Origin of the sequence: Phaeobacter sp. LSS9 (assembly GCF_003443595.1) — a bacterium.
GTDB classification, from domain to species: domain Bacteria; phylum Pseudomonadota; class Alphaproteobacteria; order Rhodobacterales; family Rhodobacteraceae; genus Phaeobacter; species Phaeobacter piscinae.
On sequence record NZ_CP031956.1, the window covers coordinates 2,384,141 to 2,612,930 of the forward strand.

Here is a 228,790-nt window from a genome sequence, read left to right on the forward strand (position 1 = left end):
GATCAGTATATCGGCGGTGTCGAACATGCGATTCTGCACTTGCTCTATTCGCGCTTCTTCGCCCGCGCGATGCAGATCTGCGGCCACCTGCCGGAGAAGGCCATAGAGCCGTTTGATGCGCTGTTCACCCAAGGTATGGTGACCCACGCGATCTATGAGAACGCAGAGCGTCGCACCGAAAACGACCGCCCCATCTATCACTACCCCGAGGAAATCGAAGAGCGGGACGGGGCAACCGTAGTCAAAGAGACCGGTGAAGCGGTCAAGGTCATCCCCTCGGCCAAGATGTCGAAGTCGAAAAACAACGTCGTCGATCCGCTCCACATCATCTCCTCCTACGGCGCGGATACGGCACGCTGGTTCGTGCTCTCCGATTCGCCGCCGGAACGAGATGTGGAATGGACGGCTTCCGGGGCTGAGGCTGCGCATAAGCACCTGAACCGCGTCTGGAACCTCTGTGATCGCATTGGTGATATGGACGCCGGCGCCAGCGGCAACGGTGACGAGGATCTGCTGCGCGAAATGCACAAGGCGATCCGCGATGTCACCCTCAGCATCGAAACCTTTGGTTTCAATGCCGCAATTGCCAAGCTCTACAGCTTTACCAACACGCTGGCGAAATCGAAGGCCGGCACCGCTGCTCAGAAACAGGCAATCATGACACTGGCGCAGCTGATGTCGCCAATGACACCGCATCTTGCGGAGGATATCTGGAGCCATCAAGGCGGCGAAGGCCTCTGCGCGACGGCCCCCTGGCCGGTGGCAGACGATTCGATGCTGGTTGAAGACAGCGTGACCCTGCCGATCCAAATCAACGGCAAACGCCGGGGCGAAATCACCGTGGCCAAAGATCTGGCCAAGGATGAGGTTGAAAAACTCGCCCTCGCACACGAAGCTGTGCAAAAGGCGCTGAATGGCAGCGCCCCGAAAAAGGTGATCGTTGTGCCGGGTCGGATTGTGAATGTCGTGGCTTAACCTGAAATATCCGGCCGCATTGGCCGCTGCCTTTCTGGTGGCGGCTTGCGGCTTCACCCCCGTCTATGCACCGGGGGGCACCGGGTCCGCGCTTTATGGCGTGGTGACGGTTCAGGCCCCGGAAACGATCGGGGCAACCGATGATACCGATGCCTATTTTCTGGTTCAGAACCTTGAAACCCGGCTGGGTCGCGGGGGTGGTGCTGACTATGCCCTGGATCTGAAGCTGCGCACCCAAAGCGAAGGGCAGGCCATTACCGCCGACAATGAAATCACGCGCTATTCGATCGTAGGGCAGGCCGCCTATGTGCTGACCCGGCAATCCGATGGTGCCATTGTCGCCAGTGGCGATGTGGAGAATTTCACCGGTTATTCCGCCACAGGCACCACGGTTGAAACGCTCGCCGGGGAACGTGATGCCCATCGACGCCTGATGGTTATCCTTGCAGATCAAATCACCACTGAACTGCTGAGCACTGCGGACCTTGCCACTTCCAGCAGCGAACAGCCTGCGGTTGCCGCCAAATGAAACTAAGCCCGCGCGAGGCGGACGGCTATTTTGCCAAACCGGATCCGAGCAAGACAGGCCTTTTGATCTACGGCCCCGACGCTATGCGCGTCTCGCTGAAACGTCAGCAAATGCTGGCGGCGCTGCTTGGCCCCACCGCCGAAGAAGAGATGCGCCTGACCCGGATGCCCGCAGCGGATCTGCGCAAGGACCCGGCGTTGCTGATGGATGCGATGAAGGCGGTTGGCTTTTTCCCCGGTATCCGTGCAGTGTTTGTCGAAGACGCCAATGATACCGCCGCCCCTGCCGTGATCGCCGCGCTTGAGGCCTGGCAGCAAGGTGATGCGCAGATCATTGTGACAGCCGGGCAATTGAAAGCCACCTCGAAGCTGCGCAAGGCGTTTGAGGGGCACCGCAATGCCTATGCAACCGGCATCTATGACGATCCTCCGTCACGCGGTGAAATCGAGCGTATTCTGGGCGACGCCCGTATTCGTGATGTGCCAGGGGACAGCATGTCTGCGCTGGTTGATATCGCCAATGAGATCGGTCCCGGTGATTTTTCCCGCATGGTGGAGAAACTGGCGCTGTACAAATACGATGACAGCACCCCGCTGACGCTTGACGATATTCAGGCCATCGCCCCGCAATCGACCGAAGCGGCAGTCGACGACATGCTCAATATCGTGGCCGAGGGGCGCGGCGCAGAAATCGGCCCGCTGATGGGGCGGTTGCAGGCGCAGGGCACCAATGCGGTGACCCTCTGTATCGGGGCAACCCGCCATTTTCGCACGCTTTACACCATTGCCTCTGATCCCGGCGGTCCGGCGCAGGGTATCGGGCGGCTACGCCCGCCGGCCTACGGCAAACGCCGTGACAGGCTGCTGCGGCAGGCTCAAAGCTGGGGGGCGTTCAAGCTTGAAACCGCGCTCACCTTGCTGACGGACACCGATCTTCAGCTGCGCTCGGCAGGGCAAACCGCTCCGGCGCTTGCTCTGATGGAACGGGCGTTGATCCAACTGGCCCGCCTCAGTCGGGTGGGCTGAGACAATCATCACTTCAGACTAAGAACGCGGCGTTCCTATCACGGCTGCTTGAGCATGGCTTGACCCCACAGCGGGAACCCGGTTCCGTTCCGGGCACAAACCGCAGGGAGATTTCACAATGTACACCGTTATCGGCAAGCAACTGACGCGCAGCTATCGTGTTCTTTGGGCGCTTGAGGAGCTGGGCCAATCCTATGAGCTGAACCCTGCCCTGCCGCAGAGCGAAGACGTCGTCGCCCTCAACGCCTCGGGTAAGGTCCCAGTGTTCAAGGATGGTGAGGAGGTGATCACCGATTCGACCGCCATCATCACCTATCTTGCAGATAAACATGGCAAGCTGACCGCCCCCACGGGCACCATCGCCCGTGCAAAACAGGACGCGATGACGAATCGTCTACTGGATGAGCTGGACGCGGTGTTGTGGACTGGCGCACGGCACAGTTTCATCCTGCCCGAAGATAAGCGCGTGCCCGAGGTGAAAGACAGCCTGAAGTGGGAGTTTTCCCGCAATCTGGCGCAGTTGGAAACCTGCATGACAGGCCCGTTTCTGATGGGGGAAGAGTTCACCATTCCCGATATCATCTGCACCCATTGCCTGAACTGGGCCTATAGCGCCAAGTTCCCGATCGAGAGCGAGGCCATGCTGGCCTATAGTAAGCGGATGCGCGCGCGTCCCGCGTTTCAGGCAGTAGCGGCCTCGATCACATAGTCACCCGCCAGATATCGGACTGCTGACCGCCCCGCCCAGCGCCCTGTCGCAAGGCATGCGGTCAGCAAATATCCACCGGTCGGCGCTTCCCAGTCCAGCATTTCTCCGGCGCAGAATACGCCGGGGCGTCTGTGCAGCATTAGTCCGCCATCAACCGCCTCTGCCAGGACACCTCCGGCGGTGGAAATCGCTTCATCCAGCGGCCGCAGCCCCTGATGCCGGATCGGCACTGCCTTCAACAACTGGGCCAGCGCCGCAGGTTCAGCCGGAAGCGGTCGGGCAAATTCCTGTAGGCTCGCCAGGCGCGGAGGTGTCAATTTTGTCACCTTTCGCAGATGGGTCGAGAGGCTGGACTTCCCCCGTGGGCGCGCCAGACGCGCGGCAACCTGCTCCTGCGACAGATCCGGCAACAGATCCATGTATAGCTCCGCCCCCTCACGCACTGCAGCACAGATCATATAAACACCGCCCCCTTCCAGGCCCTGCCTGGAAATGACCGCCTCGCCCCGCGACCGGGTTGATCCTGCGTGCAGGGCAATCCCCTTCAGCGGTGCCCCGAAATGAGGTGCCATGTGATCGGACCAGTGGACGAGCAATCCTGCATTGGCAGGTTGAAACGCCGCCAGTGGCACATTCTCCCCTGCCAGAGTTGCAGCCCATAGCCCGTCAGAGCCGAGCCGCGCCCAGCTGGCACCGCCCATTGCCAACACTGTGGCTCCCGTTTTGATCACACGGGGACCATCCGGGGTTTCAAACTGCAAGGCGTCGCCATTCCAGCCCTGCCAGCGCCAGCGGGTGCGCCGTTCAACACCGTAGCCATCCAGACGGGCCAGCCATGCCCGCAACAGCGGCGAAGCCTTCATTTCGCGGGGGAAAACCCGTGCTGTGGTGCCCGTGAACAGGGTGCTGCCCAGTCCTGTCGCCCAAGCCATCACCTCTGCCGCGTCGCAGTCTGCAATCATCGGCGCCAGCCAGTCCGCAGCCTCGCCGTAGTGGCTAAGCAAGATCTCGCGCGCCTCATCCTTCGTCAGGTTCAGACCGGATTTCCCAGCCATCAGAAACTTTCGTGCAACGGACGGCTTCGCATCAACAACCAGCACGCGGCGACCGGCCGCCCCCAGTTCTTCAGCGGCCCGCAGACCAGCAGGTCCGGCGCCCACGACCACTGCGTCCCAGCTGTCCCGTTGATGTGTCAAATTGACAGTTCCTTACGTACTTATCCTTGCCGATCGCAACCGCCAGCGCATGTCTTACGGTTGAAACAGCCATACTGAGAGACTGCGCCAATGTCACCGTCTGCCGATGTCGATCCGATATGCCCTCTGTGCCAACGGCCTCTCCCTACGGACGTCGCTCAAAGCCTGCATCACCTGATCCCCAAACTGAAGGGCGGCAAGGGCGGACCGACGGTGCTACTGCACCATATCTGCCACAAAGAAATCCATGCAGCTCTCAGCGAGGCGGAACTGGCGCGGTCTTTCAATACCATTGAAGCCCTGCGCCAGCATCCGAGATTGGCGAAATTCATCGCTTGGGTACAAAAACGCCCGCCCTCCTTCCAGTCGCGCGTACCCGGTGGACGGCGCAATCGCTGAAGCGCCGGGCGCTATACGCGGGTGCAATCCGCCAGAATTGCCTGCGCCATCTCCACCTCCGCCGCGAGGCTATCCGCCATCAGGTCCTGCGCCGTCGTCATCAGATCGCCAGCCGCGACAATACGATCAATCAATCCGAAGATATGCGCCTCCTCAGCGGTGATTTTCTGTCCAGCCGCCAGAATCATCTTCGTACGCGCAGGACCGATCAGCGCTGCCATCCGCCGCGCATCAGAGGGTTGCGGACGATAGCCAAGCTTCATCACCGGGTAAAACACCTTGGCCGTTGGTACGGCGATACGCAAATCGCACGCCAGCGCCATGCCGTTCGCTCCACCCGCCAAAGTACCATTGAGCGCCGCCACCGTCAGACAGGGCAGACCCGCGATAGCACCCGATAGCTGCTCCCACAGGGGGGACGTCGCCAGCCCGGCTCGCGCCGCATCCAGATCCGCCCCAGCGCTGAAGACACGGCCAGCCCCGGTGATGATCAATCCGCGAGCCTCTTGTGCGCGCTCTGCAATATCACAGAGCTGTTCCAGCATCGCCGTAGTCAGCGCATTTGCCTTGTCAGACCGGTTCAGTGTCACCGTCCACAACCCGTTTTCGGCGATATCAAGGTCGATCATATCAGGCCGACCTGCCTGCGGATGCCCTCATCCCGTAGCGAGATTTCGGTGCCGACCAGATCGTCTGCCGCCTCAGTACACATCCACAGAAGGGCGCGCGCCGGCCACTCTGCCGGGATATGATCAGACCATTCCAGCTGGCTGACCGGATTGACGCCGCTGGCCTTGATCACACGCTGCATTTCCGTCGCAACGGTGCCCGGCGACAGCCCCATGGCGCGGATGCCATTGGCCCCTTCTTCATGGTGCAGGCTACGGGTCAGCATCGCCGCGGCGGCCTTGGAAGAGCAATAGGCGCTCCAGCCTTCGACGGGATTATGCGCAGCCCCTGAACTGACGGTCAGTACAGTGCCGCTGCCGGCAGCCTTCATCCCGGGCAAAACTGCCCGCATTCCGTTGAATACCCCGCACACATTGATATCGATCAGCTGTGCCCAGTCCGCAGGATCAGCCGCCTCAAGCCGGGCAATGGGGTCAACCACACCCGCGTTATTGATCAGCACATCGATCCGCCCGAACTGCGCCTCGGTTTTGGCAACGGCCGCCGCGACAGCCGGATAGTCCGCCACATCACAGGCAAAGGTCAGCACGTTTCCGCCGATCTCCTTGGCAAGCGCGGTCAAGCTCTCCTCGCTCCTTGCCAGCAAGGCCAGATTGGCCCCGGCAGCAGCAAACACGCGGGCCGCATCGGCCCCGATCCCCCGGCTTGCACCGGTTATCACAACTGTCTTGCCCTTGATCTCCATAGTATTAATCTCCAAGTCCCTGTTTTGAAATGTGGTAGACTGGTTAGGGGGAACGGTCCAGAGCGATACCCCCTTGACCCGGTACCTCCTCCGGCCAACCATGGCGCAAAATAGACCACGAAAGGTATACTTATGTCCGTTTTCCTCGCCCGCAGCAGCGGTGTTGCGATTGTTATGGCGTTTTCTGCCCAGGCGGCCCTGGCAGATGTAACGGCAAAAGACGTCTGGTCAGACTGGAAGTCCTACATGACCGCCACCGGTTACACCGTGAACGGCACCGAGACCATGTCCGGCGATACCCTCACCATCTCGGATATCTCTATGGCCATACCTGTCATGGAGGAAGATACCAGCGGCACATTTACCCTGCCTGACATCAAATTTGTCGAGAATGGCGATGGCACTGTCAACATCATGCTGCCTCCTGAAATGCCGATCATGTTCAAAATTGATGGTCCCGAAGGCCTCGTAAGCGGCACCGTTCTGTATTCCCACGATGGCAGCCCGATGCTTGTCTCCGGCGACGCGGATGAAATGACCTATGATTACGCCAGCGGCCTGATGAAAATCGCGCTGAAGGATCTGACGGTACCAGACACCGACGTTCCGAAAGACGCGATCAAAGTCAGCATGACACTGACGGATGTGGTCACCAAGACCATCATGTCAAATGCAGATAGCCGCACCTACAACCAGACAATGACCAGTGAAACACTGAATTTTGACGCCTCGATCCACGTCCCTAAAGACGGAGGCACCGGTGCCTTCAAGGGGGCGATGCAGGGGGTGAACTTCACCGGCATCACAACTATTCCTAACGGGTTGGAAAGCACCGACATGGCGGCACTGCTGCGCGGCGGTTTCAGCGCGGAAGGCACATTTGACTTTGCCAGTGGCAACAGCGCAATCAATGGTCAGGATGGCGCGGATACATTTGCGTTGGAAAGCACTTCTGAAGGCGGAAAAATCGCCTTTGACATGGGCCTTGATGGGCTGACCTATGACGTGAAACAGAACCGGACGGAAACCAACATCACCAGTTCTGACCTGCCGTTCCCGCTTGCGCTGTCGATGGCTGAGGCCGGTTTCAAGCTGACCATGCCTGTTGCCAAATCCGACGAGGAACAGGACTTTGCCCTCGGCCTCGTTCTGCGCGACTTTGATGTGCCGGAAATGCTCTGGGGTATGGTGGATCCAACTGGCGCCCTGCCCCACGATCCGGCCACAATCGCACTGGATCTGGCAGGCAAGGCAAAGCTGGCCTTCGACTTCTTTGACCCCGAAGCCATGGCAGAGGTGGAGAACGGCGAACAGGCACCGGGTGAGCTGCACGCGCTGACCGTGAATTCGCTTGAAATCTCCGCCGCCGGGGCAAAGCTGACCGGTACCGGTGATTTTGCCTTCAACAATGACGATCTGAGCACCTTCGACGGCATGCCGGCGCCCTCCGGTGAGGCAAATCTGACCCTCGCGGGCGCCAACACCCTGCTGGACAAGCTGATCGGCATGGGTCTGGTGTCGGACAGCGACGCCATGGGCGCGCGCATGATGATGGGCATGCTGGCAGTTCCGGGCGATGGCGAGGATACGCTGACCTCCAAGATCGAAGTTACCGAAGACGGTCAGATCAAGGCAAACGGCCAGCGCATCAAGTAATCGCGACACAAGGCTGATCCCAGATTGGGGCCGCAATTTGCGGCCCCTTTTTTCGTCTGCGCTCTTGCAGCATCTGGCCGCGCTGGCTAGCTCTAAGTGACGTCCAACCCATGTAGGTGCCTATGACCCAGACCCCCGAAAGCCTAAGCCACGCACTCCTTGATGCCGCCCGCAAGGCCGGAGCTGATGCTGCCGATGCAATGGTGGCCGAAGGCAGCTCCCTTTCCATTGAGGTGCGTCAAGGCACGCTAGAGCATGCTGAGCGGTCAGAAGGTGTTGATCTGGGATTGCGGGTCTTTGTCGGGCAACGTCAGGCCTGCGTTTCAGCCTCGGACATGCGGGCCGAAACCCTGACCGCCATGGCTGAGCGCGCCGTCGCCATGGCCCGCGAAGCACCCGAAGATCCCTATGCGGGCCTCGCCGAACCGGGGCAACTCGCCCGGGACTGGGATCTGGCGGCACTGGAGTTGTTTGATGCAAGCGCCGAACCGGCACCCGCTGCCCTGCAGGAGGATGCGCTTGCTGCTGAGGCTGCGGGCCTGGCTGTTAGCGGCGTCACACAGGTACAATCTGCGGCAGCGGGCTACGGTACCCATAAGGTGCATATGGCCGCGACCAACGGATTCTCCGGCGGCTATCAGCGCAGCAGCCGGTCGACCTCCTGCACGGCGATTGCGGGCAGCGGTACAGGAATGGAACGCGACTACGATGGCGACTCCCGTACGTTTCAGGCCGACCTGCGCAGCGCCAAAGATATCGGAACACAGGCCGGAGAGCGGGCAATCGAGCGGCTCGGCGCACGTAAGCCGGAAACCGGAAGCTATCCGGTGCTGTTTGACGAACGGGTTTCTTCCTCGCTGATCGGCCATCTGCTGGCGGCAGTGAACGGTGCCAGCATCGCCCGTGGCTCCTCCTGGCTGAAAGATGCGCTAGGGGCGCAGATCCTGCCTGCCCACCTCAGCGTGACGGAAGATCCCTTTCGTCCGCGCATCGCGGGGTCCCGTCCGTTTGATGGCGAAGGCCTGGCAACGCAACGCCGCGCCATTATCGACAATGGGATCCTGACCGGCTGGACGCTGGACCTTGCCTCGGCGCGCAAACTGAACATGCAAAGCACTGGCAACGCAGCGCGTGGTGTCGGGTCCGTGCCCTCCCCATCCCAGTGGAACATCGCCCTGACGCAGGGCAATGACAGCCGCGCCGATCTGATTTCCGGCATGGGCACCGGCCTGCTGGTGACCTCCATGATCGGATCGACCATCAACCCCAATACCGGCGACTACTCCCGTGGGGCCGCAGGCTTTTGGGTGGAAAACGGCGAGATAGCCTATCCAGTCAACGAATGCACCATCGCTGGCAATCTGCGCGATATGCTGCGCGGCATCGTGCCCGCCAATGACGCCCGCAGCCACCTGTCTCGCGTGGTGCCTTCACTGCTGGTCGAGGGGATGATCCTTGCCGGAAACTGACCTCTCCCTGCTAATTCGCGCGGCCGAGCAGGCAGGCGACATCGCCTGCCGCTACAGCGGTCCAGAGGCGCAGAAATGGGAGAAACCCGGCGGTGCTGGACCGGTGACCGAGGCTGACCTTGCCGTCAACGAGATGCTATCCGACGTGCTGCAAAAGGCGCGACCCGACTATGGCTGGCTGTCCGAGGAAAGCGAAGACACCGCAACGCGCCTTGATCGTGACAGGCTGTTCATTATTGACCCGATCGACGGCACCCGCAGCTTTGCCCAAGGGTCGCGCACCTGGGCCCATTCGCTGGCAATCGCCGAAGAGGGCGACGTCACCGCAGCGGTCATCTACCTGCCCCAGCGTGATCTGATGTATTGTGCGGCGCGTGGAGAGGGCGCGACCTGCAATGGTGCAGAAATCCGGGTGTCTGCGCAAGCTGACCTCAACATGGCGAACGTGCTGGCTGCACGGCCTGTGCAGGACCCCAAACACTGGCAGAATGGTCAGGTGCCAGGCTTCAATCGCAGCCACCGACCCTCGCTGGCCTACCGTATGGCACGGGTTGCAGATGCAGGTTACGACGCGATGCTCACCCTCCGCCCCAGCTGGGAATGGGATATCGCCGCCGGCGATCTGATCCTGCGTGAGGCAGGCGGATATTGCAGTGATCGCTTCGGCGGGGATTTGCGATATAATAACCCGCACCCGACACTGAACGGTGTCGTCGCCGCGCCGCCGCGCCTGCATGACCAGCTGATCGCCGCGCTCGACCCGCAGAGCCCCGGCCTTCATCCGCTTTGACATGTGCCCCGCAGCAGGACCCCTCTAGCCATGTCGAGACTTTCAGCCGCATCCGAACGCAGTCTCCGCTGGCCCGCCCGACCGGTGGGTGAGGTGCTATGGGTCCATGCCTCTTCAGCAGAGCGGTATCTGGCGCTTGGCGATCTGAGCAACCGGATGAAATCCCTGCGCCCCGATCTTTCGGTGCTGGTGACATGGAGCCGCAGCATCACCAACCGCCCGCCGGTTGACGGCTACGATCTGGCTGCGGGGCCACCGCCAGATGACAGCCCGGCAGAGGTGCGGATGTTTCTGGATCACTGGCGGCCCGACCTGATGATCTGGTCGGGCGGGGATCTCCGCCGCGGTCTTATGCGCCAGATGAGCGAACGCAACCTGGACAGTCTGCTGGTCGATATTGATGCCAGCGAACTGCCCGACCGCACCAGCCGCTGGTTGCCGGATCAACGGCGCAGGCTGTTTGAACGCTTCACCGAAATCATGACCCCTTCGGATGAGGCACGGGCACAGCTGCTGCGCCTTGGCCTCGCAGCAGACCGGATCCAACGCACGGATCCCTTGCGATTGTCGACCACGCCCCCCGGCTGCAACAGTGATGAACTCACCCATATGCAAGCCACATTGGGCAGCCGCCCCGTCTGGTTTTCATCACAGACCGAGCTTGAGGATTTACCCACAATCCTGGATGCGCACCGCAGTGTGTTGCGCCTGTTGCACCGCCTGTTGCTGGTCGTCACCATGCGCGATGAGCAAGATTTGGCTGCAGCGCGCGATGCTATCATCAATAGCGGCCTGCAGTTGGCCGATTGGGACAGCGGCGAAGAGCCTGATGAATACACGCAGGTGCTGCTCAGCTCTGCCGAGGACAGTGGCCTGTGGTACCGGTTATCCCCGCTCTGCCTGCTCGCAGGCAGCCTGCCATCGCGCGCGAATGGGCAGAACCCATTGGACGCGGCGGCACTTGGTTCCGCTGTCCTGCACGGGTCGGGTTTGGGAACCTATGGCCCCCTCTACAAGCGCCTGACGGAGGTCGGCGCCGCGCAGAAGGTCGATAACGCCGAGGATCTGGCGCAGGGCGTGCTGAGCCTGTCAGCACCAGATCGCGCTGCCGAGATGGCACTGGCTGGCTGGCAGGTCGTCACCGAAGGCGCCAGCATGACAGACCACCTGATGGATCGCGTCCAGGAGCTTCTGGACAAGCGAGAGGACAGATATGAAAGCCCCTGATTTCTGGCACAAACCAGCCGGACAATTCGATATTCGCAAAACCCTGCTGTCCCCACTGGGCCATATCTATGCCCGTGCTACCGCAAAACGGCTGACTGACGGCACCCCGCGAACTGTGGGCGTGCCGGTGATCTGCGTCGGGAATATAAATGCTGGCGGCACCGGCAAAACACCGACAGTTATCTGGTTTCTGGAACGCTTGCGTGACATGGGGCACGAACCGCATGTGGTGACGCGCGGCTATGGTGGCACGCTTGAGGGGCCGGTGCAGGTGGATCCCGGAAGCCATCGCGCCAGCCAGGTTGGCGACGAACCGCTGTTGCTGGCCGCCTTTGGTGAGGTCTGGAAAGCAGAGGATCGCGCCGCCGGAGCAAAGGCTGCGGCGGCTGCAGGGGCGACGGTCATCGTCTTGGACGATGGTTTTCAGAACCCGGCGGTGCACAAGGATCTCTCAGTTGTTGTGGTCGATGCTGATCGTGGGTTCGGCAATGGGCATTGCCTGCCCGCCGGCCCCCTGCGCGAACCGGTCACAACGGGGCTGGCCCGTGCTGATCTGGTTTTGTCACTGGGGCAACCCGAGGCGCAGGCCCGGTTCCAGGCAGCATGGCGGAACGCACTGACGGCTTGCCCACATTACACCGGTGTGCTTGAGCCGCTCAAAACCGGCATGCCTTGGGGCGGAACGCCTGTTTTGGCCTTTGCCGGCATTGGTCATCCACAGAAATTTTTCGACACGCTGCGCGAGCTTGGCGCCGATCTGCGCCGTAGCGAAGCCCTGGACGACCACCAGCCGCTTTCCACTGCGCTGATGACCCGACTGGAAACAGAGGCCAAGCTGATTGGCGCGCAAATGGTTACCACCGAGAAGGACGCCGTCCGCCTGCCAGAGAGTTTCCGCAATAAGGTGATCACCCTGCCGGTACGTCTGCAGATCAGCAATGATGAGGCGCTCTTGGCGCGACTTCGCGAGATTGCGCCACCGCCGCCGTAGCCACATCTGCAGACAGCACAACGAAAAAACCCGCCACGGAGACCGGGCGGGTTTCTAATTCTCACTTGCTCAGCGCGACGGCGGTTAGCCGTCCAGTTCGGCGTCGATCAGTGTCTTGAACGCGTCATACGACTGATTTTCGATCTTTTTTCCGTTCAGAATGAAAGAGGGCGTGGATTCGATCCCATGCTCAGTCGCATTTTCCTGATACCAGCTCACAAGGGTCTGTGCCTTGGTACCGTCCTGCAAACAGGCTTCAAGCTGCTCTTCCTCCAACCCGGCAAGCCGCCCGATCTTGCGCAGCGCATCGACAATCTCGGTCGCGCCACCGGCACGGGCCCAGTCGGATTGCCCCTTATAGATCAAATCGCTGATCCCAAAGAATTTTTCTGGCCCACCGCAGCGCGCAATCATCGAAGCCCACAGACCATAACGATCGAAATAGACCTCGCGGTAGATGAATTTCACCTTCCCGGTATCGATATAGTCCTGCTTCAGCTGCTTATAGGCGCCCTGATGAAAATTCGCACAATGCGGGCAGGTGTAAGACGCGTATTCGATCAGCGTCACTGGCGCATCTTCAGCCCCCTGGACCATTTCCACGATGGTGGAGGTGTCCACCTCGGCCTCTTGAGCGTAGGCCGCTCCGATCAGCGGATTGCTGGGCAAAGACGTGCCGCCCTGCAATGCGGCATAGCCATAGACGCCCGCCGCAACTGCGACGGAGGCAAAGATGCCGGACATCAAACGGGTCATTCGTACCCCTTTCTGAGAGTTTTCTGTTTTGTCAGCACATTGCGCCCAAGCCGTTCCAGGGCTGCGCGCAAATCATCGCTTTCGACCCCAGTCGCTGCCTCAGCTGCTGCCGCAACATCCTGCGGATCAGGCGCCTGCGGTTTGCGAACCTTCGGGGCGTATTTGAAGGAGACCTGCCCCTCGGCAAAACCGGTGGGCGCGGTCTGGGTGATGCGGACCTTGGAAATGGCGTTGTAGCCATAGACCGCATTGACCTTGCTGCGCAGAGGTTCCTTTTGCATCTCCAGCATCGGGGCATGGGCACCGGTGGTCAGCAACGTCAATGTCGCACCAAAACCGCCACGCCCATAGTGGACGTTGACGGGCCGTGCGATGGCGGAAATGTCAGGCCCTGCAATTTCTTCCCAATGGGTCAGCAGACGCGACACAGCAAAACCCCGGCTTTCACCGGCCTTGCGAATCTGATCATTCAGAAGCTGCGATGTCCGTTTGAACCCGCGAGATTTTGTCCGTTGCACTGCCATGCCCGTGGTTTTGCTAGACTGCTCGCCCTATTGTAAAGGGCTGCCATGCGAGAACCAGCGAAACCGGGCCACAAAGGATAAAGAATGCGTGACCTCGACAGCCAGAGCCAACCACAAAGCAGCACATTGCTGGAATGGTACGACCAGCACGCCCGCACCCTGCCCTGGCGGATCAGCCCGGCGGACCGTGCAGCTGGGGTCTGGCCGGATCCCTATCGGATCTGGCTAAGCGAGGTGATGCTGCAACAAACAACCGTGGCTGCGGTGAAGGATTATTTTCACCGTTTCACCAGCCGCTGGCCCACAGTCGCAGATCTGGCAGCCGCGCCGGATGCGGATGTGATGGGCGAATGGGCCGGGCTTGGATATTACGCGCGGGCGCGCAATCTCTTGAAATGTGCCCGAGTGGTTGCGCAGGACTATGGCGGCACCTTTCCCGACACCTACGACGGGCTGATCGCCCTGCCGGGCATTGGTCCTTATACAGCGGCGGCGATCTCCGCCATCGCCTTTGACCGGCAGGAAACCGTCTTGGACGGTAATGTCGAACGGGTGATGGCGCGGCTCTATGATGTCCATGTTCCCCTGCCAACCGCCAAACCGCAGCTCAAGGAGAAAGCAGCCGCCCTGACCCCGGCAGAGCGACCCGGCGATCATGCGCAGGCCGTGATGGATCTTGGCGCCACGATCTGCACGCCGCGCAACCCGGCCTGCGGCATCTGCCCCTGGCGCGCCCCCTGCGCGGCCCGCGCGGCGGGAACTGCAACGGAGCTGCCCAAGAAAACCCCAAAGAAGCCCAAGCCAACCCGGCTCGGCATTGTCTATCTGGCCCGCAGCGCTGCGGGAGGCTGGCTGCTGGAACAGCGCCCGGACAAGGGGCTTCTGGGCGGCATGCTGGGTTGGCCCGGCAGCGACTGGACCGACAGCCCTGACAGCCCGGCCCCCGCACCGCCGTTTGAGGCCGATTGGCAACTTCTAAACGCTGAGGTGCGTCACACCTTCACGCATTTTCACCTTATCCTGCGCGTCATGCTGGCAGAGCTGCCTGCGGATTTCGCAGCTGAGGACCATCAGCGCGTGATCGCGCGACATGACTTCAAACCGACGGATCTGCCAACGGTCATGCGCAAGGCCTTTGATTTATGGAAGGGACGCTGATCCCTTCTCTTTTTTCCGGACCACAGGCATAGTCGGCACAAACATCTTCGACATCACTGGATTTGCGCCATGATGACCACCCCCGAAACACTGCGCAGCTGGCAGGCAGCTCTACCGTTCTGGCTGTCTTTTCTGCTGGTTCCCCTTGTGGTGCTGGCCGCCGTCTATGGCGGTTGGGCCATTTTGTTGCCCCCCTTGGCCACTTGGTATCTCTTTGCCGCGCTTGACGGGGTGTTTGGTCTCAACCTGGAGAACGCCGACCCGCTCACACCCGAGGACGACCTTCGCTGGTACTCCGCCCTGACCATGGCCTGGGTCCCTGTGCAGGCCATGTTGCTCATAACCATGCTCATCTATGTGCCTCAGGCCGAACATCTGTCAGGTCTTGAGAAGTTTGGCGTGTTCTTCGGCGTTGGCGTCCTGAGCGGCACTGTCGGGATCAACTACAGCCATGAATTGATGCACCAAAAGAGCAAGCTGGAACGCTGGCTGGCGGATATCCTGCTGGCCATGGTGCTCTACTCGCATTTCAGATCCGAACATCTGCTCGTCCATCACCGCCATGTCGGCACACCCCGCGACCCGGTGACAGCTCGCTACAACGAAGGGTTCCACCGGTTCTATCCGCGAGTGCTGCGGCAGTGCTGGCAATCCGCCTTTCGCGCCGAGAGCGCCCAGCTGGCGCGCCGCGATTTGCCCTGGACCGATCGACGCAATCCCTTCTTTCGCTACTGGACGCTACAAGGGCTTATGCTGTTGGTCGCGGTTTTGCTGGGTGGGTTCACAGGGCTGTTGCTGTTTCTGGTGCAAGCAGGTGTTGCGATCTGGCAGCTGGAGCTGGTGAACTACGTCGAACACTACGGGCTGACCCGCAAATATCTGGGCAATGGCAAATTCGAACACGTGATGCCACGGCACTCCTGGAACGCCGCACATAAGGCCTCGAACTGGTTGTTGATCAACTTGCAACGCCATTCTGACCATCACTACAAACCGGATCGGCGCTTTCCCCTGCTCCAGAACCACACCATGGCCGACGCACCACAGCTGCCCTATGGCTATCCGGTGATGACCGTCGCCGCGATGTTTCCACCGCTCTGGCGCCGGATAATGAACCCGCGGGTGCGGCGATGGCGGCAGATGTATTACCCTGAGATCACCGAATGGAGCGCCTACAACAAGGCTTTACCGGCGGATCAGCGACCAGAACCCACCTCGGGTGCCACCGCCTGCTAGCGCGGCAGCGCCCAGAGTGTCATTGATCGTGTTAATCCACGCAGCTCAGACGCAGGGTACCGGGCAAAGCCAGCTTTCTCCAGGTTGGCTGGACCACCCTCGGCCTGCACCTGCTGACGCAGCGCCTCACTGATCACAAGCTGGGCCTCCAGTTCACGTGTACGCTCCTCCAGCCGGGCAGCAATATTCACAGCATTGCCGATCACCGCATACTCCAACCGGTTCGCACCGATGTTACCAATAACGGTTTCACCGAAATGTACTCCGATACCGACGCGGATCTCAGACTCACCATACCGACGGCGCTCTGCATTCCAATCAGCCAGTGACTTCAGCATAGCCCGTGCACAGGTCAACGCATTGGTTGCATCCTTTGGTCCCGCCAAAGGCGTGCCAAAGGTCGCCATCAGACCATCGCCAAGGTATTTGTCCAGCGTTCCTTCGTGACGGAAAACCTCCCGTTCCATCCGGCTGTGAAAATCCCGCAACAGATCAATCACCTGATAGGCATCGCGATCCGCCGCGAGCCGGGTAAACCCGATGATATCAATGAACAGTATTGCCACATCCTGCCGCCGGGTCTGCTTCAGCGGCTCGTCGTTCGTTGAGAGCTGCTGCACGACATTGGGTGAAAAATACCGCGAAAGATTGGCGCGCTCGCGCTCCAGCACCGCATTATTCTGGATCAGCTGATAAAACCGTCTTGAAGACACCGCCAATGTGACAGCGACCAGAAAGAACACGATCGCCTCCTGCAATCGCTGGTGCAAAGCAAAGTCATTTGGATCCACGAACGAAGCCAGCGTCTGGTTGCCTTCAACCGCTGCCAGAAGCGCCGCACTCATCCCCGGCTGAGACGGGGCAAACCACCAGGCGGTAAAGGCCGCTGACAGCCAGATCAGCACCGTCCAGCTGCCGATGGCAATCACCGTGCGCCAGGAATACGCAAGAGTTCCGGCCGCCAGAATGATGAAAAAGTAGATGAAATTGCCGTAGCGATACTGGATCGCCAGTGGCAGATCCTCACTGCTGAACGGGTTCGGAATGACCATGCCAACGGTCATGATCGCCAGATCGGCAAAGATCAGCAGCATCTCCAGCCGCGATTGGCCCACCCGACCCACTCGGCGGATCAGCCAGCCGTTTAAGCACAGCAACGCCAGGATGAAATGGTAATACAGAACATCCCATTCGGGATTGACGTAAACCAGAAACACCGCTGTGACTGCCATCGCAATCCAGCGCGCTCGCACCGCCAGCTCCAGCCCATTGCGCTTGTGCTCGGTTAGCGCGTCCAGCGCATAGGGGCTCTCTTGCGTGAAAATCGCTTCATCGCTGTCCAATGCCGGAGCGGGAGCGGAGGCAGTTATGGCCATGACGTCTGTCCATCTATTGGCGCCAGTCTTACGCCAAAATAGCGGCAGCTGCCGCCAGATGCACCCCATGAAGCACCGTTATAAACGAAAAGACCCCGCCGGGTTGGCGGGGCAAGGTTGGCGCCGTCGACAACGCGACAGCGCCTGCGGTTTCACACAGGTTGTGAAAAGGGTGGGATCAGTTCTGAAGTTCTGCCCGAATCTGTTGGCGCAAAACATCGATGGGCACGGTCTTTCCATCCCGCTTGAAACACCAATAGGTCCAGCCGTTGCAGGACGGTGCATTCTCCAGATGTGCCCCGACCTGATGGATCGATCCCTTGATATTGTCGCCAATCAATGTGCCATCCGCGCGCACCTTCGCCTTGTGGCGCTGGTTCATCGAATAAAGCTCATCACCCGGACGCAGCATACCGCGCTCAACCAGCTGCCCGAAGGGCACACGCGGCTCGGCGCGTTTGCTGGCGGACACCTGCAGCGCCTCGCGGTCGAATTTGCGCACCGCTTTGATGCGTTTCTCCGCGACCTCACGATAGGCGGCTTCGCGCTCGATCCCGATAAACTCACGGCCCAGCATCTTGGCCACGGCACCCGTGGTGCCCGTGCCGAAGAAGGGATCCAGCACCACATCACCGGGATTGGTCGACCCAACGAGGATACGGTGCAGCAGCGCCTCGGGCTTTTGCGTCGGATGCGCCTTGTTGCCGGCGTCATCTTTTAGGCGCTCATGGCCTGTGCAGATCGGCATCACCCAGTCGGACCGCATCTGCAAACCTTCGTTCAGCGCCTTCAGCGCCTCATAGTTGAAGGTGTATTTTGCGCCTTCAGACTTCGACGCCCAGATCATCGTCTCATGCGCGTTGGTGTACCGCTTGCCACGGAAATTCGGCATCGGGTTCGACTTGCGCCAGATCACATCGTTGAGGATCCAGAACCCTTCGTCCTGCACGGCTGTGCCGACCCGGAAGATATTGTGGTAGGATCCAATCACCCAGATGGAGCCGTTGGGCTTCAGGATGCGGCGGGCCTGTTTCAGCCAGTCGCGGGTGAATTTGTCGTAGACGCCAAAGCTGGAAAACTGGTCCCAGTGATCGTCAACCGCGTCCACCTTGCTGTTGTCGGGGCGGTGCAATTGCCCCTTCAGCTGAAGGTTATAGGGCGGATCTGCAAAAATCAGATCAACCGAGTTTGACGGTAGACCGGACATCACTTCGATGCAGTCACCGTCAAGGATCGCGTTTAGCGGGAGCGCCTCGGCGCCCCGTGTAAGTGTTTTGTTCATTTGCTCTGCCTCGATAACCACGGCGCATTTTTGCGCTCATTTTGGTTGTCCACAGGATGAGTCATCGTGGATTCGAGGTCAATTTGTTTTTTAGAACAACGCGATGTGGTTCACTCTTGATACAAGATATTGTGGACAGGCTTAAAGGAACGCCGATGATGTGGGGTCACCCCTAGGCTAACCAGCGCCTCGCGATGCTGTTTGGAAGGGTAGCCTGCGTTTTTCTCCCAGCCATAGCCGGGGAACTGTTGCGCCAAATCCACCATGATCCGGTCACGCGCCTGTTTCGCCACGATGGAGGCGGCCGCGATGGAGACTGATTTGGCGTCCCCCTTGATGACAAACTCTGACGCTTGCAGCAGACCTTTGGGGATCAGGTTGCCGTCGATCAGCAGATAGTCCGGCGCCGGATCCAGTGCCGCAACCGCGCGTTCCATCGCCAGATGCGACGCACGTAAAATGTTCAAAGAATCAATCTCTTCGACAGAGGCATGGGCAATCGACACCTCAGCCTGTGCAAAGATAGACGCCTCCACCGCCTCGCGCCGTTTGGCGCTCAGCTTTTTGGAGTCGTTCAGCCCCTCGGGGATATTCTCAGGGTCCAGGATCACCGCCGCTGCCGTCACCGGCCCTGCCAGCGGGCCACGCCCTACCTCATCCACGCCTGCAATGCGCATCTGGCCACGCGCACGCGCTGCCGCTTCCAAACTATAATCGGGATACTCCATCCTTTGGTCTGACCGGGTTTTGCGCTGAGTTTCAAGCCCAGCCATCAGATGAGCACAAAAAGAGGGGGCCGAAGCCCCCTAAGTCTGCTCGAACCTGTGGTCGCGCGTCAGCGACGAGTGATGCGATAGCCCCGGTTCTTCAGGCAATCGGGGCGGTAACCAACGCGATTGCGTTTGCCGTTCCAGAAGGTCACCTGGCAGGCACGGGGCAGCTTGTGTTCAAAACCGTACTGTTTGCGCAGGCAGCCCCGGCCCATCAGGGTGCGGCTCTGGCTGTAGCGCGGGAAATACCGCACGCATTGCGCTGGCAGGTCATAGCGCGCCACTCGCGGCGGCAGCGGTTTGGGACGATGGGGGCGATGCGGTCGGGTTACCTGCTGATGGTCATCGTCCCGGTTGTTTTTAACAATTGCACCGATAATGCCAAGAACCGCCAGACCCGCCAGGACCTTGGCGACATCTTCATCCGCCCGTGCAGGCGCTGCGGAAAAACCGGTCACCGCAACCGCGGCGGCAACGATCAGCGTGATGAACTTGCGATGCGGTTTGATATCAGCGCTAGAGCGGGTGCTGCGAAACATGGGATGTCCTTCCTTGAAGTCTGAAAACATGAGGTCAGATGACCGATGCAGTCAGCCTGGGGTCAGCCCCCTCGGACAGGCAATAACGCGGCCCTGTTATCGAATATCACTGCGCGCAATCACCTGTGGTTATTGAATATCCCGCAACAAATGCGCAGGGTGAGGGCATGAAACAGTTGCTTATCTCCACGACCCTGATTGCCGGTCTTGCTGCCGGTATACTCAGCGATGCACCTGCGGCGACAGCCGCCGAATGCTACGCCGACTACAAGGCCAAACAGGACGCGCCCCTACGGCTGCACTATGGTGTGATCCAGATCGGTGGGGCCTGTAGCAAACCAGCGGCCAAGGCGGAGATCTCCGGAAGGTTATCAGCGGCAGGCTGGACCTTGCTCAATGTTCTGTCCATTTTTGGTCCCGACGGGCTGGAACAAAGGAAAGCAGATGCCGGACCCTATTTTCTCCGTTTCTGAGGTGCGCGCGGCAGGCAGCCGCGTCATCGCATTGGGGATTGCTGCCATTGTTGCCCTCCTGGTCATTGCCGGCACCGTGCTCCTGCTGACGCTGCCGGATGCCAATGCCTTCAACGCCCGGGTGGAGCGTGTCTTTGTCGAGAATGACCTCACCACTCAGGCCGAAATCAAACTGCTGGAAATCCTCGCCCAATCCGGCACCGCCTTTGCCGATACGCTGACCAGCTATCGCATGGTTATTTTTGTCCTGCTGGTCTTTGCCACCATGATGATGGTCGCCGCGCTGGTGGTGCTGGCCATGCTGGTCATGCTGAACCGGCGCATGGTGCAGATTGAACGCGCGGGCATTCAGGTGACCGAACTGCTGATCAGCCGCGAGGAAAATACCGTCTATCTGAATACAATGGGCTTCAAACTGACAGCCGCCGCGATGGAGACCCTCGCGGTTCTGGCAGAGGCACGTTTGGATGACGATGTGCTTTCCGGTGCGGAGATTGAGGCGATGATCTCTGGCCGCCCGTCCATCGATTGCGAAGAGGCCGCGGGCGCCACCCGGATCAAACGCCTGCGCGATACATTGGGCAATCAGATGGTGAGTGAGCTTCTGGTCAAGAATATCGCCAAACGGGGCTATGTTCTGTCGATCAGCAAGGATGTGATCCGCATGGTCTGACCGACTGCAGTGGGCACCCATGCAGTCGGTGACCAATTGGCAGCCGGTGTGGAAACAGCCCCAAGGTCAAGCCGATCAATTCCCCGTGCCGCTCTGGCATTCCTAGCATCAATCACCACATAATAGAGGGCAGGTCGCATGGCCCCCATGCTGGCCAATCAGCAGGGAACGACGCTTATGAATATGCGCGCAAATACCGCTCCGCAGCCCTATGGCATCCTGATTGAAGAGCTGCGCGGGCCGGTTACCGCGCGCCTCGGTGGGAAAATCATCGCGCAAAGCACCCGCGCCAAGGTGATGTATGAAACCCGCCAGCCTGCCGCGATCTATTTCCCCCGCGATGATATCCACTCCTGCCTGTCTGCGGCCAACGGTCACCAGACCTTCTGCCCGTTCAAGGGCACAGCCGGGTATCAAGATCTTCAACTTGAAAAGGATTGCATCGGAAATGCCGCTTGGTCCTACGACGATGCCCTGCCCGAGGCATCTGGCATTGCGGGTCATGTCAGTTTCATGCCGGACGCCAACGTCGAGATTGACCTTGGCAAAAATCAACTGGATGTTCCTGAATATGGGAGCATCTCCGGCCCCCTGATCGACTGGCTGCTGCGTGAGGCGGCCTATCTGCCGACACCGGAGGAGTTTACCCAGCGCCTTTCCGAAAAACTGGTGGAGCAAGGCGTTCATCTATCTCGCCTTTCGGTGATGGCCTGGTCTTTGCATCCAATGATCGCGGGCAAGAACTTCATCTGGAGCCGCGCATCAGGCAAGGTGACCACCTATGCGCCAAGCTATGAAATCCACGACCACCCGGCCTTCCAGAACAGCCCCCTGCGCCACGTCTCGAATGGGTTAGGCGGTATTCGTCAACGTCTGGATCTGGAACAGCCCAGCGACGCGTTTCCCATCCTGACCGATCTGCGGGAGGAGGGCGCGACGGACTATGTGGCCATGCCGCTGCCGTTTTCGGATGGGCGCATCAATGTGCTGACTGTTGCCAGCCACCACCCCAAAGGTTTCACGACTGAGAACTTGGGGCTGATATTTGAATGCTCCGCAGTGATCGCGCGCTACTACGAAGTGTTCATGCAACGCGAAAACGCCCAATCCTTGCTGGAGACCTATGTCGGCAAACGCACCGGCGCGCGGGTTCTGGGCGGGGAAATCCGGCGCGGCGATGGCGACGATATTGATGCGGCTATCATGTTCTGCGATCTGCGCGGTTCGACCCGTCTGGAAGAAGAGCTGGGCCGCACCGAATATATCGAGCTACTGAACAGTTTCTTTGAGACTGCATCGACCACCGTGCACGATCATGGGGGCGAGGTGCTGAAATTCATCGGAGACGCTGTTCTGGCCGTGTTCCCGGCGGGTGACAGCCCGGCCGAGGCCCGCGCTCAGGCGCTGCAGTCAGCGCGCGCCATCGTCGCCGCGCTGGACGCCATGGGCGACGATCCCGGCCAGAGGCGCAGCGAATGCTCCATCGGTCTGGCCTATGGCGGCGTCACCTATGGCAACGTCGGATCGCGTGAGCGGCTGGACTTCACCGTCATCGGACAGGCCGCAAATATCGCGGCACGGCTCGGCGACTATGGCAAATCCTGTGGCCATACCATTGTGGTCAGCCGAGACTTGCTCGAGACACCGGAACAAGCCACGCCGCTGGGGTCTGTGTCACTGCACAACGTCTCACGCCCCGTAGAGGCTTTCGCCGTGTCCATGGCCATCGACCCAGGCCAGCGTGCTAGCAGCTGACCAGCGCCCGTTGCGCCGGATCGCCCATGGCAACAACCACCGGGTCCTGCGCCTGTCGCGTCTTGAACGCCGCCTTCCCGTCCAGCCCCTGCCAGTTGATCTGTGCCAAAGACTGCGCCACCGCTCCGCCCAATGTGGTACCCGGACCGGCGATGATGAACAGATCCGGCGCAAACTCCTGCGCCGCCACCTGCACGGCGCGGGTGAAGTCATAGGGTTCGACCACCTGCGTGTTCAGCGTATAACGCCAAAGGCTTTCCACAGTATCCGCGCCCGGCCACCAAATCTGCCCGCGCCCGTCAACCAGCGGCTTCTTGGCGGGACCAAATAGCGATTGTGACAGCCGCGCCCGACCGGCGGCAGCTACTCGCGCCTGCAGCTCTGTGTGGAATGCCGCATGATTGGCCAGTCGCATGGGAAAACGATCTTGGAGTGGGGGCACGGCCCGTTCGAACGCATCTAGCCCCTTGGCATTCCCGGCCAGAACCAACATACCACCCAGATCGATTGACAGCGACAGCTGGTGACCAGGTCGCATGGCGATGTCACTGACCAACTGCAACAGCTCCGCCTTGCGGCGACGATCCAGCTGCCAATCTTCACACTGACAGGGATAGACCAGCTGCCCACCAATCAGGTGCTGCTGCATCAGCTGACCCATGGTGTTCACCACCTCAAACCCCGCCTGTGGGCTGAGTGCCCCCGCCGCCGCCAGCGCGATATACCAGCCCATGGAATTGCCGGTGACCGCGACGATATCGATGTCCTCTGCAAGGGACTGCGCATCTGCGATGGCACTAGCATAAATCAGCGGCGAAGCCACGTCACCACGCGTGTATTTTGACACTGAATAGCGATCGGCAGCGTCCAGAGCCGAGACGCTCTCCTGTCCTGTTGCGTCTCGCATAGCATCAAATGCGCTAATTAGAGCCTGCTTCTTACTGTGGTAGCGGGACAGGTAGCCCAGCTCCGCCTTGTTATAGGTGCCTCGTCCAGGGCAGATCAAAACGGCGGTCCGGGTCATGTTGCGGCTCCCGTCAAGCGAAGGGCAGCAGCCACAATACTCTCCTTCGAGGGCAAGGTCGCCGCATAGGCCGGTCCCGTTGGGATGAAACAATCCTCTGCCACAACACGGGCCATCGGGCTGCCCTCCGCCTCATAAAACAGTGCCATCAGCGCCTCGGACTGACTGCCAGTGGTGCGGCATTCATCCACGATCAGGATATTATCGCAGTCGGCGGCTGCAGCCAGCAGCGCCTCCTTTGGCAGGGGCGCAAGCCAGCGCAGATCAACGACACGGGCGGCAATCCCCTTGGCTGCGAGATCCGCCTGTGCCTGCGTCGCCAGATAGCGACCGTTGCCGTAGGTGACGATTGCGAGATCGGTTCCACCCCCATGCACACCGACCTCTCCCAGTGCGATCCGCTGATCCGGCCTTGGGTAGTGACGCATCCAGCCGCCATCCTTGGGCGCGTGCAGATCCCGCATCGGATAAAGCGCGATAGGCTCGACGAAGACCACGACCCGTTGCTCCTCCCGCGCAAGCCGTACAGCCTCGCGCAGCATCATCGCTGCTTCTGCCCCATCTGAGGGGCAGGCAATCACAATGCCCGGAATATCGCGCAGCACAGCCAGCGAGTTGTCATTGTGGAAATGGCCGCCGAACCCTTTTTGATACCCAAGCCCTGCAATACGCAGCACCATTGGGTTGCTGAACTGGCCATTGGAGAAAAACGGCAATGTCGCCGCCTCGCCGCGGATCTGATCTTCCGCATTATGCAGATACGCCAAGAACTGGATCTCTGGGATCGGCACGAATCCGTTGTGCCCCATGCCGATGGCCAGCCCAAGGATCGACTGCTCATCCAGCAGCGTATCGATCACCCGATCCTGACCAAACCGTTGCTGCAGTTTCTGGGTAACACCATAGACTCCCCCTTTGCGGCCTACGTCCTCACCCATCACGACCAGTTCGCCGTGCGCCAGCATCAGATCTGTGAGCGCCCAGTTGATCAAACGGCTCATTGGCTGTGGATCTGCCTGCGCGCGCAGGTCGCCCCCCAACGTCTCTGCCCTGGCCTCAGCACTTGGTCCGTTGGTCGGTTGGCACATCCGGGCGGGCGGAACCAGGCTCGCGGTCACCTCATCCGCTGTTTTCAGATGGGGACGGGTGACAGCCTCCGTTCGGATCCGCTCCACCCGTTCACAGGTCTCGGTATAAATCTCCAACGCGGCCTCGCAGGACAACGCGCCTGTTTCTGACAAGAGACGTACCGAATGCAGCAGCGGATCATTGGCCTCATCCGCTTCAACCTCCGCCTTGCTCAGATAGGTTGTCGGCACATCGGCCCCCGCGTGACCATAGAGCCGGACCGTGCGCAGGTGCAGGAACGCAGGCTTGCGCCGCAGTCGCACATAGTCTGCTGCCGCCTGTGCGGTTGCGTAGGCATCATGCATATTCAGCCCATCAGCCTGAAAATAGCGCATCCCCGGACGGTGAGACATCGACGCCTCGATCCAGCCCTTCGGTGTCTTGACCGAAATGCCGATCCCGTTGTCCTCACAGACGAACAGCAGCGGCAGGGGTGTCGACTGCACGGAGGTCCAGCACGCCGTATTGATGGCCCCCTGCGCCGTTGAATGATTGGCAGAGGCGTCGCCAAAGGAACACATCACCAGCCCATCTTCGGCCAGAACCCGATGTTCCGGATCATGACGCCGCGCCGCGCCGATGGAGTAGGCCGCGCCGACCGCCTTTGGCAGGTGGCTGGCGATGGTGGAGGTCTGCGGCGGAATCATCAGCGCCTTGGAACCCAGCACCTTATGCCGCCCGCCAGATGTGGGATCCTCAGCGGAGCAGGCGAAGGACAGCAACATGTCCCAGGCAATACTCTGCCCCAGTACTTGGCCTGCGCGGGCAATCTGAAACGCCGCATCGCGATAGTGCAGAAAGGCCATGTCATCGGGCCGCAGCGCCCGCGCCACCGCAGCCATCCCCTCATGCCCTGACGATCCGATGGTATAGAACCCCTGCCCGGCCTTCTGCATCGCCCGGCTGGTCCGATCCAGCGCCCGGCTCAGTACCTGCGCGCGATAGATCGCCACCGCTTCACTGGGCGTCAGAGCTCCCTCTGGTGCGGCGCCCGGTGGCAGGGCCCCTGTCCGCACGCGCTCAAGGAAATTTTGATGTACGATCTCGGCGCGATCCATGGCCTTACCCCTGACAGTTCAATGGCTTTATCACCCAAATTCGCCAGTCTTACCAATGAGATTACCGCCACCACCTATGAGCATCACTCATAGGTTTCCGGCCTCATCACTCAGAAACGACAAAGGCCGCGCCGAGGCGCGACCTTTGCTCTCAGATCAGAAACTGAACCGTGATCAGTCTGCTTTGGCACGCAAGCTGTCGCGGTACAGCGCTTTCGCCAGCGAGATCATCATGAAAACCATGACAATGGTGAACGGCAACGCGCCGATAATCATCGCATTCTGCAGGGCCCCAAAGGGGTTGGACGCCGTGCCGCTGTTGCCCGCGATGATCAGTGCGCCGATCACGGAGGTCAGGATCAGCCCCCAGATAATACGGTGCTTGATGCCGGTTTCCTGCTCGCCGCCGGACATAATGGTGTTCATCACCAAAATCCCCGAGTCCGCCGACGTCACCAGGAAGGTCATAATCAGCACAACGCACATCACGGTGATGGCCGACAGGAAGCCACCGGAAATCATCTGCTCCAGCGTTGCAAAGAGCTTCGCCGTGTTGGTGGCTCCGATGATTGACCCTGCGGCGGAGCCGTTCAGTTCCAGATCAATCGCAGTGCCGCCCAGAATGGTCATCCACAGGAAGCAAACGATCGCAGGCGCGATTACACAGCCCAGGATGAACTCACGCACGGTGCGGCCCTTGGAAATGCGCGCCAGAAACAGGCCCACAAAGGGTGAGAACGCAATCCACCAGGCCCAGTAGAATGTCGTCCAACCGGCCTGCCAACCGAACTGGCGACCGGGTTCACCGGCAGCATAGACAGCGTCTGCATCCAGTGCTGCGGCAGAGGCTGGCAACCCTTCGGTGAAGCCGCCCAACGATCCCCACGGCGATGTTGCCGAACCGTAGACCGTGCTCAGATCTTCCGCAGGCAAAGCCTGCGCCGCATCGGGCAGCGCCGCAGCAAAGGCCTCTGCTGATTGCGGGCCATAGGCGCCAAACGACATCTGGGTAAAGTGAAGGATATAGTCCACCAACCCGCTGCCAAATTTGGTCATCGCAAAGAAGAACGAGCCGAAGAACACAAAGGTCAGCAGCAGAATGACCGACAGCACGAGGTTCAGGTTAGAGAGGTATTTGATCCCGCGACCAACGCCTGACACGGCTGACAGGATCGATAGTCCCATGATCACAAAGAGAGCCGACAGAAGGCCCACGGTGCTGGGCTTCGGGGCTTCGGTATCGCCATTCATCAGCCATTCCATACCCGAGACCGCATAAACACCATCGACAAACTGGCTGACGCCAAAACCAATGGTGACCGAAACGCCCAAGATCGTGGCAACCACACCCAGCACATCAACAAGATGACCAACAAACCCGTTTGCGGCCTTGCCCAGCAACGGCGTCAGCGCCGAGCGAATGGTCAACGGCATATCGCGCGTGTAGGCGTAATAGGCTAGCGACAGACCGGTCAGCACGTAGATCGCCCAGGCATGGAACCCGTAATGCAGGAAGGTGTAGCGATAGGCAGATTGCACGGCTTCTTCGCTGTTGGCTGCCACGGCACCGGACAGAACAACCGGGTTCGACCCCCAAAGGCCCAGCGGCTCAGCCGTTGCAAAAACCATCAAACCAACGCCCAGACCAGCGCCGAACATCATTGAGAACCAAGAGAAATTGGAAAACTCAGGCGCGGCATCCGCCGGACCCAGTTTTTTGCTCCCCGTGGCAGGCAGGATTGCCAGCACAAACAGGAAAAAGGCAAAGGCCCCTACCGAAATGATATAGAAGGCATTGAACCCGTTCAGCAACTCACTGTTGACCCAAGACAGAATGCCGCTGGCCTTGCTGGGCCAGACCAAGGCCCAAAGGACCAGCGTTGTCATGATGATTTTACTGATCAATGCGATAGGAAGGCTGTGGCCTTCGTAGAACCCGGATGGAGCCGTTTCGATCTCCAGCTCGGTAAATGGTGGCTTGATTGACATGATCGTTCCCTGATGAGTGTGGCGCGTCGTTTTTTGTCGATCCCCGTCTCACCCTGACGCTCAGGTGGCGGGTTCGTATCCACCTGCGCTACGGAACCGCGCAGGTTTCTAATTGATGATGACGGACTGCAGGCAACGTAGGAAAATGCACGCGCCCCCTCGGCTGCGATGCATCCCTGCGGCATTGCCTGAGGTGCAGTTTTGGTCGTTCTCCCTTTCCCCTGCCGTCTCCGGCGCGGCATCACCATACATTTGGCCAAGACTAGCCAAATACAGCGCGTCAGGCACTTCGAATAAAATGTAGCGAATTTCAGATTATCTAAATCCACCACGACGCGCGATGAATGATCAGCCAGTCACAGGCGTGATGAATGCTATTTTCGACCGCGACAGCAGCCGAAAGCGACAGATTTGACGTTTCAAGCAGCAAAGCCCGCTAACATATGCGTTGCAGCCGACCGTCTCTCCTGCATCACTGTAGGCCAGGCGGCTCGACCGCGACGCTAACGCGCCGCGAAAATCAGACAGATACACCCGTCAGTAGATCAGCCCGGCTAACGTCGTTGCGGTCGCCAGCCAATGTGACACGACCCTGACGAAGAACCACAAACCGATCTGCCAGCTCGTAGGCAAAATCAAAATACTGCTCTACCAGCACAATCGCCATCTCACCTTCGGTCCTCAGATGTCGGATCACCTCACCGATTTGCTGGATGATATTCGGCTGGATGCCCTCTGTCGGCTCATCAAGCAATAGCAGTTTTGGTCGCGTGATCAGCGCTCTGGCGATGGCGAGCTGCTGTTGCTGACCGCCCGACAGATCCCCACCGCGTCGATGGCGCATATCGCGAAGCACAGGGAACAGCTCATAGATCTTATCCGGAACGTGGCGTTCGGTCTTTGGCAAGCATCCAAAGCCAGTTTCGAGATTTTCCAGAACTGTCAGAAGCGGGAAAATCTCCCGCCCTTGCGGCACATAGGCAATCCCATTCTTGGCCAACTGATGTGCCGAAGCAGTTCCCAAAGATCGGCCATCCAACTCAAGGATACCGCCGGACCGGGCATGGCGACCGGCAATCGCCTTCATCAGACTGGTTTTGCCAACGCCATTTGTGCCCATAACACAGGCCACCTCTCCGCGTAGCACCTCCATCGAGATCCCATGCAGAACCTGAGAATGACCATAGTGCAAAGTTACATCGTCAAGTTTCAACATCGCTCAGCGCCCCAGGTAAACATCAATGACAGCTTGGTCGGCTGTCACATGGTCCAACGATCCTTCAGCCAGAACCGCGCCTTCGTGCAGCACCGTGACCCGGCAATTCAGTCTTCGGACGAAATCCATATCGTGCTCCACGACCACCACCGCGCGCGTTTTAGCCGCCGCAACCAAAATTGCTGTGGTCTGTTCCCGTTCTTCCAGCGTCATGCCCGCGGCGGGCTCATCCACCAACAGCAAACGCGGCTCTTGGGCCAGCAACATGCCGATCTCCAGCCACTGTTTCTGGCCGTGGCTCAACTCACCGGCCCGACGCTGCAGTGCATTGCTCAAACCGACCTCACCTGCGAGCTCTTCGATCCGGGCAAGGTGCGGCCGGGATGCGCGGTACCGCAATACGGCAAGTGGGCGGCGATCCGCTTTGAGTGCAAGCAGTAGATTTTCCTGAACTGTCTGTTCTTCAAAGACCGTTGGTTTCTGAAATTTCCGCCCAATGCCTTCACGGGCAATACGCGCCTCGGAACGGGCGAAGACTGACCGTCGGCTCCCATCCCAGATTATACTGCCGCTGTCCGGCGCTGTTTTCCCTGTGACGATATCCATGAACGTCGTCTTGCCCGCGCCGTTTGGACCAATGATCGCACGAAGCTCGGCCCGCCCGATCCGGAAGGACAAGTTATTGATTGCACGAAAACCATCAAAGCTGACGGAGACACCCGACACTTCCAGAAGAGGATTCATGATTTTGCCTTCTCTATGTGGGGTGGCACCTCGGCGGTGCGGCGCCGCTGAACCAGATCGACCAAACCGCCAATCCCCTTCGGTGCGAACAAGGTCACCAGAACAAACCCCAGCCCCAGAACAACCTGCCACCAATCGACCCAGCGAATGGTGAAAACTCCGAGGTCAACGTCCGGGGCCTGCCCGCCTGTGAACCAACTGGACAGCAGCGATACAAAGACCGCACCAATCACCGCACCGTAGAGCCGACCCCGCCCGCCGATCGCAACCCAGACCGCCAGATAGATGGAGGCGATCGGCGCCATTTCGGCTGGATTGATAATCCCCGCCTGCGGATAATAGAGCGCACCAGCGATAGCCGCGACGCATGCCGTCCCGGTGAACATCACCAATTTGTACCCCTCAACAGAATATCCAAGGAACCGTACGCGGGTTTCATTGTCGCGAATGGCACGCAAAACTGAGCCAAATTTCCCACCGACCACCCAGGCCGCGATCACATAGCCAAATCCCAGTGCGACAGCCGACGCCCAGAAGAACCAGATCGAGATCACCGACTGCGGCACATCGGCCAAGCCTGGCAAATTCTGCAACCCGCTCAACCCGTTGTTGCCGCGCAGTCCGCTGTCATTCTGAAACAGATATAGCGCCAGTGCCAAGGTCATCGCTTGAGTAAGGATCGACAGGTAGACCCCGGTCACCCGGCTGCGAAAGGCGAGCCAACCGAAAGTCAGCGCCAGCACACCGGGGACAGCCACAACTAGGAAAAGTTGCAGAGGCAAACTGTCAGCAAAGGTCCAGATCAGCGGAAAACTGTCGCCGCCAACGACACCAAAAATCTGATGCGCAACGGCATCCCGCACTTCGGCATCAGTTGGCGGAAGTACTTGGTCGGACAATGACGCCAGCACTGTGTCCCGGGTCCGCTCATACATCAGCCACATGCCGATCATATATCCGCCCAACCCGAAGAAGGCGAAATGACCCAAACTCAGAATCCCTACATAGCCCCAGATCAAATCCATCGCGATGGCGACCAGACAGAGGCAAAGTGTTTTCCCCAATGTCTTGATCAGCGAGGTTGAGACAATCCCGACCCCCAATCCTTCGGACAGCAGGGTGACGCCCAGCGTAAACAGCGCAAGGATCGTGACGAAGATCAAGACAGACGGGTTGCGGGCAATAAAGCTACGTTGCATGGATCAATCCCCCGCCGCGCGACCCCGCAGGGCAACAATCCCACGCGGCCTGAATTGAATGAAGATAATGATCAGCACGATCATGTAGGTCTGTGCAGCAAGCGTATTGGAGGGGTTGAGCCATTCGATCCCCTTCTGCGAGAAGCCGATCATCACTGCGCCCGCCAAGGTCCCCCAGATGCTGCCGACCCCGCCGACGACCACCGTCATGAAGCTCTGCACGATGTAGTCGTTGCCCAGCTCCGATGTGACCTTAGCAAACAATCCGATCGCCACGCCCGCAATCCCTGCGATGCCAGACCCCAGACCAAAGGTCAGCATATTCACGCGGTCCGGATTGATCCCCATCGAAGCCGCCATACTGCGGTTCTGTGTCACTGCCCGTGTTTCCAGCCCCAGACGTGTGCGGCGGATGATGAACAGAAGCAGCGCGAGAAAGCCCAGCGCCAGAACGAAGATCGCAATGCGGATATAGCTGATCGACACCACATCGTTGAGCGTCCATGCGCCGCCCAACCAGCCCGGTGCGGTCAGCGGGCGCGCTTGTGTGCCAAAGATGTTCTTGGCCAGTTGCTGCAGCGCAATCGAAATGCCGAAAGTAGCGAGCAGCGTCTCCAGAGGACGGTTGTAGAGCCACCGGATCACCAACCGCTCCATCGCAATCCCCGCGCCAAAGGTGACAGCAAACGCAGCAGGGATCGCCACCAGTATGGAAAGCGTGTGATTCGGAATCACCAGTTGGATCACGTAGCCAGTGTAGGCGCCCATCATGATGAATTCACCATGCGCCATATTGATAACGCCCATCACGCCAAAGGTGATCGCCAAGCCGATGGCTGCGAGGAAATAAATGGAAGCCAGCGATATTGCATCCAATGCCAGATCCGCCGCCTTATGGAAGGCAACCTTGCGGTTGCTCCGCGCCAGCGCCGCCTCCGCTGCATCGGTCACGGCGGAAGAGGCCTCATTGTAGGTATCGACGAACCGGTAACGGGCAACAGTGTCAGCCATTTCCGGCAATGTGGGACCAAGACGCACCAGCCCTGCGGCGGCCAGCTTGTCATATGCACCCCGCCGCGTGGACATATCCGAGAGCTGCGCCAGGGGAATACCTGCCACACGCCCGTCAACAATATGTGCCTCCAGCGCCTGTCTGATCTCGTCGCTTTGCAACTGCGGTTCGGCGAACCCTCTGTCAACCAACACCGCATAGGCGTCGGCTTCGGTAAAATCCTGACCAATACGACGTTCGGCGGCGATATTCCCGGTCGCTGGCTCTCCCACGGGATAGATCTGCAACGAGGTGTCCAGCAGTGGGTTCAGGGCTGCGCGCACATCAACACCCAGATCGCCCGACATGTCTTCGATGGCCGCGACGCGCGCCTGGGGATCAATGTCAAAACGCATGGTCAGCAGGCGCTCCTGGCGCTGCTTCAACACGCGCAGGTCGTCGTCAGTTTCGCTGCGGATCGACGCCCGCAGAGGCTCCAGCGCTTTCGCCGATGGATCCCGCCCAATTGAGGTGACCGCAGCCCTGCGGATCGCAGCCACCGGATCGTTCAGTTGGAACCGCACCAGAGCGGTGCCAATCAGGGCGCGCACGCCGGAATTTGGCTTGATCGGTTTGAGGTCGGCCTTATCAACAACCCCAATCACAGCCCCACTGCCCAGATCGGTCAGTTCATAGCGACTATCTCCTATCGTATCGCCACGAAAGAAAAGCCCATCCGACTTGCGCATGACCAGTTTCTTTCCCTGCCACAGCTGCAAAAGCGTCTGCACGTCGTCCAGACCGCTCTGCGCAATCGCATCAATGGCGGGTTGAATCGTCCGTCGCGAACTGGCGGTGATAAGGTCAGACTGTGACTGCAAAAGCTGCTGAAGGGGCGCACGCGACGTCGTTGATATCCCGGCTTGAGGCGGATCTGATGGCGGCAACGTCTGCGCCATGGCAGCCAGACAGCCCCACAGGACCAGCAGACCAGCGGCAAATAACCGTGTCATGATAGGGGTCATTTCCATTCGAAAGGTAGAGAAGATGGAAGGGGGCGATCCCCCTTCCCTGAGATCCTGCGAAATCAGTAGTTGGATAGTGTCTGAACGCAGCTCTTGGTCTCGGTATTATACATTCCGCAGCCAAGATCCTTCCAGTCCGAAGTCAAAACCGCAGATTCAGGAAGATAATCCGTCCAAGCATCACCGGGCATCTCTTCTGTCTGGCTGATGATATCGAATTGGCCATTGTCCAGAATTTCACCAATCAGAACCGGCTTGGCGAGGTGGTGATTGGGCAGCATGACAGCTGTACCGCCTGTCAGGTTCGGAAACTCCTGTCCATACATCGCGGAACGCACGGCATCGACATCGGTGCTGCCTGCTTCTGTGGCAGCATTCACCCACATGTTGAAACCGATGTAGTGGGCTTCCATAGGGTCATTCGTGACGCGTGCGTCACCCATGCGTGCCTTCCATTTCTCAACAAAGGCGCTGTTGGCCTCTCCATCAGCGGACTGGAAGTAGTTCCAGGCGGCCAGATGACCGACAAGGTTGGAGGTATCCAGGCCCGACAGCTCTTCCTCTCCCACGGAGAAGGCCACCACAGGGATGTCGTCCGCGCTGATACCCGCCGCTGCCAGTTCTTTGTAAAAGCCGATGTTCGCATCGCCATTGATGGTGGAGATCACACCAACTTTCTTACCGTCCGCGCCCAAGGCCACCACATCCGCGACGATCTTTGACCAATCGGAATGACCGAACGGCGTGTAGTTCACAAAGATATCACTCTCCCCAACCCCCTTCTGGTCAAGGTAACTGGCGAGAATGTTGTTGGTCGTCCTCGGATAGACGTAATCTGTGCCGAGCAACGCAAACTTCTCAACACCAAGCTCTTCGAGGAAATAATCCGTTGCCGGAATCGCTTGCTGGTTCGGAGCCGCCCCGGTGTAGAACACATTACGCGAGCTTTCCTCCCCCTCGTATTGCACCGGGTAAAACAGCAGACCGTTCAGCTCTTCGATCACTGGCAAAACTGACTTCCGGCTTACCGAGGTCCAGTTGCCAAAAATCACATCCACCTCATGCACGCTTAGCAGTTCGCGCGCTTTTTCCGCAAACAGCGGCCAGTTCGACGCAGGATCAACAACAACCGGCTCCAGCTCACATCCGAGAAGGCCACCCTTGGCGTTCTGCTCGTCGACCAGCATCAGCATGGTGTCCTTCAGCGTGGTTTCAGAAATTGCCATCGTACCGGATAACGAGTGCAGGACGCCCACCTTGATCGGGCAATCTGCAGCAAAGGCTCCGGTGCCGAACGCCATCATCGCCAATGCCACAACTGTGGCCGTTGGTGCCGGAACGGATTTTCGGGTGATCATATAGTCTCTCCTCGCCGGAACAACGGTGGATCCCTTGCGCCGGGGCGCCGGATTTCCTACCTGTACCGGGCAGCTTCGTGTTGCATCCGTGTGGCGGCTGGCGAGATCGCAAATTCCTCCGGTCGTCACACATCCACAGTCTCTCCGGGTCATGCCCTTGTGGATGGACCCAGCATTCTGCATCGCAGAAACTTTCGCAAACGCGTCGAGAAAATCACGTAGCGCCAACCAAGTGCGCGCCTGTTTTTTCATCATCAATCCAGTAATTGGCCTCTATTTTGCGCAGGGCTTGGCGCAGAATGCCGAATAGCTCGCTTTGCGCTGGCGGTGGGTCTGCGCTGTGATGAAATCAGCAGCATGACGCCCAGACCTTCATCTCAACGCCAGCAATCGTCTTGGTCCGATCGTGCCTGTGGACTGCCTGTGACCCGGTACCAGCAAGCCGATAAGGTACCTGCGACAGCAGTACAGACAGCCCCCCCGCGCGCTGTTGGAGATGTCTCAGTCTCCGCCAAGCGGCGTGGCAGTGCATCAGTCCTGGCCGACCTTAGGCAGGTCGGCTCATTGAAGCTCTTGTTTCCACGCACCGATGACGCCGCTCTGCAGGGGGTGGTCGTCAATACTGCCGGCGGTGTGACAGGGGGTGACCGACTCAATCTGCACGCAACCGCTCGCGTTGGGACATCGCTGACCCTCACCACCCAAGCAGCCGAGCGCGCCTATCGTGCGCAGTCCGGTGAAACCGGCCTGATCCGCAACACAGTCAGCGTCGCTCCCCAGGCCAACCTCGCCTGGCTTCCTCAGGAGACGATCCTGTTTCAAGGCTGCAGCCTGGACCGAAGCCTCACCGTTGATCTGGACGCAGAGTCCCGCCTTTTGTTGTGTGAAACGCTGGTTTTTGGGCGGGCGGCCATGGGCGAGAAACTGACCAAAGCCCGCCTGAATGATCGCATCGACATTCGGCGCGCCGGGCATCCCCTGTTTCTGGATACAATCCATCTGCATGGCGATGTCGCCGCACATTTGGCGAATCCGACGATAGCTGGTGGCGCCGGAGCTATGGCGACCCTGGCCTACGTCGCACCCGATGCCGAAGGCAGGCTTGCTCCTTTACGTGCGCAACTGGGTCCTACCGCCGGTGCCAGCATAATCGGCGATGACCTTTTAATTCTGCGTGCCCTCGCTCCCGACAGTTTCGCGTTGCGCCAGCTGCTGCTGCCAATCCTCAGCGATCTGCATGGCGCCCCTCTTCCCCGACCTTGGATGATCTGACATGAATCTGACCCCACGCGAAAAAGACAAACTTCTGATTTCCATGGCGGCAGAGGTGGCCCGGCGCCGACTCTCGCGCGGTGTGAAGCTGAACCATCCCGAAGCCATCGCACTGATAACAGACGCGGTGGTCGAGGGGGCACGCGACGGTCGATCCGTCGCCGACATGATGGAAGCGGGCGCGCAGGTCATCACTCGCGACGACTGCATGACGGGCGTTGCCGAGATGATCCACGACATTCAGGTGGAAGCGACCTTCCGCGATGGCACCAAGCTTGTCACCGTCCACAACCCCATTCGCTGATCCACATTCAGGAGATCCAGACCCATGACACCGCGCCCTGCATTCTTCACTCTCTTGCTACTGATCGGCAGCCCGGCCCTCGCCCATGGTGGAGCACATATTCACCCCCACGGCGCCGAGACATGGCTTCTGGCGGCCTTGGTCGCAACGGTGGTCATTGGCTGTGCAAGCCTTCTGTGGCGACGCAAATGATCCCCGGCGCACTCTTCCCCGCTTCGGGCCATCTGGAGCTGAACCCGGATCACCCCGTTACCCGTCTGATGGTGGCAAACACCGGCGATCGACCGGTGCAAATCGGATCGCACTACCATTTTGCCGAGGCAAACCCGGCACTCGACTTTGACCGGGATGCCGCACGCGGCCAGCGTCTTGATATTGCAGCGGGCACCGCCGTGCGGTTCGAACCGGGCCAGCGCCGCGAAGTGCAGCTGATCCCGATATCCGGCGCACGGCGCATCTTTGGCTTCAATGCTGCCATCATGGGGGATCTTTGATGCCATCCCAAATCACCCGTGCCGATTATGCAGCGATGTTTGGCCCTACTGTAGGCGACCGCCTGCGCCTGGCGGACACCGATCTGATCATCGAGGTAGAGCGCGATCTGATCGCCGAAGCCAGCGGATGCGGCAAGGCTCTCCGCTATGGCGAAGAGGTGAAATTCGGCGGGGGCAAGGTGATCCGCGACGGCATGGGCCAATCGCAGGCCAGCCGCGCCGAGGGGGCAGTCGACACGGTCATCACCAACGCGCTGATTGTCGATCATAGCGGGATCTACAAGGCAGATGTGGGCCTGAGAGACGGGCGCATCGCCGCCATCGGCAAGGCAGGCAACCCAGACACACAACCCGGCGTTACGATCATCATCGGGCCGGGAACCGAAATCATCGCGGGGGAAGGACGGATCCTGACCGCAGGCGGTTTTGACAGCCACATCCATTTCATCTGCCCACAGCAAATCGAAGAGGCGCTGCATTCAGGCCTGACAACCATGTTGGGGGGCGGCACGGGGCCCGCCCATGGAACCCTCGCCACCACCTGCACACCGGGGCCTTGGCACATCGGACGCATGCTGCAGGCGGCAGATGCCTTTCCCATGAACATGGCCTTTGCAGGCAAGGGCAACGCCTCGCAGCCCCGCGCACTGGAAGAGCAGATCACCGCAGGTGCCTGCGCGATGAAGCTGCATGAGGATTGGGGCACCACCCCGGCGGCCATTGATTGCTGTCTTTCAGTGGCAGACGCGCTGGACGTGCAGGTGATGATCCACACCGACACGCTGAATGAATCTGGTTTTGTTGAACACACGGTCGCAGCGCTGAAGGGCCGCACCATCCATGCCTTCCACACCGAGGGCGCGGGTGGCGGTCATGCGCCGGACATCATCAAAATCTGCGGAGAGGCGCATGTTCTGCCCTCCTCCACCAACCCCACACGTCCGTTTACCGTCAACACCATCGAAGAGCATCTGGATATGCTGATGGTCTGTCATCACCTCGACAAATCGATCCCCGAAGACGTCGCCTTCGCCGAAAGCCGCATCCGCCGCGAAACCATCGCGGCAGAGGACATCCTGCATGACATGGGCGCCTTTTCGATTATCGCCTCGGACAGTCAGGCCATGGGCCGTGTAGGTGAGGTTCTGATCCGCACCTGGCAAACTGCCGACAAGATGAAAAAGCAACGGGGGCGCCTGCCGGAAGAGACCGGAGAAAACGACAACTTCCGCGTCCGCCGCTATATTGCAAAATACACGATCAATCCGGCCATCGCCCACGGTATCGCCCATGAAATCGGCAGTATTGAGGTCGGAAAGCGGGCTGATCTGGTGCTGTGGAGCCCGGCGTTCTTTGGCGTAAAGCCTGAAATGGTGCTGCTCGGCGGCTCTATCGCGATGGCACAGATGGGTGATCCCAATGCCTCCATCCCCACACCACAGCCTGTCTATTCCAGGCAGATGTTCGCAGCCTACGGCCGCTCAGTGGAAAACTCCGCCGTCACCTTTGTGTCAGAGGCAGCTGAAGCAGGCGGAATTGGCCAACACCTTGGCCTCGCCAAACAGACCTGCGCGGTCAGGAACACGCGCACCATTGGTAAATCTGACCTGAAACTCAACACCGCCCTGCCAGAGATCAAAGTCGATCCGGAAACCTATGAGGTCCGTGCAGATGGCGAACTTCTGACCTGTGCCCCGGCCGATGATCTGCCGATGGCCCAGCGCTATTTTTTATTCTGACGGAGTTCTCGGATGTCCCTCCCCCTAAGCCAGCACAAAATCCACGCGCATGATACCGATGACCAGATCACCCTTAGCTATGAGGACCGGTTCCTGCGCCGCAAAGTGTTGACCAGCGATAGCGGCCTGCGGTTTCTGGCCGATTTTCCATCCACCCAAAATCTGGATGCAGGCGACGCCTTCGTGCTGGAAGACGGGCGCAAAATCGGCGTCCGTCCGGCAAAGGAGGAGCTGCTGGAAGTGACAGGCGACCACATCCTCCGTTTGGCCTGGCACATCGGCAACCGCCATATGCCCTGCCAGATCGAGGCCAGTCGCCTGCTGATCCAGCGCGACCATGTGATCCGGGACATGCTGAACAAGCTTGGCGCGACACTGCGCGATGTAGTGGAACCCTTCACCCCAGAGGGCGGGGCCTATGGCCATGGCCGTACCCATAGCCATTCCCACTCCCATTCTCATGGTGACGGGCACGAGCACTCCCATGCCCACTAGTGCACAATTGCTGACCTTGGCACAGTGGTTCTCTCCCGGCTATCCGGTGGGGGCATTCAGCTATTCGCATGGGTTAGAATGGGCAATAACCTCCGCTGCGGTCAGTACAGCAGCAGAATTGCAGGACTGGATTGAAACAGTTCTGCGGGACGGCGGTGGCTGGTCTGATGCTCTGTTCCTTGCTGCGGCCTATCATGCCTCGCATACTGGTGCCGTGGCGCAGATCGACGCACAATGTCGCGCCTATGCACCATCGCTGGAGCGTCTTCGCGAAACCGGCCTGCAAGGAGCGGCCTTTTGCCAGATCACCCGCACCGTGTGGCCGGAAACGGACCAGAACGGCATACCCACCAAGCTCACTTATCCCGTCGCTGTTGGCTTTGCGGCAAACTGCTGTGCCCTGCCCTTGCAGGCGACCATCGCGCTGTACCTGCAGGCCTTTGCCGCGAACCTTGTGGCGGCGGGCCAACGTCTCGCCCCCATCGGACAGAGCAGAGCACAGGCGATTATCCACGCCCTTGCGCCGCTTTGTCAGGACATTGCCGAGCAGACCAACGCAGGCGATCTCGCACAGCTGTCCTCTACCAGCTTCCTTGCCGATATCGCAGCAATGAAACACGAAACCCAGCATTCAAGGATCTTTCGCACATGACCACTCTCAACGGGCCCCTGCGTATTGGCATCGGTGGACCAGTCGGTGCGGGTAAAACCACCCTTACCGCAGCGCTCAGCGAAGTGTTTCGCGACAGCCACTCCATCGCGGTGATCACCAATGACATCTACACACAGGAAGACGCCGAGGCGCTGATGCGCCAACAGATCCTGCCACAAGACCGGATTCTGGGGGTGGAAACCGGCGGCTGTCCCCATACCGCCATTCGCGAAGACGCGTCCATCAATCTTGGTGCTGTGGCCGAGCTGCGCGACCGCCATCCTGATCTTGAACTCATCCTGATCGAAAGCGGTGGCGATAACCTATCGGCCACATTCAGCCCAGAACTCGCCGATCTGACAATCTATGTGATTGATGTTGCCGCAGGTGAAGAAATCCCACGCAAGGGCGGTCCTGCAATCACCCGCTCGGACATTCTGATCATCAACAAAACCGATCTGGCGCCCCATGTCGGTGCGGATCTCTCAGTGATGGAGCGCGATGCGAAACGTATGCGCCACGAACGTCCCTTTGTCTTTGCCAACCTCAAGGCCCGCGACGGTGTCGACGCCATCCATGCACTGATCTGTGACTTGGGTGGCCTGAACTGACGTAGCACACAGGCCCGTCGCAAACGGCCAGCAGTCGATCAGGGTTCAACCTGAGCGTGTTCATTCGCGCGCCGTCAGCATATCCGGTCAGAGCACAGCACCCGCATCTTTGAGGTGCCCGCCACACCCCATCGTCAGCGGTGATTCGTCGATTTTGTGAACATGTGTTGTAATATGAAATATGCGTCACTACGGCTGAGCGCTGCGACAACTGCCCTTGCAGGTCAACAGGTTGATACGTCCGGCCACCATCCTTGATCGCACTTAGTCTCAACTGAACGGCCTCTGATAACCCCTTGAACCTTAGCGCGTTATTCGTACTTTTTGCGATCTGGCCTTATTCAACGTCGCATTCTGGACATACGATGACGGCGGCGCTTTTTTCAGCGTTTGCGTACACGGCACAACCGTGACGAAACCGGATCACACTCTGCCCCCGTCAGAAAGGTCGCATTCTATGCTGAACGAAGAACAAGCCGCCATCCTGGAAACCTCAGTCATTGCATATGACACGATCTTTGCGGATCTGGGACCGGAGGCGCGGGACTCGTTTCGCGATACGGTTCAAACATATCTTGAATCCGGGGTCGCCATTCCAGAAGTCAAATCGATCAGCAAGGCGACCAATTATTCGAACTGGAACTACAATCTGGTCAAAAGCCTGAAAGGGAAAATCGCCGGCAAGGATCTGACCGGTGAGGATGAAGACAATAACGTGGAAGCCCAATGGGCGGAGTTTGTCGCAAAAGACCTGAAGATCGTTGGTAAGATCGTCGCGGCTGTCGAACAGCAGTACGCCGCGGGTGAACTGGCAAACACCAATGAACAGTTCATCAACTCAATCAAGGGCACTGTCACCGACGACATTTCGAAGTTGAAGGTCGAGCTTGATGTCCTGCGGGCGCAACACGACCGGCTGAGTGATCCAAACCACCCGGATTTCGATGCGGCGGCGGCTGATAAGATCAGCAAGGAAATCTACCGCACCAACGCAGTGGTGGATGCTGCTGAAAGCCTTCAGACAAAACTCGCGACCTTCTCAAAAGGCGGCGACATTGGCGAACACACCGCAAACCACGCAGAGTATCTGCAAGCCCGCATCGACGCGCTGGAGATCTCTCGCCAGGAAAAGCTTGAAGAATACAAGACCTATGCTGCCGAGACCTACACCGGCAGTGATATCCTTGCCGCCAACAAGAAGGCTGAACTGGAAGCGGTTTCGGCAGAGTCACTTGATCTCATCAATCTGAAAGAAAAAACTGAGGGGTTCGAGGAATACAGCAGCACCGTGCGCACGGCGTCGCTGAAGGCGGGCGTCAATGTGCTGAGCACCGGACAGGCAATTTCGGCCTTTGCGGTGAAACCCGACAACACACCCGAGGGCCATGCCGCAAATGCCGGTTTCCTGGGTGAGGCTGCGCTGGGGGCCGGCGGTGATATTCTTGAGGCCGCAGGGCACCTCAAATTCGCCAAGGGGGCAAAGGGCTTTGCCGCGCTGTCACTGGTTGGCGGCGCCGCTGGGAGCTTTGTGCCAACGGCCAAGCTGCTGGCGGATCCCGACTTGCCGGATGAGACCCGCAAGATTGTACAGGCCGAAGTCGGTCTTCAGGGCACGGCACTGGCCTTTGCAACGGTTGAAAACGTGCTCGGCATTGCGGAACTGGCGGTAAAGGCGGGCAGCAAGGCCGCCAATGTGCTTGGCAAGGCAGTGCCGGTGATTGGTGCCATCGGGTCCGTCGTCGGGGCCATCAACCCGGCAAAATGGGCCGAGTTCGACCAGAAACAGGACCGGATCGACGCGATCCAGAAATCCGACACCTACAGTTCAGGTCTTCTCAGCGATCTGTTGCAGGAATCCAAGGACGCAGAAGCCGCGTTTTACGGGGTGACCACTGGGCTTGATGTTGTCACAGGGGTGACGTCCGGTGTGCTGGCCGCAACCGGTGTGGGTGCGCCTATCGCCGCTGCTGTGGGGCTGATTGGCGGCGCAATTTCCGCAATTGTCGGGGCGTTTGAACAGGTTGCGCTGGAAGGGATCGCCGACAAATACGCCGAGAAAATCCGGACCGATGAAAACGGCAACCCCCAGACCGTCGAGGAGTTCTTTGACGGCAGTTTCGATCAAAAACAGGAAAAGACCAAAGCCCACTACACCGATTTCTTCAGTGACCTGGTCGCTGATGAAGATGTTGATCAGGTGATTGCGCTGGGAGGGCAAGGGCTGGATGTCACCGATGTCGAGCTGGCGGCAATCAGCAAGACCAGCGGCGAGCTGAACAAGACCGCCAAGAACTATGTTGAGACCTTCACCAGCAATGGATGGCAGACCGGCAACCGGTCCCTTAGTCCAACTGAAGGTAGCGACATCAATGTCATTCAGTTGCCCAACGCCAATGGTGCCAAATCCTACCTGACCTTCACGACGCCACTGTTCTCCGCCGGAACTGAGGAAACTAGCCGCGAAGAAACCGGCAAGAATGAATATCAGACAACGCTCAAGATCACTGATCTGTCGGGCTGGAATATCCGCGATTACGGCGACAACCAAACCACCTTTAATATGAGCAAAGTCGTGTCCAGTGCAGAGGACCGCATGGGCAACAAGATGGAGATCGGGATCGACATCGATGCGGGCGGCGGCGATGACACCCTGTTCTCTTACGAAAGCCAGGTCACCTTTGATGGTGGCAGCGGGCAAGACACCGCCTCTTATGCACGGCTGTCAGAAGACGAGCTGTCGCGCGGGCTGTCGATCTCTAGTTCCGACGGCACCACCTATGTGTATAAGAACCTCAAAGCCGGTTCAAAATACTACCAGGAGTCCATCGACTCCCAGACAACCAATCACGGCAAGCGCACCGAAGTTGTGCAGTTCCGCAAGGTTGGGCTGGATGAGCGCAGCGAGGCGCATTCCGTCAGAGACACCCTTAGCAACGTTGAGATTCTGCATGGCTCGTCTCTGGGCGATTACATGTATCTCGACACATCGACCCAGCTTGAACAGGTGTTCGGCTTTGGCGGTGATGACCAGATCGACGTCGGCGCGGCCATTCAGGTTGTTGGCGGCGGTGAGGGTGACGATCTGATCAACCTCGACCACGCGCTACTGGAGAGCTACTGGAGCGGTCAGAAGGAGGACCTCTATCTTGATGGTGGCGCTGGCGACGGAGACACCCTGGGCCTGAGTTCCGAGAGCTTCAAACGTTTGGTAGACGAGTTGGAAACTGACCAGATCCGCGAACAAACCGCATCCGAGATGGCCGAAGCCCTGATCCCTCTGGTGACCGACAACCGGGATGAAGAGGTTGCGAAAACCGCGGCTTCGCTCACCAATATCCTGCGCAGCACTGACGATACTGCGCTGAAACAACTCAACGTATGGAATACCGAAGCCGCGCATATCACGCTGGAACAGGAAGGCGTCGAAGGTGATACGATTGTTCATTCGCTGTCGGACTACCGCGAGGCGATCAACAACGGCATTACCAATGTGAATGCCGACGGGACCACAACTGAGCTGGATATCAGCGTCGATGTTGCGGGGAACCACTCCGTTGCAATCCTCGGGACGGAACACAACGATACGATCAAGGGGTCATGGAAAGATGATTACCTTTATGGCGGTGCCGGGGATGATCAATTCAGCTACAGCAATATCCACGGCGGCAATGATATCCTGGTCGGAGGCCAAGGCCGGGATGTCTACAACATCACCTATTTCCCGGCCAGCTATGGAGGCGGCAGCCAGGGTCACCACCTGATCACCGGACCAGAAGCAGAAGACATCAAAGGTGACGTCCTCAACATCCATATGCGCGAAGACGGGGATATCTGGTTCAACTCATATGGCGACGATCTGGTCATCTCACTTGGTGCGCACTCCTCTTTCACCGTTCAGGACTATTTCATTGATCGTCAGGGCCTGAGCACCAGCACCCAGGTCTCAAGCAGCAGTTGGGCCGGGTGGACCACCCAAGACGGGCTGTCGCAGGCGGACCTTGATACCATCCTGCAGGACGGCAACAGCGCCAGCACCTTCCGGGTCAATGTGGTCACCTCCAATGGTGCGGAGGTCAATTTCCGCCACGGCGCGCTTGGGGCTTTCGACAGCACCTCAGCCGCGGCACCCAACAACGCCTTCAGCACCCTGCGCGCAAATTATCACGCGTTCCGGAATTCGGATGACATTTGGGCAACGCACCGCGACAATGGCGACAGCCCATACAGCAGCACATTCGCCGATGCGCTGGGACAGGCACGGGATGCCCAGACCGGCGGTGCAGTTCTGACCGCCGGGGGGCTTGCGACATTAGAAGACATGCTTGCCAACCGTGATGGCAACTACAATGTCCTGCTCGGAGACGCGAGCCAGAACAAAATAGTCGGTGATATGGACGCCAACCTCATAAGAGGCGGTGCGGGCGCCGATACGATTTCAGGTGGTGCCGGAAATGACCTGATTGACGGGGGAGCGGGTGCAGATAAACTGGATGGCGGAGCAGGATTTGATGTTCTCAGCTACGAAGGCGCCACCAACGGCATCATTATGTATTTTGACAATCCGGCTAAGGGTTGGTCTTCGGTGGTCGCTGACATCGTGAACGGCACTCCAGCCCAATCCAGCGAGAGCATTGACAACTTCGAAGGCGCCATTGGGACCAGCTTTGCCGATGTCCTGGTCGGGAATGACGGTGCGAACTTTTTCAAAGGGGGCGCTGGCGATGACGTCATTGCCGGCTACGGCGGAGACGACACCATTCATGGCGGTGAGGGGACAGACACGCTGAACGGCGGTGATGGCTTTGATGTCCTCAGCTACAAGGGTCATTCAACCGCAGTGCGGATCAAACTGGCAGAGCAGACCTCGGAGTTCATTCCCTCGCCGACCAACTATGTTGCCGGCGATCAGATTTCAGAGTTCGAAGGCGTCATTGGCACTGATTTCGATGATGACCTGAACGGCACCACAGGGCGCAACCTGCTCGAAGGTGGCGCGGGCAACGATCGGCTTGCCGGGGGGGACGGGTTTGACACCTTCGTCTTCCGCGCAGGCCATGGCAATGACCGGATCACCGATTTCACCGTCGGTGAGGACAAGCTGATGTTTGATTTCGGCGGTTCGGTTGATGACTTTGACATCTCAGTCATAGAAAGCGCAAATGGAGAAGAAACCCACACCCGTATCCAGACCGCAGACGGCCTGATCGATCTGTTCGGCGTGGAAATTGACGAGCTGGGGGCGAATTCCTTTGTCTTTGTCTGACGCCACGCCCGCAAGACCGTCACAGCAGGAAAGCAGGACCATGGACCAACAGCAGAACTTTCAAACCTATGGCAAGATTGCCTGGCTGTGGTCCAATTCCGTCCTGCACCGGGATTGGACGGTCAGCCAGCAGGCAGGATTTATCCTGCCTGCCATCGCCAATCAACAGTATTACATTATTGAAAAGGACGGCTTTCCGGTTGCCTATTGCAGCTGGGCGCTCCTTGATGAGAACACAGAGGCCGCCTACATCCTCAATCCCAACCACCTCAACCCTGACCGCTGGACCAGTGGTGACCGGCTCTGGTTCATTGACTGGATTTCTCCGTTCTCCCCGAAATACTCTTGGCCCCTGCGCAGCGCGCTGGTGAAACGCTACCCCGACAAGGTCGCGCGCGCGTTGCGGGTCAAGAAAGACAATGAAACCGCCCGCATTGCCTCCTTCACCGGGCACGGGCTTGAGAAAGCGCAAAGTCGCGCAATCAAACGGCAATACTACGAGGACATGGTCGAAGGATTGGCCAATAACCCCGAGCTGGGCAAGGATTTCTTCCTCTCCGGCCTGAATGCTGGCGATGAATGACACGGCGCCGGTCCGTCCTTAACGGCCCGGCACATGGCATTCCAACCTAGTCCTCCCGGTTTCAGCCGCGAAACCGGGAATTCACATGCAAGCAAAGACGGGCATCGGAATAAAGAGCCGCAGTCAACGTATAAGAACAGGCGCCACGAGATCGGCGATGCGACCTGACCCGCGCAGGGACGGGTGAACGCGATCCCTGGAAAAGAGGGAGAGATCGTCGGATCGGAACACCGAATCCAAGTCCAAAACGATCACCCCCGGATCTGCGGCCGCCATGCGATCCAGGCGCCTCTCCAATATTCGGTATGGCGCAACGCAGATTGTCCCGGCGTATCGCGGAGCGGTGTAGTAGTCCAACCAGACCACGCGGGATCCACGGCGGCGCAGTTCCGCGACCAGCTCAGGGATTGCCCCCCTTGTTCCGCTCTCAGAGATCAGCCGATCAAGCACGCTGTCGCAGACCCTGCAGCCACACCCGCTTCCACTCAGGTCATTGGCTCCGCCGTTCAACACCACCCAATCCGCGGCAACACCGTTCAGCTGAGAGGGAATATTCAACGCTCCACCACCCCCGACAAGCCGTGCAAACGACAGCGACACATCTCCCACCGGCTCCCCCAGCCGCCTCGCGAGCCCGTCTGCAACCGAGCCACCGCCGCCGCGATTCCAGGCCATGATAGAATCTCCGGCCACAACGATACGCGCTTCATCTGGCACGCTCCGACCACACGCACAAAGAAGCAGAAGGCCCAAAATCATCAAATGTTTCATACAGATGACGTAATACGGATAGGCTCAGGATCAAACCGGCATGCCCCGGCTCGACGTCAGTTCTGCTTTCACCGACGCGTGGTCAGGTGAACAATCTGCCGACTCACGACAGCTATTTGCCTTTGATTCTGACCGTGTAGGACGGCCTAATACCCTTGGGTGGGGGTGGGAACGGCGCGGCGCGGTGAACCTGCGCCAATGCAATGTTGTCCAGTTTTGAAGAGCCTGAACTTTTCGCAATGCGAGCGGAGGCCAAAGCGCCGCTGCCAGTGATCGTGAACCGGACCAGCACTGCCCCGCGGATATTCACCCGCTGACGTTTGGCACGCATTACACGCCGCAACACCTTGCCGCGGTAATTGTCTGCGGCCGCATTGCCCTGTTGCTTGGCCGTGCCCGGGGATGTTTTGGCTTGCCCGGAGTGTTTTGGAGCAGTTCCCGACGCCGTTCCCGCCAGGGTATTCTGCTCCGCATTATTCCCATGCCTCTGCACTCTTTTGGGATTGGGCCGGGGCTTGGGTTCCGGTTTGGCGTCCGGCAGCGGCTCAAGCACCTCCGGTTTTGGTGCTGCTGTTGCCGTCTCAGCTGGACGTGGTTCCGCCGGTTTCTGCGCCGGGCTCGGCTCGACCTCAAGAGCCGGTAGGATCGGAACGGCGCTAGTCAGCGGGGGCTGCACGGCGGATTGCACGGCGGATTGCACGGCTTCTACCACAACCTTCTCGACCTGCGGTGACAACGTGGTTGCGGCGGGGGCTGTGGCGATGTCTGCATCCGGCAACTCCTTGGCATCAATCGGCGTATCAACCCCCTGTACCAAATCGGCAAAGGAAAAACCCTGGGCGGCGAGGCCAGTATTACCACCGCTGATTTCTGCCTTGTCAGGCACACTGAGCTGCGCCATGCCTGCATGGCCCGCTGCGGCCAGAAACAGCGCGAACACGCCGATGAGCCGGGAGTGTGGCACCGTCATGGCAACGCTCTTTCCGAAACCAGCAGCACATGTTGCGCCCCGGCAGCGCGCAATGCGTTGCCCAGTTTCACCAGATCCCGGGCCGGTAGATCGCGATCCGGGACGATCCGCACTTCGGCGCGCTCCTCTTCGGTCAGCATCGCGGCATATGTGGCGGCATCCGCCAGCACTTTGCCGCGCAGGGTGAGCCTGCCATCAGCATGCACCACCAAGGCATCCGGTGGCTCCCGCCCCTCCAGATCCTTGGCCTCAATCAGGGTGACATCTTTGTCGAGCGGCACTGCCAAGGTGCCCGCGATCATGAAGAAGATCAGCATCAGAAAAACGATGTTAATCAACGCAATCGTCGGTTCCTTCTGCGTCGCGGTATGTGGCCGGATACGCATCAGCCCAGCACCACAGCTTGGAGATCCGCCACCTGACGCAACTGCGTGAGAAGATCGACCAGGCGTTGTGAGGACGCCCCCTCGCTTGGGCTGATCAAAACCAGATGGCCGTCGCCAGCCTGCGGCTGCAGGCGGATCAGATCGGCGATGCGACTGAGGTCAGCTGGCTGTGCGTTCAAGGTCAGACTGTCTTCCCCCAGCTTGACAAACAGCATCTGCCGCTCACCCCTGTCAGGTCCGCGCCCTGCCGCCATCAGTTCAATCTCGCCGAACTTTGAAAACGTAGACGTCAGCATGAAGAACAGAAGCAGCAGAAAAATCACATCAATGAGCGAGGTCATCGAGAGCCTGCCGCGACGTGCGCTGTGCAGCTTAAGTGCCATGCGCCACCTGAAGAGGCTCTCTTGGCCGGGTCTGGGCTGTCGGGGCAAAGATGGTGCGCAGCGCACGATTGGCAAAGACCCTCTCCCGCTGCATACGGGCGGTGAGCCAGCTGAGCACAAGCGAGGTGGGCATTGCGACAGCCAGCCCTGCCGCCGTGGTCAGCAAGGCCACCCAGATACCACCCGCAAGCAGTGAAGGGTCAACCGACGCGCCTGCCGACTGCAGTTTCTGAAACGCCTCAATCATACCGATCACCGTGCCGAAAAGCCCCAGCAGCGGCGCCAGCTGTGCCACCATGTCCAATGTCCCCAATCCGCGTTCCAACTGGGAGAAACGTTCTTCTGCTTCGGCGTCAGCACGCTCGGCCAGCATTGTGTCGTGTGTACCTGAGAGGGCCAGCCGCATCACCGGGACCAGATAGGACTGACTATGGCTCAGCTTGTCGAGGGCGGCCTCTCCTTCGCCGCGATCCCAGGCTGCGACCGCAGAGGCCAACGCCTTATGCTGGCCAACACGGGCAGAACGGTATTGCCAGATCTTGTAGAGCACCAGTGCAGTGGTCAGGACCGAAACTGCCAGCAACAGCAAGACCACCGGTCCGCCCAACTCCAGCACCTTGGCAAGGGCATCCTGAACAAATGTCATCCTGCCAGCTCCATCACCCTGCTGCTCAGCACAAGCCCGCGGCTGCAGGCACCGTCCGGCAGCCCATCGCCGGTGCAGGTATCGGCACCGTTGATCAGGACCCGACTGATGCCGTCACAGGTGTGAGGAAACTGGAACTGCCGCACGCGCAGGCGCCCGGCGGGCAGATCCTGAAAATCGAGAAGCGTGAGCCGCGCCACTTGTCCCTGATCATCGAACAAGACGGTCTCATAGACCGCCTTGCGGATGTCCGCCTTATGGCCATTCTGCACAACAAAAGACAGTTTACAGGCCTCGCCGACCGGTTCGGCGTCACTCAGCTCGATGGTGACCCCTGCTTTGTCCGGCTCTTGCGCTGCGGCGCCACTTGCTGCTGCCAGCACAGCGGCCAGCAGCAGGGGTTTTCCGGTTTTCAATCCAAGTGTCATGGAACACCTCTCGATTTGCCTTTGGGATCAGAAGGTTTTGGAAACCGTCAGCTTGAAATTGCGCCCGGCCGCAGCACGGGTTGAGAGTTGGGTCTGATACTGTTTGTCAAAAACGTTCTCGACGCCGAACCGGATTTCGGTCCCTTCAAGCATGCCGTTTTGCGGCCGGAAGGTCGCGCGCAGGTTATTCACTCCGTAACCGGGCAAGGGACCGCTCCCATTGATGGCATTTGTACTTTCTGCAGCCACCACTTCCCAGCTCAGATCCAGCGTGTCGTTGAAACGCTTGCCAACTGTCAGCGCGGCGGAACCAACCGGGGCCAGAGTATACTCTGACACAGTGCCATCCGGGCGCCGTTGTTCACCATCTGCAACGGTTCCGTTCAGGTCGAAATAGAGACCGTTCGCCATGCCGTAAGACGCTTCGACTTCGAAGCCGTCGACATCCACCTGTGTCAGCACATCGCCGGCAACCCGAACATCGCTCAGGTTGGTGTCATAGTAATTGACCTTAAAGGCCAACTGATCGCCGGAGGTAAAGACATCCTGGTTCTGATAGGAAAAACCAGCCTCATAGGTGGTTCCGATTTCCGGCACCCAGACCGACGGATCCTTGTCCAACCGATCAATGATCGGGAGAACCTCAGTGTATGCGGCGCTCGCAAAGACAGCAAAGCCGCTGTCGAACTCATAGCGCGCCGATAGCCCGCCCATCAGAGCATCATTCTTGATCTCGCCGTTGTAGGGATCGGTGGCCCCGGGAGACACAGTGTCCGTCCCCTTCAGGTCCTGCGTTTCATACCGCAAGGCTGGGGTCAGCGTGAAACGGTCGCCAAACTGAATGTCGTCCACTGCAAACAGCGCGATCCTGCGGTCGGTGCCGCCAGGGGCCGAATTCGCATCAAGGCGTTCACGGTTGGTAATCTCCAGACCAAGCCGCAGATCATGCGAGGCGACACCCGTGTCAAAATAGCTGGTGTTCTTCAACTGCAGCTTGGTGGTTTTATAGTTGTGATCCGCGTTCAACAGATCTGACACAGAGGCATCACAGCCCGGGAACCCAGCGCAGCTGCCAACGACATATGTGCTGTCAATGTCCTGTTCCGCATAGGTCAGGGTCGCCTCAAAATGGATGAGGTCGTTGTCAACCGCATCGAATTCGTAGCGCAATCCGGCGGTCCGGCTGTCTGTGATCCGATCCACATCGCCAAAGTAGAACCCGCCACCTGAAGACGCGCCCAGAATGTCATAGGGCACGCTGTTGTCGTCCGAATGGGTGACATTATACCAGGCACTCAGGGCATGTTCGCGGGAATCCCCGAATGTGTAGCGACCCTTCGCCAGATAGGAATAGTTACGGAAGCCACTATTTGCGGTTTCAACACCATCGCCATCCTCATAGGAATCGTTGTTGCGGACTGTGTAGTTCAGAAGAAGTTCCAGATCCTCTGTTGGCTGCACAGCCAGAATGGAGGATGAGGCCCATCCGGTGCCGTTGGACTGTGCCTCCAGGGTCTGCCGGAAGCGTGTACCGATTTCGCCGCCGGTGAAGTCAGAGGCATCCTTGGTTTCCAGCTGTACGACACCGCCAACAACGCCCGATCCATACTCATAGCTGCCGACCGTACCGCGGATGACCGAGATTTCCCTGTAGAGTGCGGGATCTGTGAATAGCTGGTTACCAATCCGATAGATCTCTTCGCCGCCAGTGGTCGCCCCATCAATGGTGATCAACACGCGCGGGTTGGCCCCGTAGGTCCCGTCAGCGCCAAAGCCACGGATCGAAATACCGGAAGACTGCGGGGTGGTGCCATTCACCAGTGTCACACCTGGTACGGATTCAACCAATTGGGCAATTGTTGCCGCTTGCCGGTCGTCGATTTCCTCTTGGTTGATAACAGTGAGCGGCACCCCGGTGTCGGTCTGCACCTCGCGCTTGCCTGCGCCCAACTCAATCGTCCCCAGAAAATCGCCGTCTTCCGCAATATCCTGTGCCGCCACGCTGTTTGCACTGGCTAGCAGGCCCAACACAGATACGGTGCTCAGCAACCGCCATCCCTTTTGGTATTTCCCCATCTCGCGTCCCTTCGCATTAGTCTAGTTCGGTGAACCAAATGCTTGCGGCGGGGCTGGCCTGGTCGTTTGTCTGATAGATCTGGTGGAATCATAAATTCCGCTTGTGTCTGTTATTAAAGCTGATAAAAACAGTCAACAAATTTAATGCACCGTAAAATGCGGTGGCCAGCTCTCGCGCGGCACGTTCCGCCACTGCCAGCCTCTTCTAGGACGTCTTAGTAGAAAGGGCTGTGATGACCGCCTCAACCATGACACCAGCTGCGATCCGTGCAGCGCGCGCAGAGCATGCAAACCTGAGAGATCGCGATTTTGCCGACAAATTCGGCATTGCCGAAGGCCAGCTGGTGGCGGCCTATGTCGGTGAGGGCGTCTCGCGCATCCAGGCCAGCCCGGATGAAATCATGCCGCGACTTGCGCCGCTGGGTGAGGTTATGGCCCTGACCCGCAACCCATCCTGTGTGATCGAGAAGGTTGGCATCTACGAAAACTATCACTCAGGCCAGCACGCATCGATGATCCTCAATGATGCAATTGATCTGCGCTTCTTCCCCCGGCATTTCGTCTCGGCTTTTGCGGTGGAACGCGAAACGGACAAGGGCACCAAGCGGTCAATTCAGATCTTTGATGCAGCCGGCGACGCGGTTCATAAGGTGCATCTGCGCGAGACCTCGGATCTGGATGCCTGGCAGCGGTTGGTTGAAGAATTGACCTTGGAGCAACAGTCTCAGGAACTCACCGTAGAGCCACGCAAACCGACAGAACCTGCCAAGGCAAACCCGGAGAAGGCAGACATCCTGCGCGCTGAATGGGCCAAGATGACGGATACCCATCAGTTCATGCGGCTGACATCGAAGCTGAAGATGAACCGGCTGGGCGCCTACCGCATTGCAGGGGAACCGCTGGCTCGCAAGCTTGACCCGGCTGAGGTCAATAAGATGTTGTTTGCGGTACAGGATCAGGAACTCGAAGTTATGTTCTTCGTCGGGAATATGGGATGTATCGAAATCCATGGCGGCCCAATCCGCAATCTGCGTGAAATGGGGCCATGGCAGAATATCCTGGACCCGGGCTTTGATCTGCATTTGCGCATGGACCACATCGCGGAGGTTTGGGCAGTGACCAAGCCCACCCAGCGCGGGGACGCGGTGTCTGTCGAAGCCTTCGATGCCGAAGGTGGCATTATCTTTCAGGTCTTTGGCCGCCGGACCGAAGCCAAAGATCACCGCCCGGAATGGAATGCCATTGTTGAAAACCTGACCTCCTTCGCTGTGAAAGAACCGGCGTGATGTCTGCATTCGGCCGTCTATTCCTGGGGCTTAATCTGTTGATGGCAGGGCTGCTAATCGGCAGCATTGCCCTGGCGGAGATGCCCAAACGCATCGTTTCTGTCGGTGGCTCGGTGACCGAGATCATCTACGCTCTTGGTCAGCAGGATCGGCTGATCGGCCGCGACCGGACCTCCACCTACCCTGCAGCAGCGCTGGCGTTGCCGGATATCGGATACGCGCGGGCATTGTCCCCTGAAGGCGTGCTGTCGGTTGCCCCCGACATGATTATCGCGATCGAAGGCGCCGGCCCGCCTGAAACGCTGGACGTCCTCAAAAGCGCGCAGGTTGACTACGTTTCGGTGCCGGAGATCTTTTCCGCAGACGGGATCACAGCCAAAATTCGCACCGTTGGTGCGGCATTGGGCAAAGAGGCCGAAGCCGAAGCCTTGGCGCAGACCGTGACGCGAGACCTCAGATCGGCAGAAGCAGACGCCGCATCGGTTGCCGGGGAGCATCCCAAAAAGGTGCTGTTCATTCTCTCGACACGGGGCGGCAGGATCATGGCGGGCGGTGCAAACTCGGCGGCTGACAGCATCATTCGAATGGCTGGCGCCGTTAACGCGGTGACGGACTTCGACGGGTATAAGCCGATGACGGACGAAGCGGTGTCGAAGGCTGCGCCGGATGTGATCCTGATGATGGACCGTGGCGGCGACCATGGTGCCGCAATCGAGGACTTGCTTGCGCTGCCGTCCATCGCACCGACCCCCGCAGCCCAGACCGGCAAGGTGGTCCGCATGAACGGCCTGCATCTGCTTGGCTTTGGGCCGCGCACCGCATCTGCAGTCACTGAACTCAACCAGGCACTCTACAGCGAGGCAGACTGACATGGCGCTCGCTGCGGATACCCCTAACAGCGGTGTCACATCGCTGGGCGCTATCGACCGCCGGGTGCAAGCGCGGAGGTTGACCGTCGTTCTGGCTTTGCTGCTGGCCGTGATGTCTGTTTTGTCCTTGGCTTGGGGCGCGTCAGGCACGTCGCTATGGGGGGCATTGCGGGATCTGGCGACGGGACGCGACCTGTCGCGACTGGATCAGATTGTTCTGTTCGATATCCGCTTACCACGTCTGTTCTTGGGTATTCTGGTTGGGTCCGCCCTGGCCGTTTCCGGCGCTGTGATGCAGGGGCTGTTTCGCAACCCGCTTGCGGATCCCGGGATTGTCGGTGTCAGTGCCGGCGCGGGGCTGGCAGCGATCTGTGCAATTGTCTTGGGTGCCTTTCTGCCCGCCATGCTGCGCGATACGGTTGGCAACTACCTTGTCCCCATCGCCGCATTTCTCGGCGGCTGGGGGTCTACGCTCATTCTGTACCGTGTCTCCACACGCAGGGGGCAGACCTCGGTCGCCACGATGCTGCTGGCAGGCATCGCGCTCGGCGCACTGTCAGGGGCTCTGTCGGGAATTCTGGTCTACATCGCAGATGACAACCAACTGCGCGACCTCACTTTCTGGGGCATGGGATCACTGGCCGGTGCAACCTGGTCAAAGGTGCTGGCGGCATTCCCCATCATTGGCGTCGCTCTGCTGGCTCTGCCAGCCCTATCGCGCGGCCTGAACGGGCTGGCGCTGGGAGAAGCGGCGGCAGGGCATATCGGCATTCCGGTGCAACGGGTCAAAAATATCGCAATCCTCATAGTCGCGAGCGCCACCGGAGCCTCTGTTGCGGTCTCCGGCGGCATCGGATTTATCGGCATCGTCGTCCCGCACCTGCTGCGTTTGGCCAGCGGACCGGACCACCACAGCCTGTTGCCGAATGCCGCCCTTTTGGGTGCATCGCTATTGCTGGCGGCAGATATGATCTCGCGGGTGATCATTGCCCCAGCCGAGCTTCCGATTGGTATTATCACAGCCGTTCTGGGCGCCCCGGTGTTCCTGTGGATCCTGCTGCGCCGCTTCGGCAGCACGGGCCTTTGAGCGGAGAACCCGATGGAAGCTTTTGACATTACGGTTAAACTTGGCCACCGCACGATTTTGCATGGCATCGACTTTGCCGCACGACCAGGTGAGGTGACGGCAATCGCAGGCCCAAACGGCTCTGGCAAAACCACACTTCTGAGGGCAATGACCGGCGAGGTGCCCTTTACAGGCCAGGTCTTGATGAACGGCCAAGACACCGCTGCGATGAAACCTTGGGAGTTGGCCGCGATTCGGGCCGTTCAACCGCAATCCGCCGCAATCGCCTTTCCCTTCACAGTGGTGGAAATCGTACGGCTCGGGCTCTCCGCAGGTCTGGCCGCGGCGGACATCGAGCTACCGCTCAGGGCGCTGGAACAGGTCGATCTGGGCGGGTTTGCAAACCGGTTTTATCAAGATCTCTCCGGTGGCGAACAGCAGCGTGTACAGCTGGCCCGGGTGATGACCCAAGTCTGGGAACCGGTGGTAGAGGGCATCCCGCGTTGGCTTATTCTGGATGAACCCGTGGCCAGCCTTGATATCGGTCATCAGTTCACCGTGATGGATCTGGCGCGTGACTATGCAGCGCGCGGCGGCGGTGTTGTCGCAGTGATGCACGATCTGAACCTGACCGCCATGTATGCCGACCAGATCACCCTGATCCATGCCGGACACGTCGCCGCCAAGGGCACACCGCAGGAGGTTCTAACCAGCCAAACCTTGGAACACGCCTACGGTTGCCCCGTCCCGGTCAACAGCTTGCCCCGCTCCGGTGTTCCCTTCCTTCTGCCACAGGCGCGCCAGATCTGACATAGCCCCTCCCAAAGGAGGGAAGAGATCATCTAGCACACACCGACGAATGAGAAAAATAGCACAGCCAGCAGAATGGCGACCCCGGCAGGATTCGAACCTGCAACCTGCCCCTTAGGAGGGATGCGTTCATAGCGCTATTCCTTTTGTGATTTCTTACTGTTGGGTGTTTGTACAGGGTCATCCTGTACGTGGTTTGTACGAAAACGGGCTCTGATGTCGGCCTCATCTGTCTCTGCGTGGGCATAGATGCGCATGGGCAAGTTGGGGTCAGACCATCGGCCAGCCTTGGCTGCAGTGACTGGGTCTACACCCTGGCGTACAACCAGCTCAGTGAAGAAGCCGTGCCGTCCAGCTGGATGCGCTGAAAGGTACGGAATGCCAGCGCGTTTGCAGATCGTCTTCCAGCGCGTGTTGTAACCTGTCGAGCTGCCATAGCCGAAGATGCGCGCTTTCATCAGCTTGCCGGTCTTGCGGTTTTTGGGGCGTTTGGGCGGCAACGCGAGAAGCTCGTCCATCATTTGAGGCGACACAGTAATCCAGCTTTCCGGGTGCCCCTTTTGAGCTTTCACTCGGACTTTGTTTTCATGCGACCGAAGGTCGTCAGGCTCCAACGATACGGCCTGATCAATCCGCGCAGCCGTTTCAAACATGAAACGGACCAGTGCTGCATTGTACGGATCAGCAGCACGGCAAAAGGCTTCGATCCATTCCTTGTCAGCTGGCGTGCGCTCGACGCGGCTGAGCTTCCCGCGCCGCTTGTCCTGCGCGATCCGCTCGAACTTGTCATACGGCTTCACGCGGATCAGCGGCGTCCCCTCCAGTTCGTGCGCATTGTTGATGACCGCACTCGCGGGCGTCACGATTTCACGCCACCAGGTATCGGTCGACGCCTTGGGTTTCAGCTTTGGACCAAGGCTCTTCAATAGCGCGCCAGAAATCGCACCTAACGACAGGTCGCCGATTGCTTCGACAATGGGGATCAACTGCTTTGCTGCCTTAGGCGACGCGTCGTAGAGCATGATCGCATCCGAGAACGTCTTGCTCGGTTCATCGCCCACGACATAGCGACGGATCTGACGTTCGGTCTCATTGTTTATCCAGTCCCGTGCGCCCTCTTCTGTAGATGCCTTAGTGCTTCGCCGGTATGGGCCGGCGATTGGCCTGCCGTTGTACTCAATCCACCCCTTGGCCCAGTAGACACGGCCCCTCTTGTAAATTTGGAGCGGCATGACTGGCCTCCTTCAAAAATCGTATCAATCTGCGCGGGCGTGATGAGCATGGTCCGCCCAAGGCGATAAAAAGCGCCGGTCTCATTTGCTCGCTCGCGCAAAGTGCGCTCTGAAATATCGATCCCCATCCCAGCCATTACTTCGACCCACTGCGCGGGCGTTTTTCCAAGCCCCAGGATCTGAGAGCTGTCTGAATAGTTGCTCTCTGCCATTTCAGTCGTCCTTGTCCGCTTAAGTTGAATCGGCGACACGCATGGAATCGCTTGTTCTGCACCTTCTGACGTGGTCAGATGGGTGAAAACGTAAATATGCGTCATTTTGTGCGATGTTTATACAAAATTGCGCACTCGTCAATTGGGAAACTTGCATGGTGCGAGATGATGCTGAATTGTTTGCAGAGATTGGAGCTCGCCTTGCGATCTGTCGCAATGAGATAGGTGTCTCTCAGGCTGCTATGGCGGAAGCAATTGGCGTGTCGCATCGCGCCTACCACAGCTACGAAAAAGGCAAACGCGGCGTCCCAGTTGAGGCCCTCGTCAAGATGCAAAGCCGCTATGATATTGACGTCGCCTGGCTACTGCTCGGCACCAAATCCATTCGGGCTGGGCATGATTTCGAGGCCCTCAAACACATCGAAAGCTCGCTAGATAAGCACCTCACCGACGAGGGCATAAAAGTTAAAAGCGAGAAGCGCGGGGCCATCGTCGCGCGTTGGTATCAATCGCATGTCGAAGGCCGTGAAGTGACGGATGATGACGTGCACACATGGATCGAGCTGGTTAGGGAGTAATCTGGTGAACAAGGCAAGCAAACGCTGGAACATGTTGCGACATTCAGTCTTGGAGCGCACCCGCCGCGAGGTGATCGAACCTTTTGGGCCGCTTTACCTGATCTTTCTGGGAACCAGTGTGTTCTACTTGATTGGCTTGGGTCGACTATCATTGGCGCAACAGGCCGCTGAATACTCGGCTTTGGCCACCATCCTGATTTTTGCTATCGCTGCGGCTGGCTTGGCACTTCCATTTTTGACAGGTGCGGTGCTGACCCTACGCGCAGCCGATCGAAAACTGGAACGCCTTCAACGCGGGTGATCCGATGGCATTCGGTATCTTCATCCATCGCAGCGACTCGATCTACGACGACATTCCCTCGGAGCGGTATCAGTTTCCCAAGCAATACCTCTCTCGCGCCCAACAGTGCGAAGGGGATTGGATCGTCTACCTGGAGCCAAGCAAAGTCAAAGAGACCAAAGGGTACTTCGCTGTCGCCAAGGTCCAGGAGATCATTCCGGATCCTAGGAAGCAGGACATGTTCTTGGCGGTGATAGAGCCAGGAACGTATCTTGATTTCGGCGACCCAGTTTCATTCCGAGACGAGAATTCAATCATCGAAAGAGGATTGCTGAACGATCAAGGTAAGATATCCGGACGCGCGCAAGCCGCAGTAAGAACCTTATCCGCTGAAGACTTTACCCGAATAGTCGAGCGTGGCCTTGGACGGGATGAGGACATCCTGCCTCGCGTGGGCGACACGATGCAATTGCCAGGTTTTCAGGACTCGCAAGCACCTTTCCAACACATGCCTGCACGGGAACGCGTCAACCAACTGACCAACCGGGCGGTTCGCGACCGTAATTTCAGGCAAAATGTCCTGCGTGCCTACGGTGAACGATGCGCCATCACTGGCTTACGTCTGATCAATGGCGGTGGCCGCGCTGAAGTGGAAGCCGCCCACATCATACCAGTGGAGCATGACGGCCCGGACATCGTCAGCAACGGGCTCGCCCTGTCCGGAACTGCGCATTGGATGTTTGATCGCGGTCTCGTTGGGTTGGCAGACGACCTGACTATTCTGGTTTCCCGTCAGAGCAACGACATCGAAGCCGTGACGTCGATGATCAACTCGTCCGGCAAGATCTTGGTGCCGGACCGCCTCGCCAACCGGCCAAGGAGTGAGTTTGTAACCTGGCACAGAGAGAATTGTTTTAAGCAGTAATGGCCCATCTATTTTTAGACGACAGCAAGCACCATAGATCCGGATTTTCACTTGCCGCATTCGCCATTTGCGATGTGGATCCCACAGAAAAAATGGGCGCCCTATTCCGCAAGCACGGCTTCGATCCGAGCAAGTTCGAATTCAAGTCTTCGGCACCAATGAAAGATGACAATGATCTTCAAGCGCTGCGGAACAGTTTGAAAAGTTTCATCACGCGAAACTGCAAAATGGCCTTGTGCGTTGTGGATAGTGCAGATGACGTCAGAAAGTTAGGCCCTGCTTCTCTGGCGCTTTTGCGGAACGCACTGAAGCATCCCCGGCTCGTGGGTAGGCAGCATGAGGTCTTCTTTGATGAAGGTCTCTTCAAACAGAAAAGTGCGGCAGAGGCTTTAGTTGCAGGCGACGCGGAGCTCGTAGGTTGCAACTTCCACTTTGAACAAGATTCCAAGGAAATAATGGGTATCCAACTGGCCGACATCATGGCCCATACGTGCAGCATCATGCTGTTGGAAGCACTTGGTGATATTACCAAAAAGGTGATCGTCAACGCCCCTGGGGACAGTGTTTACGATGGTCTCGAGGTCGAGCTCGGCTTCGAGATGTGGGCCGGAATCCGCTACGCATTTCTTAGTCAAAACAAGCCGAACCCAAAAGATGATTTCGAGCTCGCGAATGTCGAAGTTTACCCTTGGGGCCTATTCATTGATGAGAGCGTCAACGAGCGAGTTGCTCCTGTAGCGATGGACCGTTTTGGAGAGAATTACCTAGGTTGTATTCACTAAAGGACCATTCCTGGCGTTCACCAATATAAGTCGGTGCTGCGGTGCAGCCCGTTAGTCTCAACATTCGCTGTAAGCGCAAAATTCCAGCTTGGCTGACGCCCTGCGAAGGAGACAGGTTGGCTGAGATAACTCGCAGATAATTCAACCTTTACGATTGGCGAAAATCCCAGGACCCCTTACCGTTGAGACATTGTGGATACTCACAGGCAATTATGAGTAGAGTAAAAGATGTTACAGCAAAAAGAGCGAATTAATGCGATTTGTAAACCGTGACTCTGTCGCAGCACCAGAAGCGTTCTCTCGTCTATCGGCGAAGGAGGGTCGTCGCTCATTGTTGGAGATGTTTTCGCAAGATACGCAGATGCTGACCCAGTCTCGTGGCCCCGCTTTTTTGAATGAAGAATCTCCCAGTAAAAGTGAAGAGGTGCGCAACGCACTGTCGGAGCTTTTTTCGGGTAGATGTGCCTTTTGCGAATGCTCCGTGAGTGATCCATTGGTGTACCGATTTCGGCCCGATGGTAATGCGGAGCCTGTTGAGAACTACAGCGTCTCCCACTTGTACTACGTTTGGCTCGCGGAGGCGTGGCAAAATCTCTATCCCATTTGCTGGGACTGCATGCCAAGCGCTTCTTCATATTTCCCTGTAAAAGGCCGACGCGTCATGCTTCCAGACACGAAGCTTCTCGAACGCTTCGCCGAGCGTGATGATGGACGGTGGCCAGACTTTCCGCTGGAGGAAGCTCCCGAGTTTTTGGACCCCTGCCGGAACGAGCACTTCTGGCGGAGCCTATTCTTCCGGTCCACCGGAGAGGTTGTTGGCATAAGTCGGCGTGGTCGCGAAACAATCCAGCACTTTAATCTCGATCGGGGCAAATTGTGGGAGAGTCGGCGGCTTGCGATTGAAGAAGCGATAAGGCGGACAGAAAGCGAAGTCTTGCGCCATCCAATAGAGCAGCCGCGCGTCGATCTTGGTCACGGGGGCGCCTGCGAGCTTTTTCTGCGCGAAGTCCTATTCCAAGCCCTTGGGCGCGTTGGCCCGCGAGATAGGAGCCGACAGATCGCGCGGCTTGCGCGGATGGACGACGGGGTGGCTCGATTCCGTGCCGCTATCAATGAAATAGACGCGCGTATCATTGAGGATTCGCCAGATACGGCAAGCGTCAGGTCATCGGAGCGGCGCGCAGCGCTGACATCGGTCTCGGTTCGGAACTTCAAATCGCTCGAGGAAATAGATTTTGATCTAGCTCCGCCGGAGCCCGAACAGCCGGCACCGGCCCTTTTGATCCTGGGCGAAAACGCCACTGGAAAGAGCACCATCCTAGAGGCAATCGCGCTGACAGTAATGCCTGAGGCTGCACGGGCGAAATTGCGCCTGGAGCCCGAAAAGCTGATCCTTGACCCACGCTTTCTCGGCGCGCCCGAACAGTTGGCACCTATGGAAGCGGAACTCCGGGCTAGATTTGCCGACGGCACCGACATCTCAGTTACGCTATCTCGTGACCCGCTCAGACAGTTCTCCCAATCGGATGAAGTTATACTTCCGGTTTTCGCCTATGGTGCTTACCGTCAGTATCTCAAAGGCGACCGCAAATTCGTCGTCCACAAGCATGTTAGATCGTTGTTTCACCCTGACGAACTGCTACCGAATCCAGAACGCTGGCTATTGAAGCTCGACGAACCCGAATTCAACATGGTGGTGCGTGCCTTACGCGAGGTCTTTAACATCGAAGGCGCATTTGACGTGCTCGAACGCAACAGTGACGGGATTTACGTGGTCGTTAGGCCCGAAAATACTGACGATGGCCCGCTTCTTCGCACTCCCATCGAGCTTGTTTCATCCGGCTTTCGCGCAATTTTGGCCATGCTCTGCGACATCATGAATGGCTTGATGGACAACCGCGTCAACCGTGACTTCAGCTCGCTCGAGAATGCCACAGCGCTTGTGCTGATCGACGAAGTCGAAGCGCATCTACACCCGCGCTGGAAAATGTCGATTATGACGGGGTTGCGAAAAGCACTGCCGGGCGTAACCTTCATCGCAACGTCACACGACCCGCTGTGCCTGCGCGGCATGAAGAAGGGCGAAGTGATGGTACTCGAGCGGATCTCGGGCGATCAAGCAAGTACAAATCTGCCAGTTTTCACCCACAGTCTCGTCGATCTTCCGGACAACGAGAACTGGACAGTGGAGCAGCTTCTGACAGCGGACTTCTTCCAGATGCGCTCGACCGAAAGCCTTGAGGCGGAGCGGCGAGCAGCACGTATGGAGGACCGCTTGGCGCGGGGAGCAAACCCGGAGGAAGAGCCCGAGCTTCAAGCTTACCTAGCGGAGTTCTCGACCGATCTACCAATCGGCCACACTGAAGCGCATAGGATCGTGCAGCGGGCCATAGCGGATTTCTTGCGCGAGCGTCGCAAGGTGAGAGACGCGAAACTTCGTGGCCTGAAGGAACAAACCCGACAATCTATTCTTGACGCGCTCAGGAGCATTGGATGAGACGGGTCGAGCGCAGAGAGGCGGCCCCAGAGGATCTCGAAGAAAAAGGGGCGGAGGAACTTAAGCGGGCGATCCAGCACTTCGAAAATGACCCTCCCAACCCGGACAGCTTCGCGTTCAAGCGCTACAAACTGAAGTCAGTAAAGGACGCGCTCGAACGTATTTTCCATGCCAAGTGCGCCTATTGCGAAACTTTCTACGCCAGTTCGCAGCCACTCGATGTCGAGCATTTCCGTCCGAAGGGTGCGGTTGCAGGAGAAAATGGGCACCGTGGCTACTGGTGGCTGGCGGCGGACTGGGACAACCTTCTACCGAGTTGCATCGACTGTAATCGCAAGCGCAACCAAATTACACCAAAGGGTGAGACGTCCCAAGTGCGGTTGCTCGATGACACTGCCGGATACTCTGCCGCGGTCACCGTCGGGTCGGGCAAGAAGGACAGCTTTCCCATCGCGCCCACCGGCACCCGCGCCAAGAGCCGTGACGACCGTATAGCCGTGGAGAAGCCGTTATTGCTCAATCCCTGCGAGGACGATCCTGAGCAGCACTTGACGTACTTTTTCAACAGAGAACACCCTGTTTCCTTCGTTCTGGCCAAAAAGCTCGCAGGGGACCCGGACTATTCGGGCGAAGATGGGTTGAGCCTGAAGGGCGCTACGTCCGTACATATTTACGGGTTGAACCGGCTTAGGCTGGTACAAGCACGGACGCGGCTCCTGCGTCGGCTGGAGTTTATGGCCGACCTCGCGATAGACCTCAAAAAACTGGCAGAAACCCTGAAACAAAATGCGGACCCGGAGATCGTTCGTGCCGGGCAACAGGTAGATGCCTTCGGCAATCGAACGCTGGCGGAACTCGCCCTTATGTGCGCTGAGGACCAACCGTACTCTGCGATGGCCCAGGCTTGGATGCGCGAATTTCAAACTCGCCTCCAAACCCCGTAGAAACACCATTGCCCTGCATTGGAATTGACCGCGCAATAACGCGTCCTCAAGTAAAACGGAGGTCCGTCGCATGCTTGAACCTAATAGTTGGCATCGTTTTGTCTCGACAGAATGTGGCCTAACGTCTGTCCATTTCATCAAGCTGATACTGGATGTCCTGTGCGAGCAAATCAGAAAGCCGAACCATGCTGTTTAGGCGCTCTAGGCGTTCTTCAAGCTTTTTTCTCTTCTCTTCCACATCTCTCTTCGGGTCGCTTTTCTGTTCGTCCAGTTGGTAGATTATTTTTGCAATTGGCAGATCGCGCGCGCCAGCATCTGACGCTAGTTCAATCCATTCCTTAAGTTTGCCTGAAGTCTCAGCAGCGACGCGCTCGAAGCACATCTGGATTAGGAGCCGGGCACTGTAGTCAATCCCCCTCGATAGCTTCAGCCATTCCTTTGCTGATTGGGGCAGATCTGAGTTATCAGCCACTTCCTGAGCTCGCGTCTGGTAGAAGTACAAGCGTTCGTCGGGATCCAGGGCCCTTATCGTTTCAAAAACAGGTTCCAGGTCGCGAAATGGTCTGGACGCAGTTGGAACAGAGAGTATGTGCTCCCAAAGCTCAAGGATTCCGGCCCTACATTCCTGTTGTGCCGTTCTCCTGTCTTCTTCAGGTCCATCTTCAGCTTTGGCAATAAGCTGGGCCAAATGATGGGCCATCCAGCGCCCTAGCGTATCGCAACTCTGATCGAGCTGTAGATCTTGGACGATCCTTTTCCCCAGTTCGATTGTTTTCTTAGATTGTTCGGAGTGTTCCATCGAAATCCATCGTTAAAATAAGTGTGTATGGTGGCGTGTAGGTTCCAAATGATCTTTCGCGATTTCGATAGGAGTCCCTCCTGAACTCCCGCTCAACTTGAACCTCAAAAACAAGCTCTCGGTCTAGCTGCTTTAGACACGTCAAGAGTGCGTCTCGTTGAATTTCGAGACGAGAACCCGTCTCTGCGGTCCGGAATTCCCGTTCTTCTTCCTTTCGACCCCATGTCAGCGACCTGAACTGAACACCATCTGGAACCGAACGATTTTGCCAGATTCGACATTCGCTGTCGGAAGTCAGCTCGAACTCATCGCAGAGCCAGCTCGCCGGACGAATGCTTGGAAAATGGACGACCCCAGCCCAAGGGTCATACTCGTCAATTCCTTCACTTTTTGAATCCGTTGCGACCCAACCTTGGAGCTGGAACGCCCCCGCATTGATCTCCAGTTCATCACCCGCTGGCGGAATGCGATAGTCCATTGGATTGGTGGCGGTCTGCAGAGCATGCACCAACGACCTTGACCTCTCCGGTGAAACAAGAGCGGAAGATATACGGACGAACTGCTCTCTGTCCCCGGCGACTTCCCTCCAGCTGCCCCAAACCGGAATGAAATCTTGGTGCTCGATTTGCGTTAGTAAAACGTCCTTTGTTACCGAAGTGGGCCATTCACCCGTTTCCTCGGTGTTTTTCCAATCAGGCCAGGAGGGAGGCTTTGGATCGCGACGATCAGACAACCAGTTGCCGTCAGAACGGGTGATCCAATGTCGTTGGATCCAGTCTTCAAGGCTATCATAATAATCCGGGTTCTCCAGGACTGGAACTTCATCGATCAGAGCACCCGCGACCTCCATCATAGCGTGATAAGCGTGATAGAAGCTTAGGCTCTCAACTCGCGGATAACTTCCGTGAGAGTGATGGGTTTTCATACCTTCATAATGGCCCCGTTTTCCTCGAGGGTCTTCCACCCAGGCGCCGGTGGCGGCTGATTTCCATTTGTTTCGGATGACACTTAAAACCCGTCGTTCGATTTCTTTTTGCGGAATCCCAAAAACACGTGCCAAGGGACTGAACCAATATTGGGGTAAATCATGGCCGAAGTAATATCGATCATCTTCGTTTAATGGCTGGCTTTGGTTCGTTAGTTCAGTACTCATGTCTTGCCTAGAGACTGGAGCAAAATCGGACGTATTGATTTCTTGCAACCTGGCAACCTCTTTCTCATCAAGCGTCGCAGTACCGTTCTTGTTCAACAGTAACGCGCATTGAGCGGCGAACCCGCGTATGATTGTGTGGGTCACTGTTGGCGAACAGGAATCCAGGATGAACTTTGTCAATTCTTGGGGGACACTATAACCCGCATTGAGTGTTCGCCGAAGTGCAAGCAATAACCATTGTTCAGCAGCATGTTTGTAGAACGGTAACGAAAAGTCGTAGAAAACGTTGGGTTGTTCGGCCCTCGCCAGCCGACCGAGAGCTCCCAAGACCTTCGTTTCACTGAAACTGGCCAATAGGCAAACGACGTGTGCCGCTTGCCATCTGGTTGATACTTCAGGAGCTGCCAAACTGGACCATAAGTACCCAGCCAAGCCAGTTGTCGCATCAGAAGGTGGGAGGAACTCAGGCTTCCATGGCCCGTCTCCATCACTTTCATTCATTTCTTTCTCAAAGAGAGCCAACCCGTAGCTCAAGGCATCTTGTGCTTCTTTCGGTGAGATCTGACTTGCTATCAGGCCAACAAGAGTTAACAAGCGCTGCGAGCCGAAAAGATCCGGATGCTTCGCACTTTCGTCCACTACAAAACCAAAAACCTCTGATGTCGATATTTCCGTCACTTCGGCAATGAATTCAAAGGGCAAAGGTTGGTAGTATCTGCTCTTTGCTATCTCATAAAAATGGGTGCGGCATACCTCTTCTATGATTTCTCTTAGCGCTCGTCTTACGCTTTGAAGCTTTTTCCAATCCTTAGGAACCGCCTCCAATATACCTTGCACGTCATAGAGGCTGATGTCTTTCATCAAGAACAGCGACTTCAGTGCGTCGGCCTCTTTTCCGATACTGGTGCGCTCGAAAAACCGAGCAGAAAAGCTCGATAAATAGTACGGAGGTACAGAACCCCTAAACCGCTGATAACACCCTCGGACGGTAACCGGATCATCTAACTGCAATCCGGAGAAGATATGGTTCCAATCCTTTTCTTCGCTTCTCTCGCCTGTTCCCGCGAAACCACTGTTGTTGTCGGATTTTGCTTCCCGGCACTTTGCCATGGACAAGTGTGCGCTCAACCGTTCGACCGGCCAGCCATTTGACTGGCCAATTTTAACAAAACTGCTGAGGTGTGAAGATGAAGCGCCTGAGACTAATGTATATTTTGCGGTCTCATCAAAGATCCTCCGTCGGAGATACTCACTTTCGCAGGTGGCCAAAGCCGACTCAAGTAACTCGGGTGTCCGTGAGTGAATATCAAATCCGATCGTAGATAGTTGCCCCACGTGGCTGATTTCGCCCATATCAACCAGCTTCGACAAAGCGATCGGTAGAATTCGCTCCTGCCACCCAAAACCTCGGTCTCTCCAGCGGCTTAGTATTGCGAGCGACGATGCAGGACAGAGCATCGTGATTGCCTCCACGGTACCTTTCCAGTCAAAGTACTTGTCGCGGGCGACGTACTCATAGACGACCTCGGCTCCGCGAGAGACACGATATGCTAGCTCGGATTGGGGTGAATCTATCGTCGCTGATTGCTCAGACAGCTCTATGATTGCTTTCCAATAGTCTAGGTGCTCTTGTCCTATCCTACCTGCAACCTCGACTGCTTGGTCAAAATAGCAATTGGCTTCACCGGGACTTAGAACAAAGATAGAGCGTGATATTTCGCAGAAACCCTCAACTTTTTGCTCAGCCTCCATACGCTCGTTCTGGAGGATGTCGGCGGCTTCCACCGCAAAGTTTATCGCATAGCCTTTGAGTGGGTTCGAACTCGAACAGACACGTGCGAGGAGACACAGGTCGGGCGTGAACAACTGACGCTTTAAGCCGTTTTTCCACTCGATGAACCGAGACATGCAGGGAGCTGGATCATCGATCCGAGAAAGGACCTGCACCCAGAGTTTCGATACTTCGCCGGCAATGTGGCGTCGATCGCGATCTCGGTATTCTAGGTTCTTGTTATAGTCTTCGATACAGAGAGTTATCTGGTCGTTGAGTTGGTCTGTGTTTGCTTCACCAAGCTGGACGCTGGCCCAAAGCATATGCCACCGAAACACTGGTCCAACTTCGTCAAGAAACTCTCGCGCCTCTCTACTATGTACCTGCCGGTCCTTAGCCAGCTCTTCTCGAATTTCTGATTTCGCCAAGTCTTCCAACTTGATGTTGTCGCCAGCTAGTTTGGCTCTTAGGCACTGAGCAGAAATTATGGTCGACTTCGGCTCGGATGAAAAATTGCTGAAGTAGGTTTTGGACGGATCAGGAATATACTTCGTGAGCATGGCTGCAATAGCTGCGCGGGGGGCGACGCCGTGATGGGCAGCAGCAAGTGCTACATCTCGTACGATCGATAGGAGCGGCTGCCTGTAGTCATGCTGGTTCTCAAACTTTTTCAAACGTTTCGGCGAAGCAACCAAACCGTTGAAGGCACGTAGCACGGCGTCCTTCGGCGGGAACCGCAGTACCTTCGACTGCGCTCGGGTTATTGCCAGCAGAATACAAAGGTTATCTTTTGCCACGTTACTGATCTCGTCGAGGAGTTCGTAGTAGCCGAGATCGACTAGCTTCTCAGCAACAATAAACCCCGCACGATAAGCCACGCTTTTGGGTGTCCAACTCTCAAGCTCCGCTACGAAGGCGGCGGCTCCAGCGACCTTCAATGAAGCGAGTGCGAGTGCGGCGATGTCACTATCCGACATCTCCTCCTTTTCACGTGTCTTTGGGTCGAGACCAGCCCATGCTTTCAGCCATCTCTTCGCAACGCGGAGAGTGTTTCTTGCTTCTGAGATTGTGCTTTCATTGTTTGCGAGTAGGGCTGCCTCGTAGGCGCGCTGACCTCCATGCCAAGAAGTGGAGAATCCGTTGTTTGCGGCTGTTTCGCGCACTTGATCGTCCGACAGAAAATGCGCCACTAGATCAACATTGTCTTGAAACAATTGCTGCTGACGATCGTCCCCTGCCGTTTCAATGCCAGCTTTCAATGCCAACTTCGCTGCATCAGCCAAACGCTTGTCACGCAGAGCCGCCTTGAGAGCAAACTGAAGCCTGCTGAGTGACGCCTGCCGCATTTCTGCTGGAGTGCCTTGAGGAAGCACGGCCTCTGATAAGACCATCTCCACTAAGTCGTTGTATCTACCGGCTTCAAGCAGGAGTTGCGGTAAAGCTGATGCTACGTAGCTGCTGCTCGTCGCAAGTGGCATGACCTTGTCGACAAAATCTGACATTTCCCGGCGGCTCGGTTTGTAGGTTTCTCGAAACCAAGTCTCGGAAGGTTCATCTATGAACTGAACAGCATCGGACCGGATCTGTAGAGGGCGACCGATGTCCACGACGAAGCTCTTAATTGCATCTTCTGGCAGGCCCGAAGCGAGCGATAGAACTTTGATTGGAACAAACGGCCTGAGCGCTGCCAACGCCTCGCAAAACAACTGAATCTGAGCCGATTCTGCGTTGGGCGATTGATCTCTCAATGTTTCAATTGATCGAGCGAACAACTGGCGGATAGTATCTTCGACCGTAGTTGCTGTGGGACCCAATGCCTCCAAGGCTTCACTGAGAGACGAAGTTGTTTCAAGTGCTGTTGCTTGAACCCTTGGATTTTGGGAAGTCAGCCGGTGAAACTCTAGCAAATCATGCCCGGACGCTTTCGGGTAGGTCTTGTGGAGAAACTGTTTTGTCTCCGCCTGTGAGAAAGACGCTAGTTCCAGGGTTTTACAGTCCAGAGGCGGAGCGAGATATTCAGCGACACGGTGCGATCGGCTCAAGCATACCAAAACAACGCCCTTGGGTAGGCTCTGCCTCAATAGATCACGAGGAAAACTCGTTCGTTCATCACACTCTTGTGCTGCCATCTGAGCATTGTCGGCAGCGTCGATTATAATGACGATTTTGGCGTGTGCATTTTCGACGGCCAGTACTTCCATTGCCTGAGTCAGGCGGCGATTGAAGGCTCTCAAGTAATCCGCCGCATTTGCGAGGTTTGATGGGATAAGTGGGTGACACAAACCTCTTGCGGCCAATTCGTTGGCTATCTGACAGCATGCAACTTCGTGTCGATGCCTGGGGCTGATTGTGCTTCGGTATCCGCCGTTTCCAAAGCAATCGTACAGCACGACTTCACATTCGTCTTGCAGCCGGTTCGACACCCTACGGGCCATCGCAGTTTTTCCGACGCCGCCACCAGCGTGAATTATGATTGGATCATGGGGCTCACTCAAGATAGCATCGACGAACTCATCTTCTTGCTCTCGAGCAAGTAGTTCAGCTGCCTCTTCGACAAGACATGGCGCAGGGAAGAGTTGCTCTTCGTCGGTCTTCAGAGCACGAAGGACATCTTCCTTTCTAATGGACGGATTTCTTGAGCTTTCGGGCAGTGCCTTTTTGGTTACCAAAAGCAGCAGTTGGTCCGCTGCGTCTTGGTCTGGACCAGGAAGATAGCCTGTCAATTCCTGGTGCAAGACGTTACGCTGTTCCCAGTACCCATCGGTCGTATCGAAAATATTGAAATGCCGAAGGAAGTCGTATGCGGCTTCATCGTCCGCCGAAAGGTACCGTTTAATTTGCTGCCACTTTTTGGTGTCAGTCGGCAGAAATTTTCTTGATTTGATCCTGTCCAGCAAACTGTGAACCCAGTCCGCAACAGGCCGGTTGGTCAGAAACACAAACTCTACTGACTGCTTTTCCGGATCCGCAATGCCTGACAGGAACGCATGGTACCTCTTGTAGAAGCCCACCATTGTTTTCTTCAGATCGCCTAGTACCCAAGGTTTCCCTGTATTCAAGGTCGAGTGCTTGAGTTGGAGATACGTCACTTTGTTACACTTGCAGAGCTCTTCACTTCCAAAATACTCAGCGACATCAATTACTTCCTCGCCGTTCTCACCACTTGGTTCACTGGTTTCAGACTCTGAAACGCCTTCGATCGCGATTGCAACCAAATCCGACGAAGACATCAGAAGGCGCAGACTACGTCGTGCAGCCCAAAGGTAGTGGAATTGATCTCCTGCTCTACTCGGACGGACGGGATCAAGTTGCATAGTAAATTTCTCTAAATGCTGGAAACTATGGTGGTAACGGGACTATATATTGCGAGTGGCAAACGGCAACGTCGTTTCATTCGCGCGAATTTCTCGCCTCAACATTTGAACGCCTGCTATTGTTAAGCCGCGAACACGATATCGCTTGAGCTGCAAATATCTCCTTTTCGTCCGCAACGACGCTAGTTAGCCATTATCCGCCACAACTACCTGCCCGACCTCCATCTCTTTTGCATTCAGATCCAGCTCACGGATGATGTACTGGCCTGCGCGGCCGGTTATATGGCGGCGGTAGGTTTGGCCAGTTTCGTCGATAAACAGGCAGCGAATGCCGCTGTAATCGCCCCAGACGCCTGCGATGGCCATCAGGAGAATGCCATCTGGCAGTCGATCGACTTTTTCATAGTCGCGATAGTCGATGCCGTATTCTAAAGCTTGGCGGAAACCGAGCGTGAATTGGGTGTGTTCAAATTGCATGTAGTGACTTTCTGCGTCCTGAAAATTCGTCAAAGCGTGTGTCCCGCGCTGCGGTGGCTATCACGTGCCTCTAGCTCTCTTTCAGCCGCTTCTCGGCGTCTTTCGCTAATTTCCAGCTGGTCTCTAATCCCGTCTGAAGCTTCTCGTAATTCCGTTCCTCGCGCAGCAAGTCGGCCAATGTGGTGACGGACATGAGATGTGATTTCATCAATAGCGCCACGCAATGCGCCAAGCCATTCACCTTGCTTTCGATCCTGCTGGTCGAGCGCTTCTCCAAGGCGTGCAATTCCTTGGCTGAACTCTCGCAGGCCTTCACCAACCGCTCGACGGATGCGAGCAATTCGCGTTCCAATGCTGTCAGGGTCTGTGTCATCTAGGGTTCCTTGATCTCGATACAGATGACCGGCGTCCCGGCCATGGTGCAGGTCTTCAATTCGGTCCGGTCGGGGTCCAGCGTCACCCATGTCTGCCCAACCTGTTCGATCCGTGTCAGGCCAAGCCTCGTCATCTCCGAGCGCGTGATCAAACCCGTCCAAAACCAACTCGCGATCAGCACTGTCGCGATCCAGGATGAGACCATCACCACGATCACCCAGGGTGAGATCTTCAACCAGCGCTTGATCGTCTCGCTCCGCCTCTCCAACTCGCTCCTGCTGTCGCTCAGAAAGAACTTGATATCGGTCTCGATTGTATGCAGCGCGCTGGTCGCAATGCTGCTGAAATCGCTCCTGAAGCTCTCCAGTTGAGATGCCATCAAGGCGGCGTGGTCGCTGCGTACTGTCTCCAGGTCCGCGTTCAATTTCTCGGCGAGACGGTTCGGCTTGCCAGTCGTCATGGAAAATCTCTCCTTTCAAACGCCAGCGCTCGCCGGTGTCGGGGTCTTTGGCGGTGATGTAGTTCTTGCTGGTGCGGGGGATCTCGAAGCCCGCATCGGCCAAAGCATCGATAATGCTGGCACGGTCAGTAATGGTGCCGACGCTGATCTGATCGAGGATCCAATCGTGCAGCGCCTCACGACCTTGCGCGCGCGTCGGCGCTTCAATCGTCGCCCTGACTTCACGGGCTCGTTCTGGGTCCAAAGGGTCTGCCCAACCGTGCGTCTTGTTCATCAAATCGCGCAGGCTGGAAAAAGCGCTCTCATGCCCAGGTGGTGCGATGTTCAGCGCTTTGCCGGTGCTGAGTTCAAGGCGTGGCGTGCAGAAGTGCAGCTCGACGTTGCCCTCATGCGAGTGGCGCACCCAGAGACAATCGTATTGATCCCTGTCCAGCCCAGCAAAGGCCAGAGCCTCAAATAGCTCAATGGCCTCTTGCTGGGCGTCGGGACTGGGATCATCGCTATCGGCAAAGCTGATCACGCCTGCGGTGTAGCTCCACTTGTTGGGGCTCGCGTCGATCAGGTCACGGGTCTGGTCTGGATTACCGTGCAGTACCTCGGGCAGCGGGTCGCGGATCTTGGTTTGCGGCTGGCCGGTGTCGTCGCGGATGAGGTTGCGGTTCTCGTCATAGGCAAGAACTTCACGCGCTGTCAGGTAGTCGACGGGGGCCGCACCGCCACCTGTGCCGGTAGAGAAGAAGGATATGATCATGCGTCACCGCGCGTGTGTGCCGCTACGATCTGCGCCATCTGCCGTTCGATGACCACCAGTTGAGCCGTGACCTTGAGCGCATCGATCTGGCTCGCGCGGCCGCATTTGACCGCGCCGTTGATCCAACGGGAGAGTTGATTGAGGTTGCCGCCAACGCGGGCAATCGCAAAGGTCAGCTTCGGATCAACGCGAGGGACGGGCTTGCGTCGGCGCGCCTCGACCAACCCCAAGGCCCCGCGCATCAGCGTGGCATTGGGCAGGCCAGCGGCGCGCGCCTTGGCCACAAGTGTTGCCTTTTCCGACGGGGTGCATCGAAAGATCACGCTCTCAGAAAGGCCCTCTTTAACGCCACTTGCGCGCGTCTGGTTGGGGTTTGAAGGGGAGGCTTGCCGCCCCTCACAAGTCCCGCCGATGTAATCGGTGGGTAACCTTGCTCTCTGCTCTTCGTGGAGATCGGTCGCACTCATGCTCTGAGCCCCGCCGCCTCGATTTCAGCAGGGCTGACTAGGTTTGCGGCCAGCAAAGCGGTCACTTGGTCGGATGTGATGTGGCGGCACAGTGGATGGCGGTCCGTGACCCAATCGGCCAAGCCTTTCAGCAGTTCGGCCTCTTTGGCTTTGCCCGCTTCTCGTGCCTCCTCAACGTCGTGAAGGTATTTCAGCCAACGACCGGAGGTGAACCAGTTGTCGGAGAAGCACACCTTCGAGCGGGTGAAACCTTCGCTCTCGGTCGCATAGGCCCGCACGGCTTCCTCGAGGTCTTTGGTGTCCACTCCGTCCGCCAGCGCTTGGCGGATTTGCGAGAGACAAATCGCTTTCCCGCGAATGCGATCCTCGGGATAGGCTGACAAAATCTTTTCAGAAACTTCATCCTCGACCGCCGCCTTCGCGTGCGAAGGATTTGGTTTTTGATATGGTTTATATCTGTTCTTATAGGATTTGCCCTCTTGGGCAGATGGCTTGACCTCAGGGGCAAATGCATCATTTTCCCTTTCGGTCGGATCGATTTGCCCATTTGGGCAAATGGAGTTGCCCAGGGCATACCAACAGGTCCGATCATAGCGATCATCGCTGAAATTGCCCTTGATGACCAGCTCCGTACTGACCAGCTTTTCGAGCGCTGTTCGGATCTGCTTCTCGCTCAGATAAGGGAACAACTCGCCAAAGGCCGAGATCGAATTGTAGGTCCAATAGCGACCATCTCGAAGGTTGCGGCGATTGGCTTGGTTCTTCTCGATCCAAAAGATGATGTTTTGGAAAATCACCGCTGCATTGAGACCGACACGTCCGGCGATTTCAGGATCAAAGCTATGGCGGCTCATGATTGACCCCCGAAAAACGCACAAACGTGCGAATTTTGTACAGGTTTTGTACGAGATTTCGGTCGTTTTCGGAGAATTCGGCGGAAAACAAAACGGGCGCTTCTACATGCTTCTGCACAACGCCTTGCAAATATGCCATATTTTTCAGGCGGTTTTGGCGACCCCGGCAGGATTCGAACCTGCAACCTGCCCCTTAGGAGGGGGCTGCTCTATCCAGTTGAGCCACGGGGCCTGATCCGGGCCAGCCTGTTTACGCGATAGCAAACCCGTCATGGCAAGACAATCCTAAGGAATTGGATTTCGCGGCGGCTGTCCCATTGTGCAGCCTGCGCTGTCTGCGCTAACCTGACGGGAACAACAATGTGAGGCCATCGACGTGACAACGGACAATAAGCGCCCGCTCACTCTTCGTGACGTATCCGAAGCCACCGGGGTGTCAGAAATGACCGTCAGTCGCGTATTGCGCAACCGGGGCGATGTGTCGGAAAAGACCCGCCACAAGGTGCTGAGCGCGGCCAAGGAACTGGGCTATGTCCCCAACAAGATTGCCGGCGCGCTGGCCTCCAATCGGGTCAATCTGGTGGCGGTCATTATCCCATCGCTCTCCAACATGGTCTTTCCCGAGGTGCTGACCGGCATCAACTCAGTGCTGGAAAATACCGATCTGCAGCCGGTTGTGGGTGTCACGGACTATCAGCCGGAGAAAGAGGAGAAAGTCCTCTACGAGATGCTCTCCTGGCGGCCCTCTGGCGTCATTATCGCAGGCCTTGAACATACTGAAGCCGCGCGTGCCATGCTCAATGCGTCGGGCATTCCGGTGGTTGAGGTGATGGACACCGATGGCAAGCCGGTGGATGCGATGGTTGGTATTTCACATCGGCGCGCAGGCCGAGAGATGGCGAAGGCGATCCTGAAAGCGGGCTACCGCAATATCGGCTTCATGGGCACCAAAATGCCGCTGGACCACCGCGCGCGCAAACGGTTCGAGGGCTTTACCGAAGCCCTCGCCAAGGAAGGCGTGGAGATCATGGATCGCGCTTTCTACTCCGGTGGCTCTGCGCTCGCCAAGGGCCGCGAGATGACGCAGGAGATGCTGGACCGCTCTCCGGAGCTGGATTTCCTCTACTATTCCAACGACATGATCGGCGCAGGTGGCATGCTCTACCTGATGGATCAGAAAATCGACATTCCCGGTCAGATCGGACTTGCCGGTTTCAACGGGGTCGAACTGTTGCAGGGGCTGCCACGGCAGTTGGCCACGATGGATGCCTGTCGTCTGGAAATCGGGCGCAAGGCGGCTGAGATCATTGCCGCCCAACTCGACAATCCGGATGCCGAGATCGAAAAGCACGTGACCCTGACGCCCACGATCACCTTTGGTGACACGCTCAAGCGGCGCTGATGGCGATTGCGCGGCTGGACAACCGGGCCGCGCGGCGCCTGTTCATGGATCGGCATGCCCTGCTGGAGCAACCCAGCGGGTCGGCCAAGGGTGATGCACTGCTGGAGCTGATCACCCGGCTTGGTTTTGTGCAGCTGGACAGCATCAACACCGTCGCCCGCGCCCATGACATGATCCTGTTCTCACGCAGGCCCAGCTATCGGCCTACGGCGCTGAAACGGCTTTATGAGCAGGATCACAACCTGTTCGAACATTGGACCCATGACGCCGCTGTCCTTCCAATGGAATTCTACCCGCACTGGCACCTGCGGTTTCAGCGCGATGCCGAGGTGCTGCGCAAAAGATACCGCAACTGGCGCCGCGACGGGTACGAGGCGAAGTTCCAGCATGTTCTCGACCATATCCGCGACTATGGTGCGGTCAGTTCCTCGGACGTAGGCAAGGACGAGAAAAAGGGCACCGGCGGCTGGTGGGACTGGCACCCGTCAAAAACCGCGCTGGAATACCTCTGGCGCTCCGGCGCGCTGGCGGTGGTCGGGCGCAGCGGCTTTCAGAAACGCTATGATCTGAGCAAACGGGTCATCGACAGCCGATATCTCCCCGCGCAAGGTTCCCCCGCGCCGGAAGAAACGCTGGACTGGCTGTGCAACGCGGCGCTGGATCGTCTCGGCTTTGCCACCTCAGGAGAGCTGGCCGCCTTCTGGGCCACGGCCTCCCCAGCGGAATGCGCCACGTGGTGCAAACAGGCGCTGGCGGATGGGCAGATTGAACCGGTCGATGTCACGCTAACGGACGGGCGTAGCCGCCGTGTCTTTGCCCGCCCCGGTGCTGTCGAACAGGCCGCCGCGCTGCCACCACCCCCCGGCCGCATGCGTGTCCTCAGCCCGTTTGATCCGGCCCTGCGGGATCGCAAGCGCGCGGAAGGGCTGTTTGGGTTTCACTACCGGATTGAGGTTTTCACCCCCGCCGCCAAACGCCGCTACGGCTATTATGTCTTCCCGCTGATGGAGGGAGACCGTCTGGTGGGCCGCATCGATATGAAGGCGCACCGTCAGGCGGGTGACCTCGCAGGCGATCTACATGTCACCGCGCTTTGGCCAGAGCGGGGCGTGAAATGGTCTCCGGCACGGCAGAACCGACTGGAGGCCGAGCTGGAACGGACCCGCCGTTTCAGCGACATGGAGCGGGTGTCATTTGCGGATGGCTGGCAGCGCGAACCGCTCTGACATCGGCTCTAATACGGGGAGTTCCCCGCCCTAGGCGAGGTCGGGCCGCAGCAGCGGTTCAATCACTGCGCGGTAATCTTCAGGCGCAGGTTTGGCGCTGAAATCCTCTGGCGCGATAAAGACACAGACAAATTTACCCTCAAAACAAAGGGTGCCATCCTGCCGTGCCTCAACCCGAAAGGTCACGGATTTCTGACCCAGAGCCACAGGCCAGACCGAACAGGCCAGCCGATGGCGCGGTGTGACGGGAGAGCGGAAATCAATGCTCATATGCACAAAGGGCGTGCCGGTGCCACGGTCCAGCTCCATCTGATACCAGCCGTCGCCATCCAGCTGATGTTCCCACCAGGCATCAATCGCCTGCAACGCAAACCCCGGCAAATGCCCGGTATAGGCAATGCGCGCCGGGTCACAGTCTCCCCAGCCCACACGGATCTCATGGATAAAATCGGGCGTCTGGCTGTCGGTCATTCTGGGCCTCGGATCTGGGAAAACAGGATTGGAAATGGCAACGGCCACCCATCAGACCCCAGGGTCAAACGGATGGCCGCGAGAGTGAACCGCGCCGTCAGCGCATCAACATCAACGGCAGCAACGTGATGATCGGAAAGGCCACCAGGATCACAACCCGGATCAGGTCGGAGGCGACAAAGAACATCACCGCCTTATAGGTATCGACCATACGGGTGGTGCGATCCATCGCGTTGATCACAAACAGGTTCATCCCCACCGGCGGCGTGATCAGGCCAACCTCGACCACGATCAGAACCAGAATACCAAACCAGATTGCGACGTATTCGGTCTCAATCCGGTTCGCCATGCCCTTGGTCACGCGAATGCCCAGTTCTTTCATCTGCTCGCGGGTCAGCTCAGCACCGGTGGCAATCGCCTCCTGGATTGAGGCGAGCATTTCCGCCCCCATCCCCTGTGGCACACCTGCCTTCAACACCTCCATCGCGGCCTCGGCCTGCATGGCGGGCAGGTTCACCAGACCGAAATCCATCGCCGAAATGACAGGGTAAAAGATCGGGATGGTCAGCAGGATCATCGACAGGCTGTCCATCAGGCAGCCAAACACCAGATAGAACGCCAAGATCAGCATCAGCACCATCCAGGGGCTCAACCCTTGTGAGACCACGAAATCAGCCAGCTCCTGCGGCACCTTGGTGAGGGCGAGGAACCCGTTGTAGAACCCGGCCCCCAGCACGATGAAAAAGATCATCGCGGTCGAGCGTGCCGTCACCATGAAACTATCGGTCAGGGTCTCGCGATTAAGCCCGCCGTTCAGCCAGGCGATCAGCCCGGTCCCCAACGCGCCAACGGCGGCGCCTTCGGTCGGGGTGAACCAACCAAGGTAGATACCACCAACCACCAGTCCAAAGACCAGAAGAACCGGCCAGACGTGAAACAGCGCCGCAAACCGCTCGCCCCATGGCACGGGCGGGCGGGTGCCGGCACTGCCGGGAAAGACACGGACGTAGATCGAGATCGCAATCACATAGCCGATGGCCGCCAGAATTCCGGGGATGAAGGCCGCCAAGAACAGTTTGGCAATGTTCTGTTCGGTCAGGATCGCGTAGATCACCAGCACCACAGAGGGCGGGATCAGAATACCAAGGGTCCCGCCAGCCGCCAGCGTCGCGGTGGAAAACCCACCGGCATAGCCATAGTTGCGCAGCTCCGGCAGCGCCACCCGCCCCATGGTCGCCGCAGTTGCCAGCGACGAACCGCAGATCGCGCCAAAGCCCGCACAGGCGCCGATGGCTGCCATGGCAACGCCGCCCTTCTTATGGCCAAGGAACCCCTCCGCCGCCTTGAACAGCGCGGTGGACATCCCCCCCAGCGTCGCAAAATGGCCCATCAGCAGGAACATCGGCACGATGGTCAGTGAATAGGAGGAGAAGGTCGAATAGGTCTCGCTTTTCATCCGGCCAAAGGCAACTTGGGTGCCGTCGGTCACGATGATCAACCCGACCAGACCAACCAGAAACATCGACAGGCCAATCGGAACCCGCAGGAAAATCAGCATCATCAGGACGGGAAAAGAGGCAATCCCGATTTCAAGCGCAGTCACTGTTCGCCCTCCACGCCGTCCCAGACAAGGATGCGGCCAGTCATAAATTCAATCGTACGTACGGCGGCCATATAAATGCCCACCACGGCGGCCACGCTGGCCGCGACGAGGCTGGCGGCATAGGCCCACCAGACCGGAAACTCGAGCAGGAAGGACGTCTCGCCATTCTGGAACTTGCTCAGCGCACCAGCCCCAAGCCGGACCGCGATCAGCACCAGCACTGCGGCAAAGACGATCTCCGTCACCATTCGCAGGAACCGCTTGGCTCCCCTCGGAAAACTGTTGGTCACAATATCCACTGACGCATGGCCTGCCGTGATCTGACACAGCGGCAGAAAGGCAAAGATCGCAAAGGCAACACCGGCCTCGACCACCTCGAAATCCCCGTTGATCGGCCCGACACCGATCGCGATCAGCCACTCGGCCAGATCCGGCGCGATGCTCTGCATCAGGGCGCCGTGCAGCCCCCCGTTCAAGAGACGCCCGGCAATCGACAGACATGTCAGCAGGATCAGCAGCGACAGCACAACGCCGCCCGCCATGGCCATGGATCTGGCCAGTCCCATCATCAGCTTGTGCATGGAAAGCCTACCCTTTCAGGTGGGGGTGGACCTGCGGATAAACGCAGCCGCAGGTCCACCGGTCTTGGCTCAGTTGTCGTACTGAGCAGTGTATTTGTCGATCAGATAGGTGGCCTGCTCCAGCAGCGCGTCACCATCGACCCCTTTGGCCTTCATATCATCCAGCCACTGTTGGTAGATCGGCTGGGACGCCTCACGCCAGATCGCGGTCTGCTCTTCGTCCAGAGTGATGACATTGTTGCCTTCGTCCAGCGCAAATTCCCGCGCGGGAGTGTCGGCATCCGCCATGGTCCCACCGGCAAAGACGGAGAATTCCAGACCGGAATTCTCATCAACAGCCTTTTTCAGATCGTCAGGCAGGCTCTCGTACTTCTCTTTGTTCATCGCCAGAACAAAGGTCAGCGTGTAAAGCGCGCGGCCAGTGAATTCGGTGTGGTTCTCAACCAGCTCCGGCACTTTCAGCGCGGTGGTGACTTCCCACGGAATAGTGGTGCCGTCGATCACGCCCTTGGACAGCGCTTCGGGGATGGCCGGAACCGGCATACCGACCGGGGTTGCGCCCAGCTCGGTCAGCAGTCCATTCACAGACCGGCCACCGCCACGGATCTTCATGCCGCGCAGGTCGTCGGGGGATTCCACCGGATCAGTGGTATGGATGATGCCCGGACCATGGACCCATGTGCCCAGGATTTTCACGTCCTTGAACTCAGTGTCCTTCATATGTTCGTCGAACATTTCCCAATAGGCGTGCGACGCCGCACGCGCATTGGTCATCATGAACGGCAGTTCAAACACCTCGGTCGACGGGTAGCGGCCGGGCGTATAGCCCACCACGGTCCAGACGATATCTGCAACACCATCAATGGCCTGATCCATCAGCTCTGGCGGTTTGCCGCCCAGCTGCATCGACGGATAGCGGTCAATCTTGATGCGGCCATCGGAAGAGGCCTCAACCTTGTCGGCCCAGACATCCAGAATCAACTTGGGCACATTCGCCTGCGCCGGCAGAAACTGGTGCAGCTTCAACGTCACCTCCTGTGCCATGGCGGACGTCCCGCCCATTGCCATGAGTGCAACGGCCCCCGCCGCGCCAAGTAGCTTTCTCCGAGTGGTCATGTGTTTCCTCCCTCTGACCTTTGTTCGTTCCATTTATCGCCATCGGACCCAGCCGATGCAACAAACGCCCTTGCCCTGCGACACTGTGCAAACGAGGTTACTTGACCCCAGATCGTCACGATAGCGCCCCCTTGGCTCACCAGCTATTAGGTGCATTTGTAACCATCAACAGATGATCATGCATTTCTGCCACATGATTTCGCGATCCTGCGCAGTCCGCGCGGTGTGTTGAAAGAAAAATACGTTACAGGATGATCGAAACAAGCGGTAATTCGGTTACTAAACTCGCGCCATAGGTGTGTATTGATGTTAAACTCACCATGACGCCTGTATATCGCGCGCCGATCCCTCAGCGCAGCGTCAACCGCACCGGCATCAACCCGTCAATTCCGCCTTCGATATGATCGCCTGCGACAACCGGTCCGACGCCAGCCGGGGTGCCTGTCATGACCAGATCGCCGGGCCGCAGATGATAATACCGTGACAGGTGGCACAGTATGTCCTCAACCGACCAGATCAGCTCCGCAAGCGAGGCGTCTTGGCGAATCTCATCGTTGACCCGCAACCAGATCCGCTGTTCCCCCGGCGCGCCCCACTCCTCCGCCGCGCGCAGCGGCGCAAAGACACTGCCGTTCTCCAGATCCTTTCCCAGGCTCCACGGGCGTTGCTTCTGCCGCTCTCCCAGTTGCAGATCCCGCCGTGTCATATCCAGCGCGCAGCCGTAGCCCCAGATCGCCGCCCGCGCCTGCGCCGCCGTCGCATCCTGCAACGGCGCAGCAATCGCCACCACCAGCTCCATCTCGTGGTGAAAATTCTCTGTCCCCTGCGGATAGGGCACCTCGGCACCGCTCAGCACCGCGTTGGCTGCTGATTTGGTGAAATAGAACGGCTTTTCACGATCCACCTCAACGCCCATTTCAGCCGCATGGGCTGCATAGTTGCGCCCGACACAAAAGATTCGGCCTACCGGAAACCCGGTCTCCTGACCCTCAACCGGAATCACCGGATTCGCAGGCAGTTCAAACATAGGCGACACCATCACAGGCTCCTTACCTCTGGGACAAAGCCGGCAACCGCCCGCAGGCCGCACCGCTTTGCGTTAGCGCTCGCCGCACCCTAGCAACCCAAGGAAGCCCCCGCGACCACAGAGCCACAAGAACAGAGGACTTTTACAAGAAAAGACTGAAAAACACCCGGCAGCGACAGCTGCGGTGGTTGGTAGATCATCTGGCAATTTTCAGTGGAAAGAGAGGAAGTGGTGAGCCGTGCAGGACTGCGTGGAGAGAGAGAATTCAAAGGGTTAAGCTGGCGAACCTCAAATTTCCACCCACTGAAATCATTAGCCATTCTGGAGCTTTGACGAACCTCGCATGGTTCCCAAGAAAGCAAAAAGCCGCTGACTGGGCTGCCACCCTCGTCAACGGCCAATTCAAAAAGTTTGCAGGTAATCAATACCATCTCGCGGCCCTGACTGCAATCGCGGGAGGTCTCGATGGCTAAACTAAATCGGTTCGAATGGCTAAAGGCTGTCACACAGCGTAGCGACCTCAATTCCTCCACAAAGGCAGTAGCGACGGCTCTGGCCGTTCAGTTCGCGAATGACAAAACAGGCGAGCTGAACCCCTCCCAGGAAACCTTAGTCGAATATCTCGGCAACTTGTCCCTAGCGACGATCAAGCGGTGTATCCGTCAGCTTGTGGAACTTGGCTGGTTGTTTCGCACCGAAGGGCGTGGTGCGGGCAACCTCACCAAATATGATCTTCGCGCGCCCTGCAAAATCATCCCGTTTCGCCGCAGAAAAAAGGGATCATCTGTGAGCCTTTACAGCGAGGGAAAGGGGTCATTGGTGACTCAAACAAGGCTCACTGGTGAGCCTTCCTATATAGATGAAGAACAATCTAAAGGACAAAAGGCTGCGGTCGACCCGGGTTTGCCCGATGCAAGGCAATCCGATCCACCACAACAGAGCAGCCAGCCGCTGACCTTTGTTCCTAGGGGCATCTGTTTCGTCCGAGATTGGGATGCACGGTTAGAACAAGAGGGCCTGCCAACGCTTGAGCGCAGCCTGCCCTTGTCGCCGCACAAACATCACCTTGGATTTTGGCTACCCGCCCGCACCCCTGCACCAATGGGCAGCGCCGAATGGCAATCACAGCTCCGGTTTGTTCGGGCTGCGATAGCCGAGGCGCAGACTGTTGGCGAGCGGCGCTTGGCAGGCTGAGCGCAGAGATTCCGGGGCTGTCTGCCCCGGACCCCGAGGATATTTCCCGAAGGTGAGACACATGCTGGAAGAGAAAACAGCGCTGGATGAAACCTATCGTCGGCGCGTCACCAAAACGAAAGGCGGAGGCGGATTCGGCAAGTCACTGCCTACTGGCGACGGCAACGTCAGTGGTTTTGTCATCCTGAGAACGACCAAGATCAAGAACTCGGAAACATGGGCGCGAGCCTCCAACACACGTTCAGAGAGCGCGAAACACCAAACGCGGACGATGCACGGCGAGCACAGAACCAAGTGGTTATCGGGCCTGATAACAGCCAGGAGATAGTGGACGCTTGGAAAGCGAACGCGCCGGAAAAAGTGCGAAAAAACGCGGTTGTCGGTATCGAATACCTGATCACAGGCAGTCCTGATGCGATGGCGCGTATGAGCCGGTCAGAGCAAGATGAGTATTTTGCCAAGAGCATCAATTGGCTGAAAACCCGACACGGGGCTGAGAACATTTTGTCAGCAGTTATCCATCGGGACGAGACCACACCGCACTTGACCGCCATGGTCATGCCCAAAGATGCAAGAGGCAAGCTTAATGCCCGCCACTTTCTTGGCGGTTCGCAAAAACTGAGCAAAATGCAAAGCGACTTTGCCGAACGCGTCGGCAAATCACATGGCCTGATCCGGGGCGTTCAGGGCAGCAAGGCGACACATCAAAGGGTCAAATCCTACTACGCGGCTCTGAATCGCGCTGAGACCGAGACTATTCAGGTCCCAGCTCGACAAAAGGGCGGCATGATGGGGCGCGGGGGCGAATCCGACGAAGAGTACCTTCAGCGTATATCTTCCACCGTTAACGCCGTTGTTCGCGGCGCAGCCGACCGCACACATGCTCTGATCGAGGAGCTAAGAACGCAGGCGAACCAGGACGAAGCACTGCTTCGCACCCTAAAATCCGAACGCGATGTGGCGCGCGAAGACGCCGAGCACATCAAGCAAATGGGCACAACGATCTATGCGGTTGAACGCCTTCTCAATGCGTTCGAGCGTGAGAAGAAGCCTATTGAACAAGAGGCTCTGGCGACGGTTGCACAGGCGATCACAAGCTTGAAGGTCAAGCCAGCCGAGGAAGTCCAAAGGGATATTTCTCAGCGCCTCATAAGCCTTGGCTACCGCGAATTTTCGGACCGCAAAGCGGATCAGACCAATCAACACCGAGACGCGCTGGGGCAGGCATCACCTCAGCGCAACGACCCAGGGCGGTTACGATAAAACAACTTTCAATTTCTTGGAGATTAAAATGCTAAGAAAACAAACTCCCTCCGTGCACAATTCCTCTGTCCCTGCTGTGCCCGACGACCTCATTCTCTGGGCTGACATAGATGGCCAGAAAAAGGTTGTCGCTCAGCGCTACCGCTCACCCAAAGGCAAACTCCGCATCGACTGGTTTGTGTCTCAGCATCAACGCCGAAACCTTCTCAGCGTTTTTTTGCAAGATGCGAACCCGCCGAAATGACCAAGGCGATGAGCAGTACCAATTTGACGCGATTGCGCCTGACGGCACGGGCCTGGTCGCGTCTATGTGGCGGCTATGGCTTTTGGGGCCAATGGCGGGGTGTAATGAGATGCGTCTGGATCATCAGCATTTCATGGACCGCTCTTGTCGCCGTCCCCTGCTTGTTTCAGCTCAGTCGCCAGCGTGGCTGCTGGTCCGTTGGATGCACCCTTACCGCTAATGATTTGCAGGTCCTGGTGGCGCTCTCGATCCCGCTAGCCGCCGGTCTCCTGATCACCGAACTGCTGATCAAGCCTTGGGCGCGCTCAATGGCGATTTCCGACGAGCTGCGCTCCCTCGCTGTCAACGGAATGCCGGAGGCGGCATTCGCATTGGCTGAGCTTTACTCAGATCAAGGCGCAGAGGGCCATGCAAGACTCTGGATGGCCAACGCCGCTGACCTTGGCCACCGAACTGCAATCAAACAATTGAAAAGGTACAAACTATGAAGCTGAATCTATTACTCGCTGCCGCAATCATCGCTCTGGCGCAACCTGCATTCACACAGGGTGTCCCTGTGATCGATGCCACCCAGATTGCGAATGCGAAACAACAATTCGCACAAGAAATTGCCCAGATGGTGAAAGAGCTGGAAGAGGCCAAACGGCTGTATGATTCAGTCAACGGCATGGCCGATATCGCCAACGCGCTCAACGATCCGATGGTGCGGGAACTTCTGGGGCCGGAGGCTACCGAGATTGCCAACTTGCTTGAGGTAGACATCAACAGTTTGGGCGACCTGTCCGGCACTGCGGGCCGATACCTGGATCATACGCGCGTCACCTCGGCCGATATTTCCGCAGAAGAGTTCTACCGGCAAGAGCTGGACCGTATCGGCGCGCAATCGGCCCGTGATGCGGCTCTGGGCGACCGCATCGTTCAGTCCGCAGATGACCGCTTGGCTGGGCTGGAACGGTTACGGCAGGCGATTGGTGGGGCCTCGACACAGAAAGAGATTGACGCGCTGTCAGCCCGCCTCCAGGTCGAGACAGCGATGCTCCAGAACGACACCAACCGCATTCAGAGTTTAGCCATGCTGCAACAGGCGCAGACCAGGGTTGAGGATCAGCGGCAAACGGAAACTCTGCTGATCAACAGCCAGCAGAACATTGCAGCAGCCCAAGAATATTTCGGAGACTGAGCATGTGGCAAAACCTCTATAGCGACTTCATCGACGCCATCACCAACACGGCAAACACCATCGCGGGCACCATGTCGGCGGAGCTGACAGCGCCTCTGACGGCTGCAATGACGCTCTACCTCATCCTTTATGGCATCGGGATTATGAAAGGTGCGATCCAGGAACCCGTCCTGGACTTCGCCGTTCGTGGGATCAAACTGGCGATCATCTGGAGCCTGGTCTCGTCCGCAGGCGACTATTCCACATGGGTTGGCAACGTCATCAACAGGGACCTGCCCAACTTTGTTGATGCGTTGACTGGCGGTTCCGGCACCGGGCAACTGCCGTCTGACCCTGTGTTTTCCAAAAGCGTCGGCATAGCCGAGCGCGTATTTCAGCATCATGTCTCACAAGGTCTAGCGGGCAAGATCATCGTACCAATCTACTATGGGATCGTGATGTTCCTGGGCGGGGTCATCCTGTCCGGTACAGCCTTTGTGTTCACGCTGGTCGCGACGGTCGGGCTCGCCATCATGGCCGCAATTGGACCAATCTTCATCTGCTTCGCTCTGTTTGACGTGACACGCGGCTGGTTCTTCTCTTGGCTGGGGCAGATATTGAACTTTCTCATCTTCAAATTGCTGATTTACGTCCTGTCACTGACCATCATTCTGATGCTGGAACGAGCGGTGCTTCAAACTGACGTTCTTCCGGCGACCCTGGCTATGTTCTATTTCGCAGGTGTCACCGTCACCGGCATCATTTTCTTCTTCCTGTTGCCTTCAATTGCCGCCGCACTGTCAGCTGGTGCACAGGCGTCTACAGGTGCGCTACAAAGGGGTACGGAGAGATATCTTGGTCGTCGCCCGGCTGGTGGCGGAAGCGGGAACAACCCAGCAGGGAGCGCTAGTAGACAATGACTAAGGAAAACAACCCTAGTTTCACCCGAGCTGATATTCACGGGCCTGAAGCCAAAGCCACAGCCAAAGCCAAAGTTAAAGCGTTGAAAGAAGTCCTTCGTCGCCACGGCGAGACACCAGAAGGCCAAGCTAAGACTCGCGAACTGCTGAAATCGCTCGGCATAGATGTTGAGAATGCTCAGGCGGGCACAGAACGCCGGATGCAGGTTAGTACAGAGCCTGTCTCCGATGAGGAACTTTGGAAAAATACGCCAGAGCAATGGCGGCACTTACTGCCCCCCGAAATTGTAGAACGGTTCAAAGAATAGAGGAATAAACATCCAGTCGCCGCGGGGCGTTGTGGAACAAGTGAAACTCCAATTGGACGAGGAATTTTTCGATGTCGGAGCGTGGCCGTCACGCTCCGCGCAATTCCAGGCGCGACCTGTATGAACGCTTCTCTGAACTAACCGCAAGAGGCTATTCAGAACTCTCCCAGGCTTGACCTGCAACCAGCCGCAACTTTGGCTTCGTCTTGATTTTGACCGCTTCAAGCCCATGCATTTCTGCAAACTCTTGTGGATTTGTACGTGTCGCCTCTGCGAGCTCTTCGAGCGAGTATCCGAGTTCAGAAATATGGAGATTAACCAGCTGCGTGGCCAGCCTTCCCTTTTCTGGTTCAACATCGAACTCGTGGGGCTCACTTGTCCTGTAACCATAGTAGCTCATCTTTTTGTACAACGATGTTGCCGCTTCATTTGATACAGCTCCAAGCGTTTTGGCACGGTAAATTAAAGCTGACATTGCTACACGCCATTTTAGCTTTAGCTGCCCAAGACGGGGTATGGTCAAACCGCGCTTTAGGTCAGTCAATACTCCAGTTGCAGGCATCAGCAGTTCCGCCGCAAACTCGTTGGCCTCTTTTTCCATAGCGTCGTATGGGAATGGATGAAGAATCACATGCCCATACTCGTGAGCTAAACTGAACCGCTTTCGATCAGCAGGCCGAGATGAGTTAAGGACCACGACAGGCTTCATGCCCGGTGGACGCAAAGTTACTCCATCGATATCAGCGCCGCCGAAATCTCCTTCGACGACGAAGATACCAGTGGCTTCTACGTAGCGAACCAAATTCACTAGCGGTCCGTCCCCCAGTTGCCAAGATTCACGTACCTTTTGAGCGGCCTCGCTCGCGGAATTTACCGCATTCGCGTGTTCACTTACGCTTGATTTACTATCCACCACCTCGAACTGAAGGAGCGGATATTGCGGCTCAAGATCAATGGCTTCCAGCATCTTTCTGAAATGCAATACCAGGTGATTTGCCAATGAAATCACTGCGTCCTGATCTTTCGCAGAGACGGCAGATTTCTTTCGAAATGCCGCCCCATGTATGCTTAGTGGGGTTCTATAGAGGGGCTCCTGCTCATAGAAGAAGCTAACCGGGAATCCCAATGAACGCGCTACCGACTGGATTTCCTCCTGCGACAGCGCGTCCCGTGTTCCGTTTTCAATTCTGGATAGTGCTGCTTGTGGCACTCCAGTTTCGGCAGCTAAGTCTTTTTGAGTTTTTCTACGTCTCTTACGAGCTAGAAGCAGCATCCCCCCGTTTATTTGTCTCGATGCCATCTTCTTTCTTTTCTCCCTCGGGTTTTTTAACCTTCATAATTGTGCCCAATGGCCCTTCGTCGGGACCTCGATCCTCAGTTGCAGCGACGGTTTTCTCGACTGGGCGATGGATTTCCAGCATTCTCTGATCAATACCGTCAGCGAACTTGAAGCACGCTCGCGCAACCGACACTCCGGTCCCGCTAAGGTGACAGGCAACAAAAAACAATAGCCGATCTGGAGCTTCTACATCGTAGTCGATAAGCAGTGGCTGTTGTTCAATATCGCAGACACTGACGTCAGATTTGGCAAATTGATGCTTTTTCTTTGTTGTGCCGCCACGTGGTCCTGACAGATGCAGCTCCAAACTCACCTTAAATGTCTGCCCCGAGATTTGAATTTCACCCGTCAGCTTGTTGCATTGTCCGCTTCGACAGTACGTTACTTCCAGACCATGGCCGTCCAAATCAGCGGCTAGGGCAGCACTAGGAAGCGCGCAATTCAAAGCGGAGCCTACTGCCCTTGGGCAGCCAATATCCACATGAGGCGTTTTGGCGAAAGACACGAGCGATTTTTCCAGCTCTTCAATGAGATCCCAGACTGGTGCCTCAAGCTGTTCACGGGTTGCCTGCAATGCAGCGTCACGGTTCAGTTCTGATTCGCCTTCTATCTTGTGTCTCGAATACTGTATGGCACAATTTGTGCGTCATATCAAGAAATATTCAAAAAATATTCAATCAGTGAATATTTTTAAATAGGCACTCCCAGGAACTTCGCATGCCCGTATTTATGGCATCGGGAGTTAGAATGACCGCCCTATTGGCGGGGATGATCGGAAAAACCTGACAACATGCGATTAGTAGCGCCTAAGAGGTGTATCTCTCTGAATTGTTAAAGAAAATAGGGGGTCAAAACTGCACCCCTCCTGACATGTGCGTCCGCACCCAACACATACTCGTTCGTCCGACTTCACGGGTACTACGTGATATCGGTACTTATTTATCGGACACTTTGAACCGGAGGTAGCGGTCATACGCGACTGGTCTTAGCGGTCATGTATGTCTAGTGGCTTGTCATTGAAACTAAATAATTTCAGTGCGATACACATACTCAAAGAGAGGTTATCGCCATGTCTGACGAGCAACAAGATGGAAGTGACAAGGTGGTCGTGCAGCTTCGACCAAAAAAGCAGAAAGCGGGTACGTCGTCCGAAAGGAAATGGGGTAAGAAAGTAATTGATCTGGGCTTTTGCATAGTCCCATCGCTGCTACTTCGCGCCCAACAACGCCTAGGGCTAAACCCCACTCAATTAGCCGTTTTGATGCAATTGTGTGATTTCTGGTGGGACGATGCCAGAAAACCGCATCCTGGAGTTAAAAGGCTTGCCGAGCGTCTAAGCTTAAGTGAGCGCCAAGTGCGACGTTACATAGCTGAGCTCGAGCAAGCTGGATATGTTCAACGTATTGAGCGACGTGCATCACACGGAGGGAAACAGACGAACATCTATGACCTATCAGGTCTGGTGAAGCGTCTGAAAGAGCTAGAACCCGAGTTTCGCAAGGTAGAAGACGAAGCAAAAGAAGAACGTAAAGCTGTCTCTAAGCGGGGTTACAAGCGGCGTGAGGCTAAAGCGACAGGTAGCAATAGCGAGGAGTAGGCCCCAGAAAAGCTGAGCCCCGGGCGCATACCGAGGGCAGAGGCGGGTCCGGGGCGAACAAAGATGATATGGACGATATGAACTTAGATGTCAAGGGGTACGCGTATAGTGCGAACTCCCTAATCGAGCTTGAGGCAACGCTTTCATCGGAGCGTTTTGCAACGTATTTAGACGCCGTGCGAGGCGACAAAGAGTTGGCAGCGCGCCTGTACACGTGGAACACAGCCGTAAGTGCAGCATTTTATGGGCCTCTGCAAGCACTCGAAGTTGCTGTACGCAATGCGATGCACTCTCATTTAACCGCAGCGTATGGTGCAGATTGGTACGACAGCATCGCGACAGGCCTCGACAGTCGTTCCCGCGCTAAAGTTGCACAAACGAAGAGTGACCTTCAACGTAACCGCTATACTGTTGATCCGCCGCACGTTATCGCTGGGCTCTCATTCGGCTTCTGGGTTTCTTTGCTTGGTCGCGGCGGTCGACTGAACCCACAGAATCGGCAACGGGCAAACTATGAAATGACCCTATGGCGCCCTGCACTTCGCCATGCGTTTCCTCATGCTGTTTCGCTGAACCGAACAGCGGCGCACACACCACTTGACTACCTGCGCACATTTAGAAATCGGATTGCGCACCATGAGCCGGTTTTCCAGCGACACTTGGAACAAGACTATCAAAATATTCTTGATGTCATGTCCTGGGTGTGCCCTCACAAAAGGGCATGGATGGAGGCTCATTGCCGTGTCACCGAAATTCTCGCGACACCCAAAGATGACCCGAGTATTCGTTTCTAACGAAAATGGAAGGCTAAATCTCTCAGATACACCGCCATATCTACGTATTCGCTGGGCGATCAAGCACTACGCACTACAGTGCCCATTTCTCCTCAAGAATGCCTCTCACCTTCAGAAAATATCCTCGGGGTGCGGGGCAGACAGCCCCGACTCAAGGATCAAGTCGCGCGAAGCGCGTCAGTCAACATTTTAAATGTGTACTCACTACACAATTTCCGAGGAAATTGATGGTTTCGCCAACATGGTGGCTTCGAACCGGGGCGGATTGGGGTTGCCTCTGAGCGGACAAAACCTGCCATTCGGCCTCGCGGTCCGAACGGCAGGTTTGTTTTCCAAGCAAGTTTTCTTAGCTCATAGCGTTATGCGTAGTCAGGCGCATCCAAGGTTTCGCCGTTCATATTGCCTTCGATGGCAGCGACGTACGCCTTTGCAGTGTCTGCCGCGGACAAGCCCGTGCTTGAATCCATGCCCATCATCTCCATTGTTTCTTTGACGAAGACGGGGCTGACGGTGTTTACACGTAGGTCGCGGTCAATTTCGAGTGCGGCTGCCTTGGCAAAGGATTCCAGCGCGCCGTTGGCGATGCTGATCACTACCGAGCCCGGCATCGGTTCTCGTGACAGTATGCCAGCGGTGAGCGTGAACGATCCACCATCGCTGATATGTCTCTGTCCAACGCGGACAAGGTTGATTTGGCCCATTAGCTTGTTGCTAAGCGCAAGGTCGTAAGCCGCGTCGTCCAGTTCGTTGAAGGGCGCAAAACCGGCAAGCCCGGCGGTGCTGATCACGGCGTCAACGGTGCCGACATCCTTGAACATCGCCTCAATGGAGGCTTTGGAACCGAGATCGACTTTCAGGTCGCCGTCGCTGTATCCGGCGCTGATGATTTCATGGTTGGCCGAGAGGGCATTTGCGACTGCGCCGCCAATGAGGCCGGTTGCGCCTACGATAATGATTTTCATGGATTTTCTCCGATTTTAAGAAGCTTCGCGTTGCCGCGTCGTAATCGCAACGCGAAGCTGTGGGTGGGGTTAAGGTTTGACGCTGTAGTCCAATTCGAGAGGGGCTGGACCTTCAGCCGGACCGACGAGCTGTTCGATTTGCAGACGAAAACGCTCGACCTGATCGCGCTTCAGCATGAACCGGTGGAAGTCTGCGGGCGAGGTATTGTAGTGCAGGTGAGATTTGTAGCCATCGGGCGATTCAACATCCATGCGCACCGGGAATTGCAGCCACTTGCCTTGGAATCCCTCAGAGAGCATCCAGTTCAGGTAGAGCTTGGCCGCCGCTTTGTGTTTTGCGTCGGTCGGTATCGCTGCGGTCTGGAACCAAGTCAGGAAGTAATCTTCTTCGGGCAATACAAGCCGTGTATCGCTGCCTTCAAATGGCACAAATGCCCAGGAGGTCGTGAAGCTTGCGCCATACCATCCGTTGTCAATCGCAACGTAGGGCATTGACGTGCCACGGACCCAGATCGGCTCTGTCGCGACGAGTTTTTCCAGATACTCCCAACCGTATTTCTCTTTCAGATTCCAGAACTGATACAGTACGGCGTCATCGGTGTGCGGGTAGGTCAGGATGACTTTGCCCTTCAACGCCGGGTCCAGATAGTCCAGCGCATCGCGCGGAGCATCAGCTTCATTGATGAGGTCGGAATTGAACACATTGGTGAAAGCCACGCCGAACAGGCCGATCCAACGCCCGTGAGGGTCTTTATAATCCGGATAGACCTGCTCCCAGTTCTTGGGCTTGTATCGCTCCAGCAACCCGCGCTCGGCATAGTAGTCGTAGTCGTGAAGGGTTTGAAACTGAATGATATCCGGCACGTTCGCCTTGCTGGCGTCTTCCCGCGCATTGTCATAGCGGGACGCATGGTAGAAGCTTAGATCAACGCTGTGCGTGACATTGATTTCTGGAAAGCGCTCTTTGAACATATCCAGGTAGTAATCGGCCTGATCGTCCTTATCGCCACCTGCGCGAATGACCAACTCGCCGCCTTCGGCAACGGCTTCGGCATAAAGTTCTTCGAGCGACTTGGTTTCAATTTCTGTTGCCATCGCAGAACTTGCGAAAAGCAATCCTACAACAGCGCTCATGAGCACGTGTTTCATTGGAGTCTCCTTTCGATGGGTTGGGGGGCTACGCCGCGATTTCTTTGCCGGTGGCGTATTCGTAGGACCGGCCAAGGATGGACTTGATGATGGCCAATTCGACCTCGTCACGTGGCGAATAGACCATGACCAACCCGACAGGACGGCGACCCAAATCGACCAGAGTGTGATGTTCACCCCAGCCTTTTTTGACCACTTCCAGTGCATCATCTCGGGGCAGCTGCACATGCATGCTGCCATTGTCGGGTTTGGGGTGGATGTGAGCGATCTCGCGACCGATCATGAAAGCATCATGATTGCAGGCGGCACCGTCATGCATGACCATCGCGCGAGCGCCGGGAACCGACACAAGGCTGTGCGCCTCAACAACACCGGGCAAGGAAAACGCCCAGTCGCGCATTTGATCAACGATGTCGTCGGGGCCGTGCTGAGTAACTTGGGCGTGCGGAAGACCATGTGTGGTTTCCGGCTTGGGGCCAACACGCTCAGGCAGGTTCAGGGAAGTATGCATTTCGTGTCTCCATTGTTCGCTTGAACAACAGATAACTTGTTAAAACGCGCAAAATAATTCACAGTTTCAGCAAGGAGAGTTTGCATGAATGCACAGAGACTGGATTGGAGCGACGTCCCGTTTGTCCTTGCCGTGTGCGAGGCTGGAAGCCTGTCTGGGGCTGCGCGCCACTTGGGGGTCAACCATTCGACCGTTTTTCGCAGAATTGAAGGAGTTGAAGCCAGGTTAGGCGTCACATTGTTTGAACGGTTGAGTCACGGCTACGTCATGACAGCGGCAGGGGAACACTTTTTCCGAAACGGTATTCAGCTCCGCGATGGCATGAACAGTATTGAACGGGAGTTGGGTGGTCAGGACCTGCGGTTGGCAGGCGCGTTGACGGTGACAACAACAGATTCACTGCTCCACTGCCTGACCCCGGTATTTTCGGAGTTTCAACAGAAGTATCCCGACATTGAATTGCGGTTCTTGTCCGGCACGCGCCCTCTCGATCTGATGCAGCGTGACGCAGACATCGCATTGCGCCCGACAAATGCGCCGCCGGAACACTGGATCGGTCGCAATCTGACCAATCTCGCCTATGCTGCTTATGCGAGCAGAGATTACCTCGATGCTATGCGGGATCAGCCTACAAACGAGCAACGATGGATCAGACTGAATGACAGTCTCAACCAATCGCCGATGAGCCAGATCACCTTGCAGCACAAAGCCGAGGGAGCGCCGGTGACTGTATCCAGTTCTCTGATGGGTGTGTTCGACCTGGTTCGCGGGGGCCTCGGTTTTGGGGCACTGCCATGCTATTTGGGCGAAGCATACTCTGATCTTGTTCGGGTGCACGATCCCGACGAAAAGTTCAATTCAAATCTCTGGATGTTGGCACATCCTGATATCCGCAGAAGCGCCCGAGTTCATGCCTTCTTCGAGTTTGCAACAGCACGAATTCGTGAGGCTTTAGCTTACACTGGCGAATTGTGAAGCCGACATTCATTGCAATGCAGAATATGAAAGAGTTGGGCTCGAAGACGACATTTTACTCATAGCGGAGAAGAAGGCGGCTTTAGCGTAGGATTCCGCCCCTATCCTCAAATGACCCCTAAAATAGAGGTGGATCGATATCAACGTGCTTTTTGATCAAGCGGTGAAACAATTCGGACAAAAAGACACTGAATAAACCCACCCCAGCGAGAATTGCTAGGCACACTGTGAAAAGGTCCCACCTCCACGCTTCTGTGCCAAAAATAGCAACAGACACGCAGCCCGCTACCATCAAAAACGATGTACCGCTTATACGTAGAATCCTAACCCATCTGAAGACTGCCTTTACAAAGCCGTCCAACGCTTCAAATTCGTATTTCATTTCATAATCCTAATAACTGCCGCCGCCTCTTCACTAGCGGGAGTACCCTTTTGCACAGACTGCTCAGCTACATAGCCAGTCAATTTGGCAATCTTCTCATTGGAAAGCGGTGGCTCCATCTCGGAACACTCATTGAGCACCGCCAGTGCGGACTCTTCAACAATACTGGGCAAATCAAGCTCTGCAGGGTGTCCGTCGCCAAGAAGAAGCCATCGGATATCTACTTCGAACAACTGACAAAACTTGACTGCTGTAGCCACAGGCAGCTCGCGTCGGCCAAGCTCATAGAATTTGTAAGTCCGGTCCGCAATATCGAGCTTTGCCGCCATGACAGACTGCGTGAAACCATGCTTTTTGCGAATTTCGAGCAATCTAAGCCCGATACCACTCAACCCCATTGACAGATCGCTCCATTTGAACTCACAAGTTATCAAATGATAACTTATGTTCGATTCTGCATCATCTTGTGTGATCCTAGCTCGAATGATCACAAAAGGTAAGTAGTGAGGAAGCGTATGACCATACATCTCGAAAGTCCCAAAGAACTGGCCGAGCGCGTGGGCATTTCAGTTTCAAACATCCGCTATCTCATTAAGGAAGATATGTTGGATCACATCTATACGGCTCCAGGCAGAAGAAACCCCAAAATACCTTCGGGAGCTTGGGAGCGGTATGTAGAGAAGTTCACCATCAAAGCAGAAACCAGGCTTTCTAAAGTATCCAAGTAGAGGAAACGCTATGGCTATGCCCCGCGCTTCGTTAACTCAAACTGAACTTACACGTTACCTCAAGGCATACCGAGATGCTGGCATTCCCGTAGTTCGGTCTGAGATAAGTCGCGACGGAAAAGTCGTGATCTATAGCACCGAGGACCCTCCCCAGGGAGACAACAACCCATGGGATTGAAATTAAAGCGCCAGAAACAGTTTCCCGGCGCGACGGCTTATTTCGACCGGCACGGCAAGCGGCGTTGGCGATTTCGGAAGGGTGCTTTTTCAGCCGAATTGGGGAGCGAATACGGCTCCGAAGAGTTTATCCAGCGATACGAAGACGCTGTGAATGGTCACAAAACGCGAGGGCAGATCGGCGCGGACCGTGTGCAACCATACAGCATCAGCAAACTCGTCGCGCTCTGGTATCGCTCACCTGAATTTCTGGATCTTGAAGCAAGCACACAGAAAGTCTACCGCGGGATCGTCGAAAAATTCCGTGAGGAACACGGCGACAAGCCAGTGCGACTGATGCAACGGCGGCACGTTCAGTCATTGCTAGCTGATAAAGCAGAAACACCGGCGGCAGCAAACAACCTGCGTAAGCGACTGATCCAGTTACTGGATTTCTCTGTTTCGTTGGACTGGCGCAGTGATAACCCTGCACGGGCTACGAAGCCCTTCCGCGTGGGCGGTGACGGCTTTCATACCTGGGACGAGGACGAGCTGGCACAGTTCTTCGCGGCTCACAAACCAGGATCGCTGGCACATACGGCAGTTACGTTGATGCTCTACACCGGCGCAGCGCGGGTTGATGCGGTGAAGCTGGGGCCAAAAAACATCCGCGATGGAAAGATCGGGTATCGGCGACAGAAGACACAACGTTCTGGCGGCGTGCTAGTTTCCGTGCCGATCCACCCGGACTTGGCCGAAGTGCTGGAAGGATTGCCTGAGGACCGCCCTTTTCTTGCCACTCAGAAAGGGAAGGTGCGCTCCGCCGGTGGGTTAGGAAATCTCATGCAGCGTTGGACAGAAGACGCGAAACTACCCCAGTGCTCCGCCCATGGCCTGCGCAAGGCTTGTGCGCATCGTTTAGCCGAGGCTGGAGCCACTGCACATGAAATCGGCGCAGTAACGGGGCACAAAACGCTAGCTCTCGTGCAACGCTACACCGAGGCCGCAGGTCGCGAGGGGATGGCCGATTCCGCGATTGAGAAACTGATCGCCCGCCCCAATGGCGAGCGTAATTTGGCGAACCCTCCGAAGAGGTTCGTCAAATCTGACACCAAACCCAAGCAAGGAAAGGAAAGGAAAGGAAAGGAAAGGAAAGGAAAGGAAAGGAAAATTTATGAAAAGTGGTGAGCCGTGCAGGATTCGAACCTGCGACCCACTGATTAAAAGTCAGTTGCTCTACCAACTGAGCTAACGGCCCACTTCTTCATCGGAACGATGTGTCGTTCCTTGGTCGCTCTTTAAGGGCATAATCCAGAAGGATCAAGCACTTAATTTGCTTCGGAGCGGCGCGACCGTGTCAGTCTTGCTGTCCCGATAGGCGGCGTATTTAGGGGTAAGGGCTGAGACGGTCAACCCCTTTTTTCAAGTTTCTTGCTGCAAGGGTGGATTCATCTTCGGCGGAGGTCTATATGCCCGAAATGACCATAGGATCAGACACCCGCTTGCCCTTTATGAAAATGCATGGCCTCGGCAACGATTTCGTTGTGGTGGACGCGCGCGATCAAACCTGGGACATCACCCCGGCCATGGCTGAGGGAATCGCCCATCGCCAGATGGGGATCGGATTTGATCAGCTGACGGTCATCACAAAGGGCGACGAGGACGCGCATCTGACGTTCTACAACGCTGATGGATCAACCTCTGCCGCCTGTGGCAATGCCACCCGCTGTATTGCACGCCATCTGCTGGATGAAAGCGGCAAGACCCACCTGCGCCTGACCACCGATCGTGGTCTCCTCCTGGCGGAAGATGCCGGAAACGGGCTCACCTCCGTCAACATGGGTCAGCCGCAGCTCAACTGGCAGGATATCCCGCTGGCCGAGGATGTCGATACGCTCGAACTCCCCATCGAAGGGGCGCCGACCGCCACCGGCATGGGCAACCCGCATTGCACCTTTTTTGTAGAAAACGCAGAGGTGATCCCGCTCGCCGAATTTGGCGCCCGCTACGAACACCACCCGCTGTATCCCGAACGCACCAATGTGCAGATCGCCCATGTGGTCGCCCCGGACCATCTGCGGATGCGGGTCTGGGAACGTGGTGTTGGCATTACGCTGGCCTCCGGCTCCTCCTCCTGCGCAACAGCCGTGGCCGCTGTGCGTCGCGGGCTGACGGGACGCAAGGTGCAGATTGATCTGGACGGCGGCACGCTCTGGATCGACTGGCGCGAAGACGGCGTCTGGATGACCGGCCCCACCATGCATGTGGCCGACGGCCATTTTACCCGCCAATTCCTCGAAAGCCTCTCCAAGTGACCAACGCCCCCAAGTTCACAACACTCGGCTGTCGGCTGAACGCCTATGAGACCGAGGCCATGAAGGAGCTCAGCCAGCAGGCCGGGCTGCAGAATGCCGTCGTGGTGAACACCTGCGCTGTCACGGCAGAGGCGGTGCGCAAGGCCCGGCAGGAGATTCGCAAGCTGCGCCGCGAAAACCCCGACGCGCCGATCATCGTCACCGGCTGCGCCGCCCAGACCGAGCCCGAGACCTTTGCCGCCATGGATGAGGTCACACAGGTCATCGGCAATACCGAAAAAATGCAGGCAGGCACCTGGCAGCAAATCGCCAAGGGACCGGATTTCATCGGCACCACCGAAAAGGTGCAGGTCGACGACATCATGTCCGTGACGGAAACCGCAGGCCACCTGATTGATGGCTTCGGCACCCGCTCGCGCGCCTATGTGCAGGTCCAGAATGGCTGCGATCACCGCTGCACCTTCTGCATCATCCCCTATGGCCGCGGCAACTCGCGCTCGGTTCCGGCGGGCGTGGTGGTAGATCAGATCAAACGGCTGGTGGACCGGGGCTATAATGAGGTGGTGCTGACCGGCGTCGACCTCACCTCCTGGGGCGCGGATCTGCCCGCCACGCCCAAGCTGGGCGATCTGGTGATGCGTATCCTGAAGCTGGTTCCGGATCTGCCCCGCCTGCGGATCTCCTCAATCGATTCGATCGAGGTCGATGACAACCTGATGCAGGCGATCGCAACAGAACCCCGTCTGATGCCGCATCTGCATCTGTCCCTACAGCACGGCGATGACCTCATTCTGAAACGCATGGCCCGGCGTCACCTGCGCGACGATGCGATCCGCTTCTGCGAGGAGGCTCGCAAACTGCGCCCGGAGATGACCTTCGGTGCCGATATCATCGCAGGCTTTCCGACCGAAACCGATGCCCATTTTGAGAACTCGCTCAAGCTGGTCACCGACTGTGATCTCACCTGGCTGCATGTTTTCCCCTACTCAAAGCGCGAGGGCACACCCGCCGCCCGGATCCCCAGTCAGGTCAATGGCACTCTGATCAAGGACCGCGCCGCCCGCCTGCGCGCCGCTGGGGACACCCAGGTTCAGACGCATCTGGCCGCTGCAAGGGGCAAAGCTCATCAGATTCTGATGGAAAATCCCCACATGGGCCGAACCGAACAATTCACTGAAGTCACCTTTGCCACGCCCCAGGTCGAAGGGCAGATCGTGACCGCGACACCAACCGGGATCACAGGCACGCAGCTCACGGTCTGACCGCGCGCTGACCGCGCCTATACGTTGGGAGACAGATGCATCAATGGCTCTCATTCTCTTTCTTCATGGCGCCTCCAGCAGCGGTAAATCCACACTTGCATCCGCATTGCGGGATCAGGCCTCGCGGCCCTTTCTGCATCTCTCCATTGATCACCTGCGCGACAGTGGCGCCTGGCAGCCTGCGGATTATCCCGATTGGAGCACAGCGCGTCCGGCGTTCTTTGCCGGCTTCCACCGCATGCTGGCCGGCTTTGCCGAGGCCGGGAACGACCTGATTGTCGAACATATCCTCGACACACCCGGCTGGCACGCGGAGCTACAGGCCCTGCTGAGCCGCCATGATATTGTCTTTGTCGGGCTGCGCCCGCCGCTCGCAACACTCACTCAGCGCGAGAAGATCCGCGGCAACAGACCAGCAGGCAGCGCCGCACGAGATGCGGCGCATGTCCATGATGGCCTTCTATATGATCTGGAGTTTGACGGCAGCACCCCGGTCGCAGATATGGCCCAAACGCTCCTCAAGCATCTTCAGACCCCAGGGCCCCGCTCCTGCTTCTTCGCCGGGTAGCAGGCTCAGCGCGCCCTGCCCCTGCCCTCTGCCCCGTCACCTTTCCCAAAATACTCCGGGGTGAATGCCCGCAGGGCAGAGGGGCAGCGCCCCGTCCTAAGGATCAAAAAGAAACCCCCGCAGGGCAGGACCGTGCGGGGGTTTCATGTTCGTAACTGACAGAAGAACCGGCTTAGCTGGTTTTCTTGCCTTTGTGCGGCGCCCAGAGACGCTTGTTGGTCAGATACAGCAGCACCGACAGCAGCGTCAGGAACAGCACGCCGACAAAACCCGCCTGCTTGCGTGCCATCATCTTCGGCTCTGCGGTCCACATCAGGAAGGCCGCAACGTCTTTAGACAGGCTTTCCACATCGGTCGGCGCGCCATCGATGAACTCGACCTGCTCATCCGAAATCGGCGGCGCCATGGAGATCCAGCCACCCGGAAAGGCGGTGTTCTCATAGAAGGTGGTGCCAGCTTCTTCCTTGGTTTCACCCGTGTAGCCCGCCAGCAGAGAGGCGATATATTCAGCACCGCCCATGCCTTTGAACATCTGGTTCAGACCCAGGCCATAAGGCCCGTGGAAGCCTGCGCGCGCCTTCGCCATCAGCGACAGGTCAGGAGCACCAGCGTTGTTGTTCTCCGGGAAGTGGTCCGTCGGCTTCGCAGGGCGGTCCTCATCCAGTTCCGGGTCATAAACGCTGAAGTTATCAGCCGCATAGGCACGGACCTGATCCGCAGGCAGGTTAGGTCCGCCTTCGTCTGCCAGCGTGCGCAGCGGCACCTGTTTCAGACCGTGGCAGGCCGCGCAGACCTCAGTGTAGATCTGCAAGCCGCGCTGCAGCTGGTTGGTGTCATAGGTGCCGAACGGGCCTTCAAAAGAGAAGTCGTAGTCTTCGACATGGCCTGCCCCGCCTGCCGCAAAAGATGCGGCAGGAACGAGCGCCAGAGCGAAGGCGGCACCGGTTGCAAGTTTTTTCAACATGGTTGCTGTCCTTCTCAATTACTCAGCCGGCGTGGCGTCAGCGCCGGATTTTTTGCCGTAATGGGCATCAAAATCGGCTTCGATGGTCTCGGGAATGGCCATCGGCTTCTCGATCACGCCCAGCAGGGGCAGAATGACCAGGAAGTAGCCGAACCAATAGGCCGAAGCGACCAGCGAGAACGACGCATAGGGTTCTTCCGCCGGCATCGCACCCAGCCACATCAGGGCGAAGAAGTCGATGATCAGCAACAGGAACCACCATTTGAACTGCGGACGGAAACGACCGGAGCGCACGCGGCTGGTGTCCAGCCAGGGGGCTAGCGCCATCACGGCAATCGCACCAAACATCGCCAGAACACCAAAGAACTTGGCATCCACGATACCACCGGTGACGAAGGACGCGATCTGCACAACCCAGACTTCAGAGGTGAAGGCCCGCAGGATCGCGTAGAACGGCAGGAAGTACCATTCCGGAACGATATGCGCAGGGGTCTGCAGCGGGTTGGCTTCGATGTAGTTGTCCGGGTGCCCCAGGTAGTTCGGCATGAAGCCAACGATGGCCCAGAAGATCACCAGCACAACCGCCAGACCAAGGAAATCCTTGATCACGAAATACGGCCAGAACGGCAGCGTGTCTTTCGCAGCGTCTTCCTTGGAGGTGCGGCGCACTTCAACACCGGTCGGGTTGTTGTTGCCCGTGGTGTGGAACGCCCAGATATGGACGATCACGAGACCGGCAATCACAAACGGCAGCAGATAGTGCAGCGAGAAGAAGCGGTTCAGCGTCGCGTTATCCACGGCCGGACCACCCAGAAGCAGTGTCTGGATCGGCTCGCCGATGAACGGGATCGCGCCAAACAGGCCGGTGATCACGGTCGCGCCCCAGAAGGACATCTGACCCCAGGGCAGAACATAGCCCATAAATGCAGTGCCCATCATCATCAGATAGATCAGCATGCCGATGATCCACGTGATCTCGCGCGGCGCCTTGTAGGAACCGTAGTACAGACCCCGGAAGATGTGGATATAAACCGCAATAAAGAATAGCGACGCGCCATTGGCGTGCAGGTAGCGGATCATAAAGCCGCCGTTCACGTTGCGCATGATATGCTCAACGGAGGAGAACGCCAGATCCACATGCGGGGTGTAGTGCATCACCAGAATGATACCGGTGACGATTTGCAGGGCCAGACAGAAGGCCAGAACGATGCCCCAAATCCACAACCAGTTCAGGTTCTTGGGCGTAGGGATCATGATGGTGTCGTAGATCAGGCCGACGATGGGCAGACGGCTGTGAAGCCACTTCTCGCCACCGGTTTTCGGCTCGTAATGATCGTGCGGAATGCCGGACATATGTGCCTCCCTTATCCCAGTTGGATGGTGGTTTCGTCGATGAACTCCGCGGCCGGAACCGGCAGGTTCTCGGGTGCGGGGCCTTTGCGGATACGACCGGCAGTGTCGTAGTGCGAACCATGGCAGGGGCAGAACCAGCCGTTGAATTCGCCTGCACCGTCACCCAGCGGCACACAGCCAAGGTGGGTACACACACCCATCATCACCAGCCATTCGCCAGCGTCATCCAGGGTGCGGTTTTCGTCGGATGCGTCCAGACCGGGTTTGTTCGCATTGCGGTCCTGCTGATCGGGCAGTTCCGCCAGATCGACAGCACGGGCTTCTTCGATTTCTTCTTCGGTACGACGGCGAATGAACACCGGCTTGCCAAGGAACATAACCGAGAGCTGAGTCCCGACTTCCACGCCGCTCACATCCACGATGATCGAGGACAGAGCCTGAACGTCAGCCGAGGGGTTCATCTGGTTGACCAGGGGCCAAATTGCGGCACCCGCAGTCACTGCCCCGGCGCCGGCAGTGGCGTAGTAGAGGAAATCTCTCCGGGTTCCTTCGTTGTCTTCTGCGTGGGACACGAGGTTTTCTCCAATTCCAGCGCCCGTTTAGGGCAAACATGCGCATTCACTGCGCAAAGAACGCAGTGACTCATCGCGGGTATCTAGCGGGGAGAAGGGCTTTCGTCCAGCGGTCATAGGCGCGCAGATGGACGCATCCGCAAGTAATTATGCGCAACTGTTGCAAACAGCCTCACATATTTGCGCAGGCGCCCCCGATTTCAAGGGGCCGCCTGCGCCAGATTTCAGCTTTCCGGCGGGCGTGTCGCCTGCATTGACGGGCGCGAATCGAATGTGGCAAACCACTCTGCCAGCGCCTCATTGCCGTTGCGCCACCCCATATCCGGATGGCGGAAATCCACATAGGACAGCGCACAGGCCACCGCGATCTGGCCAATCCGCAAGCGCCCCTGCAGATGCGACATCCAGCGGGTGTTCAGCGCCGCACAACCGCCCAGCACCTTGCCACACTGCCCTTCGATCCACTCTGGCCACTGTTTGTCCGCCGGGCGCAGGCGCTTTTCATAGGCCAGCAATACCGCCGCTTCCATGATGCCATCGGCCGTGGCCTCCAGCACCCGCGTGTCCCAGCCGCCGGCATAAAGCGCATTGCCCGCACGCTCGGCCAGATAGGCGCAGATCACCCGGCTGTCATACAGCGTTGCCCCATCGGCCCTCTCCAACGCCGGGATCTTCGCCAGCGGATTGGCCGCCTTCAGGTCGCCCGCCGGGGAAATCGGTGTCGTGGCCACCGGGCGCAGCTCCACATCTGCCAGCTGATCTGTCTCGTGCAGCAGCACCATGACCTTGCGCACATAGGGGGAGGTCGGCGCGTGATAGAGTTTCATATCGACTATCCTTTTCGTTGGACCCAATGACCGGTCGGCGATGACTCTTCGGCAGGGCAGTCAGTATGCGCCCTGCACCAGATCGAACATCACGCACTCTAGCCACAACCTCGGCGGGGAAAACCCCCTTTGCCGCGTGCCTAGGGCGCTCTTTCTCTTGCCTTTGACCTGTCTTGCAGCCATGGTCGCGCTGTTCTCAGGGCGGGGCGGAATTCCCCACCGGCGGTAAGCGGGCCAGTCCCGCAAGCCCGCGAGCGGCTTCCAGGTTTTTGGAAGTGTCAGCAGATCTGGTGCAACTCCAGAGCCGACGGTCATAGTCCGGATGGAAGAGAACGTGTGACAGGGCCACGGGGGACGTGTGCCCTCATCACTCGTGATCGCCTTGGGTGACGTGTCAAACCTATAGGAGATACCACAATGACACACACCCGATTTGCCTTCATCAAGGCGCACTGGCATTCCGATATCGTTGATCGCGCGCTGGAGGGCTTTCAGGAGCTGATCCCCGCCGAGCAGATCGACGTATTTGACGTGCCCGGTGCCTTTGAAATGCCGCTTCTGGCCAAAGAACTGGCCAAGACCGGTAAATACGACGCCATCGCCTGCGCGGCCTTTGTGGTGGATGGCGGCATCTATCGCCATGATTTTGTCGCCCAGGCTGTCGTGGACGGTCTGATGCAGGCCGGGATGGAGACCAACGTGCCGGTCCTGTCCGTCTCGTTGACGCCGCACCACTATCAGGAAACCGATCATCACAACGCGATCTACCGCGCCCATTTTGTCGACAAGGGGCGCGAGGCGGCCAATGCAGCGCTCATGATCGTCAAAACCCGCCAAGAGGCACTAGGCGCCTAAATCCTCAGGGTGCGTGGGCCTATCCCAGATAGGCCTTCAGCGCAGGCGGCGGATTGTCCAGCAATTCCGCCGTCGCCACCGGCGGATGTGCCACGCCATCCGCCACCAACACCACCTGATCGGCAATCCGGCGCGCATCTGCCGGATCATGGCTGACCATCAGCACGGTCGCCCCGGTCTCTGCCGCCAGGTCCGCCACCAGATCCAGCATCTCCGCCTTCAGCGCTGGCCCCAGCGCCGCAAATGGCTCATCCAGCAGCAGAAGATCACGCCCCTGCACCAGCACGCGGCCCAGTGCCACACGACTTTGCTGGCCACCAGACAGCGCGGCGGGCTTGCGCTCTTCCATACCCTGAAGGCCAACCCGTGTGATCGCCGCGCGCACCTTTTCCTGTTCGTCAACACTCAGACGCAGGTTCGGGCGGATCCCCAACCCCACGTTCTGTGCCACGCTCAGATGCGGAAACAGATTGCCGTCCTGAAACAGCATCGCAATCGGCCGCTGCCCCGGCAATACATCGGTCAGCGCACGGTCCTGCCAGGACAGCGTTCCGGCCGTGATGGGAACAAACCCCGCGATGGCCTCGATCAGCGTGGTCTTGCCCGCCCCGGAGGGACCGATCACCGCCACCCGATGGCCTGCCTCGATCGTAAGATCCGCACGCACGATAAAACCGCCGTTATCCAATAGGCAGTTCTCAAGTTTCAGCATGTCGACGCCCTCCCCGGTCGAGAATGTAAAACGCCCCCATGGACAGGCACAAAAGCAACAGCGCCCCACCCGAGGCCGCTTCCATCCGGTAGGCCCCCATCAGGCGATAGATCTGCAAAGGCAATGTCGCGGTTTCGCTATCGGCAAACAGCGCAATCACGCCCAGATCCCCCATCGACAACGCTGCCGCCAGCCCAGCGGCAAAACCGATCTGCGGGCGCAGACGGGGCAGCAGCACCCGGCGCAGAAACACCCAGCCCCGCATATCAAGCGAGAGCGACAGACGGCCATAGCGCGCCAGCACCTCCCGCACCCGCGGGATCAGAATGCGCAGCGCAAAGGGCAGCGACATCAGCGCATTCACCACCGCTGTGACCGGCAGCGCCAGCGCAAAGGGATCCGCCACCGGATAGATCAGAATAAATAGGCCGGTGCCAATCACCAGCGGCGATACTGCCAGCCCCAACAGGCCCGACAGCTCCACCAACCCACCCCGGCCCAGCGCCACGGCCACCGCCATCGGCAGGGAAATCGCCAGCAGCACAACCGTGCTCACCCCTGCAATCAGCACCGAATTGCCCGCCGCCAGCCAGACCGACGCCCCCATCGACAGCAGGCCCGGCAGACCCGCAATCACAATCGCGCTCAGCGGCAACAGCAAAAACAACGCCGCCGCAATCAGACAGGCACCATCCAGCCCCCGCGCCAGCGCGCCCTGCCCATCCCAACGCCGTACCGGACGGTCCAATCCGGCACCAAACCCCTCGCCCGTCGCCACCCGCAGGGCCACCAGCGCCGCCGCGCCGGTCAACAACAGCTGCACGCCCGACAACAGCGCCGCCCGCGCCAGATCGAAATCAAATCGAAACGCCTGATAGATCGCCAGTTCAATGGTGGTGGCCCGCGGCCCGCCCCCCAGCGTCAGCGCCACGGCAAAGCTCGACAGGCAGATCGCAAAAACCACCGCCAGCGCGCCGGGCACCACCTGCCGCAGCATTGGCGCCTCCAGCAACTGCCACATCGCCCGGCGATCCGCATTGATCTGCGCCGCCAGACGAAACCGTTCTGCCGGGATTTCCTGCCAGCCCTGCAGGATCAACCGCGTCGCCAGTGGCAGATTGAAAAACACATGCGCCAGCACAACCCCGTGCAACCCGTAAATCTGCACCGGTTCAAACCCGAGCAGGCCCAGCAGATCGCTCAGCCAGCCCGAACGGCCAAACACCGCAAGAATGCCAAGGATTGCCACAATCACCGGCAAGATAAACGGCGCCCCCATGAGGGCAATCAGCACACGTCGCCCGACAAACCGCCGTCGCGCCAGCGCGCGCGCCACCGGAACGGCGAGCACCACACTGCACAGGGCGGACAGAACAGCCTGCATCAGGGTAAACCGGATTGCAGCCCAATCGGCAGGGCCGATGCCCCGCCCCACCTCGGCACGCCAGACCACTGCGGCCAGCGCTCCAAGAATCAGCGCCGCCACACAGGCAGCGACGCCCAGACCCCAGCGGGATCTTAACGGCTGAGCGCGGTCAGCCATTCATCCAACGCCACATCGCGCAGCGCCGCCGCCTCGTCTTCGCTCAGCAGCAGTGATTTTTCTGGCGACACCAGGGTCTCAAACCCTTTGGGCAAACCCTCTGCCGGGGTCACTGCCGGATACATCCAGTTGGTGGTAGGGATCACCGACTGGAACGCGTCACTGACCATGAAGGCGAGGAACTGATCCGCCAGCTCCGGCTGATCGCTGTTCGCCAGCTTGCCGGCAACTTCGACCTGCATGTAGTGACCTTCGTCAAACACCGCTGCCGCCTTGCCGGCGTCTTCCTCGGCGATCAGGTGATAGGCGGGCGAGGTGGTGTAGGACAGCACCATATCCGCCTCACCCTCCAGAAACAGACCATAGGCCTCCGACCAGCCCTTGGTCACGGTCAGCACATTATCCGCCAGCCCTTCCCAGACCTCAGGCGCCTTGTCGCCATAGGCAGCCTTCACCCACATCAACAATCCCAGCCCCGGCGTAGACGAACGCGGATCCTGAATGACGATTTTCAGATCGCTCGCAGCCAGTTCGCCAAAGTTCTGCGGCGCGACAGCATCGGCCTTATGCACAAATGCGAAATACCCCCAGTCATAAGGGGCGAAAGTGGCGTCTTCCCAGACGAAGGGCAGCGCATAATCGGCACTGACCGAATGATCCGCAAACAGGCCCGTCTCCTTGGCCGCCGCAGTCAGATTGGTATCCAGCCCCAGCACCACATCAGCATCAGACCGCGCGCCTTCCAGCTTCACCCGCGCCAGCAGCGCCGCGCCGTCGCCTGCGCCGACCAGCTTCAGATCGCAACCGCAGGTCGCCTCAAAGGCTTTCTCGACGGCCGGACCCGGTCCCCAGTCAGAGACAAAGCTGTCGTAGGTGTAGACAATCAATTCAGGCGTATCGGCATAGGCTGCCGTTGCGCCCAGCAGCCCCGCTGCAAGTACAAGATGTTTCATGGCATCCTCCATCGTGACGAGGGGCAAGGGAGGAGCCAGTCCATACCTTCCCTCCGCCGGTTCTAGCCGGTTCAGGTTCTACGGGTGTGATCTCAGCGCCGAAGGCGCACCCCGAGGTGGCGCGGACCCTAAGCGGCAGACCCGCGAAAGACAAGCGATTGCGGTGTTACATATGCTCAAAGAACGGCAGAATGGCTGACCAATTGTTTCGCACGCGAAACATTGGGGGAGTCTGCCTGTCCTTTCTGCCGGGTTAAGTCACCCCATCTTTTGGCAGGAAACATCCCGGGGGAGACCCCCAAGGGGCGGCGGGGGCAGCGCCCCCAACGATCCGCGCAACACAGGAAACCCCTTGAGAGAGCCGCCCTCCCCCGCTAAGCAATCCCGCAAAGGAGACCGCGCCCATGTCGATCAACAGCTTTGGCCATTTGTTCCGCGTCACCACCTGGGGCGAAAGCCACGGACCCGCCTTGGGTGCGACGGTTGATGGCTGCCCGCCGAATGTGGCGATTGACCCTGAAATGTTGCAGCGGTGGCTGGACAAGCGCCGCCCCGGTCAGAACAAGAATATGACCCAGCGCAACGAACCGGACGCGGTCAAAATCCTGTCCGGTGTGTTCGAGGGGAAATCGACCGGCACACCGATCCAGCTGATGATCGAAAACACTGATCAGCGCTCCAAGGATTATGGCGAGATCGCCCAGACCTTCCGCCCCGGCCATGCGGACATCACGTATTTCCAGAAATACGGCAACCGCGACTACCGCGGGGGTGGCCGGTCCTCAGCCCGCGAAACCGCAGCCCGTGTTGCGGCAGGCGGTGTGGCTCGGGAAGCGATCAAGGCGCTGGTCCCCGGACTGGAGATCAAAGGCTACATGACCCGCATGGGGGAGATGGAAATCGACCGCAGCCGGTTTGACTGGGACGCCATCGACCAGAATGATTTCTGGATCCCCGATGCTGCGGCGGTGCAGGACTGGGAAGATTACCTGCAAGCACTGCGCAAGGATCACGAGTCCGTCGGCGCGGTGATTGAGGTTGTGGCCCGCGGCGTGCCCGCAGGCATAGGCGCGCCGATCTATGGCAAACTGGACACCGATCTGGCCGCAGCGATGATGTCGATCAACGCCGTCAAAGCCGTCGAAATCGGTGAAGGCATGAATGCGGCGGTCCTCAAAGGCTCCGAAAACGCTGATGAGATCTTCCTCGGCGAGAATGGCCAGCCGGTTTATTCGTCGAACCATGCAGGCGGCATTCTGGGTGGCATTTCCACCGGGCAGGATGTCGTAGTGCGCTTTGCGGTCAAACCCACCTCCTCAATCCTGACGCCGCGCCAGTCGATCCGCAAGGATGGCAGCGCCGCCGAGGTCATCACCAAAGGCCGCCATGACCCCTGCGTCGGTATTCGCGCGGTGCCGGTGGCAGAGGCGATGATGGCCTGCGTGATCCTGGACCACCTGTTGCTGCATCGCGGTCAGGTGGGGGAGAACCAAGGCCACATCGGCGGTTGATCCGATCGCCGTCTCGCCCTGATGTCAGACGCGAGACGGCGGCACCTTCTCCAGTCAGGTAAACAGCTGGGCGAATGTTTCGCGCAGCGCTTTTTTCTGCACTTTGCCCATGGTGTTGCGCGGCAATTCCTCCATCAGCGCGATGTGTTTGGGCCGTTTGAACTTCGCGAGATGTTCTGACAACGCCGCTTGGATGGTTGCCGCATCGGTGCCCTCCCCAGCCGGGACCACGACAGCCACAACCGCCTCGCCGAAATCGGGATGCGGCACGCCGATCACCGCACTTTCAAGCACCCCCGGCAGATCGTCGATCAACGCCTCGACCTCCTTCGGGTAGACATTGAAGCCGCCGGAGATCACCAGATCCTTTTCCCGGCCCACGATGGTGACGTAGCCGTTGCTGTCGATCTTGGCGAGATCACCGGTAATGAACCAGCCATCCGGGCGTAGCTCCTCGGCGGTTTTCTCCGGCATCTGCCAGTAGCCTTGGAAGACATTCGGGCCGCGCACTTCCAGCACGCCAATTTCGCCCAGCGGGATTTCTGCATTGTCCAGTGTCACACGCGCCTCCACCCCCGGCAATGCGGGGCCAACGGTGCCTGCGATCCGTTCGCCCTCATAAGGGTTGGACGTGCTCATATTGGTTTCCGTCATCCCGTAACGTTCCAGAATACGGTGACCGGTGCGGGCCTGCCATTGCTCGTGGGTCTCCACCAGAAGCGGCGCGGACCCAGAAATGAACAGCCGCATATTGGCCGCCAGATCCGGGGTCAGCCGTGCATCCGCCAAGAGCCGCGTATAGAAGGTCGGCACCCCCATCAGCGCGGTAGATGTTGGCATCGCTGCCAAAATCGCCTCCGCATCGAAACCGGGCAGCAGCACCACCTGCGCGCCTGCCAGAAGCGCCACGTTGGTCGCCACAAACAGCCCATGCGTGTGAAAGATCGGCAGGGCGTGGATCAGCACATCCTCAGCGGTGAACTGCCAGTAATCGCGCAGGGTCAGTGAGTTGGAATAGAGGTTTTCATGGCTGAGCATCGCCCCCTTGGAGCGCCCGGTGGTGCCAGAGGTATAAAGGATCGCCGCCAGATCAGAGGGCGCGCGCGCCACGGGATCGAACCCGCTCTGGCCTGCCGCCAGATCCGCAAGACTGCCCTGCCCCACCCCATCCAGCGTCAGAAGATGCGCCCTTCCTGCCACCCCTTGCACCCCGTTAAGCCGTGCAGGATCACAGACAAACACAGATGGCGTGGCATCCCCGATGAAATAGGCAACCTCGGCATCGGTATAGGCGGGGTTGAGCGGCAGAAACACCGCCCCCGCCATCACTGTTCCCAGATAGAGCTGGAGTGCCGCAAGGGATTTATTCACCTGCACAGCCACACGATCGCCCGGTGTGACTCCACGTGAAACAAGTGCGGCTGCCATACGCTCCGCCCCCGCAAAGAGATCGCCATAGCTGACCGGATCCGCGCCGGGACGGGTGGCAAACAGGGCGTCCTCGCGCCCTAGGGACGCCGCACGCAGGTGGCAGATCAGCGGATTGGCGTCATACATTCGGAGGGCTCCTTGCGGCGAGTGACAGATGATTGCGGTGCTGCGTGACCTTGGACAAAGCCGGGCGGGAAAATCAACCCGTTGCACTTTTCGACGCGGCGGCGCAGGGTCTGGCCATGGTCAAATCCTTAACATCGCATCAACCCGGCCGCGCCATCGCGCTGAAACTGGCCGCGATTGCCCTGTTCACCGGGCTGTCGGCGATTATCAAGGCGACCTCCGACGTGGTGCCCGCTGGTGAAGCGGTGTTTTTCCGCTCCTTCTTTGCCATTCCGGTTATTCTCGTCTGGCTGTCCATGCGGGGCGAGCTGGGGCGCGGACTGCGAACGACCCATCCGGGCAAGCATTTCCTGCGCGGCATTCTGGGCACAACTGCGATGGGCATGACCTTCATGGGGCTGGGAATGCTGCCGCTGCCAGAAGTCACGGCGATTGGCTATGCCACCCCGATTTTCACACTCATTCTGGCGGCCCTGTTGCTGGGCGAGCGGATCAGGCTGATCCGAATCAGCGCCGTGACCATCGGGTTGATTGGCGTTCTTGTGATGCTCTGGCCGCGATTGGGCAGTGGCGATCTGGGGGATACCGCGACTATCGGCGCCATCCTGATCCTGATCGCCACGATGGCGCGCGGACTGGTGCAGATCCACATCCGCCGCATGGTGATGACGGAGCATACCGCCGCCATCGTGTTCTATTTTTCGCTCACCGCCTCGATCCTGTCGCTGTGCACGCTGCCGTTCGGCTGGGTCTGGCCTGATCCAACCACGCTGGCACTCTTGATCGGCGCGGGTCTGGTCGGGGGCGTGGCGCAGATCCTTGTCACATCCTCCTACCGTTTTGCGCCCGCCTCCATGCTGGCGCCCTATGACTATTCCTCGATGCTGTTTGCCATCCTCTTGGGCTACATCTGGTTCAACGAGCTGCCGACGCTGGTGATGCTGATTGGCGCCGGACTGGTGATTGCCGGCAATGTGCTGGTGATCTGGCGTGAAAGCCGGCTGGGGCTGGAACGTGGCAAGGCGCGGTCTGTCACAGATCCCAAGGGGTAAGCCACAGCCCGCGCCGCGCTCTACTTGGCCGCCATTCGTGCCCGCAGCGCATTGACCCGGTCGCGCAGGTCCAGAATATCCTGAAGATCGCCGCCCATCTCCTCAACCGCGCAGGCGGTGATCTCGCCTGCCTGCACCGCAAGATCCCGGCCCTTTGCGCTAAGCTGGACCAATCGGCTGCGGTCATCCTCTGGGTTGGGGACCCGGGACAGGAAACCCGCCACCTCCATCCGTTTCAGCAAGGGCGTCAGCGTATTGGTTTCCAGATCCAGCCGCTGGCCCAATGCGCCGACGGTCTGCCCGTCAGCGTGATAAAGCGAGATCAGCACCAGATATTGCGGATAGGTCAGCCCTAAAGGCGCCAGCAAAGGACGGTAAAGCCGGGTCAACGCATGATTTGCCGAATAGATGGCAAAACACAAAAGATCCGGCGTATCCGGGATGTCAGGAGGCGGCGCATTGGTCATAGGTATAATTTAAATCGCGCACGATCCATCTGCAAGGACTTGACCTTGGCGCAAGGAGACCCATTTATATCGCACACGACATAAATAACTCCGACAGTGACCCAGGAAAGGATCCCGCCATGAGCGTCTCCCCCGTCTATACCGCATCAGCCACTGCAACCGGTGGCCGCGATGGCAAGGCCAGCATTCACGACAGCGACCTCAGCTTTGATCTGGATCCGCCCAAGGAGATGGGTGGCGGCGGCAACGGCAGCAACCCCGAGCAGCTGTTCGCAGCCGGCTATGCGGCCTGCTATATTGGCGCTATGAAATTTGCGACCACGCAGGATGACAGCCTGGCCAAAGTCCCGAATGATGTGTCGGTCCACGCCGAGGTCGGCATCGGTCCGCGTGACGAGGGCGGTTTTGGCCTGACGGTCGCGCTGAAGGTGGCGCTGCCCGGCCTCTCCCCCGAAGAAGCACAGGCCGTGACCGAGGCAGGCCACAAGATCTGTCCTTATTCCAACGCTGTGCGCGGCAATGTGACCGTCACAACTGAACTGGTCTGAGACCCGGTTTCATGCACGTCCGATCCCTGCACGCAGGGGCTGGGCGCATACGGAAAAAGCGCGGAGTCACCTCCGCGCTTTTGCAGTTTAACCGGATCGGAAACGGCTGGATGATCAGCTGCGCACCAGCTCCTCATAGGCCTTGGCGATGTCTTGGGTCAGTTCCCCCACCTCAAAGCTGTGCGGGCCGATCTGGCCAACGGGGGTGACCTCTGCCGCGGTGCCGGTCAGCCAGCATTGCTCAAACCCGTCGAGTTCTTCCGGCATGATGTGACGCTCATGCACGGTGATGCCGCGATCTTTCAGCATGCCGATCACGGTCTGACGGGTGATGCCGTTCAGGAAACAGTCAGGTGTCGGCGTGTGAACCTCGCCGTCCTTCACGAAGAAGATGTTGGCGCCGGTCGCCTCCGCCACATAGCCGCGATAGTCCATGAACAGCGCATCCGAGCAGCCCTTGGCCTCAGCCTTGTGCTTGGAGATGGTGCAGATCATGTAGAGGCCCGCCGCCTTGGCGTGAACCGGGATGGTTTCCGGGCTTGGGCGTTTCCACTCCGCGATATCCAGCTTGGCGCCCTGCATCTTGGCGTCGCCGTAATAGGCACCCCAGCCCCAGACCGCGATGGCCATGCGCACCGGGTTTTTCGCCGATGCGACACCCATATCCTCGCCCGAGCCACGCCACACAACCGCGCGCACATAGGCATCCTGCAGACCAGAGGCCTTGAGGGTTTCATCCTTCGCCGCTTCGATCTGATCGACGGTGTAGGGCATCGGCATGTCCAGCGCCTCGGCCGAGGCGATCAACCGCTCGGAATGTTCGCGGCTTTTGAAGATTTTGCCGTTATAAGCCCGCTCGCCCTCAAAGACGGAGGAGGCGTAATGCATGGCATGGCTGAGGATGTGGACCTTGGCATCGCGCCAGTTGACCATCTCACCATCCATCCAGATCAAACCGTCCCGATCATCATACCCAGCCATGGCGCACCTCCTAATATCTCGCCGAATTTTCATAAGTTGCGCACCATATGACCGGTTCGGACATAATATTGCGCTAAACCTGCGATTCGATACATCTTCGGACTTGGAATGTCAACAACGCTGACTTAAAATGACCCCAGCACAACAGGGAGAGACCCATGGCAGAAGGGCGACCGGGGCAGGGATTTGGCGGCGAAAGCCTGCTGTTTCTGACGGATGAGCAGTTGCGGCAGGGCATCGAGGCGATGTTCTTTGCCTATCGCGGATTTACCGCAGACCCGGATCGGATCCTGGCGGAGATGGCCTATGGCCGGGCGCACCATCGGGCCATCCACTTCATCAATCGCGCACCGGGCACGACGGTGAACAACCTGCTGTCCATTCTCGGGGTGACCAAACAGTCGCTCAATCGCGTGCTCCGGGCGCTGATCGGCGACGGTCTGGTCGAGAGCCGGGTTGGGGTCACCGACAAACGGGAACGGCATTTGTTCCTGACCGATAAGGGGCGCGCATTGGAGGCCACCCTGTCGGATGCCCAGCGCGCCCGGATGCGCACCGCGTATAAGGATGCCGGACCGGAAGCGGTTCAGGGCTTCAAACGGGTGCTGGAGGCGATGATGGATGCCGATATGCGCCGCGCCTACGCCAAGCTGCGGGAGAGTGGCACATGACCCAGTTCGATTCCCATCTGCTGATTGTCGATGATGATGAGCGCATCCGTGGCCTGCTGAAGAAATTCTTGATGCGGGCCGGGTTTCTGGTCACCGCCGCGCGCGATGCGGCCCATGCCCGGCGGGTGCTGTCGGGGCTGGATTTCGATCTGATTGTGCTGGATGTGATGATGCCGGGCGAGGATGGGATCTCTCTCACCCGGTCGCTGCGCGAAACCATCGCCACACCGATCCTGCTTTTGACGGCGAAGGGAGAGACCGAAGACCGCATCGAAGGGCTGGAAGCGGGCGCGGATGATTATCTGGCCAAACCGTTTGAACCCAAGGAGCTGCTGTTGCGGATCAACGCGATCCTGCGGCGGATGCCGGAGCCGGCCGCCAGCGAGGCCGCCCCCAAGGTGCTGCATCTGGGGCCAATCCGCTATGATATTGAACGCGGCGAGATGTGGCAGGGCGAGGAGCTGATCCGCCTGACCGGCACCGAAAACCAGCTGATGAAGATCTTTTCCGCCTGTCCGGGCGAACCGGTGAGCCGCACCAAACTGGTCGAGGATCTGGGCCGCGATCGAGGGCAGGCGCAGGAACGGGCGGTGGACGTTCAGATCACCCGCCTGCGGCGCAAGATCGAACCCAATCCGAAACAGCCGCAATACCTGCAGACGGTGCGCGGTGCGGGCTATATGTTGGCACCGGACTAAGCCTCAGGGCCGGGAACCGCTGCGCGGTATTTTGAGCCTTCGACGGGGATATTTGTGGCCAGAAGAAGCGGCCGGAAGAAACGGGGACGCCTCATGACGACTGCCTTGATCACCCATGCTGATTGCCTGACCCATGTCACACCTGACGGCCACCCCGAACGAGTGGCCCGACTGGAACATGTGCTGCATGCGCTTGAGGGGCTGAGGCTGCCCCGTGTCACCGCGCCGATGGCGGCAGAGGATGATATCCTGCGCATTCACCCGGCCAGCTATCTCGCGGATCTGCGCAAGGCGCTGCCGAAGGAGGGGTTTGGCCGGATTGATGGGGATACCTTCCTGTCGCCAGGCTCGCTGGATGCGGCGTTTCGCGCAGCAGGGGCAGCAGTGCGGGCGGTGGATCTGGTTGTCAGCGGCGCGGTCCAGAATGCCTTTGCCGCCGTGCGCCCGCCCGGCCATCACACGGAAACCGACACTGCGATGGGGTTTTGCCTGTTCGGCAATGCCGCGCTGGCGGCCAAACATGCCCTGGATCACCACGGTCTGGCCCGTGTGGCCGTGGTGGATTTCGATGTGCATCACGGCAATGGTACGCAGGATCTGTTGTGGGATGAGGCACGCGCGCTGTTCATTTCCAGCCAGCAGATGCCGCTTTGGCCCGGATCCGGTCGACCGGAGGAAGATGGCGCCCACAGCCAGATCCTGAACCTGCCATTGCCGCCCGGATCAGGCGGCGTTCAGATGAAAGCAGCCTATGTCGATCAGGCCTTCCCACGGTTGCGGGCCTTCAAACCGGAGCTGATCATAATTTCGGCCGGATTCGACGCCCATCAGGACGACCCGCTGGCAGAACTGATGTGGAGCACCGAGGATTTCCGCTGGTTGACCCGCGAGCTCTGCGCGTTGGCGGCAGAGCTGTGCGGTGGTCGTATCGTCTCGACTTTGGAGGGGGGATATGATCTGAACGCGCTGGCCGCAGCGGCCAAAGCCCATGTGGAAGAATTGATAGAGGCAGGCACATGACCGACACATCCAACGAGACTCCTGTTGAAGAGCTGAGCTTTGAACAGGCGATGCGCGCGCTTGAAACCGTGGTGGACCAGCTGGAACGTGGCGATGTGGCGCTGGATGCCTCCATCGCGCTCTATGACCGCGGCGCCAAGTTGAAGAAACGCTGCGAGGATGAGCTGAAGCGGGCCGAGGAAAAGGTGGCGGCGATCACGCTGGATGCCAAGGGTACGCCGACCGGCACCCAGCCTCTGGATGCTGGCTGACCCATGGCTGCCGCCGCAGATGCCACCGCGCAACACCACAGTTCTGCGCGCCCTTTTGCGCAGGCGTTGAAGGACGCGCAGACCCGGATCACAGCGCATATGGATGCGCGGCTCGGCGGCGGCGATGCGCTGCACGCTGCGATGCGCTATGCCGTCACCGGCGGCAAGATGCTGCGCGGGTTTCTGGTGCTGGAGAGCGCCCGCCTGCATGGCATCACTGAGGAGGCCGCGCTAGAGGCGGCACTGGCAATCGAATGTATTCACGCCTACTCGCTGGTGCATGATGATCTGCCCTGCATGGATGATGACGATCTGCGCCGCGGTCAGCCCACCGTTCACAAAAAATGGGATGAGGCGATGGCGGTGCTGGCGGGCGACAGCCTGCAGACATTTGCGTTTGAGCTGCTCGCCAACCCCAGGATCGGCCCGCAGGCGCTGCCGCTGATCCGTGGTCTGGCGCAAGCCTCTGGCAAGGACGGGATGGTCTCTGGGCAGATGCTGGATATCGCGGCAGAAACCGCCACCACGCCGCTGGATCTGGAACAGATCACACAGCTGCAAAACCGTAAGACCGGCTGTCTCATCTCTTGGTCCGCTACCGCAGGTGCCGTGATGGCCGGGGCGGATGAGACCCCGCTGCGACGCTATGCCGATGCGCTTGGCCTTGCTTTTCAAATCGCAGATGACATCTTGGACGTGGAAGGCGACGCGGCCAAGGTTGGCAAAGCCGTCCGTAAAGATGCTGATGCGGGCAAGGCCACCTTTGTGTCGCTGTTAGGACTGGACGCCGCAAAAACACGCGCCAGCGCCCTGATGGAACAGGCCTGCGAGGCGCTGACCCCCTATGGCGATGCCGCAGAAACCTTGAAGGACGCCGCGCGCTTCGTTATCTCGCGCGATAGCTGAGCCGCACAATGCGTGCACCGCCAAAGCAACACGCCCAAGGAGCTGCCATGTCAGACCGGCCCCAGACCCCCCTTCTGGATCAGATCACCCGCCCGGCAGATCTGAAATCCTTGAGCGATGCGCAGCTGACGCAGGTTGCCCAGGAGTTGCGCCAGGAAACGATTTCCGCCGTTTCGGTCACCGGTGGCCATCTGGGCGCCGGGTTGGGGGTCGTGGAGCTGACCACCGCGCTGCATGCGGTGTTTGACACGCCACGCGATAAAATCATCTGGGATGTCTCGCACCAGTGTTATCCGCACAAGATCCTGACGGGACGGCGCGACCGCATTCGCACATTGCGGATGAAGGACGGGCTGAGCGGGTTTACCAAACGCTCGGAATCGCCTTTTGACCCCTTTGGGGCGGCGCATAGCTCCACTTCGATCAGCGCGGCGCTTGGCTTTGCCGTGGCGCGCGACCTGGGCGGTGTGGTGCCCGAGGGGCTGGGCGATGCGATTGCAGTGATCGGTGATGGGTCGATGTCGGCCGGCATGGCGTTTGAGGCGATGAACAATGCAGGCCATCTGGGCAAGCGGCTGATTGTCATTCTGAACGACAATGAGATGTCGATTGCCCCGCCGGTTGGGGCGCTGTCCTCCTATCTGTCGCGGCTTTATGCCGAGGAACCGTTTCAGGAGCTGAAAGCGGTGGCCAAGGGCGCTGCATCCTTGCTGCCGGAACCCTTCCGCGAGGGGGCCAAACGCGCCAAGGATATGCTGAAGGGCATGGCGGTAGGTGGCACCTTGTTTGAAAGCCTGGGCTTTTCCTACCTCGGGCCGATTGATGGCCATGATATGGACCAGCTGCTGCCAGTGCTGCGCACCGTGAAGGCCCGCGCCACCGGTCCGATTCTGATCCATGTGCTGACGAAGAAGGGCAAGGGGTATGCCCCCGCTGAGGCCGCTCGCGACAAGGGTCATGCCACCGCCAAATTCGACATGGTGACAGGTGAGCAGAAGAAAGCGCCCTCCAACGCGCCCTCTTACACTGCTGTCTTTGGCAAGGAATTGGTGCGGCTGGCAGCCGAGGATGACAAAATTTGCGCCGTCACCGCCGCGATGCCCGATGGCACCGGTCTGAGCCTGATGGCTGAACGCTACCCCTCGCGCACATTCGACGTCGGTATCGCAGAACAGCATGGCGTGACCTTCGCCGCGGCGCTTGCGGCGGGCGGGATGAAACCCTTCTGTGCGATGTATTCCACCTTCCTGCAGCGCGGGTATGACCAAGTGGTCCATGACGTGGCGATCCAGCGCCTGCCGGTACGCTTTGCCATCGACCGCGCCGGTCTTGTCGGGGCGGATGGGGCGACCCATGCGGGCAGTTTCGACATTGCCTATATGGCCAACCTGCCCGGCATGGTGGTGATGGCCGCCGCCGATGAGGCCGAGCTGGCGCATATGACGGCCACGGCCGCGGCCTATGACGACGGCCCCATCGCCTTCCGCTATCCGCGTGGTGAGGGCGAAGGCGTCGATATGCCGGAAGCGCCCGAGGTGCTGGAGATCGGCAAAGGTCGCATGATCCAAGAGGGGAAACGCGTGGCGATCCTGTCCTTTGGCACCCGTCTGGGTGAAGTCAGGAAAGCCGCCGAGGCGCTGAGCGCAAAGGGCATCACCCCGACGATTGCCGATGCCCGCTTTGCCAAGCCGCTGGACCGCGACATGATCCTGAAGCTCGCCGCAGACCATGAGGCGCTGATCACCATTGAGGAAGGCGCAGTGGGCGGCTTTGGTTCCCACGTCGCGCAGCTGCTGGCCGAAGAGGGCGTTTTTGACAGCGGGCTGAAGTTCCGCTCCATGGTGCTGCCCGATACCTTCATCGATCAGGCCAGCCCGGCGGATATGTACAATGTCGCCGCCATGAACGCGCCGCAGATCGAAGCCAAGGTTCTGGATGTTCTGGGCGTGGCGTCGATTGGAGAGAAGCGGGCTTAAACCCCCGTCGTCTCCGGCGGGGGGATGAAGGTTTCCAGATCTTCGGCGGCGCGGACGGCGCGGAGACCTTCGCGGTAGGTTGGATAGAGCAGCTCCACCCCCAGATCTTCCTTGATGCGCTGATTGGCGACGCGTTTGTTTTCGCCGTAGAAACTGCGCGCCATGGGGGTCATGCCGGCCTCATCGAAAGGGACCTCGGCAGGGACTGGCAGGCCCAGAAGCTCGGCGGCAAAGCCCAGCACATCCTGCGGCGGGGCCGGGTCATTGTCACAAAGGTTGTAAACTGCGCCGGGATTGGGCTGCGCGATTGAGGCGGCGAGAACCTGCGCGATGTCCTCCACATGGATGCGCGAGAACACCTGCCCCGGTTTCACGATGCGCCGCGCCTTCCCGGCCATCAGCTTGGCAAAGGGACCGCGACCGGGACCGTAGATCCCGGCGAGGCGAAAGATATGCAGCGGCAGATCGGGAATGGCCTGCCAACCCGTCTCAGCGGCGGCGCGCCAGCGACCACGCTGACTGGAGGGGGTGACGGCTGTGTCCTCATCCACCCAGGCGCCATCATGATCACCATAGACCGCGGTGGTGGAGAGGTAGCCGACCCACTCCAAAGTGTCGCCATGGGCGGCGGCTGCCAGCGCATCCGCCAATTCCGCCAGCACCGGATCCCCCGCATCGGTCGGGCCTACCGACGACAGGATATGCGTCACCCCGTCAAGCGACAGAGACGCACCGGGCCAGGTGATCAGGTCGACACCGGGCACCGGCACCGCATCCTCGACCGACCGGGTGGTGCCAATCACGCGCCAGCCGGCCTGAAGCAGCCGGGGAGCCAATGCGCGGGCGGTATAGCCAAATCCAAGACAGAGCAGCGTTTTTGTCATGGCTCATAGATGCGCGCGGCTCTTCTTGGGTGCAAGGGTTGATTCAGAGGTCAAAACCGCATTTCCTGTACCCATGGCGGAAAAACCGATCACCCTGACCACAGCCTATGGGCTGGAGACGCCGGACCATTCTCGGCAGCTCTATGCCGACTGGGCCGAAAGTTACGACCAGAGCTTTGCACAAGAGACGGGTTATATCCTGCCGGATCAGGTGGCCGGGCTGTTTGCCGCAGCGGAGGGATATGGCCCGGTTCTGGACGTCGGGGCGGGCACGGGACTATGTGGCGTGGCGCTGAACCGGCGCGGGATCGCGCCGATTGATGCGACGGATATCAGTCCTGAAATGCTGGCCCAGGCGCTGCGCAAGGATGTCTACCGCGATGTGATCGAGGCGGATCTGACGGTGGGCGTGCCGGTGCCGCGTGCCGCTTATGCCGGGGTGGTGTCCTCTGGCACCTTCACCCATGGCCATGTTGGCCCTCAGGTTCTGCCGGGCTTGCTGCGCCTTTCGCGACCCGGCGCGGTGTTTGCGCTGGCTGTGAATGCGCGGTTCTCGGCCCGGTCCGGCTTTGCCTCAGCATTGGAGCGGTTGCAGGACGGGGGTTGGATCCGCAACCTGACTCTGCCTGAGGTCGCCATCTACGGTGCCAAGGCGACCGGCGCCCATAGCGCGGACACGGCACTGATTGCTTTGTTTTCCAAGGTCTAGCGCCAGCGCGTACGATACCCGTGATCCAAGTTTCGGTCTGATATGTTGCGGGACCCGCTGCGCCATAGGGCGCAGCGCCACGCCCAACGGCACAGGGGGACCATCAGGTCACCCGAAGCGGGCGGGCGTGCCAGCCATTCAAAACTCCCCGCCATTCATCGCCGCATAGGACCTCGAAAACCGGATCACGCCCCTTCTTAGCGGCCCTTCCAGGCCGGATCTCGTTTCTCGGCGAAGGCCCGCGCGCCTTCCATCTGGTCCTCACTGTCATAGAGCACATCAACACTGCGCAGCTGGCGTTTGGTGATCCGGTTCATGGCGTCCTGAAATTTGCTATCCTCAGCGTCGCGGACGATCTCCTTGATTGCGGCGTAAACCAGCGGCGGGCCTGACGCGAGCAGGCGGGCCAATTCCCAGGCGCGGTCCAACAGCTGGTCCGCCGCCACAATTTCATTCACCAAGCCCCAGCGATGGGCCTCTTCTGCATCAAACCAGCGCCCCGTCAGCAACAGCTCCATGGCGATGTGATAGGGAATGCGTTTGGGCAATTTGATCGAAGCGGCATCCGCCACCGTGCCGGAGCGAATTTCCGGCAGCGCAAAGGTGGCGTGATCTGCGGCAAGGATCATATCCGCCGACAGCGCCAGTTCCAGCCCGCCACCGCAGGCGATACCGTTCACGGCGGCGATCACCGGCTTGTTCATATCGCGCAGCTCCTGCAGCCCACCGAAGCCGCCAACACCGTAATCGCCGTCAACCGCATCTCCGTCGGCCGCCGCTTTCAGATCCCAACCGGGGCAGAAAAATTTCTCACCGCCGCCGGTCAGAATCGCCACACGCAGTTCAGGATCATCGCGAAACTCCCGAAACACCTCGCCCATGGCAACGCTGGTTTTCAGATCAATAGCGTTGGCCTTTGGCCGATCCAGTGTGATTTCCAGAATGGCACCGTCGCGGCGCGTCCGGATGGGGGTATCAGTCATGGGTCAATTCCTTTTCTCGCAGCAGCGCGTCCACCGCTATGGCGTCACTGGGCGTACAAATCAGCGGGTTGATTTCAATTTCTTCAACTGTGTCCGAATGGGCAAGCACATAGCGTTCCACCGCCCGCACCGCCCGCAGAACAGCCGGACGATCTGCTGCCGGGGCACCGCGATACCCGTCAAGCAACCGGGTGATCCGCAGTTGATCCAGCGCCGCCTCCAGCATGGTGTCGCTGACCGGCAGCAGCAGCGACACGCTGTCCTCCAGCAGCTCGGTCCACACACCACCGGCACCCAGCGTCAGCACAAACCCATGTGCCGGATCGCGCGTCACCCCGATCAGCAGTTCCGCAACCGTCCCGGTGATCATCTCCTCCAGCAGCAGTTGATCTCCCGGCATCTCCCGCGCGGCGTCGACGACAGCCTTTTGTGATCCAAGGGCAAGGCGCACCGCGCCAGCTTCGCTTTTGTGGGCAAGGCCTTCGGCCTTCAATACGAGGGGGAAGCCAACTTCTGATGTTACCTCAGCCAGCGTCTCGTCCAGCGTTACCCGGGACAAACGACAGCTCCGTGGAATTCGCAGACCGGTTGCGGCAAGGCGCTGTTTGGCGATGCCTTCCGGCACAAGCGCCATGTCAGAGATCACCCCATCAGGGTCCGGCGGGGGCAGGAGCGCAGGCACATCCGACGGGCTTGCGATCTGGCTGGCGGCTACCGTGGCGCTCATTGCCTCCCGCAGACCACAAAGCGGCACCACCCCCGCTGCGAGCAGGCGGTGCGCGATTTCCTCAGGCATGAGTTCGGGCAGTGTCGCAACCATAGCCAAAGGAGCGCCAGTGTGCATCCGCGTGGCCACGGCGGCCTCAATTGCACACGCCCAATCTGCAGCACTACACCGATCCTCACGTGGGAAATCCACAATCAGCATCAACAGATCCAGATCAGGATGCACCATAGCACTGAACGCCTGTGTCATCGCAGGCACATCCCGCCAGATGTAGGTGTGGTAGTCCAGCGGATTGGCCAGTGCCACCATAGGCCCAAGTGCGGCCCGCAGCGCCTGATGCTGCCCGTCAGACAGCGGCGGAAAGGTGACGCCCTGCGCCTGTCCCAGATCCGCGGCGAGACTGGCCTCCCCACCGGAACAACTGATCGTGGCAACCTGTGATCCCCGTCGAGGACCAAGCACATGCAGAATTTTCAGCGTTTCCAAGAACACTGGCAAATCATCGACCCGCGCGATGCCACAGCGCCGCAGGAAGGCTGCTGCTCCTGCCTCCTGCCCCGCCAGCGATGCGGTATGCGACAGGGTCGCGGCCTGTGCCTGATCCGAGCGCCCCACCTTCAGCGCCACAATCGGCTTGCCACAGGCCGCGGCCTCCTGCGCCAGCGCCTCAAACGCGCGCAGATCACGGATACCTTCAATATGCAGGCCAATGGCGGTGACACGAGGATCATCCAGCAGGCCACGCGCGATCTCCGCCATATCGCTTTGCGCCTGATTTCCGACGGTGATCATATAGGCTATCGGCAGCCCACGCGCCTGCATAGTCAGATTGATGGCGATATTGGAACTCTGGGTGAGAATGGCGACACCCTGCGCGACCTGTGTGCCACCATGCTGATCCGGCCAGAGCAGGGCGCCGTCCAGATAGTTGATGAACCCATAGCAATTGGGGCCAAGGATCGGCATCTCTCCCGCCGCTTGCAAAAGATGGTTCTGCAGGTCGGCCCCATCACCGGCCTCCCTCTGGGCCTCGCGAAAACCGGAGGCAAAACAGACCGCCCCCCCAGCCCCCCGGCGAGAGAGCGCCGCGACCGCTTCGACGGTGGCATGTCTGTTGACGCCGATAAAGCTGGCATCGGGCGCGGCGGGCAAATCATCCACCGATGCAAACACCGTCAAGCCGCAGACCTCCGCAGCCTTCGGATGCACCGGCCAGATCTGACCGGAAAACCCGATATTCTGCAATTGTTCGATCACCTGACGACACCAGGCACCGCCACCGATCACCGCGATGGAAGAGGGCCGAAACAAAGTGCTGAAGTCACGTATCATTGCCACGGCTCCCGCCTGAACAGAGACCTGATGCCTTCGGCGAGGATATTTGGAGCCAGAAGATGGGTAGGGTTTCATTAACCAGAATCGACGAGCCTCGACCGGCGGTACAGGCGGGGACGCCGATGACCGCGCCAGGAGATGGCCCCCGGTTGCGGCAACGCCCTTCCGGGGGCTTGACCCTTTCTGCATCTTCTGGCTCCAAATATCCTCGCCGAAGGCGAAATCTGACCCGCCTGCCCGACGCGTCCGGGTAGAGCCTGAGACCGTTCGCCACCATGCTCTCAACCACCCTGCGCGCGCAGCAACTCGCGGCTGATGATATGGCGCTGGATTTCGCTGGTCCCTTCCCAGATTCGCTCCACTCGCGCGTCGCGCCAGATGCGTTCCAGTGGCAACTCATCCATCAGGCCCATACCGCCGTGAATCTGGATCGCCTCATCCGCCACCATGGCGAGCATCTCGGTCGCCTTGAGTTTGGCCATCGACATATCGGCTTCGGTCACGCTGCCCTGATCAAATTTCCAAGCGGCCTCCCAGGTCAGGAGGTTCGCCGCTTTCAGTTCCGTTGCCATATCGGCCAACTTAAAGGAAACCCCCTGAAATTTCCCAATCTGCTGGCCAAACTGGCGGCGTTCAGCGGCGTAGGAGATCGCATGATCCAGCGCGCGTTCCGCCCGTCCGAGACAGGTCGCAGCCACCTGCAGCCGGGTGGCACCCAACCAGGTGTTGGCCACATCAAAGCCTTTGTCGACCTCACCCAGAACGGAAGATTTGGGCAGGCGGCAGTCGTCGAATTCCAGCACCGCATTGGTGTAGCCCCGGTGGCTCACATTACGGTAGCCATCGCGAATGGTGAAACCTGGCGTCCCCTTATCGACGAAGAAAGCGGTGATTTTCTTCTTTGGTCCGCGCGGGGTGTCCTCCTCGCCGGTGGCCATGAACACAATGGCGAAATCGGCGATATCCGCGTGGCTGATGAAATGCTTGGTGCCGTTCAGAATGAAGTCATCGCCATCGCGATGGGCGGTGGCGGTCATGCCGCGCAGATCGGAACCAGCCCCTGGTTCTGTCATCGCCAGACAGTCCCATTTTTCGCCTCGGATGCAGGGGTAGAGATATTTCTCTTTCTGCTCCTCGGTGCCCGCCAGAAGGATGTTCGACGGGCGCGCAACGCAGGTCCAATGCAGGGCATAATTGGCGCGGCCTAGCTCCTTTTCATAGAGCAGCCATGTCAGCGTATCGAGGCCCGCACCGCCGACCTCCTCAGGCATATTGGCGGCATATAATCCGGCCTCAATCGCCTTGGCCTGGATCTCGCGCACCAACTCCATTGGCAAATGGCCACTGCGCTCCACCTCCAGTTCATGCGGATAAAGCTCCTTGGTGACAAAGGCGCGCGTGGTGTCCACGATCATCGACTGTTCTTCGGACAGGCCAAACTGCATTTCCGCTCCCCCTTTTGGTGGATTTCTGCGTTGCTCTTGACCTGAGCCTAGGGCTGGGAGAGGCTGCTATCGTGCAGAAACGGACATTTTCATGCCAAGTTGGAAGAAACCTCACGCCGCACCGCAGCAGATCGACCTGCTGCTGTTTGACCAGTTCTCCGGCCACTGCCTCGCCAATACAGTTGAGCCCCTGCGTGCGGCGAACAGCTTTGCCGGGCGGCAGGTGTATTCCTGGCGGTTTGTTACGGTGGATGGCGGCACCGCGATGTCTTCTGCCAGCATGGAGGTCACCGCGCAGATGCCGCTGCGCAAGGCCGAGGGCGATATGCTGATTGCGATGCCCAGCTATGGCTATCTGCGCCACGCAACTGAGACCACCGCGCGGGGGTTGCGGGCGGCAGAGCAACGCTATGACGTTCTGGCAGGGTTTGACACGGGCGCCTGGCTGCTGGCGGCGGCCGGGCTGCTGAATGGCTATCGCGCCACCATTCACAGCTCGGAACTGGAGGCTTTTGCCGACATGTTTCCGGCGGTTCAGGCGGAGACACATCGGTTTCTCTGGGATCGTGACCGGCTGACCTGCTCCGGCGCCATGGCGGCCTTTGACGGGGTCCTCGACATGATTGCACAGCAGCACGGGCAAGCGTTGCGACTGGATGTGGCAGCCCTGTTTTTGAGCGAAAGCCAAACCGGGAGCGGCCGATCAGCCCCTGTGCGCGGCACCTCCGTGGCCCGGGCCATCCGGGCGATGGAGGCCAATCTGGAAACGCCGCTACCGCTGGAAGAGGTGGCACGTCAGGCAGGGCGCAGCCTGCGGGATCTGGCGCGCCGCACGCGGGGCGAGTTGGGCGCGACACCGCAGGCGCTTTATCGGCATTTGCGGCTAAAAAAAGCGAAACGCCTTGTCTTAGAGACAGATTTCAGTGTCGCAGAGATTGCGTTACGTTGCGGATATGAGGATCCCAGCGCGTTGACCCGCGCCTTTCGCAACGCCTTTGCGACCACGCCGCGCGCCCTGCGCGCCGCCCGAAGATAGCACTGGCGGCTCCCGGCAGCAGTCTTCTTGTTTTGCAAAAAGCAGCTATTGTTTGCGCTCGCAGTTAAGAGGCCTTGCGCTTGCCCGGGTTATCAGAACAATTGGGCCATGACAGATATCGCATTCCCAAGCTGGCCCGACGTTGCCCCCCAATTGATCGAAGTCGCGGCAGGTCGCCGCCCTGCGGATACGGTGATCCGCAAGGGGGTCTGGGTCAATGTTCACACCCGCGAACAACTGCCCGATCATGACATCGCCATTGTTGCAGGGCGCATCGCCTATGTCGGTCCCGACGCGAGCTATTGCACCGGTCCCGACACCGAGGTGATTGAAGCCGATGGGCGCTATATGATCCCCGGCCTCTGCGATGCGCACATGCATATTGAATCCGGGATGCTGACCCCCGCAGAATTCGCCCGTGCAGTGATCCCGCACGGCACGACATCAATGTTCACCGACCCGCATGAGATCGCCAATGTGTTGGGGTTGGAAGGTGTGCGCCTGATGCATGACGAGGCGCTGTTACAGCCGGTCAATATCTTCACCCAGATGCCCTCCTGCGCGCCCTCCGCGCCGGGGTTGGAGACCACCGGCTATGAAATTTCACCCGAGGATGTTGCCGAGGCGATGAGCTGGCCGGGGATTATCGGTCTGGGTGAAATGATGAATTTCCCCGGCGTGGCGGCGGGGGATCCGAAGATGCTGGCCGAGATCGCGGCGACACAACGCGCGGGCAAAACCGTGGGCGGGCATTACGCCTCCCCTGATCTGGGGCCGGATTTCGCGGCCTATGTGGCGGGCGGTCCGGCCGACGACCACGAGGGCACCTGCGAGGCGGATGCCATCGCCCGGATGCGGCAGGGGATGCGCGCGATGGTGCGACTGGGATCGGCCTGGTACGACGTTGAGGCGCAGATCACCGCCATCACCGAAAAGGGGCTGGATCCGCGCAACTTCATCCTGTGTACCGACGACTGCCATTCCGGCACATTGGTCAATGATGGCCATATGAACCGGGTGGTGCGCCACGCCATCGACTGTGGCTGTGATCCGTTGATTGCGATCCAGATGGCGACGATCAACACCGCGACACATTTCGGGCTGGAGCGGGATATCGGTTCCCTCACACCGGGGCGGCGCGCCGATGTGATCCTGACATCCGACCTCAAAACCCTGCCGATTGAGGTGGTGATGGCCCGTGGTCAGATTGTTGCCAAGGATGGTCAGATCACCGTGGATTGCCCGCATCTGGACTGGCCGGACAGCGCACGGGGCACGGTGCATCTGGGGCATGAATTGAGTGCGGCGGATTTCGAAATCAGCGCGCCGGACGGCGCCAATTCCGTGACTGCGAATGTGATCGGTGTCGTGGAGAACCAGGCCCCAACCAAGGCACTACAGGCAGAGCTACCGGTGGTCGACGGGCTGGTCGAAGGCAACCAGGAGGTCTGCCAGATCGCATTGGTGGAACGGCACCGTGCGACGGGCGGTGTGACCAACGCCTTTGTCTCAGGCTTTGGGTACAATGGACGGATGGCGATGGCCTCCACCGTGGCGCATGACAGCCATCATATGATTGTGGTTGGCACCGACCGCGACCAGATGGCGCTGGCCGCCAATCGTCTGGCCGAGGTCGGCGGCGGTATCACCATTTTCCGCGATGGCGCCGAACTGGCACTGGTGGAACTGCCCATCGCCGGGCTGATGTCCGACAGCCCCGCCACCGAAGTTGCCGCGAAGGCGCAAAAAATGGTGGAAGCGATGGAGACCTGCGGCTGCAGCCTCAACAACGCCTATATGCAGCATTCGCTGCTGGCGCTGGTGGTGATCCCCGAGTTGCGGATTTCCGATCTGGGGCTGGTGGATGTGCGCAGTTTTGAACAGATCCCGGTGATCGTGAGTGCCCAACCCGCCTGACCGCCCACCCGTTTCAACCGACCTTCTGAGCCGCACAGCGGACCCCGTTTTCCAGTGATCGAGCATACTCATGACAACAGTTAAAACCCCTCAACTCCCGGCGGCGGAAGAGTTCACGGATGCGGCGGCAGCTGTCGCCCGGCTGGAGCTTCTGCACCGCGAGGCGACACAGTTTCTTTGCGCTGAATTCTCGCGAATATTGAGCGATGGCCCAGCAGTCGGCAGCACCGGCACCACGCATCGTATTCGTGCGTTCTACCCCGAGATCCGCTTTACCACATCGTCCTTTGCGCAGGTGGACAGCCGGTTGAGTTACGGCCATGTCTCAGCCCCCGGCACTTATGCCACCACGGTGACCCGCCCCGACCTGTTCCGCCATTATCTGACCCAGCAGATCGGCCTGTTGATCCGCAATCACGGCCAGCCTGTGACCATCGCGGTTTCTGACACGCCGATCCCGGTGCATTTTGCGGTGGCGGCAGATCCCAGCCTGACCGTTCCGCAGGAAGGTGCGGCCGGGTTCACGTTGCGCGATGTCTTTGATGTGCCGGATCTGGCGACGACTAATGATGACATTGTGAACGGCACCTATAAATCAACCGATGACACCGGGCCGTTGGCGTTGTTCACGGCACAGCGCGTGGATTATTCGCTGGCCCGCCTCGCCCATTACACCGCGACCGATGCCAGCCATTTCCAGAACCATGTTCTGTTCACCAACTACCAGTTTTATGTGGCCGAATTCGAAGCCTACGCCCGTGCACAACTGGCGGATCCCGCATCGGGCTACAGCAGCTTTGTCAGCACCGGTGACCACGAGATCACCGAGGCCGAGGCGGAGATCCCTGCGATTGCAAAACTGCCTCAAATGCCGACCTATCACCTGAAACGGGAAGACGGCAGTGGCATCACGCTGGTCAATATCGGTGTCGGCCCGTCCAACGCCAAGACCGCCACAGATCATATCGCGGTTCTGCGGCCGCATGCCTGGCTGATGGTTGGTCACTGTGCCGGTTTGCGCAACACCCAGACGCTGGGCGATTTCGTGCTGGGCCATGGCTATCTGCGCGAAGATCACGTGCTGGATGACGACCTGCCGATCTGGACGCCAATTCCGGCGCTGGCGGAGATTCAGGTCGCGCTTGAGGATGCGGTGGCAGAGGTGACAGAGCTGGAAGGCTACGACCTGAAACGGATCATGCGGACAGGCACCGTCGCGACCATCGACAACCGCAACTGGGAACTGCGCGATCAGTCCGGCCCGGTGCAGCGGCTGTCACAATCGCGCGCCATCGCGCTGGATATGGAGAGCGCCACCATCGCCGCCAACGGTTATCGTTTCCGGGTGCCCTATGGCACGCTGCTGTGTGTCTCCGACAAACCGCTGCATGGCGAGCTGAAGCTGCCCGGTATGGCGTCTGAGTTCTATCACACGCAGGTTGCGCGGCATTTGCAAATCGGGATAAAGGCGATGGAGCAGCTGCGCGGCATGCCGCTGGAACGTTTGCACAGCCGAAAACTGCGTTCCTTTGACGAAACTGCCTTTCTTTGAGGGCTATTTTGCCTCTAATTCTGCGAAAACCCCTATTTTATGGGGTTTTTGACAACACTACTCGTTGTGTTCGTACACTACATAACGCTAGAGTTACGCGATGAGGCCCCATAACTCGGGCAGTGACAAGGAGACCTAAGAATGTCCAAACCGATGACCAAGACCCAGCTTGTTGCCGCACTGGCTGAAGAGATGGACAGCGATAAGAAGGCCGCAGGCGCAGCGCTTGACGCTGTTTGCGCGCTGATCACTCGCGAAGTATCCGGCGGTGGCGCTGTGACTCTGCCCGGCGTTGGCAAGATCTACTGCCGCGAGCGCCCCGAGCGCGAAGTGCGCAACCCGGCCACCGGTGAGAAGTTCACCAAAGAGGCCGACAAGGTGGTCAAGATGACCATCGCCAAAGCGCTGAAAGACAGCGTGAACGGCTAAGGGTTACGGCACGGTTGACCGTGTTGCGGGTCGCCTTTTCAGGCGGCCCTTTTTTGTGCCACCTTATCTGCTGCGCGGCTGATGCGGGCGGCCGGACCCGGGGGCGCGAATTCTGTTCCCTGCGAATGCTTGCCTTGCTAAACATATTCCAACTGCGCCTGACCAGGTGACGGTAGGGACCGGTGGCTGACCGGCAGGGGGACATGATCATGGATCTGCGCGCTTTGGCGATGGGGCTGGCCTTTGCCTTCATGTGGTCGTCTGCCTTCACCTCTGCGCGGATCATCGTGGCCGATGCCTCACCGCTGTATTCGCTGGCATTCCGGTTTCTGGTTTCCGGTCTGATCGGCGTCGCGGTTGCCCGCTACATGGGACAGAGCTGGCGTCTGACGCGCGGCCAGCTGAAGGCTACAATCATCTTTGGCATCTGCCAGAACGCGCTTTATCTCGGCCTGAACTTCGTCGCGATGGAAACCATCGAGGCCTCTCTGGCGGCGATCATCGCCTCAACGATGCCGATGCTGGTCGCCATTGCGCTGTGGCTGGTTTACGGCGAACGGCTGCCTGCGCTGGGAGTTGTGGGACTGCTGGCGGGGGTGCTGGGCGTCGCCTTGATCATGGGCACCCGCATCAGCGCCGGGGTTGATCTGTTTGGTGTTCTGCTCTGCGGGATCGGTGTGCTGGCCCTGACACTGGCGACGCTGGCCCTGCGCGGCGCGACCTCCGGCGGCAACTACATGATGGTGGTGGGGCTGCAAATGCTGGTCGGTTCGGCTGTTCTGTTTGTGGCGGCCCCGATGGTCGAGACCTTCCGCCTGACCCCCAGCTGGCCGCTGGCGCTGGCCTTTGTCTACACCACGCTTGTTCCCGGTCTGACCGCCACTTTCATCTGGGTGCTGCTGTTGAACCGGATTGGCGCAGTGCGCGCCGCGACGTTCCATTTTCTCAACCCGGTCTTCGGCGTCGCGGTGGCCAGTGCCCTGCTGGGAGAGCAATTGGGGCTGTTGGATATCATCGGCGTCGGGATCGTCACCTTTGGCATTCTGGCGGTGCAATTGGCGCGGCAGTCCGCGCAGCGCACACCAAAGCCATGACATCGCCCTGCGCTCTGACACCACACACGCAATCGCGAGCCGCTGAAATACAGCTTTGCTTTTGCCCCGAACGACCCCATTTACAGCAACACAAGCACGATCGGAGGACATGATGCGCAGCTATTCCAAAGACCCGGACGCCATTGCGGCCCTCTCGGAAGAAGAATTCTACGTCACCCAAAACGCCGGTACGGAACGCCCCGGCACCGGCAAGCTGCTCGGCAACAAGGAACCCGGTATCTATGTCGATATCGTTTCTGGCGAGCCGCTGTTTGCCTCTGCCGACAAATATGAATCCGGCTGCGGCTGGCCGAGTTTCACCAAGCCCATTGAGCCTGCCCATGTGCAGGAGCTGGAGGACCGGACCCTTGGCATGATCCGCACCGAGGTTCGCTCGACCCATGGGGACAGCCATTTGGGGCATGTGTTCCCGGACGGTCCGGCAGACCGTGGCGGCCTGCGTTACTGCATCAATTCAGCCTCCCTGCGGTTCGTGCATCTGGACGACATGCGGGCAGAAGGCTACGGCGATTATATAGATCAAGTGGAGGATAGAAGATGAGCAGCACGACTGAACGTGCCGTCCTGGCCGGTGGGTGTTTCTGGGGCATGCAGGACCTGATCCGCAAGCGCCCGGGCATCATCAGCACCCGCGTCGGTTACTCCGGCGGCGATGTGCCCAATGCGACCTACAGGAACCACGGCACCCATGCCGAGGCGATTGAGATCATGTTTGATCCCAGCCAAACCAGTTACCGCGCGCTGCTGGAGTTCTTTTTTCAGATCCATGATCCTACCACGGTCAATCAGCAGGGCAATGACCTCGGCATGAGCTATCGCTCCGCGATCTACTATGTGGATGCCCACCAGAAGGCGATTGCCGAAGACACCATCGCTGATGTCGATGCCTCGGGGCTGTGGCCCGGCAAGGTGGTCACAGAGGTCGAGCCGGTTGGTGATTTCTGGGAAGCGGAGCCCGAGCATCAGGACTATCTGGAGCGGCAGCCCAACGGCTATACCTGCCATTTTGCCCGTCCCGATTGGGTCCTGCCCAAGCGCAGCGAGACTGCTGCCGAGTAAACCGCCCGTATCGGGCAGCCCTGAACCACAAAGGCCCCGTCATCTGGCGGGGCCTTCTGCGTTAAGGCGGTGGTCAGCGGTGGTGGTTAACCCTGTGCAATACGCGGGCGACCGCTGGCCTCTACCGTCAGGAACGCCTCGACAAACACCTGCCGCGCCTCCACCTCGGCAACGCGAATATCACGGTCCACCTGGATGGAGATATCCTGCGCACCCGCAGCCTCCGCCGCGGCACTGGCCTCCGCGCGCAATTCGGTTTCTAGACGAAAAAGAGCCTCCTCCGAGCCCGCGAAATCCTCCGGGCCGTGCTCCAGATGAACCCGATATCGGCCCTCCTCCGACGCGGTGACGGTGCCACTGCGCCGCATGGTGATGCGGCCCACCACCGCCCCGATGGCATTGGCGACACCGGCATGATCCGGCAAGATCATCCGGCAGTGAAGGCGGGACCCGACAGCAGGGTAATAGCTGGGCGCGGAGGCGCCAAGGCCCACGACATCCACATTCAGTCCTGCCTTGATGGCCACAAGCCCTTGATGTCCGGTCAGCCCGCGCTGCATCAGAACATGGCGCGCAAGCTGATCCGGTGGCGGCCCAAAGGGAGTGCTCTCTTCCGCAAATGCAGTCTCTAACAGGGTCATAGAGGTCTGTTCAGTCATCTGATCAACGATCATCTGCGCCAATGTCTCCGCATCCGGTGCCAGACGATCCCCGGATCCGACCCGGCGGCGGGCAAACAACGTCAGCGCCTTCTCAGCCGCCGCACTGTCCCAACTGGACAGACGCCCAAGCACATGGCTGGCATCTGACGGCGTGACCCCGGCCACCTGCACCAACCCCCGATCCACCAATCGCATCAGCGCGCCCTGCTCAATGCGGGTCTGTAGCACGGCACCCAAGGGATGTGTCTGGTCTCCGATCCGGTCCAACACCCGGGCCTCCCTGTCGCTGAGACCCAGAGAGTGCTGGCCGGGAATGGCGCGCACAAAGCGACCATCGTATTCACCGACAGTGGCAGCGCGCAATTGCGTATCCAGCGCGGCATGCACCACATCCGACGCCATCGTCGCGATCAAGGACACCGGCAGCACCCGGCGCGGCCCAAGGCTGACGCCGCCGCTCAGCCCCGCCGCAACCGGATGCACCTGACTGTCGCCGCCCAGACCGCTGGTGCGCATCGCCACGGCCTCTACCATGGTGCGGAACCCACCGACCTGAGCGCCTGCCGGATCAATCTTGGGTTTCCCATTTTCGATCAACGCGACATCGGTGGTGGTGCCGCCAATATCGCTGACCAGCGCGCTATCGACACCGGTCAACCAGCGGGCGCCGACAAGGGATGCCGCCGGGCCGCTGAGGATTGTCTCAATCGGGCGCGCACGTGCCTGCGCTGAGGACATCAGAGCGCCATCGCCGCGCACCACCATCATCTGCGCTGTGATCCCAAGGTCAGCCAGACGCGTCTCAGCGCGCCCGATCAACCGGTCAATCATCCCGATCAGCCGCGCATTCAGAACCGCCGTCAATGCGCGTTTCGGCCCGTTCAGCCGTGCGGACAGTTGATGCGAACAGGTGACGGGAACGCCGGTTTCCTCAGTAATAATGCGGGCGACCTCCAGCTCATGGGCGGGGTTGCGGGTCGCAAACTGACCGGCAATGGCAAACCCGCTGACCGAGGCCGCCTCCCGTTGCAGAAACGCGCGGAGCGCCCCTGTGTCCAGCGGCGCTGCCTCACTGCCGGAATGGCTGTGTCCGCCAGCCAGAACCAGCGCCGGGTCACCCTTCAGCGCCTCACGCAGACCGTGGCGATCCAGATCCGCCTCACCAAAGCCGATATAGATCAGCGCGACGCGCCCTCCCTGCCCCTCCACCAGCGCATTGGTCGCCAGCGTTGTGGACAGCGCTGCCAGCGCAATCTCTCCCGGTTCCACCGCAGCCTCTGTCAGCACTGCGGCAACCGCCTCCCCCACGCCGATGGCCAGATCCTGCCGGGTGGTCAGCGCCTTGGCCTTGGCCAGCACATCGCGATCATCGCGGATCAGAACCGCATCCGTATAGGTGCCGCCTGTATCGACCCCAAGCAAAAGCGCCATGGCCGTTCTCCCTTCACCATCTCTTTGGTCTTGGTCACCGGTTTAGCGCAGCCCTGCCGCCAATCCATCCTGTTTGCGTCACGTCAGTCGCTGAACGGCCCAACGGGCAGCATCTGCCACGGTGGGATCAGGATCTTCGGTCAAGGTTTCTGCTGTTGGGCGCAGCATGGGCAGACCGGAATTCCCGATCGCATAAAGCACGTTTCGCACAAACCGGTCCCGGCCGATCCGCTTGATCGGAGAGCCGGAAAACAGCGCGCGGAAGCCCGGATCATCGAGAGCGGCCAGTTCCGCCAGCTTGGGCGCGTTGAATTCCGGGCGCGCCTCATAACGGATGTCACTCGCAGCCACGGCAAATTTGTTCCAAGGGCAGGCCGCAAGACAATCGTCACAGCCATAGATCCGGTTGCCCAGTTTGCCGCGCAGCTCCTCATCGATGGGCCCCTTATGCTCAATCGTCAGATAGGAGATGCAACGCCGCGCATCCAGCTGATAGGGCGCCGGGAAGGCATCGGTCGGACAGGCGGTCAGGCAGGACCGGCACGAGCCGCAGTGATCAGGTTCAGCAGTATCGGCAGGAAGCTCGAGCGTCGTGAAAACAGAGCCTATGAAGGCCCAGTTGCCCCAGTCCCGGCTCACCAGATTGGTGTGTTTCCCTTGCCAACCAAGACCTGCCGCCTGCCCCAACGGTTTCTCAGGCACCGGCGCGGTGTCGACAAAGACCTTGACCTCGGCAGTATCACCGGCACGCGCGGCTTCCGCAATCAGCCAACGGGCCAGACGCTTCAGGCGCTTTTTCACCAGATCATGGTAGTCCTTGTTGCGCGCATAGACCGAAATCGCTGCCCGATCTGCCTGGCCGACAATGTCCATGGGATCGACATCAGGCGTATAGCTTTCGGCAAGCATGATCACCGAGCGTGCCTCCGGCCAAAGCTGGGCTGGGTCGCCACGCCAATGGCTGCGTTCCTCCATCCAGCCCATCTGGCCATGATACCCCGCATCCAGAAACGCCTGCAGCCGGTCGGGCACCTCGGGTACATCGGACGGGCGGCAGATCCGGCACGCCACAAACCCCTCCGCCAGCGCCTGCGCGATCAAGCGGTCTTTTATGTCGGCTGTCTCTATCATCTGGCTAGACATATATACCGTGTTGCCTCGGTCAACATCCGGAAACGGTAAAGCTGTGGATGTGACCGGATAGATCGCATGTCAAAATGCCCGCGTGAGGCACCATAAGATCGCAGCGCTCACAGGCCCGAACTCGGTCACCCTAGCCTATCAGGGCCAGTGCAGCACGACTTTGCCGCTGCGGCCGGACTTCATTGCGGTGAAACCTTCCGCGAAATCCTCGACATCAAACCGATGGGTGATCACCCGGCTCACATCCAGCCCGTTCTGCAACATTGCGATCATCTTGTACCAGGTCTCGAACATCTCGCGGCCATAGACGCCTTTGATGGTAATCGCCTTGAACACGATGCGCGACCAATCAACGGGAGATTTGCCGGGCGGAATGCCCAGCAGGGCAATTTTTCCACCCATCACCAGCGCCTCCACCATCTGATCCAGCGCCGCCTGCGACCCGGACATCTCCAGCCCGACGTCAAAACCCTGCTTCATGCCGAGGTCGTGCACCACGTCCTGCAGATCCTCCTGTGCGACATTCACCGCGCGCACGGTCGGCACCACGTGCTGCGCTAGCGCCAGCCGGTCTGGGTTGATGTCGGTGATCACCACGTGCCGCGCGCCGGCATGCCGCGCCACCGCAGCCGCCATAATACCAATCGGACCAGCCCCGGTGATCAGCACATCTTCACCCAGAAGATCAAAGCTGAGCGCCGTGTGGACAGCATTCCCCAGCGGGTCGAGGATGGCACCAAGTTCATCCGGGATCTCCTCCGGCAGCGGCACCACGTTGAAGGCCGGCAGCTTCAGGTACTGCGCAAACGCGCCCTGCTCATTCACACCGATGCCGCGGGTGCCGGGATCCAGGTGGAACTTGCCCGCCCGGGACTGGCGCGAATCCGTCTGGATCAGATGCCCCTCGCCCGAGCAGCGCTGCCCAACCGCCAGATCGGTGACATTGCGGCCAATCTCGACAATCTCGCCCGCGAATTCATGACCGGTGATCATCGGGACCGGCACCGTATGGGCAGCCCATTCGTCCCAGTTCCAGATATGAATGTCCGTGCCACAGATGCCGGTGGTTCTGATCTTGATCAGCACCTCGTCCGGACCGATCTCCGGCACCGGCGCCTGCACCATCCAGAGGCCTTCCTGCGGATGGCTCTTCTCCAGCGCTTTCATCGTATTGGGCAGGCTCATGACACGATCCCCAACTCCTTGCCGACCGTGCCAAAAGCAGCCAATGCGCGGTCCAGATCGTCCCGCGTCAGCGCCGCATTCATCTGCGTGCGGATGCGGGCCTGGCCGCGCGGCACCACCGGGAAGAAGAAGCCGGAGACATAGACACCCTCGTCAAACAGCCGGGAGGCCATATCCTGCGCCAGCTGTGCCTCGCCCAGCATCACAGGGATGATCGGATGCTCACCCGGCAGGAGGTCAAAGCCCAGCTTTTCCAGCCCAGCACGCCAGTAGCGCGCATTCTCAAACAGCTGCGCCCGCAGGTCGTTCCCTTCTTCCACCAGCCGGATCGCCTCCAGCCCGGCGGCCACAATGGATGGCGGCAGCGAATTGGAGAACAAATAGGGCCGCGCCCGCTGCCGCAGGAGGTCGATCACTGGCTGCGGCCCGGCGATATAACCGCCAATGGCCCCCCCAAGTGCTTTGCCCAATGTTCCGGTGACAATATCCACATCCACCCCGAAATGCTCCGGCGTACCTGCACCAGTGGCGCCCATGAAGCCGGTGGCATGGCAGTCATCCACCATCACGATGGCATCATATTTGTCCGCCAGCGCGCGGATCTCAGGCAGTTTTGCCAGATAACCATCCATCGAGAACACCCCGTCGGTGGCGATCATGATATGCCGCGCGCCATCCTCGCGGGCCTGTTTCAGCCAGGCCTCAAGGTCGTTCATGTCGCTGTTCAGGTAACGATAGCGCTTCGCCTTGCACAGGCGGATGCCGTCGATGATCGAGGCATGGTTCAAACTGTCGGAGATGATCGCATCCTCCGGCCCCAACAGCGGCTCAAACAACCCGCCATTGGCGTCGAAACAGGCCGCGAACAGGATCGCGTCATCCTTGCCCAGGAATTTGGCCAGACGCTGCTCCAGCTCCCGGTGAATATCCTGGGTGCCACAGATGAAGCGAACGGAGGCCATGCCAAAACCCTTGTCATCCATCACGCCACGAGCAGCCGCGATCAGATCGGGATGGTCTGCCAAGCCCAGGTAATTGTTGGCACAAAGGTTGATGACCTCAGCATCCCCAACCCGGATTTCGCCCCCCTGAGGGGAGGTGATCATTCGTTCCCGCTTGTAGAGACCATCGGCTTTGATCTCTTCTAGGGTCTTGGAGATGTCGGTCAGAAAATCAGTAGACATGCGGGAACTCCTTCTCTTTCGAGTCAGGATTCTAGCATAACGGATGGATTTCCGAAATAGGAGATTTCAGGATAGCGGATGTATATCCGTCAAAATGGACAATCCCCGCGACAAACTTGCGTCATGCGTTTTTCACGATCAGGAAAACGCGGGCCGCACCGCCCAATGCTGCAATCGAATGGGTCACATCTGCGGCGTATCGTGCGGTATCCCCTGCATGCAGCCGATCGGTTGCACTGCCGGAGGTGAGCGCCACGGCCCCTTCCAGCACGGTTACATGTTCAACCGTCCCCCGCCCGTGCGGCTGACTGTTCAGGGCGCCGCCATCCTTGAGCCGGATGTCGTAGACCTCGTGGCCACCAGCGTCTTCCGGCGGGGACAGAATGCGGATCAGGCACCCCTCGCCCATATTTTCAATCGACGGGACATCGCCATCGCGCAGGATTTCAATACTGTCCTGCGCCTCATTGCTGTCCAACAGCCCGGCAAAATCAACCTGAAGCGCGCGCGTCAAATTCCATAGGGTCGCAATCGTCGGGGAGCTTTCACCGCGTTCAATCTGGCTCACCATAGAGCGGCTCACCCCAGAGAGATTCGCCACCGCCTCAAGACTGAGACCCTGGGCCCGGCGCGCCTCTTTCAGGCGGGCAGGCAGCAAGGTTAGGATATCGTCTACATGTTCCGTCATGACGGAATCACTGCGCCTTTACGACCTATTTGTCAAACAGACGCCGTGGCACGGCCGTCATGTTTTGACGGCACGTTCTGCGGGACAGGCCATGCTGCATCTGCATACTCTGCGCCAAACCTATGAGGAGAGAGAAATGACCGATATCGTGATCCTGGATGGCGCCCGCACCGCCATCGGCACCTTTGGCGGGTCGCTTGCCGGCACCACGCCGATTGATCTGGCAACCGTGGCCTCCAAGGCCGCAATGGAGCGCTCCGGCGTCGCGCCCGAACAGATCGGCAATGTGGTCTTTGGCCATGTGATCAACACCGAACCCCGCGACATGTACCTGAGCCGCGTGGCGGCGATGCAGGCCGGCATCCCCAACGGCACGCCAGCTATGAGCGTCAACCGGCTTTGTGGATCTGGCGCGCAGGCGATTGTCTCCGGCATCCAGTCCCTCATGCTGGGCGATGCGGAATTTGCCCTTACCGGTGGTGCCGAAAACATGTCGCGCAGCCCCTTTATCGTGCCAAGCGCGCGCTGGGGTCAGAAAATGGGTGATGCGCGGGCCCTCGACATGATGCTGGGCGCGCTGAACTGCCCGTTCGGCACCGGTCACATGGGGGTGACGGCGGAAAACGTCGCGGATGAACATGACATTACCCGCGCCCAGATGGATGAATTTGCTCTCACCAGCCAGACCCGTGCAGCCGCGGCGATTGAGGCCGGATATTTCGCCAGCCAGATCACCCCGGTTGAAGTGAAGGTAAAGCGGGACATGGTCCCGTTTGAGGTGGATGAACACCCCAAAGCCAGCACGCTGGAGACATTGGGCGGGCTGAAAGCTGTGTTCAAAAAGGACGGTCGTGTCACGGCCGGCAATGCCAGCGGTATCAACGACGGCGCAGCCGCCATCGTCATGGCCACCGCCGAGGCAGCGCAGAAGGCGGGGCTGAAGCCCAAAGCGCGCATTTTGGGCTACGCGCATGCCGGTGTCCGCCCCGAGGTCATGGGCATTGGCCCGGTTCCCGCTGTGCAGAACCTGCTGAAGAAAACCGGATTGTCCGCCTCTGATTTCGATGTCATCGAATCAAACGAAGCCTTTGCGGCGCAGGCGCTTTCTGTAAACAAGGAGCTGGGGCTGGATCCTGCGAAGGTGAACCCGAATGGCGGTGCCATCGCGCTTGGCCATCCTGTCGGTGCGACCGGTGCGATCATCACGCTGAAGACACTTTATGAATTGGAGCGCATCGGTGGCTCCAAAGGGCTCATCACCATGTGCATCGGTGGCGGTCAGGGCATTGCTCTGGCAATCGAACGTCTCTGATCCCAGCCCCCGAAACGCAAAAGGCCCCGGTTTACACCGGGGCCTTTTCATTGGGTGACATATGTCTTAGCTCGGGCTCATTCCACGCAAGCGTTCGGAACGACGACGCAGCATCTCGACCACTGTGAGCAGACAGATCGAGACCACAACAAGAATGGTCGCCACCGCCAGAATGGTGGGAGAAATCTGTTCGCGCAGACCGATAAACATCTGCCAGGGCAACGTCTTCTGTCCGGCCGAGCCGACAAAGAGCACGACAACAACCTCATCAAACGAGGTGATGAAGGCAAACAGACCGCCGGAAATCACGCCGGGCAGGATCAGGGGCATCTGCACGCGGAAGAAGGTGGTCACAGGACCAGCCCCCATATTCGCCGCAGCCCGTGTGAGCGAGCGATCAAAACCAACCAGCGTCGCAGTCACAGTGATGATCACAAAGGGAATCCCCAATGCCGCATGGGCCAGAACCACACCAAAATATGTCCCCTGCAGGCCAATCCGGCTGTAGAAGAAATACATACCCGCAGCCGAAATGATCAGCGGCACGATCATGGGCGAGATCAGAATGGCCATGATGGCGCGACGGAACGGCACATGCGGTTGGCTGAGGCCAATCGCGGCAAGCGTGCCGAAGCCCACCGACAGGATGGTCGCCATCGGTGCGATCTTGATGGAGTTCCACATCGCCTGCTGCCAATCCGCGTTGGTGAAGAAATCGCGGTAGTGTTTCAGCGAATAGCCTTCAGGATCGAAGCGGATCATTTCCGGCGTAAAGGTGAAGAAGTCCTGCGCGTTGAACGACAGCGGCATCACCACCAGAATCGGCGTAATCAGGAAAATGAAGATCGCCCCACAAATCACCCGGAACGTATAGTGCCACAGCACCTGCCCCGGAGTGAGATATGGCGCCAGATGCACGCGGTAGCGCGATGTCGAGAGCCAGAAAATGAACCAGCCGACAAAAGCGCCGAACAGGAGCCCCATCACGGCGGCCGGCAGACCGCCCATCACGAAGCCCGCAACAGCGAAGGCTGCGATCAGGACCCAGCGGATCGGCCGCTCCTGATCGCGCATCCCGGCGAGGGCAAATCCAAGCCCGCCGACAAGAGCCGCCCCAATCAGAACCCCGAGAAGCCCGGAGCCTTGGGCGGTCCCCACGAAGAGGCCAAAGAAGGCCCCGGCAGCAGCCGCAACAAGCGCGACAAAACCGGGAGTTTGGTTTTCAACAGGTGTCAAAGCCATGTGTCTTATCCCAGTTTCACGTTGTCGATGCCGACAATCTTGTCATAGGCCCAGTAGAGCGCGAGGACGACGACCAGCAGAATACTGCCAAGTGCCGCAGCAAGACCCCAGTTGAGCGATTGCGAGATGTGGAAGGCAATCCGGTTGGAGATGAAGACACCCTTGGTGCCGCCAACCAGCTCCGGCGTGATGTAGTAACCAATCGCCAGAATGAACACGAGGATCGACCCCGCACCGATACCCGGCACCGACTGCGGGAAATAGACCCGCCAGAAAGCGGTCCAATTGGTCGCGCCCAGAGATTTGGCCGCGCGCAGATAGGAGGGGTTGATCGTTTGCATAACAGAATACATCGGCAGGATCATGAACGGCAGCAGGATGTGGGTCATCGCCACAATCGTGCCGAACTGGTTGTTGATCATCACCAGACGTGCGTCATCTGCAACCAGTCCCAACCAGACCAGCGTATCGTTGATAACACCTTGCTGCTGCAACATGACTTTCCAGGCGGAGGTTCGCACCAGCAGCGATGTCCAGAACGGCAGGAGTACCAGGATCATCAGCAGGTTTGCGGTACGCGACGGCAAATTCGCCAAGATCCAGGCCACCGGATAGCCCAGGATAATACAGCTCACAGTGATCGCCAGCGACATGATCAGGGTGCGCAAGAACAGCGTGCCATAGATGCGTTCGTTTTCCGGTCGCAGTTCAGCCCCTTCGGCACCTTTCTGGAAATCGGCAGCATTCAGGAAGTACCCGTTGGTATAGGCGCCGGAATAGGTCTGAATGGTGCGCCAGACCTCGGGATCGGCCCAATCTTCGTCGATTTTGAGGAACTGCTCCTTGAACGGGCCATCCTCAGCCAGATCCCAGCGCTTGACCTTGCGCCCAGCCTTGCGGAACAGCGAGGAGATACCTGGGTTTTCGTAGTTCAGACGCGAACCGACACGGGTATGGGTTTTTTCCTGCGCGGCCACCTGAAGGTCAGCAGCCAGCGCCGCGAATATCGCCTCATCCGGCGTCACGCCCGAATTTGCATCCCAGTCCTGGAGCGCAACCACGGTCTTGGGCAAGGTATCAGAGACGATCCTATTCTCAACCGAGCGGAACAACATGTCGGCAATCGGGAGAATGAAGGTCAGAAGAACAAACAGCAGAAGCGGCGCGATCAACATCAGGGCGCGGATTTTCTGCATCCGGAGAGCTCGGGCCAGGCTACGCTTCAGCGGCGTGCCATCGGCGGCCAGGACCGGTCCGGTGTGGGTGGTATCGCTCATGGGTAGGAGCCCCCGTCGGAATTTTTTGTTGGTGGAGAAAGGGCCGTGCGCCAGGCACACAGCCCTTTCCCGATGATGTCAGTGTCTGTTCAGGAACAGATTACTTGGCCAGCCATGCCTGGAATTTTGCGTCCAGATCATCGCGGTTATCGGCCCACCATTCGTAGTCATAGACATGCACGTTGCCGGCATTTGCCGGATCGGTCGGCATGTGCGGCGCCATATCGATACCCAGAACGGCGTGCTTACCAACCAGCGGTGCCGACGATGCACGTGCCGGACCATAGGAGATGAATTTCGCCTGATCAGCCAGACGCTGGGTGTCGGTGGCGAACTTCAGGAAGTCCATCACGCGAGCCTTGCGATCTTCGGGCAGGTCAGCAGGCACGATCCAACCATCGAGGTCAAAGGACTGCATGTCCCACAGCATGTCGATTGGCTGGTTTTGCTCAGCGATTGCGGAGAACAGACGACCGTTAAAGGTCGAGCCCATCACAACTTCACCGTCAGCCAGCAGCTGAGGCGTCTCGGCACCGGCAGTCCACCAGACAACCTGATCCTTGATGCTGTCCAGCTTGGCCAGCGCGCGCTCCACACCCTCATCGGTGCCCAGCACATCATAGATCTCGTCCTTGGCAACGCCGTCGCAGTAGAGAGCCCATTCAACGTTGTCGATCGGACGCTTCTGCAGGGCGCGCTTGCCCGGATATTTTGCAGTGTCAAAGATATCGCAGATGGAGGACGGCGGGGTGTCACCCACTTTGTCCATGCGGTAGCCGAAGGTGGTCGAATACACAATCTGCGGGACAAAGCAGTCGCTGACGATCAGCTCGCCGAAGTCTTCGCTTGCGGGGGTGCCATCGGGCGCCGCAGCCAGCACTTCGTCGTGATCCAGCTCAGCGGCCAGACCTTCGTCGCACATACGCATGGCGTCGGAGGCAACGACGTCGACCAGATCCCAGGTCACATTGCCCGCTTCGGTCATGGCGCGCATTTTTGCGGTCGCTTCAGCCGAGCTTTCGTCCCAGATCACTTTCAGATCAGGGTGCATCTCCTGATAAGGTTCGACATATGCCTTCAGCTGGCTTTCCTGATAGGCGCCGCCCCAGGACACGATGGTCATTTCGTTGGCCATATCGGCAGCCATTGCCATCGGCGCACACAACGCCGTGGTGGCCGCCAGGGCAGTCAGTTTGGTGAGTTTCATAGACACTCTACTCCTTGTTGAAATTATTATTTGTCTTGATCGTCGTCCCCCGGTCGTTCACTGCCGGGGGTTCGGGCACGCGTGGAGGCTTAGGCGTCCAACGCGCGGCAATCTTCAGGCAGCCAGCCGATTTCGATCTGCTGACCGGGCTTCAGCCGTTCCTGATCGGGGGCGTTACGGGTTTTGATGATGAACTCATCATTGCCGGCAACCCGCAGTCGGGTGCGGAAAATATCGCCCATGTAGATGAATTCCAGCACTTCCGCTTTCAGCGTATGAGCGCCTTCCTGCATCCGGTCCTTATTGTATTCGACACGTTCGGGACGGATCGAAACACGGGTCCGTTCACCTGGCTTGGACACATTGATCGGTTTGCAGTCAATCAACTCGCCATCGTCCAGCTGCACCAGCGCGATACCGTTGTTGACCTCTTTGACAGTGCCTTCCAGCGTGTTGTTCTCGCCGATGAACTGCGCAACGAAACTGTTGGACGGTTCTTCATACAACTGATCCGGCGGCGCCAGCTGCTGGATACGGCCGTCGTTGAAGACAGCGACGCGATCCGACATGGTAAGCGCTTCGGTCTGGTCGTGCGTCACGTAAACCGTGGTGATGCCCAACTGATGTGCCAGATGGGTGATTTCGAACTGCATCTTTTCCCGCAGCTGCTTGTCCAGCGCCCCCAGCGGTTCGTCCATCAGAACCAGTTCCGGTTCAAACACCAGTGCCCGTGCCAGGGCGACCCGCTGTTGCTGACCACCGGACAATTGGGCCGGCCGACGGCCCCCGAAGGCGCCCATCTCCACCATATCAAGCGCGCGCTTCACTTTCTGCTCACGCTCGGATTTGCCCATGTTGCGAACCTCCAGCGGAAAGCTGAGGTTTTCGGCAATGGTCATATGGGGGAACAGCGCGTAATTCTGAAACACCATCCCGATGCCGCGCTTGTGGGGTGGGATATTGTTGATCGAGACGCCGCCCAGCCGGATATCACCATGGGTCGCAGTCTCGAACCCCGCCAGCATCATCAGGCAGGTCGTCTTACCCGAACCGGACGGGCCCAGCATTGTCAAAAATTCGCCTTTCGGCATGGTGAGGTTCAGATCTTTGACAACGAGGTTCTCGCCGTCATAACTCTTCTGCACGCGTTCGAATTCAACGAACGCGCTCGTGTTTGACGCATCAGCCAAGTGAGGCTCCCTGGTTTGGTTCGGCAGATTGGCTCTGCACTTCTGTCGCGATGTAAGCACACCCGAGTGTTGGTGCGCAACCGGATCGTCCGGATCATCTCTGCAATTTACCTTAGGGCCGACAGTGCGGTTGACGGTATGTTTTACGACGGGCCAGTGCTGAAAAACGACAATTGTCCGCACCCAGATCAAATGGAAAATCTATCCATGCACGCCGTGATTGAACACGGCAAACCGTTACCGGAAACACTTCAATAGATGAATTTGACTACGCGAAACGGATTCGCAGACATAATAAGGGCGCCAGTCCCAAGCTGGAACTGGCGCCCTCTTCAGTCAGTACCAAGCCTGATGTCAGGCGCTGTGCAGCATGTCCTGTTCCTGCAAGGCCGCATAGCATTCATCGAGGGATTGACGCGCCCGCGCGATGAGCGTGTCGATCTCCTCCGGCGTGATGACCAGCGGCGGCGAGATGATCATCCGGTCACCGACATGGCGCATCACCAGATTGTTGGCAAAACAGCGCTCACGGCAAATATACCCCACCGTGCCGCCCTCAGCAGCAAACGCCGCACGTGTCGTCTTGTTCGGAGTTAGCGCGATAGACCCCATCATGCCGACAATCTTGGCCTCCCCCACCAGCGGATGGTCTGCCAGCGCCTCCCATTTTTCCTTGAGATAAGGCGCGGCCACATCGCGCACATGGCCAACGATGTCTTCCTCTTCCAGGATACGCAGGTTTTCGAGCGCAACAGCCGCCGCCACCGGGTGACCCGAATAGGTGTATCCGTGATTGAATTCGCCGGATCCGATTACCGACGCGATCTCATCGCTGACAATCGAGCCGCCAATCGGCGCATAGCCCGAGGACAGCCCCTTGGCGATTGTCATGATATCAGGACGAATGCCCACAGTCTGGCTACCAAACCAATTGCCAGTCCGCCCAAACCCGCAGATCACCTCATCTGCAATCAGCAGGATTTCGTATTTGTCACAGATGCGCTGGATTTCCGGCCAATAGGTTGCCGGAGGGACAATCACACCGCCGGCACCCTGTACCGGTTCGGCAATAAACGCCGCAACGCGATCTTCGCCCAGTTCAAGAATTGCCTGCTCCAGCTCTTGCGCCCGAGCGAGACCGAAGTCTTCAGCCGACATATCGCCGCCTTCGGCCCACCAGTTCGGCTGATTGATATGATGGATATCCGGAATCGGCAGACCACCCTGTTCATGCATCGCCGTCATACCGCCGAGGCTACCACTGCCAACAGAGGAACCATGATAGCCATTTTTGCGGCTGATAATCACCGATTTCGTCGGCTTGCCCTTCATCGCCCAATAGTGGCGCACCATGCGGATGTTGGTGTCATTTGCCTCAGATCCTGACCCGGCAAAGAACACATGGTTCAGCCCCTCCGGCGCCAGTTCAGCGATTTTCGCCGCCAGCGCGATAGCAGGCGCATGGGTGGTCTGAAAGAAGGTGTTGTAATACGGCAGCTCACGCATCTGGCGCGCCGCGACATCCGCCAGCTCGTCACGGCCATAGCCGATATTCACGCACCAGAGGCCGGCCATGGCATCCAGGATCTCATTCCCTTCGCTGTCCGTCAGCGTGACGCCACGGGCGCGGGTGATGATCCGCGCACCTTTTTCAGCCAGCTCGCCATTGGCGGTGAAAGGATGCATGTGATGGGCCGCGTCCAGCGCCTGAAGCTCGGCTGTGGGCAGGTGATTTGTAATCGCAGTCATGGGACAGACTCCTGAAAGAAGAGATTGGCCCCAGAATATGATCAAATTCTACCATGTCAATCGAATCAGCTGGCCTGTGTGAGCCCCTGTCGCACCTGATCCATCCCCTGAGCCACATCTCGTTCCATTGCCAAGGCGGCCAGATCTGCGTCCTTGCGATGTAGGGCCTCCAGAATGTCTTTATGGCGATCAGGAAAGCTCTGGGTGCCAAGCCGCCCGCAGACCACCCGCAGCGACGGCCCAAAGCGCAGCCAGAGCCGATCCGCAAGATCTGTAAGGATTGGCGCGTCGGCATGGGCATAGAGCCGCGTGTGGAATTGGTAGTTCTGCACCAGATAGCCCGCCACATCCCCTGCAGAGATCGCCTGGTCCAAGGCCGTGTCTATTGCTTCCAAGGCTGAGATATCCGTTGGGGAGACCCGTTCTGTCGCCAATCTCGCAAGCTGGCATTCAATTGTTTTTCTTGCATAAATCAGCTCACTCAGGTCGCTTTCCCGCAGCATCGGGACAGAGACACGCCGATTGCCCTGAAACACCAGCGCCCCGTCAGAAATCAACCGCCTGATCGCCTCTCGTACGGGCGTCATGCCGGCCCCCAGCGACTCGACCAGGCCCTGGATGGTCACCGCCTGCCCCGGCGCCAGATCGCCAAACAGGATCTGCCCGCGCAAGGTCTGATAGACGGTTTCATGCGCCGGCAGTTTCGCGGTCGGCTGACTGACGGATGATGCGTCTGGTTGGCTCAGGTTCACCTTCGGAATCCCTCCTAAATTTTGGGCAGCTTGCACCAAGTTTTCCCAGGTGAAAACATAAACAGTATTGCCGAATGAGGCAAAACTTGATCAAATCCTTACCAGCCGGGCACGGAAACCGGCACGCACAGGGAGATACTCATGACACTCAAGACGATGACATTGACCGCCATCGTGGCGCTGAGCAGTGCGGCCGCCGTCGCCGAAGAAGTTCGCGTTTACAACTGGTCCGACTATATCGACGAAGATCTGCTGGAGAAATTCGAAACCGAAACCGGCATTGATCTTATTTACGACGTCTTCGACAGCAACGAACTGTTGGAAACCAAAATGCTGGCCGGCGGATCGGGCTACGACGTGGTTGTCCCAACCGGGTCTTTCCTGGCGCGACAGATCCAGGCCGGCGCGTTCCAGAAGCTGGATGCGAGCAAACTGTCGAACGCAGGCAATATGTGGGATGTGATCGAGGATCGCACCGCCCGTTACGACCCCGACAACCTCTATTCAGTGAATTACATGTGGGGCACCACCGGTATCGGCGCCAACACAGCCAAGGTCGAGGAAGCGCTGGGGGCCGATGCACCGATCGACTCGCTTGAACTGGTGTTCAACCCGGAGAACATGGAAAAACTGGCCAATTGTGGCGTCTACTTCCTGGATGCGCCTGATGAGATGATCCCAGCGGCGCTGAAGTATATTGGCGAAGATCCCAACAGCATGGACCCCGATGTGGTGGCCAAGGCAGAGCCGGTGCTGATGGCGATCCGTCCTTATGTGAAGAAATTCCACAGCTCCGAATACATCAACGCCTTGGCAAACGGCGATATCTGCGTGGCCTTCGGCTGGTCTGGCGACATTCTACAGGCGCGTGACCGTGCGGATGAGGCCGACAACGGCGTCGAAATCGTCTTCAACGCCCCCAAGGAAGGCGCGTTGATGTGGTTCGACCAGATGGCAATCCCCGTGGATGCCCCAAACCCGGAGGGTGCGCATAAGTTCCTGAATTTCATCATGGAAGCCGAGAATATGGCAGCGGCGTCGAACTATGTCTATTACGCCAATGGCAACAAGGCGAGCCAGGAATTCCTTGAGGAAGATGTGATCGGCGATCCCGCGATATACCCAAGCGAAGAGACCCTGAAAAACCTCTACATCAAAGAAGCCTATCCGCCCAAGGTGCAGCGTAAGGCCACCCGCATGTGGACCAAGATCAAGTCCGGGACCTGATCCGGCACTGCTGATCACGCGGGGCATCGTATGTGCCCCGCGTTTTACCTTTTGGGGACGTCGGCAGCTGTTCCGTGCCCGTTCCACAACCTGTGTCTATTATTGGGGGCTCGCGTGACCATTCCTGTTTTTGAACCCTGGAACGATCCGGAGGCCAAGCCCCTGATCCAATTCCAGAACGTCACCAAACGCTTTGGCGAGTTCACCGCCATTGATGATCTGACGCTCGGGATTTACGAGAAAGAGTTCTTTGCCCTGCTTGGCCCGTCGGGCTGTGGCAAAACAACAATGATGCGGATGCTTGCCGGGTTTGAGACCCCAACCGAAGGCAAGATTTTCCTGTCAGGTCAGGATATTGCCCCGGTCCCCCCGAATAAGCGGTTGGTGAATATGATGTTCCAGTCCTACGCGCTGTTTCCGCATCTGAGCGTCTGGGACAATATCGCCTTTGGACTGAAGCGCGAGAATAAGCCCAAGCATGACATCGCCGAACGGGTGCAGGAAATGCTGCGGCTGACCCGGCTTGAGAAATTCGCCCGTCGCAAACCGCACCAGATCTCCGGTGGCCAACGTCAGCGGGTTGCCTTGGCCCGGTCGCTGGCAAAAGCTCCGAAACTGCTGCTGCTGGATGAACCGCTCGGCGCGCTCGACAAAAAACTGCGCCAGGATACGCAGTTTGAACTGATGGATATTCAGGAGAAAACCGGCACCACCTTTGTCATTGTCACCCATGATCAGGAAGAGGCAATGACTGTCGCCTCCCGCGTGGCGGTGATGGACAATGGCCGGATCGTGCAGGTGGCCACGCCAGACCGGATCTATGAGACCCCAAATTCTCTGTATGTTGCGGATTTCATCGGCGATGTGAACATCATCGGCGGCACGGCCACCCCCACCGGCCCCGAACAATACGCGGTCAATTGGAAAGACGGCGCCGCCCCGCTCACGGTCAAAAGTCAGGCATCCTTCTCCGATGGGCAGGACTGCCATCTGGCGATCCGCCCGGAGAAAGTCACGATCAGCGCAGAGCGCCCGGCGGAGGCTGACAACACGGTGCAGGGTCGCATTCTGGATATCGCCTACCTTGGCAATATCTCCACCTATCACGTTGAGCTGCCCTCCGGCGCGGTGATCAAGGCACAGGCCGCCAATACCCGTCGCATTGCACGCCGCGCCTTTACCTGGGAAGACCCGGTCTGGCTGTCCTGGACAGCCACCGCCGGTGTTCTGCTGGCGAACTGATGCGCCGCTTCATCCTGATCGCCATACCCTATGCCTGGCTATTGGCGCTGTTTCTTGTGCCCTTCGCCATCGTCTTCAAAATCTCGCTGTCGGATGCCGCCGTTGCGCGCCCGCCCTATATGCCGCAGTTCGACTGGGTCACCGGTATCGGCGCCTTCCTTGCGGATCTTGATTTTGAGAATTTCACGTGGCTCACCGAGGATGATCTCTACTGGAAAGCCTACCTCAGCTCGCTGCGCATTGCGGTCGTCTCAACAATTCTGACGTTGCTGGTCGGCTATCCGATGGCCTACGGCATGGCACGCGCGCCTTCGGAATGGCGCCCAACGCTGATGATGCTGGTGATCCTGCCGTTCTGGACCAGCTTTCTGATCCGGGTCTATGCCTGGATGGGAATCCTGTCGAACGAGGGCCTTTTGAATCAGTTCCTGATATGGGCCGGGCTGATTGATACACCGCTGACGATCCTGAACACCAATACCGCTGTCTATATCGGCATCGTCTACACTTATCTGCCGTTCATGATCCTGCCAATTTACTCCGCTTTGGAACGGTTGGATGGCTCGCTCATTGAGGCCGCCGAAGATCTGGGGTGCTCGCGCATGGAGGCCTTCTGGCTGGTCACTATTCCCCTGTCCCGCGCAGGTATCATCGCGGGCTGTTTCCTCGTCTTTATTCCGACCCTGGGCGAATTCGTGATCCCGTCGCTGCTGGGTGGATCTGATACGCTGATGATCGGCAAGGTGCTGTGGGAAGAGTTCTTCTCCAACCGTGATTGGCCGGTGGCCTCAGCGGTGGCGGTTGTACTCCTGCTGATCCTGATCGTGCCCATCGTGCTGTTCCAGCGCAACCAGCAGAAACAACAGGAGGCGGACCAATGACCCGATTGAGCTGGTTCAACACCGTTTCGCTGACACTGGGGTTTGCGTTTCTTTATATCCCGATGGTGATCCTGATCATCTTCAGCTTCAATGAAAGCAAACTGGTCACCGTGTGGGCGGGGTTCTCCGTCAAATGGTATGGTGAATTGTTGCAGAACGAGGCGTTTCTGAATGCGGCCTGGGTAACGCTGAAGGTGGCCGTGATGTCCTCGACCATCGCGACGGTTCTGGGCACCATGGCGGCCTATGTTCTGGTGCGCGGCGGGCGGTTTTTGGGCCGTACGCTGTTTTCCGGCATGATCTATGCGCCGCTGGTTATGCCAGAGGTGATCACCGGCCTGTCGCTTCTGCTTCTGTTCATCGGCATCGGTCTGGATCGCGGCGTGATGACCATCGTGCTGGCACATACGACCTTTTCAATGTGCTACGTCTCGGTTGTCGTGTCGTCACGGCTGGTGACCTTTGATCGGTCGCTGGAAGAGGCCGCGCTGGATCTGGGCTGCTCCGCGGCTGAGGCATTCCGCCTTGTGACGTTGCCGATCATCGCACCTGCGGTCATCTCTGGCTGGCTCTTGGCCTTTACTCTGTCACTGGACGATCTGGTGATCGCGTCATTCACCTCCGGTCCAGCCGCAACGACCCTGCCGATCAAGATTTTCTCAGCCGTGCGGCTGGGGGTCAGCCCGGAGATCAACGCACTTTCCACGATCATGATCGCCATTGTAACCGTTGGCGTGGTCACTGCCTCGCTGGTCACCAAACGCCAGCTGGTACGCCAGCGCCGCGATGAGCAAAACGCCGAACGCAGCTAAGCATCAATCCGCGTCCCACTCCGGGGCGCGGGCCAGCCCCAGCGCCTCAAGCTGATCTGGCCCCTCATAGCGCAGCGCCTTGTCGTGCCACAGGTCCGGGCCAGCCGCCAATTGATCATAGTAACCTTCGAACTGATGCGGCTGGCCAAAGTGCTGACCGCGCTGTTTTTCGATCCGCGCTTTCTCCGCGATCTCAGGCAGGAATTTGCTATGCAGAAGCACCCCGGATGGCATCACACCATTCGGTCCATCATACAGCGCATTGAGCCGTCGCGGCAGCGCCGCATGGGTGGAATTGGTGTAGGCGTAGCGGCGATCCCATTTGATCAACGGGGTTTTGTTCAACGTCGGTGCCCGCTGCGGCTCAGCAGCGAAAAACACCCGGTCCCGCGTGCCGCCCTGCACCCACAGATTGCCGCGCGGTGCCTGACGTACTGCGCGATAGGGACCGGGATCAAACCACGGCAACACAGTGCGGGGATCATCGCCGGGGGAGTAACTCACCGTTCCAAGCGGCCCCTTGGGGAAAAGATCCAGCATCAAGGCACCAAAGCCAATCCTGCCTTGACGGTCCAGCCAATGGGTCAATCCGCGCAAACCGCGTTGCACATCACCGCCAAACACCAGCAATTCATCTGCGTCAACGCTCAGGCACCAACGACGGTGACCGTGGCGGATCTGCAGCCAGGTCGCCCAGTCCAGACCGAACCGCGCATCTCGGTAGCTGGCGGTCGTGTGCCAGAGCGAGACATCGGGCTGGGCGGCAAGATATTCCGCTCCCCCATCACCACTGTCATTGTCGACGATCAGAAAGTGATCAACACCCAGATCACGGTAAAATTGCAGGAAAAAGGGGATCCGCGTCGCCTCGTTCCGCAGTACTGTGATGGCGATCAGCGCGTTATCTGGCAGGATGGCGGTATGATACGTCACTCTGCGCAGTTGGTGACGCGCCCGAAATGCCCGCCAGAGAAGCCGACGGCGCTGCCATCTCAATCGATAGGCCGCCGCCAGTGAAATCTCCGGCAGCGGCACAGAGCCCGGAGCCAAAGCAGGCCCCGTCACCCTAGCGCTCGTATGCGCCGGCTTTGTGCCAGCCCCAGGCATCCGCAATCATCGTCTCAAGGTCGGACCGAGTCGGCTCCCAGCCCAGCAGCGTTGCCGCCCGCACAGAGCCTGAGACCAGTTTGGTGCAATCCCCGGCACGCCGCGGCCCGATGGAATGCGGCACAGATTTGCCGGTTGTCGCTTCGGCCTTGTCCATCACTTCGCGCACAGAAAACCCGGTGCCTGTCCCCAGATTGAAGACCTGACTACCCTTACCATCTTTCAGCCAGTTGAGACCCAGAACATGGGCATCGACCAGATCGCAGACATGCACGTAGTCGCGTACGCAAGTCCCATCCGGCGTGTCGTAATCGGTTCCGAAAATCGTCAGCGCATCACGCTTGCCGTCAATCGCATCCAGAACCAGCGGCACCAGGTGGGTCTCGGGGCGATGGAATTCGCCCACTTCAGCCTCCGGATCAGCACCCGCCACGTTGAAATACCGGAAAATCACCGAGCGCAGCCCGTGCGACGCGCCAAAGTCGCGCAGAATATCCTCAACCGCGCGTTTGGAGGCACCGTAGGCATTCAAAGGCACCTGAGGCGTGCTTTCGTCCAGCACCACATTGTCGTGCTCACCGTAGGTCGCACAGGTGGAGGAAAAGACGAAATCAAGGCATCCGGCTGCTACCGCCGCTTCGATCAAAGTAAGGGAGCCACCAACATTATTGGCCCAGTAGCGACCCGGCTCACTCATGGCTTCGCCGACCTGGCTCAGGGCGGCGAAATGCATAACCGCGGCAGGCTGATACTTGGCAAATACTTCGTCCAGTCGCGCGCGATCGCTCAGGTCCCCCTTCTCAAAGGGACCGAATTTCACCGCATCCTGCCAGCCTGTTACCAGATTGTCGTAGGTCACGGGCGTGAACCCAGCCGCGCGCAGTGCCTTGCAAGCGTGGGAACCGATATAGCCGGCCCCACCGGTCACCAGAATATATGTCAAAACAGCGTTTTCCTGATCAAAAGGCCGGACGTTGCTGCCCGGCCACCCAAAATTCACATCTCACCAATCTTCGCCCATCGCAGCAAAGTGGCAGGTCTTATTGCGCCGCCTTATCGACTTGGGCAATCTGATTGATATAGCACATCAGATCATCACGCAGTTCCTCGCGCGCCAGCGCGAAGGCAACCGTCGCCTGCAAAAAGCCGGCCTTGGACCCGCAGTCAAATCGCTGACCACGGAACCGGTAGCCATAGACTGGAACATCAGCGGCAATGTCTTCAGCAATCGCATCAGTCAGCTGGATCTCACCGCCAGCGCCCTGCTTCTTCTTGTTGAGATTGCGCAGCACAGAAGGCGCCAGAATATAGCGGCCAATCACCGCCAGATTGGATGGCGCCTCTTCAGATTTGGGTTTTTCGACCATGCCATTCACGGACACGACCGATCCCATGTCATCGCGCACATCCAGCACGCCATAGGAGGATGTCTGCTCCGGCGGAACCTCCATGGCCGCAACCATATTGCCGCCGGTTTCTTCATAGGCTTCCACCATCTGCTTGAGGCAGGGCGTTTCCGCCGCGATCACGTCGTCTGGCAGGATCACCGCAAAGGGCTCATTCGCAATCAGGCGACGCGCACACCACACCGCATGGCCAAGGCCCAGCGCCTGATGTTGACGAATATAGGCAATCGCACCGGAATCCATATTGGTCGCCTTCAGAATATCCAGCAGGTCGTCCTTGCCCTTCTTGCGCAGCTCCTGTTCGAGCATGGGCGAGTGGTCAAAATAGTCCTCAAGCGCGCCTTTGCCACGCGAGGTGACAAAGATGAATTCCTTGATCCCAGCTTCACGCGCCTCATCAATGGCGTATTGGACCAGCGGACGATCCACCAGCGTCATGATTTCTTTGGGAACCGATTTGGTGGCTGGCAGGAATCGCGTTCCAAGACCGGCCACCGGAAAAATTGCCTTCGTTACTTTTCTACGCATATCGCACTCTCATTGTCTATTTTCCAAACCGTTCTGATGCGGTTCGTCAGTGGTGGCCGATTTGGTGACACAACCTGCCTTGAAAGGCCGGCTCAAGTATTCCGCAGGCAATTCAAAAAATATACCCCCAGTCACGTTTCGCTCACGACCTTCCATAAGATGTTTCATTTTATCGACAATTCAGGCCTATTTGTGACCCATCTTTTTCATCATCGCCTCAATCAACGGCACGTCTTCGGGGTTGTTCAGTTCCCAGAATTCACGTCCCCGCGCCTCAACCTCAACGCAGAGGATCTTGCGCCCGTTCTCCAGAAAACGCAGCTGCTCCAGCCCCTCCAGCGTCTCCAAGGGACCGACAGGCCACCCTGGATAAGCACTCAGCGCGTCTGGCCGATAGGCATAGACCCCGACGTGATGGAACACCGGGGTGTCCTGATCGGCCTCATACGTCGTGGAGGTGAACGGCACCACTTCCTTTGAGAAGTAGAGCGCGTTGTTATCCCGCCCGAACACAGCGGTGGTGCCTCCGACGCGACCGGCCTTACGGTCGGCCAGCAGGCTGTTCAGTGTCGCCCCATCGCAACGCAACACCGGTGTTGCCAGCCCCTTGTCAGGGGCACCGCGCAGCCCTGAGATCAGATCTTCAACAAACCAATGCGGCGTCAGCGGCGCGTCCCCTTGCAGGTTCACCACGATTTCGTAATCCCCGCCGAGGTTAGCTAGCGCCTCCGCACAGCGCTCGGTCCCGTTGCCGCAGCTTTCGGAAGTCATAACCACCTCGGCGCCGAACCCTGTCGCAGCATCACGAATCCGCTCATCATCGGTGGCCACCACCACACGGTCGACACCATTGACGGCCATGGCAGCGCGCCAGGATCGTTCAATCAACGTTTGGCTTTCTCCGCTGGCACCGGTCAAGGCAACAAGCGGCTTGCCAGGATACCGTGTGGAGGCGAAACGGGCGGGGATGACAATCAGAACGGACATCAGGCTTTCTTCAGCTCCACACCCGGCGCATAGGCAATAAAGAAGGGATTTGCGTATCCTTCCTTGCCATAGGTGAGTGGGCTGTGGTCATCGAAACGCACCACCTGGCCACCAGCGCCCCCCAGAACGGCATGGCCAGCTGCGGTGTCCCATTCCATGGTGCGGCCAACCCGTGGGTACAGATCGGCTTCCCCGGTGGCGACCAGACAGAACTTCAACGACGAGCCTGCGCTTTTGCTGTCTTTCACCGCATATTTATTGATGTAGTCATCAGTCGCCTGATCGCGGTGCGATTTGGAGGCAACCACCATCAATGCATCATTGTCGCTATCTGCAACGCGAATGGGTTTGATCTCTCCCATCGTGGTGGGATCAAACGCACCGGTTTCCTCAACCGCAGAGCCATCCGCCAAGGTGAAGAACATTCGCGACCGCGCCGGAGCATAGACCACACCGCGAGTCGGCACGCCGTTTTCGACCAGCGCGATATTGACGGTGAAGTCACCACGGCGATGGATGAACTCCTTGGTTCCATCCAAGGGGTCAACGATCAGGAAGGTGTCGCCGCTCTTGCTATGCGAGTCGGCCTGTTCTTCGGTGACCAGCATCACATTCGGAAATGCTGCCCGCAGCCCTGCGGAGATCAGTGCATCCGCAGCCTCATCGGCGGCGGTGACCGGGCTTTCGTCCGACTTCACCTTCACCTCGAATTCATCCGAGTTGTAGATCTCCATGATCTTCTCTCCGGCCTCGATCGCCAATCGGCGGATCACCGGAATAAGGTCATCATATGTCACAAACGCTCTCCCTGACCGGGTTTGGTTGATTACAGCAGTTGTCCCCCTTATGGTCGCGGGGAAAGGGAACAGCAAGATTTCCGTGGTAACGATAAGCAGAGTTTCACCTAAAGCAGGTCAGGCTAAGCAACTTCATGTTCGAGCAGCGCCACAAACGGTCCCGCCTCAGCAGCCTCATCGCCATGGGTGAGGTGGTGTTTCATTCCGTGGCGCGCAGTGTGCGGTCCAAGCATAACAATGCCTTCATGGCGCTTGCCCTCAATTTGACGCAGGCCGTGATGTTTGTCGTTGTCTTTTATCTGATGTTCTCATTGCTTGGTCTGCGCGGCGCGGCCATTCGCGGCGATTTCCTGCTCTATGTCATGTCAGGCGTCTTTCTGTTTCTGACCCACACCAAGGCTGTCGCGGCTGTCTCAGGCGCCGAGGGGCCGAGCAGCCCAATGATGCAACATGCGCCGATGAACACCATCGTTGCTATTCTTTCAGCGGCGCTCGGCTCTCTCTACATTCAGGTGCTGTCGATGCTGATCATCCTGTTTGTTTATCACGTCGCCTTCACCCCGATTGAAATCGAAGAGCCCATCGCGGCCTTTGGCATGGTCTTGCTGTCGTGGATTACAGGTGCGGCTGTTGGTCTGATCCTGCTGGTGATGAAACCATGGTCACCAGGGACCGTGGGCATTATTTCCACGATCTATCAGCGGGCCAATATGATCGCCTCGGGCAAGATGTTTCTGGCCAATACCCTGCCCAGTTTCATGCTGTCGATGTTTGACTGGAATCCGCTGTTTCACTGTATTGATCAGGCGCGGGGATTTGTGTTCATCAACTACAATCCGCATTTCAGCAATTGGCAATATGCCTGTTGGGTCGCCCTGGTACTGATCATGATTGGCCTGATGGGGGAGTTTTATACGCGCCGCCGTGCTTCGATCAGTTGGGGAGCGAAGCGCTAGACCACGGAGAGCCCACCATTCAGGTCACCACGCGCAGGGTCAGATTGATCCGCCCGCCTTTTGGCAGCAGACGTGAGGATTTGAACCGAATGCGATCCACCCCGTGATAGGTCAGCCGGGCATCCCCGCCCATCACGACCACATCGCCCGAATTCAGCCAGACGGTATCAGTCTTGCCGCCGCGCGATTGATTGCCAATCCGCAGCAGACCGTCGTCCCCAAGAGAGATTGACACCACCGGATAGGAGAAATCCGCCTCATCCTTATCCTGATGCAAGCCCATCCGGGCGCCTTCGCCGTAATAGTTGATCAGACAGCAATCAGGGCGCCGCTCTAAACCGGTCGTCGCATGCCAGATGTCGAGAATCTCTGTTGGGATCTCAGGCCAGCGGCGCCCGGCCGGATGGCGCTCTTCATAGCGGTACCCGTCCCGGTCACTGACCCAGCCATAGTCCCCGGCCGACGTCATCCGCACAGACATCTTCCCACCACCGGGCACCTCGGGCGAAAACAGCGGTGCGGCGCGCAGAACCGGGCGCAGGCACTCAATCAGCCGCTGCTGCCCGTCCATATCCAGAAGGGGTTTTGTCAGCTCAAACCCCCGCAATCGCAACTTCATCATCACTGTTAGCCCGTTCTTAACCGCTCCCCTGTCAAAAACCGCTGTAATTCGCGAAACAGGACGCGATCTGGCGGTTGCAGGGGGCATTTGCGCTCCCTATATACGCCGGGAAGCGGTGAGGTGCAGACCAAACCGCAACTGAATCGGGGCCGGAATGCCAAAATGGGTTCAGACCTCGGGTAATCGCCTTAGAAAGTAAAAAAGGGATCGAACATGAGCAAAGTTATCGGAATCGACCTCGGGACCACCAACTCCTGTGTGGCCATCATGGACGGCTCGCAGCCTCGCGTTATCGAAAACGCTGAGGGCGCCCGTACCACGCCGTCGATCGTAGCCTTCACCGACGATGAACGTCTGGTGGGCCAGCCGGCCAAACGTCAGGCCGTCACCAACCCGGACAACACCGTTTTTGGCGTCAAGCGCCTGATCGGTCGCCGGTTTGACGACAGCGATCTGGCCAAAGACAAGAAAAACCTGCCCTTCGCCGTGATCAACGGCGGCAACGGGGACGCCTGGGTCGAAGCCAAGGGTGAGAAATACTCCCCGTCGCAGATCTCCGCCTTCATCCTGGGCAAAATGAAAGAGACCGCCGAATCCTACCTCGGCGAAGAAGTAACCCAGGCCGTCATCACCGTGCCTGCCTACTTCAACGACGCTCAACGTCAGGCCACCAAGGACGCAGGCAAAATTGCCGGCCTTGAAGTGCTGCGCATCATCAACGAGCCGACAGCTGCCGCGCTGGCCTATGGTCTGGACAAAGAAGAAACCCAAACCATCGCGGTCTATGACCTTGGCGGCGGTACCTTCGACGTGACCATCCTGGAAATCGACGACGGCCTGTTCGAGGTGAAATCCACCAACGGTGACACCTTCCTCGGTGGTGAAGACTTTGACATGCGCATCGTCAACTATCTGGCGGAGCAGTTCAAGAAAGAGCACGGCGTCGATCTGACCAAGGACAAGATGGCCCTGCAGCGTCTGAAAGAAGCCGCTGAAAAAGCCAAGATTGAGCTGTCCTCCTCCAGCCAGACCGAAATCAACCAGCCGTTCATCTCGATGGATCCGTCCTCGGGCCAGCCGCTGCACATGGTCATGAAGCTGACCCGTGCGAAGCTGGAAAGCCTGGTTGGCGATCTGATCAAAGCCTCCATGAAGCCTTGCGCCGCTGCGCTGAAGGATGCGGGCCTCTCCGCATCTGACGTTGACGAGGTTGTTCTGGTTGGCGGTATGACCCGCATGCCAAAGGTCATCGAAGAGGTCACCAAATTCTTCGGTAAAGAGCCGCACAAGGGTGTGAACCCGGATGAGGTTGTTGCCATGGGTGCCGCCATTCAGGCCGGCGTTCTGCAGGGTGACGTGAAAGACGTGGTTCTGCTCGACGTGACGCCGCTGTCGCTGGGCATCGAAACCCTCGGCGGTGTGTTCACCCGTCTGATCGACCGCAACACCACCATCCCGACGAAGAAGAGCCAGGTGTTCTCTACCGCGGAAGACAACCAGAACGCCGTGACCATTCGTGTATTCCAGGGTGAGCGCGAGATGGCGGCTGACAACAAGATGCTCGGCCAGTTCAACCTTGAAGACATCCCGCCCGCACCGCGCGGCATGCCGCAGATCGAAGTCACCTTTGACATCGACGCCAACGGCATCGTTTCGGTCGGCGCAAAGGACAAGGCAACCGGCAAAGAGCAGAACATCACCATTCAGGCCTCCGGCGGTCTGTCCGATGACGATATCGAAAAGATGGTCAAGGATGCCGAGGACAATGCCGAGGCGGACAAGGAACGCCGCGAGCTGATCGAAGCCAAGAACCAGGCCGAAAGCCTGATCCACTCCACCGAGAAATCGATGGAAGAGCATGGCGACAAGGTGGATCCGACCACCATCGAAGCCATCGAACTGGCGATTGCCGCACTGAAGGACGATCTCGAGAATGAGAAGTCCACCGCCGAGAAGATCAAATCCGGCGTTCAGAACGTCACCGAAGCTGCGATGAAGCTGGGTGAGGCGATCTACAAGTCGAGCCAGGAAGAGGCTGCGGATGAACCTACCGCCGCAGACGATGCGGCAGGCCCCGGTGATGATGACATTGTCGATGCCGAATTCGAAGATCTGGACGACAACAAGCGTTAAGGTCTGATTTTGGCCAGAGCGGGCCGGTCCGAACTCCGGGCCGGCCCGCTTTCGTTGCGGCAAGAAGGGTATTCCGATGTCCAAACGAGATTACTATGACATTCTCGGGGTGTCCAAAGGGGCCACCGCCGATGAAATCAAGAAAGGCTTTCGCAAGAAGGCCAAAGAGTTGCACCCCGATCGGAACAAGGACAATCCCGAATCCGAGGGGCAGTTCAAAGAGGCCAATGAGGCCTACGATGTTCTGAAAGATCCAGAGAAGAAGGCCGCGTACGACCGCTACGGCCACGCAGCCTTTGAAAACGGCATGGGCGGCGGTCAGCGCGGTGGTCAGGGCGGCCAGGGCTTTGGCGGCGGTGACTTCTCCTCTGCTTTCTCTGATGTATTCGACGATCTGTTCGGCGACTTCATGGGTGGTCGTGGCGGCCAGGGTGGCGGACGGCAACGGGCCGCGCGCGGCTCCGACCTGCGCTACAACCTGCGCATCTCGCTCGAGGATGCCTTTGCAGGGATGCACAAAACCATCAACGTGCCGACTGCTGTGGCCTGTGGGTCCTGCGAGGGCACCGGCGCCGAGGGCGGCGTGGAGCCGACCACCTGCCCGACCTGCTCAGGTATGGGCAAAGTGCGCGCGCAACAGGGTTTCTTCACGGTGGAGCGCACCTGCCCCACCTGCTCCGGCCTTGGCCAGATCATCAAGAATCCCTGTAAATCCTGTCAGGGCCACGGTCGCGTCGAGAAAGATCGCTCCCTGTCGGTGAATATCCCGGCTGGCGTGGAAACCGGCACCCGCATCCGTCTTGCTGGCGAAGGTGAGGCCGGTATGCGTGGTGGCCCTCCCGGTGATCTCTACATCTTCGTAGAAGTGGCTGCGCATGATCTGTTTGAACGCGACGGCAACAATCTTTATTGCCGCGTCCCGGTATCCCTGGCCAAGGCCGCCCTTGGCGGAGCGATCGAAGTGCCCACCATCGACGGTGGTCGCGGGCGGGTTCAGATCCCCGAAGGCAGTCAATCCGGCCGCCAGATGCGCCTGCGCGGCAAAGGTATGCCTGCGCTGCGCGGTGGGGCAACCGGCGACATGTTCATCGAACTGGCGGTGGAAACCCCGGTGAACCTCACCTCCCGGCAAAAAGAGCTGCTGCGGGAATTCGAGGATCTCTCCGAGGACAACACCAACCCGGAATCGCGGAGTTTCTTCTCCTCAGTCAAAAGTTTCTGGGACGGGATGAAGGGCTAAGACCAGCTCGCTCACCCCATTAGACCAAGATAAAGCGCCCTCAAAAGGGGCGCTTTTTTTGATGGTTTTTTGGTACCGGACTGCTTTGGCCTGACGGATTAACCCTTTCGCAACCCTGATGGCGCGAGCATTGCGTCATGCCCAAGGAGCCCGCATTCGAGGACGTCTCTCTGCCGTTGTTTCCGGACAGCGCAGAACTCACTGCACCTTCCGCAAAACCACCATCGCCCCCCTCCTACATCAAGGATCATCGCGCCCGACTGCGAGACCGGTTCATGACGGGGGGTGCCGCCGCAATGCCGGACTACGAGTTGCTGGAACTTGTGCTGTTCCGCTCTATCCCGCGCCGGGATGTGAAACCGCTAGCGCGTCAGTTGCTTGACAGTTTTGGCGATTTCAACCGCGTGATCACAGCGCCCCCCGAACGGCTCTCCCAGATTGCAGGAGTTGGCGATGCGGTGATCACCGATCTCAAGGTGCTGGAGGCCGCCGCCCATCGCATGGCCCGTGCAAAGGTCCTGCAACGCCACATCCTGTCCTCCTGGGACGCATTGCTGGATTATTGCCATACGGTCATGGCCCACCGCGAAACCGAGCAATTCAGGGTGTTATATCTTGATCGTAAGAACACATTGATTGCGGATGAGGAACAGGCCAAAGGCACCGTCGACCATGTGCCGGTCTACCCACGCGAAATCGCAAAGCGTGCCTTGGAGATCAGCGCCAGTGCCCTGATATTGGTGCATAATCATCCATCAGGCGATCCGACACCATCGCCCAGCGACATTGAAATGACCGACCGGGTTGCCCGCGCCCTCGCCGCGTTGGATATCGTGCTGCATGACCATCTGATCATCGGCAAATCCAGCGAACTCAGCTTTCGGTCGGCGGGGTACCTATAGCTGGCTAACGCACCCAGACCTCAACCCGGCGATTTACCTGACGCCCCCATCGCTGATCCTCGCAGGCCATTGGCAGCGCTTCACCGAATGCTGCAATCTCAATTTCTGTGCGCTCCAAATTCGCGGTTTCCGCAGCTGCAATCACAGCGTCACGCACCGCCTCTGCACGTTTCATGGCGATGGCTCTATTCCCACTCGCCGGTCCATCCCCGTCTGAGAAGCCAACAAAAACCAGTTCCCGCGCATCATAGGCACCCGCCTCAAGCGAGCGCGCCAGTTGCGTGATATTGCTCCGCGATTGCGCATCCGGGCGGGTCGAGCCCGGCTCAAACCGAAAAGACGTGGTCAGACGCTGTAGGCCATCCAAACGAGAGACAAGCCGCTGAAGCTCCTTCAGCGGCACCTCCGAGCCCGCCGCGGTGATCGCATTGGCCAAGCGATCGCCCTGTACGTTCATGGAAATCCGCTCGGGCGCCTGATCGACGAAGCCGGCCCTGCGAATCACGATCTGCGCACCGGGACCACGCACATAGCTTAGGAAATCCCGCGCCAGTTTGGGCAACCGCCGGGACGGCAGGTAAAGAAACATGGGCGCGGTCAGCGGATAATCTTCGGTCTTGATCGAACGGCGGTTGGCGCGCAGCGAAAACCCGCAGGCACCTCGTAAGGTCAGGACCCGCGCAGTCGATGTCTCGGCAAAACTGGCCAGCCCAAGCGCAAAGGGATCCGTTGTAACCACGCGCACCAGAGTACTGCCACGATCATGGCGCCGCAGACGGGTCCCCAGTGCCGCTATGTTCGGCGTCTCCAACCGGTCCGAGATAGCCTGCGCCAGGCCAGAGCCTGCCACCGGCAGATGCAGTGAAATCGGCGCATTCGGCCCCCCCAGCTCCGACCAATTGCTGAGGTTGCCAGACAGCACCCCTGCCAGATCTGCGACCGAGATCGAGCGGACGGGATTGCCCGGCGCCACAACCGGCACCATCGCATCCAGCGCCAGAACACGGCTACGCTGCGCGCCGGTCATGTCGCCCATCCCCGCCTCACGGGCCCGCTCACGCTCGGCGCTGCGGATCTCACGCAAGGCCATGACAATGTCGGCCTCATTCGCGAGGAGGTCGGCAAATCCTTCGTCCGTGTTGCTGACAAAGAAGCTGAACCTCGCCGCAACCCGGCCAGTATCGCGCAGCAGGACATAGTCGAAATTATTGTCAGGCATCGGATCGCGCCGTGTCTGAAACCCGTTTCGCAGCGCAAACCCCTCGATCAGGGCCGGCAAAAGGACCTCTGCCATGGTCGACGATCCCGACAGGCTGATCTCTGCTACGAAATCTGACAGGCTGGGGCAGCCCGGCCCCTCGCAGCTCACCCCGGAGCCGTCGACTGTCAGCTCTCCAAATTTGGTATCCACGCGATAGAATTCGCCATCGAACCCCAGAATATTCCCGGTGATCTCAACAGCTCCATCCGGCGACGAAAGTGTCACGTCCTGCGCCTTCAGCGGCAGGATCCCGGTGACAAGAAAGAGTGCGGCGCATATTGCCGCACGAAACAAAGCCATGAGAAATCCTGAATAAACCGCGAGTTAATTTGCGGCGATTTTCAGGGTTTCCAGAAGATTATTCAACACAAGAAAGTCACCTGTGGCAGCACAATCCGGCATTGCCAGGGTCAGGTCACGGGTCCGCAATCTCCCATTGCGCAATTCCAGCGTCTGCGCCGAAACATCACGACCACAATTGATCGCTGTCACCTCGGCCTCCACGGTCAGATCAATCGCACCGCTTTGATCGCCGCCAAGACGTGGAACGCTATAGACCTCCGCCAAACGCGGGGCCAACTGCGTGGCGTCACCAAGCTGCACGACGCTTCCACGCCCAGCCGTCAGGTCGGCGCCATGCCAAACGTGACCGGCACTGCCATAGCCCGCACCAAATTCCCGCGCATGCAATTCAAACCCGCTGTTGCCCGCCCATTGCAGCACGACCCGGCTGACAAGATCCAGATCCGGAACCGATGTTGTCGCCACCGCACCACGACCGCTTTTGGGTTCAACGATAAACACCGCGGAAGACGACAGAGCTGGGATCTGCACCGTCAGCGCGCCCGTTGCATCCAGTCGGCTGGAGAACATCATGCCATTGTGATGAATGGTCAAACGCTCGCCCGGCCGACACAGCGACAACACCGTCAGCCGAACCTCAGCCATCGGACCGGGCACCGCCTCAGCGGTCATCTCGCAGGAGGTTTCGGGATCCTGACGCATGAGTTGCCGAGCGTCGCTGTCACCTGCCTCGGGTGTTGCTGCCGTCAGGCTGATGGCGTCAATCTGAAGCGGAGCATCCGTCGGCAGATCAGGCAGCGCTGTTTCCGCAATGGCTGTCGGATCGGGAGTAGGAATTACCATCGCTGCGGCCGTCCGCGACGGGCCAGCAGTATGCTGCATAACAAGACCAATCGCCAGTGCGCTACAGAGGGTCGCCGCGCTCATCAGGGCTGTGCGTTTGCTGATCATTACCGACTCCTTACCCAAAAAGGTTAAGGAACCGTGACGCAGAAAGGCGGCCAATTGATGGCCGCCCCTTGCAGAGAATCTGGCGAAACCGTGCAATTGTCACTGATTTCTCCGAATTTTGTCGCCAAATACTTCCGCCTCGAAACCTCAGCTGAGGCTGCCGTGACAGTGTTTGAACTTCTTGCCGGAGCCACAGGGGCATTTGTCGTTACGTGATGGATTGCCCCAAGTGGACGGATCGTCCTCGACAAAACCATCTGCTGGTGCCTCTTGCAGCGCTGCTGCTGCACTACCACCCGCCGCAGCCTTCTGCAGTTCGGCCTGTTGCGCGGCCATCTGCATCATCATCTGGCGCTGCTCGTCTTCGCTGATCGGGCGTACATGGGCCAGCTGCTGAGTGACAGTTTCCCGCAGCGTATCAAGCATATTCTCGAACAGCTGGAAGCTCTCGTTCTTATACTCATTGAGCGGATCGCGCTGCGCGTAGCCACGGAAACCCACGACGGAGCGCAGATGCTCCAGCGTCAGCAGATGCTCGCGCCATTTCGCATCAATTGTCTGCAGCAGAACCTGTTTTTCGATGTTGCGCATGGTTTCCGGGCCAAAGGCCTCAGTCTTCTCAACCATTTTTGCGTCACTGACTTCTACCAGACGTTCGCGAATTTGCTCGTCGTCGACACCTTCTTCAGCGGCCCATTCCACAACTGGAACATCCAGACCCAGCTTCTCGCGAACCTGCTCCTGCAGCCCTTCGCTGTCCCACTGATCCGCGTAGGTCTTGGCGGGCATGTGTACATCCAGCAGGTCGTCGATCACCTCGTGGCGCATGTCAGCGACAATTTCCGAGAGATCCTCAGCCGCCATGATTTCACGACGCTGGTTAAAGATCACCTTGCGCTGGTCGTTCATGACATCGTCGAATTTCAGCACGTTCTTGCGCATGTCGAAGTTGCGGCCTTCGACTTTCGCCTGCGCCCGCTCCAGAGATTTGTTCACCCACGGATGAATAATCGCTTCGCCTTCCTTCATGCCCAGGGTTGAGAGCAGTTTATCCAGCCGCTCAGACCCAAAGATCCGCATCAGGTCATCTTCAAGACTGAGGTAGAACACGGTGCGGCCCGGATCCCCCTGACGACCCGAACGGCCGCGCAGCTGGTTGTCGATACGGCGGCTTTCGTGACGCTCAGAGGCCATAACGAACAGGCCACCTGCCTGTTTGACAGCTTCCTCATCGGCGACATGCGCCTCTTCGATGCGCGCGCGAATGGCCTCGTGATCCCCATCAGGGGTGTCTGCAATCGCCTCAAGCACCTTAAACTCAACGTTGCCGCCAAGTTTGATGTCGGTGCCCCGGCCCGCCATGTTGGTGGCGATGGTCACGGCCCCCAGACGACCAGCGTCAGCAACGATCTGCGCCTCCTGCTCATGGTGGCGAGCATTCAACACGTTGTGTTTGATGCCCTCCTTCTGGAGAAGCTGGCTGAGCAGTTCAGATTTCTCAATCGAGGTGGTGCCCAGAAGAACCGGCTGCCCATTTTCATGGGCTTTCTTGGTCTCATTGATCATCGCCTGGTATTTTTCCATGGCGGTGCGATAGACCTGATCGTCCTCATCCTTGCGTGCAATCGGACGGTTGGTTGGCACTTCGACAACACCAAGCCCATAAATTTCGGCAAATTCTTCGGCTTCGGTCATTGCGGTACCGGTCATGCCCGACAGCTTGCCATAAAGGCGGAAGTAGTTCTGGAAGGTCACGGAGGCCAGCGTTGTGTTTTCTGGCTGAATCTTCACCTCTTCCTTGGCCTCAATGGCCTGATGCAGACCCTCGGAGAGACGGCGACCCGCCATCATCCGTCCGGTGAATTCATCAATCAGGACCACTTCACCATCACGTACGATATAGTCCTTATCGCGCTGGAACAGCTTGTGCGCGCGCAGGGCCTGGTTGACGTGATGCACGACTGTTGTGCTCTCAGGATCATAGAGCGACGCACCCTCTTCGAGCAAACCATGGGCGATCAGCTGCTGTTCGAGATATTCGTTGCCATCCTCGGTGAAGGTGACGCCACGGGTTTTCTCGTCCAGCTCGTAGTGATCATCGCTCAGCAGCGGGATTAGCTTGTCGATGGTGGAGTAGAGTTCGGAACGGTCTTCCGCCGGGCCGGAGATGATCAACGGCGTGCGGGCCTCGTCGATCAGGATGGAGTCGACCTCATCCACAATCGCAAAGTTATGATGCTTCTGGAACACCTGATCCAACGACGGCTTCATGTTATCGCGCAGATAATCAAAGCCCAGCTCGTTGTTGGTCGCATAGGTGACATCGCTTTGGTAGGCAGCCATTTTCTCGGCGTCCGGCTGACCCGACCAGATCACACCGGTGGTCATGCCCAGCTGTGCAAACACCTTGCCCATCCATTCGCTGTCGCGCTTGGCCAGGTATTCGTTGACGGTGACAACATGCACACCCTTGCCCGTCAGCGCATTGAGATAGGCCGGGAAGGTCGCAACAAGGGTCTTACCCTCGCCGGTCTTCATCTCGGAGATGTTGCCCTGATGCAGGAAGATGCCACCCATCAGCTGGGTGTCAAAGGCCCGCAGACCCAACGCCCGGCGCGCCGCTTCGCGTACATTGGCGAACGCCTCTGGCAGCAGGTCATCCAGGCTTTCCCCGTCCAGCGCGCGTTTGCGCAGCTCGGCGGTCTTGTCCTGCAAATCCTGATCGCTGAGTTTCTCGAACTCGGGCTCCAGCGCGTTGACCTTGGCAATCAGCGGCCGTGTCGCCTTGATTTTGCGGTCATTCGGCGTGCCGAAAACCTTTTTGGCGAGTGTTCCGATACCCAGCATGTGTTCTCCAACCGTCCTGTCATTGACCCCTGGCGTTGGCAGGCTTGCCCGCCCCGCTCGCAACCCATAAACAATGATGGAACAGCGGTCCTGCCAAAGGCCTCATGGCGATGTAAGGTCCCGCAAATACAGTGTCAACGCTACGCCCCGCCGTGGCCAGATAATAGGAAGAATTCAATGCGCAAAGGTCTCACTTATTTGTCAGGACTGGCCCTGGCAGCCGCTTTGACACTGCCCATGTCCGCAACTGCTGAACCCCATGCCAACACGGTGGTGGCTACGGTAAACGGTGAAGAGATCACAATCGGTCACATGATCATTGCCCGCGCGACATTGCCCCAGCAGTATCAGCAGTTGCCCGATGACGTTCTCTATGATGCGATCCTGGATCAGCTGATCCAGCAGACCAGTCTGAAGCAGGAGCTGAATGGCGAGGTGCCGAAATACGTGGCCCTGTCGCTTGAGAACGAGGCGCGGTCCCTGCTGGCGGCGGATGTCATTGAAAAGGTCATGGAAAACGCAACCTCGGACGAAGATCTGCGCTCGGCCTATGATGAGAAATATACCGACGGCACAGGCGGCGATGAATTCAACGCCTCGCATATTCTGGTCGAGACCGAGGAAGATGCCGCCGAAATTCGCGCGGAACTGGATGCCGGCGCAGACTTCGCCACACTGGCGCGCGAACGCTCCACTGGCCCGTCCGGTCCCAACGGCGGTGAGCTGGGCTGGTTCGGCAAGGGCCGCATGGTCCCGGAATTTGAGGAAGCGGTTCTGGTGATGGGGGCGGGCGATGTCTCCGCTCCGGTTCAGACCCAATTTGGCTGGCACGTGATCAAGCTCAACGATCGGCGTACTTCCGCAGCGCCAACCTTTGATGAGGTTCGCGAAGAACTGGCGACGCAGATGCGTCAGGACGCGGTAGAAGAGCGCGTGCTCTCTCTAACCACAGCCGCCACCATTGAACGCCCGGAAATCGAAGATCTGGATCCCTCAATCCTGAAAAACCTCGATCTGGTAAGGAACTGACAATGGCATTGCCCCGTTCTCCGCTTGCACCGGATCACTTTCCCACGCTTCCGCAAATCGCTGGGGTTCGATTTGCTTCCGCTGCGGCTGGTGTAAAATACAAAGATCGCACAGATGTGATGCTCGCCGTGATGGATCCGGGCAGCGCTGTAGCAGGCGTGTTCACCCGGTCCGCGACCCGCTCTGCCCCGGTTCTGGACTGCCAGGCAAAACTGGCCTCAAACGACAATGACACCGCGCATGGCGCCGCCATTCTGGTTAACTCAGGCAATTCAAATGCCTTTACCGGGCACTATGGCCAGACATCCGTTGCTGAGATTACCCGCACGGTTGCAGATATCACGGGTATTCCGGCAGCACGGGTATTCACCGCCTCCACAGGCGTCATTGGTGAGCCGCTGCCCCATGATCGGATCGTGTCGCAGATCGCGTCCCTGAACGACGGGTTGGACGGGTCAGCGATTGAAGGCGCTGCCGAAGCCATCATGACAACAGACACCTTCGCCAAAGGGGCCGGCGCCACGGTTGAGGTCGACGGTAAAACAGTCTCTATCGCGGGGATTGCCAAAGGCTCCGGCATGATTGCGCCAGATATGGCCACCATGCTTGTCTACATTTTCACTGATGCAAAGATCGCACAGGAAGACCTGCAAGCCCTCCTGTCGCAGATCTGCGATCGCACGTTCAACTGCATCACTGTGGACAGCGATACCTCGACCTCTGACAGTTTGATGCTCTGTGCCTCTGGCGCCGCTGGCGTTGATGTAACCGGCAATGCAGATTTCGCCCTCGCGCTGGAAGGCGTGATGCTGGACTTGTCGCATCAGGTGGTTCGTGATGGTGAAGGCGCGACCAAATTTATCGAAATCCAAGTCACAGGCGCGATGAATGATCACGACGCCAAGGTCCACGGCCTCTCGATTGCCAACTCACCTTTGGTGAAGACCGCCATCGCGGGAGAGGATCCCAACTGGGGCCGTGTGGTGATGGCCATCGGTAAATCCGGGGCTGCTGCTGACCGGGACAAGCTGTCGATCTCCTTCGGAGAGGTGCTGGTCGCCGAAAAAGGCTGGGTTTCGCCCGACTACAAAGAGGCCGACGGCGCCGCCGAGATGGCAAAGACAGAGATTGTCATCAAGGTTGATCTGGGATTGGCAGAAGGGAAGAGTACCGTCTGGACCTGCGACCTGACCCATCAGTACATTTCCATCAACGCGGATTACCGGTCATGAAGATGGTTCTTGTATCCGCTGTCGCCCTGATTGATGTGGAAGGTCGCGTGCTGCTTGCGCAACGCCCGGAAGGAAAATCCATGGCAGGCCTATGGGAATTTCCAGGCGGCAAGGTGGAAGCGGGCGAAACCCCAGAGGCTGCATTGATCCGTGAACTGGAAGAAGAACTTGGCATCAACACCTGGGAATCCTGCCTGGCGCCGCTGACGTTTGCCAGCCACAGCTATGATGATTTTCATCTGCTGATGCCCCTGTTTGCCTGCCGCAAATGGGAAGGCATCCCACAAGCCAAAGAAGGGCAAACCCTGAAGTGGGTGCGCGCGCAGAACCTGCGGGACTACCCAATGCCAGCCGCCGACATTCCACTGATCCCGATTCTGCGCGACTGGCTGTAGCCCGGAATTCCCCTGTTTCATGTCGCGATCGCGTGGCTCCGCCAGCTTCTGTGGCGGGGCTTCGATCCCCGCGTCAATCAATCGTTAATGTTTTTCGTCAACCCTGAGAGCCAAGCGGAAGTAACTTACTGAAGTCTTGGCGACCAAAGGTGGCAGCGATCATGATCCGAACGATTAAACAGGGCGCGTTCATTTTTATACAGGGCACGTTTGTCCGAAGCCTGCCCAATGGAAAGATCTCAGTCCGCGTCGGCAATAAAACCTACGAAGGTGAACCCGTCAGCCGCGCGGCCTGACGGCACCAACACAGCCCCTCCTTGGCGGGTTTGTCCTCCCCCAAACCTGCCACAAAAAACCCCGACCAGATTGGCCGGGGTTTTTTATTTTAATCGTCGAACTGCCGATCAGTCGAGCGTGCGGGTCACTTCCTCGCGCTCGAAGATCTCGATCACATCGCCCTTGCGGACATCATCGTAGTTTTCAAACGCCATGCCGCATTCCTGACCCGACTGAACCTCGGCCACTTCGTCCTTGAAGCGCTTGAGGGTCTTCAGCGTGCCTTCGTGGATCACGACGTTGTCGCGCAGCAGACGGACCCCGGCGGAGCGGCGTGCCACACCTTCGGTAACCAGACAGCCCGCAACCTTGCCCACGTTGGACACTTTGAAAACGTCCTTGATCTCGGCGTAGCCAATGAAGTTCTCGCGGATTTCTGCGGACAGCAGACCCGAGGCAGCAGCTTTCACGTCGTCCACAAGGTCATAGATGACCGAGTAATAACGGATCTCCACACCCTTCTGGTTGGCGGAGTTCCGCGCCGATGTGTTGGCACGGACGTTGAAGCCCATGACCGGCGCGCCGGAGGCCTCGGCTAGACCGATATCGGTCTCGGTAATCGCACCAACACCCGAGTGCAGCACGCGCACGCGTACCTCGTTGTTGCCGATTTTCTCCATCGCCTGAACGATTGCTTCGGCGGAGCCTTGCACGTCAGCCTTGACCAGAATGGGCAGCTCGGAGACGTTCTCGTCTTCCTTGGCCTTCTGCATCAGCTGTTCCAGCGTGGTCGCAGCACCCGCAGCAGCGCGTTTGTCTTTCGCCGCCTGCTCACGATATTCGGCGATCTCACGGGCCTGCGCCTCAGTGTCGGTCACGTTCAGAACATCGCCCGCTTCGGGTGTCCCGTTGAGGCCAAGAACCTCAACCGGCACCGAGGGACCAGCTTCCTTCACGCGCTCACCCTTGTCGTTGATCAGCGCACGGACCTTACCGTACTGCTCACCCACAACGAAGATATCGCCCTGACGCAGCGTCCCGTTCTGAACCAGAACGGTGGCAACGGGGCCGCGGCCCACATCCAGCTGCGCCTCGATCACGGCACCTTGGGCGGCACGATCAGGGTTGGCTTTCAGTTCCAGAATTTCCGCCTGCAGCGCAATCGCTTCCAGCAGCTCGTCAAGACCCTGGCCGGTAACGGCAGAGACTTCGACATCCTGAACCTCACCAGACATGGCTTCCACGATCACTTCGTGCTGAAGCAGATCAGTACGGACCTTGTTCGGGTCAGCTGCCGGTTTGTCGATCTTGTTGATCGCGACGATCATCGGTACCTGCGCCGCCTTGGCGTGGTTGATCGCTTCAATCGTCTGAGGCATCACGGCATCGTCCGCAGCAACAACCAGGACCACGATATCCGTGACCTGCGCCCCACGCGACCGCATGGAGGTAAAGGCCGCGTGACCCGGTGTATCGAGGAAGCTCAGCACGGCGCCACCTTCGGTTTTCACCTGATAGGCACCAATGTGCTGGGTGATGCCACCGGCCTCACCAGCAACAACCCGCGCATCACGGATTGCGTCCAGCAGCGAGGTTTTGCCGTGGTCAACGTGACCCATGATGGTGATCACAGGCGGACGCGACTGCAGATCTTCGTCTTTGTCGTCGACCTCTTTGATGACGTCTTCGACATCCGAATCGGAAACGCGCACAACTTTGTGGCCGAATTCTTCGATGATCAGCTCAGCGGTATCCGCGTCAATGGTCTGGTTCTGCGTGACCATCATGCCCATGTTCATCAGCGATTTGACGACTTCGCCGACGCGTTCCGCCATCCGGTTGGCCAGCTCAGAGACAACAATCGCCTCAGGCAGCTGAACGTCACGGATAACCTTCTCACGTTCAACCGAACCCATCGCCTTCTGACGCGCACGCTCCTGCTTACGCTTCATCGACGCCATGGAACGCTGACGACCACCTTCGCCACCGGTGGCCTGACCAAGTGTCAGCTTCCCGGAACGGCGACCGCCACCATCATTGCGACCCTTGGCGTTGCGGTTCTGCCGGTCGTCGCGATCGCGGTCACCCTTACGGGGTTGCGAGGACGGGCCGGGAGCCGGGCGTGCCGAGGCTGGTTCAGATTTTTTCTTTTCAGCGTCAGAGGCTGCGCGTTTTGCAGCGGCTTCGGCTTCGACGCGCTTGCGCTCTTCGTCTTCGGCCTTCTGACGTGCACGCTCTTCAGCTTCACGCTGTTCACGTTCCTTGGCTTCCTGCTCAGCCCGGCGGCGCTCACGCTCTTCAGCGCGGGCCTTCTCCTCAGCTTCGCGCTGTGCCGCTTCTTCCACTTCGCGGGCCTTGGCGGCCTGCAACGCCTTCAGGCGGCGCGCCATCTCTGCATCGCTGATGCCAGCCGGACGCCGCGATGCGTCGCCGGAGGGCGTCGCACCGGAGCCCCCTTTTGCCGCGGTCGGCTTGGGGACCACAACGCGTTTGCGCTTGGTTTCCACCACGACATTCTTGGTCCGACCGTGGCTGAAGCTCTGTTTCACATTCCCGGGCCGGGACCCACCACGAAGACCCAACGTCTTTTTGCCGTCACTATCGCTCATAAAGCTCTTTATCCTTCCGTGCGGCCCTTGCCGCCCACCGTTTCGCGCAAACCTTGTAGTCGTTGCGCTTCCTCTACAACACGTTTGCCGAGTCCACCAGAGGCCAGCGCCGCATGTATCACAGTTTGGCGCCCAAAGGCCATGCCCAGCTCATCCGCAGTGAGGCATCCGATGAATTTCCCACGGTGCGGCGTGCTTAATTTTGATTTGCCCCGTCCCGATCCATCCGAAGCCTGAATCAAGACACGAGCATGTTCCTTAGCCAGCCAGTCCTTGACCTTCTCATAGCCAGAGACCGCATCGCCCGACTTGCGCGCCAGGCTGATCAGTTCGATCAGGCGCCGCAGCACCTGACCTTTGATTTCATCTTCCAGCCCATCAGGCACCGTCACCGGCGCCTTGAAGCCGCGCGCAAAGAGTTTCTTCTTTATCGCGGTGCGAAGCGCCGCCTCGGTTGAGGTCACATAGACCCCGCGCCCGGGCAACTTCCCCATCACGTCAGGGACGACCTGACCTTCAGGACCAACAACAAAGCGGATCAGCCCTTCCTTGGGCTGAATCTCGCCTGTCGCCAGACATTTTCGCTCCGGTCCGTCGGACCGGTCTTTGTCACTGCCACCGCGTGCCATTGCTACCCTCGCTGCGAGGCCTGATATCAGGCTTCGCCTTCTTCTGCTTCGCCGTCTTCGATGTCGGCGTCTTCTTCAGCGTCTGCTTCCAGTTCGGTGGGATCCACCCAACCCAGCAGAACGCGGGCAGTCATGACAAGCGTCTGGGCGTCTTCCAGAGACACATCGAAGGGTTCAAGAATACCATCGTCCTTGACGCGCTCACCTTTGTTGGTGGTCCAGCCGCCGGCCAGTTCCCAATCCGCGCAGGTAGCAAAATCTTCCAGCGTCTTGATGCCATCCTTGGCCAACGCTTCAACCATTTGGGGCGTCAGACCGTCAAAGTCAATCAGGCTGTCCTCAGCACCCAAGGCACGGGCCGCGTCAATTGCTGCTTTTGCCTGCGCTTCCAGATAGTCCGCAGCACGGGCCTGCAGCTCTTGGGCGGTGCCTTCGTCAACACCGTCGATGACCAGCAGTTCGTCGAGCTCGACATAGGCAACCTCTTCGAGGTTGGTGAAACCTTCGGAGACCAGCAACTGGGCGAAGAACTCGTCCAGATCCAGGGTTTCCATAAACAGCTTGGTGCGCGCCTCGAATTCCTTCTGGCGGCGGGCCGATTCCTCTTCCTCGGTCATGATGTCGATGTCCAGCGCAGTCAGCTGGGATGCCAGACGCACGTTCTGACCACGACGGCCGATGGCCAGCGACAGCTGCTCTTCGGGCACGACAACTTCGATCTTGCCAGCTTCTTCATCCAGAACAACCTTCGACACTTCAGCAGGTTGCAGCGCATTCACAAGGAAGGTCGGCTGATCTTCGTTCCACGGGATGATGTCGATCTTTTCACCCTGCAGCTCGTTGACCACGGCCTGCACCCGCGAACCGCGCATACCGACACAGGCGCCGACCGGATCAATGGACCCGTCATAGCTGATCACAGCGATCTTCGCGCGCGAACCGGGGTCGCGGGCCACGGCCTTGATCTCGATGACACCATCATAGATTTCCGGCACTTCCATCTTGAAAAGCTCAGCCATGAATTCCGGCGCGGTCCGCGACAGGAAGATCTGCGGGCCACGGGGTTCACGGCGTACGTCCTTGATGAAGCAACGGATACGGTCGTTCGGGCGGTAGCTCTCGCGGCCGATTTTCTCGTTGCGGCGCAGGATGGCTTCGCCAGCGCCCACATCGACGATAACATTGCCGTATTCTTCGCGCTTCACCAGACCATTGATGATGGTGCCTGCCCGATCCTTGAACTCTTCGTACTGACGATCACGCTCAGCTTCGCGCACCTTCTGCAGGATCACCTGCTTGGCGGATTGGGCGGCAATACGGCCCATTTCGACCGGAGGCACTTCCTCGACAAAAACATCGCCAACCGACGGATCGGCCATATACTGTTTGGCCTGCTCAACGGTCATTTCCGCCTGGTAGTTTTCCAACGCGTCATCTTCGACCACGGTGCGCACACGGGTGAAGGTCGCACGACCAGTCTTGCGGTCAATGGACACACGGATATCCATTTCGCTGCCGTAGCGGCTCTTGGCGGCCCGGGCCAGGCTTTCTTCCATCGCATCGACAACCAAACCGGGGTCGATCATCTTTTCGCGCGCCACGGCTTCTGCGGTCTGCAGAAGCTCCAACTGGTTTGCTGATGTGATAGCCATTACTTTTTCTCCTCTTCGGACCCATCGGCCTCGATTTCGTCGAATGCGTCTTCGTTCAGGGTGCCCGCAGCTTTGCGCTGGCGCAGCATTTCTTTGATCAGATCGTCGGTCAGAACCAATTTGGCGTCGCTCAACCAGTCGAACTTCAAACCGATGGTGATGGTCTCGCCGTGCTCCTGGATGTTGATCAGAACCTCGTCCTCCTCAACACCGGCCAGCTCGCCCTTGAAACGGCGGCGGCCATCGATAAGCTCGCTGGTTTCAATCTTGGCTTCATAGCCTTCGAACATCTCGAAGTCCTTGAGGCGGGTCAGAGGGCGATCAATGCCGGGGCTGGACACCTCCAGTGCGTAGCTGTCGAGGATCGGATCCTCAACATCCAGCGTCGCACTAACCGCATTGGAGATCTCGGCACAGCCATCAACCTCAATGCCGCCGTCCGGCTTATCCGCCATGATTTGCAGCGTGGTGGTCTTGCCAGACATCAGCCGAATACGCACCAGCTCAAAACCGAGATCTTCGATCACCGGAGTGATGATCTCGGCAAGCCGACGGTCGATGGCTGCCTTGGCTATCAGGTCATTGGTCATACGAATTCCAGATCTGTGATTCGGGCACAAAAAAACGGGCGCGCGGCCCGTTGAATTTTCCGGTGGAGCTGAGGGGTAAACCCGACGCGCCGCTGTTACGACAGGCATATACGCCGTATCAGGTCAAACTGCAAGGGGCAGTTCCCAGTCGCCTGTCAGGCGCCAGGCGGCGCGCAAGCCAGACATCGCAATTTCACAGATCAGACGCGCCACCAGCGCTCAGCGATACGGCCATCATCCAACGCTGAGCGGGCGCCGATCCTGCGGGGAAGGCCGACATCCCGGCGCGCCGCCAAGGCCATATCGCTCGCCGACGGATGGTACTGAAAACTGCCGCGCGACAACACCCCATCGGGCGCAGGTAAGGCCGCAACATCAACGTACCCCTCGCGCAGGGCCTCTGCCCGAACCTCCGCATCCGGAATCACAATCAGCTCGACCGTGTCGACCCAACCTGCCTGACCGGATTTGTAGTGATCCATCACCCGCGTCGCCCGAAAATCGCGCCCGGCGCGCGCGCGTTCCACCCGGTAGCATCCGGTGCCATCTGCGGCAGAGAGATCGCATGAAACCTCTCCCCCCGCAGCGATGGAAAAGCGACCATCCGCCAACAGATAAGGCAGATGCGGGTTCGAGGCGCCCAGCGCAATCTGAATACTGTCCTTGGCAAGCACCTCAACCTGCGCCACATGACCAGCCTCAACAACGCTGTTGCGCAGGCTGGCGGCCACATCCTGGGCTTGCAGCTGCGCCCCGCTATGAAATGCCACATCGGACCGGATATCAAATCGCCAGATCCGCGCATCTGGGCTGCTGCTCCAACGGGTGGCCAGCTCAGGGCGCAATGACCCATCCGGGCCAATTTCCGTCAACGTATCAAAGACAGCACCACGAGCCACATGATCCATCAGATCACCATCCCGCGGCACAGCCAATCGCAGGATTCCGCCCGGCTGCGGGGCATCCGCAAGCGCCGCACCGGTGGCAGCCAGCAACGCAGCAGCTGCACCCGATGTGAACAGCGCACGTCTGTCGATCCGTGTCATGGCTCCTGCTCCTCGGCAATCTGGTCCATCGCGCGCACCAGTTCCGCGCTGATTCCCGGTTCCGACAGAGCATGGCCGGCATTGCGTACCATCTTCAACTCTGCATTTGGCCACAGCTCCTTCAATCGCCAGGCTGAGGTCGGCGGGCAGATCATATCATACCGCCCCTGCACGATGATGCCCGGAATATGCGATATGCGGCTCATATTGGCGAAGATCTGACCGTCGTAATCCAGAAAGCCGCCATTGATGAAGTAGTGATTCTCCAACCGGGCAAAGGCGCGGGCGTAGTCGCCGGGGCTTTCCCCTGAGACACCGTTGGAATGGATAGAGGCCAGAGCATTCTCCCACGCGGACCAAGCCCGCCCGAACCGGATCTCCTCTGCCATATCGCCCGAAAACAACCGCCGATTATAGGCCGCGATCAGGTCGCTGCGCTCATCGTCCGGGATCAGCGAGACAAATCGCGACCAGGTTTCCGGCCAGAACCGACCGGCGCCGCCTCCGTAGAACCAGTCCAGCTCCGACTTGGTCATCAGGAAAACGCCGCGCAGGATCAGCTGGCGCACTCTCTCTGGATGGGTCTGGGCATAGATCAGCGACAGCGTCGCCCCCCAGCTGCCACCGAACACCATCCATTGCGACACTCCGATCAGGCGTCGAATGATCTCCATATCCGCAACCAGATGCCAGGTGGTATTGTCCTCGCAGGAGGCATGTGGCCGCGACCGCCCGCACCCCCGCTGATCGAACAGGATAATCCTGTAACGCTCCGGATCAAAATACCGTCGCATCGCCGGGCTGGATCCGCCACCCGGCCCCCCGTGACAGACCACCACAGGGATACCATCCGGATTGCCGCTTTGCTCCATATATATATGGTGCCCCTGCCCAACATCGATCATACGCTGGTCGAAGGGTTCGATGGGCGGGTACAAATACTGCACTGCGCGCTTTTGATACGGGTATTTGTCCATTACTGACCTAACTTAGTCCTGACTGATAAAAGAACACACGGAGACAGGAATGCAAGCGCCTCAATCCACGGTAGATCCGTCCGAGATCGCAAAATTCGAAGCCATGGCTGCTGAATGGTGGGATCCGACCGGAAAATTCAAGCCTCTGCATATGCTGAACCCCTGTCGCCTTGATTACATCACGCAGCAGATCGCAGCAGAATTCGACCGTGACCTGTCGTCAGATGCGCCATTTTCAGGTCTGCGTCTGCTTGATATCGGGTGTGGCGGTGGTCTTTTGAGCGAACCCATGGCGCGCTTGGGCGCGGAGGTCGTCGGTGCGGATGCCGCAGCGGGCAATATCCCGGTGGCGCAGGTCCACGCGCAGCAATCCGGGCTGGATATCGACTATCGCCATACCACAGCTGAGGCACTGGCCGAGGCGGGCGAACAATTCGATGTGGTTCTCAACATGGAAGTGGTCGAACATGTGGCCGATCCGCTCAGCTATCTGACCGCCACGCGGCAATTGCTGAAACCCGGCGGATTGCAGATTTGCTCAACCATCAACCGCAATCCCAAGAGCTATGCCATGGCCATCTTTGGTGCAGAAGTGGTGATGCGCTGGCTGCCGCGCGGCACCCATGAATGGTCGAAGTTTATCACCCCAGATGAGCTATTCGACCTGCTGGCAAAGGCTGGACTGACGCCGGTCGATCGCAAGGGATTTGTCTTCAACCCGGTATTTTGGACATGGTCCCTTTCGGACCGAGATCTCAGCGTCAATTACGTCACTGCAAGCACAAAACCACACTGATACGCACCAAAAACCAGCTGCTCCTATACTTAAGGATAGGTGATCATCCTTCTGCGCCGTTGGGCCGATACGCCACCCGTGGTAAACCAGTGGCAAGGGTCGAAAAGTTCCGACCTGTCACCGAGTGAATGCACAGAGGCCCTTGTTCCGGGCCGCCCTGTCGTTAAGCCTACCACTCACGGACCAGCCTGACGGGGGGCACCAAGGACGTCTGTTCGCAGGCGTCCTTTTCCGTTGTCGGGGAGGGGCGCCTAGTACGGACATCTTCATCTAGTCGCGGCTGCCCAGCTTGATCCGAAATTCTCGCAGGATCGGCAGCGCGGATTTGACCCGGTCACCGCCCAGTTCCTCCACCACTTCGGAGATCATCGGCACAATGCTCGCCAGCGCCGCATCGCGTGCCTGCCGCCCGGCGGGGCTGATGGCGACCATTTTACGCCGCGCATCGTCCCAATCAGGACGAATATGGACATATCCGGCAGCCTCCAGCTTGCCCAGCGTGTTGGTCATGGCGCCACGGGTCACATGAAACGCCTTCGCCAGCTGCGCGGGGGAACGCTCCACGCCCGTACGTGCCAGATGGTTCAATACGGAAAAATGCGACAGCTCCATTCCCTTGGGCAGCACCTGTCCCAGCCGCGTTCGCGCCAGCTGATCTGCCATCAGGATTTCGCTAAACAGCGAAACCGCAAGGGAATTTGTATCATCCATCAGGGGCCGTCAAACTCTCGATCATGCGACAGGGAAGGCACCTGTCGGCGCGCTTGTGCCACTTTTTCAAGGTCAAGATCAATGTAGGTGATGCCGATATCCGTGCCACCATCTGCAAGGATTTCCCCCCACGGCGAAACGACAAGCGAATGCCCATAGGTGCGACGTGACGGCCCACGGGCGGCCGGATGTGTGCCAGTCTGTGCCGCAGCCAGCACATAGCAGCCGGTTTCGATGGCCCGCGCCTGTAGCAGGGCGTGCCAATGAGCGGCGCCTGTGACATGGGAAAACGCCGCAGGCGCCAAGAGAACCTGCGCCCCGGCTTTGGCCAGACGCCGATGCAGATAGGGAAAGCGCACATCATAGCAGATGGTCATCCCCAACGCGGCAAAAGGGGTTTCTGCAACCACCGCTTCGTGACCGGGACGGTATCCATCGGATTCGCGGTAGGTTTCCTCAGGCGTGACGTCCACATCAAACATGTGGATCTTGTCATAACGGGCGACAATTTCTCCCTTCGGATCAATCAAAAACTGGCGGTTGGCAAAGCGCCCGTCTGCGTCCGTCGTCTTCAGCGCCAGTGACCCCAGCGACAGCCAGATTTCATGCTGCGACGCCGTGTCCCGTAAGGCCGACAATGTCGGATCATCAGCCTCGTGATGCAGGACGGATTGCTGGTGACTGCGGCTGCCGGACAGGCAATTGGTCACCTCCGGCGTCAGCACAAATCCCGCGCCGCCCGCGACAGCATCGGCGATCATCTGCTGCACCATCGCCAGATTATCGGCGGGTTGGTCGCTTGACGTCATTTGAAGCAGAGCAGCACGCATCTGTCACCTCCTCAGGCTGTCACTTTATGTACCGCAACTCAGGCGGCGAGCAGCGGATCCAACTTCCCGGAGCGGTCCAGCGCATAAAGATCGTCGCATCCGCCCACATGGGTCTCACCCACGAAAATCTGCGGCACTGTGCGTCCGCCATTGGCACGCTCAATCATTTCAGCCTTGCGGTCCGGGTTTGCCAAAACGTCGATTTCGTCAAAGCTTACACCTTTTTGCGTCAGAAGGCGTTTGGCGGCATGGCAGAACCCGCAAAGCGGGGATGTGTAGATTTCGACCGGTTTCATTCGGGTCTCCGTTTGAACATATCTGTTGGCTTGGCACGAACTTGGGCAGTCCATGATGAAATTGCCAGCCCCAGCGCGTTCAGATCACGAGTGCGTGACCCGTGCAAGCACCGCGACACGCACCGCCGTCGCCCCGGCGTCAAGACAGGCCTCGCTACACGCGCTGAGCGTCGCGCCGCTGGTCATCACATCATCCACCAACAGGACAATTCTGCCACTGATCCGCTCGGCATGTTTGGGATGCGCAGCGATCGCCTGCGTCAATGTCGTGTAGCGCTGATGGCGACTCTGCCCCTCCAGCGAGGGGGTACGCCGTGTCCGACGCAATAGATCCGGGCAATAGTCCAAGTCGGCGTCTTGGGCCATGACCTTGGCCAATAGATCAGACTGATTGTAGCGACGGCGCAAAAACCGCGACCAATGCAACGGCACTGGCGCCACCAGCGGGGTATCTGCCAATAAGGTAGTTGCGGCCCGCGCCAGCCAGCGCGCCGCAGGCCGTGCTATTTCTGTGCGGTCTCCGTGCTTCAACGCGAGAATCAAACGCCGCGCGGTGCCGTCGTAAGACAATGCCGCGCGCCCCTGCTGCCAAGGGCGCGGATGTTCCATACAGTCATCACACTCAAGCCGGAAACCGTCCTCTTCTCCGATCAGTGCAACGCCGCAACCGTCACAGCAGGTTCCGCTGATGAAAGGGGTGTCGCGCCAACAGGGACCACAGAGCCCGAAATCACTGTCGACCCAATCTCCGCAGGCCAGACAACGCGGGGGGTAGATCAATGAAACAGCCGTTTGTATCCGCGCCTTCAACATCCTAAATAGCCCTCATGACCCAAGCCACGACGCCCCGCCCGCAGCTGTTCGACCGCCGCGCCATCGCCGCCCATCGCAACCGCCTGACGCCTCAGGCCTTGTTCCTGCATGACATCGCCCGCGATGAGATTGAGGATCGGCTATCCATGGTTAACAGAAGCTTTACCAGCCCAGCGCTGGTGGCGCCTTTCGCCGAAGGCTGGGAGAGTTGTCTGCCCGATGCGAAACATGTGGCCGATGACGAAACCTTGGATCTGGCGGTGGGCGCGCATGATCTTGTGGTCCATGCAATGTCCCTGCATTGGGCCAATGATCCGGTGGGCCAACTGATCCAATGTCACCGCGCCTTGCGCGAAGATGGGTTGCTGCTGGTTGTGATGCTGGGCGGCCAGACCCTGCATGAACTGCGCAGCGCCCTGGCAACTGCCGAAACACGGCTTCTTGGCGGACTTTCCCCACGTGTGGCCCCAATGGCCGAGGTGCGTGATCTGGGCGCCTTGTTGCAGCGGGCCGGATTTGCGCTGCCCGTTGCGGATGTTGTGCCGCTGACGGCAAAATACCGCGACCTGCGACATTTAATGCATGAATTGCGTGGCATGGGCGAAACCAATGCGATGACCCAACGACTGAAGGTGCCGCCCTCGCGCCATCTCTTTGCAGAAGCAGAAGAAATCTATCGCACCACTTACGCCACTGCGGACGGTCTTTTGCCCGCTACGTTCGAACTGATTTGCTTGACCGGTTGGTCGCCATCGGAAACCCAGCAGAAACCGCTGCGCCCTGGATCGGCGAAGGCCCGTCTGGCAGATGCGCTTAGGGTGCCAGAAACACCGCTGCCCAAGTAGACAGTCCTGGTCATAGATCTATTCTATGGCTCTGGTGGAATGATCCAATTGGCTATTTCCGCCGTATCTTCATATTGCTAGGGCGGACCACGATCCGCTGACCGATTACCGCACAGGACCATGACAGATGCTGGACGCCACTGCCCCCGCCACCTGCCCCGCTCACGCTCCGGCAGACCACCCAAAAATCGCCCCGGCGAAAGTTGGCGTTCTCTTGGCCAATCTCGGCACGCCTGACGACTACAGTTACTGGCCCATGCGCCGGTATCTTAGCGAGTTTCTCTCTGATAAACGGGTGATCGATTATCCGGCCTGGAAATGGCAGCCGCTGCTTCAGCTGATCATTCTGGCCAAACGGCCCTTCACATCGGGGGCGGCCTATAAGTCCATCTGGAACCACGACAAGGGCGAAAGCCCCCTGATGACCATTACCAAAGACCAGACCGCTGCTATGGCGGAAGCGTTGCAAGACCGCTACGGCAACGAGGTTATGGTGGATTTCTGTATGCGCTACGGCAATCCGTCGACAAAATCAAAGGTCCGCGAAATGATTGAGGCGGGCTGCCAGAAAATCCTCTTCGTGCCGCTCTATCCGCAATACGCGGGCGCCACCTCAGCAACCGCCAATGACCAGTTTTTCCGCGCCCTGATGGAGGAGACCTGGCAGCCGGCTGCGCGCACAGTGGCCCCCTACTTTGACGATCCTGCCTATATCGACGCGCTGGCCCGCTCAGTCGAGAAGGCCTATGCCGCCGCTGAGAAAAAGCCCGAAATCCTCGTGGTTTCCTATCACGGCATGCCAAAACGCTATCTGATGCAGGGTGATCCTTACCACTGCCAGTGCCAGAAAACGACACGCCTTCTGAAAGAGCGTCTCGGCTGGACCGACACCGAGATCACAACCACGTTCCAATCGGTTTTTGGACCTGAGGAATGGCTGAAACCCTACACCGTGGATCACGTCGCCACTCTCGCCAAGGATGGGAAGAAGAATATCGCCGTGATCGCCCCGGCCTTCTCGGCCGATTGCATTGAAACGCTTGAAGAAATCAACGAGGAAATCCGCGAGAGCTTTGAGCATGCAGGCGGAGAGGATTTTCTCTATATCCCCTGTCTGAACGACGATGCAGAGCATATCGACGCGCTGTCCGGTGTGATCGAACGCAATTTGAAAGGGTGGCTGGACTAATCGCCACGCCCCGGTCCAAATAGCCCAAACGCCCCGGCCAACGGGGCTTGGGAGTTTTGAACAGGGGCATTTCATGACCGCAATCCGTTTGGCCGAAGATCACTGGGCCGCCGTCCTGCACGACCACTGGGGCATCCGTGCCGAATTGTCCCGGTTGGACGGAGAATATGACCTTAACTATCGCGCGCTCACGTCTGACGGCCGGGGCTATATCCTGAAAGCCATGCGCCCCGGCTGCGCTTCCGACCTTGTCGATATGCAAATCGCAGCACTGGCGCATATCCACAAAACTGATCCTGGTCTGCCGGTCCCCCGCACCGTTGCTGCAACCACCGGAGAGCTGTGCCTCAGTCTCCAGGATGATACCGGCGAAGACCGGCTGGTGTGGGTGCAAACCCTGCTGTCCGGCCGCTGCTATGCCAAAAGCGCGCCAAAATCCGCGGAGCTGATCCGCGAGGTCGGCGCGACCCTTGCCGGAACCACCCGCGCGCTCAAAGAGTTTGCGCATCCCGCACTGGAGCGTAGCTTCAAATGGGATTTGATGACCGCAGACTGGATCAAGGATGACATAACCTGCATCACGGATAACCGCAGGCAGCAAGTGATCGCCGAGATCTGCGCCGATTTTGCATCCCTGAAACCGCAGCTCAACGCTCTACCAAGGCAGGCCATCCACAATGATGCAAATGACTACAATATCCTCGTCGCTGGTGAGCTGTCGGAACCTCGAGTTGTCAGCGGCCTGATTGATCTTGGCGATATGTGCGCAGGGCCACGAATCTGTGATCTCGCCATTGCGGCCGCCTATCTCGTCCTCGACCACCCCCAACCGCAGAGAGCGCTTGCGGCGCTGGTGTCGGGATATCACGCTGTAACCCCGCTAACGGCAGAAGAACTGGGTCTTCTCTGGCCGCTGCTGCGGATGCGGCTGGCCGTCAGTGTCATCAACTCCACCTTGGAGGCTCAAGACAATCCTGATGATCCCTATGTAACAATTTCGCAGGAACCGGCGTGGCGGTTTCTGGACCAGCCGAGTGAACATCCTGCGCTGATCACAGCGCGACTTCGGGCAACCTGCGGCCTGACGGTTGTCGATGGTGCAGACAGTGTATTAGCCTATTTAGAGACACATTCAGGTGAGTTTGCCCCCCTGATGGGACGGGATCTGGCGGATCTGCCAATGGGATCCCTCTCTGTCGAAGAGTCCACTTGGCCGCAGAACCCGTTTGACATGCCGCTGGCCGAGGCTGCTGAGGTTGGACGTGAGTTTTCCGGAGAGGATGGCCGCGATTGGTGGCTTGGCTACTATCGCGAACCCCGTTTGATCTACACAGCGCCATCCTTCCGCAAGGGAGAGTATAAGGCAAGCGATCGCCGGACCGTGCATCTGGCGGTGGATGTCTTTGCACCTGCCGGACAACCGCTTCATGCCCCCTTGGCCGGGGAAGTTCAGGTGGTTGAAGATCGCGCCAATCATCTGGACTACGGTGGTGTTGTTATCCTGAAGCACCACACAGATAGCGGCGACGCATTTTATACGCTCTATGGCCACCTTGACCCGGAATGCTGCACGCGTCTGTCTGTTGGTGACAAAATCGCCAAGGGCGCACCATTTTGCCAGCTCGGCACAGCCGATCAAAACGGGGGATGGGCGCCGCATGTTCATTTCCAGCTTGCCCTGTCAACAGAAGGCATCGAAGCTGACTGGCCCGGGGTTGCGGACCCGGACGACCTCGCACTCTGGACCGCGCTCTGCCCCAATCCGGCGCCACTCTTGAACCTGCCCACCACTCGGGTCAGCTATCAACCAACCGATAAAGCAACGGTTCTGGCCGGGCGGCGTGCTCATTTTGGTGGCAACCTCAGCCTGACATACCGCGACCCGGTGATGTTGTTGCGCGGCTGGAAGCATCATTTGTTCGACGAATGGGGACGCCCCTATCTGGACGCTTACAACAACGTCCCGCATGTCGGACATGCCCATCCGCGCATTCAGGCGGTCGCAGCCGACCAGCTGAAACGGATGAACTCCAACACACGCTATCTGCATCCGGCACAGACCGCTTTTGCGGATAAAATACTGTCCAAAATGCCGGATCATCTGGAGGTCTGCTTCTTCGTCAACTCCGGCACCGAAGCAAACGAACTGGCCCTGCGACTGGCCCGGGCGCACACCAACGCCAAGGGAATGGTGACCCCCGACCACGGCTACCACGGCAATACAACCGGTGTCATCGACATCTCGGCCTATAAATTCAATGCCAAAGGCGGGGTTGGCCCCTCCGATTGGGTTGAGCTGGTAGAGGTCGCCGATGACTATCGCGGCACCTACCGTCGTGATGATCCGCAGCGTGCGCAGAAATACGCTGATCTGGTTGATACCGCCATTACGAAGCTACAGGCCAGCGGTCACGGCGTTGCTGGTTTCATCGCCGAAACCTTCCCCTCGGTGGGCGGGCAGATCATCCCGCCCAAGGGGTATCTGCCAGCGGTCTATGAGAAAATCAGGGCTGTGGGCGGGATTTGTATCGCCGATGAGGTGCAAACAGGTCTTGGGCGCTTGGGTGATTATTACTTCGGCTTTGAACACCAGGGGGCTGCACCGGATATCGTTGTTCTGGGCAAACCGATTGGCAATGGCCATCCGCTTGGCGTCCTCGTCACCACCCGCGCCATCGCCGATAGCTTTGCACAGGGGCCGGAGTTTTTCTCGACCTTTGGCGGCTCTACCCTGTCCTGCCGGATCGGTACTGAAGTGCTGAATATTGTCGACGACGAAGGACTGCAGGAAAACGCCCGTCAGCACGGAGCAGATTTGCTCAACGGTCTGCGTGACTTGCAGTCGCGCCATCAGGCAATCGGCGATGTACGAGGCATGGGGCTATTCATCGGGGTCGAGTTGATCCGTACCGACGGATCAGAGGCCTCCGAGATCTGCGCCTATGTCAAAAACCGGATGCGGGACCACCGCATCCTGATCGGCAGCGAAGGCCCCAAAGACAATATTCTGAAAATCCGCCCGCCGCTGACCATAGATGCAGAAGGGATCGAAATGATTCTGAAAACACTCGACAGCATCTTGTCAGAGTTGTCTGATAGCTAGGCCACACTCAGCCTGCATCGGCCCCAGCCGATGCGGATGGCACCAGTCGCCACGAAAAAAGGCGGTGGAAATCCACCGCCTTTCTTAACGTTCTGATACAAGCAATTAGTTGCTTGCAACAGCCGCGCCGACAACAACCAGCAGCAGCAGCGGCAGAAGGATGCCGCTGGAGGAGCTTTCGGTCTGCTCAACGATAACCGGCGCCTCAACGATCGGCTCAGCCAGGTTGCCCGCGGAAGCGGTCGAAGCAGCAGCAGTCAGAGCAGCAGCGATAACGAGTTTTTTCATGTTAACCTCCAAAAATATGCGCAGTTCAGTCCACCTGAACCACGCGCCCAAGACTTACCTCGTGATATTTTTCTAATCAGCAAAATCCCGGCATTGCAATTGCTTGTTGCATGATTCGGCCCCCGGAATGGGTCGATGTCGTCAAATTAGCAACACTTGAGTGCCCACTTTCGTCAGCCCAAATAGCTCTGAAATATGCTCATTATAAAGGCCAATACAGCCATTTGATGACTTACGTCCGATCTTGCGTGTGTCGTGGGTTCCGTGGATTCGGTAATACTTCCAGCTGAGATACAAAGCGTGGGTTCCGAGCGGATTGTCCGGCCCCGGTGGGATATAGGCCGGCCACTCAGGATTACGTCTGCGCATGTTCGGTGTGGGGGCCCAGCCTGGTCCATCAACCTTGCGAATGATCTTCGTCCGGCCGCGCCGCGTCAGATCATCCGAAAGCGGTACCGAAGATGGGAACAACTTATAGACGCTTTGATCTTCAGACCAGAAATGCAGGGCACGACTGTCGATATCAACCAGCACCGCGCCGTTGCGCAGGCTGTCGAAATAGGGGCGCCAGTCCTTGGATCGGAAGGCGGAGATATTGCGCTGCACCGGCGGTTCGGGCTCAGGCGGCGGGCGCAGGGGGTCAAACCCCTCCGCGACGGTATCCGCTGCATCCTGGGCCCAGCCTGTGCTGGCAACACCACCACCAACCAGCGAGGCGCCGGCAAACGCGGAACCGGCAATAAACTGCCGTCTTGAGAGAGGATCGAAGGGACTGCGGGTCATGACTTTTCCAAACTGCGGAGATATGCATTCGTTATGCCGTATCTTATGGCGCGAATGCCTCAGTCGCAAATCAAACAATCCGGCGATGATCAATTCACCGCTGACAGGTTTGCGCCTATGTCACAGCCGGGGTATTGGAGCAGCCAGCAAATGAAGCAAGGTGTAGTATGACACGTGTATTTCTGATCCTTATCGCCGGGCTGATGACCCTCGTCGCGGCCTGTGCCCCTGCTCCCGATGGCAGCACAGGCGGCAACGTGTACCGGATCCGTAACGCCGACAAGGTACAGCTGCGGATGCTCGACTCGGTCAACGCCCTCCGCGAAGCGGCAGGTCGCCCCACTGTCCAGCTGAACCCGCAGCTAACCGCTGCGGCCGCCACCCATTCACGCGATATGTCCGTGCAGAACCGTCCCTGGCATTTTGGCTCCGATGGCTCGTCGCCGCTGGACCGTGTGGCCCGAGCAGGCTTCACCGGCACCATGATCGGCGAGACGATTTCGGAAACCTATGAGTCCGAGCTGCAGACACTCACGGCCTGGATGGAACAATCCGCAACCCGGTCTGTCATTATGGACCCCAAAGCGCGCACAATGGGCTTTTCCTGGTTTCAGGAATCCAACGGCAAGATCTGGTGGACCCTGGTGATGGGCAGCTGATCCGGCGCTTTCGCCTAAAACCAAAAATGAAAAAGGCCCGATCTGCCATTCAGGCAATCGGGCCTATTCTATTGAGCTGCAACCTGCGGTGATGGACATTCTGTCCACGCGGTTACGGGCGTAGGGTGATCACCGTACCATCGCGAACCATCGCGTAGATCTCTTCAATCTCATCATTGGTGACGGCAATACAGCCCGCGGTCCAGTCGTCCGCGCGCGCCGCGCGCTTACGCTCTTTTGCATTATTGGGCTCACCATGGATGAAAATCTCACCTCCCGGTTTTTTGCCCATTGCCGCAGCTTTTGCCCGGTCCTGCCCGTTGGGATAGGAGATCCCGATTGAGAGGTGATAGCGGCTATTTGGATTGCGCCGGTCAATCAGATAGGTGCCCTCGGGTGTTTTACCATCACCTTCGATCTGCTTGTGACCAAGTGGAGCAAAGCCCAGCTCCATATCATATTCGCGCAGAATATCCTCATGATGAAGAAGATAGACTTTGCGCGCGCCCTTGTTCACGACGACCGAGGTGACCTCGGGCCCGTTATAGCTGCGAAATTTGCTTGGACCGGAGCTGCACCCTGCCAACCCAAAGGTCGCCGCAGCGCCCAGTCCGAATGTACGTCTGTCCATTATATTAGGTCTCTGCCTGATTTGCCTCAATTTCCAACTACTATCTTCGTCGGAAAAAACAAAATCACTTCTTCTCGTGCGGCGGTTGCAAGGCCGCGATTTGCTGCTCAATTGCCTCTAACCGGGCCAAAACCAGATCGCGGTAGGCATCGGTGCGTTCGCCTTCTTCCTCGTGATGGGCATCCTGCATGGAATTCACGATCAGACCCACCAGCAGGTTCACAACCGCAAAGGTGGTCACCATGATAAATGGCACGAAGAAAGCCCAGGCGTAGGGGTAGATCTCCATCACCGGGCGCACGATCCCCATGGACCAGCTTTCCAAGGTCATGATCTGGAACAGGGAATAGGCGCTTAGTGCGAGATTGCCGAACCAGTCAGGAAAACTCTCCGCAAAGAGCTTCGTCGCGATAACTGACCCGATGTAGAAGATGATCGCCATCAGCAGGAACACCGATCCCATGCCCGGCAAAGCGGTGATAAACCCTTCGACCACGCGGCGCAGGCGCGGCGCGACGGAGATGACGCGCAGCACCCGCAGGATACGCAGCGCCCGCAGCACCGAAATTCCCTGCGCACCAGGCAAAAAGGCGATGCTGACAATCACAAAGTCGAAGATGTTCCAGCCGCGCAGGAAAAACCGCAGCCGCTGCACCCAAAGCTTCGCCAGCAGCTCGACAACAAAAATCGCCAAGCACAGCTGATCAACGAATAGGACAGCGGCCCCAAATCGGGACATGATCGTATCGGAGGTTTCCATCCCCAGCGTGATCGCATTGATCAGGATCACCGCCGTGATGAAGTTGCCAAAGCCATCGCTGGAAATAAGCGTCCCGAGCCGCTGGGTCAGGGATTGTTTTGCGCTGATGCTCACCGGTTTCACCCCACGTAGGAAAAGCTGGCCGCCAGTTCGCAATGCGAAGACCAGCGGAATTGATCGACCACCTGTACCCAATCCAGACGGTAGCCGCCATCCGTCAGGATTTTGGCATCGCGGGCAAAGGTGACGGGATTGCAGGACACATAGGCCACCCGCTTGGTCCGTGCGGCAACCAACTGCGTTACCTGTGCTTCGGCACCTGCACGGGGCGGGTCGATCACGGCAACATCAAACGCAGCGCCAAAAGGGTTCAGATCCTCTGCCAGAAGCGGATTGCGAAACAGATCGCGGGTTTCGGTTGTGACCTTCTTTAGCCCCTTGGCCTGCCGCCAGCCGGCATCAAGCGCGCGCAGCATGCTGCCTTCACCCTCGACCGCATGCACCTCTGCATGTTGCGCAAGTGGCAGGGTGAAGGTGCCGCAGCCAGCGAATAGATCCACGATGCGTTTCGCACCGGCCACACAGTCCTCGACCGCCGCAAGAAGTGCGGCTTCGCCGTCGCGCGTCGCCTGCAGAAACGCACCCGGCGGTGGGCAGACATGGGCCGGTCCAAACGGTTGGGTTGGTGGCTGCTCCATACCGATCAGTTCATCCTCCCAGGTCAGACGTGCGATATGATGGGCATCAACAACTTGGGCCAACGCAATACGCAAGGGACCGTCCAGCGGTTTGCCATTGGTCACCAGCACGTCCACACCAACCTCAGACAGGGTCACGGTCACCGAGAGCGGCGCCTTGCGACTGGCGCCAACCATGGCCAGTGCCTCAGCCATGGGGATGGCGGACAGCAGCTGTGGCGCCAGCAATTGGCAGTCAGGAATTTCCGTGATCACCCCGGAGGCGCGCCCATGGAATCCGGCCATCGCCCCCTTCTTGGTGCGGCGCACGGACAAGGTGGCGCGGCGACGCGATTGTGGTGGTGAGGTGTGGATCGGGCGGAACTCCGCCTCAAGCCCCTGCGCCGCCAGCGCATTACGAACGATGTCGACTTTCCAGTTCGCGACAAAATCATCTGTCGCATGTTGCAGCTGGCAACCACCGCAGGATTTATAGTGCCGACAGGGCGCCTGGACGCGCATCTCCGACGGGCTCTCGATGCGAATATCGCTAAGCTGGTGCCCGTCGCGAACACCGCTGACGGTCTCTCCCGGCAGCGTGCGCGGTGCAAAAAGCGGGCCTTCGGCGACCCCGTCGCCCTGATGGCCCAGACGAATGATTGTGGCTGTGGTTCTAGCTGCATGTGTCATGGGCGCTGCATACCCTGCGACCGCCGCATGCAAAAGAAAAATGCGCAGCCCTCGCGGGAACGACGGCTGCGGTGGATCATACGGCGCCTATTCCGCAGCATCCCGCGGCAGTGAGCTTCCGGCCTGATCATCAGCCTCCGTCCGGATGAAACCACCAGACTGCCGCGCCCAGAATTGCGCATACAAACCGCCCTGTTCCAGCAATGCGTCATGCGTGCCCGCTTCCGCGATGCGGCCCTGATCCATGACAATGATCCGGTCCATTTCACTCAACGTGGACAGCCGGTGCGCAATCGCCAGAACGGTTTTCCCCTGCATCACGCGCTCAAGCGCGGACTGAATGGCTGCCTCCACCTCTGAATCCAGGGCCGAAGTTGCCTCATCCAGCACAAGAATAGGCGCATCTTTCAGGATCGCGCGCGCCAGGGCGATACGCTGCCGCTGACCACCAGACAGCTTCACCCCGCGCTCGCCGAGATGAGCATCATAACCGGTGCGGCCCTGACCATCCTCCAGATCAAGGATAAACTCATGCGCTTCGGCCTTTTGCGCGGCGGCGATCAGCTCCAACTCGCTGGCGTCAGGTCGACCATATAAGATGTTGTCCCGCGCCGAACGATTGAACATCGCAGTTTCCTGCGTGACCATGCCAATCTGACTGCGCAACGAGTTTTGGGTGACCTCTGCGATATCCTTTCCGTCGATCAGGATCTGACCAGATTCCCCATCATAGAGCCGTAGCAAAAGCGAAACGAGTGTCGACTTCCCCGCCCCGGAGGCGCCAACAATTCCAAGTTTTTCCCCGGGCGCAATGGTCAGAGAGACATCCTGAATGCCGCCGATATCACGCCCATAGGCAAAACCGACCTCGCGAAACTCAATCTGCCCCTCAGTGACTGTCAGCACCTCAGCCGCGATTTGATCCTCAACCCGGTCGGGACGGGTCAGGGTCGTCATGCCATTTTCAATCTCACCAATGTTGGAATAGATCGCCATCAGGGTGAAACTGACCCACCCGGTCATCTGGGCAATGCGCACGGACACCGCACCAGCTGCGACGATATCACCTTCGCTCGCCAGCCCATCACGCCACAGCACCAGCGTCGCGCCAATCAACAAGACTGGCAGCACACCCGCCAGCGTCATCAGACAAAACCGGAAACTCGCCGACAGATACCCGAAATGCAGTGCCTTGGTGCGGAAATCCGCCATGGAATCCTGCGCCGTACGCTCCTCAAAATCGGCATGCGCAAACAGCTTCACCGTTTTGATGTTGGTGATCGTATCAACCACCTGCCCCGACACCATTGCCCGCGCCCCAGCGCGCGCAGCGGAGCGTTTGCGAATACGGGGCAGAAACCAGCGGATGGTGGCGAAATAGCCGACCAGCCAGACCACGAACAGGCCGGTTATCCGCCAGTCAATCGCGCCCAACAGCGCCAGCGCCCCCAGAAGCGAGGCCAGCGCAAAGGCAACCACGTTGATCATCTCAACCGCAACCGAGGTCACGGCATTGGCTGTCTGCATCTGCTTCTGCGCGATACGACCTGCAAAATCATCGTCGAAAAAGCGCACCGATTGACCCATGGTCCATCGGTTGAGCCGCGACAGCACCAGCGGGTTGACGTTTGGCTGGACGATGATTGCATTGGATGCCGCAGACAGGCCAAACAGGATCGGCCGCAGCAGAAGGAAAAATCCCAGCGCCCCGACAATGATCATAAGATTACCGGCAGAGAAAAACTGCCCCGGCCCGCTGGAAATCGCGGTATCGATCACCAGACCCAGAATATAAGCCGTCCCTGCTTCCATCCCGCCAGCCAGCGCCGAGCAGAACGCAGCAAGCGCAAGCATTGGCCAGGCACCTGAAAGGCACCAGCGCAGAAAGCCCCCCAGCCGATTGGGCGGCGGGCCCTTGGCGGGTTGAAATGCGTCGATCAGATTGCCGAGTTTCATTCTGCTGCCTCGATATTCAGGAACCCGCCGGATTGACGTGCCCAGAACTGGGCATATAGGCCCTCTGAGCGCAAAAGCACGTCATGCGTCCCCTCTTCAACAATCCGCCCATCATCCAAAACCAGGATGCGATCCATCTGAGCAATGGTGGACAGGCGATGCGCGATCGCAATCACCGTCTTGCCCTGCATCATCCCATAAAGCGTTTGCTGAATTTCAGCCTCCACCTCAGAATCCAGAGCAGATGTGGCCTCATCCAGGATCAGAATGGGCGCATCTTTCAGAATGACTCGGGCCAAGGTAACCCGCTGCCGCTGGCCACCCGACAATTTCACCCCACGCTCCCCGACATGTGCGTCATAGCCGCGACGGCCTTCGGGGTCTTCCAGATCCAGAATGAACTCATGCGCCCGTGCTTGCTTGGCCGCCTCGATCATCTCCGCCTCGGTGGCATCAGGCCGACCGTAAAGCAGATTGTCCCGGACTGACCGGTGCAGCAATGCGCTATCCTGCTGCACCATGCCGATCTGGCTGCGCAGGCTATCCTGCGTCGCCATGCGGATGTCCTGACCGTCGATCAGGATCGCCCCGCCTTCAGGATCGTAGAACCGCAACAACAGCTTCACCAGCGTGGATTTCCCCGCGCCGGAGCGCCCGATCAGGCCGATCTTTTCGCCTGCGCGGATGTTCAGGCTGATCCGATCCAGACCGCCAGAGCCGCGCCCGTAGTGATGTGAAAGCTCACGCAGCTCCACCGCGCCGTGACGCAGATCAAGCGGTTTTGCATTGGCCGCATCCACCAGATCGATCGGCTGGGCGATAGTTTCCATCCCCTCCGCCACAACACCCAGCTGGCGAAAGAAGGTGGTCAGCGCCCACATGATCCAACCCGTCATCGCATTAAGGCGCAGCGTCAGCGCAGTCGCAGCCGCAACCACCCCGACCGAGGCAAGCCCCTGCATCCACAACAGGATTGCCCAACCGACAACACCGACGATCAACAATCCGTTCAACGTCACCAGTGCCGCATCCATAATAGTGTAGAGCCGCATCTCAGCCTGGAACGTCTTGCGTGTGCCCTCAATGGCTTCTTTAGCATAGGTCAGTTCGGTGTTGTGATGGGCGAACATCTTCACCGAATGAATATTGGAATAGCTGTCCACAACCCGGCCCGTTACGGTAGAGCGCGCATCAGATGCCGCCTGACTGGCCGGTCCCACCCGGCGCACGGTCCAGCGGATCAGCACCGCATAGAGCGCGAACCAAACCAAGAGCGGCAGCAACAGTCGGATGTCCGCGAGCCACAGCAACAGCGCGGCCCCCACCAAATAGGCAAGCGCGAAGGTGATCGCGTCGAAAACCTGAAACACCACCTCCCCTGCGGCGGGTGGGGTTTGCATAATCCGGTTGGCGATCCGTCCGGCAAAATCATTCTCAAACCAGCCAACCGATTGACGCAGAACATGTTTATGCGACCGCCAACGGATCAGCGTGCCGAAATTTGGCAGGATCGCATTGTTCAGCAACAGCACATCGAACAGCTGCAACAGCGGGCGCACGGTCAGAATGAAAACCGCCAGCAGGATGAATTCCGTGCCGTGGTCCTGCCACACCCTGACCGGTTCACCAGACAACAGGTCAACCACCCGCCCCATGTAATGGATCAGGCCAATTTCCACGCCAGCGACAATCACCGACATCAGCGCGGTCACTGCGAACACTTTTTTGAAAGGCTGCGAGTAATCCTTCAGAAACGGCCACAGCTGCCGCGGCGGTGTATCTGTTTCCGGATAGTCACAATAAGGGTCGATGAGGTTTTCGAAAAAACGAAACATACGGGTGCTCCAATAATTGAGCGTAGGGAATAGTCATGCGAATAGAGGCCATCGCCGTGGCCCCCCCGACATGGGTCGGACAGGTCAGGCGTCAGTCGTGCCAGATCCCGTGGTACATGCGTATTCCTCCCGTCATAAGATGGTCCCCTATGGGTAGGAAAAAAAATTCGCTCTGTCACCCCTTTTGATGGGGCGCGACCAATCGGGCAGGTTAGAGCAGCCGTTTCAGCAACGCATCGCGGTCAAGCATGAACCCAGATTTAATCCAGTCCTTCTGCAAGGATTTGAGTGCTGCACCCAGCGCCGGGCCTTGCAGGTCTGGCATCAAATCCTTGGCGGAAAGCGGGAACACAGCTCCGGCTCCTTTGGTAATTTCAGCCTCTAAATCAGGTGTAATCGGCATTTCTAATAAGGCAGATCGCAACATCATCACGTTGCGCGCGGTGGTCGCGCCGTGATGATAAGCCAGTTCCGCCGGTCCATCCGTGCCTTCCGCAGCTGCGCGCAGCAGGCGCACATCCGCAGCTTGGGCTTTACTCAGGCGTAAGGCCTCCCATGGCGCATCCCCGCCCAGCGCGGCCAAACGGCAAAGCGGTTCGGCAGGCAGTCCCCCCTCAAGATGAACGAGCGGCCCGAGGGCGCGATCATCGCTTCCTGGAAGAATCAGAGGTAGCAGCCCAACCTGCCGCATCACCGCAATCGCCGACGCCGGATCCGGCGCCGCAAGCAGCTTCAGCACCTCACTGCCAACCCGTTCACGCGAGAGACTACCAATACCGTCCAGGTTTTCTGCGATGGCCGACAAAGCGTCCGGGTCAAATCCGGCATCTGGGTTGCCATACCAGGCATGAAACCTGAAATAGCGCAGCGAGCGTAGGTAATCCTCACGAATGCGCTGCGCCGCACTGCCAATGAACCGGACGAGTCTTGCGCGCAGATCCGGCAGGCCATTCAGCGGGTCAACCAGCCCCCCATCGGGACGGGCATAAAGCGCATTCATGGTGAAATCGCGCCGCGCAGCGTCCTCCTCGATCCGGTCGGCAAATGCCACCACAGCGCGTCGGCCGTCGGTGGCGACATCACGGCGAAACGTGGTGATTTCGTAAGGGGTCCCGCGATGGACCAATGTCACGGTGCCGTGGTCAATGCCTGTTGGTATGGCCTTGATCCCGGCCCCTTCAGCAAGGGCCATGACACGCTGTGGTGGCACGTTGGTTGAAAGATCAAGATCCGAAACCGGTGCTCCCAATAGCGCGTTGCGCACACAGCCGCCGACAAAATACACCTCTGCCCCGCCCTTTGTCAGGACGTCGCAGACGTGCTGCACAGCTGGATCCTCCAGCCATTTGGCCTGTATATGGGTCATCCCTGCATCCGTTCGGCAAGGCCATGCAACATGCGCGCGGTGGCACCCCAAATGTAATAGGGACCGTAGGGCACCGCAAAGTAATGCCGCCGTATCCCACGCCAACGCCGGGATTGAATCTGATAGTTCGACGGATCGCAAAGATGCGAGAGCGGCACGCTGAAGACTTCGGCCACCTCGCCCGCTTCGGCCACGATATCAAACGGTTGGTCAATCAGCGCTACAACCGGTGTCACCGTAAACCCGGTGACAGTTTCATGTATCGGCAGTTCCCCGACAATCTGCGGCAGGTGGCGCGGCAGACCGATTTCCTCCCAGGCTTCCCTGAGGGCGGCATCGGTAACGCTCGCATCTGCGGCGTCCTGCTTTCCGCCGGCGAAGGCGATCTGACCCGGATGGTGCTTCAATGCAGACGAGCGTTTGGTCAGAATAACACGCGGCGCGCCCGCTGCGGTGCTGATCGCCACGAGAACACCCGCCGGCCGCAGTTTGCGGTCAGCGGGCAGGACCACGTCGGGGTTCAGGTCGAAATCCGAGGACCCTCCCCCCTTTATGCCCAGCGCGGCGGTCAGCTGTGCCCGAAGATCAGGCACTCTCACCCTGTTCGCTGTCGCCTGCATCTGCCTCGAAACCCAGCGTTGCCGGATCGAGGTCGTAATGTGCACCACAGAACTGGCAATCGGCTGTCACGCGCCCCTCGTCGGTCGTCATGGTCGCAATGTCCTTGGCCGAATAGATCGACAGGCTTTCGCGCACGCGATCAGTGGAACATGTGCAGCCGAACTTGACCGCCTGCGTATCAAAGACCCGCGGTTGTTCCTCGTGAAACAATCGCAAAAGCAGATCTGTCGGCGTCACGGACGGGCCGATCAGCTCCATGTCTTCTACGGTTGCCAGCAGATGCATCACACGGTTCCAGTTCTCGCCCTCTTCGCCGCTGACCAGATCCTCTGCGGCAAGCGTCGCACCAGTGCCTTCACCATCCGCAACGAACGGAGAGGCCTTTGGCATCTGCTGCAGCATGATACCGCCAGCGCGCCAGTGTTCCGGAACCCCGGGTTCAGCTGAACGCCCAAAGCTGAGCGAGAAACGTGTCGGCAGCTGCTCGGACTGTGCAAAATACGCCTCGGCACAGGACGCCAAAGACCCACCAACAAGTGGTGTGATCCCTTGGTAGGGCTTCATGCCCTCGCCCTGATCGACGAGAATGGCAAAATACCCCTCGCCCACCTGATCAAACGGCGCACCATTGGTCAGCCGCGCATCATCATAGCTTGCATAGGCACGAATACGCGCTGGCTCGCCCTCGGCTGCGGGCGCGTAATAATCGGTGGCAATCATGCGCACGGCCCCTTTGGACTGGACCTGCAACGACAGTTTCCACTGCAATTTCATGGTCTGACCAATCAACGCCGTCAGCAACGCCATTTCAGCGACCAGGGCTTCGACAACGGGCGGATAGTTATGCTGCTTCAGAATGCCATCCAGCACACCATCCAACCGCGCGACGCGGCCGCGCATGTCCGATACATCAAGCTGGAAGGGCAGGACGGTATCGTCCCACGCGATTTTCGATACAAGTGTCATGGGGTTTCCTTACGCGCCGTGGATTGGCATATCGGGCCTATATAGGGTTTACATCATCAGAGTGAAGAGGTCAGCGCCGTGATCAGACGTTTTGGCGATACACCGGAAAAATCGCAAAGCTATCGGCGGCGGACAGGGGTCTATGCGCTATTGCCACGCGATGGCGAACTGCTGCTGACCTGTCAACGTGAACCCGGCCCAGATATTCAGCTACCCGGAGGGGGAATTGACCCGGGAGAGTCGCCCATTCCGGCGTTACACCGTGAGGTGATGGAGGAAACCGGCTGGACCATCTCTCAGCCACGCAAGCTGGGCGCGTTTCGCCGATTTGCCTATATGCCAGAGTATGATCTCTGGGCAGAGAAACTCTGCCACATCTATATCGCGCGTCCGGCACGTCGGATCTGCGCACCTACCGAGCCGTTGCATGATGCGATGTGGATGCGCGCGGACATCGCATGTGAAATCCTCGGGAATGCTGGTGATCGACATTTCGCCAGCATCATAGCGCGATGGATGGGGCAGACCTAACCTGTCAGAAAACGTGCAAAAGCGGGCGCCTGTGGCGCGCCGCTTAACGTTTTAAGGGCCTTCATACTCAAACAAGGTCGCGGAGACATCATCCTCCAGCCCGTATTGCGAGGACATCACCTGTGTCAGGTTCCAATAGAGGTCATCCAGGAATTCCTGGCCGGTCTGCTCCGCGTTGCACTTTCCAATCAGCTCAACCAGACCTTCCGCCTCAAGCATCTCGCCATTTTCCAGACGGGCCTCGGTAAAGCCATCGGAATACAGCAGCAGGCGGTCACCCTTCTCCATCACCACATCTTCCTGCGAATAGGTGATATCCGGGACCAGACCAACGGGAACGCCCCCCTTGCCGATAAACTCCGTGCTGCCATCTTTGCGGATCAACAGCGGATGCGGATGACCTGCCTGCACCATCTTCAGCACGCCGCTGCGCAGATCAACGATGCAATAGGCCATGGTAAAATATTCTTCGATCCCGGTGTCCGCGATCAACCGCGCATTCAACAGGCTGGCGACCTCTTCCGGCTGGCGCAGCGCATAAAAGCGGTTGAACCGCTTTTCCATCCCGACGTTCTGATCAAAATAGGTCGACGACAGATACCCACCGAGCCGCGCCGTCATCATCGCAGACGTAATGCCGTGCCCGGAGACATCGACCGAATAAAAGCCAATCCGATTCACACCTGGTGAGAACATACCAACCAGATCGCCGCCGATGTGGCCGCAGGGTTTCAACAGCAGGCTCACAGTGGAGGACCCGAAATCGCGGGAAAGTTCGGGGACCAGAGACTCCTGAATTTTCCGGGCCTGAATCAGATCCTTGTCAATCGCGTCATAGACCCGCTGCAGTTCATCCAGCGTGTCTGATACGATCCGGTTTTTCTCAGAAAGCTCGCGCTGCATCCGCAGAATGCGCTCCCCTGCGGAAATCCGGGCGCGCAGCTCGTCCGAACTGACCGGCTTGGTCAGGAAATCATCCGCACCCGCATCCAGCCCCTGTGCCACCTCATTCTTTTCGCTCTTGGAGGTAAGCAGGATAAAATAGCTGTAGTTGTCCTGAGACTGGGTCCGAAACGCCCGGCAGAACTCCAGACCGTTCATCCCCGGCATCATCCAGTCGCTGAGAATCAAATCCGGTGGATCGCTCTCGCAAATCTCCATCGCGGCCTCGCCGCTTTCGGCTTCGACAACCTCGAATCCCCATTTTTTCAGCGATGCGACCAAGATTCGCCGTTGCAGACGGCTGTCATCGACCACCAGAACACGGCGGATCGAATTGGTCGCAACCTCTTGGTTTATTTCGATCGAACTGTCTGGCAACACCGAGTGAACCCCACAAAAAACGGCGCAAGATACCCTAAACGCAAGTCACTATCGCGCTCTTCGCTTAACAGGAGGTGAAGTTTGCGAATTATCGGCCTAGCCTCGCGTTAATCGGTGATTTACGAGTTTATAAGTAAAGCAATCGTAAAATGCGATATCAAAACAGGGTTTGCAAAGATGATTGATTGGTCACGCGCGAAAGAGTTGCACGAGGAAGTCGGCGCTGAGGACTTCTCTGAGGTTGTCGAAATTTTCCTGGAGGAGGTCGAAGGTGTCATCGAAAAGCTGCGATCCCCCGATCTGGCAACTTTGGAACAGGACCTCCACTTCCTGAAGGGCAGCGCATTGAATCTGGGGTTCCGTCAGTTTTCCCGCCTCTGCCAAGAGGGCGAGCGTCGCTCGGCCCAAGGCGAAGCCAAAGACGTCGACACCGGTGCCATCATTTCCAGCTATGAAAACTCCAAGGAAGAGTTTCTACGCGATATGAGCAGCCAACTCTGAGCCGACACCGGCTCAGATCACAAACTGTGCCAGGGTTTCGTCGCTGGTGATATCGGTATAGGCGAAGCCTGCGGCATCCAGACGGGCATAGAGATCAGCAAAGTTCTCAGGTCGCTTGGTTTCAATACCAATCAGCACCGAGCCAAAGTTGCGCGCGGATTTCTTCATATATTCGAACCGGGCGATATCATCCTCAGGACCCAGAATGCCCAGAAACTCTTTCAGCGCACCGGGCCGCTGCGGCAGGCGTAGTAGAAAATACTTCTTCAGCCCCATGTAGCGCTGCGCGCGCTCCTTCACTTCCGGCAGGCGTTCAAAATCAAAATTGCCGCCAGACGTCAGACAGACCACGGTTTTGCCGCGAATCCAGGAGCGCACATCACGCAGGGCTTCGATCGCCAGCGCCCCGGCAGGTTCCAACACCACACCTTCGACGTTCAGCATCTCAAGGATTGTTGTGCAGATGCGATCTTCGGCAATCGACAGCACATCGGGCAAGGGGACCTGTTTCAGGACCTCAAACGGCCGTGCGCCAACACGACCAACGGCCGCGCCATCAACAAATGTATCAACATGATCCAATGCAACGGGATGCCCTGCAGCCAGCGCCGCCCGCAGACATGCCCCGCCAGCAGGTTCCGCAAACAAGCAATGCACCCGATCCCCGAACCAACGGGCCACACCTGACGACATACCCCCGCCACCAACTGGCAGGATCACATGGTCCGGGGCCGCACCCAGCTGGGCCTCAACCTCGACCGCGATAGAGCTTTGCCCCTCGATCACATCGTCATCGTCAAACGGCGAGAGGAAATGGCCGCCTTCATCCGCGCACCACTTCTGCGCCGCAGCCAAAGTGTCATCGAAATAATCGCCAACCAGATGGATCTCGACACTGTCGCCACCAAACATCCGGGTTTTCTGGATCTTCTGCTGCGGCGTGGTCACCGGCATGAAGATCACGCCCCGCTTACCCAACTCGCGGCACATATAGGCGACGCCCTGCGCGTGATTTCCCGCTGACGCGCAGACAAACAGCGATTGCTCCAGCTGCTTGCGCATCGCATTGAAGGCGCCGCGGATCTTGTAGGACCGCACCGGGCTCAGGTCTTCGCGCTTGAGGTATATTTCAGCGCCAAACCGCTCTGACAATAGCGCGCTGCGCTGCAGCGGTGTGGCAGGAAAAATCGCGCGCATGGCCTGTTCGGCGGCTCGGGCCTGGGTCTGAAAATCACTCATGTCACTTGAGTGACCCAACCCCGCCCCCAAGACAAGGGGGCAAGGTCAAAGCATACGGAAGAATATCGCCGATCAGATCGGCCGTTTCTCGACGTAGTAGCCGTAAAGCGTGGTGAGAGCGCTGATATTCAAGATCGCAAGCACAACAGAGAAGACTATATCAAGAAGCATCGCGATAAGCACAGCATCAGCCACAAGGAACAGGATCAGTTCGGCCACGAGCTGCAGACCAAAAAGACAAACACCGAGCACGAACAACGTACCAAATGCACCGGTCGTCAGTGCCAATGACTCGCTCACACCAATAGGTTTTCCAAGCGCCGCCGCCGGCAGGACCAATGCAAACCTGAACATGAATATCGCAATCAGCGCGCCAGCGGCCAACAACAGGTACAGGCCAACCATCCCGAGACTCTGGACGAATGCAGACCCGATAAATGCCAAGACAGAGTAGAACAGAATTCCGATAAAAACCAGCTTGATCAGACCCAAGATATAGTTGCCCATCTCCGCCTTGTGCAAAGCCGGAATCCACCCCTGCGGATGTTCTTCCAGTAGGACGTAGCGATGCCAGGCCACCACGGTCCACGCGCCAATCAGTCCAATCACCAGCCACAGTCCAACGATGCGCCAGAGAACTGAAAAGAACATATCGCTGTCAAACCCTCGCGCCTGAAGTCCGACATCGCCAAGCAGGCCACCAATGGCCAAATAGGCGATCGCCAACGCTATCAGCGCGGGCACAAGAAAGATCCGCATCAGTTGCGGCACGTTCCGCTGCACCATGCTGACCGAGTGTAGAAATAGCTTCCAGCCAATCATTTATTCATGCTCCAATACTGCTCAATCGTCGCGCGTGACTATAATGCGCACGCTCAGGCTCCGATCCGGGGAAAACCTTGCCCTTCTGACAAAAACCGGGTAGGCCGCAGGCGTTCTGATCAAGAGGAAATCCAATGTCCGCGCCCAAGAAAGTTGTCCTCGCCTACTCCGGCGGTCTTGATACGTCAATCATTCTGAAATGGCTGCAGACCGAATACGGTTGCGAAGTTGTGACTTTCACCGCCGATCTCGGTCAGGGTGAGGAACTGGAGCCCGCACGCCAGAAAGCCGAGCTTCTGGGTATCAAGCCGGAAAACATCTACATCGAAGATGTGCGGGAGGAATTCGTGCGGGATTTCGTGTTCCCGATGTTCCGCGCCAACGCCGTCTATGAGGGCCTCTATCTTCTGGGCACCTCCATCGCCCGGCCGCTGATCTCCAAACGCCTTGTTGAGATCGCTGAAGCCACCGGTGCTGATGCGGTCGCCCATGGCGCCACCGGCAAAGGCAACGATCAGGTCCGTTTTGAACTGGCCGCCTATGCGCTGAACCCCGACATCAAGGTGATTGCCCCCTGGCGTGAGTGGGATCTGACGTCGCGGACCCGCTTGCTGGAATTCGCAGAGGCTCATCAGATCCCGGTGGCCAAGGACAAGCGCGGCGAAGCCCCCTTCTCTGTTGATGCCAATCTTCTGCACACCTCTTCTGAGGGCAAAGTACTGGAAGATCCCGCCGTGGCGGCGCCCGACTACGTCTACCAACGCACCGTCCACCCGGAAGACGCCCCGAACGAGGCCGAATTCATCGAGATCGGTTTTGAAAAAGGCGACGCGGTCAGCATCAACGGCGAAGCAATGTCGCCTGCAACCATCCTGACCCAGCTCAATGAATACGGTGGCAAGCATGGCATCGGCCGTCTCGATCTTGTCGAGGGGCGTTTTGTCGGTATGAAGTCCCGCGGCATCTATGAAACGCCCGGCGGCACCATCCTGCTTGAGGCCCATCGCGGCATTGAATCCATCACCATGGATCGCGGCGCGATGCACCTCAAAGACCAGCTGATGCCGCAATATGCTGAACTGATCTACAACGGTTTCTGGTACTCGCCAGAACGTGAAATGCTGCAGGCCGCCATTGATCGCAGCCAGGAGCATGTGACCGGCACCGTCCGCGTGAAACTCTACAAAGGCTCCGCAACCACCGTGGGTCGCTGGTCTGATCACTCGCTCTATTCAGAGGCCCATGTGACCTTTGAAGATGACGCGGGCGCCTACGATCAGAAAGACGCTGCCGGCTTCATCCAGCTGAACGCGCTGCGACTGAAGCTCATTGCCGCCCGCGAGCGTCGGTTGAAAAAATGAGCGACCGCGTCGATATCACAGACGATAAAGACGACGATCTGACCGAAGAGATGGAGATGTTCGTCGAAGCGCAGGACACCGTCTGGAACGATGTCCGCGCCGAACTCTCTGCGGGAAAAAAGACGAGCCACTGGATGTGGTTCGTCTTTCCGCAACTGGCCGACCTTGGTCAGTCCCATATGGCCCAGCTATACGGGATCGAGGACCTGACAGAGGCGACCGCCTACCTTGCCCACCCCGTACTGCGCACACGGTTGATCGAAGCCAGCGAACTGCTGCTAAGCCACACCGACCGCAGCGCTGAGGGTATCTTGGGCGAAACCGATGCCAAGAAACTGCGCTCCTCCATGACGCTTTTCACTGCTGTGCCCAACGCCCCACAGGTATTCGACGCGGTGTTGAAGACGTTTTTCGATGGCGCCCCCTGCCCCCTCACCCATGATGCGCTTGGCTGACGGTTGACGCGACCTCCCCTTTGGTCACCCTTGCCCGCTGACACCCCGGTGCCTAACCCTTGGCGTAAAGGAAGACACCGAGGGGGACATCATGGCATTACAACCACTGGCAGAAGGCATCCGCGCCGGGCTGACCGGGAAAACCTTTGACGGATCGCTGAAATTCGACTGCGGTGATGATGGTGTCATCGTCCTTGCGGATGGCGATGCTTCAATGGAAAATCGCGATACTGACTGCACCATCCGCATCAGCACCGAAAATCTGAAAAAGCTGCTGACCGGGAAATTGAACCCGATGACCGGCGTGATGATGGGCAAGCTGAAAATTTCAGGTGATATGGGCGTGGCGATGAAGCTGGGCAAACTGATCAGCTAGGCGAAACGCACTCTACGTGTGTCACCTTTCCGAAAGTACTCCGGGGGTGAAGCGCCAGAGGCGCGAGGGGGCAGCGCCCCCGACGCGATCAGATTTTCTGCGCTTTCAACCGGTCATAATAGGGCATAGCGGCGTCCAAAACCGGCTGCAAAGTTGCAGGAACCTCAGGCAACGGCCCCTCGGGTCCTGCAAATTTGGTCGACTGCCAGACGGACCCGTACCAATGCGTGGCCCAGATTCCATCGTCCTTATGTCCGCCCATCGGCCATGACAGCATCTTTGGGGAAAACGGGACACCTAGGTTCTCACAGAGCCGCTCCAATACCGCTGCGGGATCGCTGCGGATATCATCGCTGTCTACCACCACGGGCGGCTGACCCCAGCGTGTCACCAGATCGAACAGCTCCGCCTGCTGACGAAACCCGATATCATCCAGCGTCGGATTCTCCCGTTTCTCGGCGTATGAGGCGATGACCCGTGCCGGATGGCGGATCAGAAACACATTTGTGACCTCCCGCATCCAGGCGCGCGGCACCCCGTCTATCATATGCTGGGTCATATGTTTTTGATAGAAAAACGGTTTTGCAGCGGGCACTGGCCCTAGCAGAGATGCGGCAACAACGTCAGCATCCCTTGGCTGGCTGTCTAGGATTTCAGCCCGCATGGGATGTTCCAGCCCGGTCTTTGCCAGATAGGCGGCATAGAACGGCTCATCCACCACAGCACAATCGCCACGGTTGCCAAAGGCATACATCATTGCAGTCGACAGGTTGCGTGGCCCAGACCACATGGCAATCCGCATCAGGTACACTCCTGCGCGATCAGATCCTTGTAGAGCGAGCGCAGACGCCTGGTCACCGGCCCCATCTCTCCGTCGCCAATCTGCCGTCCGTCAATGTCACCCACCGGCGTCTGTGCCCCAAATGTGCCGGTCAGAAACGCCTCATCAGCGCCGTAGGTATCCACCAGGGAATAGTTGCGCTCAAACACCGGAATGTCATTGGCACGGCACAGATCGATGACCTTCTGCCGGGTGATCCCGTTCATACAATAGTCGCCGGTGGAGGTCCAAACCGCCCCCTTGCGCACGATAAAGAAATTGCAGGCATTGGTCGTATTCACAAACCCGTTCACGTCCAGCATCAGCCCCTCATCGGCACCCGCTTTCTCTGCCGCGATACAGGCCAGAATGCAGTTCAGCTTGGAATGCGAATTCAGCTTCGGATCCTGTGTCATCGGCAACCCGCGCAGATGCGGCACTGTCGCCAGCCGGATCGGGCGCGGCAGGTTCGGGCGCGAATGCTCCATGATAATGGTGAACGTTGGCCCCTGCTGCGACAGCGATGGGTGCTGGAACGGGCGGGACTTCACCCCCCGCGTCACCATCAGGCGCGCATGGGCATCGCTGGCCATGTCATTGGCGTTTTGTGTGTCTAACACGGCTTGTTTGACCTGATCCCGGTCCATCCCGATGTCCAGATCGATAGTCTTCGCAGCCTCGAACAGGCGGTCGAGATGTTCGTCAATAAACGCCCAGGTCCCGTTATAGAGCCGCAGCCCCTCCCAGACGCCATCCCCCAGCATGAAACCACTGTCATAGACGCTGACCTTGGCCTCGGCTTTGGGAACAATTTCACCATTCAGATAGATCAGGATCTCTTCGTTGCGCTGATCTTCTTGCGCTTGATGCGTGCTCATTTTTTCGGTCATCTGCTCCTCCTGCGAGGCGCACGCTAGAAGGATTGGATCCTATTTCCAAGCGGTAACTTCCCGTCACCAAGCTGTGACAAACCATGTCATGTGATTGAGCCTGAACAACCCACGGGCCAATGTAGCGCAACGATGGAGGCGATGATGCGTTCGACAAACACCGCAAGACCAATTGTCCTGACCCTGTTCATGCTGCTTGCCGTGGCGCTGAAGGGACATCAGGCCCATGCCCAGAATATTGAAACACTCACCGTCGCTGGCGGCTGCTTCTGGTGTGTTGAGAGTGATTTCGAAAGCGTCCCTGGCGTGCTCTCGGCAGTATCCGGCTATACCGGCGGCAGCACCAAATCACCCACCTACAAACAGGTCACCGCCGGTGGCACCGGTCATTATGAGGCGGTCCAGATCCGGTTTGATCCGACCAAGGTGACGCGCAAGCAACTGCTGTCTATGTTCCTGCGCTCCGTTGATCCAACGGATGCGGGTGGCCAGTTCTGTGATCGCGGAGACAGCTACAGGACAGCGATATTTGTCTCTGGCGCAGATCAGACATCCATTGCCAAGACCGCAAAGACCGAGGCGCAGTCGGCACTTGGTCAGACTATCGTCACGCCAATTCTGCCAGCAACGGCCTTCTACCCGGCCGAAGCCTACCATCAGGACTATTACAAGGGTCGCAAACTGGTTCTCACGCGCTTTGGCCCCAAACGTCAGTCAGAGGCCTATAAGCGCTATCGAAAGGCCTGTGGGCGGGACGCTCGTGTGTTGCAGCTTTGGGGAGATGCAGCGCCTTTTGCAAAAGGGCATTAACAACGCACCTGAGGCGATTGATATGAAGAAGGCGCGGATGATACCGCGCCTTTTCCTATGCAGACCCTGTTGGCAGAATCAAAAGCTTGCGTCCTGAACCTCCTTCAGGTCAGGGATCACATCGGCGGTGCCTTTACGCGTCACCATCAATGCAGCGGCGCGATTGGCCTGCGCCAACGCCTGCGCCATAGGCAGTCCACGATCCAGACCGGACAGCACATAGCCGGTGAAGGTATCACCAGCCCCTGTTGTATCAACCGGGACAACGGAATGCGCCGCGACATCATGGGTGGTTCCCGCCGTCGTGTCGTAGTGGCGCGCGCCCTTGGCGCCCAAAGTCACAATCACATCCGCAACGCCCAGCGCCTCAGGCGTTTTGCCTGTCGCATCACGCAGCTGTTCGGCCTCGACCTCATTCAGGAACAGATAGTCGAGGTAGGGCAGGACCGCCTGAACCGCCGCGGCATCAAACGGCGCCGCTGCATAAGCCACCTTCAACCCCAGATCACGACCCATTTGGGCTGCCTCAGCCTGCATATTGGTTTCGTTTTGCATCACCAGAATATCGCCAGCACTGGCGGCAGACAGCGCGGCGCCAACCTGATCCGCACTGATCTCACGGTTTGCTCCCGGGAACAGGATGATCTGGTTCTCACCTGTTGGATCCACGGCAATGATGGCGTGGCCGGTCGGCACCTCCAACTGGGCGGTATGCCGGGTATCCACACCGTATTCCAACAAACGCGTGACAGCCCAGCCTCCCTCCGGCCCGACGGCACCCAAATGACAAACATGGCTGCCAGCACGCGCCGCCGCGACCGACATATTGGCCCCTTTGCCACCCAGAAACTGCTCCAGCCCCGTCGCCGCGAGGGTTTCCCCCGCGGTCGGCATATGAGGCAGCGCATAAATCATGTCGGCATTGATTGAGCCTAGGTTCCAGATCGCCATGAGATCACCCGATATTGCAGGCAGCCAGAACCGCCATGTTCAGAACGTCATTTGCCGTCGAGGTGGTCGAGCAGATCTGGATCGGCTTATCGACACCTGACAGGATCGGACCAACAACAGTTGCCCCCCCCATTTCCTGCATCAGCTTGACCGAAATCGACGCGGAGTGGCGCGCGGGTACGATCAGGATATTGGCCGGACCGGTCAGGCGTTGAAAGGGATAGGCCTCCTGCGCCTTGGCGTTCAGCGCCACATCGACGGTCATCTCGCCTTCATACTCAAAATCGACACCGCGCTGGTCCAGCACCGTGGGGGCGATATGCATCTTCTCCGCACGCTCCGACACCGGATAGCCAAAGGTCGAGAAGCTGACAAACGCGACCCGAGGCTCAAGCCCCATATGCCGGGCCACGCCTGCGGCATGTTCGGCGATATTGGCGAGGTCATTTTCATCCGGCCATTCATGCACCAGCGTATCGCCAATCAGCACAATGCGCCCCTTGTGCAGAAGCGCCGTGACGCCGGCCGATCCATTGGTCGCATCGGCATCAAACACATGGTTGATCTGATCGAGGACATGCGCAGACTTCCGGGTGGCTCCGGTGACCAGACCGTCGCCATGCCCATGCGCCAACATCAGCGCTGAAAACACATGTCGGTCGCGCCCAACCAGACGGTGAACATCCTTGCGATCAAAGCCTTTGCGGTTCAGCCGTTCATAGAGGAAGTCCTTGTAGGTCTCGAAATGCTGGGTATTGGCCGCGTTGATAATCTCCAGCTCACGCACCGCATCGCCCAGGCCGGCTGTTTCCAGCTTGCTGCGGACATCCTCCGGACGACCAACAACCAGCGCTTTGCCGAAGCCAGATCGCTGATACATCACCGCCGCACGCAAAACGCGAGGGTCGTCGCCCTCGGCAAAGATCATGCGTGATTGCGCTGCACGGGCACGGGCGTTCAGACCACGCAGGATCGACTGGGTCGGATCCATCCGCCCACGCAGCCCATGTTCATAGGCATCCATGTCGATGATCGGACGACGCGCAACGCCGGTGTCCATCCCTGCCTTTGCCACGGCGGGTGGGATCCGATGGATCAGGCGTGGGTCAAACGGTGTCGGGATGATGTAATCCCGGCCAAAGGACAGCGACTTGCCATAGGCCAGCGCCACCTCATCCGGCACATCCTCCCGTGCGAGACCGGCCAGCGCATGGGCGCAGGCAATTTTCATCTCGTCATTGATGGCCCGGGCGTGGATATCCAATGCGCCACGGAACAGATAGGGAAAGCCAAGGACGTTGTTGACCTGATTGGGATAATCAGACCGGCCGGTGGCGACGATCGCATCCACACGCACCTCATGCGCCTCTTCCGGGGTGATCTCAGGATCCGGGTTTGCCATCGCAAAGATCACCGGATTGTCCGCCATGGATTTCACCATGTCCTGTGTCACCGCCCCTTTGACAGATACGCCGAGGAACACATCCGCGTCCTTCATCGCCTCTTCCAGCGTGCGCAGATCCGTCTTGACCGCATGGGCGGACTTCCACTGGTTCATCCCCTCGGTACGGCCCTGATAGATCACGCCTTTGGTGTCGCAGACGATGCAATTTTCATGCCGCGCGCCCATTGCCTTCAGCAGTTCAATACAGGCGATACCTGCGGCACCGGCTCCGTTGAGGACGATTTTCACATCCTCGATCTTCTTGCCGGAGATATGCAGCGCATTGATCAGACCGGCCGCACAGATCACCGCCGTACCGTGCTGGTCATCGTGGAACACCGGGATGTCCATCTCTTCTTTCAGACGCTGCTCAATGATAAAACATTCCGGCGCCTTGATATCCTCAAGATTGATCCCGCCAAACGTTGGCCCCATCAGGCGCACCGCCTTGATGAACTCATCCGGGTCTTCGGTATCCAGCTCGATATCGATGGAATTCACATCGGCAAACCGTTTGAACAGGACAGATTTGCCCTCCATCACCGGTTTGGAGCCCAGCGCCCCAAGATTGCCCAACCCCAGAACCGCAGTCCCGTTGGAGATGACCGCAACCAGATTGCCCTTGTTTGTATAGTCATAAGCGGTTTCCGGGTTTTCCGCGATCGCCTCGCAGGGCACCGCAACACCGGGGGAATAGGCCAGCGACAGATCCCGCTGCGTGGTCATCGGGACCGTTGCGTTGATCTCCCATTTGCCGGGGGTCGGTTCCAGATGGAAGGCAAGCGCCTCTTCGTTGGTAATCTTCGCTTTGGGCATTGGCTTAGGGTGTCCTCTCACTGTCCCAAGCGTCATAGCCCAGCGCGCGCCTCTTCTCAACGAAGTTGCGTTTTCACCTTTCGTCGCAGTCGCCTGATTTGTAAGGTCGCGCCAAAGAAATCCCCCATTTTACGGAGCCGAACTTTGTCCACAGTCACGCCGATGATGGCCCAATACCTCGACATCAAGGCGCAGTACCCGGATGCCCTCTTGTTCTACCGCATGGGCGATTTCTACGAGATGTTCTTTGACGATGCCGTCAACGCGGCAGAGGCCCTCGACATCGCGCTGACCAAACGCGGCAAACACGATGGCAACGACATCCCGATGTGTGGTGTCCCGGTCCATGCCGCCGAGGGCTATCTGTTGACCCTGATCCGCAAAGGGTTTCGCGTCGCCGTTGGCGAACAATTGGAAAGCCCGGCAGAAGCCAAGAAACGTGGCTCCAAATCGGTTGTGAAACGGGATGTCGTGCGACTGGTCACCCCCGGCACCATCACCGAAGATTCCCTGCTGGAGGCGCGCCGTCACAATTTCCTCACCGCTTATTGCGAGATGCGCGATCAGTCCGCCCTCGCCTGGGCAGATATTTCCACAGGCGCGTTCCATGTGATGCCCGTCGCGTCCGTCCGGGTGTCCCCTGAACTGGCCCGGCTGGCGCCATCGGAGTTGATCGTCCCCGATGGCCCTGCCTTGGACCAGCTGCGCGCCATTGCAGAGGACCACCAGATCCCGGTGACCCCTCTGGCGAAATCCAGCTTCGACAGCACCGCCGCTGAAAAACGCATCTGTGATCTCTTCAAAGTCTCAACACTGGAATCTTACGGCTCCTTCAACCGGGCAGAGATTTCGGCCATGGGCGCGGTCATCGACTATCTCGACATTACACAGAAGGGTAAGCTGCCACTGCTTCAGCCCCCACAACAAGAGGCCGAGGACAGGGTTGTGCAGATCGACGCTGCGACCCGTCGTAGCCTAGAACTCACCCGCTCACTGACTGGCGGGCGCGGCGGCTCACTGCTTGCGGTGGTGGATCGCACCGTAACCCCCGCCGGCGGTCGGCTTCTTGAACAGCGGCTGTCCAGCCCATCGCGCAACCTCGATGTGATCCGATCCCGGTTGACGGCGCTGGACTTCGTGGTGGAGCAAACGCAACTCGCGCAATCTCTGCGCGCTGCTCTGCGCAAGACACCCGATCTGGACCGGGCCCTGTCCCGGCTTGCCCTGGATCGCGGCGGCCCTCGGGATCTCGCTGCGGTACGCAACACCCTGATCCAGTCCGAAGCTATTTCGGACCTCTGTGACAGGGCAGATATGCCGGCACTTCTACAACAGGCGCTCTCCGGGCTGACCGGATTTGACGATCTGCTGCCCCTGCTTGATGCGGCGCTGATTGCAGAGCCGCCGCTCTTGGCCCGCGATGGCGGGTTTATTGCAGAGGGCTACGACAGCGAGCTGGACGAGGCCCGCACACTCCGTGATGAAGGTCGCTCCGTCATTGCAGCGCTGCAAAAGAAATACTCCGATCACACGGGCATCAACTCGCTGAAAATCAAGCACAACAATGTGCTCGGCTACTTCATCGAGACCACCGCGACCCATGCAGAGAAAATGCTCTCCGCCCCCCTGTCGGAGACCTATATTCACCGCCAGACAACAGCCAATCAGGTTCGGTTCACAACGGTTGAGTTGAGCGAAATCGAGACCCGTATTCTGAATGCCGGTAATCTGGCATTGGAGATTGAAAAGCGGCTCTATACCAGGCTATCAGACGCTATTCTGGCAAATGCGGCTTTGCTGAATGCAGCAGCGCGGGGACTGGCAGAACTTGACCTGGTCACCGCCTTGGCCGATCTCGCTCTTGGTGAAAACTGGTCCTGCCCAACGGTAGACAGCTCGCGCGAGTTCAGTATTTCAGGGGGGCGACACCCCGTTGTGGAACAGGCACTGCGGCAACAGGGTGGCAGCAGCTTCGTTGCCAACGACTGTGACCTCACCGCCGATACAGGGGCCGCCATCTGGCTGCTGACCGGTCCGAACATGGCCGGTAAATCAACCTTTCTGCGCCAGAATGCCCTGATTGCCATCCTTGCCCAAATGGGGAGCTACGTGCCAGCGAACAGCGCCCATATCGGACTGATCAGCCAGTTGTTCAGCCGGGTTGGTGCCTCGGACGATCTGGCACGCGGGCGCTCGACCTTCATGGTTGAGATGGTTGAAACCGCGGCCATCCTCAATCAGGCAGATGATCGCGCACTGGTCATTCTCGACGAAATCGGGCGCGGTACTGCGACCTATGACGGGCTGTCGATCGCCTGGGCCACGCTGGAACATCTGCATGAGGTCAATCGCGCCCGCGCGCTGTTTGCGACCCATTACCACGAACTCACCCAGCTCGCCGGCAAGCTGCCCGGCGTCGATAATGCCACCGTTTCGGTCAAGGAATGGGAAGGCGAAGTCATCTTTCTGCACGAGGTCAAGAAAGGCGCGGCAGATCGCTCCTACGGGGTACAGGTCGCGCAGCTTGCCGGCCTGCCCGGATCGGTTGTTGCACGGGCTCGGGACGTTCTGGACATGCTGGAAGAGGGCAGCCGCAGTGGCGCCGGCAAAATCCAGATCGACGATCTTCCCCTCTTCGCTGCCGCCCCACCGCCGCAACCAGCAGCACCGGTCGGCCCCTCACCAGTCGAAATGCTCCTGGACGACATCCACCCTGATGATCTCTCACCACGGGAAGCACTGGAAGCGCTTTATCGCCTGAAAGAAGCCGGGAGCTGATACAGAAAAGCGGCCTCCATGGATCACCACGGGGCCGCTTGTCATCTTTCCAAAAATACTCGCGCCGCAGGCACGGGCCACAAGGCCCGTCACTGCTGCAGTTCAGCTCGCCGGCGTCGAGGAAACACCAACCTGCGCCGGGCGCAGCAGGCGGTCGTGCAGCATGAAGCCCTCGGCAGAAACCTGAATGATATCGCCGGCTTTGGTACCTGGCACCGGGGCCTCGAACATCGCCTCATGCACCTGCGGATCAAACTTTTCACCAACTTCCGGCGCGATCACCTGCATACCGTGCTTTTCAAACACACCAAGCAGCGCGCGCATGGTCAGTTCCACGCCTTCAATCAAAGCGGCGGAAACTTCGCGCTGTTCATCGCTGGCAGCTTCGATCGCACGTTTCATATTGTCGTAAACCGGCAACATGTCCCGCGCCAGCTTGGAGCCGCCATATTGCTCAGCTTCACGGCGCGCTTTGTCGCCACGCTTACGTGCGTTTTCCGCATCCGCCAGGGCCCGCATGAACCGATCTTTCAGCTCATCCCGTTCAGCCCGCAGGCTGTCCAGCTCCAGCGCTGCATCATCAAATTCTTCAGTCTGCGCAGAGAGCTCCTCTGCTTCGGCTTCTGTGATGTCGTCCAAAAAATCGTCGTTCTTGGGCTCTGCCATATTTCACCTCTAACTCCGGTCGGAAAGCAGCTTCCCGACCAGTTGCGCCGTATAGTCCACAATCGGCACGATCCGGCCGTAATTCAGGCGGGTCGGGCCAATCACGCCCACCGCACCAATGATCTTTCGATCCGCGTTCATATAGGGAGAGACCACCAAAGAGGAACCCGAAAGTGAAAAAAGTTTGTTCTCCGAACCGATAAAAATGCGCACACCTTCGCCATCTTCGGTCAGCTGAAGAAACTCTTCGATATCGCGTTTGCGTTCCAGGTCATCAAACAGGTTCCGGATCCGGTCCAACTCCTCCGCAGCCCCTCCGTCCGACAGGAGATTCGCCCGGCCACGCACGATCAGCCGCGCAGAGTCGCTGCCGTCATCTTCCCAAGCGGCCAAACCGCTTTCGATCATTTCACGGGCCAGAACATCGATCTGCTGCTGCCGGGCCTTGATCTCTTCCTGAATGGCACCGCGTACGTCCCCTAATGTGCGTCCCTCGATCAGCGCATTGAGGAAATTCGCCGCCTCCCGCATTGAACTGGGCGTCTGCCCGGGCGGCGGCGTAAACAGGCGGTTTTCCACGTGACCATCTGAAAACACCAGAACGACCAGCGCACGATCATGGGCCAGTGTGACAAACTCAATATGGCGAATTTCGGCTTCATGTTTCGGGGTCAGCACCAAGGAGGCCCCCTGTGTCACCCCCGACAGGGCCGATCCGACACGATCCAGCATACCGGCCAGACCCGCAGCCCCACCGCCAGCAGTCTCGCCCATGGTTTCATCAATTTTCTGGCGGTCCTGGGTGTTCAAATCCCCAACTTCAAGCAGACCATCTACAAACATCCGCAATCCGACCTGCGTGGGAACCCGACCGGCGCTGGTGTGCGGACTGTTCAACAATCCAAGATGCTCCAGATCCTGCATCACGTTGCGCACAGTCGCAGCGCTCACCTTCTCATTCAGCGATCGCGTCAGAGTACGGCTGCCGACGGGATCTCCCGTCTCCAGATAGGATTCCACGACCGCACGGAACACATCCCGTGACCGGTCATTCATATCCTTCAATATGTCGGTGCTGCTGTTCATCGCATTCTATGTGTGGTCACTGCCGAAGTTCCGCAAGCCTTGGCTCCCTGTCCTACAGTTGTCATTAAAGAGCGCAGCACCAAAAGGTCAATCATGCTTGCATCGCCGACCCTGCGGACGCTATCCCGATGGGTAACCAAACAAAGGATGACCCATGCGACCCTCCGGACGAGATCTGAACCAAATGCGCGCCGTTTCCATCGAAACCGGTTTCACCAAACACGCTGAGGGATCCTGCCTGATCAAAATGGGGGATACCCATGTGCTCTGCACCGCCACCATTGAGGATCGTGTGCCGCCGTTTATCAAAGGCTCAGGTCTAGGTTGGGTAACCGCTGAATACGGCATGCTGCCCCGCGCGACCAACACCCGTATGCGCCGCGAAGCCGCGATGGGCAAACAGGGCGGCCGCACCGTCGAAATTCAGCGCCTGATCGGACGCGCACTGCGCGCCGGCGTCGACCGCGTTGCACTCGGCGAGCGGCAGATCAGCATCGACTGTGATGTGCTGCAGGCCGACGGCGGCACCCGCTGCGCCTCCATCACCGGCGGCTGGGTTGCCCTACGTCTTGCGGTGAACAAGCTGATGAAAACCGGTGAGGTCAAGATTGATCCCCTCGTTGATCCCGTTGCCGCAGTTTCCTGCGGTATCTACGCAGGTCAGCCGGTGTTGGACCTCGATTACCCGGAAGATTCAGAGGCCGGCGTCGATGGCAACTTCATCATGACAGGTTCTGGCCAGCTCATCGAAGTGCAGATGTCCGCAGAAGGATCTATGTTCAGCCGCGAGCAGATGGACACGCTGATGGATCTCGCAACCAAGGGCACCGCCGAACTGGCAGAACTGCAGAAGGCAGCCTGCGCATGACCCGCAAATTTGCCGGCGACCGGCTGCTGGTCGCCACCCATAACAAAGGCAAGCTGGAGGAGATGAAACATCTCCTCCAACCCTTTGGCGTGAGTGTCGTTGGTGCCGGCGAGATGGAACTTCCTGAACCCGCCGAAACCGAAGATACATTTGTCGGGAATGCCCGGATCAAGGCCCATGCCGCCGCCAAGGCGACTGGTTTACCGGCTCTCTCCGATGACTCCGGAATCACCATTGATGCACTAGATGGCGCCCCCGGCGTTTACACCGCTGACTGGGCAGAAACCGGTGATGGCCGCGATTTCATGATGGCCATGACCCGCGCCCATAATGAACTGGAAGCCAAAGGGGCAGCCTACCCCCGGCTTGCCCAATTTCGCTGCACGCTTGTTCTCGCCTGGCCCGATGGTCATGATGAGGTGTTCGAAGGCGTGATGCCCGGCCAACTGGTTTGGCCTATTCGCGGTAAGGATGGGTTTGGCTATGATCCAATGTTCCAGCCAGATGGACATGATCTGACCTGTGCCGAAATGGATCGTTGGGCCAAAAACAAGATCAGCCATCGCGGTCAGGCCGTCGCAAAATTTGTCGAGGCGTGTTTCGGTGGATGATTGGCGCAACGGGGGGTTTGGTCTCTATGTGCATTGGCCCTTCTGTCAGGCCAAATGCCCCTATTGCGATTTCAACAGTCATGTCACCGCGCAGATCGACCAAAACAGGTGGGCTGCAGCCTATCGAGCGGACATGCTGCGAGCGGCCCCGTCTCTATCGGGACGCGTTCTGAATACGATTTTTTTCGGGGGTGGGACACCGTCCCTGATGCATCCCGATACTGTGGCCACAATTGTTGAGACTGCTCGGGAAATATGGCCTTTTTCCAATGACATAGAGATCTCTCTTGAAGCAAACCCAACCTCAGTCGAGGCTGGTCGCTTTACGGGATACCGGGATGCTGGCGTCAACCGAATTTCTATGGGTATTCAGGCGCTTAACGACAATGACCTGCGCCGTCTTGGGCGGATGCACAGTGTTTCTGAGGCACAAAAGGCCTTTGATGTGGCTCGGAACTGCTTTGACAGAGTCAGTTTCGACCTGATCTATGCGCGTCAGGGTCAGACACTGGCCGGCTGGCAACAGGAACTCGACCAAGCCTTGTCCATGACGATTGACCACCTGTCCCTTTATCAATTGACCATTGAAGAAGGCACCGCGTTCGGCGATCGATACGCGCGGGGCAAGTTGCGCGATCTTCCTACCGACGACAACGCCGCTGATATGTATCTCGCCACCCAGGACATCTGCGACAAGCATGGTCTGCCCGCCTATGAGGTCTCCAACCACGCGCGCCCCGGCGCAGAGTCGCGGCACAATCTGATCTATTGGCGCTATGGCGATTACCTTGGTATTGGGCCAGGCGCCCATGGGCGCCTGACTCTGGACGGTATCCGGTACGCCACGGAAACCTATCTGCAACCTGGAGCCTGGCTGGCAGCTGCAGAACGCCAAACCGGGGAGTCTTCGCGAACGCCGCTTGCTCCTGAAGATGCGAGTGCTGAATACCTTATGATGGGGATGCGATTGGTCGAGGGGCTCGATTTAGATCGGTTCCGTGCCTTGTCCGGTCATGCTCTCTCTTCCGAGCGGATCTCCAACCTCTGCGAAATTGGAATGTTAGAGCTCTCGGAAAATCGTATTCAGGCAACTGACGCCGGCCGCGCGGTCCTAAATGCCGTCCTCCGCGATCTTCTAGTGGAGTAGCTTATGCGTCTTCTCTACGCTGCGCTTGGGCTTCTGTGTGTTGGATTGGCGCTTGTCGGTGTCGTCCTTCCTCTCTTACCCACCGTTCCGTTTTTGCTGCTCGCCAGCTTTTTCTTTGCGAATTCTTCCGAGCGGCTGCACGAGTGGATCATAAACCATCAACTATTTGGCCCTATGATCCAGGATTGGCAGGAACGAGGCGCCATTCGACCCGCCGCAAAAAAGGCGGCAACCATTTCAGTTGCCGCCGTATTCGGTTTGTCAGTTATTTTCTCGGCACCAAGCCACGTCCTGATCATTCAGGCCATCACACTTGGTGCCGTGATGATATTTATCTGGTCACGCCCTAACGGCTAAGACGCCCGCAAAGATCATCCAACTCATCCAGAGATGCGTAGCTGACCGAAAGAACGCCACTTTCACCACCAGCACGATGATCAATCGTCACTTTCATACGCAGCGCAGCTGAGAGATCTGCTTCCAAGGCGCGCGTATCCGCATCTTTCTCGGCTGTTTTCTTTGCCGAACGCGCTGTTGCAACTTGCAGGCCGGCGGCATCCTTTTTCACCAATGCCTCAGTCGCACGTACTGACAGACCACCTTTAACGATCTTCTTCGCCAAATCTGACGCATTGTCAGAAGTGATAAGAGCACGGGCATGACCCGCTGAGAGACGACGTTCTTGAACCAAAGACTGTACGTCATCCGGTAGATGAAGCAGCCTGACCAGATTCGCGATATGGCTCCGGCTCTTACCAAGCGCTTCTGCCATTTTCTCTTGCGTATGGCCGAATTTGTCCATCAGCTGCTTGTAACTCTGCGCCTCTTCCATCGCGTTGAGGTCAGAGCGTTGAATATTCTCGATGATGGCAACTTCCATCATCTCGACATCGGAATAGTCCCGAATAATGACCGGCACTTCGTGCAGTTTTGCGCCTTGCGCAGCACGCCAGCGGCGTTCGCCGGCAACAATCTCATACTGTCCACCGGGACGCGGTCGCACGATAAGGGGCTGAAGAACCCCTTTCTCCCGGATCGACGCGGTCAGGTCATCCAGATCTTCCTGCAAAAACTGGCGACGCGGCTGATCCGGGTTCGCGATAACTTTCTCGATTGGCACCATGACTTCGGTGCTTCTGACTGCCTGTTTTTCTGTGCTAACAGGTTCCGGGTTCACATCCGCCATTAGAGCTGACAAGCCTCTTCCCAATCCTCTGGGTTTGTTTTTCTTTTCTGACATTACTGCGCCTCCAGCTGTGGTTAGGCTGCGAGTTTCTGATGTCTCGCAATCAGTTCTTCTGCAAGGGCGCGATACGCATTCGCCCCTAGCGAGTTCGTGTCGTAGTTCAACACCGGCAACGCATACGACGGCGCCTCGCTGACACGCACATTCCGAGGAATCTTCGTTTCAAAGACCAATTCACCCAGATGCCCACGGGCGTCCTGCTCTACCTGCTGAGACAAGTTATTCCGCCGGTCGTACATCGTCAGCACAATCCCCTCGATCCGAAGGTTCGGGTTTGCTGTCTGACGCACCTCGCGGATTGTAAGCATCAGTTGTGAGACCCCCTCGAGTGCGAAAAATTCACTTTGCAATGGGACCAGCACAGAATGGGACGCAACCATCGCGTTGACGGTCAGTAGGTTCAAAGATGGAGGGCAATCGATCAGGACATAGTCCCAATCATAATCATCCATCGCCGGCTGACGTAACGCATCATGCAATAGAAAGCTGCGCTTTTCATTTGTAAAAAGCTCTATATCAGCCGAACTCAGATCAACCGTCGCCGGGATAATGCAAAGATCTTCAATCTCCGTCTCCCGAATGACGTCATTCAACGCAACATCATCTACAAGAAGATCATATGTTGTGCGGGTGCGATCTGTCGCTTCGATTCCAAGACCGGTTGAGGCGTTGCCTTGCGGATCCAGGTCGACAACAAGGACCCGATATCCAGCCTCAACCAAAGCTGCCGCTAAGTTGATTGCGGTTGTTGTCTTGCCGACCCCACCCTTTTGATTGGCCACTGCTATAATTCGAGGCCCAGCCGGCCGGGACAAATCAGACACGCGTCACTCCCCTGATTTCCAAAACAACCGCGTCGGGTTCAGTCCAACTCTTAGTGGATTTCAGGTCAAATTGCCATTGGCTCCGCGCGTTATCCACTTCTTTTTTCCATTGTAGTCCCTTGGAAAAAAGCGCGATTCCCTCCGGGTGGAGATGACGTTCGACAAAGCCAAGCAGCGTCGAAAGATCGGCCAGTGCACGTGCTGAGATGACATCAACCGCCATCGGCGGCACCTTTTCGATGCGCTCAGATACCACCGTTGCCTTCACGCCGCATTCACGAATAGCCGTACGGAGAAATGCGCACTTTCGCTGATCACTTTCGATCAGAGTAACTGCGCAATCTGGTACTCGCTCCGCGGCCAGAATCGCGACAACAACACCTGGAAAGCCACCGCCACTCCCGATATCAAGCCAGGACCGCGGAAAATCAATCCCTTGGCAAATCTGCACCGAATCTACGATGTGGCGATCCCATACGTCGGCCAATGTGGACTTGGCGATAAGGTTGATTTTCGGAGACCACTTTTTAACAAGAGATTCATAGTGCTTAAGTCGCTCATATGTTTCACGTGAAACATATGACTGTCCGATATTGATCTCACCCATTTATGCAGTCTTCCCATGGCTCGTGGTATCGCCTCGGCGTAGCCTTGCCAGGATTAGTGCCAGCGCCGCTGGTGTCATTCCATCGACCCTCCCCGCTTGAGCCAGGGTTTCAGGTCTGGATTTTTCCAGTTTTCCACGCAGCTCGTTCGACAAGCCCTCAAAATCGTAGGAAAAGTCAAATGGGATACGATACCCCTCGTCTCGTTTCAGCGCTTCGATCTCTCGTTTCTGGCGAATGATGTAGTTCGCATACAGGGCATCTCGCTCGATTTGACGACGAATAGGGTCTTCGCAGGTTCCAAGATCGGGTAGCAGGCGCAAGATATCTTCGAACACCACATCAGGAAATGCCAATACGTCGGTCGCCGTCCGTCGGTTTCCGTCCTGATTTACCGTGATACCAGCTTCATTGATCTCCTTTGGGGTGAACCGTCGGCTGTCCATTTGGGATCGGGCCGCTTCAAGTTTTTCCATTTTTTGGGAAAAGAACTCACGACGCGTCTCACCGACACACCCCAGATCTAGTCCGATACCGGTCAACCGCTGATCAGCATTGTCGGCACGCAGAGACAGCCTGAATTCAGCCCGAGACGTGAACATCCGATAAGGCTCCGTCACCCCATTTGTTGTGAGATCATCGATCATCACGCCAATATAGCTGTCGGAGCGACTAAACGTGACCGGTTCCATCTCTTTTGAATACCGTGCTGCATTCAATCCTGCTACGAGCCCCTGTGCCGCAGCCTCCTCATATCCTGTGGTACCATTAATTTGCCCCGCAAGATATAGACCCTGATGCGACTTTAGGGCCAGATCTAATCCCAAAGCGCGCGGATCCACATAGTCATACTCAATTGCATACCCTGGCTGCAAGATCACGGCGTCTTCCAAACCAAAAATGGAGCGAACATAACTTTCTTGGATGTCTAGTGGCAGACTTGTCGAAATGCCATTAGGATAGACGGTATGGTCATCTGCACCCTCCGGTTCGAGGAAAATTTGATGACTTTCTTTGTCAGCAAACCGCACCACTTTATCTTCAATTGACGGGCAATAGCGCGGACCGACACCGTCGATGTGCCCGCCATACATGGCCGATTTTCCGAGATTGTCCCGAATAATATCATGTGTCTGCGTGTTGGTATGTGTAATCCCACAGACCACTTGAGATGCCGATGTAGATGTTGTCAAGAAACTGAAGAATGTAGGATCATCATCTCCGGGCTGACCCTCCAGCTTTTCCCATGAGATGGTACGGCCATCCAATCGAGGTGGCGTTCCTGTTTTCAACCTACCAAGTCGTAAATCGAAACTGTCGAGCCTCTCTGCAAGTCGGATTGAAGGCTTATCTCCCATACGGCCGCCCGGCTTAGTCACATCACCGATGTGAATAACGCCCCTCAGGAAGGTTCCGGATGTCAGAATGACGGCGTGACTTTTGATCTGGCTTTCGTCAGCCAGACACACGCCATTGACTTTGTTGCCAGTCATAAGAAAATCGGTGACTTCGCCTGGGATAATATCGAGGTTAGGCCGGGCTTCTGTCTCAGCCAACATCTCACGACGATAGATCCTCCGATCTGACTGCGCCCTTGGGCCCTGCACAGCCGGCCCTTTGCGTCTATTGAGGAGGCGGAATTGTATGCCGGCTTTATCAGCGACACGCCCCATAACGCCATCGAGTGCGTCAATCTCTCGAACCAGATGCCCCTTACCCAATCCGCCAATTGCGGGATTGCACGACATCACGCCAATGCCCTCCTTCGTAAGAGTGACAAGAGCTGTCTTGACACCCATCCGGGCGGCCGCATGGGCTGCCTCTGTCCCGGCATGACCACCACCAACAACGATGACGTCGTAATCTGGATGTTTCACGTGAAACACTCCTTACTTTCCCAAGCAAAAACTGGAGAAGATTTCATCCAACAGGTTCTCTACCCCTACACGGCCAACCAGCATCTCCAGGGCGCGAATGGCCGAACGCAGATCTTCAGCAGCAACATCATAAAACTCTGGGCCGTATTTTAGAACATCTTGCGCGGCTTTCAGGCGGTCATATGCCGTCTTCATTGTCTCTCGATGCCGTGCACGCGTCGCAATACCTGCTTTACCAGCACGATTTTTCAGCGCTTTGGTGATATCCGCGATCAGCACGTCTATGCCCTGCCCCGTTTGTCCGGAAACCGCTTTTTCAGAAGCACCATTGTTGATCAGATCCGCCTTTGGGGTAACAACAATATCATCCTCAAGGATATCGATATCAATTGCATGTCGATCCTTGGTCAAAAACACGCGAAGGTCTGCCGCCTCTGCCCGTTTCTTCGCTATTTTGATGCCGATCCCTTCGACATAATCGTCAGTCTCGCGCAGGCCAGCGGTATCAAGAAGAGTGACAGGTAGACCCGCCAAATCCATCCTTACCTCGATCACGTCCCGGGTCGTCCCGGCATATTCCGATGTGATAGCAGCCTCTCGGCCGGCCAGAGCGTTGAGTAGTGTTGACTTGCCAACGTTTGGCGCGCCGATGATTGCAACCTCAAACCCGCTGCGAATCCGTTCAGCCATCTGTACGCCAGAAATTTGAGGTTCCAAATCCGCTGTCACGCCGGCCAAAAGCTCTTTGACTTCCTCAGTGACATCTACGGGAACATCTTCATCGGCGAAATCGATTGTTACCTCAATCAGGGATGCAGCGCGAATAAGGTCTTTTCGCCAGCGCTCAGCCAAGTCAGAAAGCCCGCCGGCGAGCACGGCTTGCGCCTGTACCCGCTGCGCCTCGGTCTCTGCATCGATCAAATCCGCCAATGCCTCAACCTGGGAGAGGTCCAGCTTACCATTTTCAAGCGCACGGCGGGTAAACTCACCTGGGTCTGCCAGCCGCACATCTTTAAACTGACCCAATAGATCAAGCATGGCGCTGACAACCGATGTGCTGCCATGGACCTGAAATTCAACGGTATCCTCACCAGTGAAGCTATTCGGGCCGGCGAAAGTGAGCACCAAGGCTTCGTCGATACGCGCCTTGCTGCGATCAGACAGAACGCGCAACGCCCGACCAGGACAGGGCAAAGCACCGCCACTGATAACAGAAGCGGTGCTGGTAGCCTTTGGGCCAGAGAGGCGTATAACCGAAACGCCGGCCTTCCCTTGGGCGGAGGCCAGCGCAAAGATCGTGTCCATCAGGTGACCTTCCTTTCGTGCCGGCCAGTCTACTAGGTGTTCATTGAGTCGAAGAACTCAGAATTTGTCTTTGTTTGCTTCAACTTAGACAAAAGGAATTCAATCGCGTCGGTGGTACCCATTGGGTTCAGAATCCGGCGTAACACAAATGTCTTGGCGAGATCGCCTTTGTCGACGAGCAGATCCTCTTTCCGTGTACCGGATTTGAGAATATCGATCGCTGGGAACACGCGTTTGTCTGCGATCTTACGATCCAGGACGATTTCAGAGTTACCGGTCCCTTTGAATTCTTCAAAGATCACCTCGTCCATCCGACTACCGGTGTCGATGAGAGCCGTCGCGATGATCGTCAAAGAGCCGCCTTCTTCGATATTTCGGGCCGCACCAAAGAATCGTTTGGGACGTTGCAGCGCGTTTGCATCAACACCACCAGTCAAGACTTTACCAGAAGATGGCACCACTGTGTTGAACGCCCTACCAAGTCTTGTGATCGAGTCGAGAAGAATAACAACATCTCGTTTATGCTCCACCAAACGCTTGGCCTTCTCGATCACCATTTCGGACACCGCAACGTGGCGGGTAGCAGGTTCGTCGAAGGTGGAGGACACGACCTCACCCTTGACCGAGCGCTGCATATCGGTGACCTCTTCCGGACGTTCGTCGATCAGGAGAACGATCAGATAGCATTCGGGGTGATTCTTCGCGATGGAATGCGCGATGTTCTGGAGAATAACTGTCTTACCGGTCCGCGGTGGCGCCACGATCAGGGATCGCTGGCCTTTACCAATCGGGGAGACCAAATCGATCACGCGGGCAGAGCGATCTTTGATGGTCGGATCTTCGATCTCCATCTTCAGGCGCTCATCAGGATAAAGCGGTGTCAGGTTGTCGAAAGCGATCTTGTGACGGGCCTTCTCCGGTTCTTCGAAGTTGATTTTGGTGACATTTGTCAGCGCAAAATACCGTTCGTTTTCCAGCGGTGATTTGATCTGACCGTCAACCGTATCACCGGTCCGCAACGCATATTGCCGGATCATATCGGGCGAAACATAGATATCGTCGGGACCCGGCAGATAGTTGGCCTCAGGCGAGCGCAGGAACCCGAATCCATCTTGAAGAACCTCAAGCACACCATCGCCGGCAATTTCCCAGCCCTCATCCGCGCGTTCGCGGAGAATCTGGAACATCATCTCACCCTTGCGCATGGTGGAGGCGTTTTCGATCTCCAGCTCTTCGGCCATGGACAGAAGGTCCTTAGGGCTCTTGGCCTTAAGATCGGAAAGGTTCAGGGATTGAACGGTCATATATATACGGCCTTTGTTCTCCCCTGAGATCTGGGGAGCGGTGTCATAGGTATAAGGAAGACACGAGTGCCCGGACGGGCCCGTTAGCCGCATACATAAGGGGTCCACCCTGCTGAGTCAAATCCCCGCTCAGAACTTGAAAATGACCGATATGACGATGACCACCATCAGCAGTGTCGGGACTTCGTTCATCATTCTATAGCTGCGACCACTGCGGGTGTTCTTCCCATTTGCGAAGTCACGGTGACGGAGCAGCAGCCAGTGGTGAAACCAGGTCATCCCCAGAACGCTCAGGCCCTTCGTCCAGGGCCAAAGACTACTCCAGTCGACCAACCCCGGCGTCAGCACCATTAACACCCCTGCAGCCCAGCTGACGTACATAGCGGGCCTCATGATGATGCGGAGCAACTTCTCTTCCATCATGACAAAAATAGGAAGGCTGTCCGGCACCTTCTGTGCCTGCTCCACGTGATAGACGAAAAGCCTCGGGAGGTAGAACAGTCCTGCCATCCAGCTGATCACTGCCATGATGTGCAGAGATTTGGCGTAGGGGTAAATTTCAAAGAGCAGATCGCTCAGATCCATGGCTGGCCTCTCGGTTCCCTCTCTCCCCTTAAAATATAAGTATTTTAAAAGGATGATGTTTTAGTAGTGCACCCTAAAAACGGTGGATAACTGACTCGTCCACCGGCTTATCCCCGCCTGGGATAACTTACCAGCTTTACCCCCAGCGACATGATGCCCCTTGCCGGCAGGCTATAAAAACATGAGAAATATCACGTTCACTTTGGGGTTTGGATGTGGGGATAAACTTGGGGTGAAATCGGAGCAACTGAGATATCCACGATTTCTAAGTTATCCCTATCCTCTCAGGGCGAATCTGCCGGCAAGCAAATGGGGATTTTGAGGTTCTCCACGGCTTGCGAAATGGCCGAAATTTCATACAAACCACCCTAAGCTCATCACACTCTTGCCCACGGGGTTTTCCACATGTCTACCCACATCGTTCTGGCTTCCGGATCGCAGATACGCGCCCAGCTGCTGCGGCAGGCTGGCGTTCCGTTTAAGGTCGCCGCGGCCCGTATCGACGAAGCGGCGATCAAGGCGGCGCTTCTGGCTGAGGAGGCCACGCCGCGTGATATCTCCGATACGCTGGCAGAGGCGAAGGCGCGCAAGGTCAGCGCCAAGTTCCCCGGTGCCCTGGTGTTGGGCTGTGATCAGGTCCTCGAGTTTGATGGAAAATTGTTATCAAAACCAAAAGATTCGGATGACGCCTTTGCTCAGCTGAAAATGATGCGCGGTAAGCGACATATGTTATTGTCCGCTGCGGTCATCTATCGCGACAATGAGCCGCTGTGGCGGCATATCGGCCAGGTGCGGCTTAGGATGCGGTCCAGTTCGGATGCATATCTGCGCAGTTATGTTGCGCGAAACTGGGACAGTATTCAGCATGCCGTTGGCGGATATAAGCTGGAGGAAGAAGGGGTTCGATTGTTTAGCGCCATCGAGGGAGACTATTTCAACGTGCTTGGATTACCGTTGTTGGAGCTTCTGAACTATCTGGCCCTTCAGGGAGTGATAGAACAATGAATGATACTCGGATTCCGCTGGCTGGCGTGATCGGTAGCCCCGTTGCACATTCGCGATCACCTTTGGTGCACGGCCATTGGCTCCGGACCTATGGCATTGCTGGTCATTATATACCGCTGCATGTCGAATCCGGTCAGTTGGAGGAGGTTGTCCGCAGTTTACCCAAGATGGGCTTTGTCGGCGCAAACATCACCATCCCGCACAAGGAACAGATCATGGAGATCGCCGATCAGGTGACGGATCGTGCGACATTGATTGGGGCTGCCAATACGCTGATCTTCCGTCCTGACGGCTCAATTCTTGCTGATAATACAGATGGTTACGGGTTTATCACCAATCTGCACCAGGCGGCGCCGGACTGGGATCCTGCCGCAGGTCCGGCCGTTGTATTTGGGGCCGGCGGCGCCAGTCGCGCGGTGATCGCCTCCCTGCTTGAGGCAGGCGTGCCTGAGATTCTGCTGAGCAATCGGACGCGGGAACGGGCGGATCAGTTCCGCAGCGAATTTGGCTCCCGCATTCAGGTGGTCGACTGGGTGCAGGTTGGCAATGTCATCGAACAGGCTGCTCTTCTGGTGAATACGACCTCTCTTGGAATGGTTGGAAAGCCGCGTCTGCGTGTGCCCCTGGATGGGCTGCGCTCCAGCACTGTTGTGACAGATCTGGTCTACACACCGCTGAAAACGGAAATGCTGCAATGGGCCGAGGATATTGGCTGTACCACCGTTGATGGTCTGGGAATGCTGTTGCATCAGGCGGTACCGGGATTTGAACGTTGGTTTGGCAAGCGGCCCGAGGTTGACGCCGCTACGCGGGAGGCCGCATTGGCATGAGTTATGCGTTAGGACTAACCGGGTCTATCGGGATGGGGAAAAGCGCAACCGCGCAGATCTTTGCCGACGAGAGTTGTGCGGTTTGGGACGCGGATGCTGCAGTTCACCGTCTTTATGATGTAGGTGGTGCGGCGGTCGCCCCCATTGGGAACGCGTGGCCCACGGCCGTTATAGAAGGCCGGGTTGACCGGGGGCGCCTGCGCGAAATCATCGCCGACGATAGTCGCGCCCTGCCCCGAATTGAAACCATCGTACACCCACTTGTCGCTGCTGACCGCGAGGGTTTCAGAACGTCGTCGCCGCATGATGTTCTGGTGTTTGATATCCCACTGCTGTTTGAAACCGGTGGCGACACAGGAATGGATGCCGTCGCCTGCGTCTGGATCGATGCTGAGACACAGCGCCAGCGGGTCCTTGCGCGCGGGACGATGACAGTTGAGCAATTTGAACAAATCCTGCAGAAACAGATGCCGATAGAGGAGAAGAAAGCGCGGGCCGATTATCTGATCGAGACCGACACCCCGGACCATGCCCAGGCTCAGGTACGGACCATCCTCGCACAGATTAGAAGGCTGATAGCAGATGCGTGAAATTGTTCTTGATACGGAAACCACCGGCTTTGACCCGTTTTCTGGCGACCGGATTGTCGAGATCGGTGCGGTTGAACTGCTCAATCACATGCCAACGGGCGAGACATTTCACGTTTATATCAACCCTCAACGCTCCATGCCGCAGGATGCGTTCAAGGTGCACGGCATCGGGCCGGATCTTCTGGAGCCGCCACAGCAGCCCGGCCCGGGTGCTGTCACCCTGCGCGACAAGCCAGTGTTCGCGAAAGTGGGCCAGAAATTTCTGGATTTTGTCCGGGATTCCAAAATGGTGATCCACAATGCGGCCTTCGACATGAAGTTCCTCAATGCGGAGCTGGATTGGATGGGGCTGCCAAAGCTACCGATGGATCAGGCGGTTGATACGCTGGCGATTGCCCGTAAACGTTTTCCTGGCTCGCCGGCGACGCTGGATGCGCTCTGCCGCCGCTTCAATATCGACAACAGCAATCGAACATTGCACGGCGCGTTGCTCGATTCCGAAATCCTGGCCGATGTCTATCTGGAACTGATCGGGGGGCGGCAGCCTGATTTTGGCCTTTCAACTTCCAATGACAAGGCCAGCAGCGGGGCGACGGTGACAGATGACTGGCGCCCGACCGCCCGGCCCTCCCCGCTGCCGTCGCGGCTGACAGAGCAGGAACAGGAAGCGCATGCCAAGTTTGTTGCAAAAATGGGGGATGACGCCCTGTGGAACGACGCCGGTAGCTGATCCCTGACCTCAGGCCCAGAATGCAAAAACGCCGCTGAAAACAGCGGCGTTTTTCATATTCGAATTTGGCGAGCTCTTATTGCTGCGGCTGTTCTGCGGCCTCGGCCTGCTGACGACGCGCCAGTTCGTTGCGATAGATCGCGACGAAATCGATATTGTCGAGGTTCAGCGGCGGGAAACCACCGTCGCGGGTGACGTCGGACACGATGCGACGCAGGAACGGGAAGAGCATACGCGGGCATTCGATCAGCAGGAACGGGTGCAGCTGATCTTCGGGAATGCCGGAGATGTTGAAAATCCCGACATATTCCAGTTCCAGAACGAAGAGAACGACATTGCCTTCTTTGTCCTTGGACTCGATGTTCAGTTTGGTCATCACCTCATACTGGTTTTCCGCCTGACGCTTCTTTGCATCAAGGGCAACCTGCACGCTGACATCGGGCTGCACGTCAGCGCCAACGCCTTTTTGTGCCATGACGTTTTCGAACGACATATCACGGATGAACTGGCCCAGGATATTCATCTGGACTTGCGGCTGCTGCACGCCTTCTGTTGCGCCGTTTTCGGCCATGAAGCTACTCCTAAACTATGTTTTGCCAGTGCTTATCAGCTTGGCGGCGGTACCTCAACGGGGGTGTCGCGCCACCCGCCTAGCCTTGCCTATCAACCCAGCCGGAGGGGCCTTTTCGCGGTCGATCCTTGCTGACGTCTTCATAGTCTGCATCAATGATATCGCCCTGCGGTTTAGGGGAATTGTCGCTCGGATAGCTGCGGCCGTGCATGCTGCCAGGGCCCATCTGGAACCGGGCCACCGTCACTTTTGAGCGGAGGTAGCGATAGACGGCAATACGTATCTGCGGGACCAGAAGGGCGAAGCCAACCGCGTCTGTGAAAAACCCGGGCGTAAGCAGCAGGGCACCGGCCACCAGGATCATGGCGCCATGCGCCAGCGGCTCGGTGGGGTCGTTCAGCTGCTCGAAAGAGGCACGAAGCTGGCCGAGGGCCAACCGCCCCTGTGTTCGAACCAGCCAGGTTCCCAACACGGCTGTCAGCACCACGATGGCCAGCGTTGGCCAGAGGCCGATCGCGCCACCGACTTGAATAAAAAGTGCGATTTCAATGATCGGAACCATCAGAAAGGCGAGAAAGAGATACATGCTGGGTTTCCTCAGAACTTGCGCGGGACGGTGGACTTGCGCCGACCCGTCACCTACATAAGGTTTGAACGCTTTAGTTTCAAACGAAGCATGAACATCTACCGTAGAGGTTGTTATGGAGTCGCCCGTGATTCAGCTGTTGGTTTTGGCCGGTATTGCCGTGTTTTTGATCCTGCGCCTGAAGAGCGTATTGGGCACCCGTGAAGGGTTTGAAAAACCTGCCGTGCCACAGGCTGATCGTCAGAACCGACGCCCCGAACTTGAGGTGATCGAAGGCGGGCCGGATCACGATATCGTTGACTACGTCCCCGAG

Annotated in this window: 218 protein-coding genes, 2 tRNA genes and 2 riboswitches (2 of these 222 cut by a window edge); of the genes, 104 read left to right on the forward strand and 116 right to left on the reverse strand. The window is 58.4% G+C overall.

Annotation, left to right across the window (positions count from 1 at the left end; genetic code table 11):
- The 4 genes from leuS to D1820_RS11495 all read left to right on the forward strand — a co-directional run.
- Nucleotides 1–975: the 3' portion of a leucine--tRNA ligase gene (gene leuS / locus D1820_RS11480; protein WP_118069111.1), read on the forward strand. It extends 1,599 nt beyond the left edge of the window; only the last 975 of its 2,574 coding nucleotides appear in the window; its start codon lies beyond the left edge, outside the window; the stop codon is at nt 973–975.
- The gene (gene lptE / locus D1820_RS11485; RefSeq protein WP_040170085.1) at nt 962–1,504 is read left to right on the forward strand and encodes an LPS assembly lipoprotein LptE; all 543 of its coding nucleotides are present in this window, start codon (nt 962–964) and stop codon (nt 1,502–1,504) included. The genes leuS and lptE overlap by 14 nt, the downstream gene beginning before the upstream one ends.
- On the forward strand, nt 1,501–2,529 hold the full coding sequence (gene holA, locus D1820_RS11490) for a DNA polymerase III subunit delta (protein WP_118069112.1): 1,029 nt from the start codon (nt 1,501–1,503) through the stop codon (nt 2,527–2,529). Before lptE ends, holA begins: the two co-directional genes overlap by 4 nt.
- Nucleotides 2,530–2,647: 118 nt before the next feature.
- Nucleotides 2,648–3,238, forward strand: a complete 591-nt coding sequence (locus D1820_RS11495) for a glutathione S-transferase family protein (RefSeq protein ID WP_118069114.1) — start codon at nt 2,648–2,650, stop codon at nt 3,236–3,238.
- Here D1820_RS11495 and D1820_RS11500 read toward each other — a convergent pair.
- Nucleotides 3,211–4,434, reverse strand: coding sequence for a TIGR03862 family flavoprotein (locus tag D1820_RS11500; protein WP_118069116.1), 1,224 nt, complete (start codon nt 4,432–4,434; stop codon nt 3,211–3,213). The two genes, D1820_RS11495 and D1820_RS11500, sit on opposite strands and share 28 nt — an antisense overlap.
- Nucleotides 4,435–4,524: 90 nt before the next feature.
- On the opposite strand from D1820_RS11500, the gene D1820_RS11505 reads away from it, so the two are divergent.
- Nucleotides 4,525–4,833: an HNH endonuclease gene (locus D1820_RS11505; RefSeq protein WP_118069118.1), complete on the forward strand. Its 309-nt coding sequence runs from the start codon at nt 4,525–4,527 to the stop codon at nt 4,831–4,833.
- Nucleotides 4,834–4,844: 11 nt separating this feature from the next.
- Here D1820_RS11505 and D1820_RS11510 read toward each other — a convergent pair whose 3' ends face one another.
- Together D1820_RS11510 and D1820_RS11515 are read right to left on the reverse strand one after the other, a co-directional pair.
- Entirely contained in the window at nt 4,845–5,462 is a 618-nt protein-coding gene (locus D1820_RS11510) for an enoyl-CoA hydratase/isomerase family protein (protein ID WP_118069119.1), read from the reverse strand.
- Nucleotides 5,459–6,208 (reverse strand): SDR family oxidoreductase, encoded by a 750-nt coding sequence (locus D1820_RS11515; RefSeq protein ID WP_118069121.1) that lies wholly within the window; start codon nt 6,206–6,208, stop codon nt 5,459–5,461. Before D1820_RS11515 ends, D1820_RS11510 begins: the two co-directional genes overlap by 4 nt.
- Nucleotides 6,209–6,340: 132 nt before the next feature.
- Between D1820_RS11515 and D1820_RS11520 the strand changes: the two genes are divergently transcribed.
- The 5 genes from D1820_RS11520 to lpxK all read left to right on the forward strand — a co-directional run bounded on the left by D1820_RS11520 (nt 6,341) and on the right by lpxK (nt 12,341).
- Entirely contained in the window at nt 6,341–7,864 is a 1,524-nt protein-coding gene (locus tag D1820_RS11520) for a DUF2125 domain-containing protein (protein WP_118069123.1), read from the forward strand.
- A gap of 122 nt (nt 7,865–7,986) precedes the next feature.
- On the forward strand, nt 7,987–9,333 hold the full coding sequence (locus tag D1820_RS11525; RefSeq protein ID WP_118069125.1) for a TldD/PmbA family protein: 1,347 nt from the start codon (nt 7,987–7,989) through the stop codon (nt 9,331–9,333).
- On the forward strand, nt 9,320–10,123 hold the full coding sequence (locus D1820_RS11530; protein WP_118069126.1) for a 3'(2'),5'-bisphosphate nucleotidase CysQ: 804 nt from the start codon (nt 9,320–9,322) through the stop codon (nt 10,121–10,123). The genes D1820_RS11525 and D1820_RS11530 overlap by 14 nt, the downstream gene beginning before the upstream one ends.
- Before the next feature lie 30 nt (nt 10,124–10,153).
- Nucleotides 10,154–11,350, forward strand: coding sequence for a 3-deoxy-D-manno-octulosonic acid transferase (locus D1820_RS11535; RefSeq protein ID WP_118069128.1), 1,197 nt, complete (start codon nt 10,154–10,156; stop codon nt 11,348–11,350).
- On the forward strand, nt 11,337–12,341 hold the full coding sequence (lpxK, locus tag D1820_RS11540; RefSeq protein ID WP_118069129.1) for a tetraacyldisaccharide 4'-kinase: 1,005 nt from the start codon (nt 11,337–11,339) through the stop codon (nt 12,339–12,341). The genes D1820_RS11535 and lpxK overlap by 14 nt, the downstream gene beginning before the upstream one ends.
- A gap of 84 nt (nt 12,342–12,425) precedes the next feature.
- Here the strand turns inward: lpxK and D1820_RS11545 are convergent, their stop codons facing one another.
- Nucleotides 12,426–13,097, reverse strand: a complete 672-nt coding sequence (locus D1820_RS11545; protein WP_040170064.1) for a DsbA family protein — start codon at nt 13,095–13,097, stop codon at nt 12,426–12,428.
- Complete coding sequence (locus D1820_RS11550; protein WP_040170062.1) at nt 13,094–13,621, reverse strand: DUF721 domain-containing protein; 528 nt, start codon at nt 13,619–13,621, stop codon at nt 13,094–13,096. The genes D1820_RS11545 and D1820_RS11550 overlap by 4 nt, the downstream gene beginning before the upstream one ends.
- Before the next feature lie 84 nt (nt 13,622–13,705).
- On the opposite strand from D1820_RS11550, the gene mutY reads away from it, so the two are divergent.
- Nucleotides 13,706–14,779 carry an A/G-specific adenine glycosylase gene (mutY, locus tag D1820_RS11555; RefSeq protein ID WP_118069131.1) on the forward strand — a complete coding sequence of 358 codons (1,074 nt, stop codon included), beginning with the start codon at nt 13,706–13,708 and terminating at the stop codon, nt 14,777–14,779.
- 72 nt (nt 14,780–14,851) lie between these two features.
- Nucleotides 14,852–16,015, forward strand: a complete 1,164-nt coding sequence (locus D1820_RS11560) for an alkane 1-monooxygenase (RefSeq protein WP_118070168.1) — start codon at nt 14,852–14,854, stop codon at nt 16,013–16,015.
- Here the strand turns inward: D1820_RS11560 and D1820_RS11565 are convergent.
- From D1820_RS11565 to D1820_RS11580, 4 genes are all read right to left on the reverse strand, one after another.
- Entirely contained in the window at nt 16,012–17,391 is a 1,380-nt protein-coding gene (locus D1820_RS11565; protein ID WP_118069133.1) for an adenylate/guanylate cyclase domain-containing protein, read from the reverse strand. The two genes, D1820_RS11560 and D1820_RS11565, sit on opposite strands and share 4 nt — an antisense overlap.
- A gap of 178 nt (nt 17,392–17,569) precedes the next feature.
- Nucleotides 17,570–18,673 carry a site-specific DNA-methyltransferase gene (locus D1820_RS11570; protein ID WP_096872854.1) on the reverse strand — a complete coding sequence of 368 codons (1,104 nt, stop codon included), beginning with the start codon at nt 18,671–18,673 and terminating at the stop codon, nt 17,570–17,572.
- 110 nt (nt 18,674–18,783) lie between these two features.
- Nucleotides 18,784–19,401, reverse strand: a complete 618-nt coding sequence (locus tag D1820_RS11575; protein WP_118069135.1) for a ribonuclease HII — start codon at nt 19,399–19,401, stop codon at nt 18,784–18,786.
- 107 nt (nt 19,402–19,508) lie between these two features.
- Entirely contained in the window at nt 19,509–19,982 is a 474-nt protein-coding gene (locus D1820_RS11580; protein ID WP_096872856.1) for a hypothetical protein, read from the reverse strand.
- Between the two features lie 167 nt (nt 19,983–20,149).
- Between D1820_RS11580 and D1820_RS11585 the strand changes: the two genes are divergently transcribed.
- The 3 genes from D1820_RS11585 to D1820_RS11595 all read left to right on the forward strand — a co-directional run bounded on the left by D1820_RS11585 (nt 20,150) and on the right by D1820_RS11595 (nt 22,883).
- Nucleotides 20,150–20,455, forward strand: a complete 306-nt coding sequence (locus tag D1820_RS11585) for a hypothetical protein (RefSeq protein ID WP_040170268.1) — start codon at nt 20,150–20,152, stop codon at nt 20,453–20,455.
- Nucleotides 20,427–21,128, forward strand: a complete 702-nt coding sequence (locus tag D1820_RS11590; RefSeq protein ID WP_040170054.1) for a histidine kinase — start codon at nt 20,427–20,429, stop codon at nt 21,126–21,128. The genes D1820_RS11585 and D1820_RS11590 overlap by 29 nt, the downstream gene beginning before the upstream one ends.
- A 177-nt stretch (nt 21,129–21,305) precedes the next feature.
- On the forward strand, nt 21,306–22,883 hold the full coding sequence (locus D1820_RS11595; protein WP_254683305.1) for a DUF427 domain-containing protein: 1,578 nt from the start codon (nt 21,306–21,308) through the stop codon (nt 22,881–22,883).
- Here the strand turns inward: D1820_RS11595 and D1820_RS11600 are convergent.
- From D1820_RS11600 to urtA, 8 genes are all read right to left on the reverse strand, one after another.
- Entirely contained in the window at nt 22,873–23,907 is a 1,035-nt protein-coding gene (locus tag D1820_RS11600) for an ACP S-malonyltransferase (protein WP_118069138.1), read from the reverse strand. The genes D1820_RS11595 and D1820_RS11600 overlap by 11 nt on opposite strands.
- Nucleotides 23,904–26,093, reverse strand: a complete 2,190-nt coding sequence (locus tag D1820_RS11605) for a thiamine pyrophosphate-dependent enzyme (RefSeq protein WP_118069140.1) — start codon at nt 26,091–26,093, stop codon at nt 23,904–23,906. Before D1820_RS11605 ends, D1820_RS11600 begins: the two co-directional genes overlap by 4 nt.
- Nucleotides 26,094–26,267: 174 nt before the next feature.
- On the reverse strand, nt 26,268–28,082 hold the full coding sequence (locus tag D1820_RS11610; RefSeq protein ID WP_102897975.1) for a BCCT family transporter: 1,815 nt from the start codon (nt 28,080–28,082) through the stop codon (nt 26,268–26,270).
- 520 nt (nt 28,083–28,602) lie between these two features.
- Nucleotides 28,603–29,298 (reverse strand): urea ABC transporter ATP-binding subunit UrtE, encoded by a 696-nt coding sequence (urtE, locus tag D1820_RS11615; RefSeq protein ID WP_118069141.1) that lies wholly within the window; start codon nt 29,296–29,298, stop codon nt 28,603–28,605.
- Nucleotides 29,299–29,301: 3 nt separating this feature from the next.
- Nucleotides 29,302–30,042 carry an urea ABC transporter ATP-binding protein UrtD gene (urtD, locus tag D1820_RS11620; protein ID WP_118069143.1) on the reverse strand — a complete coding sequence of 247 codons (741 nt, stop codon included), beginning with the start codon at nt 30,040–30,042 and terminating at the stop codon, nt 29,302–29,304.
- Nucleotides 30,039–31,241 (reverse strand): urea ABC transporter permease subunit UrtC, encoded by a 1,203-nt coding sequence (gene urtC / locus D1820_RS11625; protein ID WP_118069145.1) that lies wholly within the window; start codon nt 31,239–31,241, stop codon nt 30,039–30,041. Before urtC ends, urtD begins: the two co-directional genes overlap by 4 nt.
- Before the next feature lie 3 nt (nt 31,242–31,244).
- Entirely contained in the window at nt 31,245–33,245 is a 2,001-nt protein-coding gene (gene urtB / locus D1820_RS11630; protein WP_254683306.1) for an urea ABC transporter permease subunit UrtB, read from the reverse strand.
- 74 nt (nt 33,246–33,319) lie between these two features.
- Complete coding sequence (urtA, locus tag D1820_RS11635) at nt 33,320–34,615, reverse strand: urea ABC transporter substrate-binding protein (RefSeq protein ID WP_040178848.1); 1,296 nt, start codon at nt 34,613–34,615, stop codon at nt 33,320–33,322.
- Nucleotides 34,616–35,179: 564 nt separating this feature from the next.
- Here urtA and D1820_RS11640 point away from each other — a divergent pair.
- The 10 genes from D1820_RS11640 to D1820_RS11680 all read left to right on the forward strand — a co-directional run bounded on the left by D1820_RS11640 (nt 35,180) and on the right by D1820_RS11680 (nt 46,028).
- Nucleotides 35,180–35,887: an urease accessory protein UreD gene (locus D1820_RS11640; RefSeq protein ID WP_371311702.1), complete on the forward strand. Its 708-nt coding sequence runs from the start codon at nt 35,180–35,182 to the stop codon at nt 35,885–35,887.
- Between the two features lies 1 nt (nt 35,888).
- Nucleotides 35,889–36,191: an urease subunit gamma gene (locus D1820_RS11645; protein ID WP_024098754.1), complete on the forward strand. Its 303-nt coding sequence runs from the start codon at nt 35,889–35,891 to the stop codon at nt 36,189–36,191.
- A 24-nt stretch (nt 36,192–36,215) separates the two neighbouring features.
- On the forward strand, nt 36,216–36,383 hold the full coding sequence (locus D1820_RS19120; RefSeq protein WP_162894091.1) for a peptidase M23: 168 nt from the start codon (nt 36,216–36,218) through the stop codon (nt 36,381–36,383).
- Entirely contained in the window at nt 36,380–36,685 is a 306-nt protein-coding gene (locus D1820_RS11650; RefSeq protein ID WP_118070172.1) for an urease subunit beta, read from the forward strand. The genes D1820_RS19120 and D1820_RS11650 overlap by 4 nt, the downstream gene beginning before the upstream one ends.
- A complete protein-coding gene (gene ureC, locus D1820_RS11655) occupies nt 36,685–38,424 on the forward strand; it encodes an urease subunit alpha (protein WP_118069148.1) in 1,740 nt (579 codons plus the stop codon). The genes D1820_RS11650 and ureC overlap by 1 nt, the downstream gene beginning before the upstream one ends.
- A 12-nt stretch (nt 38,425–38,436) precedes the next feature.
- Nucleotides 38,437–38,919, forward strand: a complete 483-nt coding sequence (locus tag D1820_RS11660) for an urease accessory protein UreE (RefSeq protein WP_118069150.1) — start codon at nt 38,437–38,439, stop codon at nt 38,917–38,919.
- The gene (locus tag D1820_RS11665) at nt 38,909–39,571 is read left to right on the forward strand and encodes an urease accessory protein UreF (RefSeq protein ID WP_118069151.1); all 663 of its coding nucleotides are present in this window, start codon (nt 38,909–38,911) and stop codon (nt 39,569–39,571) included. Before D1820_RS11660 ends, D1820_RS11665 begins: the two co-directional genes overlap by 11 nt.
- The gene (gene ureG / locus D1820_RS11670) at nt 39,568–40,182 is read left to right on the forward strand and encodes an urease accessory protein UreG (RefSeq protein WP_118069153.1); all 615 of its coding nucleotides are present in this window, start codon (nt 39,568–39,570) and stop codon (nt 40,180–40,182) included. Before D1820_RS11665 ends, ureG begins: the two co-directional genes overlap by 4 nt.
- A 457-nt stretch (nt 40,183–40,639) precedes the next feature.
- Nucleotides 40,640–45,445 carry a hypothetical protein gene (locus D1820_RS11675; RefSeq protein ID WP_118069155.1) on the forward strand — a complete coding sequence of 1,602 codons (4,806 nt, stop codon included), beginning with the start codon at nt 40,640–40,642 and terminating at the stop codon, nt 45,443–45,445.
- A 40-nt stretch (nt 45,446–45,485) separates the two neighbouring features.
- Nucleotides 45,486–46,028, forward strand: coding sequence for a toxin-activating lysine-acyltransferase (locus tag D1820_RS11680; protein WP_118069156.1), 543 nt, complete (start codon nt 45,486–45,488; stop codon nt 46,026–46,028).
- A gap of 123 nt (nt 46,029–46,151) precedes the next feature.
- Here D1820_RS11680 and D1820_RS11685 read toward each other — a convergent pair whose 3' ends face one another.
- The 7 genes from D1820_RS11685 to D1820_RS11715 form a co-directional block, all read right to left on the reverse strand.
- On the reverse strand, nt 46,152–46,703 hold the full coding sequence (locus D1820_RS11685; RefSeq protein ID WP_371311703.1) for an SGNH/GDSL hydrolase family protein: 552 nt from the start codon (nt 46,701–46,703) through the stop codon (nt 46,152–46,154).
- A gap of 208 nt (nt 46,704–46,911) precedes the next feature.
- Complete coding sequence (locus D1820_RS11690; RefSeq protein ID WP_118069160.1) at nt 46,912–47,769, reverse strand: TonB family protein; 858 nt, start codon at nt 47,767–47,769, stop codon at nt 46,912–46,914.
- On the reverse strand, nt 47,766–48,155 hold the full coding sequence (locus D1820_RS11695; protein ID WP_118069161.1) for a biopolymer transporter ExbD: 390 nt from the start codon (nt 48,153–48,155) through the stop codon (nt 47,766–47,768). Before D1820_RS11695 ends, D1820_RS11690 begins: the two co-directional genes overlap by 4 nt.
- Complete coding sequence (locus D1820_RS11700; RefSeq protein ID WP_096869637.1) at nt 48,155–48,496, reverse strand: biopolymer transporter ExbD; 342 nt, start codon at nt 48,494–48,496, stop codon at nt 48,155–48,157. Before D1820_RS11700 ends, D1820_RS11695 begins: the two co-directional genes overlap by 1 nt.
- A gap of 31 nt (nt 48,497–48,527) precedes the next feature.
- Nucleotides 48,528–49,184 carry a MotA/TolQ/ExbB proton channel family protein gene (locus tag D1820_RS11705; protein WP_118069163.1) on the reverse strand — a complete coding sequence of 219 codons (657 nt, stop codon included), beginning with the start codon at nt 49,182–49,184 and terminating at the stop codon, nt 48,528–48,530.
- On the reverse strand, nt 49,181–49,612 hold the full coding sequence (locus D1820_RS11710) for a hypothetical protein (protein ID WP_118069164.1): 432 nt from the start codon (nt 49,610–49,612) through the stop codon (nt 49,181–49,183). Before D1820_RS11710 ends, D1820_RS11705 begins: the two co-directional genes overlap by 4 nt.
- A gap of 27 nt (nt 49,613–49,639) precedes the next feature.
- Entirely contained in the window at nt 49,640–51,688 is a 2,049-nt protein-coding gene (locus tag D1820_RS11715; RefSeq protein WP_205521379.1) for a TonB-dependent receptor domain-containing protein, read from the reverse strand.
- 233 nt (nt 51,689–51,921) lie between these two features.
- Between D1820_RS11715 and D1820_RS11720 the strand changes: the two genes are divergently transcribed.
- Genes D1820_RS11720 through D1820_RS11735 form a run of 4 tightly spaced genes read left to right on the forward strand, consistent with a single transcriptional unit; the run spans nt 51,922 to nt 55,719 of the window.
- Nucleotides 51,922–52,974: a hemin-degrading factor gene (locus D1820_RS11720; RefSeq protein ID WP_118069166.1), complete on the forward strand. Its 1,053-nt coding sequence runs from the start codon at nt 51,922–51,924 to the stop codon at nt 52,972–52,974.
- On the forward strand, nt 52,974–53,843 hold the full coding sequence (locus tag D1820_RS11725) for a hemin ABC transporter substrate-binding protein (RefSeq protein ID WP_118069168.1): 870 nt from the start codon (nt 52,974–52,976) through the stop codon (nt 53,841–53,843). Before D1820_RS11720 ends, D1820_RS11725 begins: the two co-directional genes overlap by 1 nt.
- A 1-nt stretch (nt 53,844) precedes the next feature.
- A complete protein-coding gene (locus D1820_RS11730; protein WP_118069170.1) occupies nt 53,845–54,930 on the forward strand; it encodes an iron ABC transporter permease in 1,086 nt (361 codons plus the stop codon).
- A gap of 12 nt (nt 54,931–54,942) precedes the next feature.
- Nucleotides 54,943–55,719: a heme ABC transporter ATP-binding protein gene (locus D1820_RS11735; RefSeq protein WP_118069171.1), complete on the forward strand. Its 777-nt coding sequence runs from the start codon at nt 54,943–54,945 to the stop codon at nt 55,717–55,719.
- A 137-nt stretch (nt 55,720–55,856) separates the two neighbouring features.
- Here the strand turns inward: D1820_RS11735 and D1820_RS11740 are convergent, their stop codons facing one another.
- Nucleotides 55,857–56,951 carry a tyrosine-type recombinase/integrase gene (locus tag D1820_RS11740; RefSeq protein ID WP_118069173.1) on the reverse strand — a complete coding sequence of 365 codons (1,095 nt, stop codon included), beginning with the start codon at nt 56,949–56,951 and terminating at the stop codon, nt 55,857–55,859.
- A 367-nt stretch (nt 56,952–57,318) separates the two neighbouring features.
- On the opposite strand from D1820_RS11740, the gene D1820_RS11745 reads away from it, so the two are divergent.
- From D1820_RS11745 to D1820_RS11770, 6 genes are all read left to right on the forward strand, one after another.
- Entirely contained in the window at nt 57,319–57,741 is a 423-nt protein-coding gene (locus D1820_RS11745; protein ID WP_118070176.1) for a helix-turn-helix domain-containing protein, read from the forward strand.
- 4 nt (nt 57,742–57,745) lie between these two features.
- On the forward strand, nt 57,746–58,042 hold the full coding sequence (locus tag D1820_RS11750; protein WP_162894092.1) for a hypothetical protein: 297 nt from the start codon (nt 57,746–57,748) through the stop codon (nt 58,040–58,042).
- A gap of 4 nt (nt 58,043–58,046) precedes the next feature.
- On the forward strand, nt 58,047–58,946 hold the full coding sequence (locus D1820_RS11755; RefSeq protein ID WP_118069176.1) for an HNH endonuclease: 900 nt from the start codon (nt 58,047–58,049) through the stop codon (nt 58,944–58,946).
- Complete coding sequence (locus D1820_RS11760) at nt 58,946–59,728, forward strand: DUF3800 domain-containing protein (RefSeq protein WP_118069178.1); 783 nt, start codon at nt 58,946–58,948, stop codon at nt 59,726–59,728. The genes D1820_RS11755 and D1820_RS11760 overlap by 1 nt, the downstream gene beginning before the upstream one ends.
- Before the next feature lie 253 nt (nt 59,729–59,981).
- On the forward strand, nt 59,982–62,225 hold the full coding sequence (locus D1820_RS11765; protein WP_118069179.1) for an AAA family ATPase: 2,244 nt from the start codon (nt 59,982–59,984) through the stop codon (nt 62,223–62,225).
- A complete protein-coding gene (locus tag D1820_RS11770; RefSeq protein WP_118069181.1) occupies nt 62,222–63,169 on the forward strand; it encodes an HNH endonuclease in 948 nt (315 codons plus the stop codon). Before D1820_RS11765 ends, D1820_RS11770 begins: the two co-directional genes overlap by 4 nt.
- 118 nt (nt 63,170–63,287) lie before the next feature.
- Here the strand turns inward: D1820_RS11770 and D1820_RS11775 are convergent, their stop codons facing one another.
- The 7 genes from D1820_RS11775 to D1820_RS11805 form a co-directional block, all read right to left on the reverse strand.
- Complete coding sequence (locus tag D1820_RS11775) at nt 63,288–63,968, reverse strand: hypothetical protein (protein ID WP_162894093.1); 681 nt, start codon at nt 63,966–63,968, stop codon at nt 63,288–63,290.
- A complete protein-coding gene (locus D1820_RS11780) occupies nt 63,946–70,206 on the reverse strand; it encodes an ATP-binding protein (protein ID WP_118069184.1) in 6,261 nt (2,086 codons plus the stop codon). Before D1820_RS11780 ends, D1820_RS11775 begins: the two co-directional genes overlap by 23 nt.
- A 186-nt stretch (nt 70,207–70,392) precedes the next feature.
- Complete coding sequence (locus D1820_RS11785) at nt 70,393–70,683, reverse strand: hypothetical protein (protein WP_118069185.1); 291 nt, start codon at nt 70,681–70,683, stop codon at nt 70,393–70,395.
- A gap of 29 nt (nt 70,684–70,712) precedes the next feature.
- Entirely contained in the window at nt 70,713–72,269 is a 1,557-nt protein-coding gene (locus D1820_RS11790; RefSeq protein WP_118069187.1) for a relaxase/mobilization nuclease domain-containing protein, read from the reverse strand.
- On the reverse strand, nt 72,266–72,736 hold the full coding sequence (locus D1820_RS19200; RefSeq protein ID WP_254683307.1) for a MobC family plasmid mobilization relaxosome protein: 471 nt from the start codon (nt 72,734–72,736) through the stop codon (nt 72,266–72,268). Before D1820_RS19200 ends, D1820_RS11790 begins: the two co-directional genes overlap by 4 nt.
- Nucleotides 72,733–73,590 carry a hypothetical protein gene (locus D1820_RS11800; RefSeq protein WP_118069190.1) on the reverse strand — a complete coding sequence of 286 codons (858 nt, stop codon included), beginning with the start codon at nt 73,588–73,590 and terminating at the stop codon, nt 72,733–72,735. The genes D1820_RS19200 and D1820_RS11800 overlap by 4 nt, the downstream gene beginning before the upstream one ends.
- 155 nt (nt 73,591–73,745) lie before the next feature.
- A tRNA-Arg gene (locus tag D1820_RS11805) sits at nt 73,746–73,822 on the reverse strand.
- Between the two features lie 144 nt (nt 73,823–73,966).
- On the opposite strand from D1820_RS11805, the gene D1820_RS11810 reads away from it, so the two are divergent.
- Nucleotides 73,967–74,992 (forward strand): LacI family DNA-binding transcriptional regulator, encoded by a 1,026-nt coding sequence (locus D1820_RS11810; protein WP_118069191.1) that lies wholly within the window; start codon nt 73,967–73,969, stop codon nt 74,990–74,992.
- Nucleotides 74,992–76,218: a winged helix-turn-helix domain-containing protein gene (locus tag D1820_RS11815; RefSeq protein ID WP_118069193.1), complete on the forward strand. Its 1,227-nt coding sequence runs from the start codon at nt 74,992–74,994 to the stop codon at nt 76,216–76,218. Before D1820_RS11810 ends, D1820_RS11815 begins: the two co-directional genes overlap by 1 nt.
- 30 nt (nt 76,219–76,248) lie before the next feature.
- On the opposite strand, the gene D1820_RS11820 is transcribed toward D1820_RS11815, so the two are convergent.
- The 5 genes from D1820_RS11820 to D1820_RS11840 all read right to left on the reverse strand — a co-directional run bounded on the left by D1820_RS11820 (nt 76,249) and on the right by D1820_RS11840 (nt 81,028).
- Entirely contained in the window at nt 76,249–76,689 is a 441-nt protein-coding gene (locus tag D1820_RS11820; RefSeq protein WP_096790078.1) for a thioesterase family protein, read from the reverse strand.
- Nucleotides 76,690–76,786: 97 nt separating this feature from the next.
- Nucleotides 76,787–78,292 (reverse strand): TRAP transporter large permease, encoded by a 1,506-nt coding sequence (locus D1820_RS11825; RefSeq protein ID WP_118069195.1) that lies wholly within the window; start codon nt 78,290–78,292, stop codon nt 76,787–76,789.
- On the reverse strand, nt 78,289–78,873 hold the full coding sequence (locus D1820_RS11830) for a TRAP transporter small permease (RefSeq protein ID WP_096790079.1): 585 nt from the start codon (nt 78,871–78,873) through the stop codon (nt 78,289–78,291). The genes D1820_RS11825 and D1820_RS11830 overlap by 4 nt, the downstream gene beginning before the upstream one ends.
- 69 nt (nt 78,874–78,942) lie before the next feature.
- Complete coding sequence (locus D1820_RS11835; protein WP_118069196.1) at nt 78,943–79,989, reverse strand: TRAP transporter substrate-binding protein; 1,047 nt, start codon at nt 79,987–79,989, stop codon at nt 78,943–78,945.
- 349 nt (nt 79,990–80,338) lie between these two features.
- Nucleotides 80,339–81,028 carry a fumarylacetoacetate hydrolase family protein gene (locus tag D1820_RS11840; RefSeq protein ID WP_118069198.1) on the reverse strand — a complete coding sequence of 230 codons (690 nt, stop codon included), beginning with the start codon at nt 81,026–81,028 and terminating at the stop codon, nt 80,339–80,341.
- Nucleotides 81,029–81,481: 453 nt separating this feature from the next.
- Here D1820_RS11840 and D1820_RS11845 point away from each other — a divergent pair, with 453 nt between their 5' ends.
- The 7 genes from D1820_RS11845 to D1820_RS11875 all read left to right on the forward strand — a co-directional run bounded on the left by D1820_RS11845 (nt 81,482) and on the right by D1820_RS11875 (nt 86,104).
- Nucleotides 81,482–82,210, forward strand: a complete 729-nt coding sequence (locus D1820_RS11845) for a helix-turn-helix domain-containing protein (RefSeq protein ID WP_118069200.1) — start codon at nt 81,482–81,484, stop codon at nt 82,208–82,210.
- 61 nt (nt 82,211–82,271) lie between these two features.
- Nucleotides 82,272–82,538, forward strand: coding sequence for a hypothetical protein (locus D1820_RS19125; protein WP_162894042.1), 267 nt, complete (start codon nt 82,272–82,274; stop codon nt 82,536–82,538).
- Complete coding sequence (gene mobV / locus D1820_RS11850) at nt 82,427–83,473, forward strand: MobV family relaxase (RefSeq protein ID WP_118069201.1); 1,047 nt, start codon at nt 82,427–82,429, stop codon at nt 83,471–83,473. The genes D1820_RS19125 and mobV overlap by 112 nt, the downstream gene beginning before the upstream one ends.
- 252 nt (nt 83,474–83,725) lie before the next feature.
- A complete protein-coding gene (locus D1820_RS11860; protein WP_162894094.1) occupies nt 83,726–84,205 on the forward strand; it encodes a hypothetical protein in 480 nt (159 codons plus the stop codon).
- A complete protein-coding gene (locus D1820_RS11865) occupies nt 84,202–84,897 on the forward strand; it encodes a type IV secretion system protein (RefSeq protein ID WP_118069206.1) in 696 nt (231 codons plus the stop codon). Before D1820_RS11860 ends, D1820_RS11865 begins: the two co-directional genes overlap by 4 nt.
- A 2-nt stretch (nt 84,898–84,899) precedes the next feature.
- On the forward strand, nt 84,900–85,796 hold the full coding sequence (locus D1820_RS11870) for a type IV secretion system protein (protein WP_118069208.1): 897 nt from the start codon (nt 84,900–84,902) through the stop codon (nt 85,794–85,796).
- Entirely contained in the window at nt 85,793–86,104 is a 312-nt protein-coding gene (locus D1820_RS11875; RefSeq protein ID WP_118069209.1) for a hypothetical protein, read from the forward strand. The genes D1820_RS11870 and D1820_RS11875 overlap by 4 nt, the downstream gene beginning before the upstream one ends.
- A 151-nt stretch (nt 86,105–86,255) precedes the next feature.
- On the opposite strand, the gene D1820_RS11880 is transcribed toward D1820_RS11875, so the two are convergent.
- Both D1820_RS11880 and D1820_RS11885 read right to left on the reverse strand, forming a co-directional pair.
- Nucleotides 86,256–87,404 (reverse strand): XRE family transcriptional regulator, encoded by a 1,149-nt coding sequence (locus tag D1820_RS11880; RefSeq protein ID WP_118069211.1) that lies wholly within the window; start codon nt 87,402–87,404, stop codon nt 86,256–86,258.
- Nucleotides 87,358–88,017, reverse strand: a complete 660-nt coding sequence (locus tag D1820_RS11885) for a hypothetical protein (protein ID WP_118069212.1) — start codon at nt 88,015–88,017, stop codon at nt 87,358–87,360. The genes D1820_RS11880 and D1820_RS11885 overlap by 47 nt, the downstream gene beginning before the upstream one ends.
- Before the next feature lie 495 nt (nt 88,018–88,512).
- Here D1820_RS11885 and D1820_RS11890 point away from each other — a divergent pair, with 495 nt between their 5' ends.
- Nucleotides 88,513–89,040 (forward strand): helix-turn-helix domain-containing protein, encoded by a 528-nt coding sequence (locus D1820_RS11890; RefSeq protein WP_118069214.1) that lies wholly within the window; start codon nt 88,513–88,515, stop codon nt 89,038–89,040.
- A gap of 68 nt (nt 89,041–89,108) precedes the next feature.
- Nucleotides 89,109–89,834: an Abi family protein gene (locus tag D1820_RS11895; RefSeq protein ID WP_162894095.1), complete on the forward strand. Its 726-nt coding sequence runs from the start codon at nt 89,109–89,111 to the stop codon at nt 89,832–89,834.
- Between the two features lie 359 nt (nt 89,835–90,193).
- Here the strand turns inward: D1820_RS11895 and D1820_RS11900 are convergent, their stop codons facing one another.
- The 3 genes from D1820_RS11900 to D1820_RS11910 form a co-directional block, all read right to left on the reverse strand.
- Nucleotides 90,194–90,796, reverse strand: coding sequence for a short chain dehydrogenase (locus D1820_RS11900; protein ID WP_118069215.1), 603 nt, complete (start codon nt 90,794–90,796; stop codon nt 90,194–90,196).
- Between the two features lie 69 nt (nt 90,797–90,865).
- Complete coding sequence (locus D1820_RS11905; protein ID WP_118069217.1) at nt 90,866–91,945, reverse strand: ABC transporter substrate-binding protein; 1,080 nt, start codon at nt 91,943–91,945, stop codon at nt 90,866–90,868.
- A 28-nt stretch (nt 91,946–91,973) separates the two neighbouring features.
- On the reverse strand, nt 91,974–92,456 hold the full coding sequence (locus D1820_RS11910; RefSeq protein ID WP_118069218.1) for a luciferase family protein: 483 nt from the start codon (nt 92,454–92,456) through the stop codon (nt 91,974–91,976).
- A gap of 84 nt (nt 92,457–92,540) precedes the next feature.
- On the opposite strand from D1820_RS11910, the gene D1820_RS11915 reads away from it, so the two are divergent.
- The gene (locus tag D1820_RS11915) at nt 92,541–93,431 is read left to right on the forward strand and encodes a LysR family transcriptional regulator (RefSeq protein ID WP_118069219.1); all 891 of its coding nucleotides are present in this window, start codon (nt 92,541–92,543) and stop codon (nt 93,429–93,431) included.
- A 378-nt stretch (nt 93,432–93,809) separates the two neighbouring features.
- Here the strand turns inward: D1820_RS11915 and D1820_RS11925 are convergent, their stop codons facing one another.
- A complete protein-coding gene (locus tag D1820_RS11925; protein ID WP_118069223.1) occupies nt 93,810–94,340 on the reverse strand; it encodes a helix-turn-helix domain-containing protein in 531 nt (176 codons plus the stop codon).
- On the opposite strand from D1820_RS11925, the gene D1820_RS11930 reads away from it, so the two are divergent.
- The gene (locus tag D1820_RS11930) at nt 94,329–94,541 is read left to right on the forward strand and encodes a hypothetical protein (protein WP_118069224.1); all 213 of its coding nucleotides are present in this window, start codon (nt 94,329–94,331) and stop codon (nt 94,539–94,541) included. The genes D1820_RS11925 and D1820_RS11930 overlap by 12 nt on opposite strands.
- A 168-nt stretch (nt 94,542–94,709) precedes the next feature.
- The gene (gene xerC, locus D1820_RS11935) at nt 94,710–95,885 is read left to right on the forward strand and encodes a tyrosine recombinase XerC (protein ID WP_118069226.1); all 1,176 of its coding nucleotides are present in this window, start codon (nt 94,710–94,712) and stop codon (nt 95,883–95,885) included.
- Here the strand turns inward: xerC and D1820_RS11940 are convergent.
- Nucleotides 95,880–95,955: transfer RNA gene (locus tag D1820_RS11940), tRNA-Lys, on the reverse strand. The genes xerC and D1820_RS11940 overlap by 6 nt on opposite strands.
- Nucleotides 95,956–96,166: 211 nt before the next feature.
- Between D1820_RS11940 and dapF the strand changes: the two genes are divergently transcribed.
- The 3 genes from dapF to D1820_RS11955 are packed head-to-tail and all read left to right on the forward strand — an operon-like array spanning nt 96,167 to nt 98,842.
- Nucleotides 96,167–97,012 carry a diaminopimelate epimerase gene (dapF, locus tag D1820_RS11945; protein ID WP_118069227.1) on the forward strand — a complete coding sequence of 282 codons (846 nt, stop codon included), beginning with the start codon at nt 96,167–96,169 and terminating at the stop codon, nt 97,010–97,012.
- Nucleotides 97,009–98,274, forward strand: coding sequence for a tRNA (N(6)-L-threonylcarbamoyladenosine(37)-C(2))-methylthiotransferase MtaB (gene mtaB, locus D1820_RS11950; protein ID WP_102898000.1), 1,266 nt, complete (start codon nt 97,009–97,011; stop codon nt 98,272–98,274). Before dapF ends, mtaB begins: the two co-directional genes overlap by 4 nt.
- A 43-nt stretch (nt 98,275–98,317) precedes the next feature.
- A complete protein-coding gene (locus D1820_RS11955) occupies nt 98,318–98,842 on the forward strand; it encodes a chloramphenicol phosphotransferase CPT family protein (protein ID WP_118069229.1) in 525 nt (174 codons plus the stop codon).
- A gap of 172 nt (nt 98,843–99,014) precedes the next feature.
- On the opposite strand, the gene D1820_RS11960 is transcribed toward D1820_RS11955, so the two are convergent.
- The 4 genes from D1820_RS11960 to D1820_RS11975 all read right to left on the reverse strand — a co-directional run bounded on the left by D1820_RS11960 (nt 99,015) and on the right by D1820_RS11975 (nt 102,558).
- Nucleotides 99,015–99,806: a cytochrome c1 gene (locus D1820_RS11960; protein ID WP_096872893.1), complete on the reverse strand. Its 792-nt coding sequence runs from the start codon at nt 99,804–99,806 to the stop codon at nt 99,015–99,017.
- A gap of 18 nt (nt 99,807–99,824) precedes the next feature.
- Nucleotides 99,825–101,159, reverse strand: coding sequence for a cytochrome b (gene petB / locus D1820_RS11965; RefSeq protein WP_118069231.1), 1,335 nt, complete (start codon nt 101,157–101,159; stop codon nt 99,825–99,827).
- Between the two features lie 11 nt (nt 101,160–101,170).
- A complete protein-coding gene (petA, locus tag D1820_RS11970) occupies nt 101,171–101,731 on the reverse strand; it encodes a ubiquinol-cytochrome c reductase iron-sulfur subunit (RefSeq protein WP_118069232.1) in 561 nt (186 codons plus the stop codon).
- 224 nt (nt 101,732–101,955) lie between these two features.
- Nucleotides 101,956–102,558, reverse strand: a complete 603-nt coding sequence (locus D1820_RS11975) for a glutathione S-transferase (RefSeq protein ID WP_118069234.1) — start codon at nt 102,556–102,558, stop codon at nt 101,956–101,958.
- 188 nt (nt 102,559–102,746) lie between these two features.
- Nucleotides 102,747–102,896, forward strand: a riboswitch (FMN riboswitch).
- A gap of 79 nt (nt 102,897–102,975) precedes the next feature.
- Between D1820_RS11975 and D1820_RS11980 the strand changes: the two genes are divergently transcribed.
- Nucleotides 102,976–103,413, forward strand: a complete 438-nt coding sequence (locus D1820_RS11980) for a 6,7-dimethyl-8-ribityllumazine synthase (protein WP_118069235.1) — start codon at nt 102,976–102,978, stop codon at nt 103,411–103,413.
- A 19-nt stretch (nt 103,414–103,432) separates the two neighbouring features.
- Here the strand turns inward: D1820_RS11980 and D1820_RS11985 are convergent, their stop codons facing one another.
- The 3 genes from D1820_RS11985 to thiB are packed head-to-tail and all read right to left on the reverse strand — an operon-like array spanning nt 103,433 to nt 106,621.
- Nucleotides 103,433–104,125 (reverse strand): ATP-binding cassette domain-containing protein, encoded by a 693-nt coding sequence (locus tag D1820_RS11985; RefSeq protein ID WP_118069237.1) that lies wholly within the window; start codon nt 104,123–104,125, stop codon nt 103,433–103,435.
- Nucleotides 104,112–105,668, reverse strand: coding sequence for a thiamine/thiamine pyrophosphate ABC transporter permease ThiP (locus tag D1820_RS11990; protein WP_118069238.1), 1,557 nt, complete (start codon nt 105,666–105,668; stop codon nt 104,112–104,114). Before D1820_RS11990 ends, D1820_RS11985 begins: the two co-directional genes overlap by 14 nt.
- On the reverse strand, nt 105,644–106,621 hold the full coding sequence (gene thiB, locus D1820_RS11995) for a thiamine ABC transporter substrate binding subunit (protein ID WP_118069239.1): 978 nt from the start codon (nt 106,619–106,621) through the stop codon (nt 105,644–105,646). Before thiB ends, D1820_RS11990 begins: the two co-directional genes overlap by 25 nt.
- Before the next feature lie 31 nt (nt 106,622–106,652).
- A riboswitch (TPP riboswitch) is annotated at nt 106,653–106,745 on the reverse strand.
- A gap of 280 nt (nt 106,746–107,025) precedes the next feature.
- Here thiB and aroC point away from each other — a divergent pair.
- On the forward strand, nt 107,026–108,132 hold the full coding sequence (gene aroC, locus D1820_RS12000) for a chorismate synthase (protein ID WP_118069240.1): 1,107 nt from the start codon (nt 107,026–107,028) through the stop codon (nt 108,130–108,132).
- A gap of 54 nt (nt 108,133–108,186) precedes the next feature.
- Here aroC and D1820_RS12005 read toward each other — a convergent pair whose 3' ends face one another.
- Nucleotides 108,187–109,689, reverse strand: a complete 1,503-nt coding sequence (locus D1820_RS12005; protein WP_118069241.1) for a malonyl-CoA synthase — start codon at nt 109,687–109,689, stop codon at nt 108,187–108,189.
- Between the two features lie 116 nt (nt 109,690–109,805).
- Between D1820_RS12005 and D1820_RS12010 the strand changes: the two genes are divergently transcribed.
- Nucleotides 109,806–110,741 carry a DMT family transporter gene (locus D1820_RS12010; protein WP_118070180.1) on the forward strand — a complete coding sequence of 312 codons (936 nt, stop codon included), beginning with the start codon at nt 109,806–109,808 and terminating at the stop codon, nt 110,739–110,741.
- A gap of 20 nt (nt 110,742–110,761) precedes the next feature.
- Here the strand turns inward: D1820_RS12010 and D1820_RS12015 are convergent, their stop codons facing one another.
- Nucleotides 110,762–111,208, reverse strand: a complete 447-nt coding sequence (locus D1820_RS12015) for a MarR family winged helix-turn-helix transcriptional regulator (RefSeq protein ID WP_102898008.1) — start codon at nt 111,206–111,208, stop codon at nt 110,762–110,764.
- A gap of 119 nt (nt 111,209–111,327) precedes the next feature.
- Here D1820_RS12015 and D1820_RS12020 point away from each other — a divergent pair, with 119 nt between their 5' ends.
- A complete protein-coding gene (locus tag D1820_RS12020) occupies nt 111,328–111,756 on the forward strand; it encodes an organic hydroperoxide resistance protein (RefSeq protein ID WP_040175289.1) in 429 nt (142 codons plus the stop codon).
- A 114-nt stretch (nt 111,757–111,870) separates the two neighbouring features.
- On the opposite strand, the gene D1820_RS12025 is transcribed toward D1820_RS12020, so the two are convergent.
- Nucleotides 111,871–112,737, reverse strand: coding sequence for a branched-chain amino acid aminotransferase (locus D1820_RS12025; RefSeq protein ID WP_118069242.1), 867 nt, complete (start codon nt 112,735–112,737; stop codon nt 111,871–111,873).
- A gap of 158 nt (nt 112,738–112,895) precedes the next feature.
- Between D1820_RS12025 and D1820_RS12030 the strand changes: the two genes are divergently transcribed.
- From D1820_RS12030 to dxs, 6 genes are all read left to right on the forward strand, one after another.
- Nucleotides 112,896–113,408: a MarR family winged helix-turn-helix transcriptional regulator gene (locus D1820_RS12030; RefSeq protein WP_024098794.1), complete on the forward strand. Its 513-nt coding sequence runs from the start codon at nt 112,896–112,898 to the stop codon at nt 113,406–113,408.
- Complete coding sequence (locus D1820_RS12035; RefSeq protein WP_040175285.1) at nt 113,405–114,106, forward strand: response regulator; 702 nt, start codon at nt 113,405–113,407, stop codon at nt 114,104–114,106. Before D1820_RS12030 ends, D1820_RS12035 begins: the two co-directional genes overlap by 4 nt.
- A gap of 93 nt (nt 114,107–114,199) precedes the next feature.
- Entirely contained in the window at nt 114,200–115,126 is a 927-nt protein-coding gene (locus D1820_RS12040; RefSeq protein WP_118069243.1) for a histone deacetylase family protein, read from the forward strand.
- Nucleotides 115,123–115,377, forward strand: a complete 255-nt coding sequence (locus D1820_RS12045) for an exodeoxyribonuclease VII small subunit (protein ID WP_040175280.1) — start codon at nt 115,123–115,125, stop codon at nt 115,375–115,377. The genes D1820_RS12040 and D1820_RS12045 overlap by 4 nt, the downstream gene beginning before the upstream one ends.
- Before the next feature lie 3 nt (nt 115,378–115,380).
- Entirely contained in the window at nt 115,381–116,283 is a 903-nt protein-coding gene (locus D1820_RS12050) for a polyprenyl synthetase family protein (RefSeq protein ID WP_118069244.1), read from the forward strand.
- A gap of 47 nt (nt 116,284–116,330) precedes the next feature.
- Complete coding sequence (dxs, locus tag D1820_RS12055) at nt 116,331–118,259, forward strand: 1-deoxy-D-xylulose-5-phosphate synthase (RefSeq protein ID WP_118069245.1); 1,929 nt, start codon at nt 116,331–116,333, stop codon at nt 118,257–118,259.
- Here dxs and D1820_RS12060 read toward each other — a convergent pair.
- Complete coding sequence (locus D1820_RS12060; RefSeq protein WP_118069246.1) at nt 118,256–119,143, reverse strand: SDR family oxidoreductase; 888 nt, start codon at nt 119,141–119,143, stop codon at nt 118,256–118,258. The genes dxs and D1820_RS12060 overlap by 4 nt on opposite strands.
- A gap of 73 nt (nt 119,144–119,216) precedes the next feature.
- Here D1820_RS12060 and D1820_RS12065 point away from each other — a divergent pair, with 73 nt between their 5' ends.
- Nucleotides 119,217–119,852, forward strand: a complete 636-nt coding sequence (locus D1820_RS12065; protein ID WP_118069247.1) for a class I SAM-dependent methyltransferase — start codon at nt 119,217–119,219, stop codon at nt 119,850–119,852.
- A gap of 197 nt (nt 119,853–120,049) precedes the next feature.
- Here the strand turns inward: D1820_RS12065 and D1820_RS12070 are convergent, their stop codons facing one another.
- The 3 genes from D1820_RS12070 to D1820_RS12080 all read right to left on the reverse strand — a co-directional run bounded on the left by D1820_RS12070 (nt 120,050) and on the right by D1820_RS12080 (nt 124,342).
- The gene (locus D1820_RS12070) at nt 120,050–120,835 is read right to left on the reverse strand and encodes a carnitinyl-CoA dehydratase (protein ID WP_118069248.1); all 786 of its coding nucleotides are present in this window, start codon (nt 120,833–120,835) and stop codon (nt 120,050–120,052) included.
- Entirely contained in the window at nt 120,828–122,894 is a 2,067-nt protein-coding gene (locus tag D1820_RS12075; RefSeq protein ID WP_118069249.1) for an acetate--CoA ligase family protein, read from the reverse strand. The genes D1820_RS12070 and D1820_RS12075 overlap by 8 nt, the downstream gene beginning before the upstream one ends.
- Nucleotides 122,895–123,178: 284 nt before the next feature.
- Nucleotides 123,179–124,342, reverse strand: a complete 1,164-nt coding sequence (locus D1820_RS12080) for an acyl-CoA dehydrogenase family protein (RefSeq protein WP_118069250.1) — start codon at nt 124,340–124,342, stop codon at nt 123,179–123,181.
- Between the two features lie 91 nt (nt 124,343–124,433).
- On the opposite strand from D1820_RS12080, the gene D1820_RS12085 reads away from it, so the two are divergent.
- The 7 genes from D1820_RS12085 to msrA (D1820_RS12115) all read left to right on the forward strand — a co-directional run bounded on the left by D1820_RS12085 (nt 124,434) and on the right by msrA (D1820_RS12115) (nt 131,450).
- Entirely contained in the window at nt 124,434–125,378 is a 945-nt protein-coding gene (locus tag D1820_RS12085) for a GlxA family transcriptional regulator (protein ID WP_118069251.1), read from the forward strand.
- Nucleotides 125,379–125,486: 108 nt separating this feature from the next.
- Nucleotides 125,487–127,295 carry an adenine deaminase gene (gene ade, locus D1820_RS12090; RefSeq protein WP_118069252.1) on the forward strand — a complete coding sequence of 603 codons (1,809 nt, stop codon included), beginning with the start codon at nt 125,487–125,489 and terminating at the stop codon, nt 127,293–127,295.
- A gap of 70 nt (nt 127,296–127,365) precedes the next feature.
- The gene (locus tag D1820_RS12095; RefSeq protein ID WP_118069253.1) at nt 127,366–128,847 is read left to right on the forward strand and encodes an AMP nucleosidase; all 1,482 of its coding nucleotides are present in this window, start codon (nt 127,366–127,368) and stop codon (nt 128,845–128,847) included.
- Between the two features lie 141 nt (nt 128,848–128,988).
- Nucleotides 128,989–129,276 carry an HU family DNA-binding protein gene (locus D1820_RS12100; RefSeq protein ID WP_014876311.1) on the forward strand — a complete coding sequence of 96 codons (288 nt, stop codon included), beginning with the start codon at nt 128,989–128,991 and terminating at the stop codon, nt 129,274–129,276.
- A 209-nt stretch (nt 129,277–129,485) separates the two neighbouring features.
- Nucleotides 129,486–130,370 (forward strand): DMT family transporter, encoded by an 885-nt coding sequence (locus D1820_RS12105; protein WP_040179172.1) that lies wholly within the window; start codon nt 129,486–129,488, stop codon nt 130,368–130,370.
- Between the two features lie 112 nt (nt 130,371–130,482).
- Nucleotides 130,483–130,932: a peptide-methionine (R)-S-oxide reductase MsrB gene (gene msrB, locus D1820_RS12110; RefSeq protein WP_014876313.1), complete on the forward strand. Its 450-nt coding sequence runs from the start codon at nt 130,483–130,485 to the stop codon at nt 130,930–130,932.
- Complete coding sequence (gene msrA, locus D1820_RS12115; RefSeq protein ID WP_118069254.1) at nt 130,929–131,450, forward strand: peptide-methionine (S)-S-oxide reductase MsrA; 522 nt, start codon at nt 130,929–130,931, stop codon at nt 131,448–131,450. Before msrB ends, msrA (D1820_RS12115) begins: the two co-directional genes overlap by 4 nt.
- An 86-nt stretch (nt 131,451–131,536) precedes the next feature.
- Here msrA (D1820_RS12115) and D1820_RS12120 read toward each other — a convergent pair whose 3' ends face one another.
- The 5 genes from D1820_RS12120 to D1820_RS12140 form a co-directional block, all read right to left on the reverse strand.
- Entirely contained in the window at nt 131,537–133,543 is a 2,007-nt protein-coding gene (locus D1820_RS12120) for a hydantoinase/oxoprolinase N-terminal domain-containing protein (RefSeq protein WP_118069255.1), read from the reverse strand.
- 78 nt (nt 133,544–133,621) lie between these two features.
- Nucleotides 133,622–134,674: a tRNA epoxyqueuosine(34) reductase QueG gene (gene queG / locus D1820_RS12125; protein WP_118069256.1), complete on the reverse strand. Its 1,053-nt coding sequence runs from the start codon at nt 134,672–134,674 to the stop codon at nt 133,622–133,624.
- A 150-nt stretch (nt 134,675–134,824) separates the two neighbouring features.
- Nucleotides 134,825–135,853: an L-threonine 3-dehydrogenase gene (gene tdh, locus D1820_RS12130; RefSeq protein WP_118070182.1), complete on the reverse strand. Its 1,029-nt coding sequence runs from the start codon at nt 135,851–135,853 to the stop codon at nt 134,825–134,827.
- Between the two features lie 14 nt (nt 135,854–135,867).
- Entirely contained in the window at nt 135,868–137,055 is a 1,188-nt protein-coding gene (locus D1820_RS12135; RefSeq protein ID WP_118069257.1) for a glycine C-acetyltransferase, read from the reverse strand.
- A gap of 121 nt (nt 137,056–137,176) precedes the next feature.
- Entirely contained in the window at nt 137,177–137,743 is a 567-nt protein-coding gene (locus D1820_RS12140) for a helix-turn-helix domain-containing protein (RefSeq protein ID WP_014881477.1), read from the reverse strand.
- A 136-nt stretch (nt 137,744–137,879) separates the two neighbouring features.
- Here D1820_RS12140 and D1820_RS12145 point away from each other — a divergent pair, with 136 nt between their 5' ends.
- Nucleotides 137,880–139,055: an acetyl-CoA C-acyltransferase family protein gene (locus D1820_RS12145; RefSeq protein WP_118070184.1), complete on the forward strand. Its 1,176-nt coding sequence runs from the start codon at nt 137,880–137,882 to the stop codon at nt 139,053–139,055.
- 66 nt (nt 139,056–139,121) lie between these two features.
- On the opposite strand, the gene D1820_RS12150 is transcribed toward D1820_RS12145, so the two are convergent.
- The 6 genes from D1820_RS12150 to D1820_RS12175 form a co-directional block, all read right to left on the reverse strand.
- Nucleotides 139,122–140,297 (reverse strand): ABC transporter permease, encoded by a 1,176-nt coding sequence (locus D1820_RS12150; RefSeq protein WP_040175251.1) that lies wholly within the window; start codon nt 140,295–140,297, stop codon nt 139,122–139,124.
- A 5-nt stretch (nt 140,298–140,302) separates the two neighbouring features.
- Nucleotides 140,303–141,574: an ABC transporter permease gene (locus D1820_RS12155; RefSeq protein WP_096872916.1), complete on the reverse strand. Its 1,272-nt coding sequence runs from the start codon at nt 141,572–141,574 to the stop codon at nt 140,303–140,305.
- 100 nt (nt 141,575–141,674) lie between these two features.
- Nucleotides 141,675–142,781, reverse strand: coding sequence for an extracellular solute-binding protein (locus tag D1820_RS12160; protein ID WP_096872917.1), 1,107 nt, complete (start codon nt 142,779–142,781; stop codon nt 141,675–141,677).
- A gap of 89 nt (nt 142,782–142,870) precedes the next feature.
- Nucleotides 142,871–143,971 (reverse strand): ABC transporter ATP-binding protein, encoded by a 1,101-nt coding sequence (locus D1820_RS12165; protein ID WP_024098818.1) that lies wholly within the window; start codon nt 143,969–143,971, stop codon nt 142,871–142,873.
- A 354-nt stretch (nt 143,972–144,325) separates the two neighbouring features.
- A complete protein-coding gene (locus tag D1820_RS12170; RefSeq protein WP_118069258.1) occupies nt 144,326–145,720 on the reverse strand; it encodes an aspartate aminotransferase family protein in 1,395 nt (464 codons plus the stop codon).
- Between the two features lie 65 nt (nt 145,721–145,785).
- Nucleotides 145,786–146,472: a GntR family transcriptional regulator gene (locus tag D1820_RS12175; protein WP_205521380.1), complete on the reverse strand. Its 687-nt coding sequence runs from the start codon at nt 146,470–146,472 to the stop codon at nt 145,786–145,788.
- Between the two features lie 141 nt (nt 146,473–146,613).
- On the opposite strand from D1820_RS12175, the gene D1820_RS12180 reads away from it, so the two are divergent.
- The 4 genes from D1820_RS12180 (at nt 146,614) to D1820_RS12195 (ending at nt 150,634) form a co-directional block, all read left to right on the forward strand.
- Nucleotides 146,614–147,699, forward strand: coding sequence for a polyamine ABC transporter substrate-binding protein (locus tag D1820_RS12180; protein ID WP_118069260.1), 1,086 nt, complete (start codon nt 146,614–146,616; stop codon nt 147,697–147,699).
- A gap of 114 nt (nt 147,700–147,813) precedes the next feature.
- Complete coding sequence (locus D1820_RS12185) at nt 147,814–148,941, forward strand: ABC transporter ATP-binding protein (RefSeq protein WP_040175237.1); 1,128 nt, start codon at nt 147,814–147,816, stop codon at nt 148,939–148,941.
- Nucleotides 148,941–149,822 (forward strand): ABC transporter permease subunit, encoded by an 882-nt coding sequence (locus D1820_RS12190; protein WP_040178925.1) that lies wholly within the window; start codon nt 148,941–148,943, stop codon nt 149,820–149,822. The genes D1820_RS12185 and D1820_RS12190 overlap by 1 nt, the downstream gene beginning before the upstream one ends.
- The gene (locus D1820_RS12195) at nt 149,819–150,634 is read left to right on the forward strand and encodes an ABC transporter permease (RefSeq protein WP_014876330.1); all 816 of its coding nucleotides are present in this window, start codon (nt 149,819–149,821) and stop codon (nt 150,632–150,634) included. The genes D1820_RS12190 and D1820_RS12195 overlap by 4 nt, the downstream gene beginning before the upstream one ends.
- A gap of 3 nt (nt 150,635–150,637) precedes the next feature.
- Here the strand turns inward: D1820_RS12195 and D1820_RS12200 are convergent, their stop codons facing one another.
- From D1820_RS12200 to cysQ, 5 genes are all read right to left on the reverse strand, one after another.
- Nucleotides 150,638–151,699 carry a glycosyltransferase family 2 protein gene (locus D1820_RS12200; protein WP_118069261.1) on the reverse strand — a complete coding sequence of 354 codons (1,062 nt, stop codon included), beginning with the start codon at nt 151,697–151,699 and terminating at the stop codon, nt 150,638–150,640.
- A 1-nt stretch (nt 151,700) separates the two neighbouring features.
- The gene (gene galE, locus D1820_RS12205) at nt 151,701–152,684 is read right to left on the reverse strand and encodes a UDP-glucose 4-epimerase GalE (RefSeq protein ID WP_102898301.1); all 984 of its coding nucleotides are present in this window, start codon (nt 152,682–152,684) and stop codon (nt 151,701–151,703) included.
- A gap of 97 nt (nt 152,685–152,781) precedes the next feature.
- Complete coding sequence (gene galU, locus D1820_RS12210; RefSeq protein ID WP_040175230.1) at nt 152,782–153,675, reverse strand: UTP--glucose-1-phosphate uridylyltransferase GalU; 894 nt, start codon at nt 153,673–153,675, stop codon at nt 152,782–152,784.
- 186 nt (nt 153,676–153,861) lie between these two features.
- Entirely contained in the window at nt 153,862–154,662 is an 801-nt protein-coding gene (locus D1820_RS12215; RefSeq protein WP_118069262.1) for a 3-deoxy-manno-octulosonate cytidylyltransferase, read from the reverse strand.
- Nucleotides 154,662–155,459 carry a 3'(2'),5'-bisphosphate nucleotidase CysQ gene (gene cysQ / locus D1820_RS12220; protein WP_118069263.1) on the reverse strand — a complete coding sequence of 266 codons (798 nt, stop codon included), beginning with the start codon at nt 155,457–155,459 and terminating at the stop codon, nt 154,662–154,664. The genes D1820_RS12215 and cysQ overlap by 1 nt, the downstream gene beginning before the upstream one ends.
- Nucleotides 155,460–155,593: 134 nt before the next feature.
- On the opposite strand from cysQ, the gene D1820_RS12225 reads away from it, so the two are divergent.
- Nucleotides 155,594–156,415 (forward strand): ABC transporter permease, encoded by an 822-nt coding sequence (locus D1820_RS12225; protein WP_024098830.1) that lies wholly within the window; start codon nt 155,594–155,596, stop codon nt 156,413–156,415.
- A 19-nt stretch (nt 156,416–156,434) separates the two neighbouring features.
- Here the strand turns inward: D1820_RS12225 and D1820_RS12230 are convergent, their stop codons facing one another.
- Nucleotides 156,435–157,037, reverse strand: coding sequence for an alpha-ketoglutarate-dependent dioxygenase AlkB (locus D1820_RS12230; RefSeq protein ID WP_162894096.1), 603 nt, complete (start codon nt 157,035–157,037; stop codon nt 156,435–156,437).
- Nucleotides 157,038–157,250: 213 nt separating this feature from the next.
- Between D1820_RS12230 and dnaK the strand changes: the two genes are divergently transcribed.
- From dnaK to radC, 3 genes are all read left to right on the forward strand, one after another.
- Nucleotides 157,251–159,170: a molecular chaperone DnaK gene (dnaK, locus tag D1820_RS12235; RefSeq protein WP_096872927.1), complete on the forward strand. Its 1,920-nt coding sequence runs from the start codon at nt 157,251–157,253 to the stop codon at nt 159,168–159,170.
- 76 nt (nt 159,171–159,246) lie between these two features.
- The gene (gene dnaJ, locus D1820_RS12240; protein ID WP_096872928.1) at nt 159,247–160,410 is read left to right on the forward strand and encodes a molecular chaperone DnaJ; all 1,164 of its coding nucleotides are present in this window, start codon (nt 159,247–159,249) and stop codon (nt 160,408–160,410) included.
- A gap of 137 nt (nt 160,411–160,547) precedes the next feature.
- The gene (gene radC / locus D1820_RS12245) at nt 160,548–161,312 is read left to right on the forward strand and encodes a DNA repair protein RadC (RefSeq protein ID WP_102898032.1); all 765 of its coding nucleotides are present in this window, start codon (nt 160,548–160,550) and stop codon (nt 161,310–161,312) included.
- Nucleotides 161,313–161,316: 4 nt separating this feature from the next.
- Here radC and D1820_RS12250 read toward each other — a convergent pair whose 3' ends face one another.
- The 3 genes from D1820_RS12250 to secA all read right to left on the reverse strand — a co-directional run bounded on the left by D1820_RS12250 (nt 161,317) and on the right by secA (nt 166,674).
- A complete protein-coding gene (locus tag D1820_RS12250; protein WP_118069264.1) occupies nt 161,317–162,873 on the reverse strand; it encodes a substrate-binding domain-containing protein in 1,557 nt (518 codons plus the stop codon).
- Nucleotides 162,874–162,897: 24 nt separating this feature from the next.
- Nucleotides 162,898–163,827: a hypothetical protein gene (locus tag D1820_RS12255; protein WP_118069265.1), complete on the reverse strand. Its 930-nt coding sequence runs from the start codon at nt 163,825–163,827 to the stop codon at nt 162,898–162,900.
- A 147-nt stretch (nt 163,828–163,974) separates the two neighbouring features.
- A complete protein-coding gene (gene secA / locus D1820_RS12260; RefSeq protein ID WP_118069266.1) occupies nt 163,975–166,674 on the reverse strand; it encodes a preprotein translocase subunit SecA in 2,700 nt (899 codons plus the stop codon).
- 177 nt (nt 166,675–166,851) lie between these two features.
- On the opposite strand from secA, the gene D1820_RS12265 reads away from it, so the two are divergent.
- From D1820_RS12265 to D1820_RS19260, 4 genes are all read left to right on the forward strand, one after another.
- The gene (locus D1820_RS12265) at nt 166,852–167,703 is read left to right on the forward strand and encodes a peptidylprolyl isomerase (protein ID WP_118069267.1); all 852 of its coding nucleotides are present in this window, start codon (nt 166,852–166,854) and stop codon (nt 167,701–167,703) included.
- A 2-nt stretch (nt 167,704–167,705) separates the two neighbouring features.
- Nucleotides 167,706–168,935, forward strand: coding sequence for a bifunctional glutamate N-acetyltransferase/amino-acid acetyltransferase ArgJ (argJ, locus tag D1820_RS12270; protein ID WP_118069268.1), 1,230 nt, complete (start codon nt 167,706–167,708; stop codon nt 168,933–168,935).
- The gene (mutT, locus tag D1820_RS12275; protein ID WP_096872935.1) at nt 168,932–169,330 is read left to right on the forward strand and encodes an 8-oxo-dGTP diphosphatase MutT; all 399 of its coding nucleotides are present in this window, start codon (nt 168,932–168,934) and stop codon (nt 169,328–169,330) included. Before argJ ends, mutT begins: the two co-directional genes overlap by 4 nt.
- A 161-nt stretch (nt 169,331–169,491) precedes the next feature.
- Nucleotides 169,492–169,626: a hypothetical protein gene (locus D1820_RS19260; protein ID WP_024098841.1), complete on the forward strand. Its 135-nt coding sequence runs from the start codon at nt 169,492–169,494 to the stop codon at nt 169,624–169,626.
- A 108-nt stretch (nt 169,627–169,734) separates the two neighbouring features.
- Here the strand turns inward: D1820_RS19260 and infB are convergent, their stop codons facing one another.
- The 6 genes from infB to pip all read right to left on the reverse strand — a co-directional run bounded on the left by infB (nt 169,735) and on the right by pip (nt 177,109).
- Entirely contained in the window at nt 169,735–172,215 is a 2,481-nt protein-coding gene (gene infB / locus D1820_RS12280; protein WP_096872936.1) for a translation initiation factor IF-2, read from the reverse strand.
- Nucleotides 172,216–172,223: 8 nt separating this feature from the next.
- Nucleotides 172,224–172,844: an RNA-binding protein gene (locus D1820_RS12285; protein ID WP_014876348.1), complete on the reverse strand. Its 621-nt coding sequence runs from the start codon at nt 172,842–172,844 to the stop codon at nt 172,224–172,226.
- Between the two features lie 26 nt (nt 172,845–172,870).
- Nucleotides 172,871–174,496 (reverse strand): transcription termination factor NusA, encoded by a 1,626-nt coding sequence (nusA, locus tag D1820_RS12290; RefSeq protein WP_096790113.1) that lies wholly within the window; start codon nt 174,494–174,496, stop codon nt 172,871–172,873.
- Nucleotides 174,496–175,086 (reverse strand): ribosome maturation factor RimP, encoded by a 591-nt coding sequence (gene rimP / locus D1820_RS12295; RefSeq protein ID WP_040178951.1) that lies wholly within the window; start codon nt 175,084–175,086, stop codon nt 174,496–174,498. Before rimP ends, nusA begins: the two co-directional genes overlap by 1 nt.
- Before the next feature lie 200 nt (nt 175,087–175,286).
- Nucleotides 175,287–176,132 carry an ABC transporter substrate-binding protein gene (locus D1820_RS12300; RefSeq protein WP_118069269.1) on the reverse strand — a complete coding sequence of 282 codons (846 nt, stop codon included), beginning with the start codon at nt 176,130–176,132 and terminating at the stop codon, nt 175,287–175,289.
- A complete protein-coding gene (gene pip / locus D1820_RS12305) occupies nt 176,129–177,109 on the reverse strand; it encodes a prolyl aminopeptidase (RefSeq protein WP_040175187.1) in 981 nt (326 codons plus the stop codon). The genes D1820_RS12300 and pip overlap by 4 nt, the downstream gene beginning before the upstream one ends.
- A 49-nt stretch (nt 177,110–177,158) precedes the next feature.
- Between pip and ubiG the strand changes: the two genes are divergently transcribed.
- Nucleotides 177,159–177,905 carry a bifunctional 2-polyprenyl-6-hydroxyphenol methylase/3-demethylubiquinol 3-O-methyltransferase UbiG gene (ubiG, locus tag D1820_RS12310; protein ID WP_096872940.1) on the forward strand — a complete coding sequence of 249 codons (747 nt, stop codon included), beginning with the start codon at nt 177,159–177,161 and terminating at the stop codon, nt 177,903–177,905.
- A gap of 270 nt (nt 177,906–178,175) precedes the next feature.
- On the opposite strand, the gene D1820_RS12315 is transcribed toward ubiG, so the two are convergent.
- The 4 genes from D1820_RS12315 to D1820_RS12330 form a co-directional block, all read right to left on the reverse strand.
- Entirely contained in the window at nt 178,176–178,616 is a 441-nt protein-coding gene (locus D1820_RS12315) for a MarR family winged helix-turn-helix transcriptional regulator (RefSeq protein WP_027248348.1), read from the reverse strand.
- Entirely contained in the window at nt 178,616–179,446 is an 831-nt protein-coding gene (locus D1820_RS12320; protein WP_118069270.1) for a carbon-nitrogen hydrolase family protein, read from the reverse strand. The genes D1820_RS12315 and D1820_RS12320 overlap by 1 nt, the downstream gene beginning before the upstream one ends.
- A gap of 38 nt (nt 179,447–179,484) precedes the next feature.
- The gene (gene grxC / locus D1820_RS12325) at nt 179,485–179,742 is read right to left on the reverse strand and encodes a glutaredoxin 3 (RefSeq protein ID WP_014881502.1); all 258 of its coding nucleotides are present in this window, start codon (nt 179,740–179,742) and stop codon (nt 179,485–179,487) included.
- 84 nt (nt 179,743–179,826) lie between these two features.
- Nucleotides 179,827–180,555, reverse strand: coding sequence for a ComF family protein (locus D1820_RS12330; RefSeq protein WP_118069271.1), 729 nt, complete (start codon nt 180,553–180,555; stop codon nt 179,827–179,829).
- Between the two features lie 14 nt (nt 180,556–180,569).
- Between D1820_RS12330 and D1820_RS12335 the strand changes: the two genes are divergently transcribed.
- The 3 genes from D1820_RS12335 (at nt 180,570) to D1820_RS12345 (ending at nt 185,692) form a co-directional block, all read left to right on the forward strand.
- Entirely contained in the window at nt 180,570–181,400 is an 831-nt protein-coding gene (locus D1820_RS12335; RefSeq protein WP_118069272.1) for a methyltransferase domain-containing protein, read from the forward strand.
- 127 nt (nt 181,401–181,527) lie between these two features.
- A complete protein-coding gene (hemH, locus tag D1820_RS12340; protein ID WP_040175172.1) occupies nt 181,528–182,589 on the forward strand; it encodes a ferrochelatase in 1,062 nt (353 codons plus the stop codon).
- Nucleotides 182,590–182,662: 73 nt separating this feature from the next.
- Complete coding sequence (locus D1820_RS12345) at nt 182,663–185,692, forward strand: aminotransferase class III-fold pyridoxal phosphate-dependent enzyme (RefSeq protein ID WP_118069273.1); 3,030 nt, start codon at nt 182,663–182,665, stop codon at nt 185,690–185,692.
- Nucleotides 185,693–185,797: 105 nt separating this feature from the next.
- Here D1820_RS12345 and D1820_RS12350 read toward each other — a convergent pair whose 3' ends face one another.
- Together D1820_RS12350 and D1820_RS12355 are read right to left on the reverse strand one after the other, a co-directional pair.
- Nucleotides 185,798–185,980 (reverse strand): hypothetical protein, encoded by a 183-nt coding sequence (locus D1820_RS12350; RefSeq protein ID WP_014876361.1) that lies wholly within the window; start codon nt 185,978–185,980, stop codon nt 185,798–185,800.
- Between the two features lie 141 nt (nt 185,981–186,121).
- The gene (locus D1820_RS12355) at nt 186,122–186,763 is read right to left on the reverse strand and encodes a L,D-transpeptidase (RefSeq protein WP_118069274.1); all 642 of its coding nucleotides are present in this window, start codon (nt 186,761–186,763) and stop codon (nt 186,122–186,124) included.
- Nucleotides 186,764–186,930: 167 nt separating this feature from the next.
- Between D1820_RS12355 and D1820_RS12360 the strand changes: the two genes are divergently transcribed.
- Nucleotides 186,931–187,422, forward strand: a complete 492-nt coding sequence (locus tag D1820_RS12360) for a CAP domain-containing protein (RefSeq protein WP_040178959.1) — start codon at nt 186,931–186,933, stop codon at nt 187,420–187,422.
- A gap of 112 nt (nt 187,423–187,534) precedes the next feature.
- Here the strand turns inward: D1820_RS12360 and D1820_RS12365 are convergent, their stop codons facing one another.
- The 8 genes from D1820_RS12365 to D1820_RS12400 all read right to left on the reverse strand — a co-directional run bounded on the left by D1820_RS12365 (nt 187,535) and on the right by D1820_RS12400 (nt 196,924).
- Nucleotides 187,535–188,053: a murein L,D-transpeptidase family protein gene (locus D1820_RS12365; RefSeq protein WP_118069275.1), complete on the reverse strand. Its 519-nt coding sequence runs from the start codon at nt 188,051–188,053 to the stop codon at nt 187,535–187,537.
- Between the two features lie 64 nt (nt 188,054–188,117).
- Nucleotides 188,118–188,927, reverse strand: coding sequence for an ion transporter (locus D1820_RS12370; protein WP_096790341.1), 810 nt, complete (start codon nt 188,925–188,927; stop codon nt 188,118–188,120).
- 5 nt (nt 188,928–188,932) lie between these two features.
- Nucleotides 188,933–190,180, reverse strand: a complete 1,248-nt coding sequence (locus D1820_RS12375; protein WP_118069276.1) for a class I SAM-dependent RNA methyltransferase — start codon at nt 190,178–190,180, stop codon at nt 188,933–188,935.
- An 87-nt stretch (nt 190,181–190,267) separates the two neighbouring features.
- Nucleotides 190,268–192,136: an ABC transporter ATP-binding protein gene (locus tag D1820_RS12380; RefSeq protein ID WP_118069277.1), complete on the reverse strand. Its 1,869-nt coding sequence runs from the start codon at nt 192,134–192,136 to the stop codon at nt 190,268–190,270.
- On the reverse strand, nt 192,133–193,971 hold the full coding sequence (locus D1820_RS12385; RefSeq protein WP_118069278.1) for an ABC transporter ATP-binding protein: 1,839 nt from the start codon (nt 193,969–193,971) through the stop codon (nt 192,133–192,135). Before D1820_RS12385 ends, D1820_RS12380 begins: the two co-directional genes overlap by 4 nt.
- Nucleotides 193,972–194,182: 211 nt before the next feature.
- A complete protein-coding gene (locus D1820_RS12390) occupies nt 194,183–195,337 on the reverse strand; it encodes a CCA tRNA nucleotidyltransferase (protein WP_118069279.1) in 1,155 nt (384 codons plus the stop codon).
- On the reverse strand, nt 195,334–195,930 hold the full coding sequence (locus D1820_RS12395) for a CoA pyrophosphatase (RefSeq protein WP_118069280.1): 597 nt from the start codon (nt 195,928–195,930) through the stop codon (nt 195,334–195,336). The genes D1820_RS12390 and D1820_RS12395 overlap by 4 nt, the downstream gene beginning before the upstream one ends.
- Complete coding sequence (locus D1820_RS12400; RefSeq protein WP_118069281.1) at nt 195,923–196,924, reverse strand: Hsp33 family molecular chaperone HslO; 1,002 nt, start codon at nt 196,922–196,924, stop codon at nt 195,923–195,925. Before D1820_RS12400 ends, D1820_RS12395 begins: the two co-directional genes overlap by 8 nt.
- A 78-nt stretch (nt 196,925–197,002) precedes the next feature.
- On the opposite strand from D1820_RS12400, the gene D1820_RS12405 reads away from it, so the two are divergent.
- On the forward strand, nt 197,003–197,455 hold the full coding sequence (locus D1820_RS12405; protein ID WP_118069282.1) for an NUDIX hydrolase: 453 nt from the start codon (nt 197,003–197,005) through the stop codon (nt 197,453–197,455).
- A gap of 51 nt (nt 197,456–197,506) precedes the next feature.
- On the opposite strand, the gene D1820_RS12410 is transcribed toward D1820_RS12405, so the two are convergent.
- Complete coding sequence (locus tag D1820_RS12410; protein WP_118069283.1) at nt 197,507–198,778, reverse strand: PP2C family protein-serine/threonine phosphatase; 1,272 nt, start codon at nt 198,776–198,778, stop codon at nt 197,507–197,509.
- A 177-nt stretch (nt 198,779–198,955) separates the two neighbouring features.
- On the opposite strand from D1820_RS12410, the gene D1820_RS12415 reads away from it, so the two are divergent.
- Nucleotides 198,956–199,279 carry an Hpt domain-containing protein gene (locus tag D1820_RS12415; RefSeq protein ID WP_118069284.1) on the forward strand — a complete coding sequence of 108 codons (324 nt, stop codon included), beginning with the start codon at nt 198,956–198,958 and terminating at the stop codon, nt 199,277–199,279.
- Nucleotides 199,280–199,291: 12 nt separating this feature from the next.
- On the opposite strand, the gene ilvA is transcribed toward D1820_RS12415, so the two are convergent.
- On the reverse strand, nt 199,292–200,518 hold the full coding sequence (gene ilvA / locus D1820_RS12420) for a threonine ammonia-lyase IlvA (protein ID WP_118069285.1): 1,227 nt from the start codon (nt 200,516–200,518) through the stop codon (nt 199,292–199,294).
- Nucleotides 200,519–200,590: 72 nt separating this feature from the next.
- Nucleotides 200,591–201,340 carry a hypothetical protein gene (locus D1820_RS12425; RefSeq protein ID WP_118069286.1) on the reverse strand — a complete coding sequence of 250 codons (750 nt, stop codon included), beginning with the start codon at nt 201,338–201,340 and terminating at the stop codon, nt 200,591–200,593.
- Between the two features lie 134 nt (nt 201,341–201,474).
- Here D1820_RS12425 and D1820_RS12430 point away from each other — a divergent pair, with 134 nt between their 5' ends.
- The 3 genes from D1820_RS12430 (at nt 201,475) to D1820_RS12440 (ending at nt 203,532) form a co-directional block, all read left to right on the forward strand.
- Nucleotides 201,475–202,701 (forward strand): argininosuccinate synthase, encoded by a 1,227-nt coding sequence (locus D1820_RS12430; protein ID WP_118069287.1) that lies wholly within the window; start codon nt 201,475–201,477, stop codon nt 202,699–202,701.
- On the forward strand, nt 202,698–203,156 hold the full coding sequence (locus tag D1820_RS12435) for a DUF1810 domain-containing protein (RefSeq protein ID WP_118069288.1): 459 nt from the start codon (nt 202,698–202,700) through the stop codon (nt 203,154–203,156). Before D1820_RS12430 ends, D1820_RS12435 begins: the two co-directional genes overlap by 4 nt.
- 91 nt (nt 203,157–203,247) lie before the next feature.
- Nucleotides 203,248–203,532, forward strand: coding sequence for an SCP2 sterol-binding domain-containing protein (locus D1820_RS12440; RefSeq protein WP_040175136.1), 285 nt, complete (start codon nt 203,248–203,250; stop codon nt 203,530–203,532).
- Between the two features lie 88 nt (nt 203,533–203,620).
- Here the strand turns inward: D1820_RS12440 and D1820_RS12445 are convergent, their stop codons facing one another.
- Together D1820_RS12445 and D1820_RS12450 are read right to left on the reverse strand one after the other, a co-directional pair.
- Nucleotides 203,621–204,334: an HAD family hydrolase gene (locus D1820_RS12445; protein ID WP_118069289.1), complete on the reverse strand. Its 714-nt coding sequence runs from the start codon at nt 204,332–204,334 to the stop codon at nt 203,621–203,623.
- Entirely contained in the window at nt 204,334–205,242 is a 909-nt protein-coding gene (locus D1820_RS12450) for a D-amino acid aminotransferase (RefSeq protein WP_118069290.1), read from the reverse strand. Before D1820_RS12450 ends, D1820_RS12445 begins: the two co-directional genes overlap by 1 nt.
- 144 nt (nt 205,243–205,386) lie before the next feature.
- Here D1820_RS12450 and msrA (D1820_RS12455) point away from each other — a divergent pair, with 144 nt between their 5' ends.
- Nucleotides 205,387–206,052, forward strand: a complete 666-nt coding sequence (gene msrA / locus D1820_RS12455) for a peptide-methionine (S)-S-oxide reductase MsrA (protein WP_082035291.1) — start codon at nt 205,387–205,389, stop codon at nt 206,050–206,052.
- A 78-nt stretch (nt 206,053–206,130) separates the two neighbouring features.
- Here the strand turns inward: msrA (D1820_RS12455) and D1820_RS12460 are convergent, their stop codons facing one another.
- Nucleotides 206,131–207,003, reverse strand: coding sequence for a ribokinase (locus D1820_RS12460; protein WP_118069291.1), 873 nt, complete (start codon nt 207,001–207,003; stop codon nt 206,131–206,133).
- 4 nt (nt 207,004–207,007) lie between these two features.
- Entirely contained in the window at nt 207,008–209,263 is a 2,256-nt protein-coding gene (locus D1820_RS12465) for an NADP-dependent malic enzyme (protein WP_040175129.1), read from the reverse strand.
- Between the two features lie 162 nt (nt 209,264–209,425).
- Here D1820_RS12465 and mutS point away from each other — a divergent pair, with 162 nt between their 5' ends.
- Nucleotides 209,426–212,041 (forward strand): DNA mismatch repair protein MutS, encoded by a 2,616-nt coding sequence (gene mutS, locus D1820_RS12470; protein ID WP_205521412.1) that lies wholly within the window; start codon nt 209,426–209,428, stop codon nt 212,039–212,041.
- A gap of 102 nt (nt 212,042–212,143) precedes the next feature.
- Here mutS and D1820_RS12475 read toward each other — a convergent pair whose 3' ends face one another.
- Both D1820_RS12475 and hrcA read right to left on the reverse strand, forming a co-directional pair.
- On the reverse strand, nt 212,144–212,707 hold the full coding sequence (locus tag D1820_RS12475; RefSeq protein ID WP_118069293.1) for a nucleotide exchange factor GrpE: 564 nt from the start codon (nt 212,705–212,707) through the stop codon (nt 212,144–212,146).
- A gap of 9 nt (nt 212,708–212,716) precedes the next feature.
- Entirely contained in the window at nt 212,717–213,793 is a 1,077-nt protein-coding gene (gene hrcA, locus D1820_RS12480) for a heat-inducible transcriptional repressor HrcA (protein ID WP_118069294.1), read from the reverse strand.
- Between the two features lie 154 nt (nt 213,794–213,947).
- Here hrcA and rph point away from each other — a divergent pair, with 154 nt between their 5' ends.
- Genes rph through D1820_RS12500 form a run of 4 tightly spaced genes read left to right on the forward strand, consistent with a single transcriptional unit; the run spans nt 213,948 to nt 216,776 of the window.
- Entirely contained in the window at nt 213,948–214,661 is a 714-nt protein-coding gene (gene rph / locus D1820_RS12485) for a ribonuclease PH (RefSeq protein WP_040175119.1), read from the forward strand.
- Nucleotides 214,658–215,272 carry an RdgB/HAM1 family non-canonical purine NTP pyrophosphatase gene (gene rdgB / locus D1820_RS12490; protein WP_118069295.1) on the forward strand — a complete coding sequence of 205 codons (615 nt, stop codon included), beginning with the start codon at nt 214,658–214,660 and terminating at the stop codon, nt 215,270–215,272. The genes rph and rdgB overlap by 4 nt, the downstream gene beginning before the upstream one ends.
- Complete coding sequence (gene hemW / locus D1820_RS12495) at nt 215,265–216,419, forward strand: radical SAM family heme chaperone HemW (RefSeq protein ID WP_118069296.1); 1,155 nt, start codon at nt 215,265–215,267, stop codon at nt 216,417–216,419. Before rdgB ends, hemW begins: the two co-directional genes overlap by 8 nt.
- A gap of 3 nt (nt 216,420–216,422) precedes the next feature.
- Entirely contained in the window at nt 216,423–216,776 is a 354-nt protein-coding gene (locus tag D1820_RS12500) for a YbaN family protein (RefSeq protein ID WP_118069297.1), read from the forward strand.
- Here the strand turns inward: D1820_RS12500 and D1820_RS12505 are convergent.
- The 7 genes from D1820_RS12505 to D1820_RS12535 all read right to left on the reverse strand — a co-directional run bounded on the left by D1820_RS12505 (nt 216,766) and on the right by D1820_RS12535 (nt 224,165).
- The gene (locus tag D1820_RS12505) at nt 216,766–217,659 is read right to left on the reverse strand and encodes a ParB/RepB/Spo0J family partition protein (RefSeq protein ID WP_096872966.1); all 894 of its coding nucleotides are present in this window, start codon (nt 217,657–217,659) and stop codon (nt 216,766–216,768) included. The genes D1820_RS12500 and D1820_RS12505 overlap by 11 nt on opposite strands.
- A gap of 20 nt (nt 217,660–217,679) precedes the next feature.
- On the reverse strand, nt 217,680–218,489 hold the full coding sequence (locus tag D1820_RS12510) for a ParA family protein (protein WP_118069298.1): 810 nt from the start codon (nt 218,487–218,489) through the stop codon (nt 217,680–217,682).
- Nucleotides 218,482–219,096 carry a 16S rRNA (guanine(527)-N(7))-methyltransferase RsmG gene (gene rsmG, locus D1820_RS12515; protein ID WP_118069299.1) on the reverse strand — a complete coding sequence of 205 codons (615 nt, stop codon included), beginning with the start codon at nt 219,094–219,096 and terminating at the stop codon, nt 218,482–218,484. The genes D1820_RS12510 and rsmG overlap by 8 nt, the downstream gene beginning before the upstream one ends.
- On the reverse strand, nt 219,097–220,971 hold the full coding sequence (gene mnmG / locus D1820_RS12520; RefSeq protein WP_118070186.1) for a tRNA uridine-5-carboxymethylaminomethyl(34) synthesis enzyme MnmG: 1,875 nt from the start codon (nt 220,969–220,971) through the stop codon (nt 219,097–219,099). It lies immediately after the preceding gene.
- Nucleotides 220,972–220,983: 12 nt separating this feature from the next.
- Complete coding sequence (gene mnmE / locus D1820_RS12525; protein WP_118069300.1) at nt 220,984–222,276, reverse strand: tRNA uridine-5-carboxymethylaminomethyl(34) synthesis GTPase MnmE; 1,293 nt, start codon at nt 222,274–222,276, stop codon at nt 220,984–220,986.
- A gap of 32 nt (nt 222,277–222,308) precedes the next feature.
- The gene (rho, locus tag D1820_RS12530; RefSeq protein ID WP_014876396.1) at nt 222,309–223,580 is read right to left on the reverse strand and encodes a transcription termination factor Rho; all 1,272 of its coding nucleotides are present in this window, start codon (nt 223,578–223,580) and stop codon (nt 222,309–222,311) included.
- A 129-nt stretch (nt 223,581–223,709) separates the two neighbouring features.
- A complete protein-coding gene (locus D1820_RS12535; RefSeq protein WP_118069301.1) occupies nt 223,710–224,165 on the reverse strand; it encodes a CopD family protein in 456 nt (151 codons plus the stop codon).
- Between the two features lie 405 nt (nt 224,166–224,570).
- On the opposite strand from D1820_RS12535, the gene D1820_RS12540 reads away from it, so the two are divergent.
- Genes D1820_RS12540 through dnaQ form a run of 4 tightly spaced genes read left to right on the forward strand, consistent with a single transcriptional unit; the run spans nt 224,571 to nt 227,320 of the window.
- Nucleotides 224,571–225,170, forward strand: a complete 600-nt coding sequence (locus tag D1820_RS12540) for a nucleoside triphosphate pyrophosphatase (RefSeq protein WP_096872970.1) — start codon at nt 224,571–224,573, stop codon at nt 225,168–225,170.
- Nucleotides 225,167–226,000, forward strand: a complete 834-nt coding sequence (locus D1820_RS12545) for a shikimate dehydrogenase (RefSeq protein WP_118069302.1) — start codon at nt 225,167–225,169, stop codon at nt 225,998–226,000. Before D1820_RS12540 ends, D1820_RS12545 begins: the two co-directional genes overlap by 4 nt.
- Nucleotides 225,997–226,590 carry a dephospho-CoA kinase gene (coaE, locus tag D1820_RS12550; RefSeq protein WP_118069303.1) on the forward strand — a complete coding sequence of 198 codons (594 nt, stop codon included), beginning with the start codon at nt 225,997–225,999 and terminating at the stop codon, nt 226,588–226,590. The genes D1820_RS12545 and coaE overlap by 4 nt, the downstream gene beginning before the upstream one ends.
- Complete coding sequence (dnaQ, locus tag D1820_RS12555) at nt 226,583–227,320, forward strand: DNA polymerase III subunit epsilon (protein WP_118069304.1); 738 nt, start codon at nt 226,583–226,585, stop codon at nt 227,318–227,320. The genes coaE and dnaQ overlap by 8 nt, the downstream gene beginning before the upstream one ends.
- Nucleotides 227,321–227,396: 76 nt before the next feature.
- On the opposite strand, the gene secB is transcribed toward dnaQ, so the two are convergent.
- Together secB and D1820_RS12565 are read right to left on the reverse strand one after the other, a co-directional pair.
- On the reverse strand, nt 227,397–227,891 hold the full coding sequence (gene secB / locus D1820_RS12560; protein ID WP_014876402.1) for a protein-export chaperone SecB: 495 nt from the start codon (nt 227,889–227,891) through the stop codon (nt 227,397–227,399).
- Between the two features lie 79 nt (nt 227,892–227,970).
- Complete coding sequence (locus D1820_RS12565; RefSeq protein ID WP_118069305.1) at nt 227,971–228,477, reverse strand: FxsA family protein; 507 nt, start codon at nt 228,475–228,477, stop codon at nt 227,971–227,973.
- 115 nt (nt 228,478–228,592) lie between these two features.
- Between D1820_RS12565 and D1820_RS12570 the strand changes: the two genes are divergently transcribed.
- Nucleotides 228,593–228,790, forward strand: partial view of a Tim44/TimA family putative adaptor protein gene (locus D1820_RS12570; protein ID WP_040175100.1) — the 5' end (the start) only. Its footprint extends 459 nt past the window's final position; 198 of the gene's 657 nt are visible here — the first part of the coding sequence; the start codon lies at nt 228,593–228,595; its stop codon lies beyond the right edge, outside the window.

What these genes read in the sequence shown, in the direction of transcription:
- lptE (WP_040170085.1), top strand. Translation starts at nt 962, where the DNA reads ATGTCGTGGCTTAACCTGAAATATCCGGCCGCATTGGCCGCTGCCTTT.
- holA (WP_118069112.1), top strand. Translation starts at nt 1,501, where the DNA reads ATGAAACTAAGCCCGCGCGAGGCGGACGGCTATTTTGCCAAACCGGAT.
- D1820_RS11495 (WP_118069114.1), top strand. Translation starts at nt 2,648, where the DNA reads ATGTACACCGTTATCGGCAAGCAACTGACGCGCAGCTATCGTGTTCTT.
- D1820_RS11505 (WP_118069118.1), top strand. Translation starts at nt 4,525, where the DNA reads ATGTCACCGTCTGCCGATGTCGATCCGATATGCCCTCTGTGCCAACGG.
- D1820_RS11510 (WP_118069119.1), bottom strand. Translation starts at nt 5,462, where the DNA reads ATGATCGACCTTGATATCGCCGAAAACGGGTTGTGGACGGTGACACTG.
- D1820_RS11515 (WP_118069121.1), bottom strand. Translation starts at nt 6,208, where the DNA reads ATGGAGATCAAGGGCAAGACAGTTGTGATAACCGGTGCAAGCCGGGGG.
- D1820_RS11520 (WP_118069123.1), top strand. Translation starts at nt 6,341, where the DNA reads ATGTCCGTTTTCCTCGCCCGCAGCAGCGGTGTTGCGATTGTTATGGCG.
- D1820_RS11525 (WP_118069125.1), top strand. Translation starts at nt 7,987, where the DNA reads ATGACCCAGACCCCCGAAAGCCTAAGCCACGCACTCCTTGATGCCGCC.
- D1820_RS11535 (WP_118069128.1), top strand. Translation starts at nt 10,154, where the DNA reads ATGTCGAGACTTTCAGCCGCATCCGAACGCAGTCTCCGCTGGCCCGCC.
- lpxK (WP_118069129.1), top strand. Translation starts at nt 11,337, where the DNA reads ATGAAAGCCCCTGATTTCTGGCACAAACCAGCCGGACAATTCGATATT.
- D1820_RS11545 (WP_040170064.1), bottom strand. Translation starts at nt 13,097, where the DNA reads ATGACCCGTTTGATGTCCGGCATCTTTGCCTCCGTCGCAGTTGCGGCG.
- D1820_RS11550 (WP_040170062.1), bottom strand. Translation starts at nt 13,621, where the DNA reads ATGGCAGTGCAACGGACAAAATCTCGCGGGTTCAAACGGACATCGCAG.
- mutY (WP_118069131.1), top strand. Translation starts at nt 13,706, where the DNA reads ATGCGTGACCTCGACAGCCAGAGCCAACCACAAAGCAGCACATTGCTG.
- D1820_RS11560 (WP_118070168.1), top strand. Translation starts at nt 14,852, where the DNA reads ATGACCACCCCCGAAACACTGCGCAGCTGGCAGGCAGCTCTACCGTTC.
- D1820_RS11565 (WP_118069133.1), bottom strand. Translation starts at nt 17,391, where the DNA reads ATGGCCATAACTGCCTCCGCTCCCGCTCCGGCATTGGACAGCGATGAA.
- D1820_RS11570 (WP_096872854.1), bottom strand. Translation starts at nt 18,673, where the DNA reads ATGAACAAAACACTTACACGGGGCGCCGAGGCGCTCCCGCTAAACGCG.
- D1820_RS11575 (WP_118069135.1), bottom strand. Translation starts at nt 19,401, where the DNA reads ATGGAGTATCCCGATTATAGTTTGGAAGCGGCAGCGCGTGCGCGTGGC.
- D1820_RS11580 (WP_096872856.1), bottom strand. Translation starts at nt 19,982, where the DNA reads ATGTTTCGCAGCACCCGCTCTAGCGCTGATATCAAACCGCATCGCAAG.
- D1820_RS11585 (WP_040170268.1), top strand. Translation starts at nt 20,150, where the DNA reads ATGAAACAGTTGCTTATCTCCACGACCCTGATTGCCGGTCTTGCTGCC.
- D1820_RS11590 (WP_040170054.1), top strand. Translation starts at nt 20,427, where the DNA reads ATGCCGGACCCTATTTTCTCCGTTTCTGAGGTGCGCGCGGCAGGCAGC.
- D1820_RS11595 (WP_254683305.1), top strand. Translation starts at nt 21,306, where the DNA reads ATGAATATGCGCGCAAATACCGCTCCGCAGCCCTATGGCATCCTGATT.
- D1820_RS11600 (WP_118069138.1), bottom strand. Translation starts at nt 23,907, where the DNA reads ATGACCCGGACCGCCGTTTTGATCTGCCCTGGACGAGGCACCTATAAC.
- D1820_RS11605 (WP_118069140.1), bottom strand. Translation starts at nt 26,093, where the DNA reads ATGGATCGCGCCGAGATCGTACATCAAAATTTCCTTGAGCGCGTGCGG.
- D1820_RS11610 (WP_102897975.1), bottom strand. Translation starts at nt 28,082, where the DNA reads ATGTCAATCAAGCCACCATTTACCGAGCTGGAGATCGAAACGGCTCCA.
- urtE (WP_118069141.1), bottom strand. Translation starts at nt 29,298, where the DNA reads ATGTTGAAACTTGACGATGTAACTTTGCACTATGGTCATTCTCAGGTT.
- urtD (WP_118069143.1), bottom strand. Translation starts at nt 30,042, where the DNA reads ATGAATCCTCTTCTGGAAGTGTCGGGTGTCTCCGTCAGCTTTGATGGT.
- urtC (WP_118069145.1), bottom strand. Translation starts at nt 31,241, where the DNA reads ATGCAACGTAGCTTTATTGCCCGCAACCCGTCTGTCTTGATCTTCGTC.
- urtB (WP_254683306.1), bottom strand. Translation starts at nt 33,245, where the DNA reads ATGACACGGTTATTTGCCGCTGGTCTGCTGGTCCTGTGGGGCTGTCTG.
- urtA (WP_040178848.1), bottom strand. Translation starts at nt 34,615, where the DNA reads ATGATCACCCGAAAATCCGTTCCGGCACCAACGGCCACAGTTGTGGCA.
- D1820_RS11645 (WP_024098754.1), top strand. Translation starts at nt 35,889, where the DNA reads ATGAATCTGACCCCACGCGAAAAAGACAAACTTCTGATTTCCATGGCG.
- D1820_RS19120 (WP_162894091.1), top strand. Translation starts at nt 36,216, where the DNA reads ATGACACCGCGCCCTGCATTCTTCACTCTCTTGCTACTGATCGGCAGC.
- D1820_RS11650 (WP_118070172.1), top strand. Translation starts at nt 36,380, where the DNA reads ATGATCCCCGGCGCACTCTTCCCCGCTTCGGGCCATCTGGAGCTGAAC.
- ureC (WP_118069148.1), top strand. Translation starts at nt 36,685, where the DNA reads ATGCCATCCCAAATCACCCGTGCCGATTATGCAGCGATGTTTGGCCCT.
- D1820_RS11660 (WP_118069150.1), top strand. Translation starts at nt 38,437, where the DNA reads ATGTCCCTCCCCCTAAGCCAGCACAAAATCCACGCGCATGATACCGAT.
- D1820_RS11665 (WP_118069151.1), top strand. Translation starts at nt 38,909, where the DNA reads ATGCCCACTAGTGCACAATTGCTGACCTTGGCACAGTGGTTCTCTCCC.
- ureG (WP_118069153.1), top strand. Translation starts at nt 39,568, where the DNA reads ATGACCACTCTCAACGGGCCCCTGCGTATTGGCATCGGTGGACCAGTC.
- D1820_RS11675 (WP_118069155.1), top strand. Translation starts at nt 40,640, where the DNA reads ATGCTGAACGAAGAACAAGCCGCCATCCTGGAAACCTCAGTCATTGCA.
- D1820_RS11680 (WP_118069156.1), top strand. Translation starts at nt 45,486, where the DNA reads ATGGACCAACAGCAGAACTTTCAAACCTATGGCAAGATTGCCTGGCTG.
- D1820_RS11685 (WP_371311703.1), bottom strand. Translation starts at nt 46,703, where the DNA reads ATGGCCTGGAATCGCGGCGGCGGTGGCTCGGTTGCAGACGGGCTCGCG.
- D1820_RS11690 (WP_118069160.1), bottom strand. Translation starts at nt 47,769, where the DNA reads ATGACGGTGCCACACTCCCGGCTCATCGGCGTGTTCGCGCTGTTTCTG.
- D1820_RS11695 (WP_118069161.1), bottom strand. Translation starts at nt 48,155, where the DNA reads ATGCGTATCCGGCCACATACCGCGACGCAGAAGGAACCGACGATTGCG.
- D1820_RS11700 (WP_096869637.1), bottom strand. Translation starts at nt 48,496, where the DNA reads ATGACCTCGCTCATTGATGTGATTTTTCTGCTGCTTCTGTTCTTCATG.
- D1820_RS11705 (WP_118069163.1), bottom strand. Translation starts at nt 49,184, where the DNA reads ATGACATTTGTTCAGGATGCCCTTGCCAAGGTGCTGGAGTTGGGCGGA.
- D1820_RS11710 (WP_118069164.1), bottom strand. Translation starts at nt 49,612, where the DNA reads ATGACACTTGGATTGAAAACCGGAAAACCCCTGCTGCTGGCCGCTGTG.
- D1820_RS11715 (WP_205521379.1), bottom strand. Translation starts at nt 51,688, where the DNA reads ATGGGGAAATACCAAAAGGGATGGCGGTTGCTGAGCACCGTATCTGTG.
- D1820_RS11720 (WP_118069166.1), top strand. Translation starts at nt 51,922, where the DNA reads ATGACCGCCTCAACCATGACACCAGCTGCGATCCGTGCAGCGCGCGCA.
- D1820_RS11725 (WP_118069168.1), top strand. Translation starts at nt 52,974, where the DNA reads ATGTCTGCATTCGGCCGTCTATTCCTGGGGCTTAATCTGTTGATGGCA.
- D1820_RS11730 (WP_118069170.1), top strand. Translation starts at nt 53,845, where the DNA reads ATGGCGCTCGCTGCGGATACCCCTAACAGCGGTGTCACATCGCTGGGC.
- D1820_RS11735 (WP_118069171.1), top strand. Translation starts at nt 54,943, where the DNA reads ATGGAAGCTTTTGACATTACGGTTAAACTTGGCCACCGCACGATTTTG.
- D1820_RS11740 (WP_118069173.1), bottom strand. Translation starts at nt 56,951, where the DNA reads ATGCCGCTCCAAATTTACAAGAGGGGCCGTGTCTACTGGGCCAAGGGG.
- D1820_RS11745 (WP_118070176.1), top strand. Translation starts at nt 57,319, where the DNA reads ATGGTGCGAGATGATGCTGAATTGTTTGCAGAGATTGGAGCTCGCCTT.
- D1820_RS11755 (WP_118069176.1), top strand. Translation starts at nt 58,047, where the DNA reads ATGGCATTCGGTATCTTCATCCATCGCAGCGACTCGATCTACGACGAC.
- D1820_RS11760 (WP_118069178.1), top strand. Translation starts at nt 58,946, where the DNA reads ATGGCCCATCTATTTTTAGACGACAGCAAGCACCATAGATCCGGATTT.
- D1820_RS11765 (WP_118069179.1), top strand. Translation starts at nt 59,982, where the DNA reads ATGCGATTTGTAAACCGTGACTCTGTCGCAGCACCAGAAGCGTTCTCT.
- D1820_RS11770 (WP_118069181.1), top strand. Translation starts at nt 62,222, where the DNA reads ATGAGACGGGTCGAGCGCAGAGAGGCGGCCCCAGAGGATCTCGAAGAA.
- D1820_RS11775 (WP_162894093.1), bottom strand. Translation starts at nt 63,968, where the DNA reads ATGGAACACTCCGAACAATCTAAGAAAACAATCGAACTGGGGAAAAGG.
- D1820_RS11780 (WP_118069184.1), bottom strand. Translation starts at nt 70,206, where the DNA reads ATGCAACTTGATCCCGTCCGTCCGAGTAGAGCAGGAGATCAATTCCAC.
- D1820_RS11785 (WP_118069185.1), bottom strand. Translation starts at nt 70,683, where the DNA reads ATGCAATTTGAACACACCCAATTCACGCTCGGTTTCCGCCAAGCTTTA.
- D1820_RS11790 (WP_118069187.1), bottom strand. Translation starts at nt 72,269, where the DNA reads ATGATCATATCCTTCTTCTCTACCGGCACAGGTGGCGGTGCGGCCCCC.
- D1820_RS19200 (WP_254683307.1), bottom strand. Translation starts at nt 72,736, where the DNA reads ATGAGTGCGACCGATCTCCACGAAGAGCAGAGAGCAAGGTTACCCACC.
- D1820_RS11800 (WP_118069190.1), bottom strand. Translation starts at nt 73,590, where the DNA reads ATGAGCCGCCATAGCTTTGATCCTGAAATCGCCGGACGTGTCGGTCTC.
- D1820_RS11815 (WP_118069193.1), top strand. Translation starts at nt 74,992, where the DNA reads ATGGCGATTGCGCGGCTGGACAACCGGGCCGCGCGGCGCCTGTTCATG.
- D1820_RS11820 (WP_096790078.1), bottom strand. Translation starts at nt 76,689, where the DNA reads ATGACCGACAGCCAGACGCCCGATTTTATCCATGAGATCCGTGTGGGC.
- D1820_RS11830 (WP_096790079.1), bottom strand. Translation starts at nt 78,873, where the DNA reads ATGCACAAGCTGATGATGGGACTGGCCAGATCCATGGCCATGGCGGGC.
- D1820_RS11835 (WP_118069196.1), bottom strand. Translation starts at nt 79,989, where the DNA reads ATGACCACTCGGAGAAAGCTACTTGGCGCGGCGGGGGCCGTTGCACTC.
- D1820_RS11840 (WP_118069198.1), bottom strand. Translation starts at nt 81,028, where the DNA reads ATGGTGTCGCCTATGTTTGAACTGCCTGCGAATCCGGTGATTCCGGTT.
- D1820_RS11845 (WP_118069200.1), top strand. Translation starts at nt 81,482, where the DNA reads ATGGCTAAACTAAATCGGTTCGAATGGCTAAAGGCTGTCACACAGCGT.
- D1820_RS19125 (WP_162894042.1), top strand. Translation starts at nt 82,272, where the DNA reads ATGCTGGAAGAGAAAACAGCGCTGGATGAAACCTATCGTCGGCGCGTC.
- mobV (WP_118069201.1), top strand. Translation starts at nt 82,427, where the DNA reads ATGGGCGCGAGCCTCCAACACACGTTCAGAGAGCGCGAAACACCAAAC.
- D1820_RS11860 (WP_162894094.1), top strand. Translation starts at nt 83,726, where the DNA reads ATGAGCAGTACCAATTTGACGCGATTGCGCCTGACGGCACGGGCCTGG.
- D1820_RS11865 (WP_118069206.1), top strand. Translation starts at nt 84,202, where the DNA reads ATGAAGCTGAATCTATTACTCGCTGCCGCAATCATCGCTCTGGCGCAA.
- D1820_RS11870 (WP_118069208.1), top strand. Translation starts at nt 84,900, where the DNA reads ATGTGGCAAAACCTCTATAGCGACTTCATCGACGCCATCACCAACACG.
- D1820_RS11875 (WP_118069209.1), top strand. Translation starts at nt 85,793, where the DNA reads ATGACTAAGGAAAACAACCCTAGTTTCACCCGAGCTGATATTCACGGG.
- D1820_RS11880 (WP_118069211.1), bottom strand. Translation starts at nt 87,404, where the DNA reads ATGGCATCGAGACAAATAAACGGGGGGATGCTGCTTCTAGCTCGTAAG.
- D1820_RS11890 (WP_118069214.1), top strand. Translation starts at nt 88,513, where the DNA reads ATGTCTGACGAGCAACAAGATGGAAGTGACAAGGTGGTCGTGCAGCTT.
- D1820_RS11895 (WP_162894095.1), top strand. Translation starts at nt 89,109, where the DNA reads ATGGACGATATGAACTTAGATGTCAAGGGGTACGCGTATAGTGCGAAC.
- D1820_RS11900 (WP_118069215.1), bottom strand. Translation starts at nt 90,796, where the DNA reads ATGAAAATCATTATCGTAGGCGCAACCGGCCTCATTGGCGGCGCAGTC.
- D1820_RS11905 (WP_118069217.1), bottom strand. Translation starts at nt 91,945, where the DNA reads ATGAAACACGTGCTCATGAGCGCTGTTGTAGGATTGCTTTTCGCAAGT.
- D1820_RS11910 (WP_118069218.1), bottom strand. Translation starts at nt 92,456, where the DNA reads ATGCATACTTCCCTGAACCTGCCTGAGCGTGTTGGCCCCAAGCCGGAA.
- D1820_RS11915 (WP_118069219.1), top strand. Translation starts at nt 92,541, where the DNA reads ATGAATGCACAGAGACTGGATTGGAGCGACGTCCCGTTTGTCCTTGCC.
- D1820_RS11930 (WP_118069224.1), top strand. Translation starts at nt 94,329, where the DNA reads ATGACCATACATCTCGAAAGTCCCAAAGAACTGGCCGAGCGCGTGGGC.
- D1820_RS11925 (WP_118069223.1), bottom strand. Translation starts at nt 94,340, where the DNA reads ATGTATGGTCATACGCTTCCTCACTACTTACCTTTTGTGATCATTCGA.
- xerC (WP_118069226.1), top strand. Translation starts at nt 94,710, where the DNA reads ATGGGATTGAAATTAAAGCGCCAGAAACAGTTTCCCGGCGCGACGGCT.
- dapF (WP_118069227.1), top strand. Translation starts at nt 96,167, where the DNA reads ATGCCCGAAATGACCATAGGATCAGACACCCGCTTGCCCTTTATGAAA.
- D1820_RS11955 (WP_118069229.1), top strand. Translation starts at nt 98,318, where the DNA reads ATGGCTCTCATTCTCTTTCTTCATGGCGCCTCCAGCAGCGGTAAATCC.
- D1820_RS11960 (WP_096872893.1), bottom strand. Translation starts at nt 99,806, where the DNA reads ATGTTGAAAAAACTTGCAACCGGTGCCGCCTTCGCTCTGGCGCTCGTT.
- petB (WP_118069231.1), bottom strand. Translation starts at nt 101,159, where the DNA reads ATGTCCGGCATTCCGCACGATCATTACGAGCCGAAAACCGGTGGCGAG.
- D1820_RS11975 (WP_118069234.1), bottom strand. Translation starts at nt 102,558, where the DNA reads ATGAAACTCTATCACGCGCCGACCTCCCCCTATGTGCGCAAGGTCATG.
- D1820_RS11980 (WP_118069235.1), top strand. Translation starts at nt 102,976, where the DNA reads ATGACACACACCCGATTTGCCTTCATCAAGGCGCACTGGCATTCCGAT.
- D1820_RS11985 (WP_118069237.1), bottom strand. Translation starts at nt 104,125, where the DNA reads ATGCTGAAACTTGAGAACTGCCTATTGGATAACGGCGGTTTTATCGTG.
- D1820_RS11990 (WP_118069238.1), bottom strand. Translation starts at nt 105,668, where the DNA reads ATGGCTGACCGCGCTCAGCCGTTAAGATCCCGCTGGGGTCTGGGCGTC.
- thiB (WP_118069239.1), bottom strand. Translation starts at nt 106,621, where the DNA reads ATGAAACATCTTGTACTTGCAGCGGGGCTGCTGGGCGCAACGGCAGCC.
- aroC (WP_118069240.1), top strand. Translation starts at nt 107,026, where the DNA reads ATGTCGATCAACAGCTTTGGCCATTTGTTCCGCGTCACCACCTGGGGC.
- D1820_RS12005 (WP_118069241.1), bottom strand. Translation starts at nt 109,689, where the DNA reads ATGTATGACGCCAATCCGCTGATCTGCCACCTGCGTGCGGCGTCCCTA.
- D1820_RS12010 (WP_118070180.1), top strand. Translation starts at nt 109,806, where the DNA reads ATGGTCAAATCCTTAACATCGCATCAACCCGGCCGCGCCATCGCGCTG.
- D1820_RS12015 (WP_102898008.1), bottom strand. Translation starts at nt 111,208, where the DNA reads ATGACCAATGCGCCGCCTCCTGACATCCCGGATACGCCGGATCTTTTG.
- D1820_RS12020 (WP_040175289.1), top strand. Translation starts at nt 111,328, where the DNA reads ATGAGCGTCTCCCCCGTCTATACCGCATCAGCCACTGCAACCGGTGGC.
- D1820_RS12025 (WP_118069242.1), bottom strand. Translation starts at nt 112,737, where the DNA reads ATGGCTGGGTATGATGATCGGGACGGTTTGATCTGGATGGATGGTGAG.
- D1820_RS12030 (WP_024098794.1), top strand. Translation starts at nt 112,896, where the DNA reads ATGGCAGAAGGGCGACCGGGGCAGGGATTTGGCGGCGAAAGCCTGCTG.
- D1820_RS12035 (WP_040175285.1), top strand. Translation starts at nt 113,405, where the DNA reads ATGACCCAGTTCGATTCCCATCTGCTGATTGTCGATGATGATGAGCGC.
- D1820_RS12040 (WP_118069243.1), top strand. Translation starts at nt 114,200, where the DNA reads ATGACGACTGCCTTGATCACCCATGCTGATTGCCTGACCCATGTCACA.
- D1820_RS12045 (WP_040175280.1), top strand. Translation starts at nt 115,123, where the DNA reads ATGACCGACACATCCAACGAGACTCCTGTTGAAGAGCTGAGCTTTGAA.
- D1820_RS12050 (WP_118069244.1), top strand. Translation starts at nt 115,381, where the DNA reads ATGGCTGCCGCCGCAGATGCCACCGCGCAACACCACAGTTCTGCGCGC.
- dxs (WP_118069245.1), top strand. Translation starts at nt 116,331, where the DNA reads ATGTCAGACCGGCCCCAGACCCCCCTTCTGGATCAGATCACCCGCCCG.
- D1820_RS12060 (WP_118069246.1), bottom strand. Translation starts at nt 119,143, where the DNA reads ATGACAAAAACGCTGCTCTGTCTTGGATTTGGCTATACCGCCCGCGCA.
- D1820_RS12065 (WP_118069247.1), top strand. Translation starts at nt 119,217, where the DNA reads ATGGCGGAAAAACCGATCACCCTGACCACAGCCTATGGGCTGGAGACG.
- D1820_RS12070 (WP_118069248.1), bottom strand. Translation starts at nt 120,835, where the DNA reads ATGACTGATACCCCCATCCGGACGCGCCGCGACGGTGCCATTCTGGAA.
- D1820_RS12075 (WP_118069249.1), bottom strand. Translation starts at nt 122,894, where the DNA reads ATGATACGTGACTTCAGCACTTTGTTTCGGCCCTCTTCCATCGCGGTG.
- D1820_RS12080 (WP_118069250.1), bottom strand. Translation starts at nt 124,342, where the DNA reads ATGCAGTTTGGCCTGTCCGAAGAACAGTCGATGATCGTGGACACCACG.
- D1820_RS12085 (WP_118069251.1), top strand. Translation starts at nt 124,434, where the DNA reads ATGCCAAGTTGGAAGAAACCTCACGCCGCACCGCAGCAGATCGACCTG.
- ade (WP_118069252.1), top strand. Translation starts at nt 125,487, where the DNA reads ATGACAGATATCGCATTCCCAAGCTGGCCCGACGTTGCCCCCCAATTG.
- D1820_RS12095 (WP_118069253.1), top strand. Translation starts at nt 127,366, where the DNA reads ATGACAACAGTTAAAACCCCTCAACTCCCGGCGGCGGAAGAGTTCACG.
- D1820_RS12100 (WP_014876311.1), top strand. Translation starts at nt 128,989, where the DNA reads ATGTCCAAACCGATGACCAAGACCCAGCTTGTTGCCGCACTGGCTGAA.
- D1820_RS12105 (WP_040179172.1), top strand. Translation starts at nt 129,486, where the DNA reads ATGGATCTGCGCGCTTTGGCGATGGGGCTGGCCTTTGCCTTCATGTGG.
- msrB (WP_014876313.1), top strand. Translation starts at nt 130,483, where the DNA reads ATGCGCAGCTATTCCAAAGACCCGGACGCCATTGCGGCCCTCTCGGAA.
- msrA (WP_118069254.1), top strand. Translation starts at nt 130,929, where the DNA reads ATGAGCAGCACGACTGAACGTGCCGTCCTGGCCGGTGGGTGTTTCTGG.
- D1820_RS12120 (WP_118069255.1), bottom strand. Translation starts at nt 133,543, where the DNA reads ATGGCGCTTTTGCTTGGGGTCGATACAGGCGGCACCTATACGGATGCG.
- queG (WP_118069256.1), bottom strand. Translation starts at nt 134,674, where the DNA reads ATGATAGAGACAGCCGACATAAAAGACCGCTTGATCGCGCAGGCGCTG.
- tdh (WP_118070182.1), bottom strand. Translation starts at nt 135,853, where the DNA reads ATGAAAGCGCTGGAGAAGAGCCATCCGCAGGAAGGCCTCTGGATGGTG.
- D1820_RS12135 (WP_118069257.1), bottom strand. Translation starts at nt 137,055, where the DNA reads ATGTCTACTGATTTTCTGACCGACATCTCCAAGACCCTAGAAGAGATC.
- D1820_RS12140 (WP_014881477.1), bottom strand. Translation starts at nt 137,743, where the DNA reads ATGACGGAACATGTAGACGATATCCTAACCTTGCTGCCTGCCCGCCTG.
- D1820_RS12145 (WP_118070184.1), top strand. Translation starts at nt 137,880, where the DNA reads ATGACCGATATCGTGATCCTGGATGGCGCCCGCACCGCCATCGGCACC.
- D1820_RS12150 (WP_040175251.1), bottom strand. Translation starts at nt 140,297, where the DNA reads ATGGCTTTGACACCTGTTGAAAACCAAACTCCCGGTTTTGTCGCGCTT.
- D1820_RS12155 (WP_096872916.1), bottom strand. Translation starts at nt 141,574, where the DNA reads ATGAGCGATACCACCCACACCGGACCGGTCCTGGCCGCCGATGGCACG.
- D1820_RS12160 (WP_096872917.1), bottom strand. Translation starts at nt 142,781, where the DNA reads ATGAAACTCACCAAACTGACTGCCCTGGCGGCCACCACGGCGTTGTGT.
- D1820_RS12170 (WP_118069258.1), bottom strand. Translation starts at nt 145,720, where the DNA reads ATGACTGCGATTACAAATCACCTGCCCACAGCCGAGCTTCAGGCGCTG.
- D1820_RS12180 (WP_118069260.1), top strand. Translation starts at nt 146,614, where the DNA reads ATGACACTCAAGACGATGACATTGACCGCCATCGTGGCGCTGAGCAGT.
- D1820_RS12190 (WP_040178925.1), top strand. Translation starts at nt 148,941, where the DNA reads ATGCGCCGCTTCATCCTGATCGCCATACCCTATGCCTGGCTATTGGCG.
- D1820_RS12195 (WP_014876330.1), top strand. Translation starts at nt 149,819, where the DNA reads ATGACCCGATTGAGCTGGTTCAACACCGTTTCGCTGACACTGGGGTTT.
- galU (WP_040175230.1), bottom strand. Translation starts at nt 153,675, where the DNA reads ATGCGTAGAAAAGTAACGAAGGCAATTTTTCCGGTGGCCGGTCTTGGA.
- D1820_RS12215 (WP_118069262.1), bottom strand. Translation starts at nt 154,662, where the DNA reads ATGTCCGTTCTGATTGTCATCCCCGCCCGTTTCGCCTCCACACGGTAT.
- D1820_RS12225 (WP_024098830.1), top strand. Translation starts at nt 155,594, where the DNA reads ATGTTCGAGCAGCGCCACAAACGGTCCCGCCTCAGCAGCCTCATCGCC.
- D1820_RS12230 (WP_162894096.1), bottom strand. Translation starts at nt 157,037, where the DNA reads ATGATGAAGTTGCGATTGCGGGGGTTTGAGCTGACAAAACCCCTTCTG.
- dnaK (WP_096872927.1), top strand. Translation starts at nt 157,251, where the DNA reads ATGAGCAAAGTTATCGGAATCGACCTCGGGACCACCAACTCCTGTGTG.
- dnaJ (WP_096872928.1), top strand. Translation starts at nt 159,247, where the DNA reads ATGTCCAAACGAGATTACTATGACATTCTCGGGGTGTCCAAAGGGGCC.
- radC (WP_102898032.1), top strand. Translation starts at nt 160,548, where the DNA reads ATGCCCAAGGAGCCCGCATTCGAGGACGTCTCTCTGCCGTTGTTTCCG.
- D1820_RS12250 (WP_118069264.1), bottom strand. Translation starts at nt 162,873, where the DNA reads ATGGCTTTGTTTCGTGCGGCAATATGCGCCGCACTCTTTCTTGTCACC.
- D1820_RS12255 (WP_118069265.1), bottom strand. Translation starts at nt 163,827, where the DNA reads ATGATCAGCAAACGCACAGCCCTGATGAGCGCGGCGACCCTCTGTAGC.
- secA (WP_118069266.1), bottom strand. Translation starts at nt 166,674, where the DNA reads ATGCTGGGTATCGGAACACTCGCCAAAAAGGTTTTCGGCACGCCGAAT.
- D1820_RS12265 (WP_118069267.1), top strand. Translation starts at nt 166,852, where the DNA reads ATGCGCAAAGGTCTCACTTATTTGTCAGGACTGGCCCTGGCAGCCGCT.
- argJ (WP_118069268.1), top strand. Translation starts at nt 167,706, where the DNA reads ATGGCATTGCCCCGTTCTCCGCTTGCACCGGATCACTTTCCCACGCTT.
- mutT (WP_096872935.1), top strand. Translation starts at nt 168,932, where the DNA reads ATGAAGATGGTTCTTGTATCCGCTGTCGCCCTGATTGATGTGGAAGGT.
- D1820_RS19260 (WP_024098841.1), top strand. Translation starts at nt 169,492, where the DNA reads ATGATCCGAACGATTAAACAGGGCGCGTTCATTTTTATACAGGGCACG.
- infB (WP_096872936.1), bottom strand. Translation starts at nt 172,215, where the DNA reads ATGAGCGATAGTGACGGCAAAAAGACGTTGGGTCTTCGTGGTGGGTCC.
- D1820_RS12285 (WP_014876348.1), bottom strand. Translation starts at nt 172,844, where the DNA reads ATGGCACGCGGTGGCAGTGACAAAGACCGGTCCGACGGACCGGAGCGA.
- nusA (WP_096790113.1), bottom strand. Translation starts at nt 174,496, where the DNA reads ATGGCTATCACATCAGCAAACCAGTTGGAGCTTCTGCAGACCGCAGAA.
- rimP (WP_040178951.1), bottom strand. Translation starts at nt 175,086, where the DNA reads ATGACCAATGACCTGATAGCCAAGGCAGCCATCGACCGTCGGCTTGCC.
- D1820_RS12300 (WP_118069269.1), bottom strand. Translation starts at nt 176,132, where the DNA reads ATGACACGGATCGACAGACGTGCGCTGTTCACATCGGGTGCAGCTGCT.
- pip (WP_040175187.1), bottom strand. Translation starts at nt 177,109, where the DNA reads ATGGACAAATACCCGTATCAAAAGCGCGCAGTGCAGTATTTGTACCCG.
- ubiG (WP_096872940.1), top strand. Translation starts at nt 177,159, where the DNA reads ATGCAAGCGCCTCAATCCACGGTAGATCCGTCCGAGATCGCAAAATTC.
- D1820_RS12315 (WP_027248348.1), bottom strand. Translation starts at nt 178,616, where the DNA reads ATGGATGATACAAATTCCCTTGCGGTTTCGCTGTTTAGCGAAATCCTG.
- D1820_RS12320 (WP_118069270.1), bottom strand. Translation starts at nt 179,446, where the DNA reads ATGCGTGCTGCTCTGCTTCAAATGACGTCAAGCGACCAACCCGCCGAT.
- grxC (WP_014881502.1), bottom strand. Translation starts at nt 179,742, where the DNA reads ATGAAACCGGTCGAAATCTACACATCCCCGCTTTGCGGGTTCTGCCAT.
- D1820_RS12330 (WP_118069271.1), bottom strand. Translation starts at nt 180,555, where the DNA reads ATGTTGAAGGCGCGGATACAAACGGCTGTTTCATTGATCTACCCCCCG.
- D1820_RS12335 (WP_118069272.1), top strand. Translation starts at nt 180,570, where the DNA reads ATGACCCAAGCCACGACGCCCCGCCCGCAGCTGTTCGACCGCCGCGCC.
- hemH (WP_040175172.1), top strand. Translation starts at nt 181,528, where the DNA reads ATGCTGGACGCCACTGCCCCCGCCACCTGCCCCGCTCACGCTCCGGCA.
- D1820_RS12345 (WP_118069273.1), top strand. Translation starts at nt 182,663, where the DNA reads ATGACCGCAATCCGTTTGGCCGAAGATCACTGGGCCGCCGTCCTGCAC.
- D1820_RS12350 (WP_014876361.1), bottom strand. Translation starts at nt 185,980, where the DNA reads ATGAAAAAACTCGTTATCGCTGCTGCTCTGACTGCTGCTGCTTCGACC.
- D1820_RS12355 (WP_118069274.1), bottom strand. Translation starts at nt 186,763, where the DNA reads ATGACCCGCAGTCCCTTCGATCCTCTCTCAAGACGGCAGTTTATTGCC.
- D1820_RS12360 (WP_040178959.1), top strand. Translation starts at nt 186,931, where the DNA reads ATGACACGTGTATTTCTGATCCTTATCGCCGGGCTGATGACCCTCGTC.
- D1820_RS12365 (WP_118069275.1), bottom strand. Translation starts at nt 188,053, where the DNA reads ATGGACAGACGTACATTCGGACTGGGCGCTGCGGCGACCTTTGGGTTG.
- D1820_RS12375 (WP_118069276.1), bottom strand. Translation starts at nt 190,180, where the DNA reads ATGACACATGCAGCTAGAACCACAGCCACAATCATTCGTCTGGGCCAT.
- D1820_RS12380 (WP_118069277.1), bottom strand. Translation starts at nt 192,136, where the DNA reads ATGAAACTCGGCAATCTGATCGACGCATTTCAACCCGCCAAGGGCCCG.
- D1820_RS12385 (WP_118069278.1), bottom strand. Translation starts at nt 193,971, where the DNA reads ATGTTTCGTTTTTTCGAAAACCTCATCGACCCTTATTGTGACTATCCG.
- D1820_RS12390 (WP_118069279.1), bottom strand. Translation starts at nt 195,337, where the DNA reads ATGACCCATATACAGGCCAAATGGCTGGAGGATCCAGCTGTGCAGCAC.
- D1820_RS12400 (WP_118069281.1), bottom strand. Translation starts at nt 196,924, where the DNA reads ATGACACTTGTATCGAAAATCGCGTGGGACGATACCGTCCTGCCCTTC.
- D1820_RS12415 (WP_118069284.1), top strand. Translation starts at nt 198,956, where the DNA reads ATGATTGATTGGTCACGCGCGAAAGAGTTGCACGAGGAAGTCGGCGCT.
- ilvA (WP_118069285.1), bottom strand. Translation starts at nt 200,518, where the DNA reads ATGAGTGATTTTCAGACCCAGGCCCGAGCCGCCGAACAGGCCATGCGC.
- D1820_RS12425 (WP_118069286.1), bottom strand. Translation starts at nt 201,340, where the DNA reads ATGATTGGCTGGAAGCTATTTCTACACTCGGTCAGCATGGTGCAGCGG.
- D1820_RS12430 (WP_118069287.1), top strand. Translation starts at nt 201,475, where the DNA reads ATGTCCGCGCCCAAGAAAGTTGTCCTCGCCTACTCCGGCGGTCTTGAT.
- D1820_RS12435 (WP_118069288.1), top strand. Translation starts at nt 202,698, where the DNA reads ATGAGCGACCGCGTCGATATCACAGACGATAAAGACGACGATCTGACC.
- D1820_RS12440 (WP_040175136.1), top strand. Translation starts at nt 203,248, where the DNA reads ATGGCATTACAACCACTGGCAGAAGGCATCCGCGCCGGGCTGACCGGG.
- D1820_RS12445 (WP_118069289.1), bottom strand. Translation starts at nt 204,334, where the DNA reads ATGCGGATTGCCATGTGGTCTGGGCCACGCAACCTGTCGACTGCAATG.
- D1820_RS12450 (WP_118069290.1), bottom strand. Translation starts at nt 205,242, where the DNA reads ATGACCGAAAAAATGAGCACGCATCAAGCGCAAGAAGATCAGCGCAAC.
- msrA (WP_082035291.1), top strand. Translation starts at nt 205,387, where the DNA reads ATGCGTTCGACAAACACCGCAAGACCAATTGTCCTGACCCTGTTCATG.
- D1820_RS12460 (WP_118069291.1), bottom strand. Translation starts at nt 207,003, where the DNA reads ATGGCGATCTGGAACCTAGGCTCAATCAATGCCGACATGATTTATGCG.
- D1820_RS12465 (WP_040175129.1), bottom strand. Translation starts at nt 209,263, where the DNA reads ATGCCCAAAGCGAAGATTACCAACGAAGAGGCGCTTGCCTTCCATCTG.
- mutS (WP_205521412.1), top strand. Translation starts at nt 209,426, where the DNA reads ATGATGGCCCAATACCTCGACATCAAGGCGCAGTACCCGGATGCCCTC.
- D1820_RS12475 (WP_118069293.1), bottom strand. Translation starts at nt 212,707, where the DNA reads ATGGCAGAGCCCAAGAACGACGATTTTTTGGACGACATCACAGAAGCC.
- hrcA (WP_118069294.1), bottom strand. Translation starts at nt 213,793, where the DNA reads ATGAACAGCAGCACCGACATATTGAAGGATATGAATGACCGGTCACGG.
- rph (WP_040175119.1), top strand. Translation starts at nt 213,948, where the DNA reads ATGCGACCCTCCGGACGAGATCTGAACCAAATGCGCGCCGTTTCCATC.
- rdgB (WP_118069295.1), top strand. Translation starts at nt 214,658, where the DNA reads ATGACCCGCAAATTTGCCGGCGACCGGCTGCTGGTCGCCACCCATAAC.
- D1820_RS12500 (WP_118069297.1), top strand. Translation starts at nt 216,423, where the DNA reads ATGCGTCTTCTCTACGCTGCGCTTGGGCTTCTGTGTGTTGGATTGGCG.
- D1820_RS12505 (WP_096872966.1), bottom strand. Translation starts at nt 217,659, where the DNA reads ATGTCAGAAAAGAAAAACAAACCCAGAGGATTGGGAAGAGGCTTGTCA.
- rsmG (WP_118069299.1), bottom strand. Translation starts at nt 219,096, where the DNA reads ATGGGTGAGATCAATATCGGACAGTCATATGTTTCACGTGAAACATAT.
- mnmE (WP_118069300.1), bottom strand. Translation starts at nt 222,276, where the DNA reads ATGGACACGATCTTTGCGCTGGCCTCCGCCCAAGGGAAGGCCGGCGTT.
- rho (WP_014876396.1), bottom strand. Translation starts at nt 223,580, where the DNA reads ATGACCGTTCAATCCCTGAACCTTTCCGATCTTAAGGCCAAGAGCCCT.
- D1820_RS12535 (WP_118069301.1), bottom strand. Translation starts at nt 224,165, where the DNA reads ATGGATCTGAGCGATCTGCTCTTTGAAATTTACCCCTACGCCAAATCT.
- D1820_RS12540 (WP_096872970.1), top strand. Translation starts at nt 224,571, where the DNA reads ATGTCTACCCACATCGTTCTGGCTTCCGGATCGCAGATACGCGCCCAG.
- D1820_RS12545 (WP_118069302.1), top strand. Translation starts at nt 225,167, where the DNA reads ATGAATGATACTCGGATTCCGCTGGCTGGCGTGATCGGTAGCCCCGTT.
- coaE (WP_118069303.1), top strand. Translation starts at nt 225,997, where the DNA reads ATGAGTTATGCGTTAGGACTAACCGGGTCTATCGGGATGGGGAAAAGC.
- dnaQ (WP_118069304.1), top strand. Translation starts at nt 226,583, where the DNA reads ATGCGTGAAATTGTTCTTGATACGGAAACCACCGGCTTTGACCCGTTT.
- secB (WP_014876402.1), bottom strand. Translation starts at nt 227,891, where the DNA reads ATGGCCGAAAACGGCGCAACAGAAGGCGTGCAGCAGCCGCAAGTCCAG.
- D1820_RS12565 (WP_118069305.1), bottom strand. Translation starts at nt 228,477, where the DNA reads ATGTATCTCTTTCTCGCCTTTCTGATGGTTCCGATCATTGAAATCGCA.